Annotated in this window: 201 protein-coding genes, 5 tRNA genes and 6 pseudogenes (1 of these 212 running past the window's edge); 88 read left to right on the top strand and 124 right to left on the bottom strand. The window is 65.1% G+C overall.

Annotation, left to right across the window (positions count from 1 at the left end; genetic code table 11):
• Positions 1-846: the 3' portion of a calcium-binding protein gene (locus J6500_RS07545; RefSeq protein ID WP_225712046.1), read on the top strand. The gene continues 333 nt to the left of window position 1, outside the view; 846 of the gene's 1179 nt are visible here — the last part of the coding sequence; the start codon falls outside the window, past its left edge; its stop codon occupies positions 844-846.
• Positions 847-853: 7 nt separating this feature from the next.
• Here the strand turns inward: J6500_RS07545 and queC are convergent, their stop codons facing one another.
• Positions 854-1582, bottom strand: a complete 729-nt coding sequence (gene queC, locus J6500_RS07540; protein WP_225712045.1) for a 7-cyano-7-deazaguanine synthase QueC — start codon at positions 1580-1582, stop codon at positions 854-856.
• A 126-nt stretch (positions 1583-1708) separates the two neighbouring features.
• On the opposite strand from queC, the gene mazG reads away from it, so the two are divergent.
• The gene (gene mazG / locus J6500_RS07535) at positions 1709-2551 is read left to right on the top strand and encodes a nucleoside triphosphate pyrophosphohydrolase (RefSeq protein ID WP_225712044.1); all 843 of its coding nucleotides are present in this window, start codon (positions 1709-1711) and stop codon (positions 2549-2551) included.
• A 105-nt stretch (positions 2552-2656) separates the two neighbouring features.
• On the opposite strand, the gene J6500_RS07530 is transcribed toward mazG, so the two are convergent.
• The 9 genes from J6500_RS07530 to dusB form a co-directional block, all read right to left on the bottom strand.
• On the bottom strand, positions 2657-2923 hold the full coding sequence (locus J6500_RS07530; RefSeq protein WP_225712043.1) for a hypothetical protein: 267 nt from the start codon (positions 2921-2923) through the stop codon (positions 2657-2659).
• A 91-nt stretch (positions 2924-3014) separates the two neighbouring features.
• Positions 3015-4385 carry a magnesium transporter gene (gene mgtE, locus J6500_RS07525; protein WP_225712042.1) on the bottom strand — a complete coding sequence of 457 codons (1371 nt, stop codon included), beginning with the start codon at positions 4383-4385 and terminating at the stop codon, positions 3015-3017.
• Positions 4386-4501: 116 nt separating this feature from the next.
• On the bottom strand, positions 4502-5902 hold the full coding sequence (hflX, locus tag J6500_RS07520) for a GTPase HflX (protein ID WP_225712041.1): 1401 nt from the start codon (positions 5900-5902) through the stop codon (positions 4502-4504).
• A gap of 11 nt (positions 5903-5913) precedes the next feature.
• Entirely contained in the window at positions 5914-6162 is a 249-nt protein-coding gene (hfq, locus tag J6500_RS07515) for an RNA chaperone Hfq (protein ID WP_006020546.1), read from the bottom strand.
• Between the two features lie 381 nt (positions 6163-6543).
• Positions 6544-7914, bottom strand: coding sequence for a nitrogen assimilation response regulator NtrX (ntrX, locus tag J6500_RS07510; RefSeq protein ID WP_225712040.1), 1371 nt, complete (start codon positions 7912-7914; stop codon positions 6544-6546).
• Between the two features lie 18 nt (positions 7915-7932).
• A complete protein-coding gene (locus tag J6500_RS07505) occupies positions 7933-10320 on the bottom strand; it encodes a sensor histidine kinase NtrY-like (RefSeq protein ID WP_225712039.1) in 2388 nt (795 codons plus the stop codon).
• 207 nt (positions 10321-10527) lie between these two features.
• A complete protein-coding gene (gene ntrC, locus J6500_RS07500; RefSeq protein ID WP_225712038.1) occupies positions 10528-11970 on the bottom strand; it encodes a nitrogen regulation protein NR(I) in 1443 nt (480 codons plus the stop codon).
• A 9-nt stretch (positions 11971-11979) separates the two neighbouring features.
• A complete protein-coding gene (locus tag J6500_RS07495) occupies positions 11980-13155 on the bottom strand; it encodes a two-component system sensor histidine kinase NtrB (RefSeq protein ID WP_225712037.1) in 1176 nt (391 codons plus the stop codon).
• The gene (gene dusB, locus J6500_RS07490) at positions 13152-14153 is read right to left on the bottom strand and encodes a tRNA dihydrouridine synthase DusB (RefSeq protein WP_225712036.1); all 1002 of its coding nucleotides are present in this window, start codon (positions 14151-14153) and stop codon (positions 13152-13154) included. The genes J6500_RS07495 and dusB overlap by 4 nt, the downstream gene beginning before the upstream one ends.
• Positions 14154-14440: 287 nt before the next feature.
• Here dusB and J6500_RS07485 point away from each other — a divergent pair, with 287 nt between their 5' ends.
• Together J6500_RS07485 and J6500_RS07480 are read left to right on the top strand one after the other, a co-directional pair.
• Positions 14441-15652, top strand: a complete 1212-nt coding sequence (locus J6500_RS07485) for a bifunctional 2-C-methyl-D-erythritol 4-phosphate cytidylyltransferase/2-C-methyl-D-erythritol 2,4-cyclodiphosphate synthase (RefSeq protein ID WP_225712035.1) — start codon at positions 14441-14443, stop codon at positions 15650-15652.
• Position 15653: 1 nt separating this feature from the next.
• Positions 15654-16253, top strand: a complete 600-nt coding sequence (locus tag J6500_RS07480; protein WP_225712034.1) for a CinA family protein — start codon at positions 15654-15656, stop codon at positions 16251-16253.
• A gap of 7 nt (positions 16254-16260) precedes the next feature.
• Here the strand turns inward: J6500_RS07480 and J6500_RS07475 are convergent, their stop codons facing one another.
• Positions 16261-16920 carry a dihydrofolate reductase family protein gene (locus J6500_RS07475; RefSeq protein WP_225712033.1) on the bottom strand — a complete coding sequence of 220 codons (660 nt, stop codon included), beginning with the start codon at positions 16918-16920 and terminating at the stop codon, positions 16261-16263.
• 290 nt (positions 16921-17210) lie between these two features.
• Here J6500_RS07475 and J6500_RS07470 point away from each other — a divergent pair, with 290 nt between their 5' ends.
• Positions 17211-17600 carry a BA14K family protein gene (locus J6500_RS07470; protein WP_225712032.1) on the top strand — a complete coding sequence of 130 codons (390 nt, stop codon included), beginning with the start codon at positions 17211-17213 and terminating at the stop codon, positions 17598-17600.
• Positions 17601-17672: 72 nt separating this feature from the next.
• Here J6500_RS07470 and J6500_RS07465 read toward each other — a convergent pair whose 3' ends face one another.
• Together J6500_RS07465 and lipA are read right to left on the bottom strand one after the other, a co-directional pair.
• Complete coding sequence (locus J6500_RS07465; protein ID WP_225712031.1) at positions 17673-18137, bottom strand: type II toxin-antitoxin system RatA family toxin; 465 nt, start codon at positions 18135-18137, stop codon at positions 17673-17675.
• 4 nt (positions 18138-18141) lie between these two features.
• Positions 18142-19101: a lipoyl synthase gene (gene lipA, locus J6500_RS07460; RefSeq protein ID WP_225712030.1), complete on the bottom strand. Its 960-nt coding sequence runs from the start codon at positions 19099-19101 to the stop codon at positions 18142-18144.
• 224 nt (positions 19102-19325) lie between these two features.
• On the opposite strand from lipA, the gene J6500_RS07455 reads away from it, so the two are divergent.
• Positions 19326-19931 carry a DNA-3-methyladenine glycosylase gene (locus J6500_RS07455; protein WP_225712029.1) on the top strand — a complete coding sequence of 202 codons (606 nt, stop codon included), beginning with the start codon at positions 19326-19328 and terminating at the stop codon, positions 19929-19931.
• A gap of 18 nt (positions 19932-19949) precedes the next feature.
• On the opposite strand, the gene J6500_RS07450 is transcribed toward J6500_RS07455, so the two are convergent.
• From J6500_RS07450 to J6500_RS07430, 5 genes are all read right to left on the bottom strand, one after another.
• Entirely contained in the window at positions 19950-22820 is a 2871-nt protein-coding gene (locus tag J6500_RS07450; RefSeq protein ID WP_225712028.1) for a valine--tRNA ligase, read from the bottom strand.
• A gap of 136 nt (positions 22821-22956) precedes the next feature.
• Positions 22957-23694 (bottom strand): PopZ family protein, encoded by a 738-nt coding sequence (locus tag J6500_RS07445; protein ID WP_225712027.1) that lies wholly within the window; start codon positions 23692-23694, stop codon positions 22957-22959.
• Between the two features lie 337 nt (positions 23695-24031).
• Positions 24032-25411 carry a TolC family outer membrane protein gene (locus J6500_RS07440; RefSeq protein WP_225712026.1) on the bottom strand — a complete coding sequence of 460 codons (1380 nt, stop codon included), beginning with the start codon at positions 25409-25411 and terminating at the stop codon, positions 24032-24034.
• 214 nt (positions 25412-25625) lie between these two features.
• Positions 25626-26291, bottom strand: coding sequence for a protein-L-isoaspartate O-methyltransferase family protein (locus J6500_RS07435; RefSeq protein ID WP_225712063.1), 666 nt, complete (start codon positions 26289-26291; stop codon positions 25626-25628).
• Positions 26292-26430: 139 nt separating this feature from the next.
• Positions 26431-26610, bottom strand: a complete 180-nt coding sequence (locus J6500_RS07430) for a hypothetical protein (RefSeq protein ID WP_225712025.1) — start codon at positions 26608-26610, stop codon at positions 26431-26433.
• 353 nt (positions 26611-26963) lie between these two features.
• On the opposite strand from J6500_RS07430, the gene J6500_RS07425 reads away from it, so the two are divergent.
• Positions 26964-27038 (top strand) — tRNA-Asn (locus J6500_RS07425).
• 94 nt (positions 27039-27132) lie between these two features.
• On the opposite strand, the gene J6500_RS07420 is transcribed toward J6500_RS07425, so the two are convergent.
• Positions 27133-27624: an anthrone oxygenase family protein gene (locus J6500_RS07420; RefSeq protein WP_225712024.1), complete on the bottom strand. Its 492-nt coding sequence runs from the start codon at positions 27622-27624 to the stop codon at positions 27133-27135.
• Between the two features lie 91 nt (positions 27625-27715).
• Here J6500_RS07420 and J6500_RS07415 point away from each other — a divergent pair, with 91 nt between their 5' ends.
• Together J6500_RS07415 and J6500_RS07410 are read left to right on the top strand one after the other, a co-directional pair.
• Complete coding sequence (locus J6500_RS07415) at positions 27716-28381, top strand: TetR/AcrR family transcriptional regulator (protein ID WP_225712023.1); 666 nt, start codon at positions 27716-27718, stop codon at positions 28379-28381.
• A gap of 291 nt (positions 28382-28672) precedes the next feature.
• Positions 28673-28855: a hypothetical protein gene (locus J6500_RS07410; protein ID WP_225712022.1), complete on the top strand. Its 183-nt coding sequence runs from the start codon at positions 28673-28675 to the stop codon at positions 28853-28855.
• Positions 28856-28898: 43 nt separating this feature from the next.
• On the opposite strand, the gene J6500_RS07405 is transcribed toward J6500_RS07410, so the two are convergent.
• The 9 genes from J6500_RS07405 to J6500_RS07365 form a co-directional block, all read right to left on the bottom strand.
• Positions 28899-28972, bottom strand: a tRNA-Cys gene (locus tag J6500_RS07405).
• A 114-nt stretch (positions 28973-29086) separates the two neighbouring features.
• Positions 29087-29707 carry a hypothetical protein gene (locus J6500_RS07400; RefSeq protein ID WP_225712021.1) on the bottom strand — a complete coding sequence of 207 codons (621 nt, stop codon included), beginning with the start codon at positions 29705-29707 and terminating at the stop codon, positions 29087-29089.
• A gap of 8 nt (positions 29708-29715) precedes the next feature.
• The gene (locus J6500_RS32160) at positions 29716-30888 is read right to left on the bottom strand and encodes an N-acyl amino acid synthase FeeM domain-containing protein (protein WP_376707764.1); all 1173 of its coding nucleotides are present in this window, start codon (positions 30886-30888) and stop codon (positions 29716-29718) included.
• A gap of 92 nt (positions 30889-30980) precedes the next feature.
• On the bottom strand, positions 30981-31697 hold the full coding sequence (locus tag J6500_RS07390; protein WP_225712020.1) for a tRNA-uridine aminocarboxypropyltransferase: 717 nt from the start codon (positions 31695-31697) through the stop codon (positions 30981-30983).
• Positions 31698-31819: 122 nt separating this feature from the next.
• Positions 31820-34924, bottom strand: coding sequence for an efflux RND transporter permease subunit (locus J6500_RS07385; protein WP_225712019.1), 3105 nt, complete (start codon positions 34922-34924; stop codon positions 31820-31822).
• Positions 34921-38067, bottom strand: a complete 3147-nt coding sequence (locus J6500_RS07380) for an efflux RND transporter permease subunit (protein WP_225712018.1) — start codon at positions 38065-38067, stop codon at positions 34921-34923. Before J6500_RS07380 ends, J6500_RS07385 begins: the two co-directional genes overlap by 4 nt.
• Positions 38068-38115: 48 nt before the next feature.
• Complete coding sequence (locus tag J6500_RS07375) at positions 38116-39543, bottom strand: efflux RND transporter periplasmic adaptor subunit (RefSeq protein WP_225712017.1); 1428 nt, start codon at positions 39541-39543, stop codon at positions 38116-38118.
• Positions 39533-41023: an efflux transporter outer membrane subunit gene (locus J6500_RS07370; RefSeq protein ID WP_376707763.1), complete on the bottom strand. Its 1491-nt coding sequence runs from the start codon at positions 41021-41023 to the stop codon at positions 39533-39535. The genes J6500_RS07375 and J6500_RS07370 overlap by 11 nt, the downstream gene beginning before the upstream one ends.
• 195 nt (positions 41024-41218) lie before the next feature.
• Positions 41219-41560 carry a hypothetical protein gene (locus J6500_RS07365; RefSeq protein ID WP_225712016.1) on the bottom strand — a complete coding sequence of 114 codons (342 nt, stop codon included), beginning with the start codon at positions 41558-41560 and terminating at the stop codon, positions 41219-41221.
• A gap of 63 nt (positions 41561-41623) precedes the next feature.
• Here J6500_RS07365 and J6500_RS07360 point away from each other — a divergent pair, with 63 nt between their 5' ends.
• Complete coding sequence (locus tag J6500_RS07360) at positions 41624-42658, top strand: cysteine synthase A (protein ID WP_225712015.1); 1035 nt, start codon at positions 41624-41626, stop codon at positions 42656-42658.
• A gap of 70 nt (positions 42659-42728) precedes the next feature.
• Here the strand turns inward: J6500_RS07360 and J6500_RS07355 are convergent, their stop codons facing one another.
• Genes J6500_RS07355 through J6500_RS07340 form a run of 4 tightly spaced genes read right to left on the bottom strand, consistent with a single transcriptional unit; the run spans position 42729 to position 47243 of the window.
• A complete protein-coding gene (locus J6500_RS07355; RefSeq protein WP_225712014.1) occupies positions 42729-43469 on the bottom strand; it encodes an amino acid ABC transporter ATP-binding protein in 741 nt (246 codons plus the stop codon).
• A gap of 11 nt (positions 43470-43480) precedes the next feature.
• Positions 43481-45001 (bottom strand): amino acid ABC transporter permease, encoded by a 1521-nt coding sequence (locus tag J6500_RS07350; protein WP_225712013.1) that lies wholly within the window; start codon positions 44999-45001, stop codon positions 43481-43483.
• Positions 44998-46203 carry an amino acid ABC transporter permease gene (locus J6500_RS07345; RefSeq protein ID WP_225712012.1) on the bottom strand — a complete coding sequence of 402 codons (1206 nt, stop codon included), beginning with the start codon at positions 46201-46203 and terminating at the stop codon, positions 44998-45000. Before J6500_RS07345 ends, J6500_RS07350 begins: the two co-directional genes overlap by 4 nt.
• Positions 46204-46226: 23 nt before the next feature.
• Positions 46227-47243, bottom strand: a complete 1017-nt coding sequence (locus tag J6500_RS07340) for an amino acid ABC transporter substrate-binding protein (protein WP_225712011.1) — start codon at positions 47241-47243, stop codon at positions 46227-46229.
• Positions 47244-47563: 320 nt separating this feature from the next.
• Here J6500_RS07340 and metC point away from each other — a divergent pair, with 320 nt between their 5' ends.
• From metC to J6500_RS07315, 5 genes and pseudogenes are all read left to right on the top strand, one after another.
• Positions 47564-48760 (top strand): cystathionine beta-lyase, encoded by a 1197-nt coding sequence (metC, locus tag J6500_RS07335; protein ID WP_225712010.1) that lies wholly within the window; start codon positions 47564-47566, stop codon positions 48758-48760.
• A 278-nt stretch (positions 48761-49038) separates the two neighbouring features.
• Positions 49039-49842, top strand: coding sequence for a Flp pilus assembly protein CpaB (cpaB, locus tag J6500_RS07330; RefSeq protein ID WP_225712009.1), 804 nt, complete (start codon positions 49039-49041; stop codon positions 49840-49842).
• A 40-nt stretch (positions 49843-49882) separates the two neighbouring features.
• Complete coding sequence (locus tag J6500_RS07325; RefSeq protein WP_225712008.1) at positions 49883-51328, top strand: type II and III secretion system protein family protein; 1446 nt, start codon at positions 49883-49885, stop codon at positions 51326-51328.
• Positions 51329-51357: 29 nt separating this feature from the next.
• Entirely contained in the window at positions 51358-52080 is a 723-nt protein-coding gene (locus J6500_RS07320) for a CpaD family pilus assembly protein (protein WP_225712007.1), read from the top strand.
• Positions 52077-53153 (top strand): annotated as a pseudogene (locus J6500_RS07315) (AAA family ATPase); the annotation flags it as partial. The gene J6500_RS07320 and the pseudogene J6500_RS07315, both read left to right, overlap by 4 nt.
• Before the next feature lie 36 nt (positions 53154-53189).
• Here J6500_RS07315 and J6500_RS07310 read toward each other — a convergent pair.
• Both J6500_RS07310 and J6500_RS32075 read right to left on the bottom strand, forming a co-directional pair.
• Positions 53190-53978, bottom strand: a pseudogene (locus J6500_RS07310) (tetratricopeptide repeat protein); the annotation flags it as partial.
• 149 nt (positions 53979-54127) lie between these two features.
• The gene (locus J6500_RS32075; protein ID WP_211985557.1) at positions 54128-54373 is read right to left on the bottom strand and encodes a PilZ domain-containing protein; all 246 of its coding nucleotides are present in this window, start codon (positions 54371-54373) and stop codon (positions 54128-54130) included.
• Between the two features lie 253 nt (positions 54374-54626).
• On the opposite strand from J6500_RS32075, the gene J6500_RS07300 reads away from it, so the two are divergent.
• The 3 genes from J6500_RS07300 to J6500_RS07290 all read left to right on the top strand — a co-directional run bounded on the left by J6500_RS07300 (position 54627) and on the right by J6500_RS07290 (position 57364).
• Complete coding sequence (locus J6500_RS07300) at positions 54627-56315, top strand: Na/Pi cotransporter family protein (RefSeq protein ID WP_225712005.1); 1689 nt, start codon at positions 54627-54629, stop codon at positions 56313-56315.
• A 100-nt stretch (positions 56316-56415) separates the two neighbouring features.
• A complete protein-coding gene (locus tag J6500_RS07295) occupies positions 56416-56961 on the top strand; it encodes a DUF3990 domain-containing protein (protein ID WP_225712004.1) in 546 nt (181 codons plus the stop codon).
• Positions 56962-57007: 46 nt separating this feature from the next.
• A complete protein-coding gene (locus tag J6500_RS07290; protein ID WP_225712003.1) occupies positions 57008-57364 on the top strand; it encodes a hypothetical protein in 357 nt (118 codons plus the stop codon).
• Positions 57365-57513: 149 nt separating this feature from the next.
• Here the strand turns inward: J6500_RS07290 and J6500_RS07285 are convergent, their stop codons facing one another.
• The 7 genes from J6500_RS07285 to J6500_RS07255 all read right to left on the bottom strand — a co-directional run bounded on the left by J6500_RS07285 (position 57514) and on the right by J6500_RS07255 (position 70326).
• Complete coding sequence (locus J6500_RS07285; RefSeq protein ID WP_225712002.1) at positions 57514-58944, bottom strand: hypothetical protein; 1431 nt, start codon at positions 58942-58944, stop codon at positions 57514-57516.
• Positions 58945-59052: 108 nt separating this feature from the next.
• Positions 59053-59391, bottom strand: a complete 339-nt coding sequence (locus J6500_RS07280; protein ID WP_225712001.1) for a lipid-A-disaccharide synthase N-terminal domain-containing protein — start codon at positions 59389-59391, stop codon at positions 59053-59055.
• Positions 59391-60182 (bottom strand): glycosyltransferase family 2 protein, encoded by a 792-nt coding sequence (locus tag J6500_RS07275; RefSeq protein WP_225712000.1) that lies wholly within the window; start codon positions 60180-60182, stop codon positions 59391-59393. Before J6500_RS07275 ends, J6500_RS07280 begins: the two co-directional genes overlap by 1 nt.
• Positions 60183-60239: 57 nt before the next feature.
• Positions 60240-61085, bottom strand: coding sequence for a phosphatase PAP2 family protein (locus J6500_RS07270; RefSeq protein WP_225711999.1), 846 nt, complete (start codon positions 61083-61085; stop codon positions 60240-60242).
• 1 nt (position 61086) lies between these two features.
• On the bottom strand, positions 61087-62751 hold the full coding sequence (locus J6500_RS07265) for an ArnT family glycosyltransferase (RefSeq protein WP_225711998.1): 1665 nt from the start codon (positions 62749-62751) through the stop codon (positions 61087-61089).
• A gap of 142 nt (positions 62752-62893) precedes the next feature.
• Positions 62894-65005 (bottom strand): penicillin-binding protein 1C, encoded by a 2112-nt coding sequence (gene pbpC / locus J6500_RS07260; RefSeq protein WP_512699707.1) that lies wholly within the window; start codon positions 65003-65005, stop codon positions 62894-62896.
• A gap of 107 nt (positions 65006-65112) precedes the next feature.
• Positions 65113-70326 carry an alpha-2-macroglobulin family protein gene (locus tag J6500_RS07255; protein WP_225711996.1) on the bottom strand — a complete coding sequence of 1738 codons (5214 nt, stop codon included), beginning with the start codon at positions 70324-70326 and terminating at the stop codon, positions 65113-65115.
• A 491-nt stretch (positions 70327-70817) separates the two neighbouring features.
• On the opposite strand from J6500_RS07255, the gene J6500_RS07250 reads away from it, so the two are divergent.
• The 7 genes from J6500_RS07250 to J6500_RS07220 all read left to right on the top strand — a co-directional run bounded on the left by J6500_RS07250 (position 70818) and on the right by J6500_RS07220 (position 74280).
• Positions 70818-71273 (top strand): Hsp20 family protein, encoded by a 456-nt coding sequence (locus tag J6500_RS07250; protein ID WP_225711995.1) that lies wholly within the window; start codon positions 70818-70820, stop codon positions 71271-71273.
• Between the two features lie 78 nt (positions 71274-71351).
• Positions 71352-71672 carry a hypothetical protein gene (locus J6500_RS07245; protein WP_225711994.1) on the top strand — a complete coding sequence of 107 codons (321 nt, stop codon included), beginning with the start codon at positions 71352-71354 and terminating at the stop codon, positions 71670-71672.
• Between the two features lie 9 nt (positions 71673-71681).
• Positions 71682-71993 (top strand): hypothetical protein, encoded by a 312-nt coding sequence (locus J6500_RS07240; RefSeq protein ID WP_225711993.1) that lies wholly within the window; start codon positions 71682-71684, stop codon positions 71991-71993.
• Entirely contained in the window at positions 71990-72169 is a 180-nt protein-coding gene (locus J6500_RS07235; protein ID WP_225711992.1) for a hypothetical protein, read from the top strand. The genes J6500_RS07240 and J6500_RS07235 overlap by 4 nt, the downstream gene beginning before the upstream one ends.
• A 52-nt stretch (positions 72170-72221) precedes the next feature.
• Entirely contained in the window at positions 72222-72449 is a 228-nt protein-coding gene (locus tag J6500_RS07230) for a hypothetical protein (RefSeq protein ID WP_225711991.1), read from the top strand.
• Between the two features lie 685 nt (positions 72450-73134).
• Entirely contained in the window at positions 73135-74061 is a 927-nt protein-coding gene (locus tag J6500_RS07225) for a right-handed parallel beta-helix repeat-containing protein (RefSeq protein WP_225711990.1), read from the top strand.
• A gap of 142 nt (positions 74062-74203) precedes the next feature.
• Positions 74204-74280: transfer RNA gene (locus J6500_RS07220), tRNA-Arg, on the top strand.
• A 106-nt stretch (positions 74281-74386) separates the two neighbouring features.
• On the opposite strand, the gene J6500_RS07215 is transcribed toward J6500_RS07220, so the two are convergent.
• A complete protein-coding gene (locus J6500_RS07215; protein ID WP_225711989.1) occupies positions 74387-74653 on the bottom strand; it encodes a hypothetical protein in 267 nt (88 codons plus the stop codon).
• Positions 74654-74739: 86 nt separating this feature from the next.
• Between J6500_RS07215 and J6500_RS07210 the strand changes: the two genes are divergently transcribed.
• Positions 74740-74907, top strand: a complete 168-nt coding sequence (locus J6500_RS07210; protein WP_225711988.1) for a hypothetical protein — start codon at positions 74740-74742, stop codon at positions 74905-74907.
• Positions 74908-75123: 216 nt separating this feature from the next.
• On the opposite strand, the gene J6500_RS07205 is transcribed toward J6500_RS07210, so the two are convergent.
• Positions 75124-75369 carry a hypothetical protein gene (locus J6500_RS07205; RefSeq protein ID WP_225711987.1) on the bottom strand — a complete coding sequence of 82 codons (246 nt, stop codon included), beginning with the start codon at positions 75367-75369 and terminating at the stop codon, positions 75124-75126.
• 411 nt (positions 75370-75780) lie between these two features.
• Here J6500_RS07205 and J6500_RS07200 point away from each other — a divergent pair, with 411 nt between their 5' ends.
• Positions 75781-76086 (top strand): hypothetical protein, encoded by a 306-nt coding sequence (locus tag J6500_RS07200; RefSeq protein ID WP_225711986.1) that lies wholly within the window; start codon positions 75781-75783, stop codon positions 76084-76086.
• 42 nt (positions 76087-76128) lie between these two features.
• Here J6500_RS07200 and J6500_RS07195 read toward each other — a convergent pair whose 3' ends face one another.
• From J6500_RS07195 to J6500_RS07185, 3 genes are all read right to left on the bottom strand, one after another.
• Positions 76129-76764: a 2-dehydro-3-deoxy-6-phosphogalactonate aldolase gene (locus J6500_RS07195; RefSeq protein ID WP_225711985.1), complete on the bottom strand. Its 636-nt coding sequence runs from the start codon at positions 76762-76764 to the stop codon at positions 76129-76131.
• Positions 76765-76774: 10 nt separating this feature from the next.
• Positions 76775-77686: a 2-dehydro-3-deoxygalactonokinase gene (locus J6500_RS07190; protein WP_225712061.1), complete on the bottom strand. Its 912-nt coding sequence runs from the start codon at positions 77684-77686 to the stop codon at positions 76775-76777.
• A 152-nt stretch (positions 77687-77838) separates the two neighbouring features.
• Positions 77839-78054 carry a hypothetical protein gene (locus J6500_RS07185; RefSeq protein WP_225711984.1) on the bottom strand — a complete coding sequence of 72 codons (216 nt, stop codon included), beginning with the start codon at positions 78052-78054 and terminating at the stop codon, positions 77839-77841.
• A gap of 196 nt (positions 78055-78250) precedes the next feature.
• Between J6500_RS07185 and J6500_RS07180 the strand changes: the two genes are divergently transcribed.
• A complete protein-coding gene (locus J6500_RS07180) occupies positions 78251-78430 on the top strand; it encodes a hypothetical protein (protein ID WP_225711983.1) in 180 nt (59 codons plus the stop codon).
• 13 nt (positions 78431-78443) lie between these two features.
• Here the strand turns inward: J6500_RS07180 and J6500_RS07175 are convergent, their stop codons facing one another.
• Both J6500_RS07175 and J6500_RS07170 read right to left on the bottom strand, forming a co-directional pair.
• Positions 78444-78692: a hypothetical protein gene (locus tag J6500_RS07175; protein WP_225711982.1), complete on the bottom strand. Its 249-nt coding sequence runs from the start codon at positions 78690-78692 to the stop codon at positions 78444-78446.
• 141 nt (positions 78693-78833) lie between these two features.
• Positions 78834-79010, bottom strand: a complete 177-nt coding sequence (locus tag J6500_RS07170) for a hypothetical protein (protein WP_225712065.1) — start codon at positions 79008-79010, stop codon at positions 78834-78836.
• 173 nt (positions 79011-79183) lie between these two features.
• Here J6500_RS07170 and J6500_RS07165 point away from each other — a divergent pair, with 173 nt between their 5' ends.
• Together J6500_RS07165 and J6500_RS07160 are read left to right on the top strand one after the other, a co-directional pair.
• Positions 79184-79408 carry a hypothetical protein gene (locus tag J6500_RS07165; protein WP_225711981.1) on the top strand — a complete coding sequence of 75 codons (225 nt, stop codon included), beginning with the start codon at positions 79184-79186 and terminating at the stop codon, positions 79406-79408.
• A gap of 206 nt (positions 79409-79614) precedes the next feature.
• The gene (locus J6500_RS07160; protein ID WP_225712060.1) at positions 79615-79971 is read left to right on the top strand and encodes a DUF6481 family protein; all 357 of its coding nucleotides are present in this window, start codon (positions 79615-79617) and stop codon (positions 79969-79971) included.
• Between the two features lie 58 nt (positions 79972-80029).
• Here the strand turns inward: J6500_RS07160 and J6500_RS07155 are convergent, their stop codons facing one another.
• Positions 80030-80263 carry a pentapeptide MXKDX repeat protein gene (locus J6500_RS07155; protein ID WP_225712059.1) on the bottom strand — a complete coding sequence of 78 codons (234 nt, stop codon included), beginning with the start codon at positions 80261-80263 and terminating at the stop codon, positions 80030-80032.
• A gap of 312 nt (positions 80264-80575) precedes the next feature.
• Between J6500_RS07155 and J6500_RS07150 the strand changes: the two genes are divergently transcribed.
• The 3 genes from J6500_RS07150 to J6500_RS07140 are packed head-to-tail and all read left to right on the top strand — an operon-like array spanning position 80576 to position 83504.
• Complete coding sequence (locus J6500_RS07150) at positions 80576-81598, top strand: TRAP transporter substrate-binding protein (RefSeq protein ID WP_225711980.1); 1023 nt, start codon at positions 80576-80578, stop codon at positions 81596-81598.
• Complete coding sequence (locus tag J6500_RS07145; RefSeq protein ID WP_225711979.1) at positions 81595-82149, top strand: TRAP transporter small permease; 555 nt, start codon at positions 81595-81597, stop codon at positions 82147-82149. The genes J6500_RS07150 and J6500_RS07145 overlap by 4 nt, the downstream gene beginning before the upstream one ends.
• Positions 82146-83504, top strand: a complete 1359-nt coding sequence (locus J6500_RS07140) for a TRAP transporter large permease (protein ID WP_225711978.1) — start codon at positions 82146-82148, stop codon at positions 83502-83504. Before J6500_RS07145 ends, J6500_RS07140 begins: the two co-directional genes overlap by 4 nt.
• A gap of 68 nt (positions 83505-83572) precedes the next feature.
• Here J6500_RS07140 and J6500_RS07135 read toward each other — a convergent pair whose 3' ends face one another.
• The 4 genes from J6500_RS07135 to J6500_RS07120 all read right to left on the bottom strand — a co-directional run bounded on the left by J6500_RS07135 (position 83573) and on the right by J6500_RS07120 (position 89477).
• A complete protein-coding gene (locus J6500_RS07135; protein ID WP_225711977.1) occupies positions 83573-84481 on the bottom strand; it encodes a hydroxymethylglutaryl-CoA lyase in 909 nt (302 codons plus the stop codon).
• Positions 84478-86487 (bottom strand): acetyl/propionyl/methylcrotonyl-CoA carboxylase subunit alpha, encoded by a 2010-nt coding sequence (locus tag J6500_RS07130; RefSeq protein ID WP_225711976.1) that lies wholly within the window; start codon positions 86485-86487, stop codon positions 84478-84480. Before J6500_RS07130 ends, J6500_RS07135 begins: the two co-directional genes overlap by 4 nt.
• Before the next feature lie 2 nt (positions 86488-86489).
• Entirely contained in the window at positions 86490-88094 is a 1605-nt protein-coding gene (locus J6500_RS07125; protein WP_225711975.1) for a carboxyl transferase domain-containing protein, read from the bottom strand.
• A gap of 210 nt (positions 88095-88304) precedes the next feature.
• Entirely contained in the window at positions 88305-89477 is a 1173-nt protein-coding gene (locus J6500_RS07120) for an isovaleryl-CoA dehydrogenase (RefSeq protein WP_225711974.1), read from the bottom strand.
• Positions 89478-89671: 194 nt separating this feature from the next.
• Between J6500_RS07120 and J6500_RS07115 the strand changes: the two genes are divergently transcribed.
• Positions 89672-90334: a TetR/AcrR family transcriptional regulator gene (locus tag J6500_RS07115; protein ID WP_225711973.1), complete on the top strand. Its 663-nt coding sequence runs from the start codon at positions 89672-89674 to the stop codon at positions 90332-90334.
• Entirely contained in the window at positions 90331-90825 is a 495-nt protein-coding gene (locus tag J6500_RS07110) for an Lrp/AsnC family transcriptional regulator (protein WP_225711972.1), read from the top strand. Before J6500_RS07115 ends, J6500_RS07110 begins: the two co-directional genes overlap by 4 nt.
• A gap of 76 nt (positions 90826-90901) precedes the next feature.
• Here J6500_RS07110 and J6500_RS07105 read toward each other — a convergent pair whose 3' ends face one another.
• Positions 90902-91207, bottom strand: a complete 306-nt coding sequence (locus J6500_RS07105; RefSeq protein WP_225711971.1) for an ETC complex I subunit — start codon at positions 91205-91207, stop codon at positions 90902-90904.
• Positions 91208-91454: 247 nt separating this feature from the next.
• Between J6500_RS07105 and J6500_RS07100 the strand changes: the two genes are divergently transcribed.
• The gene (locus J6500_RS07100) at positions 91455-92618 is read left to right on the top strand and encodes an OpgC domain-containing protein (protein WP_225711970.1); all 1164 of its coding nucleotides are present in this window, start codon (positions 91455-91457) and stop codon (positions 92616-92618) included.
• A 96-nt stretch (positions 92619-92714) separates the two neighbouring features.
• Here the strand turns inward: J6500_RS07100 and J6500_RS07095 are convergent, their stop codons facing one another.
• Positions 92715-94532, bottom strand: a complete 1818-nt coding sequence (locus J6500_RS07095; protein ID WP_225711969.1) for a carbamoyltransferase family protein — start codon at positions 94530-94532, stop codon at positions 92715-92717.
• A 324-nt stretch (positions 94533-94856) separates the two neighbouring features.
• Here J6500_RS07095 and J6500_RS07090 point away from each other — a divergent pair, with 324 nt between their 5' ends.
• Positions 94857-95129, top strand: coding sequence for a hypothetical protein (locus tag J6500_RS07090; protein WP_225711968.1), 273 nt, complete (start codon positions 94857-94859; stop codon positions 95127-95129).
• Positions 95130-95464: 335 nt separating this feature from the next.
• Here J6500_RS07090 and J6500_RS07085 read toward each other — a convergent pair whose 3' ends face one another.
• The 6 genes and pseudogenes from J6500_RS07085 to J6500_RS07060 form a co-directional block, all read right to left on the bottom strand.
• On the bottom strand, positions 95465-96241 hold the full coding sequence (locus J6500_RS07085) for a cyclase family protein (protein WP_225711967.1): 777 nt from the start codon (positions 96239-96241) through the stop codon (positions 95465-95467).
• Between the two features lie 423 nt (positions 96242-96664).
• A tRNA-Pro gene (locus J6500_RS07080) sits at positions 96665-96741 on the bottom strand.
• A 66-nt stretch (positions 96742-96807) separates the two neighbouring features.
• Complete coding sequence (locus J6500_RS07075) at positions 96808-97287, bottom strand: DUF192 domain-containing protein (protein ID WP_225711966.1); 480 nt, start codon at positions 97285-97287, stop codon at positions 96808-96810.
• A 147-nt stretch (positions 97288-97434) separates the two neighbouring features.
• Complete coding sequence (locus J6500_RS07070) at positions 97435-98100, bottom strand: cold-shock protein (RefSeq protein ID WP_225711965.1); 666 nt, start codon at positions 98098-98100, stop codon at positions 97435-97437.
• 198 nt (positions 98101-98298) lie between these two features.
• Positions 98299-99058, bottom strand: a pseudogene (locus tag J6500_RS07065) (SIR2 family NAD-dependent protein deacylase).
• A 27-nt stretch (positions 99059-99085) separates the two neighbouring features.
• A complete protein-coding gene (locus tag J6500_RS07060) occupies positions 99086-99316 on the bottom strand; it encodes a hypothetical protein (protein ID WP_225711964.1) in 231 nt (76 codons plus the stop codon).
• Between the two features lie 42 nt (positions 99317-99358).
• Here J6500_RS07060 and J6500_RS07055 point away from each other — a divergent pair, with 42 nt between their 5' ends.
• On the top strand, positions 99359-99520 hold the full coding sequence (locus tag J6500_RS07055) for a hypothetical protein (RefSeq protein WP_225711963.1): 162 nt from the start codon (positions 99359-99361) through the stop codon (positions 99518-99520).
• Positions 99521-99620: 100 nt separating this feature from the next.
• Here J6500_RS07055 and J6500_RS07050 read toward each other — a convergent pair whose 3' ends face one another.
• Positions 99621-99899, bottom strand: a complete 279-nt coding sequence (locus tag J6500_RS07050; protein WP_225711962.1) for a hypothetical protein — start codon at positions 99897-99899, stop codon at positions 99621-99623.
• Positions 99900-100500: 601 nt separating this feature from the next.
• On the opposite strand from J6500_RS07050, the gene J6500_RS07045 reads away from it, so the two are divergent.
• On the top strand, positions 100501-100674 hold the full coding sequence (locus J6500_RS07045) for a hypothetical protein (RefSeq protein ID WP_225711961.1): 174 nt from the start codon (positions 100501-100503) through the stop codon (positions 100672-100674).
• A 382-nt stretch (positions 100675-101056) separates the two neighbouring features.
• Here the strand turns inward: J6500_RS07045 and J6500_RS07040 are convergent, their stop codons facing one another.
• Entirely contained in the window at positions 101057-101224 is a 168-nt protein-coding gene (locus J6500_RS07040; protein ID WP_225711960.1) for a hypothetical protein, read from the bottom strand.
• Positions 101225-101668: 444 nt separating this feature from the next.
• On the opposite strand from J6500_RS07040, the gene J6500_RS07035 reads away from it, so the two are divergent.
• Together J6500_RS07035 and J6500_RS07030 are read left to right on the top strand one after the other, a co-directional pair.
• Positions 101669-102121: a VOC family protein gene (locus J6500_RS07035; protein ID WP_225711959.1), complete on the top strand. Its 453-nt coding sequence runs from the start codon at positions 101669-101671 to the stop codon at positions 102119-102121.
• Positions 102122-102490: 369 nt separating this feature from the next.
• On the top strand, positions 102491-103132 hold the full coding sequence (locus tag J6500_RS07030; RefSeq protein ID WP_225711958.1) for a glutathione S-transferase family protein: 642 nt from the start codon (positions 102491-102493) through the stop codon (positions 103130-103132).
• Between the two features lie 292 nt (positions 103133-103424).
• On the opposite strand, the gene J6500_RS07025 is transcribed toward J6500_RS07030, so the two are convergent.
• The 4 genes from J6500_RS07025 to J6500_RS07010 all read right to left on the bottom strand — a co-directional run bounded on the left by J6500_RS07025 (position 103425) and on the right by J6500_RS07010 (position 105383).
• The gene (locus J6500_RS07025) at positions 103425-103682 is read right to left on the bottom strand and encodes a PilZ domain-containing protein (protein ID WP_225711957.1); all 258 of its coding nucleotides are present in this window, start codon (positions 103680-103682) and stop codon (positions 103425-103427) included.
• A gap of 144 nt (positions 103683-103826) precedes the next feature.
• Positions 103827-103901 (bottom strand) — tRNA-Glu (locus J6500_RS07020).
• Positions 103902-104717: 816 nt separating this feature from the next.
• The gene (locus tag J6500_RS07015) at positions 104718-105071 is read right to left on the bottom strand and encodes a hypothetical protein (RefSeq protein ID WP_225711956.1); all 354 of its coding nucleotides are present in this window, start codon (positions 105069-105071) and stop codon (positions 104718-104720) included.
• A 171-nt stretch (positions 105072-105242) separates the two neighbouring features.
• A complete protein-coding gene (locus J6500_RS07010; RefSeq protein ID WP_225711955.1) occupies positions 105243-105383 on the bottom strand; it encodes a hypothetical protein in 141 nt (46 codons plus the stop codon).
• Between the two features lie 97 nt (positions 105384-105480).
• Here J6500_RS07010 and J6500_RS07005 point away from each other — a divergent pair, with 97 nt between their 5' ends.
• From J6500_RS07005 to J6500_RS06995, 3 genes are all read left to right on the top strand, one after another.
• Positions 105481-106518, top strand: coding sequence for a PrsW family glutamic-type intramembrane protease (locus J6500_RS07005; RefSeq protein WP_225711954.1), 1038 nt, complete (start codon positions 105481-105483; stop codon positions 106516-106518).
• 35 nt (positions 106519-106553) lie between these two features.
• Positions 106554-107126 (top strand): HdeD family acid-resistance protein, encoded by a 573-nt coding sequence (locus tag J6500_RS07000; RefSeq protein ID WP_225711953.1) that lies wholly within the window; start codon positions 106554-106556, stop codon positions 107124-107126.
• Positions 107127-107359: 233 nt separating this feature from the next.
• Positions 107360-108445: a 3-deoxy-7-phosphoheptulonate synthase gene (locus tag J6500_RS06995; RefSeq protein ID WP_225711952.1), complete on the top strand. Its 1086-nt coding sequence runs from the start codon at positions 107360-107362 to the stop codon at positions 108443-108445.
• 65 nt (positions 108446-108510) lie between these two features.
• Here J6500_RS06995 and J6500_RS06990 read toward each other — a convergent pair whose 3' ends face one another.
• From J6500_RS06990 to epmA, 3 genes are all read right to left on the bottom strand, one after another.
• Positions 108511-108771, bottom strand: a complete 261-nt coding sequence (locus tag J6500_RS06990) for a hypothetical protein (protein WP_225711951.1) — start codon at positions 108769-108771, stop codon at positions 108511-108513.
• 237 nt (positions 108772-109008) lie between these two features.
• A complete protein-coding gene (locus tag J6500_RS06985; RefSeq protein ID WP_225711950.1) occupies positions 109009-110100 on the bottom strand; it encodes a lysine-2,3-aminomutase-like protein in 1092 nt (363 codons plus the stop codon).
• Complete coding sequence (gene epmA / locus J6500_RS06980) at positions 110097-111149, bottom strand: EF-P lysine aminoacylase EpmA (protein WP_225711949.1); 1053 nt, start codon at positions 111147-111149, stop codon at positions 110097-110099. Before epmA ends, J6500_RS06985 begins: the two co-directional genes overlap by 4 nt.
• A gap of 384 nt (positions 111150-111533) precedes the next feature.
• Here epmA and efp point away from each other — a divergent pair, with 384 nt between their 5' ends.
• Positions 111534-112100 (top strand): elongation factor P, encoded by a 567-nt coding sequence (gene efp, locus J6500_RS06975; RefSeq protein WP_225711948.1) that lies wholly within the window; start codon positions 111534-111536, stop codon positions 112098-112100.
• 83 nt (positions 112101-112183) lie between these two features.
• A pseudogene (locus tag J6500_RS06970) lies at positions 112184-113760 on the top strand (M23 family metallopeptidase).
• Between the two features lie 24 nt (positions 113761-113784).
• Here J6500_RS06970 and J6500_RS06965 read toward each other — a convergent pair.
• Positions 113785-114678, bottom strand: a complete 894-nt coding sequence (locus J6500_RS06965; RefSeq protein WP_225711947.1) for a dihydrodipicolinate synthase family protein — start codon at positions 114676-114678, stop codon at positions 113785-113787.
• Between the two features lie 203 nt (positions 114679-114881).
• On the opposite strand from J6500_RS06965, the gene J6500_RS06960 reads away from it, so the two are divergent.
• Positions 114882-115439 carry a DUF805 domain-containing protein gene (locus J6500_RS06960; RefSeq protein WP_225711946.1) on the top strand — a complete coding sequence of 186 codons (558 nt, stop codon included), beginning with the start codon at positions 114882-114884 and terminating at the stop codon, positions 115437-115439.
• A 113-nt stretch (positions 115440-115552) separates the two neighbouring features.
• Here J6500_RS06960 and J6500_RS06955 read toward each other — a convergent pair whose 3' ends face one another.
• Both J6500_RS06955 and J6500_RS06950 read right to left on the bottom strand, forming a co-directional pair.
• A complete protein-coding gene (locus tag J6500_RS06955) occupies positions 115553-116050 on the bottom strand; it encodes a cupin domain-containing protein (RefSeq protein WP_225712058.1) in 498 nt (165 codons plus the stop codon).
• Positions 116051-116110: 60 nt separating this feature from the next.
• A complete protein-coding gene (locus J6500_RS06950) occupies positions 116111-116590 on the bottom strand; it encodes a carboxymuconolactone decarboxylase family protein (protein WP_225711945.1) in 480 nt (159 codons plus the stop codon).
• 95 nt (positions 116591-116685) lie between these two features.
• Between J6500_RS06950 and J6500_RS06945 the strand changes: the two genes are divergently transcribed.
• Positions 116686-117264 (top strand): MarR family winged helix-turn-helix transcriptional regulator, encoded by a 579-nt coding sequence (locus J6500_RS06945; RefSeq protein ID WP_225711944.1) that lies wholly within the window; start codon positions 116686-116688, stop codon positions 117262-117264.
• 109 nt (positions 117265-117373) lie between these two features.
• Positions 117374-118609: a lytic murein transglycosylase gene (locus J6500_RS06940; RefSeq protein ID WP_225711943.1), complete on the top strand. Its 1236-nt coding sequence runs from the start codon at positions 117374-117376 to the stop codon at positions 118607-118609.
• Positions 118610-118697: 88 nt separating this feature from the next.
• Here the strand turns inward: J6500_RS06940 and J6500_RS06935 are convergent, their stop codons facing one another.
• From J6500_RS06935 to J6500_RS06905, 7 genes are all read right to left on the bottom strand, one after another.
• Positions 118698-119516 carry a glucose 1-dehydrogenase gene (locus tag J6500_RS06935; protein WP_225711942.1) on the bottom strand — a complete coding sequence of 273 codons (819 nt, stop codon included), beginning with the start codon at positions 119514-119516 and terminating at the stop codon, positions 118698-118700.
• Between the two features lie 19 nt (positions 119517-119535).
• Complete coding sequence (gene recJ / locus J6500_RS06930) at positions 119536-121377, bottom strand: single-stranded-DNA-specific exonuclease RecJ (protein ID WP_225711941.1); 1842 nt, start codon at positions 121375-121377, stop codon at positions 119536-119538.
• A 55-nt stretch (positions 121378-121432) separates the two neighbouring features.
• Entirely contained in the window at positions 121433-122152 is a 720-nt protein-coding gene (locus J6500_RS06925; protein ID WP_225711940.1) for a haloacid dehalogenase type II, read from the bottom strand.
• A 152-nt stretch (positions 122153-122304) separates the two neighbouring features.
• Positions 122305-123303: a class II fructose-bisphosphatase gene (gene glpX, locus J6500_RS06920; RefSeq protein WP_225711939.1), complete on the bottom strand. Its 999-nt coding sequence runs from the start codon at positions 123301-123303 to the stop codon at positions 122305-122307.
• A gap of 143 nt (positions 123304-123446) precedes the next feature.
• Positions 123447-124766, bottom strand: a complete 1320-nt coding sequence (locus tag J6500_RS06915; protein WP_225711938.1) for a homoserine dehydrogenase — start codon at positions 124764-124766, stop codon at positions 123447-123449.
• A 22-nt stretch (positions 124767-124788) separates the two neighbouring features.
• Positions 124789-126009, bottom strand: a complete 1221-nt coding sequence (locus J6500_RS06910) for an LL-diaminopimelate aminotransferase (RefSeq protein WP_225711937.1) — start codon at positions 126007-126009, stop codon at positions 124789-124791.
• 214 nt (positions 126010-126223) lie between these two features.
• Positions 126224-126541: a hypothetical protein gene (locus J6500_RS06905; protein WP_225711936.1), complete on the bottom strand. Its 318-nt coding sequence runs from the start codon at positions 126539-126541 to the stop codon at positions 126224-126226.
• A 289-nt stretch (positions 126542-126830) separates the two neighbouring features.
• Here J6500_RS06905 and J6500_RS06900 point away from each other — a divergent pair, with 289 nt between their 5' ends.
• From J6500_RS06900 to J6500_RS06890, 3 genes are all read left to right on the top strand, one after another.
• The gene (locus J6500_RS06900) at positions 126831-128639 is read left to right on the top strand and encodes a PHA/PHB synthase family protein (protein ID WP_225711935.1); all 1809 of its coding nucleotides are present in this window, start codon (positions 126831-126833) and stop codon (positions 128637-128639) included.
• Positions 128640-128711: 72 nt separating this feature from the next.
• A complete protein-coding gene (locus J6500_RS06895) occupies positions 128712-129110 on the top strand; it encodes an MAPEG family protein (protein ID WP_225711934.1) in 399 nt (132 codons plus the stop codon).
• 378 nt (positions 129111-129488) lie between these two features.
• A complete protein-coding gene (locus J6500_RS06890) occupies positions 129489-130163 on the top strand; it encodes a class I SAM-dependent methyltransferase (RefSeq protein ID WP_225711933.1) in 675 nt (224 codons plus the stop codon).
• 14 nt (positions 130164-130177) lie between these two features.
• Here the strand turns inward: J6500_RS06890 and J6500_RS06885 are convergent, their stop codons facing one another.
• From J6500_RS06885 to J6500_RS06855, 7 genes and pseudogenes are all read right to left on the bottom strand, one after another.
• A complete protein-coding gene (locus J6500_RS06885; RefSeq protein ID WP_225711932.1) occupies positions 130178-130429 on the bottom strand; it encodes a class I SAM-dependent methyltransferase in 252 nt (83 codons plus the stop codon).
• A gap of 14 nt (positions 130430-130443) precedes the next feature.
• Entirely contained in the window at positions 130444-131421 is a 978-nt protein-coding gene (gene argC / locus J6500_RS06880) for an N-acetyl-gamma-glutamyl-phosphate reductase (RefSeq protein ID WP_225711931.1), read from the bottom strand.
• Positions 131418-132083 carry an FMN-binding negative transcriptional regulator gene (locus J6500_RS06875; protein WP_225711930.1) on the bottom strand — a complete coding sequence of 222 codons (666 nt, stop codon included), beginning with the start codon at positions 132081-132083 and terminating at the stop codon, positions 131418-131420. Before J6500_RS06875 ends, argC begins: the two co-directional genes overlap by 4 nt.
• A 283-nt stretch (positions 132084-132366) precedes the next feature.
• Complete coding sequence (locus J6500_RS06870; protein WP_225711929.1) at positions 132367-133356, bottom strand: MBL fold metallo-hydrolase; 990 nt, start codon at positions 133354-133356, stop codon at positions 132367-132369.
• Between the two features lie 123 nt (positions 133357-133479).
• A complete protein-coding gene (locus J6500_RS06865) occupies positions 133480-133833 on the bottom strand; it encodes a tetratricopeptide repeat protein (RefSeq protein WP_225711928.1) in 354 nt (117 codons plus the stop codon).
• A gap of 53 nt (positions 133834-133886) precedes the next feature.
• Positions 133887-136184: pseudogene (locus tag J6500_RS06860) on the bottom strand (DUF3857 domain-containing protein); the annotation flags it as partial.
• Between the two features lie 138 nt (positions 136185-136322).
• Positions 136323-136853, bottom strand: a complete 531-nt coding sequence (locus J6500_RS06855; protein ID WP_225711927.1) for a DedA family protein — start codon at positions 136851-136853, stop codon at positions 136323-136325.
• A 129-nt stretch (positions 136854-136982) separates the two neighbouring features.
• Between J6500_RS06855 and J6500_RS06850 the strand changes: the two genes are divergently transcribed.
• From J6500_RS06850 to J6500_RS06835, 4 genes are all read left to right on the top strand, one after another.
• Positions 136983-137420 (top strand): hypothetical protein, encoded by a 438-nt coding sequence (locus tag J6500_RS06850; protein WP_225711926.1) that lies wholly within the window; start codon positions 136983-136985, stop codon positions 137418-137420.
• Between the two features lie 128 nt (positions 137421-137548).
• Positions 137549-139609 (top strand): DNA topoisomerase IV subunit B, encoded by a 2061-nt coding sequence (gene parE, locus J6500_RS06845; protein ID WP_225711925.1) that lies wholly within the window; start codon positions 137549-137551, stop codon positions 139607-139609.
• A 242-nt stretch (positions 139610-139851) separates the two neighbouring features.
• Entirely contained in the window at positions 139852-140643 is a 792-nt protein-coding gene (locus J6500_RS06840) for an outer membrane protein (protein WP_225711924.1), read from the top strand.
• A gap of 203 nt (positions 140644-140846) precedes the next feature.
• The gene (locus J6500_RS06835) at positions 140847-141617 is read left to right on the top strand and encodes an SDR family NAD(P)-dependent oxidoreductase (protein ID WP_225711923.1); all 771 of its coding nucleotides are present in this window, start codon (positions 140847-140849) and stop codon (positions 141615-141617) included.
• A gap of 84 nt (positions 141618-141701) precedes the next feature.
• Here the strand turns inward: J6500_RS06835 and J6500_RS06830 are convergent, their stop codons facing one another.
• A complete protein-coding gene (locus J6500_RS06830; protein WP_225711922.1) occupies positions 141702-142946 on the bottom strand; it encodes an FAD-dependent oxidoreductase in 1245 nt (414 codons plus the stop codon).
• 30 nt (positions 142947-142976) lie between these two features.
• Positions 142977-144473 carry a caspase family protein gene (locus J6500_RS06825; protein ID WP_225711921.1) on the bottom strand — a complete coding sequence of 499 codons (1497 nt, stop codon included), beginning with the start codon at positions 144471-144473 and terminating at the stop codon, positions 142977-142979.
• A 205-nt stretch (positions 144474-144678) separates the two neighbouring features.
• Here J6500_RS06825 and J6500_RS06820 point away from each other — a divergent pair, with 205 nt between their 5' ends.
• From J6500_RS06820 to J6500_RS06810, 3 genes are all read left to right on the top strand, one after another.
• Complete coding sequence (locus J6500_RS06820; RefSeq protein ID WP_225711920.1) at positions 144679-145650, top strand: AraC family transcriptional regulator; 972 nt, start codon at positions 144679-144681, stop codon at positions 145648-145650.
• 365 nt (positions 145651-146015) lie between these two features.
• Positions 146016-147557: a DEAD/DEAH box helicase gene (locus J6500_RS06815; protein WP_225711919.1), complete on the top strand. Its 1542-nt coding sequence runs from the start codon at positions 146016-146018 to the stop codon at positions 147555-147557.
• 224 nt (positions 147558-147781) lie between these two features.
• A complete protein-coding gene (locus J6500_RS06810; protein WP_225711918.1) occupies positions 147782-148849 on the top strand; it encodes a GGDEF domain-containing protein in 1068 nt (355 codons plus the stop codon).
• A 77-nt stretch (positions 148850-148926) separates the two neighbouring features.
• Here J6500_RS06810 and J6500_RS06805 read toward each other — a convergent pair whose 3' ends face one another.
• From J6500_RS06805 to J6500_RS06770, 8 genes are all read right to left on the bottom strand, one after another.
• Positions 148927-149343, bottom strand: coding sequence for a TfoX/Sxy family protein (locus J6500_RS06805; protein ID WP_225712057.1), 417 nt, complete (start codon positions 149341-149343; stop codon positions 148927-148929).
• 161 nt (positions 149344-149504) lie between these two features.
• Positions 149505-149918, bottom strand: a complete 414-nt coding sequence (locus J6500_RS06800) for a HesB/IscA family protein (RefSeq protein WP_225711917.1) — start codon at positions 149916-149918, stop codon at positions 149505-149507.
• Between the two features lie 65 nt (positions 149919-149983).
• Positions 149984-150355 carry an SUF system Fe-S cluster assembly protein gene (locus tag J6500_RS06795; RefSeq protein ID WP_225711916.1) on the bottom strand — a complete coding sequence of 124 codons (372 nt, stop codon included), beginning with the start codon at positions 150353-150355 and terminating at the stop codon, positions 149984-149986.
• The gene (locus J6500_RS06790; RefSeq protein ID WP_225711915.1) at positions 150352-151599 is read right to left on the bottom strand and encodes a cysteine desulfurase; all 1248 of its coding nucleotides are present in this window, start codon (positions 151597-151599) and stop codon (positions 150352-150354) included. Before J6500_RS06790 ends, J6500_RS06795 begins: the two co-directional genes overlap by 4 nt.
• On the bottom strand, positions 151596-152918 hold the full coding sequence (sufD, locus tag J6500_RS06785) for a Fe-S cluster assembly protein SufD (protein ID WP_225711914.1): 1323 nt from the start codon (positions 152916-152918) through the stop codon (positions 151596-151598). Before sufD ends, J6500_RS06790 begins: the two co-directional genes overlap by 4 nt.
• A gap of 14 nt (positions 152919-152932) precedes the next feature.
• Positions 152933-153685 carry a Fe-S cluster assembly ATPase SufC gene (gene sufC, locus J6500_RS06780; RefSeq protein WP_225711913.1) on the bottom strand — a complete coding sequence of 251 codons (753 nt, stop codon included), beginning with the start codon at positions 153683-153685 and terminating at the stop codon, positions 152933-152935.
• A gap of 59 nt (positions 153686-153744) precedes the next feature.
• On the bottom strand, positions 153745-155241 hold the full coding sequence (gene sufB, locus J6500_RS06775; RefSeq protein WP_225711912.1) for a Fe-S cluster assembly protein SufB: 1497 nt from the start codon (positions 155239-155241) through the stop codon (positions 153745-153747).
• 98 nt (positions 155242-155339) lie between these two features.
• Complete coding sequence (locus J6500_RS06770; protein ID WP_225712056.1) at positions 155340-156497, bottom strand: cysteine desulfurase family protein; 1158 nt, start codon at positions 156495-156497, stop codon at positions 155340-155342.
• A gap of 333 nt (positions 156498-156830) precedes the next feature.
• Between J6500_RS06770 and J6500_RS06765 the strand changes: the two genes are divergently transcribed.
• Positions 156831-157478 (top strand): alpha/beta hydrolase, encoded by a 648-nt coding sequence (locus J6500_RS06765; RefSeq protein ID WP_225711911.1) that lies wholly within the window; start codon positions 156831-156833, stop codon positions 157476-157478.
• 101 nt (positions 157479-157579) lie between these two features.
• On the opposite strand, the gene J6500_RS06760 is transcribed toward J6500_RS06765, so the two are convergent.
• The 3 genes from J6500_RS06760 to J6500_RS06750 all read right to left on the bottom strand — a co-directional run bounded on the left by J6500_RS06760 (position 157580) and on the right by J6500_RS06750 (position 159781).
• Positions 157580-157909 (bottom strand): DMT family transporter, encoded by a 330-nt coding sequence (locus J6500_RS06760; RefSeq protein WP_225711910.1) that lies wholly within the window; start codon positions 157907-157909, stop codon positions 157580-157582.
• A 4-nt stretch (positions 157910-157913) separates the two neighbouring features.
• Entirely contained in the window at positions 157914-158591 is a 678-nt protein-coding gene (locus tag J6500_RS06755; RefSeq protein ID WP_225711909.1) for a glutathione S-transferase family protein, read from the bottom strand.
• A gap of 86 nt (positions 158592-158677) precedes the next feature.
• Positions 158678-159781, bottom strand: a complete 1104-nt coding sequence (locus J6500_RS06750; RefSeq protein WP_225711908.1) for an anhydro-N-acetylmuramic acid kinase — start codon at positions 159779-159781, stop codon at positions 158678-158680.
• A 152-nt stretch (positions 159782-159933) separates the two neighbouring features.
• Here J6500_RS06750 and tyrS point away from each other — a divergent pair, with 152 nt between their 5' ends.
• From tyrS to J6500_RS32070, 3 genes are all read left to right on the top strand, one after another.
• Entirely contained in the window at positions 159934-161187 is a 1254-nt protein-coding gene (gene tyrS, locus J6500_RS06745) for a tyrosine--tRNA ligase (protein ID WP_225711907.1), read from the top strand.
• A gap of 55 nt (positions 161188-161242) precedes the next feature.
• The gene (locus J6500_RS06740) at positions 161243-162487 is read left to right on the top strand and encodes an MFS transporter (protein WP_225711906.1); all 1245 of its coding nucleotides are present in this window, start codon (positions 161243-161245) and stop codon (positions 162485-162487) included.
• 288 nt (positions 162488-162775) lie between these two features.
• The gene (locus J6500_RS32070; RefSeq protein ID WP_312018201.1) at positions 162776-163594 is read left to right on the top strand and encodes a GNAT family N-acetyltransferase; all 819 of its coding nucleotides are present in this window, start codon (positions 162776-162778) and stop codon (positions 163592-163594) included.
• Between the two features lie 783 nt (positions 163595-164377).
• Here the strand turns inward: J6500_RS32070 and J6500_RS06725 are convergent.
• Complete coding sequence (locus J6500_RS06725) at positions 164378-168082, bottom strand: YhdP family protein (RefSeq protein WP_225711905.1); 3705 nt, start codon at positions 168080-168082, stop codon at positions 164378-164380.
• 230 nt (positions 168083-168312) lie between these two features.
• On the opposite strand from J6500_RS06725, the gene J6500_RS06720 reads away from it, so the two are divergent.
• Together J6500_RS06720 and J6500_RS06715 are read left to right on the top strand one after the other, a co-directional pair.
• The gene (locus tag J6500_RS06720) at positions 168313-168996 is read left to right on the top strand and encodes a peroxiredoxin (RefSeq protein ID WP_225711904.1); all 684 of its coding nucleotides are present in this window, start codon (positions 168313-168315) and stop codon (positions 168994-168996) included.
• A gap of 101 nt (positions 168997-169097) precedes the next feature.
• Entirely contained in the window at positions 169098-170453 is a 1356-nt protein-coding gene (locus J6500_RS06715) for a M23 family metallopeptidase (protein WP_225711903.1), read from the top strand.
• Positions 170454-170785: 332 nt separating this feature from the next.
• On the opposite strand, the gene J6500_RS06710 is transcribed toward J6500_RS06715, so the two are convergent.
• The gene (locus J6500_RS06710) at positions 170786-171991 is read right to left on the bottom strand and encodes an ABC transporter substrate-binding protein (RefSeq protein WP_376707766.1); all 1206 of its coding nucleotides are present in this window, start codon (positions 171989-171991) and stop codon (positions 170786-170788) included.
• Positions 171992-172180: 189 nt separating this feature from the next.
• On the opposite strand from J6500_RS06710, the gene J6500_RS06705 reads away from it, so the two are divergent.
• A complete protein-coding gene (locus J6500_RS06705) occupies positions 172181-174334 on the top strand; it encodes a carbamoyltransferase C-terminal domain-containing protein (RefSeq protein ID WP_225711901.1) in 2154 nt (717 codons plus the stop codon).
• Here J6500_RS06705 and J6500_RS06700 read toward each other — a convergent pair.
• The 6 genes from J6500_RS06700 to J6500_RS31955 form a co-directional block, all read right to left on the bottom strand.
• On the bottom strand, positions 174294-175229 hold the full coding sequence (locus J6500_RS06700) for a DMT family transporter (protein WP_225711900.1): 936 nt from the start codon (positions 175227-175229) through the stop codon (positions 174294-174296). The genes J6500_RS06705 and J6500_RS06700 overlap by 41 nt on opposite strands.
• A gap of 85 nt (positions 175230-175314) precedes the next feature.
• On the bottom strand, positions 175315-176184 hold the full coding sequence (locus J6500_RS06695; protein WP_225711899.1) for an NAD(P)-dependent oxidoreductase: 870 nt from the start codon (positions 176182-176184) through the stop codon (positions 175315-175317).
• Between the two features lie 3 nt (positions 176185-176187).
• Positions 176188-177319, bottom strand: a protein-coding gene (gene prfB, locus J6500_RS06690; protein ID WP_225711898.1) for a peptide chain release factor 2 whose coding sequence is annotated in 2 segments (ribosomal slippage) — positions 176188-177249 and positions 177251-177319 — 1131 coding nt in all. Because the reading frame shifts where the segments join, the coding sequence is not laid out codon by codon here.
• A gap of 106 nt (positions 177320-177425) precedes the next feature.
• On the bottom strand, positions 177426-179912 hold the full coding sequence (locus J6500_RS06685) for a penicillin-binding protein 1A (protein ID WP_225711897.1): 2487 nt from the start codon (positions 179910-179912) through the stop codon (positions 177426-177428).
• Between the two features lie 244 nt (positions 179913-180156).
• On the bottom strand, positions 180157-181467 hold the full coding sequence (locus J6500_RS06680) for an N-acetylmuramoyl-L-alanine amidase (RefSeq protein WP_225711896.1): 1311 nt from the start codon (positions 181465-181467) through the stop codon (positions 180157-180159).
• Between the two features lie 613 nt (positions 181468-182080).
• Positions 182081-182761 carry a hypothetical protein gene (locus tag J6500_RS31955; protein WP_283842893.1) on the bottom strand — a complete coding sequence of 227 codons (681 nt, stop codon included), beginning with the start codon at positions 182759-182761 and terminating at the stop codon, positions 182081-182083.
• 24 nt (positions 182762-182785) lie between these two features.
• Between J6500_RS31955 and J6500_RS06675 the strand changes: the two genes are divergently transcribed.
• The gene (locus tag J6500_RS06675) at positions 182786-185344 is read left to right on the top strand and encodes an Rne/Rng family ribonuclease (RefSeq protein ID WP_283842892.1); all 2559 of its coding nucleotides are present in this window, start codon (positions 182786-182788) and stop codon (positions 185342-185344) included.
• Positions 185345-185440: 96 nt separating this feature from the next.
• A complete protein-coding gene (locus J6500_RS06670) occupies positions 185441-186673 on the top strand; it encodes an NAD(P)/FAD-dependent oxidoreductase (protein WP_225711894.1) in 1233 nt (410 codons plus the stop codon).
• Between the two features lie 12 nt (positions 186674-186685).
• Here the strand turns inward: J6500_RS06670 and J6500_RS06665 are convergent, their stop codons facing one another.
• The 3 genes from J6500_RS06665 to J6500_RS06655 all read right to left on the bottom strand — a co-directional run bounded on the left by J6500_RS06665 (position 186686) and on the right by J6500_RS06655 (position 189943).
• Positions 186686-188020 (bottom strand): dicarboxylate/amino acid:cation symporter, encoded by a 1335-nt coding sequence (locus tag J6500_RS06665; protein WP_225711893.1) that lies wholly within the window; start codon positions 188018-188020, stop codon positions 186686-186688.
• An 84-nt stretch (positions 188021-188104) separates the two neighbouring features.
• Positions 188105-188662 carry a biotin transporter BioY gene (locus J6500_RS06660; RefSeq protein ID WP_225712054.1) on the bottom strand — a complete coding sequence of 186 codons (558 nt, stop codon included), beginning with the start codon at positions 188660-188662 and terminating at the stop codon, positions 188105-188107.
• 93 nt (positions 188663-188755) lie between these two features.
• A complete protein-coding gene (locus J6500_RS06655) occupies positions 188756-189943 on the bottom strand; it encodes a pyridoxal phosphate-dependent aminotransferase (RefSeq protein ID WP_225711892.1) in 1188 nt (395 codons plus the stop codon).
• Between the two features lie 229 nt (positions 189944-190172).
• Between J6500_RS06655 and J6500_RS06650 the strand changes: the two genes are divergently transcribed.
• The 10 genes from J6500_RS06650 (at position 190173) to J6500_RS06605 (ending at position 200362) form a co-directional block, all read left to right on the top strand.
• Complete coding sequence (locus J6500_RS06650; protein ID WP_225711891.1) at positions 190173-191588, top strand: M48 family metalloprotease; 1416 nt, start codon at positions 190173-190175, stop codon at positions 191586-191588.
• A gap of 97 nt (positions 191589-191685) precedes the next feature.
• Positions 191686-192453, top strand: coding sequence for a DsbA family protein (locus J6500_RS06645; RefSeq protein WP_225711890.1), 768 nt, complete (start codon positions 191686-191688; stop codon positions 192451-192453).
• A 287-nt stretch (positions 192454-192740) separates the two neighbouring features.
• Positions 192741-193595, top strand: a complete 855-nt coding sequence (locus tag J6500_RS06640; protein WP_225711889.1) for a DUF1236 domain-containing protein — start codon at positions 192741-192743, stop codon at positions 193593-193595.
• 296 nt (positions 193596-193891) lie between these two features.
• Complete coding sequence (aroQ, locus tag J6500_RS06635; protein WP_225711888.1) at positions 193892-194353, top strand: type II 3-dehydroquinate dehydratase; 462 nt, start codon at positions 193892-193894, stop codon at positions 194351-194353.
• Positions 194354-194405: 52 nt separating this feature from the next.
• Positions 194406-194906 carry an acetyl-CoA carboxylase biotin carboxyl carrier protein gene (gene accB / locus J6500_RS06630; RefSeq protein ID WP_225711887.1) on the top strand — a complete coding sequence of 167 codons (501 nt, stop codon included), beginning with the start codon at positions 194406-194408 and terminating at the stop codon, positions 194904-194906.
• Between the two features lie 81 nt (positions 194907-194987).
• The gene (gene accC / locus J6500_RS06625) at positions 194988-196346 is read left to right on the top strand and encodes an acetyl-CoA carboxylase biotin carboxylase subunit (protein WP_225711886.1); all 1359 of its coding nucleotides are present in this window, start codon (positions 194988-194990) and stop codon (positions 196344-196346) included.
• A 98-nt stretch (positions 196347-196444) separates the two neighbouring features.
• Entirely contained in the window at positions 196445-197977 is a 1533-nt protein-coding gene (locus tag J6500_RS06620) for a sensor histidine kinase (protein WP_225711885.1), read from the top strand.
• Positions 197974-198411 carry a response regulator gene (locus tag J6500_RS06615; RefSeq protein WP_225711884.1) on the top strand — a complete coding sequence of 146 codons (438 nt, stop codon included), beginning with the start codon at positions 197974-197976 and terminating at the stop codon, positions 198409-198411. Before J6500_RS06620 ends, J6500_RS06615 begins: the two co-directional genes overlap by 4 nt.
• Entirely contained in the window at positions 198408-199499 is a 1092-nt protein-coding gene (locus tag J6500_RS06610) for a sensor histidine kinase (protein WP_225711883.1), read from the top strand. The genes J6500_RS06615 and J6500_RS06610 overlap by 4 nt, the downstream gene beginning before the upstream one ends.
• A gap of 179 nt (positions 199500-199678) precedes the next feature.
• On the top strand, positions 199679-200362 hold the full coding sequence (locus tag J6500_RS06605) for a hypothetical protein (RefSeq protein WP_225711882.1): 684 nt from the start codon (positions 199679-199681) through the stop codon (positions 200360-200362).
• On the opposite strand, the gene J6500_RS06600 is transcribed toward J6500_RS06605, so the two are convergent.
• From J6500_RS06600 to J6500_RS06570, 7 genes and pseudogenes are all read right to left on the bottom strand, one after another.
• On the bottom strand, positions 200331-200714 hold the full coding sequence (locus tag J6500_RS06600) for a BA14K family protein (RefSeq protein ID WP_225711881.1): 384 nt from the start codon (positions 200712-200714) through the stop codon (positions 200331-200333). The two genes, J6500_RS06605 and J6500_RS06600, sit on opposite strands and share 32 nt — an antisense overlap.
• 10 nt (positions 200715-200724) lie before the next feature.
• Positions 200725-201027: a hypothetical protein gene (locus tag J6500_RS06595; protein WP_225711880.1), complete on the bottom strand. Its 303-nt coding sequence runs from the start codon at positions 201025-201027 to the stop codon at positions 200725-200727.
• 8 nt (positions 201028-201035) lie between these two features.
• Positions 201036-202466 carry an efflux transporter outer membrane subunit gene (locus J6500_RS06590; protein WP_225711879.1) on the bottom strand — a complete coding sequence of 477 codons (1431 nt, stop codon included), beginning with the start codon at positions 202464-202466 and terminating at the stop codon, positions 201036-201038.
• A gap of 51 nt (positions 202467-202517) precedes the next feature.
• Positions 202518-203069, bottom strand: a pseudogene (locus tag J6500_RS06585) (efflux RND transporter permease subunit); the annotation flags it as partial.
• Positions 203070-203093: 24 nt separating this feature from the next.
• Positions 203094-206201: an MdtB/MuxB family multidrug efflux RND transporter permease subunit gene (locus tag J6500_RS06580; protein ID WP_225711878.1), complete on the bottom strand. Its 3108-nt coding sequence runs from the start codon at positions 206199-206201 to the stop codon at positions 203094-203096.
• Entirely contained in the window at positions 206198-207412 is a 1215-nt protein-coding gene (locus J6500_RS06575; RefSeq protein ID WP_225711877.1) for an MdtA/MuxA family multidrug efflux RND transporter periplasmic adaptor subunit, read from the bottom strand. Before J6500_RS06575 ends, J6500_RS06580 begins: the two co-directional genes overlap by 4 nt.
• 269 nt (positions 207413-207681) lie before the next feature.
• The gene (locus tag J6500_RS06570; RefSeq protein ID WP_225711876.1) at positions 207682-209127 is read right to left on the bottom strand and encodes a DASS family sodium-coupled anion symporter; all 1446 of its coding nucleotides are present in this window, start codon (positions 209125-209127) and stop codon (positions 207682-207684) included.
• A gap of 214 nt (positions 209128-209341) precedes the next feature.
• On the opposite strand from J6500_RS06570, the gene aat reads away from it, so the two are divergent.
• A complete protein-coding gene (gene aat, locus J6500_RS06565; protein WP_225711875.1) occupies positions 209342-210022 on the top strand; it encodes a leucyl/phenylalanyl-tRNA--protein transferase in 681 nt (226 codons plus the stop codon).
• 100 nt (positions 210023-210122) lie between these two features.
• Here aat and J6500_RS06560 read toward each other — a convergent pair whose 3' ends face one another.
• Positions 210123-211151, bottom strand: coding sequence for a DUF2155 domain-containing protein (locus J6500_RS06560; protein WP_283842891.1), 1029 nt, complete (start codon positions 211149-211151; stop codon positions 210123-210125).
• Between the two features lie 236 nt (positions 211152-211387).
• Here J6500_RS06560 and J6500_RS06555 point away from each other — a divergent pair, with 236 nt between their 5' ends.
• The 3 genes from J6500_RS06555 to J6500_RS06545 all read left to right on the top strand — a co-directional run bounded on the left by J6500_RS06555 (position 211388) and on the right by J6500_RS06545 (position 214475).
• Entirely contained in the window at positions 211388-212167 is a 780-nt protein-coding gene (locus J6500_RS06555) for an SDR family NAD(P)-dependent oxidoreductase (protein WP_225711873.1), read from the top strand.
• Positions 212168-212191: 24 nt separating this feature from the next.
• Positions 212192-213133: a LipP1 family hormone-sensitive lipase gene (lipP1, locus tag J6500_RS06550; protein WP_225711872.1), complete on the top strand. Its 942-nt coding sequence runs from the start codon at positions 212192-212194 to the stop codon at positions 213131-213133.
• Between the two features lie 106 nt (positions 213134-213239).
• Positions 213240-214475, top strand: coding sequence for an SLC13 family permease (locus J6500_RS06545; RefSeq protein WP_376707765.1), 1236 nt, complete (start codon positions 213240-213242; stop codon positions 214473-214475).
• A gap of 140 nt (positions 214476-214615) precedes the next feature.
• Here the strand turns inward: J6500_RS06545 and J6500_RS06540 are convergent, their stop codons facing one another.
• On the bottom strand, positions 214616-215554 hold the full coding sequence (locus J6500_RS06540) for a GlxA family transcriptional regulator (RefSeq protein WP_225711870.1): 939 nt from the start codon (positions 215552-215554) through the stop codon (positions 214616-214618).
• A 111-nt stretch (positions 215555-215665) separates the two neighbouring features.
• Here J6500_RS06540 and J6500_RS06535 point away from each other — a divergent pair, with 111 nt between their 5' ends.
• On the top strand, positions 215666-216352 hold the full coding sequence (locus tag J6500_RS06535) for a DJ-1/PfpI family protein (RefSeq protein ID WP_225711869.1): 687 nt from the start codon (positions 215666-215668) through the stop codon (positions 216350-216352).
• A 373-nt stretch (positions 216353-216725) separates the two neighbouring features.
• Here J6500_RS06535 and J6500_RS06530 read toward each other — a convergent pair whose 3' ends face one another.
• The gene (locus J6500_RS06530; RefSeq protein ID WP_225711868.1) at positions 216726-217136 is read right to left on the bottom strand and encodes an NADH:ubiquinone oxidoreductase subunit NDUFA12; all 411 of its coding nucleotides are present in this window, start codon (positions 217134-217136) and stop codon (positions 216726-216728) included.
• Positions 217137-217363: 227 nt separating this feature from the next.
• On the opposite strand from J6500_RS06530, the gene J6500_RS06525 reads away from it, so the two are divergent.
• The 3 genes from J6500_RS06525 to J6500_RS06515 all read left to right on the top strand — a co-directional run bounded on the left by J6500_RS06525 (position 217364) and on the right by J6500_RS06515 (position 221049).
• Positions 217364-217999: a BA14K family protein gene (locus J6500_RS06525; RefSeq protein WP_225711867.1), complete on the top strand. Its 636-nt coding sequence runs from the start codon at positions 217364-217366 to the stop codon at positions 217997-217999.
• A 388-nt stretch (positions 218000-218387) separates the two neighbouring features.
• Positions 218388-218792, top strand: coding sequence for a response regulator (locus tag J6500_RS06520; protein WP_225711866.1), 405 nt, complete (start codon positions 218388-218390; stop codon positions 218790-218792).
• Positions 218793-218811: 19 nt separating this feature from the next.
• Entirely contained in the window at positions 218812-221049 is a 2238-nt protein-coding gene (locus J6500_RS06515; protein ID WP_225711865.1) for a CHASE3 domain-containing protein, read from the top strand.
• 39 nt (positions 221050-221088) lie between these two features.
• Here the strand turns inward: J6500_RS06515 and J6500_RS06510 are convergent, their stop codons facing one another.
• Positions 221089-222414, bottom strand: coding sequence for a VpsF family polysaccharide biosynthesis protein (locus J6500_RS06510; RefSeq protein WP_225711864.1), 1326 nt, complete (start codon positions 222412-222414; stop codon positions 221089-221091).
• A gap of 225 nt (positions 222415-222639) precedes the next feature.
• Positions 222640-223533: a DMT family transporter gene (locus tag J6500_RS06505; protein WP_225711863.1), complete on the bottom strand. Its 894-nt coding sequence runs from the start codon at positions 223531-223533 to the stop codon at positions 222640-222642.
• 813 nt (positions 223534-224346) lie between these two features.
• Between J6500_RS06505 and J6500_RS06500 the strand changes: the two genes are divergently transcribed.
• Together J6500_RS06500 and J6500_RS06495 are read left to right on the top strand one after the other, a co-directional pair.
• Complete coding sequence (locus J6500_RS06500) at positions 224347-228120, top strand: vitamin B12-dependent ribonucleotide reductase (RefSeq protein WP_225711862.1); 3774 nt, start codon at positions 224347-224349, stop codon at positions 228118-228120.
• 177 nt (positions 228121-228297) lie between these two features.
• Positions 228298-229479: a hypothetical protein gene (locus J6500_RS06495; protein WP_225711861.1), complete on the top strand. Its 1182-nt coding sequence runs from the start codon at positions 228298-228300 to the stop codon at positions 229477-229479.
• A 924-nt stretch (positions 229480-230403) separates the two neighbouring features.
• Here J6500_RS06495 and J6500_RS06490 read toward each other — a convergent pair.
• Positions 230404-230673 (bottom strand): DUF2312 domain-containing protein, encoded by a 270-nt coding sequence (locus J6500_RS06490; protein ID WP_225711860.1) that lies wholly within the window; start codon positions 230671-230673, stop codon positions 230404-230406.
• Positions 230674-230686 lie beyond the last annotated feature (13 nt).

The following is a 230686-nucleotide window of genomic DNA, read 5'->3' as shown; positions in this document are numbered from 1 at the left end:
TCGCTCTTTGGCGACGCCGAGTGCGCGATGTCCGACCACACGCAGGGCGGCAACGACACCGTCATCGGCGTGTTCGGCGGCAGGTCGGCCAACACGCTGGTCGGCGACGGCGGCACCATGACCGGCGACGCCCATGGCGGCAACGACACGCTCGCCGCCTTCCAGGCCAACCAGGACGGTTCGGCGGCCCTGTACGGCGATGCCTTCGGCATCACCGATCACGCGCGGGGCGGCAACGACACCCTCACCTTCACGATCGGGAGCAACGCCCAGAACGGCGGCGGCGGTCTGTACGGCGATGCGGGTGAGCTCGCGGGCGATGCAAGCGGCGGCAACGACACCCTCACCGTCGTCGATCTCAGCGGCCATTTCAACTACGAATCCTTCACGATGATCGGCGACGCCTACACCATGTCGGGCAGCGCGCATGGCGGCAACGATATCGTCGCGGGCGGCGCGTATGCCGATTACATCGTGGGCGACGCGCTGCACTACAATCCTGCCGCGCCGGGCTCGATCACGGGCGGCAGGGATGTCCTGAACGGCGCAGGCGGCAACGACGAGATGTGGGGCGGACCGAACAACGACATCTTCGTGTTCGACAGGGGCTCGGGACAGGACCTGATCCACGATTTCAATCAGGGCAACACGGCGGTCGGCAGCACCGCTGTGGAGCACGATCTGATCGACGTGCACGACTACGGCTTTGCGGACTGGACTGCGCTGAAGAGCCTGATCAGCGACGACCCTTCCGGCAATGCCGTGATCCATCTGACGGGTAGCGATACGATCACGTTGCAGGGCGTCCACGCGGCGGACCTGCATGCGACGGACTTCATCGTCTAGCGCCAGGTCAGTGGCTGGCGCGGACGCCCTGTGCGACGTATTCGCGCCAGCCCTTTGCCCGCAGGCTGCAGGCCGGGCATTCGCCGCAGCCATAGCCCCAGTCGTGCTGCGCGCCGCGTTCGCCGAGATAGCAGGTGTGCGAGTGCTCGCGGATCAGGTCGACCAGCCCTGCTCCGCCGAGCGCATGCGCGAGCCGCCAGGTCGCGGCCTTGTCGAGCCACATCAGCGGCGTGTGCAGCTCGAAGATCTTCGCCATGCCGAGATTGAGCGCCGACTGCAGCGCCTTGATGGTCTCGTCGCGGCAGTCCGGATAGCCGGAGTAGTCGGTCTCGCACATGCCGCCGATGATGTGGCGGATGCCGCGCCGGTAGGCCAGCGCCGCGGCGAAGGTCAGGAACACGAGGTTGCGGCCGGGCACGAACGTGTTCGGCAGCCCGTCGGCGCCCATTTCGATGGCGACGTCACGGGTCAGCGCGGTGTCGGAGATTTCGGACAGGGTCGGGATCGCCAGCGTATGGCTGTCGCCGAGCTTGGCGGCCCAATCCGGTCGGATCTGCCTGATCCCGGCCAGCAGGCGGTCGCGGCAGTCGAGCTCGATTCCGTGGCGCTGGCCATAGGAAAAGCCGAGCATTTCGACGCGGGCAAAGCGCTCCAAGGCCCAGGCAAGGCAGGTGGTGGAATCCTGGCCGCCGGAGAACAGCACCAGGGCGGTGCCGGATTTGATCTGATCGGTCATGGCACGCGCTTTACCACCCTTGCGCGCTGCGGCCAATCGGTGGACATCACGGCGATGTCAGCGCCCTTGGCTGGGATCGGCCGGTCCGATTTGGCATAACACCATACCCCAACAGCCCGGTGTCCCATGACCCCTTCCCGCGACATTTCCCGCCTGATCGAGATCATGGCTGCGCTGCGCACGCCGGTGACCGGCTGCCCCTGGGACCTCGAGCAGGATTTCTCGACCATCGTGCCCTACACGATCGAGGAGGCCTATGAGGTGGCGGACGCGATCACGCGCGGCGATCTCGACGATCTGCGCGAGGAGCTCGGCGATCTCTTGTTACAGGTGGTCTATCACGCCCGCATGGCCGAGGAGCAGAACGCCTTTGCCTTTGGCGACGTGGTCGAGGCGATCACGCGGAAGATGATCCGCCGCCATCCGCATGTCTTCGCCGACAAGGATGGCAACATCCAGCCCGCCGGCGTCAAGAGCGCCTGGGAGCGCATCAAGGCCGAGGAGAAGGCCGAGCGCGCCGCGCGGCGACGGCCGCAGGACGCCGCGCACACATCGCTGCTGGCCGGTGTGAAGGCCGGCCTGCCCGCGCTGACCCGCGCGATGCAATTGCAACGCAAGGCCTCGGCCGTCGGCTTCGACTGGAACGATCCGCGCGCGGTGCTAGCCAAAATCCGCGAGGAAGCTAACGAGATCGAGGCCGCGCTCGACCGCAACGACAAGCAGGAGATCGCGGCGGAGACCGGCGATCTCATGTTCGCGCTGGTCAACCTCGCCCGCCACATCGACGCCGATCCCGAAACGGCGCTGCGCGCGACCAACGCCAAGTTCGAGCGGCGCTTTGCCTATATCGAGACGGCGCTGGCGGCGAAGGGACGGACGCTGGAGGATGCGTCGCTCGAAGAAATGGACGCGCTGTGGAACGAAGCAAAAACTGTCGTCCCTGCGAAAGCAGGGACCCATACCGCGTGATCCATCGATAGAGTTCACAGCCTGTCCACGCGCATGCGAAACTGCCATCGGCCCAACAATCAGGGCCGGTAGTTATATGAGATTGCACCAAGCGAGGCGCGGGACTTACTTCCGCGGCTCAACCACCGTTTTTGTTGATCCGTCCGGCGCTGCCTGCATTCCCGGCGGGCTCTGGCCTTGGGGGCTTTCCGGTGGCGCTCCGCCTGATTTTGTTTCCAGCGGCCCAGTCCAACCCTGCGGCTGCAATTGACCCTTTTCTTCCGGTGCCGAGCGTCCAGTTGCCGTGTTCGCGTCCTTGTTGGGATCGGCCTGGGCTATCGCAAATCCACTCGACAACGCCCAGCATATCGTCGTCATCAGCACGATCCGCATTCCGACCTCCTCCTGGCTCGTCGAACCAAACAGGTTGGACCGGTTTCGGTTCCGCTTGTCAGGACGGCCGGCGGAAATCGGTGTGGCTTGCCTATAGCAGCGTCCCGCGCAGGATCACTGCCGCCACGCCGAAATAGATCACGAGGCCGGTGACGTCGACCAGCGTCGCAACGAATGGCGCCGACGCACTGGCCGGGTCGAAACCGATGCGCTTGAGGATGAAGGGCAGCATCGATCCGCACACCGAACCGAAGGTGACGATGCCGACCAGCGCGGCGCCGACGGTCGCGGCCACCAGCACCCAATGCGGGCCGTAGTCGAACAGGCCGAGGGTCTGCCAGAGCGTGATTCTGACAATGCCGATCAGCCCCAGGATGGCGCCGAGCACGATACCGGTCGGCAGCTCGCGCATCGCCACCCGCCACCAGTCGCGCAGCCGCACCTCGTGCAGCGCCAGCGAGCGGATCAGGAGCGAGGTCGCCTGCGAGCCGGAATTGCCGCCCGAGCCCATGATCAGCGGAATGAACAGCGTCAGCACGATCGCCTTCTCGAGTTCGCTCTGATACGACTGCATCGCGGTGGCGGTCAGCATCTCCGACAGGAACAGCGCGCACAGCCAGCCGGCGCGCTTCTTGATCATCTCGCCGAAACCGATCCGCAGATAGGGCTCGTCGATCGCTTCCATGCCGCCGAACTTCTGGGCGTCCTCGGTCGATTCCTCGACGATGGCATCGATGACGTCGTCGACCGTGACGATGCCGAGGATGTGGCCGGGTCCGTCGACCACCGCGACTGCCAAAAGATCGTAGCGCGAGATCAGCCGCGCCGCCTCCATGCGATCGGCCTCCGGCGCGATCATCAGCGGTTTTCGCGCCGGTGCGGCGGTCAGGACGTTGGCGTGCGGATCGCCCGAGATCAGCCGGCGCAGCGGCACCGCCTGGATCAGGGTCTTCTTCACCGGGTCGGTCACGAAGATCGAGTAGACGGTCTCACGGGTGCGCTCGACCATCCGGATGTGGTGCAGCACCTCGGCAATGGTCCAGGTCGAGGGCACGCTGACGAACTCGGTGGTCATGATCGAGCCGGCGCTGCGCTCGGGATAGGCGAGCAGGCCCGAAATGACAGCCCGGGTCTCCGGATTGAGCCCGTTCAGCAGCGTGGTGCGCAGCGGCTCGACCAGCTCCTTGAAGATGTCGGCGGCGCGGTCGTCGGAGACGCCTGACAGCAGCGCGACCGCGGTGTCCGTCGGCAACTCGGCCAGGATCTCGCAGGTGTTGTCGAGCCCGGGCAGGTCGAGCACCTCGATCGCCCGCTCCGCCGGCAGCGATTGCAGGAGTTTTGCAGCATCCGCAGGCTCTCGCGCGTTGAGGGCCTCGACGATTTCCGGCGCCCGCTCGTGGTCGAGATCGCCGTTCTGGCCGGCGAGCCTGTCGTTGGTGATGGTTTCGCTGGTGTCCTGCATCGGTCGGCCTCGGCTTTGCGTCCAGCAGCGCAATGAACCAAGGCGGCCGAGATTTCAAACAGAAAGTGCGACCGCACGCCGCAGGCGCGCCGGCGCCAGGCGACGTCACGGCCCCGTCATATTTCGGTGGATTGCGACGCGCCGCCGGGGACCGCGTCGAACCGGCTCATCACGATGTCGCGCTTGGTCTCGTCGACGCGGACCGTCATGTCGAAGCGCTCGCCATGCAGCTCCTTGTTGAGCACCTCGGCATTGCGATGCAGCCAGCTGATCCCGGCGCCGTCGGCGGCGTCGATTGAAAGGTTGAGCGTGGTGCGTTTGGTGGCGAGCCGGTCCTCGATCGCGCCGAGCAGCTGGTCGATCCCCTCGCCCGACACGGCCGACACCAGGAAGCACGGCCGCTCGGGCGGCCGCCGCGCGGCGATGTTGCGCAGATTGTCCCGCTCCTCGGCATCGAAGCGGTCGATCTTGTTCCAGACCTCGATGATGCGCTGGCCGCCGTCGGCGTCGGGGTCGATCCCGAGCTGGCGCAGCACCGCATCGACGTCGCGCTCCTGCGCCTCGGCGTCCTCATGCGAGATGTCGCGGACATGCAGGATGATGTCGGCCTCCAGCACCTCCTCCAGGGTGGCGCGGAAGGCGGCGACGAGCTGGGTCGGCAGATTGGAGATGAAGCCGACGGTGTCGGACAGCATCGCCTTGCCGCCATGCGGCAGGTTGAGCGCGCGCAGGGTCGGATCGAGCGTCGCAAACAGCATGTCGGCGGCCTGCACATCGGCGCGGGTCAGGCGGTTGAACAGCGTCGACTTGCCGGCATTGGTATAGCCGACCAGCGCCACCATGCGGTACGGCACGCGCTGGCGGCCGGCGCGATGCAGCCGCCGTGTCGCCTGCACCTTTTTCAGCTCGTTCTCCAGCCGCGTGATGCGATCGCCGATCAGGCGGCGGTCGGCCTCGATCTGGGTTTCGCCTGGGCCGCCCATGAAACCGAAGCCGCCGCGCTGGCGCTCGAGATGGGTCCAGGACCGCACCAGGCGGCTGCGCTGGTAGTTGAGATGGGCGAGCTCGACCTGTAGCGCGCCCTCCTTGGTCTTGGCGCGGCGGCCGAAGATTTCCAGGATGAGTCCGGTGCGGTCGAGCACCTTGGTGCTCCAGGCCTTCTCGAGATTGCGCTGCTGGATCGGCGACAGCGCGCAATCCATCACGACCAGTTCGACATGGTTGCCGGCGACGAGACCCGTAATCTCCTCGACCTTGCCCTTGCCAAGATAGGTCGCGGGACGAATTTGGCTGACCGGCGCGACCACGGTCTCCACCACGGTGAGATCGATCGCGCGTGCAAGACCGGCGGCCTCCTCGATCCGCGCCTCATAATCGCGGACAGAGGATTCCGTTTGCGCATCGCCATCGCCGCGGCGCGTGCGCAGATAGGGGCCGATGACAATCACCCGCCCGGTGCTGCTGTCCCTTGCCGACCGCGGACGGTCGGCGCCCCCTTCACGGTTGAAGGGTTCCAATCAGTTCACTCTCAAGCAGGTGCGTCCTCACCGCCTTCGAACAGCTGGATCGGAGCGCCAGGCATGATGGTCGAGATCGCATGCTTGTAGACGAGCTGCGAGTGACCATCGCGCCGGAGCAGCAGACAGAAATTGTCGAACCAGGTGACAATGCCCTGTAGTTTCACTCCGTTGACCAGAAATATCGTCAGTGGTGTTTTGGTTTTACGAACGTGATTAAGGAAGGTGTCTTGTAGATTTTGTGCGCGGTCTGCCGCCATTGTTTTTGTCCCGCAAGCTTGTGCTTCTTTTTATTGAACCGGTCGTGACCCTCTCACGGAGCCCTCCTCCGGCTGCCCGCCTGTCCTGAGATCCCCCTCCGGCAGGTGTAGCGGTAGGATTAGAGGCCACGCGCGCGTAATAGGCAAGCCGGTTCGCGTGACAGTCGGTAGGAACACGGTGGCAATTCTAAGAAAGTCGCGGGAAAGAGATGATTATTCTCATCCCACGTGGATAACCCCCGGAGTGTCCGGCCATCTGCGCCGGACCACCCCTCCTCCTCGAAATTGACGCCACGAGTTGTGCACGCCGACGTGCAGTCGGTCCCAAGGCCGCGGATTCCCGCCGCCTTGCTGCAGCCTTGGGCCGGCCGGCCCTGAGGCTCAGCCGACCCCCAGCGCCTTCAGCTTGCGATGCAGCGCCGAGCGCTCCATGCCCACGAACTCCGCAGTACGCGAGATATTGCCGGAGAAGCGGCTGATCTGGGCGATCAGATAATCGCGCTCGAACACTTCGCGCGCCTCGCGCAGCGGCAGGCCCATGATGTGCTCGCCATTGCTCGAGGTCGGCATCGCCGGCACCATCGAGCCGACGTCCTGCGGCAGCATGTCCGCGGTGATGATCGCCTCCGGGCCGCCGCCGGCAAGGATCATGACACGCTCGACATTGTTGCGGAGCTGGCGGACGTTGCCGGGCCAGACATGCGATTGCAGCACGGCCATCGCGTCCTGCCCGATCTGGCGCTTCGGCAGGCCGGTCGCGGCCGAGATCTGGTCCATGAAATAGTCGATCAGCTCGGGGATGTCCTCGCGCCGCTCCGACAGCGGCGGCACCCGAATCGGCACCACCGAGAGGCGGTGGTAGAGGTCCTCGCGGAAGCGGCCGGCGGCGATTTCCTCCTCCAGATTGCGCGCGGTGGACGAGATGATGCGGACATCGACATGCACCTTGGTGGTGCCGCCCTGGCGCTGGAAGGTCTGGTCGACCAGGACGCGCAGGATCTTGTTCTGGGTCTCGCGCGGCATGTCGGCGATCTCGTCGATGAACAGCGTGCCGCCATGCGCCTCCTCGAGCGCGCCGGGCTTGCGCGGCTGCTCGCCGTTGCTGCCTTCAACGCCGAACAGTTCGAGCTCCATGCGCTCCGGCGTGATCGCGGCGGCATTGATCACCACGAACGGTCCCTCGGCGCGCGCCGAGGCGATGTGCAGCGTGCGCGCCGCGAGCTCCTTGCCGGAGCCGGCGGGCCCGACGATCAGGATGCGGCTGTTGGCCTTGGCGGCGCGGTCGATGGTCTGACGCAGCTGGTTCATGCAGGCCGAGCGGCCGGTGAGCACGCTGGCGGCCGGCGCCAGCTGCTTCAGCTCCTTCACCTCGCGCTTCAGCCGCGACGTCTCCAGCGCCCGCGTCGCCACCAGGATCAGCCGGTCCGACTTGAACGGCTTCTCGATGAAGTCGTAGGCGCCGCGCTTGATTGCGGCGACGGCCGTTTCGATGTTGCCGTGGCCTGAAATCATCACAACCGGCAGATCTGCATTGTCCTTCTTGATCTGCTCGAGCAGCTGCAGGCCATCGAGCTTGGAGCCCTGCAGCCAGATGTCGAGGAACACCAGATGCGGGCGGCGATTGGCGATCTCGGCGAGCGCCGAGTCGCTGTCGCGCGCGGTGCGGGTGGAAAAGCCCTCGTCGTCCAGGATGCCCGCAACGAGATCACGAATGTCAGCCTCGTCATCGACAATCAGAATGTCGCTAGCCATGGGGTTACACCTGCCTTGTCAATTGCCCGTCGCGGCTTTGATTTTTGGTTCATTGTTGGTCGTGTCAGTGGGGGCGCCGGTCGGCTCCCCCGGCGGATTTTTTTCGGTGTCCTGACCCGCCGTTTCCGGCCTGGCGGCAGGCGGCTGCTCCGGGTTCTCGAGTCTTGCGGCCTGGCCGTCTGGCTTCGCGGCCTGGCCCGAGACGGCGAAGCGCAGCCGCATCCAGGCGCCGCGCTGGCCCTCGCGGAAATCCGATGCATCCTTCAGCTCGATGCGGCCGCCATGGTCCTCGAGCACCCGGCCGACGATCGCGAGCCCAAGCCCGGTGCCCTTGGCGCGGGTCGTGACATAGGGCTCGAGCAGCCGCGCGCGGGCGACCTTGGGCAGGCCGATGCCGTTGTCGACGACGTCGATCAGAATGTCGTCGTTCTCGCGCTGGGCAACGACGTCGATGCGGCCCTTGCCGAGCTCTTCCGGCGGCACCTGCTCGATCGCCTCGGTGGCGTTCTTGATGATGTTGGTCAGCGCCTGCGAGATCAGCCGGCGGTCGAACTGCGCGGGCAGCGGGTCCTGTTTGATGTCGGCCTCGATGTCGAGATCGGGATGCGCGACCTTCATCAGGAACACCGCCTGCTTCACCACGTCGGCGACGTCCTCGCCCTCCATCACCGGCTTCGGCATCCGCGCAAAGCGCGCGAACTCGTCGACCATCCGCCTGATGTCGTCGACCTGGCGCACGATGGTGTCGGTGCACTGCTCGAAGATCGACTTGTCCTTTTCCTCGGTGATGGTCTTGCCGAACCGCCGCTTGATGCGCTCGGCCGAGAGCTGGATCGGGGTCAGCGGATTCTTGATCTCATGGGCGATGCGGCGGGCGACGTCGCCCCACGCCGAGGTGCGCTGCGCGGATACCAGTTCGGTGATGTCGTCGAGCGTGATGATGTAGCTGTCGCGCGACTGGCTGGTCTGCTCGGCCGAGATCCGCACCGACAGATTGCGCTCGTGGCCGTCGCGGTTGATGGTGATCTGGCCTTGCACCAGGCGCTGGGTGCCTTCCCGCGCCGTCTTCATCATCTCGTCGAGCTCGGGCAGCACGTCGGACAGCGGATGATCGAGCGTCTCGGACTCGGCGTGCCCGATCAGCTTTTCGGCCGAGCGGTTGAGGATGCCGATGCTGCCGGAGGCGTCGACGCCGATGATGCCGGCGCTCGCCGAGGACAATACCGCTTCGATGAAGCGGCGGCGGCTGTCGATCAGCTCGCTGGCGTTGACGAGCTCGTTGCGCTGGGTGCGCAGTTCCTGCGTCATCTTGTTGAAGGTGTGCCCGAGCTGGGCGAGATCGCCCTCCGACTGCACCTCCGGCACCTGCACATGCAGATCGCCGGTCGAGACCTTGTTCGCCGCACTCATGATGTTGCGGATCGGCTCCACCAGCCAGTTGGCGAAATTAAGTCCGATCAGCACCGAGGCCATCAGGATGGTCAGCGCGATCACCGCGAACATCAGCGCGAACGTCACCTGGATACCGAGCCGGCGCGACTCGGTCTGGGCGTATTCGGCAACCGACGCCTGGGTCTGCTTCAACTGGCTGATGACGCGCGGATCGAGCAGGCGCGCGACATAGAGGAAGACATTGTCGAAGCCGCGCAGCCGGACCACGGCGGCGACATAGTTCTCCTCCGGGAAGACCGAGATCTCCGGCTTCTGCTCGCCGACATCGTCAAGCAGTTCCTTCGGCGGCGTCGCGAAGGATTGCGTGATGCCGGTGTCGGCGGTCTCGACCACCACGCTGTCCTTGTTGAGCAGCATCGCCCCCGGCAGGTCGCGCGCCGCGGCGCTGGCGGTGAGGTATTCCTTGAACGAGCGGCGGTCCTGGTCGTACAGCGGCCGCGCATTGGAGAGGTCGTTCGCCATGGCGAGAATGTCGCCATTGATCAATTGGGCGTGCTCATAGGTATAGGCCCGAGCGACGCTGAGCGAATTCTGGATCGCCTCGCGAGTCGGCCCCGAGAACAGCCGGTCGAGGCCGCGGTCCAGCGTCACATTGGCCACGACGGCGACCAGCACGGCGGGCAGCACGGCGATGATCGAGAACAGACTGACGATCTGGACGTGGAGTCTCGCGGCGGCCCGCCCGCGGCGCCGGGCCTGGATCACCTTCCAGACCTCGCGGGCGATGATCCCGACCAGCAGCAGGATGGTGGCCGCGTTGATCAACAGGAAGGAGTAGACGACGTGCCTGGTCGGCGCGATCGGCGTCAGGCCGCTCAGCACGACGAAGGTCAGGAAGGCCGACAGCAACGCGATGGCCGCCGCGAATGGCGCGAGCCACTTTCGCAGGGCGAAGCCGTCGGATTCGGCAGGTGACGTGTCTAACGTTGCGGCCGTGGTCTCTGCGCTGGTCATACCGGCAATTGAGGTGAATGCTTTCGCCCGCGGGAATTGCGAACTGATGCAATCATATCACAATGTTGCCGAATTGCGACATTTCCGCGGCGCCAGGATCCGATGTGGCGCCGTGTCCCCAAGACTTGTCATTCCCGGGACATCAGCGGCGATTCTGGAGCCATCGGGACGCCTTTCATCCAGGCGCGCCGGATGGACCGAGAAGAGCTAGCCCCCGCTCCGGTACACCTGGATATCGAGGTCGCGGATCTTCTTGCGCAGCGTGTTGCGGTTCAGCCCGAGCAGGTCGGCGGCGCGGATCTGGTTACCGCGGGTGGCCGCCAGCGCCGCGGTCAGCAGCGGAATCTCGATCTCCTTGAGGATGCGGTGATAGAGCCCCGGCGGCGGCACGCCGTTCGGGAAGCCGGAGAAGTGCGAGGACAGATAGGCCTCGACGGCGCCGCCGAGATTGTCGACGCCGACGCTGGCAGTGCTCCCGGAGGTGACGGCCGGCGGCGCCAGCTCGCCGTCGATGACCGAGGACGTGATGACGTCCTGCGGATAGAGCGCGGCCAGGCGGCGGGCGAGGTTTTCCAGCTCGCGGACGTTGCCCGGCCAGCGGTGCTGCTTGAGCCGCTCCAGCGCCTGGGCGTCGAGCTTCTTCGGCGGCAGCCCGTCCTTCTCGGCAAGCGAAAAGAAGTGCCTGATCAGGTCAGGCAAATCCTCGATGCGCTCGCGCAGCGGCGGCAGCCGCAGCGGCACCACGTTGAGGCGGAAGAACAGGTCTTCACGGAACAGCCCCTGCTGGATCAGGATGCGCAGATCCTTGTTGGAGGCGGCGACGATGCGCACGTCGGTCTTGATCGGAGTGCGGCCGCCGACGGTGGTGTATTCGCCCTGCTGTAGCACCCGCAACAGACGGGTCTGCGCCTCCATCGGCATGTCGCCGATCTCGTCGAGGAACAGCGTGCCGCCCTCGGCCTGCTCGAAACGGCCGGAGGCGCGGGTGTTGGCGCCGGTGAACGCGCCGCGCTCATGGCCGAACAGCTCCGACTCGATGAGGTCGCGCGGGATCGCCGCCATGTTGACCGCAACGAACGGGCCGTTGCGGCGCCGTCCGTAATCGTGCAGCGCGCGGGCCACCAGTTCCTTGCCGGTGCCCGACTCGCCCGAGATCATCACGGTGAGGTCGGTCTGCATCAGCCGCGCCAGCACGCGGTAGATTTCCTGCATCGCCGGCGAGCGGCCGACCAGCGGGATCGAGTCGAACTCGCCGTCATCGTCGGCGCTCGACACCCGCTCCTTCGGCTCGGCCAGCGCGCGGCCGACGATGGTGATCAGCTCCTTCAGGTCGAACGGCTTCGGCAGATATTCATAGGCGCCGCGCTCGGAGGCGCGGATCGCGGTCATGAAGGTGTTCTGCGCGCTCATCACGATGACCGGCAGGTTCGGCCGCATCTTCTTGATCCGCGGCAGCAGGTCGAACGCGTTCTCGTCGGGCATCACCACGTCGGTGATGACGAGGTCGCCCTCGCCCTGGCTGACCCAGCGCCACAGCGTGGCGGCATTGCCGGTGAGGCGCACCTCGTAGCCGGCGCGCGACAGCGCCTGGTTCAGGACGGTCCGGATGGCGGTGTCGTCGTCGGCGACAAGTATGCTACCTGCAGGCATCGTTTATCCTCATCGTGCATCCTGAGAGGCAGGCGACGGCGTACCCGGAACGCCATCGCGGTTGCTTTGGTCGTGTTGCTTGGCGGCGCTGTAGACAGGCATCAGCACGCGGAATGTGGTCTTGCGCGGCTGCGACTCGCATTCGATGATGCCGCCGTGATCGCCGACGATCTTGGCGACCAGCGCAAGGCCGAGCCCGCTGCCGGTCTGCTTGGTGGTGACGAACGGATCGAACAGGTTCGGCAGCAAATCTTCCGGCACGCCCGAGCCGTTGTCCTTGACGCAGAACTCCAGCGGCAGCGAGACGCGCGATTTCTTGCCCGGCACCGACAGCCGCACCCCCGGTCGGAACGCCGTGGTGAGCTGGATCTCCGCATCGGTGCCGAGATCGGCGACCGCCTCGGCCGCGTTCTTCACCAGATTGAGGAACACCTGGATCAACTGGTCCTGATTGGCCAGCACCGGCGGCAGCGACGGATCGTAATCCTCGGTGAAGCGGACGTTGCGGGCAAAGCCGGACTGCGCCAGCCGTTTCACATGGTCGAGCACGGAATGGATGTTGACGGGACCGCGCGCCACCGGCCGCTCGTCGCCGAACACCTCCATGCGGTCGACCAGCGTCACGATGCGGTCCGCCTCGTCGCAGATCAGCCGGGTCAGCAGCCGGTCCTCCGAGGACGCCTGCTGCTCCAAGAGCTGCGCGGCGCCGCGGATGCCCGACAGCGGATTCTTGATCTCATGCGCCAGCATCGCGGCCAGCGCGATCACCGAGCGCGCGGCACTGCGATGCGTGAGCTGGCGGTCCATCTTGTCGGCGATGGTGCGCTCCTGCAGCATCACCACGATGTGGCCCGGCCGCTCGGTCAGCGGCGCGACGTGGAGGTCGACCTGGCGGTCGCCGCCGATCCTGGGCGTGCCGAGATCGACCTTGTATTCGTTGACCGGCGAGCCTGAGGCCCGGACCTGCTCGATCAGCGCCAGCAGCGGGCTGCCGAACGGCACCAGCTCCTTCAAGGATTGCCGGCGCAGGAATTGCGTCGAAATCTCGAAGAAGGATTCGGCTGCGATATTGGCGTCGACGATCCGCCCGTCCGGCGCGATCAACAACACCGGGTTCGGCAAGGCATTGAGAATCGCCTCGCCATCGGTCGGCACGGGGCGGCGCTGTTCCATGGCTGACGTCATGCGGCAGCACTCCAGGCAAAATCGTCGTAGGCCGCTTCGAGCGCGCGATGCACGCTGGACGGCTCGTCCGCGGTCAGGATCGCCTGCCGCCAGGTCTTCAGCATCGCGGCCGGCGCGCAGCTGTAGGCGGCAGCCGCCTCCAGCGCCCAGCCGAGATGCTTGCGCGCATGCTTCAGCCCGATCCGCAGGCCGTAATGGCTGCAGATCCCGTCATAGAGTGCGCGGATATAATTGAGCTGTTCGGCGAGCGGCGGCGCGGCCTCGGCGACACCGGTCTCGAGCCGGCGGCCAAGCTGGCCCGGCAGCCAGGGCTGGCCCTGCGCGCCGCGGCCGATCATCACGGCATCGGCGCCCGACTGCTCGAGCGCGGTGACCGCCTTGTCGAATGACGTGATGTCGCCATTGACGACGACCGGCACCGTGACGGCGTCCTTGACCGGGCGCACGGCACTCCAGTCCGCCTCCCCCTTGTAGAACTGGCAGCGGGTGCGGCCGTGCACGGTGATCATCTGCACCCCGGCGCCCTCGGCGCGGCGCGCCAGCTCCGGCGCGTTGAGCGAGCGGTCGTCCCAGCCGAGCCGCATCTTCAGCGTCACCGGCACCTTGACCGCCGCCATCGTCGCCTCGATCAAGCTGAGCGCGTGATCGAGATCGCGCATCAGGGCCGAGCCGGACTGGCCGCCGGTCACGTGGCGCGCCGGGCAGCCCATGTTGATATCGATGACGTCGGCACCCGCCCCCTCGGCGATCCGAGCGCCCTCCGCCATCCAGTGCGCCTTGCAGCCGGCAAGCTGCACCACATGCGGCCCGATCCCGGCCGCCTCGCAGCGCAGCTTCGACATCGGCTTGCCGTTCACCAGATCGTCGCTGGCGGTCATCTCCGAGACCACCAGACCCGCGCCGAGTTTGGCCGCGAGTCGCCGGAAGGGCGCGTCGGTGATGCCGGACATCGGCGCGAGGAGAACCCGGTTGGCGACAGCAATATCGCCTATCTTCAATGGGTTACGAGAAACTCTTTGCACGCCGGTCACAGCCGTCTCGTCACTCTGTCGACCACGCCATTGCAGCCGATATTTCCATTCTCAGCGCACAATCATTGTGCAGTCAAGCGCCATGCCTACAGTTTAGACAATCCTATCATCGATGCAAGTGCACTGCAACATAATCTGCTTTTCCCACAGCCATCTGCAAACGCGCTGTTCTTGCGCGGCGGGCATGGTAAGGGCTGTGCGCGGCCTGACGTCGCCCCTCACTTCATCCCCGATTCGTCTGTCACTGGTTCAAAATGCCGAAGCCCGAGCGTACCGCAGCCATTCTCGTTGCAGCCGGCCGTGGCCTGCGCGCCGGCGCGGGCGGGCCGAAACAATACCGGACAATCGGCGGACAGACCGTGATCTTCCGTGCCATGGAAGCGTTCGCCTCGCATCCTGATGTCTTCGCGGTGCAGCCGGTGGTCAATCCCGACGACATCGCGCTGTTTCGCGAAGCCGTCGCCGGGCTGCGCCATCAGCCGCCGACGCCGGGCGGCGCGACCCGTCAGGCTTCGGTGCATGCCGGGCTTGAGGCACTCGCCGCCGAGAAGCCGGATATCGTGCTGATCCACGACGCCGCGCGCCCCTTCGTCACCGCAGCCGTGATCTCGCGCGCGATCGCCGCCGCCGGCCGCACCGGCGCCGCGATCCCGGTCGTCCCCGTCACCGACACGATCAAGCTCACCGGCGCTGGCGGCGATGTGGAAGCGACGCCGGAGCGCGCGCGGCTGCGCATCGCGCAGACGCCACAGGCCTTTCGTTTCGATGTGATATTGGAGGCGCATCGCCGCGCGGCACGCGAGGGGCGCTCCGATTTCACCGACGATGCGGCGCTGGCGGAATGGGCGGGATTGACGGTTGCGACATTTGAAGGTGATCCTGCCAACATGAAACTCACCACTCCCGAAGATTTTGTGCGCGAGGAAGCGCGGCTGGCGAGCCAGCTCGGCGATGTCAGAACCGGCACCGGCTACGACGTGCACGCCTTCGGCGACGGCGATCATGTGATGATCTGCGGCGTGCGCGTGCCGCACAGCAAGGGTTTTCTGGCGCATTCGGACGGCGATGTCGGGCTGCACGCGCTGGTCGATGCGATCCTCGGCGCGCTGGCCGACGGCGATATCGGCTCGCACTTCCCGCCGAGCGACGCCAAATGGAAGGGCGCCTCCTCCGACCAGTTCCTGAAATACGCCGTCGAGCGCGTCTCCGCGCGCGGCGGGCGGATCGCCAATCTCGAAGTGACGCTTATCTGCGAGCGGCCGAAGATCGGCCCGTTGCGCGACACCATGCGGGCCAAGATCGCCGAGATTTCCGGCGTCCACGTCTCGCGGGTCGCGGTGAAGGCGACCACCAGCGAGCGGCTCGGCTTCACCGGCCGCGAGGAAGGCATCGCGGCGACCGCGAGCGCGACGATCCGTCTCCCTTGGAACGATCAAGGTTGGGACGACAAGAGCCGGAGTGCCTGACATGGGCGGCAGCGACGCTCGTGCCCTCTCCCGCTCGCTGCTCGACCTGTGCCGGATGCGCAAGCTGACCATCGCGACCGCCGAATCCTGCACCGGCGGCCTGGTCGCCGGCGCGCTCACCGACATCCCCGGCTCGTCCGACGTAATCGACCGCGGCTTCGTCACCTATTCCAACGAGGCCAAGCGGGTGATGCTCGGCGTCAAGGCGGCAACGCTGGAAACCTTCGGCGCCGTCAGCAAGGAAACCGCGACCGCGATGGCGATCGGCGCGCTGGAGAAGGCCGGCGTCGACCTTGCGGTCTCCATCACCGGGATCGCCGGGCCCGGCGGCGCGACGCCGGGCAAGCCCGTGGGCCTCGTGCATTTCGCGGTCGCCGCGCGCGACGGCCGCATCCTGCATCGCGAGCAGCGCTTCGGCGCGATCGGCCGCAGCGCGGTGCGCCAGCGCTCGGTGGTCGAGGCGCTGCGCATGTTGATGGAGCTGGCGCGCCCGCCGCAAGCTACCAAGCCGCGCCGCGAGGCCGTCAGCCGGCTGCGGCCGCGCGTCGCTCGGTCGCCGCGCAGCCACGCCGCAAAGCGCCGTCGGCTGCCGCGCGGCTGAACCCTGCTCAGGTCAGGTTCTTGCGGCGTTCGAGCTCCGCTGCGGTCGGCGTCTCGAATTCGAACGAGCCGGTCTTCACCTCGCCGTCGCGAATATATTTGGCGTAGATGATGCCGGACGGCAGCACCTGCGACGACATCAGCTTCAGATTTCCCGGCTGGCCGCTGTCGCCGAACAGGCGCTTGCCCTTGCCGAGGATCAGCGGCGCGATGAACACATTGACCTCGTCGACCAGACCCGCGGCGAACAGCGTCTTGAGGAAATCGCTCGAGCCTTGCGTCAGCAGATCCGGGCCGTCAGACTGCTTCAGCTTGCGCAGCGCGGCGACAACGTCGGCCCCCAGCGTCTCGCTGTTTTGCCAGCTCAGCGTGCGGCCGGCATCGCGGGTCGCGACGTATTTGGTGATGCGGTTGAACAGCGGGCCGATCGGATCATCCTTGCCGACATAGGGCCAATGGGCGGCGAAAATGTCGTAGGTCTTGCGGCCGAGCAGCAGGTCGAATGGATTGGCCAGCATCTGGCCGATCACCGCGCCGGTCGCTTCATCGACCAGCGGCGCGAACCAGCCGCCGAAACGGAAGCCGCCGATCGGATCTTCCTCCGGGCCGCCGGGCGATTGCATGACGCCGTCAAGGCTGATGAAGGCGCCGACAACGATCTTTCTCACGTCCTACTCCTTGCACGATGTTGATCAGATGGCCGAAGGACGAACTGAACCGGCTGAAGCAGACAGGGTCAGGAAGTTTATTTGCGCGATTGCGACGGCCCTGCCGTCACACGCAAATGCCGCCTGACGCGTATCGATGGATGCGCGGTGTGAGTCGCGGGCGGCCGTCACTAACCATCCTCGTCAATGCGACTTAGTGCTGCTATCTCAGGTGGAACACGGCCCCGGCTTCGCCGTTATCTTCTGTTCCAGCTCGGCTGTTTCAGCAGCAATCCCACAACAAGGAGAAAATGATGAAGTTGGGAACTTTTGTCGTGGCCAGCATCACCGCCGGTGCCATGACACTATCGACTATTGTCCCCTCGCCCGCAGCACCGCTCGCTCCGGCGCCCTTGCAGGATCAGCCTAGCTCCGTTCAGCAGGTGCAGTACCGGCACTATCATGGCGGCCCGCGCTACGGCTACCGCGGCGGCTATTATGGTCACCGGCATCATGGTGGTGGCGGCAACGCCGGCGCGATCATCGGCGGCCTTGCGGCCGGTGCGATCATCGGCGGTGCGATCGCCGCGAGCCAGGCCAAGGCCAACAACGACGCCTATTGCTCCCAGCGCTTCCGCTCCTATGATCCAGCGTCCGGCACTTATATCGCATCCGGCGGCGTGCGCCGCCCCTGCCCGTAAGGGCAGCTTCAAGGGCATCGCCTGCAACGTGTCGCGGCGATGCCCCTCTTTCCGCAATGACCGTGAGAGATATTATGAAGCGGCTGGCTTGCCGTAGATCTGGTCAGCGCGCTTCTCGAATGCCGCGGCAAAGCGCGAGAACGCGGCGTCGAACATCGAGCCCATCAACATCGCCAGCATTCGGCTCTTGAACTCGTAGCTCAGGAAGAAGCCGACGTCGCACTCGGCGTCCGACTTCGGCTCGAAGGTCCAGCGATTCTCCAGATTGCTGAAGGGGCCGCGCAGATATTCAACCAGGATCATCAGATTGGGCCGGTCGAGCGTCACCTTGCTGGTGAAGGATTCGCGCACCAGCTTGAACGACACCGTCATGTCGGCCACCACGATCTCGGTGCCGTCGTCCTTCGGCGTGCGCTGGCGGATCTTCAGCGACTGGCACAGCGGCACGAATTCCGGATAGCGCTCGACGTCGGCGACCAGATCGAACATCTGTGCGGCAGCGTGGCGAACCCGCCGCTTGCTTTGAAAACGCGGCATCAGATCAGCGGCCGCGGGCGGTGCGGGCCGCCTGCAGCTTGGCAAAATCCTCGCCGGCGTGATGCGAGGACCGGGTCAGCGGGCTTGCCGACACCATCAGAAAACCCTTGGTATAGGCCACCCGCTCATAGCCGGCGAACTCGTCCGGCGTCACGTAGCGCATCACGGCGTGATGCTTGCGCGTCGGCTGCAGGTATTGGCCGATGGTGAGGAAGTCGACATCGGCCGAGCGCAGATCGTCCATCACCTGCAGCACCTCGTGGCGCTCCTCGCCGAGGCCGACCATGATGCCGGACTTGGTGAAGATGGTTGGATCCATCTCCTTGACCCGTTGCAGCAGCCGGATCGAGTGGAAGTAGCGCGCGCCGGGACGGACCGTCAGATAACGCGACGGCACGGTCTCCAGATTGTGGTTGAACACGTCGGGCTTGGCGGCGACCACGCGCTCCAGCGCGCCGTCCTTGCGCAGGAAGTCCGGCGTCAGGATCTCGATCGTGGTGGTCGGGCAGCGCGCGCGGATGGCGCGGATGGTTTGTGCAAAATGCTCGGCGCCGCCGTCAGTGAGATCGTCACGGTCGACCGAGGTCACCACCACATGGGCCAGGCCGAGCTTGGCGGTCGCCTCGGCGACGTATTCGGGCTCATGGGCTTCGAGCGCCGTGGGCATGCCGGTCTTGACGTTGCAGAACGCGCAGGCCCGCGTGCAGGTGTCCCCCATGATCATGAAGGTGGCGTGCTTCTTGTCCCAGCACTCGCCGATATTGGGACAGCCGGCCTCCTCGCACACCGTGACGAGGCCGTTCTCCTTGACGATGCGGCGCGTATCGGCATAGCCGCGCGTGTTCGGCGCGCGGACCCGGATCCAGTCCGGCTTCGGCGGCGACACGGCGTCCGGCCGGTTCACCTTTTCGGGGTGCCGCGGGCGCAACGGGGTCGTGGAGATGGTATCGACGATGGTGACCATAGGTGCCTGCAAGTGGCGGGAGCATGATCCGGAAAGACGGAGACCGGTTTTCCGGACAGATCATGTTCCGACGATGAGCTTAGCTAATCCGTGTTGACGGGGCCTGCAACCCGGCCCCGCGCGACCCTAAAGCGCGATGAGACACTTTTCCGGATCATGCTGTAGCAGCTGAGCCGATATATTGGCAGTCTTGCGGCCTGTTCCGCCCCGATTCCCACCTCAAAATGGCTCAAAAACCCAAATCGACCGCAGCGGCCACGCCGCACCTCGGCAAAGCGCTGAAACGCTCCTTCTTCGACCGCAGCGTGCACGAGGTCGCGCCCGACCTGATCGGGGCCACCTTCCTGGTCGGCGGCGTCGGCGGCATCATCGTCGAGGTCGAGGCCTATCATCACACCGATCCGGCGGCGCATTCGTTCCGGGGACCCACCCCGCGCAACCAGGTGATGTTCGGCCCGCCCGGCTTCTCCTACGTCTACCGCTCCTACGGCATCCACTGGTGCGTGAACTTCGTCTGCGAGGCCGCCGGCTCCGCCAGCGCCGTGCTGATCCGCGCGCTCGAGCCGACCCATGGCCTCGCCGCGATGCGCAAGCGGCGCGGGCTGGAGGACGCGCGGGCGCTGTGCTCCGGGCCCGGCAAGCTCTGCGAGGCGCTCGGCATCAGCATCGCCCACAGTGAATTACCGCTCGACCGCGCTCCGATCGCGCTTCATGCCCGCACTGAAAAGCCTGAGATCGCCACCGGCGTGCGGATCGGCATCACCAAGGCCGTCGAGCTGCCCTGGCGCTACGGGCTGCAAGGCTCGAAATTCCTCAGCAAACCGTTTTGAACGCAGCGGCGTCGCTCGCTACGACGCCTGCTTCAGCCGTTCGATCGCTTCTGATATCTTGGCGCGGCGCTCGAGCGCGGCCTCGCGCTTTTCCTTCTCTTCCTCGACCAGCTCTTCCGGCGCATTGGCGACGAACTTCTCGTTGGACAGCTTGGCGTCGACCCGCTTGATGTCGGCGTCGGCCTTGCCGAGCTCCTTCTCAAGCCTCCCCCGCTCGGCGGCCAGATCGACCACGCCCTTGAGCGGTAGCGCGACGACCTCGCCGCGGACGAGAAGCTGCACGGCGCCTTGCGGCGCCGTGTCCGCGAACGAAATGTCCGACAGCCGCGCCAGGCGCTTGGCGACCTCGCTCCAGTGCTGCGCGCGTGCCTTGGTTTCGGGCGAAGCTGCGACCATCACGAGTGGCGTCAGCGTCGACGGCGGGATGTTCATTTCCGCCTTGACCGAACGCACCGTGCTCAAGAGATCGACCAGCCAGCCGATCTCGGCCTCGGCCGCGGGGTCACTGAACTCGGCCGTCTCGGATGCAATGATCATCCCGGCTGGAATGATCTCGCCGCTCGGGCCTGACATCGCCATTTCGGCAAGCTGCTCGGCGGTCACGCCGGTCGCCCTGCGCGGCCACGGCGCGAGCGCCAGCAGGCCATCGCGCTTCGCCGTCACCGCCCACAGCTCTTCGGTGACGAAGGGCATGAAGGGATGCAGCAGCTTGAGGATCTCGTCGCGCACGTAGGCGAGCATGGCGCGGGTTTCGGTCTTCGCCGGTCCGTCCTCGCCCATCAGAAGCGGTTTGGTCAATTCGATGTACCAGTCGCAATAGACGTTCCAGATGAAGCGGTAGACCGCATTCGCCGCGTCATTGAAACGATAGGCCTCGATCGCCTCGGTGACCTCGCGTGCCGCGCGCGCCGTCTCGTGCATGATCCAGCGATTCACCGACTGCTCCGCCTTCGCGGGCTCGAAACCCTCGGGCAGCGCCGCGCCGTTCATCTCGGCGAAGCGGCAGGCGTTCCACAGCTTGGTCGCGAGGCTGCGATAGCCGTCGACCCGGCTCTCGGCCAGCTTGATGTCGCGGCCTTGAGCGGCCATCGCCGACAGCGTGAAGCGCAGCGCGTCGGCGCCGTATTTGTCGATCAGATGCAGCGGGTCGATGACGTTGCCCTTCGACTTCGACATCTTGGCGCCCTTCTCGTCGCGGACGAGAGCGTGGATGTAGACCGTCGAGAACGGCGCCTCCTTCATGAAATGCAGGCCCATCATCATCATGCGGGCGACCCAGAAGAAGATGATGTCGAAGCCGGTGACCAGCGTGTTGGTCGGGTAGTAGCGCGCGACCTCGGGCGTGTCGTCCGGCCAACCCAGCGTCGAGAACGGCCACAGCGCCGAGGAGAACCAGGTGTCGAGCACGTCCTCGTCGCGCGTGATGAAGCCCTCGCGCTTCGCCGGGTCGGCGGCCATCTCGTGGCCCTGCTCCGGCGTGATGACCTCCTGCTCGACGTAATAACCGAGCGCGTTGCCGACCGCCTCTTCCTCGGTCTCGGCGACGAACACCTTGCCGTCCGGCCCGTACCAGGCGGGAATCTGGTGGCCCCACCACAGCTGGCGCGAGATGCACCAGGGCTGGATGTTCTCCATCCATTCGAAATAGGTCTTTTCCCAGTTCTTCGGCACGAACGTCGTCTCGCCCGAACGCACCGCCGCCATCGCCGGCTGCGCCAGCGCGTGCGCGTCGACGTACCATTGGTCGGTCAGATACGGCTCGATCACGACGCCGGAGCGGTCGCCATGCGGCACCATGTGGGTGTTCGGCTCGATGCGTTCGAGGAATCCGAACTCCTCCAGCCGCGCCACGATCTTCTTGCGCGCGGCGAAACGCTCGATCTTGTCGAACTCCGCGGCGAACTCGGTCGAACCTTCCGGCAAGCCGCGCAGATAGTCCTCGTTGTCGGTGAGGCTGAGGCAGCCTTCCTGATCGAGCACGCTGATCTGCGGCAGGCCGTGGCGCTTGCCGATCTCGAAATCGTTGAAGTCGTGCGCCGGCGTCACCTTGACCGCGCCAGAGCCCTTCTCCGGATCGGAATAGTCGTCGGCGACGATCGGGATCTTGCGGCCGACCAGCGGCAGGATCACGTGCTGGCCGACCAGCTTGGTGTAGCGTTCATCGTCCGGATGCACCGCGACTGCGGTGTCGCCGAGCATGGTCTCGGGACGCGTCGTCGCGACCACGATGAACGATGTCGGGTCCTCGGGGCTGAAGTCGCGGCCCTCGATCGGATAGCGCAGATACCAGAGATGGCCCTTGACCTCGACCTGCTGCACTTCGAGATCGGAGATCGCGGTGAGCAGCTTCGGGTCCCAGTTGACGAGGCGCTTGTCCTTGTAGATCAGCCCTTCGCGGTGCAGCTCGACGAACACCTTGACGACGGCGCGCGACAGGCCCTCGTCCATCGTGAAGCGCTCGCGCGACCAGTCGCAGGACGCGCCGAGGCGCTTCAGCTGGTTGACGATGGTGCCGCCGCTCTCGGCCTTCCACTGCCAGACCCGCTCGAGGAACTTGGCCCGGCCGATATCGCGCCGGCCCGGCTCCTGGCGTTCCATCAGCTGGCGCTCGACCACCATCTGAGTGGCGATGCCGGCATGGTCGGTGCCGGGCTGCCACAGCACGTCGCGGCCGCGCATCCGCTCGAAGCGGCACAGGATGTCCTGCAGCGTGTTGTTGAGGGCATGGCCCATATGCAGCGAGCCGGTGACGTTCGGCGGCGGGATCACGATGGTGAAAGGCGCAGCGTCCTTGCGTTCCGGCCGTCCGGCCTTGAACGCACCGCTGTCCTCCCAAATCTGGGACATCCGGCGCTCGATATCCGCGGGCTGGTAATTCTTCTCGATCATGACACTGCAATATGGGGATGTGGAAACGGCTAGAAAGCCGCATGGACGCACCGAGTCAACCGGACCGGCACGCGGAAGCCGCAATTAGGGCATTTTGGGGTGGCCGAATCAGGGCCGATGGCGCTCCGCCGGAGAATCAGCGTCCGCGCGATACCCGCTCGATCTCGGCCTTGACGATCCGCTCGACCAGCCCCGGCAGGTTGTCGTCCAGCCAGTTCTTCAGCATCGGCCGCAGCATCTCCTTGACCAGGTCCTCCAGCGTGCGCGCATTGTTGCTGAGCACCGTGTTGGCCAGCGAGTTGAAGGCGGACTCCACCGCCCGCATCGTGGTTCCCGAGATGATCGGCTGGATCGCGGCCGTGTCGATCGGCGGCGGCTCGCGGACCTCGTCCTGGGCCGGCGCCCGCGCTCGCCCGGACGGATCGGTGAATTCGACGTCGTCCTGCGGCTCGACCTTGCGGAAGGAAGGAGCTGCGGGCGCGGCGGCCGCCGGCTGCGGCAGCGCCATGTCGTCGGTGAGTTCGAACACATCGCCGTCGGGCTGCGGCGGCCTGACCTCGGACGGCTGCGTCGCCTCGTCGAGACTGGCGAGCAGCGAGTCGATGTCGTCCTGGCTATTGCCTGCCGCGGCGGCCGGCGCTGGCTTGGATGCGGGCGCGACCTTCGCGGCCGGCGGCGGCGATGCTGGCGGCGGGCTCTTCATGGCGGCGGGCTTCGGTTGCACTGGCGGTTCGACCTTGGGCGGCGGCGCAGCTGCTGCGGCCGCCGGTTTCTCTGCAGCGGCCGGCTTCGCCTCATCGTCCGCAATGATGCGACGGATCGACGCCAGGATCTCCTCCATCGAGGGTTCTTGGACCTTTGCAGGTTGCGTCATCGCCGACTCCACATCGAAACCATTTTACATCAAGCCCGAGAGGATTCGCCGGTTCCGATGATGCGGGCTGGGATTTTCGCTGCTCCCGCCCGACTTGTCCCCAGATCAAGCCCCGCCAGAGGCTCTGCGTCAGCCTCATGTCCTCCAGGCAGCCCTGGCTCGCGCCTCCGGCACCGCACCACGCGCGTGATGGCGTTGGCGTTGCCGCGAATCGCCGTCCTGCCCGACAAAACGGTATGTCAGGGCATTAACCGATTGCAAGCAAACGCACCTGCTTGTGGTCCTGATTGAACTCAGAACCACAAGCTAGACGCGACAAGCGACGTTGATGTGGCGATTACTTGCCGTCGGGCGTGCGAACGCCGGCCCAGCTGTCGCGAACCTGCTGATAGTGCACGCTCGCATCGTAGGTCGTGGTGGGCAGACCAAGCACGACCGGCGACAGCCGGCCGACCGCGTTGAGCACGTTGTAAGACGCGACGACGCGGTCATGCTGCGCGGTGACCAGCGAGTTGCGCGCATTGACGAGCGCCTGCTGCGCGTTCAGCACGTCGAGCGTGGTGCGCTGGCCGGCCTTGGCTTCTTCACGCACGCCGTTGAGCGCGATCTCGGACGCCTGCACCTGCGCCTGTGCCGAAGCCACCTGCGCCTTGCCGGCGACCAGCTGGCCCCATGCGGTGACGACGTTGGCGCGCGCCTGATCCCGGGTCTGCTCCAGCACCAGCCGTTGCTGCGTCAGCGATTCCTTGGACTGCCGGATCAATGAGTATTCCGAGCCGCCCTGGTAGATCGGCACCGACAGCTGAACCGCAGCCCCCGCGGTGAAGGTGCGGGAGATTGTCAGGGACTGTTCGTAGGCCTGGCTTACCGACGTCTGCAGGTTGACTGACGGGAACAGCGCGCCTTCGTTGATCTTGACCTGCAGGAAGTTCACGTCGACGCCGAACATCGCAGAGGTAACGTTCGGATTTTGAGTCAGGCTGAGCTCGACGGCGGACGCCAGCGTCGCCGGCAAGAACCGGTCGACCGGCGAGCCGGGTGCAAGATTCTGCGGCTCGCTGCCGATGATGCGGCGGAAGTTCGAGCGCGTCGTCGTCAGGTTCGATTCCGCCGTCAGCTGCTGCGTGCGGCCGGCTGCGAGCTGCGCCTCGGACTGCGCGACGTCGGTTCGCGTCACCTCGCCGACATTGAAGCGGTCCTGGGTCTGTTTCAGCGTCTGCTCGAGCACGCGGGTGTTGCTGCGTTGAACCTCGACGATCGCCGAGTCGCGCAGATAGTCCATATAGACGGTGGCCGCGTTCAACAGCACGGTCTGCTCGAGCACGCGCAAGCCTTCGCGCGCCGACGACACCTGGCTTTCGGCCGCACGCACGCGCTGCGGCGTCTGAGCGTTGAACAGGGATTGGTTGACGGTAAGGCCGACGCTGCGCGGCGCTTGGTTGCCATGGATCGGATTGCTGCCCACCAAGGCGGTGTCGCTGTACTGATAGCCGCCGCTTGCCGTCAATGCGGCCTTCGGGCGGTAACCCGAGAGCGCTTGAGGAACGTTTTCGTCGATTGACCGCACCTGCGCGCGTTGCGCGTTGAGCTGGGGGTTGTTCTGGTAGGCCCGCACCAGCGCGGCCTCGATTGTATCGGCGAGCGCAGGCACCGGGCCCAAAATCGCCAATAGAAGGACCGCAGTCGCAGTCGCGGTGGTAACCTTCACCCCACGCATCCCCAGAAATCCATTCATTTGTAGTCGCCCAATCCGCGAACGCAGACCGGGCGTCGCCTAAGACCGAAGTGAGTCCCGCCTCACCTTAGTCCGCAGCTAGGGTCAACGGAACTACCCCGCAACGGAGCGCAGTGGAAACTCTTCACGTGGGGCAAACGGGCCACACTTCTGATTCAGAACGGGATTTTATTAGCTAGCGCAGCGCAATAGGCGGTCAGAAGACGAAGGCAGGAAGCCGTTCGAGCCCGGGCAGGACGGGCGCCGAGGCGTCGAACAGCTCGCGGTGCCCAAAGTCGGCGTGCGAATGGGTCACCAAGGTGGCCCGCGGCGGCGCCCTCAGGGCGAACACCCCGACCAGCCGCCCGCCCTCCTTGAGCTGACCATAGAGCCCGGTCGGGAGGATCTCGGTGGCGCCGTTGAGGATGATGACATCGAACGGCGCTGCCGCGGAATCGCCATCGGCGGCAGCCGCGGTCTTCACGGTCACATTGTGGAGGCCGAGCTGGGTCAGGGCGGCGCCCGCCTTGGCGGCCAGCGCCGGATCGCTTTCGGTCGCGCTTACCTCCCCAGCAAACGCCGCCACCACCGCGGCGGCATATCCGGTGGCAACGCCCACCACCAGGACACGGTCGGTGCGCTTGATCTCGGCCGCTTGGAGCATCCTGGCGAGCAGCGCCGGCTTGATCAGGTACCGCTTGGCGGTGCCGCCGCCGGCGACGTCCAGATCGAGATCCAGATAGGCCAGCGCCTGCTTGTCGGCCGGCACGAACAGCTCGCGGGGCACGGTCAGCATGGCTTCGAGGATTCGGTCGTCGGTGACGTCGCTCGGACGCACCTGACCATCGACCATATACTGGCGCGCGGTCGAAAATCCGGACATTGGCTGAGAACCCTGCAAGTCGCGCGGCATTGCCGCTGGAGGAGCTAGAACAGGGCCATCTTTTGGAACATGCTCCGCCAAAACGCAACACGCCGTTGGCGCGCGCATTCAGGTCGCAGGGCGGCGACTCGGAGGCCGTTTATTCAATGGTGACGGCAAGCCGGCCGATCAGGCGGGCCACCTCGTCGAGATGCCCGGAATCCTGGTCCTCGACAGCCTTCGCCAGCCGGCGCAGGCACTCATCGTCACTGATCTCGGGTGCATCTGATGGGACCAGGGTCGGCTGCGGTGTCGACAGGTCGAACAGGATCACAGACATGGACAATCACCTCTCGGGACCCGGCGTGAGGGACGATCGTCAGCTATTGAGTCGATTTGACGGCTAATCCGGCCTGCCGGCGGCCAGCCACGGGCTCGTGATCGGCGGCAATCGATGTCGAACGGAGAATCGAGGGGCGGGAAATGCCGCGCCATTCCGCCTCCACGGGTTCTTACGGAGCCGATGACGGTGCCGGCGGGATGGGCAAATATTGCGATCGGAAGCAGGCAAGTCCTGATGTAACAGGGGCTTTACCGTCCCTGTTAAAGTTTCGCGGGAGGTGTCATTTGGTTCTTTGCAAGGCCGGAAGGCTTTGTTATACGCTGCCCGCTCGCGAACGGAAGTTCGCCTATTCCTCGGTAGCTCAGCGGTAGAGCATTCGACTGTTAATCGAATGGTCGCTGGTTCGAATCCAGCCCGGGGAGCCAGTTCCTGGCCCCATCAACACATCCCCATCTCCTCAGCGCGCTTCAGCTTGTTTGCGCATGACCTTCCCGGAAATCCGCTGCGCACTTTTCCGGATCATGCGCTGCGCGCAGCGATCGCGACGATGAACAGGACGACCGACCCCGTACAGGCGATCGTCCGTACGTGGTTCCAGAAGGTCCAGTCGACGAGATAGCTCGCCCAGACCGGCGCCGCCGCGCTGCTCGCCGGATCGACTGCGGCGAGCTGATTGTTGAGCGGCACGTTGAACACCACGGTCACGACGAACATCCCGACGACATAGAGAACGCCGCCGCTGATCGCAGCGATCGCGCCCGGCTCCTGCCACCGCAGGCTCGCGAGCGCCGCCAGCGCCGCGCAGGCCAGCGTCGTGGCGAAGAACAGCGGCATGAACAGCGAGCGGACGATGTCGACATTGATCGCGTTCATCGCCGAGATCCCGGCGGCCTGCCCGATCCGGCCGAGCGAGGTCATGATGAAGGTCGAGAATGCGAAATAGAGCCCGCCGAGCAGGCCACAGCCGACAGCGGCAAACCACAGCAGGGCGGAGATCAGAAGCTGGCGCATCGTCGCCTCCAAATGCGAGAGTTGCTCGTATTTCTAAAATGCGATAATCTCTCGTATTAGAGACGTCAAGTCCGGACCGAACGGAGACCACATGGCGAGACGAAAGGCCGCGCCGGCCGCAGGCGCGGCACTCCCGAACGCATCGCCCGAAGTGGGGCTCGCGCGGCTCGCTCCGGTGCAGCAGCGCAGCCGCGAGCGCTTCGAGCGCATCCTCGCCTGCGCCGCCGAGATCATTGCCGAGAAGGGCAGCGAGGCGTTCCGCATGAGCGATATCGTCGCGCGCAGCGGCATCGCCTTCGGCTCGCTCTATCAATACTTTCCGGACAAGGCGGCGATCGTCGGCACGCTGGCCGAACGTTACAACGCGGTCGGGCGCAGCTGCGTCGCGCGCGATCTCGCCGCGGTGAAGACGATGCGCGATCTGCACCCTGCCCTGTGCCGGATCGTCGACAGCTACTACCGGATGTTCATGCGCGAGCCCGCGATGCGCGACATCTGGCAGGCGACCCAGGCCGACCGCGCGCTGCAGCAGCTCGATGCCGAGGACACGGCCTTCCTCGCCGGCCTGCTCGCGGATGCCGTCCGGCGGGTTGCGCCCGACATGCCGGAGGCCGCGCTCGCAACACTCTCCGCGCTGACCATGACGCTGACGGCGGCCGCCGTTCGCCACGCGATCACGCTTCCGGCGAAACCGGCGCGGCGCATGCTCGACCAATTCAAGGCCATGCTGCCGCACGACCTCGCGCGGCTGGCCTGATGGCGATAAACGCGGACGATCGCGCCGCGCCGGCCGCGTTGTCACGTCTCCCTAAAATTCCTGCGATATTTGACGGCTAGAAATAGCTCCGGGAATTGTACGCAGGTTTTTCGGACCTGTGATCTGTTTCACACTTGGTGCGGCCGGGCCGACCTAGGTTCCGCAGCAAGCATAAGCCAGTTGTTAACCAAGCCGGGCGCCATCGTTCTTTTCATAAAATTCGAACGATTCGCTCAATCCGGCCCGAAGACCGTTTTGCGACCATGGCGCTCCCGAACCTCGGAGAGCGCAATGAGCGAAGTCGAATTTGAACTGCTGCTGGACGCCGTGCGAACGGCGGTCGCGCCCATTGCTCAGGAGGATTTCTTGGCCCAGCCGTCACCCCGTATCCAGCCGCCGCCGCGTGCCGCCAACGACAATGAGCGACGTTGGCCCCTGGTTCCATGGCCCGAAGGTTGGTCGGCCGTCTCTTGAAGACGGCCCTCAGATTCTGAGCACAAGCTATTGAAAGGATGAATGGAGGCCACGACCAGAATTGAACTGGTGTACACGGTTTTGCAGACCGTTGCGTAACCACTCCGCCACGTGGCCCCTTGGGGGCACTCATATACGGGCTCGCCAGGATAGGCAACCAACTCGCCCGATCAAACGCACCGCGACTGGCTGAATCGCGCGGTCCCGGAGCACCGTTGAGCCCTCCTGGAGCTAGTCCTGGGGATCGTGGTACAGGCCGATCGGCACATGCCTGACCCGATATTCGAGCCCTGATCGCCGGTGGATATGTCGCGAATTCAGAATCAGCGGATTCTTGTCGCACACCGCGACCAGTCCCTCCCCCTCGGATGCGACGAGATGATTGCGCCACCTGTCCATCGTCCTGCTGATGTCAGGTCCCTTATGGTAGATGATCAGCGCACCATCATTCTGGCCAGGCATGCCAGGCGAATATCGCGTGAGCAGTTGGAGAAGTCCCTTCGTCAACCACTCGTAGGTCGAGTGAACCTTGGCCTCTGCGAGCCAGAGGAAACCATCGATGCCCTTGATCACGATATCGCAATGACCGTTGTAATCGGTGTCGTGTGTCGCATCGAAACCGAGCGCGACCAGCAGTCCAATGATATCGTTCGTCAACGCGTCTTCACCACGATTGGCGCGGTCACGTGCGGTCCTCACGCATTCGAGGACGATCCAATCGATCGCACTGTTGACAGCATTGACCCGCTCGGCATGTGAAGCCGAAAATATATAGTTGAGCTGAATAAGTCCGGGCGACGACCGGCCAAATATCATTCGCAGTTCCCGCAACGAGAACCGATCTTCGGACACCGATATTGTCATATGAGGGGAACCGACGAGGGCATGGATTCACGGAACGATCGGGCGCCGGCAGGCGGATGCAGGGCTTCCCGCAGTAACGACGATGGCTCGAAATAGAGACTTACCCGATCCTCGAAATCATCGATTGGCATCCCGGTCTGCGGATGGAAAAAACGCTGCGAGCGCCAAGCCGCTGAAAGGCGACCTAGTGTAACCGGAAACTCCACCCCATTGTGGTCGAGGAAACTGCCCTTGGGCACAAGGAGAGCCTCTGTCGACGTTGTCACTATCTGCAAGGTCGTCATGATCGTCAGAGCGCGCAGAAGTTCTTCATCGACCTGGGCCTTGCCTACAACACGGCTCAACACCCGAAAGTTCAGCGTGCCCCGTTCGGTGCCATCCGAGGTCGCGAGATGGTCAAGGATCTTCAAGCAGAGAGGCAACGCGGGATCGTCGCGAAGCCGACCACTTAACGCATCCTCGAAATCAGACAGTGTGTGTTGCGAAGCTGGTGACCGCGAGGCCGCTCGTTCGAAGCACATTCGTCGCTCGAAGGCCGTCGAGCGCATGACGGGATAGCGGGCAAATACCCTCTCGCGGCTAGCGCGAACGTCCATCGCCATCAACGCGACCGGTTTGCGAAAACCTGGAAACAGGCGTGGCTCGGCAATGGTCTCGTGGGTGAAGACACGGCGATAGAACGCCTGATGTTCGGGACGGACAATAGCGAGCGCTGTATCAGCTTCGAAATATTCACAAGCCATATAGCACAATCTCAGCGTCAAGTAAGGAAGCTCAAATGTTCGGCGGGCGCGGACGGGGTCCGCAACGAAGCGTCCCGGGTCAATTATCACCTCGCCTCGATCGAGCCGTGGTTGCAATATGTCGGCGAACGCATCCGCTGCGCCCGACCGGCGCCAACTCGGCTTCAAGACGCTGATGCGTACCGAACTGCATAGTTCGTCATGAATGTAGACGCCGAATATCCAGGAATTCGGCAGTTCGTCATATTGATCGACAACGCGTTGCTCGTGTGACTCTTGGATTGCGCCTTCACGAAGATATGCTTTGTACCGCAGCCTGTAGATTTCTTCTCTTTGGTCCGGCGTCACCGCAAGCCGATAGTCGACGTGCTCGAACAGACTCGAGTTCCTGATCGGCACCGAGACGATCTTCGCTGCACTTTCCATTGGGTGATTTTCTCGACGAATGCAGGTTCCACCCAAAGTAGCGTTGTCGCTGCCGATTTGCCATCGAAATCCCGAAACGTACTTTCGACAACCTAGCTCCGGCGGCGCCGGCGATAATCCCGCTTCTTCGGCTTCGGCGCCAATTCCGGCATGTTTGCCTGAACCTCGCGGAATCTCGCCAGCATCCGGTCGAAACTGTCGATCAGGGCCGCCGCGATCTCCGGTCGCTTCTGCAAGCCGGCGAGCAGCATCGCCGCGGCTTCGAGGGTCGACAGGCCGTCTCGGCGCGGCTCGCGGCGGAGCTGGCCGTAGCGCGAGGGCTGCTTCGGGCCGAGGATCACGCGCTGGCATTTCAGCATCCACGGATTGCGCCACCACAACGCCTTGGCCTGACTCCAGGTGCCGTCGAGCAGCACGATGCCCTCAATGCGGCCGAGAATGCTGCGCTGGTCCGGCTCCAGCTCGCCATTGCGGTTGATGGCGACGATCTCGGCGTCGGTGTCGAGCTCCTCGGCCTTGGCCGAGCCGAGATAGAGCACGGCCCAGCGCGACGGGTCGGCCACCGGCCGACCGAGCGCCTTGGCAAGGCTCGGCCAGGACAGGCCGATCCGGACCACGGCATGCTCGAAATGCCGCGCCGTCAGCCGCGCGGTGCCGAGCGCCTTGTCCTGCTCCTGCGGATGCACCAGGATCAAGAGTTGGACTCGGCTTTCGATCGGCGTGACACTGTCGCAGATGCAGAGCGGCAGCGGCTTGCCGCAATGCGGGCAGTCCGCCACGACATCGGGAGCTTCGGCAGGATTCGACATCCAACGGCTATACGCCGTTAAGGGGCGAGCCAGCAACATCAGCGGAGGCCCCGCTCCGGCCGATATGTTGCGCCGGACCCGGAGACGGGAACTGGATGCGGCTTGCGGAACGATGCCTCAGATTATTCTGCCGGCGCAGGTACCGCGGATGGTGCCCGGCGCTGCCGCAGCCGGTCGATCAACAGGTAGATCACCGGCGTCGTGTACAGCGTCAGGATCTGCGACACGAACAGGCCGCCGATGATGGTGATGCCGAGCGGCCGGCGCAGCTCGGTGCCCGGGCCGGTCGCAATGACCAGCGGAATGCCGGCGAACAGGGCTGCCATCGTCGTCATCAGGATCGGGCGGAACCGCGCTCGGCAGGCCTCGAAGATCGCATCGCGCGACGACAGGCCCTGGTGGCGCTCGGCCTCCAGCGCGAAGTCGACCATCATGATGCCGTTCTTCTTGACGATGCCGATCAAGAGGATGATGCCGACGAACGCGATCACGGTCAGCGGCGTGTTGGTAACCTGCAGCGCCAGCAGCGCGCCGAGACCGGCCGACGGCAAGGTCGAGATGATCGTGATCGGATGCGCGAGACTCTCGTAGAGAACCCCGAGCACGATATACATCGCCACCAGCGCGCCGAGGATCAGAAGCGGCTGCCGCCCGCTGGTCTTGTTGAAGTCGCCGGCATTGCCATCGAAGCTGCCGCGAATGCCCTCGGGCATATGGAGCTCGTTGACCGCCTGCTGGATGTTCGTGGTCGCGACCTCCAGCGGCACGTCGGGCAGCAGGTTGAACGACACTGTGGTCGAGGGGAAGCCGCCGGAGTGGTAGACCGCGAGCGGCGACAGGCCGCGCTGGTAACGCACCAGCGCCGACAGCGGCACCTGCGCGTCGCCGGCGCCGGCGACATAGACGCGGTCGAGATTCGATGGGTCGCTCTGGAATTTCGGGTCGGTCTCCAGCACCACCATGTACTGGTTGCGCTGGGTATAGATGATCGAGATCTGCCGCTGCGCGAAGGCGTTATTGAGCGCGTTGTCGATATCCTGGACGCGGACGCCGAGGCTGGAGGCGGTCTTGCGGTCGATCACGAGATTGAGCTGCAGGCCGCCCGGATCGCGGTCGGAGGAAACGTCAGTGATGCCCTCCACCGTTTCCATCCGCTTGGCCACCAGTGGCGCCCATTTCTGCAACAGCTCGAGGTCGGTCGAGGCCAGCGTGTACTGGTAGTCGGAATCGCTCTGCCGGCCGCCGGTGCGGATGTCCTGCGCCGCGAACATGAACAGGCGGATGCCCGGCACCATGAACAGATTGCGGCGCAGCCGGTCGATCACCTGCGCGGTCGAGAGCCCGCCGCGCTCCTCCGGCGGCTTCAGGCTGATGAACATGGTGCCGCGGTTCGAGGTCGCCCCGCCCGGCCCGCCGCCAGAGCCGACCGACGAACCGATGCCGGCGACCGCGGGATCGGCCATCACGATATCCGCCAGCCGCTGCTGCAAGGAGAGCATGGCCTGGAACGAGATATCAGCCGAGGCCCGCGTCGAGCCGATCACAAAGCCGCTGTCGTCGGTCGGGAAATAGCCCTTCGGCGTCTTGATGTAGAGCGTCACCGTCAGCGCGATGGTGGCGAAGAACACGATCAGGGTCAGAAACGGATAGCCGAGCACGGTCCGCAGCGTCGAGGTGTAGAACGCGACGACGCGGGACAGCGTGCCCTCGATGGCGCGGTCGTACCAGGTGGCGTGCTCGGAGGTCGCTTCCTTGATGTAGTGCGCGCAGATCATCGGCGTGACGGTGAGCGACACCACGGTCGAGACCGCGATCGCGAACACCAGCGTCAGCGAAAACTCGCGCAGCAGCCGGCCGACCACGCCGTCCATGAAGATCAGCGGCGTGAATGCCGCGATCAGCGACAGCGAGATCGACAGCACGGTGAAGCCGATCTGCTTGGCGCCTTCGAGCGCGGCCGGATATGGGGCCATGCCCTGCTCGAGATTGCGGTACATGTTCTCAATCATCACGATGGCGTCGTCGACCACGAAGCCGACCGAGATCGCCAGCGCCATCAGCGACAGGTTGTCGATCGAGAAGCCGGCCAGCCACATCCCGGCGCAGGTGCCGGCCAGCGCCAGCGGCACCGAGACGCCGGCGGCAATCGTCGGCACCATGCGGCGCAGGAACACGAACACCACGACCATGACAAGCACCACGGTCGCCAGCAGCGTGAACTGCATGTCCTCGACGCTGGCGCGGATCGTGCCGGTGCGATCGACCAGGGTCGAGATCTCGACCCCCGCGGGGATCCATTTCTTCAGCTCGGGGATCAGGGCGCGGACGCGGTCGACGGTGTCGATGACGTTGGCATCGCCCTGCTTGGTGATCTGCATCAGCACCGCCGGCTGCTTGTTGAACCAGGCGATCGAGCGCGAATTGCGGACGGAATCCTCGACCTCGGCGACGTCGGCGAGGCGAACGAAATTGCCGTTCGAGCTCTTGATGATGATATCGCGGAACTCGGCTGCGGTGCGCATCTGCTTGTTGATCGACAGCGTCTCGCTCTGCCGACCGCCGTTGAAGATGCCGACCGGCCCGAGCGGGTTGGCGTTGATGATCGCAAGCCGGACGTCGTCGGTCGCGATCCCGGCGTTGGCGAGCGCGACCGGGTTGAGCGCGATCCGCACCGCCGGCTGGTCGGCACCGGATACGGTCACCTCGCCGACCCCCGGCACCTGCGAGATGCGCTGCGCCAGCACGGTGTCGGCGACGTCGTACATCGCGCTGGTCGAGATCGTCTTCGAGGTCAGCGCCAGCACGAACACTGGCGCCGCGGCCGGATTGGCCTTGCGGAATTTTGGCAGCGACGGCAGGTCGCTCGGCAAATCGGCGAGCGAGGCGTTGATCGCGGCCTGCACGTCGCGCGCGGCGCGGTCGATGTCGCGGCCGATCGAGAACTGTACCTGGATGCTGGTGGTGCCGAGCGAGCTGGTCGAGGTGATCTGGTCGACGCCCGCGATGGTGCCGAGCTTGCGCTCCAGCGGCGCGGCGACGGTCGCGGCCATCACAGAAGGGTCGGCGCCGGGCCGCGACGCCGAGACCCGGATGGTCGGGAAGTCGACATTGGGAACCGACGACACCGGCAGGAACTGATAGGCCACCGCGCCGATCAGGAACAGTCCGATCGCAAGCAGCGTGGTGCCGACCGGCCTGCGGATGAACGGCTCCGAGATCGACATCACTGGATGCCTTCGGTCGCGCCCGCCGTCGGCGGGCCACGCGGACCGGGATCCGGCACCGCATTCTCGATCCGGCGGTTGAGCCGGTCGAGCGCGAGATAGATCACCGGCGTGGTGTAGAGCGTCAGCAGCTGGCTCAGCAACAGGCCGCCGATGATCGAGATGCCGAGCGGAAAGCGCAGCTCGGCGCCGGTGCCGCTTTCGATCGCGAGCGGCAGCGCGCCGAACAGCGCCGCCAGCGTCGTCATCATGATCGGGCGGAAGCGCAGCAGGCAGGCCTGCACGATCGCGTCATAGGACGACATGCCCTGGTGGCGCTCGGCATCCAGCGCGAAGTCGATCATCATGATCGCGTTCTTCTTGACGATGCCCATCAACAGAATGATGCCGATCAGCCCGATCACCGAGAGATCCTGCCCGCACAGCATCAAGGCGAGGATGGCGCCGACGCCGGCCGAGGGCAGCGTCGAGAGGATGGTGATCGGGTGGATGTAGCTCTCGTAGAGCACCCCGAGCACGATGTAGATCGTGACGATCGCAGCCAATATCAGCCAGGGCTGTCCGGCCAGCGAGCGGGCGAATTCGGCGGCATCGCCGGAATAGATGCCGGCGATGCTGCCGGGCATGCCGATCCTACTCTCGATTAGCTTCACCGCATCGACCGCGTCGCCGAGCGCCTCGCCCGGCGCCAGGTTGAAGCTGAGCGAGGCCGACGGGAACTGGGCCTGGTGCGAGATCGCCAGCGGCGCCGTGGTCCGCGTCAACGTCGCCACCGCCGACAGCGGCACCTGCCCGGCCGGGCTGCCCACTGTTGCCGCGACGCCCGGAACGTACAGCTTCGACAGGATCGACGGATCGCGCTGATACATCGGCAGCGCTTCCAGCACGACGCGGTACTGGTTGGCCTGGCCGTAGATGGTCGAGATCTGCCGCTGTGCGAAGGCATCGTTCAGCGTGTCGTTGATGACTTGCAGGCTAACGCCGAGCTGGCCGGCGCGCTGGCGGTCGATGTTGAGCGCCGCGCGCAGGCCGCCCTCCTGCGCCTCCGAGGAGACGTCGCGGAAGATCGGGTCGCGCCGCATCTCCGCGACCAGCTTCTGCGCCCATTGCGCGATCTCGGCGGCATCGGTGCCGGTCAGCGTGTACTGGTATTGCGAGCGGCTCGACTGCGTCGAGATCTGCACGTCCTGTACCGGCTGGAAGTACACGGTCATGCCGGGAACCGCTGCCACCTTCTGCTTCAACCGCTCGACCACTTTAGCAACGCCGTCGCTCCGCTCGTCGAGCGGTTTCAGCGTCATCACCAGGCGGCCGACATTGGTGGTCGGGTTGACCGAGCCCGAGCCAATCACCGAGACCACGCCGATCACATCAGGGTCGGCCTTGATGATGTTGGAGACCGCGGTCTGCCGGCGCTGCATCTCGGCGAACGACACGTCGGGACCGGCCTCGGTCACCGCCGTGATCGAGGAGGTGTCCTGCAGCGGCAGGAACCCTTTCGGCGCCAGCACATACATCACGAGCGTCAGCGCGATGGTGGCGAACGTCACGAACAGCGTGGCGCGCTGGCGCTGCAGCACCCAGAGCAGCGTGCTGTGATATAGCGTCACGGTCCAGTCGATGAACCGGCTGATCGCGGCAAGGCCGGGAATCGCGACCTCCTCGTGGATGTTCTTGAGCAGCCGCGAGCACATCATCGGCGTCAGCGTCAGCGAGACGATCGCCGAGGTCACGACCGCGATCGTCAGGGTCAGCGCGAACTCGCGGAACATGCGGCCGACCAGGCCGGACATGAACAGCAGCGGGATGAACACCGCGATCAGCGACACTGTCAGCGAGATCACGGTGAAGCCGATCTCGCTGGCGCCCTTGAGCGAGGCCTCCATCACCGTCTCGCCTTCTTCCATATGGCGGACGATGTTCTCGATCATGACGATGGCGTCGTCGACCACAAAGCCGGTTCCGATGGTCAGTGCCATCAGCGACAGATTGTCGAGGCTGAAGCCGGCGAAATACATGATGCCGAAGCTGGTGATCAGCGACAGCGGCAGCGCCACGCCGGCGATCAGGGTGGCGCGCAGCGACCGCAGGAACAGCAGCACCACCAAGGTCACCAACACGACGCTGAGCACCAGCGTGAACTGGACGTCGTGGACCGAGGCGCGGATCGTCACGGTGCGGTCGGAGACGATGGTCAGGTTGACGCCGGCCGGAACCGCGCGCTGCATCCGCGGGATCTCGTTCCTGATCTGCTTGACGACGTCGATCACATTGGCGCCCGGCTGGCGCTGGATGTCGATGATGACGGCCGGCGTGCCGTTGTACCAGCCGCCGGTGCGGTCGTTCTCCAGCCCGTCGATGATCTGGGCGACGTCGCCGATCGTCACCGGCGAGCCGTTGCGGTAGGTGATGATGATCGGCCTGTAGGCATCGGCGGCGGCGATTTGGTCGTTGGCGGAGATGGTGTAGGATTGCTGGGCGCCGTCGAGCGAGCCCTTCGGCCCCGAGACGTTGGCGCCGGCGATCGCGTTGCGCAAATCCTCCATCGAGATGCCATAGGCGGCAAGCCGGGCGAGATCCGCCTGCACGCGCACCGCCGGCTTCAGGCCGCCGAGGATCGAGACTCGGCCGACGCCGGAAATCTGCGCCAGCCGCTGCCCCAGCAGCGTGTCGGCGAGATCGCTCATCGCCCGCAGCGAGATCGTGTCCGAGGTCAGCGCCAGCGTCATGACCGGCGCGTCCGCCGGGTTCACCTTGTTGTAGACCGGCGGATACGGCAGCGTCTTCGGCAGGATGCCGGCGGCGGCGTTGATCGCCGCTTGGACGTCCTGGGTCGCGCCATCGATGTCGCGGTTGAGGTCGAACTGCAGCGAGATCTGGCTGACGCCGAACGAGCTCGTCGAGTTCATCGACGACAGCGACGGGATCTGGCCGAGCTGCCGCTCCAGCGGCGCGGTGATCAGCGACGCCACGACGTCGGGGCTGGCGCCGGGCAATTGCGTCGTCACCTGCACGGTCGGGAAGTCGACCTGCGGCAGCGCCGAGACCGGGAGCGCCCAATAGCCGAGCGCGCCGCCGATCATCAGGGCGATGCCGAGTAGCGAGGTCGCGATCGGCCGGCGGATGAACGGTTCGGAGACGCTCATGGCTGCGTGCTCGCTGTCGGATCGATCATTACGGGGCCGGTGGTTGCGTCATGGCTGCGACTTCGCCGCGCCCGACTGTTCGCCCCCTGCCGCCGGTGCCGGTCCGGTCTGCCCCTTCTGATCGCCTTCGCTGTGCTCAGGGCGGCCGCGATGCTCGCCACCTCTGCCCTGCCAGTCCTTCTTGCCCTCGCCGCCCTGGCCACCGCCGCGCTTGCCGTCGGGATTGCGGCTGCGCTTGCGCGGCGCGAGATCGGCGGCCGGCGCGCCGTCGTCCTTGCCGACCACGACCTTGGCGCCGTCGGCGAGATTGGCAAAACCCGTCGTCACGACGCGATCGGATGTGGTGAGACCGCTCGCGATCACGGCATCATGCTCGTTCTGCTGGGTCACCGTCACCGGCTTGGCGGTGACGATGTCGCCCTCGCCGATCACGTAACTGAAGGTGCCGGCCGGGCCGCGCTGCACCGCCGAGGTCGGCACCACGATGGCCTGCGGCAGCGTCTCGACCTTGAGGCGGACATTGACGAACTGGCCGGGCCAGAGCTGGTAATTGGCGTTGGGGAATTCGGCCTTCAGCTTCAGCGTGCCGGTGGTCGGATCGACCTGGTTGTCGATGCCGGTCAGCCTGCCGGTGTCGATCACGGTGACGCCGTCATTGCCGAACACGTCGACCGCAAGCTGGCCCTTTGCCGCGGCGGCATTGACCCGCATGATCTGCTGCTGCGGCAGGCTGAACCACACCGCGATCGGCTGCAACTGCGTCAGGATCACGAGCCCAGTGGTATCGGACGCGTGGATGATGTTGCCCTGATCGACCTGGCGCAGGCCGGCGCGGCCCGACATCGGCGCCACGATCTTGGTGTAGCTCAAGGTCGCGGCGGCGTTGTCGATCGCGGCCTGGTCGGACTTGATCAGCGCCTCCTGCTGCGCGACCAGCGCGCGCTGGGTGTCGGCCTGCTGCTTGGAGCCGGCGTTGCTGGCGGCAAGCTGTTCATAGCGCGCAAGGTCGAGCTTCTGGTTGGCGAGCAGCGCGACGTCCTGCGCCTTCTTGGCCACCGCCTGGTCGTACTGCGCCTGATAGATCGCGGGATCGATCTCGGCGAGCACGTCGTCCTTCTTGACGTCCTGCCCCTCGACGAAATTCACCTTGATCAGCTTGCCGTCGACCTGCGAGCGCACCGTCACCGTGTTGAGCGCCTTTACCGAGCCGACGCCGTCGAGATAGACCGGCACGTCCTGCACGCGCGGCGTCGCCGCCAGCACCGGCACCGGCAGATCGGGCCGGCCGAAGGCGCCGCGGCCATTGCCGCCGCCCTGCTTGGGCTGGAACGCAAGCCAGCCGAGATAGCCGAGCCCGCCGAGGATGACGAGCGTGACGAGCAGCGACACCAGGCGCCCAAGCACGCGCGAGAGCACGCTGCGCCTCGGCGGTGCCTTGCTTTTGTCGTCGTCTTTCGCGTCGGGCTTAAAGAGCATCGACCGGTCTTTCCATCTTCGGTTCCCAGCCGCCCCCCAGCGCCTGATACAGGCTCACGATTGCCAAAAGCCGGGCCAGCTGGGCCTGCGAATAGGCATCTTCCGCCTGGAATAGGGTCAGCTGCGTGTTTAGCACAGTTACGATATCGGCGGTGCCGGCGCGCAGCTGCTGCTCGGCCAGCTGGAACGCGCGGCGCGAGGCCGACAGCACGTCACGCTGCAATTGCAGCCTCCGCGTGGTTTCGCGAATCGCGACCAGCGCATTGTCCACGTCGGTGAACGACTGCACCACCGTCTTGCGATAGGTTTGCAGCAGCTCGTCCTGCCGCGCTTTCGCATTCTCGAAATTGCCCAAAATCCGTCCGCCGTCGAAGATCGGCTGGGTCGCACTGCCGACCAGGCTGAAGAACGCCGCATGCGGCTGGAACAGCGAGACCAGCGCCTGGCTCTGGTAGCCACCCTGCCCGGTCAGCTGGATGCTCGGGAAGAACTGCGCCCGCGCGCTGCCGACATTGGCGGTCGCCGAGGCGAGTTGCGCCTCCTGCCGGCGGATGTCCGGACGCTGCGTCAGCAATTCCGACGGCAGGCCCGGCGTCACCTTCGGAATGGCGATCGCATTGAGCGTGCCGCCGGCGATGCGCACGCTTTCCGGCGGCCGCGACACCAAGACCGCCAGCGCGTTGATGTTCTGGTCCAGCGTCTGCCGCAGCGGCGGCACCAGCGCGCGCTGGTTGGCGAGCACGCTCTCCTGCTGGGCGACGTCGAGATCGGTGCCGGTGCCGGCCTTGAAGCGGTCCTTGATCGCATTGAGGATGCGCTCGGCGCTGGCGATGTTGCGCTGGGCGGTCCGCAGCCGGTCCTGGGCGGCAAGCACGGTGAAATAGGCATTGGCGAGCGTGGTCAGCGTGGTCAGCGCCGTCACCTCGCGGTCGAACCGGCTGGCGATCGCGGTCTCCTCGGCGGCCTGCAGCGCGTCGCGGTTCTGGCCCCAGAAGTCGAGCTGATAGCTCGCGCTCAGCGAGGCGCTGTAGTTGACCACCTCGCGGCCGCCATTGGTGAGGCCGCTGGCGCTCGAGCCCGAGGTCCGCGAATAGGTCTCCTGTCCGGTGCCGTTGAGGGTCGGCAGCAGCGCCGCGCCGGCCTGCCGCGCCAGCGCATCGGCCTGGCGAAACCGTGCCACCGCGGCGGCAATGTCGAGGTTGACGGTCTGCGCCTCCTGCATCAGCTGTGTCAGTTCGGCCGAACGGAAGCTGCGCCACCAATCCAGCGTCGGCACGGCATCGCCCGGCTTGCCGAGCCGCGCGGCCTTGTAGCCCTGCGGCACGTCGAGCGCCGGATCGGGGATGTCCTGGGTCAAAATGCAGCCGGCGGAACTGGCGAGCAGCCCGAGCGCGACCAACGACCGTCCCGCAACCCGCCGCGCGCGGAGAGCAAGGCCAAGCCGGCCCTCAGGTACCGTCGCGAATGGAGACTGGGTCACACCCGTTCTCCGCCGAGCACAAACCTCGCCCGTGGCGCACCAATGACGCGTTGGGGGATGGTCTGAGAGACGTTCACGGGGCGATACTTCCAATGGAACCGGTCTGTCCCATCCTACCCTTCGGACAATGCAGCGGACAGTCCCGCCAGGACCGCATCCACGGCGTTCTCAGACACGCCGGAGCCTAGCCTTGCCCTATTTTTCAAGGCATTTTCGTGTGATCGGCGATCGCAATGGCGGCGCCATCCTTACGAAGATTTCATGGGGATTTCCCGCCCCTGTTGCGCCGAATCCGCAGCCAGCCGTGTCCGGGTGCAGATATCGGCGATCATCACGACGTTTCGATCCCGAGCGGATCGTTGCGGTCTCGCGCGCGAACTGACGCAAAACGCCGAGCTGCAACCAGATCCTGCCAAACAACCGCATCGTGGCAAAAGCGCATTCTCCGCGGTTCTCGAAGCAGCGCGGCGTCTTTCCGTTCACGCGGATCCGGCCCTTCGCCGCAGTGCAAAAGCCCTTTCCTTTTTTGCTCGGCACACTAGGTTCGCTGCAGGCAAGACTCTGCAAGTAAGGCTTGGACCGGCAAAGAAATTCCCCGACATGACATTCAACAAAGACGTCATCGAAGCGATCGGCAACACGCCGCTGATCAAGCTGAAGCGCGCTTCCGAGCTGACCGGCTGCACCATCCTCGGCAAGGCCGAGTTCATGAACCCCGGCCAGTCGGTGAAGGACCGCGCCGGCAAATGGATGATCCTGGAGGCCGAGAAGAGGGGTGACCTCAAACCGGGCGGTCTCGTCGTCGAATCGACCGCCGGCAATACCGGCATCGGGCTCGCGGTGGTGGCGAGCGCGCGCGGCTATCGCACCCTGATCGTGATTCCGGAGACGCAGAGCCAAGAAAAGAAGGACATGCTGCGGCTCTGCGGCGCCGAGCTGGTCGAGGCCCCGGCGCTGCCCTTCTCCAACCAGAACAACTACCAGCATCTCGGTCGCCGTCTCGCCGACCAGTTGCGCAAGACCGAGCCGAACGGCGTGCTGTTCGCCGACCAGTGGAACAACCTCGACAATCCCAAGGCGCATTACGAATCGACGGGCCCGGAAATCTGGCAGCAGACCGGCGGTAAGGTCGACGGTTTCATCTGCTCGGTCGGCACCGGCGGCACCCTCGCCGGCGTCAGCCGCTACCTGAAGGAAAGGAACAAGGACATCGTCACCGCCTGCGCCGATCCGCACGGCTTTGCGATGTACGAGCTGTTCAAGAACGGCGAGGTCAAGTCGACCCCCGGCGACTCCATCACCGAAGGCATCGGCCTCGGACGCAAAACCGCGGTCGTCGAGACCGCGAATGTCGACACAGCGTTCCTGATCTCCGACGAGGAAGCCGTCACCATCATCTATGAGCTGTTGGAGCACGAAGGCCTGTGCCTCGGCGGCTCGACCGGCGTCAACATCGCGGGCGCAATCCAGCTCGCCAAGCAGCTCGGCCCTGGCAAGACCATCGTCACCATCCTCTGCGACTCCGGCAACCGCTATCAGTCCAAGCTGTTCAACCCGGCCTTCATGCGCTCGAAGAACCTGCCGGTCCCGGAATGGCTGGAGAAGCGCAGCAAGATCGAACTGCCGTTCGTGTGAGACGCGAATAGCGAATGGTGAGTAGCGAATAGCGGGAATCCCTATTCGCCATTCGCTATTCTCTATTCGCTCACCTCAAAATCTGACTGAGGAACAGCTTCGACCGTGCATGCTGCGGGTTCGCGAAGAACTCCTGCGGCGTGTTCGACTCGATGATCTGGCCGGCGTCCATGAACACGACGCGGTTGGCGACCTCGCGAGCAAAGCCCATTTCGTGGGTCACCACCAGCATGGTCATGCCTTCCTTCGCGAGATCGACCATGGTGTCGAGCACCTCCTTGACCATTTCCGGGTCGAGCGCCGAGGTCGGCTCGTCGAACAGCATCACCTTCGGATTCATCGTGAGCGCGCGGGCGATCGCGACGCGCTGCTGCTGGCCGCCCGACATCTGGCCGGGGAATTTGCTGGCCTGATGCGGGATCTTGACCCGCTCCAGGAATTTCATCGCGGTCGCCTCGGCGTCCTTCTTCGGGATGTTGCGCACCCAGATCGGCGCCAGCGTGCAATTGTCCAGCACGGTGAGATGCGGGAACAGATTGAAGCTCTGGAACACCATGCCGACCTCGCGACGCACTTCGTCGACCCGGCGCAGATTCGGGCCGAGCTCGATGCCGTCGACCACGATCTCGCCTTCCTGGAATTCCTCCAGCGCGTTGATGCAGCGGATCAGGGTCGATTTGCCCGAGCCCGAGGGCCCGCAGATCACGATGCGCTCACCGCGGCCGACCTCGAGGTTGATGTCGCGCAGCACGTGGAAGTCGCCGTACCATTTGTTGAGACCGGATATGTTGACGATCGGATCTGTGGACATGGTGACCTTGTTCAGTTGCGGCGGTGGGCGTTGAGCCGGTTTTCGACGAACAGCGAGTAGCGCGACATGCCAAAGCAGAACACGAAGTAGATCATCCCGGCAAATGCAAAGCCGGTAAAGGCCGTTGTCGGGGTCGACCAGGTCGGGTCGGAGAAGGTCGCGTGCAGCGACCCGAGCAGGTCGAACAGCGCCACGATTGAGACCAGCGAGGTGTCCTTGAACAGCGCGATGAAGCTGTTGACGAGGCCGGGAATGACGTGGCGGAGCGCCTGCGGCATCACGATCAGCGACGTCGTCTTCCACCAGGACAGGCCGAGCGCGCTCGCCGCCTCGCCCTGCCCGCGCGGGATCGCCGCGAGGCCGCCGCGCACCACCTCGGCCTGATAGGCGCCGGCGAACAGCGCGATACCGATCAGCGCGCGGACCAGGCCGTCGACGTTGAAATTGCCGGGCAGGAACAGCGGCAGCATGTAGGTCGCGAAGAACAGCACTGTGATCAGGGGGACGCCGCGCCAGAACTCGATGAACGCGATCGAGAAGATCCGGATCAGCGGGATGGTCGAGCGGCGGCCGAGCGCCAGCGCGATGCCGATCGGCATCGAGGTGACGATGCCGGTGACCGACACCACCAGCGTGACCAGAAGGCCGCCCCAGAGCCGGGTGTCGACCAGAGGCAATCCGCCGCGGTCGAGTCCCAGCAGCTTGATCACGGCGGCGATGCCGGCAAAGGTCGCAAGGCTCGCAAGCAGCGCGCGATGCCCGGTGCGCAGGCCTCCGCCGAGGAAGAACAGGATCAGCGAGACGATCACCGCAGTGAGCAGGAAGTCGAACCACAGCGGCTGGCTCGACATCTGGAGCTGCTCGCGGAGCCAGGCCAGCGGAGAGATCACCCAGCCGATCAGGCTGCCGATGAAGACGATCAGCTTGCCGATGCCCCACAGCAAGGGACCGATCGCCGAGTTCTGGCTGAGATTGACCAGCACGGTCCCGGCATTGACGATGCTCTCGTCGAACAGCTGCAGCAGGCTCGCGACCCAGCTGACGCCGAAACCGGCCAGCCCGCCGCCGCGCAGCAGGAAGAACGCGACCACCGGAAAGGCGAAGAAGAACAGGCTGGCATTGATGCCCTTGGCCGGCAGCCGCGGGATCAGCAGCGGCAGCAGCAGCACGACCGCGAGGATGAAGGTCAAATTGACGCGCCAGCGCTCGGCTTCCGGATAGAAGCCGTAGATCAGCTGCGTGAGCTTGGCCTGGATGTAGGGCCAGCAGGCGCCGACCGGATGCCCGACAGTCTCTGCGAGGCACGCGTTGCGGTCCTTGCCGCTCCAGACCGCATCGACCAGCAGGAATTTCAACGCCGGAACGATCGTGTACCAGAGCAGCAACACGCCCAGGATCGTCAGCAGGATGTTGCTCGGCGAATTGAACAGCCGCGTGCGCAAGAAGCCGATCAGGCCGGTGGTCTTCACCGGCGCCGGGCGCTCCGGCACGAGGTCCTGGCGGACGAAGGACGACGCGGTGATGTCCGTCATGCCTCCAGGCTCCGGTTGATGCGCCAGCCATAGACGCTCATGACCGAGCTGGTGACCAGCGAGATCATCAGATAGACGCCCATCGTGATGGCGATGATCTCGATCGCCTGCCCGGTCTGGCTCAGCGTGGTGCCGGCGAACACCGAGACCAGGTCGGGATAGCCGATCGCGACCGCCAGCGACGAGTTCTTGGTCAGGTTGAGATACTGGTTGGTCAGCGGCGGCACGATCACGCGCATCGCCTGCGGCACCACGATCAGCCGCAGCGTGGCGCCGCGCGACAGGCCGAGCGACGAGCCGGCCTCCATCTGGCCCTTGTGAACGGACAGGATGCCGGCGCGGACGATCTCGGCGATGAAGGCCGCGGTGTAGGTCGACAGCGCGACCAAGAGCGCCACCAGCTCCGGAATGAACCGCGCCCCGCCGGCGAAGTTGAAGCCCTTCAATTGCGGCATTTCGAAAGTCAGCGGCACCCCGAACACCAGCATCGTCACGAGCGGCAAGCCGAACACGAGGCCCAGCACATAGGGCCAGATCCGGATCGCCTGCCCGCGCTGGAACAGCGCCCGCCGGGCATAGCTGCGCAGCACGAGCGCGCCGACGATGCCGATCGCGATCGCGGCCAGGAACGGATCGAGACCCGGCTCGCCGATCGGCTTCGGGATCACGAGGCCGCGGTTGGAGAGGAAGAAGGCGTTGAACAGCGAGATGCTCTGGCGCGGGCCCGGCAGCGCCGCCAGCACCGCAAGATACCAGAACAACAGCTGGAACAGCAGCGGCAGGTTGCGCACGGTCTCGACATAGATCTCGCCGATCCGCGCCAAGAGCCAGTTCGGCGACAGCCGGCACAGCGCCAGGATGAAGCCGATGATGGTGGCGAACACGATGCCGATCACCGCGACCAGCAGCGTGTTCAGCAGGCCGACCAGGAACACCCGCGTATAGGTGTCCGATCCCGAATACGGGATCAGGTTCAGGCTGACGTCGAAGCCCGCGGTATTCCTCATGAAGCCGAATCCGGAGGCGATGCGCTGCGTCTCCAGATTGGCGCGGGCATTGGCCACGATCTCATAGGCGACCCAGGCCAGCACCGCGGCGAACACGATCTGCACGGCAAGTCCGGTCCAGCCGGACTTGCCGCCCAGCATCCGCTTCAGGCGGAAGATGAATTGCGGCGGTGGTTTTCGGGGCTCAGACGTCATCGCCGCAGCCGCCTCGTCGCCGATCAGCGGATCGGAGGCGCGTACTGGATGCCGCCCTTGCTCCAGAGATTGTTGAGCCCGCGCGCGATCTGCAGTTTCGAGCCGGCGCCGACGTTGCGGTCATACATCTCGCCGTAATTGCCGACCGCCTTGATGATCCGTGAGAACCAGTCCTTGGTCAGGCCGAGCTGTTCGCCGAGATTGCCGTCGGTGCCGAAGGCGCGCTTCAGGTCCGGCTTGTCGGACTTCGCCATCTCGTCGACGTTCTTCATGTTGACGCCGAGCTCCTCGGCATTGATCTGGGCGAACAGCACCCATTTGACGATGTCGAACCACTGGTCGTCGCCGTGGCGCACCATCGGGCCGAGCGGCTCCTTGGAGATCACCTCGGGCAGCACGACGTGATCCGCCGGGTTGGCGAGCTTGAGGCGCTGCGCGTAGAGCTGGGAGACGTCCGACGTGAACACGTCGCAGCGGCCGGTCTCGTAGGCCTTCACGGTCTCGTCGGCGCCGGCGAACGCAATCACCTCATACTTCATGTTGTTGCCCTTGAAGTAGTCGGCGAGGTTCTGCTCGGTCGTGGTGCCGGTCTGCACGCAGACCGAGGCGCTGTTCAGCTCCAGCGCCGAGTTCACCTTCAGCGACTTCTTCACCAGGAAACCCTGCCCATCGTAATAGGTCACGCCGGTGAAGTTGGCGCCGAGCGAGGTGTCGCGCGACAGCGTCCAGGTGGTGTTGCGCGACAGCACGTCGATCTCGCCGGACTGCAGCGCCGTGAAGCGGTCCTTGGCCGACAGCGGCACGAACTTGACCTTGGTCGGATCGTCGAAGATCGCCGCGGCGATGCCGCGGCACAGATCGACGTCGATGCCGGTCCAGTTGCCCTTGTCATCGGGCGTCGAGAAGCCCGGCAGGCCGCCGCTGACGCCGCAGGACAGCTGACCCCGCTCCTTGACCGTCTTGAGGGTTTGCGCCGAGGCGGCTTGAGCCGACAGGGCGGCGACAGCGGCAAATGTCAAAACCAGGGAAACGCGTTTCATGGGCAGCCTTTCAGGGGTCGTCCGTTGGACGTTTACGTGCGATCGCCTCGCGTTCACGGGCCAGCCCAATGGATCCCCTGCGGCTGATAGGACTGAGCCGGCCGGCAATCTGGACGTGCACGGCGGTCAGGCAACGGATCGCAGGTCGCGGCAAGCCCCTCAACGTGCGGCGACTGGTAGTTGCGGCGCATCACATAGCGACTGACGTGCCGGGTCAAGGGGTTGACGTGGCTCTTCCGCGTCCTGTTAGTAACAGCTCCCCGGCTGTGGTCCTCCCGACGCGCGAGGCCGGTGGCAAAAAGTCTAATGGCGACGACCTCATGACCTCCTCCGACGGCTCCGACCCCTCCCGCCCGCAGCATGCCGCGACCCGCCTGGTCACGGCCGGCCGCGACACCAAGGCCCAGAAGGGTTTTGTCAATCCGCCGGTATTCCACGGCTCGACGGTGCTCTACCCGACCGCCGAGGACCTGCACGCCCACCGCGCCGAGTTTACCTATGGCCGTCACGGCTCTCCGACGACGCGCGCGCTACAGGACGTGCTGATGGCGCTGGAGGGGCCGCAATGCGCCGGCGTCGGCCTCGCCCCGTCGGGACTGGCCGCGATCTCGACCACGCTGCTCGCGGTGCTCAAAGCCGGCGACCATCTACTGGTCTGCGACAACGCCTACCGGCCGACGCGCAATTTCTGCAACGGCATGCTCAAGCGCCTCGGCATCGAGACCGACTATTTCGATCCCATGATCGGCGCCGGCATCGCAGCGCTGTTCAAGCCGAACACCCGCGCGGTGCTGGTCGAGGCGCCGGGCTCGCAATCCTTCGAGATGCCTGACATACGTGCGATCGCGGCGGCGGCGCATGCACACGGCGCGCTCGTGATCGACGACAACACTTGGGCGACGCCGTTGTATCACCGCTCGCTCGAACAGGGCGTCGACATCAGCATGCAGGCCGGCACCAAATATATCGGCGGTCATTCCGACATCATGTTCGGCACCATCTCGGCGAATGCCAGGGCCTGGCCGCTGGTCAGCGAGGCGATCCGCCTGCTCGGCGTCTGTGCCGGCCCCGACGATGTCTATCTCGCGCTGCGCGGCGTGCGCACGCTGTCGGTGCGGCTCGCGCAGCATCACCAGTCCGGCCTCGAGATGGCGCGCTGGCTCGCCGCCCGCCCCGAGGTCGCGCGCGTGCTGCATCCCGGCCTCGAGAGCGATCCGGGCCACGCGATCTGGAAGCGCGACTTCACCGGCGCCTCCGGCCTGTTCAGCATCGTGCTGAAGCCCGCGCCGCAGCAGGCCGTCGACACCATGCTCAACACGCTCAAACTATTCGGCATGGGTTTTTCCTGGGGCGGCTTCGAGAGTCTGGCGATCCCGTTCGACTGCAGCGAGTATCGTACCGCGACCAAATGGGCACCCGGCGGGCCCATGCTGCGGCTGCATATCGGGCTCGAGAATGTCGACGACCTCAAGGCCGATCTCGATCGCGGCTTCGCGGCGCTGAAGGCCGCGCTCTGATCCGCCGCGCGCGTTAGACGATATTAACCACGGCCGATCCGCGCGTGCATCGCGCGCCGCGGTGGGCGTTGCGCGCATCGTTCGCGCGCAACCTCCGGGATTCTGCGGAGATGCGGCCGCACCACTAACCAGCCGTTCACCATCCCCACCAATCCCTTAATCAGCAGGAGCTGCTGGCAAGTTCCCTTATACTTTTGCGGCCGTAGTCATGCTCTCGGGAAGGGCTGTCAGCACCGCAAGGTCGCGACCGCCCGCTGCAAGGGCATTCAGTCAGTCGCATGAAGACGGCACGCATCGTGGTCCTCGCCATTGCCGGCGTCGCAGGCCTCGCGGCCACCTATCTCGCGAGCGTGGGCGAACAGAAACCGGTGGCCGTCGCGCCGCCGGTCGTGCAATTGCCGACCGTCGAGGTGCTGGTGGCCAAGACCGACATCGGCCTCGGCCAGGCGATCAAGCCGGAAGATCTGCAATGGCAGCGCTGGCCGGCCGAGACCGCCAGCACCGCTTTCCTGCGCCAGGACACCAATCCCGATGCGATGAAGGACGTGATCGGCTCGATCGCGCGCTTCCCCTTCATCGTCGGCGAACCGATCCGCGAGCAGAAGCTGGTGAAGGCCAATGGCAGCGGCTTCATGGCCGCGATCCTGCCGTCCGGCATGCGCGCGATCTCCACCGAAATTTCGCCGGAGACCGGCGCCGGCGGCTTCATCCTGCCCGGCGACCGCGTCGACGTGATCTTCTCCAAGCGCGAGAAGAATCCCGACAAGTCCGGCACCGACGTCGTCTCGACCGAAGTCCTGCTGGCCAACGTCCGCGTGCTCGCGATCGACCAGGCGCCGAAGGAGAAGGACGGCAGCAACTCGCTGGTCGGCAAGACCGTAACCCTCGAGCTCAAGCCGGAGCAGGCCGAGACGCTGGCACGGGCCCGGCAGAGCGGCATCGTCACGCTGGCGCTGCGCAGCATCGTCGACGCCAACGAGAAGCCGGACGAGATCGCGAACAACGACCAGGCCCCGAAGCGGGGCGAGAGCATCAGGGTGGTGCGCTACGGCGTGCCCAGCTCTCAGACGACACAGAAGTGATGGGGGCTTCGACATGACATCGGCTGCGCGACAATTCACGATGCGGAGCGCACGGGCCCGCGCCCTACCCTTCACGGCCGTCGCTGCGCTGATGCTGCTGCCGATCCTGGCACCGGCGATCGCCGCCGATACCGACAAGAACGCCGATATCGCGGTCACCGGCGGCCTTCCCGTCAAGACCCGCTTCCTCTCGCTCGGCGTCGGCAAGTCGGTCGTGGTCGACCTGCCGCGCGAAGCCAAGGACGTGCTGGTCGCCGATCCCAAGATCGCCAACGCGGTGATCCGCTCGGCGCAGCGCGCCTACATCATCGGCGCCGCGGTCGGCCAGACCAACGTCGTGTTCTTCGATGCCGAGGGCCAGCAGGTCGGCTCCTACGACATCGCGATCAAGCGCGACCTCAACGGCATGCGCTCGGCGCTGAAGCAGATGCTGCCGGGCGTCAATATCGAGGGCGTCGGCGACAGCGTGGTGCTGACCGGCACGGTGGCCAGCCCGATCGAGGCCCAGCAGGCCGGCGACGTCGCCGCCAAGCTGGTCGGCAGCGCCGACAAGGTCGTCAACTCGATCGTGGTGCGCGGCCGCGACCAGGTGATGCTCAAGGTCACCGTGGCGGAGGTGCGGCGCGACGTCATCAAGCAGCTCGGCGTCGATCTCAGCGCCAGCATGAACTTCGGCACTGCGGCCGTGGTGTTCAACAACAGCAACCCGTTCACCGCGAATAGCGGCCCGCTGGTCGCCAATCAGTTGACCGGCGCGGCCCTCAACAAGCTGGGCCAGGCCTCGGTGACCGCAACGCTGCGCGCGATGGAAAGCGCCGGCGTGGTCAAGACGCTGGCCGAACCCAATCTCACGGCGATCTCCGGCGAGTCCGCGACCTTCGTGTCGGGCGGCGAGTTTCCGATCCCGACCGGCGTGACCTGCCAGACCTCGACCTCGGGCGCGATCGGCAATTGCGTGCAGACCGTCAGCTTCAAGAAATTCGGCATCTCGCTTAACTTCACGCCGGTGGTGCTGTCCGAGGGACGCATCAGCCTGAAGGTGATGACGGAAGTCTCCGAAGTCTCGACCGAGAACGCGCTCACCGGCGGCGCCGGCGGCACCACGATCCCCTCGATCAAGACCCGCCGCGCCGACACCACGCTGGAAGTCCCGTCCGGCGGCTCGATCGCGATGGCCGGCCTGATCCAGCAGCAGACCAAACAGGCGATCAACGGCATGCCCGGCGTCGATCAGATCCCGGTGCTCGGCCAGCTGTTCCGCAGCCAGGACTTCGTCAACAACGAGACCGAGCTGATGGTCATCGTGACGCCCTACGTGGTGCGCGCGGTCGCCCAGAAGGAGCTGTCGCGCCCCGATGACGGATTTGCGCCGGCGTCTGATGCGCAGTCGGCGCTGCTCGGACGCATCAATCGCCTCTACGGCGTCGCCGCCCGTGCCGAACCGGTCGGGGCCACGCCGGTCAATTTCGGCTTCATCATCGACTGACGTTGCGGCTCAGCCTGGGGGATCGAACGATGACACGCACCACAAAGACCGCCGGTGCCGGCGCCCTCCTCGCTGCGGCGATCGCGCTCGGCGGCTGCAACCTGACCGGCGATACCGTCACCGGAACGATCCCGCCGGACAATTACCGTCAGCGCCATCCGATCGCGATCACCGAAGGTGAGCAGTCGATCGTGGTGTTCGTCGGCCGCAGCCGCGGCAACCTGACCGAGCCGCAGCGCGACGACGTGATGGGGCTGGCGCGCAGCTGGCGCCGCGAAGGCACCGGCGCGATCGCGATCGACGTTCCCGTCGACACGCCGAACGCGCGCTCCGCGCAGGCGGTCTATCAGGATATCCGCGGCCTGCTGGCATCGATGGGCGTGCCCGCGCACGCCATCGTCAAGCGCACCTACCCGTCGGACGATCCGCGTGCGCTCGCCACCATCCGCCTCAGTTATCCCAAGATGGCGGCCGTCGCCGGCCCGTGCGGCCTGTGGCCGGCCGATCTCGGCCCCTCGATCGACAATCCCAATTACAACCAGAACAAGCAGTTCGACAATTTCGGCTGCGCCACGCAGCGCAACCTCGCCGCCATGGTCGCCAATCCGTCCGACCTCGAGCAGCCGCGCACCGAGACCGCGGCCTACACGCCGCGCCGCACCGTGGCGTTCGACCGCTACCGCAAGGGCGAGCCGACCACGACCACCTATCCCGAAACCGACAAGGCCAAGCTGAGCGACGCCGCGAAATGACCGCCCCACAGCAAGACGAGCCTTCGCACGCCGACGATTACATCGCGCCGGCGCCGCGAATCTCCGTGCAGGCGTTCTGCGCCACCGTCGCGACCGCCGCAGCGGCGCGCGCCGCCGCCGAGGACCGCCGGCTCGCCAAGGCTCACCTCTCGGTCCATATGGGCGGCATCACGGCGGCGATCGACGCCTACCACAAGGCTCCGACGCCCAACGTCATCATGCTGGAGACCGAGCCCGACCAGGACTTCCTCGCCGGCCTCGACGAGCTCGCGACCGTCTGCGATCCCGGCACCCGCGTCGTCGTGCTCGGCAGCGCCGGCGACGTCGCGCCCTATCGCGAGCTGGTGCGGCGCGGCGTCAACGACTATGTCGTCGGCCCCTTCAAGGTGCTCGACATCGTACGCACGATCTGCAGCCTGTTCTCCACCTCCGACGAGGCTTCAGTCGGCCGTATCATCGCCGTCACCGGCGCGAAGGGCGGCGTCGGCGCTTCCAGCGTCGCCCACAACGTCGCCTGGACCATCGCGCGCGACCTCGGGCTCGATTCCGTCGTGATCGATCTCGATCTCGCCTTCGGCACCGCCGGCCTCGACTACAACCAGGACCCCGTGCAGGGCATCGCCAACGCGGTGTTCTCGCCCGAGCGCCCGGACACCGCCTATATGGAACGCCTGCTCGCCAAATGCAGCGACCATCTCAGCCTGCTGGCAGCGCCCGCTACGCTCGATCAAGTCTATGATTTCGGCGCCGATGCGTTCGAAGCCATCTTCGACACCATGCGCATGACCACCTCCTGCGTCGTGCTCGACGTCCCGCATCAATGGACCGCCTGGACCAAGCGCACGCTGGTCGGCGCCGACGACATCCTGATCGTCGCCGAGCCCGACCTCGCCAATCTGCGCAACACCAAGAACATGCTGAACACGCTGAAATCGGCGCGGCCCAACGACCGGCCGCCGCTGTACTGCCTGAACCAGGTCGGCATGCCGAAGCGCCCCGAGATCGAGGTCAAGGAATTCGCCAAGACCATCGAGAGCCAGCCGATCGCCACCATTCCGTTCGACTGCCGGCTGGTCGCGGCGACTGGCTGCGACCGGGATCCTGTCCGCGTCCGCGCGGTTCGCTTCCTTGCTGCGCGCCAGCAGCCGCTTCAGCGCGGCGACATTGGTCGCGCCCTGGTCCGGCGACAGGTCCGCCTTCACGATGGTCTCCGCCTCGGACTGGCGGCCCTGCAGGCCCACCACCAGAGCCAGATTGTTGCGCACGCGCGCATCGCCGGGCGCACGCTTCTGGGCGCGGCGCAGCGTCTCCTCGGCCATCGGCAGGTCCTTGGCGAGCAGATAGGACAGGCCGAGATTGGAGAGCACCGACGCTTCGTCCGGCACGATCTTCAACGCGCTCGAGTAGTACTGGCGGGCCTCGTCATGGCGGTCCATCTGGTCGAGCACGGCGCCTTGCGCCGACAGGATGCGCCAGTCCGGATCCTCCGGCGTATGGGCGCGGCCGAGCACGTCGAAGGCTTGTTGGAAATTGCCGTTGTCGGCGAGTGCCCGTCCATAACCCGCGAGCAGCGCCTTGTTGCCGGGCTGGCCCAGCACTGCCTGCTCCAGCACGGCGACCGCCTGCGCGCGCTGGCCGGTGGCGCGCAGCGCCTTGGCGTATTTCAGCGCGGCGTCGGCATCCTTCGGGTTGGCGCGGACGCGCTCGTGATAGCTCTCGATGTCGCGCCTTGGATCGGCCGACGCCTGGCCGGTTTCCGCGGGCTCGCCCAATGACCCCGTGATGTCGGATGGACCCGAGGTCTGGCAGGCGGACAGCCCGATCAGCACGATCGCGGCGGATACCGTGCCTGCAAGACGGCTGACGCGGCCAGGCGTTCGGGATGATTTCTGAAGCATCAACGGGACTCGGAACAGCGAAGGTTCCGGGATGCTCACAGTTTAACCCTAAGGGCGGGTTAAGGCCGACAGCATGCCGCCGTCATACCAACGGCTGACGGCCCGCCGGGCCTGCGGCGGCGCGGCCGAGCCGGTCCCGTGTGTCGCGATCAGTCGACGAACTGGGCGCCGAATTCGTGCCCGATCCGCCACGCCAGACGGCACTGACGGGGGCTGCCGCTCGAGAAGATGATGGTGAATTCCGGAGGAATCTCCAGATATTCAGCGATCACCTTGACCCCGCCGGACGAGATATCGGTGATCATGCAATCCCTCGGAAGCGAGCCGGTCCCGATCTGGATCTTGGCAACGCTCCGGCACACACGACGTTCGCTCTTGCGGCGATTCACAAACATCCTGATCCCCAAGCCCTCGCTAGACAAATTCGCGTCCAACCGTGATAGCGGGGAAAGATTGGAAACTGCCTAGCGGAACCCCGCACAATTGAGCGGTTGTCTTGCAGGTTCGTTTACCGCACGCGCCCTCCACAGCCCGGTTCCACGAGAACAAAAAGGGGTTGATCGGCGGGCGATTGGCAATAAGTTCGCCCCCTTCGACTCGAATTCGGCCGGCTTTCGACGCGCATTTGCCGGGGAAGATGAAGGAAGCATGGGAAGCATCGTTCTGCTCGATCTGATGGGGGGCGTCGCCCTCCTGCTGTGGGGCCTGCACATGGTCCACAGTGGGATTCTGCGCGCCTTCGGGCCCGACCTGCGGCTCTTCCTGGCCAAGGCGCTGCACAACCGCTTCTCCGCGTTCGCCGCCGGCCTCGGCCTGACCGCCCTGCTCCAGAGCTCGACCGCGACCGCCTTGATCACCAGCTCGTTCGCCGCCGAAGGGCTGGTCAGCCTGGCGCCGGCGCTCGCCATCATGCTCGGCGCCAATGTCGGCACCACCCTGATCGTGCAGGTGCTGTCGTTCAATGTCGCGGCGGTGGCCCCCGTGCTGTTCATCGTCGGGCTGGTCGCGTTCCGCAGCGGACCGCGCTCCCGGATCAAGGATCTCGGCCGCGTCTCGATCGGGCTCGGCCTGATGCTGTTGGCGCTGCACATCCTGCTCGACACGCTGGCGCCGGCCGAGAGCGCGCCCGGGGTGCGCGTCTTCATGGCCGCGATCACCGGCGATCCCGTGCTGTGCATCCTGATCGGTGCCGTCGTCACCTGGCTGGTGCATTCCAGCGTCGCCAGCGTCCTGCTGGTGATGTCGCTGGCCTATTCGCAGTTCATCTCGCCCTATGCGGCGTTCGCGCTGGTGCTCGGCGCCAATCTCGGCAGCGCCATCAATCCGCTGCTGGAAGGCGCCCGGCGCGACAATCCGGCGAGCTACCGCCTGCCGATCGGCAATCTCGTCAACCGCCTGATTGGCATCGCGCTGGTGGCGCCGTTCCTGCGTCCGATCACCGAGCATGTCGAGGCGTGGCAACCTGACCTCGCCAAGGCGACCGCCCTGTTCCACATCGCGTTCAACGTCGCCACCGCGGCGCTCTTCATCGGCGTGCTCGACACCATGGCGCGGTTGCTCGAGCGCCTGCTGCCGAAGCGGGCGCAGGAGACCGATCCGTCGCGGCCGCGCTATATCGACGAGAGCGCGCTGGAGACGCCGTCGCTCGCACTGGCCGACGCCGCGCGAGAGGTGCTGTACATGGGCGACCATGTCGAGGCCATGCTGCGCAAGGTGATGGCGGCAATGACGACCAACGACCGCGCGCTGGTCGACCAGGTGTCCAAGATGGACAACACCGTCGATAGCCTGAACGAGGCGATCAAGCTCTACGTGACCAAGCTGACCCGCGGCAGCCTCGACGAGCGCGAGGGCCAGCGCGCGATGGAGATCGTCGCCTTCGCGATCAATCTCGAGCATGTCGGCGACATCATCGACAAGAATCTGAGCGAGCTGGCGACCAAGAAGATCAAGCACCGCATGCATTTCTCGGCCGAAGGCGCCGAGGAATTGTCAGCGTTCCACAGGCGGACCATCGACTCGCTGCGGCTTGCGTTCGGCGTGTTCATGTCGGGCGACGCCAGCGAGGCGCGCAAGCTGCTGACCGAGAAAGCCGCACTGCGCGCCGCCGAACTCGCCGCCGTCGACCGCCATCTCGAGCGGCTGCGCGAAGGCCGTCCCGAGACCATCGAGACCACCTCGCTGCATCTCGACGTGCTGCGCGACCTCCGCCGCATCCATTCGCATATCTGCTCGGTGGCCTATCCCGTGCTGGATGCCGCCGGCGAGCTCGCGGCCATTCGGGAAGCTGCCGCCGCAGCCGCGGAGCTTCCGGCCCCGGCGGCCGGGGGTTCGTAAGGCGGGCGACGAGGGTTCGGTCCGCGATCACCCTGTGGTTGATGGCTAGACACGTTACACGCCATGCGGTATGAACGGGCGACATCGCGGGGGCTCGCACATGCCGGTTTGGGGCAACAAGGATATCGTCCTGTACCACGGAACCGATGATATCTCCGTCGGCGCACAAGGCCAGCGCCCGGGCTACGGTTTATCGTTGACGATCAACCTCGCCCATTGCCGTCCCTTCACGGATTTCGGACAGGGCTTCTACTGCACAACGTCCCTTCACCAGGCACAGCAATGGGCAAATGCTCGCATCGTTCGTACGTTGGCTCCGACCGGGACGGCGCGGTGTGCGATTGTGCTGGAGTTCGGGCTCAGCCGGGACTGGCTGGCGTCACTCGAGACGCTGGCTTTCGTGCGGCCGATCAACGATTTCTGGGATCTCGTGAACGATTGCCGTAACGGGTTCACCCCGCATCAGCGAATGGCTCCGCATAATGTGTGCTATGATGTGGTTTACGGACCCGTGACGATCTGGCCGCAGCGGCTGGTGATCCAGGATTGCGATCAAATCAGCTTTCACACGCAGCGCGCGGTGCGCGGCCTGAAAGCTCCAGTTATTCATTCGACCGGCTCGCCCGCCAATGGCGGCATGTTCTGATCACGGACACTTGCCCGGGCATGGTCTGGAACTGCATGGAGGTCTCATGATCGCGGAGATTAAGTCACCTGAAGGCAACTATGAAATCGTGCGCCGAGGCGAGCCTCTGAACGAGCAGTTCAAGAACGAATATTGGCGCCGCGTGAAAGACATTATGACGGATGTGTTCCGTTCAGATTCTTCCGTCGCGGATGACCTTCGCAAGAACGTCGACGGTGCATCGCCCGACACTCAAACGGCATTTTATCATGCCGATCCGTTCGAGGTCGCGGCCGACCTCGCGGGGCGTCCGGGCGAGTCAATCACGCCGGATGAGAAGCGGCGTTACGTCAATATGAAGAAGCTTGCAGAGCCACCCAAGGGCGAAGACCTGGACGCAGGCCGTCCGGAAGACAAGCCATAGAGAGGATCCGCTGAAAGACTTTCCCTTGCCTTACCCACACCCGCGCCGCTAAAGCGCGATGAGATTTGGTTGAATCGTCATCGCGCTTCAGCCCTTTGTTTGGGCATGATCTTTTCGGAAAACCGCTTCACACTTTTCCGGATCATGCTTTAGAGCGGCTTCGTCGCCATCGATTTGATGGCATCGATCATCGCCGGGCTTTGCTGCCAGGTCAGGATGGCCGCTCCCAGATGCGACGCATCCGGCGCATACGGCAGATCGGGTGGAAGCACATCGAGCTCGGTAAAGGTCTGTAGCGCACCACCTGCCTTTACCAGCACGATCCGAGGCGGCCCGTCGGAAATGCTCATGAAGTATTTGAGGTTTGGCCAACGCGGGAAAATGCCGCCGGCGACAATCGCGATCTCAGGGTCGCGATTGGCCTTCTGATCGCCGAAGTGAATCGCGAGGGAAACGTTATCGTCGATCGTGTCGGTCAGGTTGTCCAGCACTTTGACACTGCCGGCGACGAACAAGCTTTCGATGTTGTCCTTGCGCCCGGCGCGCCGTGCGTCGGTGCGCCGGGAACTGAGCACCATCAGGTCCGGCAGGATCGATGCGGCCGCCATTCGGAGATCCGTTGTACGATAGGCGATCAGCCGCAAATATGCCGCCGGATCCGGTCTGGCGAGCGTCGACGTGATGTCCCAGGGTTTCCAGAATGCAGGAAGGGACGGTGCTGTCGCTTGCTCGTAGATGAGACCGGACAACTCAGCGGCAAGCCGGTTGAACAGCCAGAGTTCCGGATCGCCGAATGCGGGAGCCGTCGGCGCGGCATCGACGATCGCCTCCCTCAGATTGCGAAACGCGACGCGGAATAGTCCCATCAACCGCAACTGCCGTTCCCGGGCTGCCACCTTCTGGTCCGCGTTGCCACCGTGCGCGGCCAGCCAGGAGTCCATTTCCGACAGCAGCCGGAGGAAGATCGCCTCGAGCGCGCTTTCCGCAGCCACGGCGCGCTTGACGAGGTCGCGCCGCGTTTCGTCGAAGGCCTTTTGCTGGTCCGCGGACGGGGTTTGCGTGGCGGCGACGCGCGCGTTCAGAATCTCGCGCTCACGGCTGACGGCCTTGAATTCAGCGACGACCTTGTTGAATTCCTGGACCAGCGCCTGGTCGAATTCCGCGCGCTTCTTGCGCATGTCCCAGCCCGCGGACAATCGCAGCCCGATCATCCACGCCAGCAGCGTACCGGCGACAGCCGCCGCAAGGCCAATGATCGCGCCCGGCAACGCCTCGACCATCAACTGGCCGAACGATTTCGCCGGTGACGGCGCTATGTTGACGGTGACGACGGGCGGCACAGCGGTGGCACTCGGCATCGGGACGGCTGTCGGTGTCGGCACAGGCGTAGGCGTCGCCGCAATTGGCGCGGGTGCCGTGGGGCCGGCTTGCGGTGATGGCGATGGCTGCTGCGCGAGGGCCACGGACACGGTCATGAAACACAGTGCCGGCACCCAGGCGGTCAGTCGGCATAACTGCCGAACAGGCAGCGTGGCGATGCGCGGCGCTGCCAAATATCGATGTCCGAAATGGTTTGTCATGCCGCTCGCCCCAGCCGATGCGACGAACGACTATAATCGACCCAACCTCAGGTTGTCCATCCGCATGCCAGGCTTTGCCTGCGAAAATCGTTTTCGCCGTGTGCTCACTCAGCGATCGAGCGTCTTCGAGGCGCTGCCGCGGTTCTTCAGGATCAGCATGATGTTGCGGACGTAGATCAAGGTGGCGAGCCCTTGCCCGACGATGATCACCGGCTCGCGCTTGGCAAGGCCGTAGATCAGCGTCATCAGGCCGCCGCCCATCGAGAAGAACCAGAACGCCATCGGCACCACGCTCTGCCCGGCGCGTTCGCTCGAGATCCACTGCACCAGAAAGCGCGCAGTGAAGAACAATTGCGCGATGAGGCCGAACGCCAGCCAAAAATCGAACTTGGCGACGAACACGTCGTAGAGATAGGCGCTCAGCGCCTGCCCGTATTGAATCAGCATCACTTCACCTTGGTCGCATCAGGCACTTCAGTGACCTTTGTCACCTCGGTGACAACCGGCGTCGGCTTCTTGCGGCGGATCAGCCACCACACGCCGGCGAGATCCATGATCCCGATCCACAGCCGGTCGAAGAATCCGTAGTTCGACACGCCGGCATGACGCGGTCGGTCGATGACGTCGACATAGGCGATGTCGAACCCCTCGCGGCGGACCAGCGCCGGCAGGAAGCGGTGCAGTCCGTCGAAATAGGGCATCGACAGGAACACCTCGCGCGGAAACGCCTTCAATCCGCAGCCGGTGTCGCGGGTGCCGTCGCGCAGGATCATGCCGCGCACCGCGTTGGCGATCCGCGACTGCATCTTCTTGAAGCCGGTATCCTTGCGCCCGACCCGCTGGCCGGCGGCGAGGCCGACGCGGCCGCCTCCGCTTTCGACCGCGGAGATCAGGCTCGGCAGGAATGCCGGATCGTTCTGGCCGTCGCCGTCGAGCGTCGCCACGATCGCGCCGCGCGCGGCGCGCACGCCGCTGCGTACCGCCGCCGATTGGCCCGTCGACACGGCGTGCCGGAGCTGCCGGAGATTGGGCTGCCGCGCCATGATCGCGGCGAGCCGGTCGCCGGTGGCGTCGGTCGAGCCGTCGTTGACGTAGATGATCTCGTAGGCCCAGCGGCCGTCGAGCGCGACCGCGATCTCGGCGATCAGCGGCGCGATATTGTCCGCCTCGTTGCGCACGGGCACGACGATGGAAACGGCGACCGGCGTCGGGTCGGAAGCAGACAAATCGGCACTCATGGTTGGTTAAGGGGGCGCGGCGGGAACCTGCCCGATCCGGCCGCCGGGCGACCGCTTTTATGGGGCGAAGGCGGTCCTCGCAACCCTTTTGAGGTGCCCTTCCGGCGGCCCGGACAGCGCCACCACGGTGCCATCCTGCCGGATGGCAAAACCGAGGCGGCGGGCGGCAAACCAGTAGCGCACGGCCACGGCGCCGATCACGCCGACCAGCGCGCCGGCCACCACGTCGCTCGGATGATGCGCCAGCAGCACCAGCCGCGTCGCCGCGATGATCAGCGCATAGATGAGCATCGCGATCCGCATCCGCGGCCATACCGCCGAGACGGCGAATGCCAGCGCAAACGCGGTGATCGCGTGCCCCGACGGCAGGCTCGAATAGGCCTCGCTGCCGCTGAAGTGCTGGAAGTTGAAGGCATTGGGCTTGCCGCCGACGAACGGTCGGCCGCGGCCGATGATCCACTTCAACACTTCACCCGCGGCCACCGACAGCGCGACCGACAGGAACAGATATTGCAGCCGCGTGCCGAGGCCGAGCAGCGCCATGCGTGAGGTGCCGCGCAGCGCCGGAGCCGCGAGGGAGACGGCGATCAAGAGAACGCCAAGCACGGACAGCACGTACTCGTCCTTGCCGAAATTGGTCAGCTTCTTCACCCACCACAGGCTCGGCGTGTCGCGCGGCGGCATCAGGCTGATCTCGGCGACGTCGAGCGCGTACATCAGCATGATGATGACGGTCCCGAGGATGACGAACAGCAGCAGCACGTGGCGCGCCGAGCGCCGCGCCGCCTCGGCCCGGCGCGAATGCGACGGCGCGCGCACCAGCTGGGCAAGCGACAGCCAGACCAGCGTCAGCAATCGCCCGACATAATTGGCGGAGTCCGGGACTGCTGGCGGCGCCGGCATCTCACTCCGTCCCTTCGGAACGGAAGATCGCGATCGAGACCGCCTTGCCCTGCGAGATGTTGTAGCCTTCGACCCGCACCGGCGCGTTGTAGCGCAGCCCGATCGCCTCGGCGCGTTGCACGAAGGCGCGCTCCGAGCGCTGCTCGATCAGCGCAAAGCGGCAGCTGCCGTGGGCGAGGAAATCGGCGGCGCCGGAGCCGTCGGTGAGCAAGGTCGAGGTGTCGGTCATGAACACGAGGCTCGGCTCGTGGAAGCCGGCGGCGGCCGCCTTTGGGCCGACGCAGGTCACGTTGCGCAGCGCGCGCGCCACCTCCTGGCTCGGGAACACCGTGGTGAGCCGCGGCAGCACCACGCCATAGGTGGCGGCTGCCAGCAGCGCGGCGGCGATCACGGCATTGAGCAGCGAGCGCTCGGCGCGGCTGTCCTCGAACAGCCACCAGGCGACCAGGCCGAACACCATCGCGAAGGCGAACAGCGGCCAGGCCGGAAACACCGGCTGATGGATCGCCTTGATGGCGCCGACGATCACCAGCACCGAGGCGATCGCCGGCAGCGCGAACCACCAGGCGGCGCCGCGCACCAGCCACGAATTGCGCGACAGCACGCGCCGCTCCAGCGCGCCGATGGTCAGGATCGCGATCGCCGGATAGAGCGGCAGCACGTAATGCGGCAGCTTGGTCAGCACCGCCTCGAACACGATCCAGGACGGGATCAGCCAGGCCAGCAGGAATTGGGCGCCCGGCTCGCGCCGCGCCCGCCAGATCGCCGGCGCCGCCATGCCGGCCAGCGGCGCCCCCGGCCAAAACGTGACCCAGAACAGCAAGAGATACATGCCGGGCGGCGCGCCGTGGGATTCCTGGGCGCCGAGCTTGCTCAGCATGTCGCCGCCGACGGAATCGGCAAAGAAGGTCTCGCCGGCGCGCAGGAAGATCAGCACGAACCACGGCAGCACCAGCACCAGCGTCCACATCAGACCCCAGACCGGACGCATGCGCCAGAACCAGGCCGCCGACTTGTCGAAGAACGCGAGCACGGCCATCGCAAGGCCGACGAACATCAGGATCAGGGGACCCTTGAGCAGGATGCCGACCGCGAGCGCGGTCCAGAACACCGCGGGCGGCAGCCAGGGCGGATGCGCCGGCTCCTCGCCGCGCTGCCAGGACAGATAAACCCGCGCCATCGCGCCCATCGCCGCGGTGACGGATAGCAGCAGCATGGCGTCGGTCTTGGCCAGCCGCGCCTCGACCCCGAGCAGCACGCAACTCGCCATCATCAGCGCGGCGAGCACCGCGCCCTGTCGCGTCACGAAGGCCAGCGCCGTCCAGTAAGTCAGCAACACCGCGCCGATGGCACCGAGCAGCGACGGCAGCCGGTAGACCCAGATGCGGACCTGGGCGCGCTGGACTCCGAGCGCCGAAACGGTCTTCAGCGCCGCCGCCTGCATCCAGTAGATGCCGACCGGCTTCTTGTAGCGAACGTCGTCCTGAAAGCGGATGTCGACGAAATCGCCGCTTTCGACCATCTGCTTGGTGGCCTGCGCGAAGCGCACCTCGTCGCGGTCGATCGGCGGGATGGTGAAGACGCCCGGCAGGAACAAGACCAGACAGGCCAGTGTCAGGAACAGGATCGAGCGCCACTGGCTGGCCGTTGCGAACTCGAACGCCATGAACAGCCTGCGGCTGGAATGCGCAGGTCTTACAGACTGTTGCCCCGCTCCGAAGCGCCGGGGTTGGAGGCCATCCACCATGGGTTTCGCATACGATGAAACCGCAGCGCAAACAATGGTGCTGTTCCGCTTTCCCGCGCCATCATTGCACGCGGATCACAACTGTGTCCGCGGCGCCAGTTGCATCGATCACGGTCACGCGCGCAAAGCCCGGTCCGGGGGGATCGATCAGGCGCTGGCGGCGGCTGTCGATGTCCCCGGCTGAGACACCGTTGACCAATACCGTGAGCGGCAGCACGCCGCCGGCGACCTTGACCGGCATCGCCGCATAGCGGCCGCCTTCGGAACGATCGACGTCGATGCGCGAGCCGTTGAGCGGGAACTGGATGTGCGGCGCCTGGTCGCTGCCGCTGCGAACCAGCTCGCCGAGCGGTCGGAAGCGGCGCAGCGGTGGCGGCAGCTTGGCGTTGCTGGCGACCAGCACGCCTTTCGGCGGCTTCGGCAGCGCAGCCGGAATTTTCCCGGTGCGTGCGAAGGCATCGAACAGGATCGGCGCCGCCGAGACGCGGCCGACCAGCCCCGGCACCGGCGCACCGTCGGGACGGCCGACCCAGACGCCGATGGTGATGCGGCCGTCGAAGCCGACCGACCAGGCGTCGCGATAGCCGTAGCTGGTGCCGGTCTTGAACGCGATCCGGTTGTGCACGCCGTTCTCCGGCGGCGGCGTGCCGAGCAGGACGTTGCCGACCTGCCAGGCTGCGGCCTGGTCCATCAGCCGCATCGTCTCGCGCTCATCGCTGTCGCGCACGATCTCACGCAGCGGCCTGGTGGCGCCGAGCCGCGGCAATCCGACATAGAGCTGGGTAAGGTCCTGCAAGGTCACGCCGACGCCGCCGAGGCCCATCGCAAGGCCCGGTGTCTCGTCCTTGGGCAGCACCAGGCTGGTGCCGGCCTGCTTCAAGCGCGACGACAGCCGACTCGCCCCGACGCGATCCAGCAGCGCGATCGCCGGCACGTTCAATGACAATTGCAGCGCCTTGCGCACCGGTACCGTGCCCTGGAACGTCATGTCGAAATTTTCCGGCGCGTAGGAGCCGAAGCGGATCGGGCGATCCTCGATCAGACTGTCCGGATGAACGAAACCGTCCTCGAAGGCGAGGCCATAGATGAACGGCTTCAAGGTCGAGCCCGGCGAGCGCACCGCGCGGGTCATGTCGACCTGCCCGGCCCGCCGGTCGTCGAAATAATCCGCCGAGCCGACCCGCGCCAGCACGTCGCCGCTCTGATTGTCGATCGCGATAATCGCGACCGAGACGTCCGGCCCTTGCGCGATCGCGCGGTCATGCGCCAGCGCCTCGAGGTTCCTCTGCAGCGTGGCGTCCAGCGTCAGCTTGATGACCGGCGTATCCTTCATCGTCGCGACCGCCTGGTCGGCGGAATGCGGCGCCAGGATCGGGATCTGTTTGCGCATCTTCGGCACGGCCGTCGCCTTGGCCTGTGTGGCGTCCTCCTGCGAGACCACGCCGTCCTCGACCATGCGGTCGAGCACGCGGTCGCGCGCGATGTGGGCGGCTTCCGGATAGCGGTCGAGCCGCCGTCGCTCCGGCGATTGCGGCAGCGCCACCAGAAGCGCGGCTTCCGCGAGCGACAGCCGCTTCGGCTCCTTGCCGAAATAGGCGATCGAGGCGGCGCGCACGCCTTCGAGATTGCCGCCGAACGGCGCCAGCGCGAGATAAAGATCGAGGATCTGCTCCTTCGAGAGCTGCTGCTCCAACTCCACGGCGCGCACCATCTGGCGCAGCTTGGCATAGACCGAGCGCTGCTGCCGCGGCTCCATCAGCCGCGCGAGCTGCATGGTAATGGTCGAGCCGCCCGAGACGATATGGCCGCTTGTGCCGAGCTGAAACGCGGCGCGCGCCAGCGCCAGCGGATCGACGCCGTGATGCTCGTAGAAGCGCTTGTCCTCATAGGCGAACAGCAGTTTTAGATAGGTCGGATCGACTGATGCCTTCGCGTCGGCCGGCAGTCGCCAGCGTCCATCGGCCATCGCGTAGGCGCGCAGCAATTTGCCGTTGCGGTCGATCACGGTGGTCGAGACCTGCTTCGCCTTGTCGAGCGGCAGCGGCCCGAGCGAGACGACCCACGCGCCGAGGGCACCGGCCGTGATGATCAGAACGACAGCGATACAAGCAATGGCGTGGAGGGCGATCCGCTTTTTCCATCCGTCATGGCCGGGCTTGACCCGGCCATCCACGTCTTCCTTCGCCGCAGCCGCAGACGTGGATCCCCGGGTCATCTGCGCGAAGACGCGCTTCGCGCTTTTGCCCGGGGATGACGGCTGTTGCTGGTTCTCGATCCCGCTCATTTCGCCGGCTTGACTTCGACCGCACCGGTGCCGCTGCGGCCATAGCGCGAGGGATTGTACATGTCCTCGACATAGGCCTGCGGCAGCACGTATTTGCCGGGCGACACCGCGCGCACGACATAGGCGACCGTGAACACCGACTTGTCGTTGGCGGCACGGTCGATCGCCGCGGTGAAGCGATCATCGCGGAACTCGGTGTTCTTGGCCTCGACGCCGTCCTCGATCCAGCTCAGCGTGCCGGAATCGCCCGACGACACCAGATGCGGATTGTCGATCTCGAGCCCGGCGGGCAGATAGTCGGCGACCATGATGTGACCGAATTCCGGCCGGGCCTCGGTGACCTTCAGCACCACCGCGAAGCGGTCGTTCTGCTTGGCCTTGGTGACGTCGGCCGGCTTGCCGTCGAGCGTGAAATAGCTGCGCTCGATCTTGAAGCCGTTGGACGCCGCGGGCTCCGGCGTCACCGGCGAGCCCGACACCGAGACCACCGCCTGCACCGGCGCATCGCCGGTGTTGGTGATCTTCAGCGGCTGCCCCACCATCTCGTCGGCCTTGTAGCTGCGATAGACCGCTGACTTCACCGGCTGGCCGTTGATGTCGAGCGTCATCGTCTCCTTGGCGAGCGCGCGCGCCGCCAGCACCATCCACGCATTCTCCTGCGTCGAGGTGTAGTTCGACAGCCCGCGCGCGGCCTCGACGCGCTGGACGGCCTGGGTCAGCGTCGCGCGCGGCGCGTTGCCCTCGCCGGCCAGCGAGACCAGCGCCGCCGCATCGCGCAGCGCCGAGCCGTAGTCGACCCGGCCGAACTCGAGCACCGGCTTCGGGTTCAGCGCGTCGAGCGCCGCGCTGTAGACCCGCTCGGCCCTGCCCTTGTCGCCGACCAGCGCCAGCGCGGCGGCGAGCTGCGCCTTGGAGATCGGCGTCGCCAGATTGTTCAGCTTGGTGTCGGCGAGATAGCGCAGATCGCCGATCGGCGCCGCGCCGTTGCGCGCCAGCACGTAGAGGCCGTAGGCCAGGTCGCGGCCACCGTCCTTCTCCGGCTCGTTGGCGTTGACCACCGAATTCCTGATCCGGTCGAGCGCGTTCTTGAACAGCACGTCCGGCACGGCAAAGCCCTTTTCGCGGGCCCTCGTCAGGAAGTCCGTGACGTAGGCGTCGAGCCAGGCGTCATCGCCGCCCGCCGACCACAGGCCGAACGAACCGTTCGAGCCTTGGCGCGCCAAGAGCCGCTCGATCGCGTCGCGGATGCGCTGATCGACCGCGGTGTCCATGGCCAGATGCGCGCCAGCGGCGAGATCGTTGACATAGAGCAGCGGCAGCGCGCGGCTCGTGATCTGCTCGGAGCAGCCATAGGGATAGCGGTCGAGCGCTTTCAGGATGCTGGCGGCATCGAGCGCGGTCGACAGCGACGCCGAGATCGAGACGCTGCCGGTGCCGGGCACGAGGTCGGAGAACATGTCAGCGGTCAGCGTCAGGCTCTCGCCCTTCGCCAGCGTGCGGATCGAGCGCCGCGCCAGCACTTGCGTCGCCGGCTTGACGTCGAGCGCATAGTGCCGCGCCAAGGTCAGCCCGTTCGGCCCTGCGATGTCGACGTCGAATTCGGCACGGCCGGCGCCGCCTGCCTCGAGGCCGAGCGAGAGCGACGCGCGCTGCTTGGCGGCGAGCTTCACCTTGGTGGTCGGATTGCCGGAAATCTTGATCGGACCGCCGGCCTTGACGCTGATGGCATAATCGCCGGCAGCGCCTTCGACGTTGTCGATGTCCATGCTCATGGTGGCCTTGTCGCCGGTCAGCACGAAGCGCGGCAAGGTCGCGGTCAGCACGACGGGATCGCGCACGGTCACGTCAGTGGTGGCGCGGCCGAGTTTTGTCGCGCTCCACGCCACCGCCATCACCCGCGCGGTGCCGGCGAATTCCGGGATGTCGAAGCTGACCTCGGCGGTGCCGTCGGGACCGACGGTGACGATGCCGGAATACAGCGCCAGCGGCTTTTGCGTCGGCGGCGACCCCTGCAGCTCAGCGCCGGCTGCATCACCGCCGCTCCTGATCTGGCCGCGGCTGCCCTGCATGCCGTCGATCAGCTGGCCATAAAGGTCGCGGATCTCGGCGGTGAGGCGGCGCTGGCCGAGATAATAATCGTCGGGCGCCGGCGGCTTGTAGTTGGTGAGGTTGAGGATGCCGACGTCGACGGCGGCGAGCACCACCTTGGCGTCCTCGCCGGGATTGAGCCCGCCGAGCTTGACCGGAATCTTCAGCGTCGTGCCCGGCCGCACCAGCGCGGGCGGCGACAGTGTGACCGCGAGCGTGCGGCTCTTCCTGTCGATGCCGAACCATTTCAGGCCGATCGCGCGGCCCGGCATGCGGCCGGCGGCGACATCGAGCGGACGCCGCAGCGTGGTCAGCACATAGGCGCCGGTGCCCCAGTCCTTGCCGACCGGAATCTTCACCTGCTGGGTACCTTCCTTGACGTCGACGCTCTGCGTCGTCAGCAGGCGGTCGCCAAGCACGTAGACTGTTAGCTTGCCCGCGGTGCGCGCATTCACCGACACCGTCATGGTGTCGCCCGAGGCATATTCCGCCCGGTCGATCGACGTCTCCAGAAGGTCGGGCGTGTCGGCGCTGCCGTCGGAATACCAGCCGACGTCGAACTGCACCGAAGTCAGCGGACCGTCGGCATCGGTCGACTTGACGTCGAGCCGGTAACGGCCCGGCTCCGGCTGGAACGTCAGCCGCCGCGGCTTGTCGGCCGCGAGGTTGACATCGCCGTCGGCGACGCGGCGGGTCGACTTGACCGGCTCGTAATTCCAGGACGAGTCCTGCCGGTACCATTGATAGCGCGACTCCAGCTTCAACAGCTCGTAGCGCAGCCCGTCGCGCGGCAATTGCTTGCCGTCGGGCGACACGAACACCACGTCGAACTCGGCCTTGTCACCCTTGGCCACGCTCTTGTCGCCGAACACAGGCTTGACGCCGATCAGCGAGGCCGTGGGCGCCACCGGCAGCACGATCTTGCGCTCGACCGAGCGGCCGCCGGTCTCCGCCATACGGATGAATATCTGGGCTTCCTGCGGCCGGGTCGAGGTCGGCGCCTTCTCGAGCTTGACCGGGAAGGTCGCCGCGCCGTTGGCGTCGGCTTCCGGCAGGTCGCCGATCGGGGTGCGCTCGTTGCTCGCGGTCTCCTCATCGGCGACGCCGAACTGGTAGCCGGGATAGCCGGGCCGGCCGGCGGACGCCGGCGCGACCAGCATGTCGCCCTCGAGCTGCAAACCGGAAGCCGGCGCGCCGTAGAGGAAATGGCCGCTGACCTGAAGTTCCACTGGAGCTTCAGCTTTGATCATCTTGTCCTTGGCCGTGAGGTCGAATTCGATCCGCTCGGGGATGTAATCCTCGACCATGAAGGTGGTCTCGCCGACCGAATTCCCCCTGGGATCGGTGAAGACACGGGCGCGCCAGGTGCCCGACGGCACCGCCGAGTTCAGCGCCACCGCCAGCGTGCGGCCGCCGGCGCCCTGATCCGGCAGCACGGCGCGGCGGAATTCGACGCCGTCGGGCCGCTCGATCACCATGGTCAGCGGCGTGCCGTTCAGCGCATTGCCCTGCCCGTCGCGCAGCAGCGCGGTCAGGTAGACGGTTTCGCTGGAGCGGTAAACACCACGCTCGGCATAGACGAACGCGTCCGCGCCGGCGGGAATCGCGCGGCCGGAGACGCCGCGGTCGGTGAGGTCGAAGGCATTGGCCTTCAGGCTGAGAAACGCATAGTCCGCCTTCTCGCCCATCACGGTGAGCATCGCCGGCGACAGCCCGCCCTCGCCGCGCGCCAGCCCTTGCTCGAACAGCACATGCCCGGCCGCATCGGTCTTGCGGGCGGCCAGGATCTCGTTGTTGCGGGCGACCAGCTTGACCTCGGCATTGGCGACCGGCTCTGTCGACGCCAGCGAGTTGACGAAGACATGGATCCCGTCATTGCCGGAGAATGCCGACAGGCCCATGTCCGAGACGATGAACCATTGTGTTGCCAGCGAGCTGTCGTCGTCGGAGCCCGGCCCCTTCGCCGAGGCGGTCATCACATAGACGCCCGGCTGCAGATCGCCGAGTGCCTGGTCGACCGGGAATGCCGTCACGACATCCTGGTTCAGCGTGGTCGCGGTGGAGAGCTCGCCGGACCAGACCTTGACGCCGCGCTGATCGCCAAGATCGGACAGCTGGTAGCGGCTCAGCGCGCTCTGGAAATCAGAGTCGATCACCGTGTTGATCAGGTTGCGGTCGCCGATCCGGAACACGTCGATCTTCGCCGCCGGCGTGTTGACGCTGACCAGCGGGATGCCGCGCTGCCCGGTCCGCGGCAGCACATAGGCGCGGCCGGTGAAGCGCACGAACGGCTTGCGGTCGCGGACATAGATGTTGAATTCGGCCGATTTCGGCAGCGTCTCCTTCACGGTCGACGGCAGGCCGGCGCGCAGATTGATGTTGTAGCGCTCGCCGTGCTTCAGCCCGTCGACACAGAGCTGCTTGCCCTCGGTCGACAGCGCCGGCTTGTCGGTGCCGGCCAGCGCCAGGAACGGCGCGAAGTCGACGCGCTTTGCCAATTCCTCCGAGAACTGGAAGCAGGCCCGCGGCGAGGCCGAATCGGAATCGACGGTATAATCGAGCAGCCGAAAACCGTGCTCGTCGCGCATCTTCTCATATTGGCCTCTGACATCGGCGACCTCGCGCATGTCGAGCGACAGCCGCAGCGCATCCAGCGCCGGCCGCCACAGCTTGCGTTCCGACATCGCCTTGCCGAGCATCGCCAGCGCGTCCGCCTCCTCGCCCTGATTGCCGGCGCGTTGATAGGCGATGTAGGCCGCGGTCGAGGCGCGCTCCATCAGGAAGGTCTGTTCGCTGGAGCTGGCTGAGCGGATCTGGAAAACGGCCTTCGCGAGCTTCAGCCAGTTGGCGCCGTCGTCCGGCGTCGCCGCCGCGATCTGGCCGAGAAGCTGCAAGCCGGTGCGGTTATCACCGCGCCTGAACGCGGCATCGGCGTCGCTGCGCAGGGTCGCCGCGGGCTTGTTGACGGCGCCCGCCTCGCTCTTGATCTGCGCCTCCAGCTTGATCGCGGAATCGGCGAGGTCGTCGCGCTTGAACGCCTTGTCCGCCGCCTGCGCGACATCAAGGCCAATACCGAGCGCCAGCGCGGCGCAAACTGCGGCGGCACGAACCAGACCGATCATGACGGAGCTCCTGAGGACCACGGACGAACGTCGCGGGGCGGATAAGAGGGCGCGAAAAGGTGACGGCGTGAAGGCGTCGAGATGAACGGACGAAAACGTCACAGATTCCATTGCCGGCAATCCTTCGACCAGGCTTCCGGCGGCACCCATCGTGCCGGCGCGGCAAGCCGGCGGGCGACCGGAAGCGGCCCCCTGCTCGCCTTTGTCGTTCGACCGCAAATATCGGTTCGGAGGGTTTGCCAGGGAATCGAATTTATTCGCCGGCCATCGGTCCTTCCGGGGTGTGCGGGAAGACCTGTGGTCGATACGTCCAGCCAACGACCCCTCAAAAATTTTTCACCGCACTTCTTGACTCCGAACGGCTGTTTTCTAATTTTTTTGCTGGCTAGCCCGCGAGGGCGGCTTCTGGGCGCCAATCGGGCCCAGGCGAGACGGGCACCGGTCGTGTCCGGTGCCGTTCATACCCATCTTGCTCCAAGGAGGATTTGGCTATGCGCACATACGACTTCACTCCCCTCTTCCGGTCGACCATCGGCTTCGACCGCCTTTTCGACCTCGCTGAAACCGCCCAGCGCGCCACCGAGGACAACTATCCGCCTTACAACATCGAACGACTGTCCGAGGACCGCTACCAGATCGCGCTGGCCGTCGCGGGCTTTTCGCCGGACGAGATCTCGGTCACCGCTGAGCAGAACGTCCTGACGATCGAAGGCAACAAGGTCGAAAAGGCTGATCGCGACTACCTGTACCAGGGCATTTCCACCCGCCGATTCCGGCGGCAGTTCAGCCTGGCTGACCACGTCCTCGTCAAGAACGCCTCATTCGACAACGGCTTGCTGAAGATCGAGCTGGCGCGCGAAATTCCCGAAGCGATGAAACCGCGCCGGATCGCGATCAACACAGTGCAGCCGAGCCGGCCTCAACAGCTCGAGGCTGCTGCAGCCTGACCGATCTGAAGCCGCGCTCCAGAATTGCGGGACGCGGCTTCACCTGTCCGACATTTCGTCTTCAGAACGGAGGCAACCATGCGGCCGACGACCGCGAATGCTGACATCGTTTCACTTCAATCATTGCGCCACAAGGACTGGCTGTTCAGCCATCCCCGCGATGTCCTGGCGAACACATCGCTGACCACGGACGAAAAGCGCGCGCTTCTGGCTTCCTGGGCGTCCGATGCTGCCGCCGTCCCGGGCAATCCCGCTCTCCGGGCGCCGAGGGATTTAAGATCGCCTGTGAAGATCGATGCGATCCTCGATGCGCTATGTCGCCTCGACCGCGATCCTCATAATCCCCCCGGCGGCAAGCCATTCCGTCTGCGCTCCACAGTGCGTCCGCTCGCGGCCTAGGAGCGTGCCATGAGTGACATCAAACTCCCAAAGCAGATCGTGGACAGGATCGAAGCCCGCTGGTCCGCCAGGCATGCGGCAAAGCGCGGCGCGATCGTCGACCGCCGGCTTGAACAACTCCGCGCGCATCGCAACAATATCCAGCGGTATCGACGACTGCTCCGCACGCAACTGACCGAGCTTGAGCGCAGCTTCATCGAACGGCGCCTCACCGAGGAACTCTCGGCGATGAAGACCGTCGCGGAAGATATGCCGCCTCTCATCACCCAGGAGCAGCTACTTCCGCGTGGTGTCGCCCGAGCGCAGGAGGCCCGCCTATGACAGCGGCGCAATTCCTGATACGCGCAAGCGAGAAGATCCTGGGCCACTACCAGTTCCTGCTCGACACGGCAAAGTCGGAACACGAGCGGGAGACGTATGCGAAGAGAATTGAGCAGGAGCGTCGTATTCTGGACCGGCTGCTCGCAGAGTCTGATCAGCCGGCCCGCGCCGCCTGACGTCGTTTCTGGGAAGCTCCTTCGGCCGCAACCAAAATGCCGAGGCTGCGCCATGAAGACGCCGATATCCGTGAGGGACTTGGAGTCGATCGCCCTGCGCGAGATTCGCTGCTTCCCCGGCGGGGAATACGTCTGCTATCTGGAGGTCGATCTGCTGGACGCGGACTGGCGACTTCGCGCGACAGTCCGCGACGGTGCGGATCTCGATCGTATTCAATATGCCGTTCGGGTGACCACCAGCAAGCTGAAGCATCGGTATCAGCTGCGAACCGATTGGTGAGCAGATGCGAGACCGCTCGGATGTCGCGGGCGGCTCGAGACACATGCGCAACTTCTGAATAATGGAAATCCCCCCTCCCCCGACGGGGCGTGAAGCTTTGTACCACCCATCGCTGTCATCGCCCGGCCTGCGCACAATTGCGCACATGGACCGGGCGATCGAGTACGCGGCGCCCCCTCGATTCAATCACTGCCGTCTCTGCAATACTGGATCGCCCGGTCCCGTCTGCGCCAAGGCTTCGACGAGGCTTGCGATCTCGGGCACGCCGGAGCTTTAGCGGAGGCGGCAAGCCGGGCGACGACACCGAGCAAGTTGAGCGGACCAACCCGTCATCGTGAGTTGCCCGACATGTCAAGTCGCCCGTCGAGTTGCCATATCGAAAGCCGGCAGCCGCCGGCTCCTTAGCATGGGGTTGTTTTTCACATTTTGATAGCGATGCCCCGGCGACCGCCGATCCTCGCCTGGACGCCCAGCCCGGTGCGACAAAATCGCCCGCTCTGGAGCTGACGACAGCGGCGGCTGAACCATTTTGCGGTTTCCCCGCCTACAGGGTTAGCCGGGTTGTGCCGGCACGCTCGCTAAACCTAACCGGAAGCGCGTCTTTTTTCGCCGGTCGCACCAACTGTTTGCGGTGCGATTCCGGGAGGGTTCACTGCTGGGTCAATTTTCAAAGGGAAGTTCAATCATGAAACGCTTTGCCTTGTTCGCCGCGGCCGTCGGCCTGGTCCTGCCTGTCCTCGCCACAGCTCCGGCCCACGCCCAGGCGACCCGGACCTGGGTCTCCGGGGTCGGCAATGACGCCAACCCGTGCAGCCGGACGGCGCCCTGCAAGACCTTTGCCGGCGCGATTTCCAAGACGGCGATCAACGGCGAGATCAATTGCATCGATCCCGGCGGCTACGGCGCCGTGACCATCACCAAGTCGATCACCATCGACTGCACCGGCACCTTCGGCTCGATCCTGGCGTCCTTCGTCAACGGCGTCGTGATCAATGCCACCGGTAGCGGCGGCACCGATCCGTTGCGGATCGTGCGGCTTCGCGGCATCACCATCAACGGATCGGGCAGCAGCAACCGCGCCGGGATCAGGGGCGTCAGCATCGTGTCGGCGCTCGAGGTTCATCTCGACAACGTCGTGATCGACAACTTCGTGCAGCAGGCAGTCGGCGACGTCCGCACCGGCGCGGGCAAACTGTTTGTGACCAATTCGAACTTCCGCAACAACGGGGTCGGGATGGGCATGGCGCCGACCAGCGGCACGCTCAACGTGTCCGTCGACGGCACGGCCATCGAGGGCAACGGCATCGGCATCGCCGCGGCGAGCAATGTGAACGTCGTGATATCGCGATCGGTCATCTCGGGCAATTCGACCAACGGCATCGACGCGCAAGGCGGGCAGATGGCGGTGATGAACAGCACCATCTCCAGCAACAATGTCGGCGTGCAGGTCTCCTCCGGCACGGTCCGCCTGTACGACAACAGCATCATGTTCAACACGACGGCTGCGATCAGCGGCGCGACAACCTCCTTCGGCCTGAACCGGATCGTGGGCACCTCCGGTACCTCACCGAGTCCCGCGGGCGCCGCGACCGACGCACTCGGCACGCAGTAGCCTGCAAGCCGGGCCGGCACCGATCGGCCCGGCACCGTCGCCGGCGTCCACTCGCACCCGTTGCGAAATCACAAAAAATCGGCTCGGACGGGCTTGGCGGACAAGCAGATTTTTCATAATGCCGGTGCTACAAGACGGCCACGGTCCCGTAGCTCAACTGGATAGAGTAGCGGATTTCTACTCCGCGGGTTGCAGGTTCGAATCCTGCCGGGATCGCCAATCCGGGATTCGAGAACTTATTAACGTGCACGGACAACCGCGCTGGCGCGGCGAAAGCGATTGACGAGGCACGCGAGCCGCCAGACTGGCGTACGCGAGACGGCGCTCAGCACCAGCCCTTCTTCCAGTGACCGGGCGGACAGCCGCGATGGCCCCAGCCAACTTTGCGGCCGCGGCTCCAGCCATAGGGATGCGCTCCGTGGCCGCGACCCCAGCCGTGTCCGTGGCCATGGCCGCCATGACCGTGCCCGCCTTTGACCTCGATCACATCGGCATTGCGGGCCTGATCGTGCAGCGTGGGATGGCCGAGCGGCATTGCCGAAGCCGCAGGGATGAGGCCGATTGGCAGTGTGAGCGCTGTGACCAAGAGCATTCTACGCATCCGCGTCCTCCCGTTGGGCCTTCTATGGCGCGCGAGCAAACGCCGACACCACAGGATCGGTTCCATTTTTGGAGGTCATGAAACCATTTTCCAGACCGCGCGAAGCCGGCCCGAAACAATCCGGGATTAGCCTCTCCCCATTGAACCAAAGGGGATTGGCCATGTGGGATTTCATCAACACGCTTTATCGTGACTATTGCATGGCTCGCCTGCAGGAGATCCGCAAGCTCGAGCTCGCGAAGTAAGCCCGTGTGATCACGGGTGGCTCGAACGTCGGCACCCGGACTGCAGACAGAATGATTGCTGGGGATTTCAGGGCCCAGCTTCGAGGCAACGCCGCTCAGCCATCATACTCGGCTGGTGCGGCGTTGTGCTGTTTGGCGCGTACGGATGAACGGAAACAACCCTGCTCCGCCGCCGGCAAAAAAGAGGCCCCGTTGCGGGCCTTTTCCCGAAGCGCCTCAGCGGCGCGTGCGGGTGTTGCTGCCCGTGGTCTGATGACCAGGCGCATATTCGGATGCACCGGGCGCAGTCGACTTGGTCGCGTTCTGCATCTTGTGACCGGGTGCATATTCGGACGCACCAGGGGCGGTGGACTTTGTCGCCCTTTGCATTTGGTGGCCCGGCGTCTTGTTCGAGACGCCCTGTGCGAACGCCGACGATGCGAATACAAGCGCCGTCACCGCAATCAACGGTTTGAGATACATGCTGTGTCCTCCATCTGTGAGGAGGGTCAACAGCACGTGCCCGGGGCTGGTTCCTAATGGCCTTTCGCGTGCAGTTCCGCGTCCTTGGACGATCCAGCGTCGAGCAGGGGTCCTCGCAGGACGCCCCTGCGCCGCTACCAGCCCTTCGTCCGGTTCGAATTGAACGCCAGCAAGGTGACGACGCTCAACAGTCCAGCCCACACCACGAAGTGCTCCGCGATCATGCCTGCCCCTTCCGTTGCCGAGTTTGGCAAAGCAGGAATCGGGCCAAGCGATCCGGATAGTGCCGGGCCGGCGGCTTAGACCGAGCAAGGATTTCGGCAGGAAGGACCCTGTAAAGGAACGGCGGTGTAAAGCCAGGGTGCCGGGGCCTCGACCGATCGAGCCCCGGCCCGCGCCGAGAGGACATCGATGCAGAACCTGAATGCCATCGTGAGCAAGCTCAACGACCGGCTGCTGCGGCTGGAGGGCGAGTTGTTCGTCCTGCGGTCGATCGCCCGGGCGTCCCTGACCGCCGGCGACGAGGCGGCCGGGCGAACCCGCCAGCTGCTCGAGGGCGCCAAGCTCGCACTGTCGGACGAAGCCGAGCGGCCGCTCGACCGCGCGACCACGAAATACGTTGCCGCCGCCATGGCGATGGTCGACGAACTGCTCGAGCAGCCCCGCGAGGCGGCGCCGCTGTTCCGGGTGATCGACGGCGGCAAGCGCGACGAGTAGCGCCGGCAGGCTGCCGCCCCTCCACAAAGCCCGCGAGGTCAGCTAGCCGGGTCCCTGCACGGCCCGGTCATAAGCCTCGATCGTCACCCTCGCCCTAACCGCGATCTCCGCCGCCGTCATGCCCGGCTTGTAGAGGCTGCTGCCGAGGCCGAAGGCGCGAATTCCCGCGCGGACATACTCGGCAAAATTCTGGTCCGAGACGCCACCAACCGCCGCGATCATCGCCTCCGGCGGCAGCACGGCGCGGATCGCGGTAATACCGGCAGCGCCGAGCACGCTGGCCGGGAAGAATTTGAGGCTCGACGCCCCGGCCCTTGCGGCCAGCAGCGCCTCGGTCGGCGAGAACACGCCGGGCATTGTCACCATGCCGTGCAGCTTGGCGCGCGCCAGCACCTCGACATCGACATTGGGCGACACCATCAGCCGTCCGCCGGCATCGTGCAGACGATCGACGTCCTCGGCCGACAGCACCGTGCCGGCGCCGATCAGCACCTCGGCCGGCGCGCGCTTGGCCGCCGTCGCGATCGAGCGGAACGGCTCCGGCGAGTTGAGCGGGATCTCGATCGCGGTCATGCCGGCTTCGATCAGCGCGCCGACGATGCCGTCGGTTTCATCCGGCCCGACGCCACGCAAGATCGCAACCAGCGGACGCTTCATTGGCGGAAACGGAATGCTCATGCGTTGATCCTCAGCGTTTCCAGATCGCGCCCGCAGCAATGGCGAGACCGCGGCGCACCGCTTCATCGGCATCGACCGAGCGAACCGGTGTCGACAGCGTGTCGAAGGCCAGTTGATACAATTGTTGCAGCCGTCCTGATGCAATCAAGGTAACTGCTCCCGGCGCGCAGCCGGCGAGCGATGCCGCCAATTCCGCGCCGATCAGCGTGCCTGAAATGGTCTCGCGCGCGGCCGCTGCGCTGCCGCCGAACAGCAATTGCCGCGCGCGCACGCGGAACAGCAGATTGGCGGTGCGCGCCGGCGCGGCAAAAGCATCCGCGACCGCCGACCGGAATGCATCCTGGTCCACCGCTTCCTCCGCACCGGCCACGGCATGCGACAGGATGGTGTCGCGCGCGACCGCGCCGAACAGCTCTCCGGTCATGAAGGTCGCGAAGCGCTCGACTGTCCCGCCCGCGACATGCACCCATTTGGAATGCGTCCCTGGCATGCAGACGAGCGCATCTCCGGCTGCATCCAGGCCCAGCGCACCGAGCAGCTGGGTTTCCTCGCCACGCATCACGTCGGGTGCTGCGGCGTCGCGCTGGGCGATTCCCGGCAGGATCCGGATGTCGCGATTCTGCCCACCCACCACGACCGCACGGCCGAGGACATCGGAAAGGTGGGCCGGGGTATCGAGATAGCCGGCCTCGACCCAGCCCTGTCGCGCGCCCGCCATGCCGCAGATCACAACCGGCACCTCCGCCGCGACGCCAAGTGCGTCGAGATGCGATTGCAGCACCGGCGCAAAGCCCGCTTTTGCGGCCGCCGTCATGCCCTGGTCGCTGCGGCGCTCGCCGAGCACATCGCCGGCAGCGTCCATGACCCAGAGCCGAAAACTGCTTGTGCCCCAGTCGACCGCGACATGAGCAGGCCCGCGCATGCTGTGTTCCAATCGCCAAACGTTTCCATATGGGCCGGCCCTGGCCGCCGGGATGGCGATACCGGTGTTCACCCCGCCGTGCAAGCGCGCGACGCTGGCGGCCAACTCAGCAACAGTAGGACGGGTGCTTTTGCCGGACCGACGCGCCGCGGCTACCGCGCGCCCTTGAGCGTGCAGGACGTCGTGCAGGTCGTGACGTTGCCGCGCTCGCACTTGATGCAGGCGTTGACGCACTGCTCCATGATCTTCGGATTGTAGCGGCTGTAGAGGTTGGTCGTGCAGGCATTGTTGGTCGAGCCTGTGACCTCCGGCTCGGACCAGCAACCGGACAGGCAAAGTGCGGCACTCAGAATGGCGACCTTGCGCATAGGGCCTTCCTGCCACGTCTACCCGAGTAACCTTGATAGGTTAGGTTAAATTCCGGTTTAAATTGCAGCCTTATCCGGAAGCAGTATTGCTTACCCACCGGACAATTCCCCAAGGTCCGGGCCCACACCGGCAAAGCCGTCAGGCCCTCCTGCTTGGCGGCTTTGTTGGGCTAGCAATGCAAGGACATGAAAGAAGATGGCCCGAAAGCCGCGCTGGTCGTTCAAGGAGGATCGTCGACTGATGGAACTGGCACGCGCCTCCAAGTCGCTCGAGGAGGTTGCGAAAGCCACCGGACGCTCGCCCGACCGTATCAAGAAGATGGCGATGCGCCTCGGCCTGTCGATCAAGCCGAAGCAGCGAGGCACCAAGAAGTAGGCCGCGATCGGAGCTAGATCCCTGGCGGACAATCATCCTGCTTCGCCCGCACCGGAATCACCTGGCGCCTGGCCTCGGCCGCGCGGATACAGGTGGTGAGCACGAACGCCACCCGGCTGCATTGCCACTCCGGCCCGAGGGCTCCGCTCGACACGGCCGCAGGCGAGACGACGCTCCACGACACGAGGACCACCAAAGCAGCGCACGTCACAACGGCAGTGGCAATTGCCACGCCCCGTCCGGACCACAGCTTGGACATCATGGCCTTGGTTCCCGTCGATCCCCTGGGAGTCTAGGAACAGCCTGCCCGGGCCCCTGTGAAGGGAATCACAAACCGGCCCAAATATTTCGGACTGACCTTTGGACCTGGATCTGGGGTCGATAGTGCACTGCCGCAAGAACGTCAGCGCGCCGGCTCGATCACATTGCAGTTGGTGCGGCCGGACATCACGCAATCCTGCAGCTTGCTTGCCGCGGTCAGGTCATGGGCGAGCCAGAGCCCGACCGCCAGCATCACCACCGCCACCAGCAGTCCGGCCAGCGCGCCGCGGCGGCTGCCTTCGTCTTCAGGATCGCTCATAACCGCTTCGGGTTCCAGTTGACCTGACCATCATGACCGCTTTGCCCGATGGCGTGCGATCAAATCTGCAACAGTCGCGCACCAAATTGACGGCGTGAGCGTGCGCGCATTGCCGGATGCAGCGGCTTGCTGAAAAATGTTGCTGCAGAGAAGCGCGTGTGCGGGGCGTGCCGATGAGCGAACAGGACGACGCGAGCTACGATTATCGCCGTTACCGGCAGCTGCTCCTGCAAGCCGGCGACGAGGAGAGCCGGCTGCAGCTGATCGCCCTCTTGATCAGAGAAAGGGCCCGCGACCGCCTGGAGGCGCAGCGCGCCTCCGACCGGGCGGCGATGACCGCCGAGACCGTCGCCAAGGTGCTGGGCAACGGCCGGCGCGAGCTTTCCCAGCGCAATTAGCGCGTTCGCCGGCGTGGTGACCATCCGCTCACCACGGAGCTGTCATTCGCGCGGCTGCGCGCTGCCTGCGGCATTTGCTGTTGGCTCATATCTCTCCTGCTTGGCGGCAGGCCTCAGGCGCTGGTGTTTTCACCGGGCTTCGCTTATTGAAGCGCCGAACCGACTCCCCCAATTTCAGCATCAACAGAAAGCAGCAGGCTTCCTCTATGAGTGGCTTCAAGGAACCGGGTTTTGCCGACCGCGCGAAGGCGGCCCAGCAGGCACGGCAGAACCTCCTCAACAAGTTTCGTGCCCAACCGGGCGCTGACGACCCGGCCGTGAAGGCGCGGGCCGAGGAGCGCGCGGCGATCGCCGAACGCCGCGCCAAAGCCAAGGAAGCCCGTGAGGCCGAGAAGGCCGAGCAGAAGCGCCGCGAGGAAGAGGCCGCCGCCGCCGAGGCCGCCCGCATCGCGCGGGAAAAGAAAGAGGAAGCGGCGCGGCAAGAGGCGCTGCTCGCCGAGCAGAAGGCCAAGCGCGACGCCCGCTATGCCGCGCGCAAGGAGCGCGGCAAGAAGAAGCGGTAAGCGTGGCAGCAGGCCCGGCGAGTCGGCGGACCTGCGGCAATATGGAAAGCCGACGGCGTCAGTTCTTCTTCATGCCGTCGTCCTTCTTCATCATCGCGCCGCCGTCCTTCTTCATGGCGTCGTCCTTCTTCATCATGCCCCCGTCTTCCTTCTTCATGTGATCCTTGGACATCGTGTCCTTCTTCATCGCGTCGTCCTTGCCCATCTTATCCTGAGCGAAGGCGGCGGGTGCGAGCGCGAGGCTCAGCGACAGAAGCGCGGCGGAAAGGCCGATGGAGGTCTTGCTGGTCATGACGATGATCCCTTGTGTGGTCGAGTGTGAGCGCGACATCTGCCGCTCTGTTCTCGACGCATCGGGCGCCCCATTGTTACCTCCGATGACGAATTCTTGAGTCACGGCGGGTGCCGCCGGTGCCAGGATGATCGGACCGATACTCGCGCGGCAAGGTGTGCGCCGCAGCAACGCCAAGGGCTTGCCGCCGCGGGTCCGCCCGCCTATCAGGGCGCCTCGAACTATCAGACTAGAGAAGATTCACGTGAAGTCCGGCTAAGCTGGCGCTCGGCCCGGCCTAACAGCCATCAAGAAGCTCTTCAGGGGAGAACCATGCTCACACGCCGCCACGTCCTCGCATCCGCCCTCGCCGCACCTGCCGTCCTGCGGATGGGCATCGGCACCGCGCATGCCGCCATCACGCTGAAGATCTCGCACCAATTTCCCGGCGGCACCATCGACAAGGGCGACTTCCGCGACAGGCTGTGCCGGATGTTCGCCGCCGAGGTGGCGAAGCGCTCGGGCGGCGAGATCGCCGCCGAGGTCTATCCGAACTCCTCGCTGATCAAGACCAACGCGCAGTTCTCGGCGATGCGCAAGGGCGCGCTCGACCTCAGCCTCTATCCGATGCCCTATGCCGGCGGCGAGCTGCCGGAGACCAACATCGGCCTGATGCCGGGCCTCGTCACCACCTACGACCAGGGCCTGCGCTGGAAGAACGAGCCGGTCGGCAAGGCGCTCACCGACTTCCTCGCCGACAAGGGCATCCTGCTGATCTCCTGGGTCTGGCAGGCCGGCGGCGTCGCCAGCCGCTCCAGGCCGATCGTGGCGCCCGAAGATGCCAAGGGCCTGAAGGTGCGCGGCGGCTCGCGCGAGATGGACATGGTGCTGCAAACCGCCGGCGCCGCGGTGCTGTCGGTGCCCTCCAACGAGCTCTACGCCGCGATGCAGACCGGCGCCTGCGACGCCGGCATCACCTCCTCCACCAGCCTGATCTCGTTCCGCCTCGAGGAAGTCGCCAAATCGCTGACCTCGGGCGCCGGCGCCTCCTACTGGTTCATGCTGGAGCCGCTGATGATGTCGAAGGCGATCTTCGACAAGCTGCCGAAGAACCAGCAGGACGTCATTCTCGCCGTCGGCGCCGAGCTGGAAGCATTCGGCCGCAAGGGCGCGCAGGACGACGACGTCGAGGTCGCCAAGGTCTACGAGAAGGCCGGCGCCAAAGTCTCTGCGCTCGACGCCGCGACCGTCGGCAAGTGGCGCGACATTGCGCGCGATACCGCCTGGAAGGACTACAGTGCTAAGACGACGACCGCAGCCAATCTGCTGAAGCTCGCAACCGACGTCGCCGCATGATGCATGGTCCGGTCGCGGATCAAGAGGAACGCACAAGCACTGCCGCGGGCAACACGCCCCTGGCGGTGCTCGAGCGCGCGCTTGGCGTCTGCAACAACGTCATCGTGGTGTTCGCCGCGATCGCCCTGATCGCGGCCTGCATTATCCTGAGCTACAGCGTGCTTGGCCGCGCCCTGTTCCATAGCCCGAACTACTGGCAGGACGAGGCCGCAGTGTTTCTCCTGGTCGGCGCCACCTTCATGACCTCGGCCTATGTGCAGAGCCAGCGCGGCCATGTCAGCATCGAGGCGTTCGTCGGCCTGCTGTCGGCGCGGGCGAACGGCATCCGGCTGTGGCTGGTCGATGTCGCGAGCTTCGCGTTCTGCGCCTTCTTCGCCTGGAAGTCCTGGACCCTGGCCCATGAGGCCTATGTCGACGGCCAGGTCTCGAACTCGATGTGGTCGCCGCCGCTCGCGATCCCCTATGTGCTGATGGCGGTGGGCATGACGCTGCTCTGCGTTCAGATCCTGCTGCAAATCCTGATCCCGCTGACCGGTGGCGCACGCCGATGACCGTGTTTGGAATTGGCCTGTCCTACGGCCTCGCCACCCTGCTCGCGATGTTCTCGGGCATGCCCATCGCATTTGCTCTGGGCGCCGTCGCCGTCGTCTTCATGGCGATCTACATGCCTTCGGCCTCGCTCGATACCGTGACGCAGAACGTCTACGAGGAGATGGCCTCGATCACGCTGCTGTCGATCCCGCTGTTCATCCTCAAAGGCGCGGCGATCGGCAAGTCGCGCGCCGGCCAGGACCTCTATTCTGCGCTGCATGCCTGGCTGCATCGCGTGCCCGGCGGACTCGGCGTCGCCAATGTGTTCGCCTGCGCGCTGTTCGCGGCGATGGCGGGCTCCTCGCCTGCGACCTGCTCGGCGATCGGCTCGGCCGGCATCCCGGAGATGCGCAAGCGCGGCTATTCCGGCGGCTTCGCGGCCGGCATCATCGCCGCCGGCGGCACGCTCGGCATCCTGCTGCCGCCTTCGATCACGATGATCCTGTTCGCGGTCGCCGCCGAGAAATCGCTGGGCCGGTTGTTCCTGGCCGGCATCGGCCCCGGCCTTTTGCTGGTAACGCTGTTCGGCCTCTACGCCGTGTTCCGCTTCCGCAAGGAATATGCCACGGCCAAGGCCGCCTATGAGGCGACCGGCAAGGACGCCGCGATCCTGCAACGCGACGAGTTCACCATGGCCGAGCGTTTCAGCGCCCTGCCGCGCGTGATCCCGTTCGTGCTGCTGCTCACCGGCGTGATGATCGCGCTCTATGGCGGCTACGCCACGCCATCGGAGACCGCCGGTCTCGGTGGCCTGCTGGCGCTGGCGCTGATCGCGGTGATCTACAGCGTCTGGAAGCCGAGCGACCTGTCACCGATCCTGAAATCGACGATCCGCGAGTCGACCATGCTGATGATGATCATCGGCATGTCGCTGCTCTATTCCTACGTGATGAGCTACCTGCACATCTCGCAGTCGGCCGCGGAAGCGATCGTGGCGATGCACCTGCCGCGCTGGGAGCTGCTGTTCGCGATCCTGGTGATGGTTGTCGTGCTCGGCTTCTTCCTGCCGCCGGTCTCGATCATCCTGATGACCGCGCCGATCATCCTGCCGCCGCTGCGCGCCGCCAATTTCGACATCATCTGGTTCGGCGTCGTCATGACCATCGTGATGGAGATGGGCCTGATCCACCCGCCGGTCGGGCTCAACATCTTCGTCATCCGCAACGTCGCGCCCGATATCCCGCTCGGCGAGGTGATCTGGGGCACGCTGCCCTTCGTGCTGCTGATGATGCTCGCGGTGCTGCTGCTGTGCTTCTTCCCGGGGATATCGACCGGGCTGCCGGACCTCGTGATGGGGCCGGACGGAAGCAGATAGCGCCAATACAAGGATGGGCGGAGCGCAACGAAACCCATCACGTCGGTGGGTTTCGCTCAACGCCCACGCTACGAGACGCGCTGCTTCTTGGCGTTCAGCGCAGACGCGACGCGGCTCACCGGCGGGCGGCCGAGCAAGCCGGCGACCTCGTTCGTCGCGGCCAGCAGCCTGTCCATGTCGACGCCTGTGCTGACGCCCATGCCCTCGAGCATATAGACCACATCCTCGGTCGCGACGTTGCCGGTCGCGCCGGGCGCATACGGGCAGCCGCCGAGACCGCCGGCGGCACTGTCGATGACGCGGACGCCCTCCTCCATGCCGGCATAGAGGTTGGCGAGCGCCTGGCCGTAAGTGTCGTGGAAATGCATCGCGAGGTTGGCGACCGGCAGCTCGGCGCCGACCGCGCGCAGCATCTGCCTCGCCTTACGCGGCGTGCCGGCGCCGATGGTGTCGCCGAGCGAGATTTGGTAGCAGCCGAGGTCCCATAGCGTCACGGCAAGGTCGGCAACCGCCTTCGGCTTGATCTCGCCGTCGAACGGACAGCCGAGCACGCAGGAGATATAGCCGCGCACCCTGACGCCGTCGGCCTTGGCCCGCGCCAGCACCGGCTTGAACCGCTCGATCGATTCCGCGACCGAGCAGTTGATGTTGGCGCGGGAGAAGCCTTCGGAGGCCGCGGCGAACACCGAGACCACCTGAGCGCCGGCGGCGCGTGCGGTCTCGTAGCCCTTCTCGTTCGGTACCAGCACGTGGAACTCGGCGTCCCTGACGTGACTGACGCCGCGCAGCACGGCATCTGAACTTGCCATCTGCGGGATCGCCTTCGGCGACACGAAGGCGCCGACCTCGACGGTGTTGAGTCCCGCCGCGACCAGCGCCTCGACGAACGCAATGCGCGCTTCGACACTGATCTGCGTCTTCTCGTTCTGCAGGCCGTCGCGCGGCCCCATCTCGATGATGCGGATATGATCGCTCATGGCGCCGCCGCCGCTTCGACTTCGGCAAGCTCGACGCCCTCGCCGACGATATCGCCGACCTTGCATCTGAGCTTCTTCAGCACGCCGGCATAGGGCGCGCGCAGCGTCTGCTCCATCTTCATCACTTCCAGGGTGAGGATCGGAGCGCCCTTCTCCAGCGTCGCGCCCTCCTGGGCCAGCAGCGCGACCACGGTGCCCGGCAGGGGCGCCACGATCTTGTCCTCGCCGACCTGCTCGTCGGTCTCGCCGCCGAACGGATCGACCCAATGCAGGTCGAAGCGGCCGTTGCGGGTGCGCAGATAGAGCTCATGGCCGTCGATCACGGAGGCGACACGCGACTTCACGCCGTTGAGCGTCAGGTCGAAACCGCTCTCGTCGGGCGACGAAATCGCAAACGTCAGCTCGCGTCCGGCCACGGAGAGCGTCGATGGTCCGCTGCCGTAATGCAGCGTGATGGTCTGCGCGGGCTCGTGGCCCTGCCGGAGCGAGAAGACACGCTGGCGGCGGCCGACCGGCTGCCAGCCAAACGTCTGCCAGGGCGAATTGGCCTCGCTGCGCGCAGCCTGCTGCTCCGCGTTGACAATCGCGGCGACCGCCGCGCAGAGCTCGAACTCGCCGGCCGCGCCGGTACCCGCGGTCAGGTTCTTCAGCTCGCGTTCGATGAAGCCGGTATCGATCGCATTGGTTCTGACGTCGGGATGCGTCACCAGCGCCGACAGGAACGGGATGTTGGTGACGATGCCGCGGACGTCGGTCTCTTCCAGCCCGCGATTGAGCTTCTCGATCGCACCCTCGCGGGTCGGCGCCCAGGCGATCAGCTTGGCCAGCATCGCGTCGTAGTAAGGCGAGACATTGTCGCCGCTGCGATAGCCGGCATCGATGCGCAGGCCGTCACCCTCAGGGGGCGTCCGCCAGGTCTTGATGCGGCCGACCGAGGGCATGAAATTCTTCTGCGGATTCTCGGCGTAGACGCGCGCCTCGATGGCGTGGCCGTTCAGCCTGATCTCGTCCTGCTTGAGCGGCAGCGCCTCGCCGAAAGCAACCCGCAATTGCCATTCGACCAGATCGACACCGGTGATCAGCTCGGTGACGGGATGCTCGACCTGCAGGCGCGTGTTCATCTCGATGAAGAACACGTCCTTGCCGTCGGAGACGAACTCGATGGTGCCGGCGCCGACATAGTTGACCGCACCGGCCGCCTTGCGCGCGGCCTCACAGACCGTGTCTCGCTGCGCGGCATTGAGGGTCGGCGACGGCGCCTCCTCGATCACCTTCTGGTGCCGCCGCTGCAGTGTGCATTCGCGCTCCCACAGCGAGAGCAGATTGCCGTGACTGTCGCCGATGATCTGCACCTCGATATGGCGCGGGTTCCGCACGTATTTCTCGATCAGCATCCGGTCGTCGCCGAACGCGGCCTTGGCCTCGCGCTTGGCGCTGGTGATCGCAGCCGACAATTCGCTTGCAGAATTGACCACGCGCATGCCGCGGCCGCCGCCGCCGGCCGATGCCTTGACCAGCACCGGGAAGCCGATCCGGTTGGCCGCCTCCGCCAGTACGGCCTCGTCCTGCGCCTCGCCGTGATAGCCGGGCACCAGCGGCACGCCAGCCTTCTCCATCAGCGCCTTCGAGCCCGACTTTGAGCCCATCGCCGTCATCATCTCGGCGGTCGGGCCCACGAACACGAGCCCCGCCTCCAGGCAGGCCTGCGCGAACTCGGCATTCTCCGACAGGAAACCATAGCCGGGATGCACCGCCTCGGCGCCGGTCTCCTTCGCTGCGGCGATCACCCGCTCGATGTTGAGATAGCTGTCGCGGGCACGTGCAGGCCCGAGCAGCACGGCCTCGTCGGCCAGCGCGACATGCATCGCATCGCGATCGGCTTCGGAATACACCGCGACCGTCCGCAGGCCCATGGCCCGCGCGGAGCGGATGACACGGCAGGCGATCTCGCCGCGGTTGGCGATCAGGAGCGTCCGGAAACGCCGGTAGAGTTTTGAGCGGTCCATGATCACATCCTGAACAGGCCAAACTTGGTGGGTTCGATCGGCGCATTGGCGGCGGCCGACAGCCCGAGCCCGAGCACCAGGCGGGTGTCGGCAGGGTCGATCACGCCATCGTCCCAGAGCCGCGCCGTCGCGTAGTACGGGTTGCCCTGCTTCTCGTATTGCGCCCGGATCGGCTCGCGGAATTTCTCTTCCTCCTCCGCCGACCAGCTCTCGCCCTTGGCTTCGATGCCGTCGCGGCGCACCTGGCTCAGCACCATCGAGGCCTGCTCGCCGCCCATCACGGAGATGCGGGCGTTCGGCCACAGCCAGAGGAACCGCGGGCTGTAGGACCGCCCGCACATGCCGTAATTGCCGGCGCCGTAGGAGCCGCCGATCACAACAGTGAATTTCGGCACGCCGGCGGTGGCCACCGCCGTCACCAGCTTGGCTCCGTCGCGCGCGATGCCGCCGGCCTCGTACTTCTTCCCGACCATGAAGCCAGTGATGTTTTGCAGGAACACCAGCGGGATGCCGCGCTGGCAGCACAGCTCGATGAAATGCGCGCCCTTCAGCGAGCTCTCGCTGAACAGGATGCCGTTGTTGGCAATGATACCGACGGGATAGCCCCAGATATGGGCGAAGCCGCAGATCAGCGTGGTGCCGTAGAGCTTCTTGAACTCATCGAATTCGGAGCCGTCGACGATCCGCGCGATGATGTCGTGCACGTCGAACGGCTTTCTGCCGTCGGCGGAGACCACGCCGTAGATCTCCTCGGCCGGGAACAGCGGCTCCTGCGGCGGATGCATGTTGAGCTGTGCCTTCGCCGGCTGTTTCAGCGTGGCGACGATGCGCCGGGCGATGCCGATCGCGTGGGCGTCGTTCTGGGCGTAGTGGTCGGTGACGCCCGACTGCCGCGAATGGACGTCGGCGCCGCCGAGCTCCTCGGCGGTCACGACCTCGCCGGTCGCCGCCTTCACCAGCGGCGGACCGCCGAGAAAGATGGTGCCTTGATTGCGCACGATGATGCTCTCGTCCGACATCGCCGGTACATAGGCGCCGCCCGCCGTGCAGGAGCCCATCACGATTGCGATCTGCGGGATGCCCTGCGAGGACATCTGGGCCTGGTTATAGAAGATGCGGCCGAAGTGCCGCTCGTCCGGGAAAATCTCGTCCTGCAGCGGCAGGAAGGCGCCGCCGGAATCCACCATGTAGACGCAGGGCAGATTGTTCTGCCGCGCGATGTCCTGGGCGCGCAGATGCTTCTTCACCGTCATCGGGTAATAAGTGCCGCCCTTGATGGTGGCATCATTGGCGACGATGATGCACTCGCGCCCCGAGATGCGCCCGACGCCAGTGATGACGCTCGCCGAATGCACGTCGCCGCCGTAGAGGCCGTTGGCAGCGAGTGGCGACAGTTCCAGGAACGCGGTGCCGGGATCGACCAAGAGATCGACGCGGTCGCGGGCCAGCATCTTGCCGCGCGAGGTGTGGCGCTTGCGCGAGGCCGCGCCGCCACCGCCGGCGACCTCGTTGAGTTTTTCGCGGAGCTCTGTGACCAGGCCGCGCATAACTTCAGCGTTGCGGACGAATTCCTGGGATGTCGGATCGATCGTCGAATGAAGCGGCATCTGTGTTGCACGTTTCGTTGGAGGACTTGTTAGAACGACGAACGGAGGCCCAGCCTCACCTCGCCCCGCTTGCGGGGAGAGGTCGGATCGCAGCGAAGATGCGATCCGGGTGAGGAGGAGCCTCCGCGAACGCATCTGCCACCATTGACGCGGTGACAGCCCCTCACCCCAGCCCTCTCCCCGCAAGAGCGGGGCGAGGGAGAAGAAACATTACGCCGTCTTGTTGAACAGCTCGCGGCCGATCAGCATGCGACGGATTTCGCTGGTGCCGGCGCCGATCTCGTAGAGCTTGGCGTCGCGCAGCAGGCGGCCGGTCGGATAATCGTTGATGTAGCCGTTGCCGCCGAGCAGCTGGATCGCATCCAGCGCGCATTGGGTGGCCTTCTCGGCGGCGTAGAGGATCGCGCCGGCGGCGTCCTCGCGGGTGGCCTCGCCGCGATCGCAGGCTTTCGCCACTGCATAGACGTACGCGCGCGAGGCGTTCATCGTGGTGTACATGTCGGCGATCTTGCCCTGCACCAGCTGGAACGAACCGATCGGCTCGCCGAACTGCTTGCGCTCATGGACGTAGGGCAGCACCACGTCCATGCAGGCCTGCATGATGCCGATCGGCCCCGCCGCCAGCACCGCGCGCTCGTAGTCGAGGCCAGACATCAGCACGTTGACGCCGCGGCCGACCTCGGAGAGCACGTTCTCCTCGGGCACCTCGCAGTCCTCGAACACCAGTTCGCAGGTGTCGGAGCCACGCATGCCGAGCTTGTCGAGCTTCTGCGCGGTGGAGAAGCCCTTCATGCCCTTTTCGACGATGAAGGCGGTGATGCCGCGCGGCCCGCCGTTCGGATCGGTCTTGGCGTAGACCACGAGCGTGTCGGCGACCGGGCCGTTGGTGATCCACATCTTGTTGCCGTTGAGGACGAAGCGGTCGCCTTTCTTGTCAGCGCGGGTCTTCATCGAGACCACGTCCGAGCCGGCCGACGGCTCCGACATCGCCAGCGAGCCGACATGTTCGCCGGAGATCAGCTTCGGCAGATATTTGCGCTTCTGGGCTTCGTTGCCGTTGCGGCGGATCTGGTTGACGCAGAGGTTGGAATGGGCGCCGTAGGACAGGCCGACCGCGGCCGAGGCCCGCGAGATCTCCTCCACCGCGATGCAGTGCTCGAGATAGCCGAGGCCGGAGCCGCCATACTCCTCCTCGACCGTGATGCCGTGCAGGCCGAGCGCGCCGATCTTCGGCCAGAGGTCGCGCGGAAACTGGTTGCTGCGGTCGATCTCGGCCGCGCGCGGCGCGATCTCGTTGGTCGAGAAATCATGCACCGTCTCGCGGATCGCATCCGCGGTTTCGCCAAGGTCGAAATTGAACACTGCGGCCTGGTTCGACGCCATGATCCCTCCCTAAGGATTCATCTTGCAATTAAACGATCATACGTTTTTTTATTGGCCTCGCAAGACGATCTGCTATGATCAGTGCATGAAATCCGCAGTCCATTGAATTTGCTTGGATTTCATGAAATAAACATACGGTCGTTTGCTTGTTTCCGGACCTCTCCTGGCAGGCTGACACCCATTCGAGGCCCCCGATGGCACGCACGATCGGCTCACACGGCCCGAAGACGCTCGAAGCGATCCGCAAGGCCGGCGTGCGCCTGATCTACGAGCACGGCTACGAGGCGATGAGCCTGCGCCAGCTCGCCGCCGAGGTCGGTATCCAGGCCGGCTCGCTCTACAATCATATCTCAACCAAGCAGGATTTGCTGTTCGATCTGGTGCAGGACCATATCAACGATCTGCTGCGCACGCTTGATCTTGCCCTCGAGAACAAGACCGACCCGGTCGAGCAGCTGCGCGCCTTCGTCGCCTTCCACGTCACCTATCACATGAGCCGGAAGCGCGAGGTCTTCATCGCCAATTCCGAGCTGCGCAGCCTCGAGTCCAAGAATTACGACGCGGTGGTCGCGCTGCGCGGCGCCTACGAGCAGCGGCTGGCGCAGATCCTCGCCGACGGCGTCGCGGACGGCGTCTTCGAGGTCGTCGACATCCAGGTCGCGACCTTCGCGATCCTGGCGCTGCTGACCGGGCTCTGCACTTGGTATCGCCCCGGCGGCCGCCTGACCCGCGAGGCGATCATCGCGGCGCATGAGAAGCTGGTGCTGTCGGGCGTCGGCGCCGGCGCGGCCGTGACAGCCGAACCGCACAAGGCCAGCAAGCGCGTGAAGGACGCCGTGGCGGGCGAGCGCCCGTGACAGAACGCCAACAGTTCGATGACATCGATCTCAAGATCCTGTCCCAACTGCAGACGGACGGCCGGATGCGGATCAACGAGCTCGCCGCGCGGGTCGGCATCACCGCCCCGCCCTGCTTGCGCCGGGTCCGTGCGCTGCGCGGCCGCGGCGTGATCCAGGCGGTCCGCGCAACCCTCGACGAGCGCCAGCTCGGCTACGAGGTCACGACCTTCGTCCTGATTCAGCTCGACAGCCAAACGCTGAGCGCGATCGAGGCCTTCGAGGCAGCGGTGGCGGTCGTGCCGCGCTTCCTACAATGCTGGCGAATTTCCGGCGATGCCGACTTCATGCTGAGATGCGTCGCGCCCAGCGTCGACGACATGCGCCAGCAGCTGCTGCAATTCGCGGGCTTGCCCAATGTGCGCAAGATTAGAAGTTTTCCGGTGCTCGGCGTCTCCAAGGATGCGCCGCTGCCGATCCCCGGCAGCCTCGCCATCTCAGCCCCCACCTGAATTCCAGCCACAGGCGGCTGCACACAGCCGCGGCCGGGCAATGACAGCGGTGGGTGGGACAAGACTTCACACCCTCTCAGTGCGTCCACGGCTCCCAGCGGCGGAAGGCAAAATTGTCGGCATAGGCAATCTGGCGGTGCGCCGAATCCTTCGGCTCGATCACCTGGTAGGCGATGCCCTTGCGCTCGCAATAGGCCACCGCCTCCTCCTTGGTTTCGAAATGCAGCGTGAGCTGCTGCTTCATGTCGGTCGAAGAGGTCCAGCCCATCAAGGGCTCCACGGTGCGCGGCTGCTCGGGCTCGTAGTCCAGTTGCCACGCTTTGGTCTTGGCGCGTCCCGATTGCATCGCGTTTTTGGCGGGCTTAAAAATGCGTGCGGTCATGGATGGTGGGGGTCCCGTGAAATATGCGACATGGAAGCGTTTGGAGGAAACCGCCGGGATAGTATAGAGACACCGTTCAGCAACGTGATCGGTGATTCCGTATTCTCGGAGGTACCCTTCGCCGGACCGGTATAGTCATTCTACCGCGCTGTGACAATCTGGCTCCCCGGGACCGTCCTTGAAGTCCCTTGGGCCCGCGGCGCGGCCTTCTTGGCAGCATCACCACCTCGAAGAAGCGGCGCGCCCTATGGAAATCCACGCCACCCTGCCCGACAAAGGACGTGACCTCCGGCTCGACCTGTTCCGCGGCATCGCGAACTGGGCGATCTATCTCGATCACATCCCCGACAACGTCGTGAACTGGATCACAACCCGCAATTACGGCTTCAGCGACGCCGCCGACCTGTTCGTCTTCATCTCCGGCTACACCGCGTCCTTCGTCTATGCCCGCATGATGCTGGAGCGCGGCTTCATCGTCGGCGCCACCCGGCTGACCAAGCGGGTCTGGCAGCTCTATGTCGCCCACATCATCCTGTTCGTGATCTACATTGCCTCGATCAGCTATCTGGCATTGCGCTTCGGTGATTCCGAGATCATCAACGAGTTCAACGTCGCCGGCCTCGTCGACAACGCCACCGAGACGCTGCGTCAGGGCCTGTTCCTGAAGTTCAAGCCGGTCAACCTCGACGTGCTGCCGCTCTACATCGTGCTGATGGGTCTGTTCCCGCCGGTGCTGTGGTTCATGCTGCGCCAGCCGAACTGGACCATGCTGGCCTCGATCGCGCTCTGGCTGATGTCGCGGCAGATGGGCTGGAACCTGGCGGCCTACCCGGCCGGCACCTGGTACTTCAATCCGTTCGCCTGGCAGGTGCTGTTCGTGTTCGGCTCGTGGTGCGCGATGGGCGGCGCCCGCAAGAACATGCACATCATCAACTCGCCCTACACGCTTTGGTTCTGCATCGCCTATCTGATCTTCGCGTTGATCATGACGATGGCCGGCCGCTTCCCGGACTTCGGCGCGATGTTTCCGGATTGGCTCTATTCGGCGTTCAATCCGAACGACAAGACCAACCTCGCGCCTTACCGCTTCCTGCACTTCGTGGTGATCACCGTGCTGGTGATCCGTTTCATCCCGAAGGACTGGGCAGCGCTGGAGTGGAAGATCTTCGATCCGCTGATCGTCTGCGGCCAGCAATCGCTCGCGGTGTTCTGCGTCGGCGTGTTCCTGTCGTTCGTCGGGCATTTCGAGCTCTCGATGAGCTCGGGCTCGCTATTCGCGCAGATCTTCGTGTCGATTTCCGGCATCGCGATCATGACGATCGTGGCCTACTACATCTCCTGGTCGAAGCGGCAGGACAAGCCCGTCAAGCCGCCGGCGCCCAAGGCGGCTGCGCCGGCCAAGACGGGCTAAGCGCGATGTGATTGGGTTGAATCGTCATCGCGCATTAGCTCCTTGTTTGAGCATGATCTTTCCGGAAAACCGCTTCGCACTTTTCTGGATCATGCTTTAGCCGCCGCGGTTGCGGTCCTGCGTGGTCGAGGCGACGATGGTCGAGACGTCGCCGAACGTGGTCATGATCGGCGCGACGACCTTGTGCATCCAGGTCTTCGATACCACGGTGTCGTGCAGCACGAGGTTGTCGATCCCGGTGGTCAGGAAGCAGCTCACGGCATCCTGCGGCGTCTCGATGATCGGCTCGCCCTTGACGTTGAAGGAGGTGTTGATCAGCACCGGCACGCCGGTTAGCGCCTCGAACTCCTTCAGCAGGCGATAGAGTTTCGGGTTGGTCTCCTCGCGCACGCTCTGCACGCGTGCCGAGCCGTCGACATGCACGATCGCCGGGATCTTGTCGCGCCACTCGGGGCGTACCGGCTTTGCGATCAGCATGAAAGGCGAGTCCTCCTCGCCTTCGAAAATCTCCTTCATGCGCTCGGCGAGCACGATCGGCGCGAACGGGCGGAACGCCTGGCGGTGCTTGACCCGGCTGTTGAGGATGTCCTTCATCTCGGCCCGGCGCGGGTCGGCAATCAGGCTGCGATTGCCGAGCGCGCGCGGCCCGAACTCGGACGATCCCTGGAACCAGCCGATCACGCGCTGCTCGGCCAGCAACTTCGCGGTATCGCGACAGACATTGTCGCTGCGCCGCGCGTCGACTTGGATGCGGACCAGGAAATCGCCGAGCGCGGCGGCTACCTCGGCGTCGCTGTAGGGCCGGCCGACATAGGCATGCTCCATCACGAAGGAGCGGCGCTGCTTGAGCACTTCCAGCCAGCCGTAATAGGCGCAGCCGATCGCGATGCCGTCGTCGCCGGCGGCGGGCTGGATCCAGATATTCTCGAAGCCGGCCTCGCGCGCGATGCGCCCATTCGCCACGCAGTTCAGCGCGACGCCGCCGGCGATGCACAGGTTCTTGGCGCCGGTGGTCTCGCGCAGCCAGCGCGCCCGCGCCAGCAGCACATTCTCGGTGTCGTCCTGCACCCGGCAGGCGATGTCCTCCCAGTGCCGCATCGCCGGATTCTTGTCCCAGCTGCCGCTGTCGAGCACATAAGGCCGCTGGTTCTCGGCGCTCCAGAACGGGATGCTGAGCTTGCCGTCCGTCATCTCGAGCAGATGGCCGACCTGCTCGCGGCGGCCATAGGGTGCCAGCCCCATCAGCTCGCCGCACTTGTTCCAGTCGCCGAACACATAGGTCGACACCCGGCTGTAAAGAGCGCCCAGACCCGGCATGTTGTAGAACTCGTCCGACAACAGGCCGCGCGCCGGCTCCATCCAGACCTTCTTCAGGCATTCGAGCCTGGCGTCGTCGAATTTGTAGTAGCTCTCGGACTCGCGGGCCAGCGGCGTCGCCGCATCGCCGGGATAGGACTCCATGACGTCGGACTGGTAGTTGCCGACGCCGTCGACGACCATCACCACGCCGTCCCTGAACGGCGACACCGCGAACGCGCTGTAGGCATGCGCGAGGTGATGCGAGATCGACACCACCTTGTCGGACTTCGAGCGAAACAGCGGGTGCTTCTCCGCCTCGTCGCGCTCGGCGATCGGCAGGAAGCCCGGCATGTCTTGATGCGCCAGCCGCTCTTCCATCTCCGGCACCGGCAGGATGTAGCTGTTGCGCACCACGAGATCGACGTCGTCGAGCGTGATGCCCTCAGCCCCAAGGCAGTAGTCGATCACCTCCTTGTAGAAGCCGGACGCATGCTTCTCGCGGGTGATGCGCTCTTTCGCGATCGCAAAGGCAATCGCGCCGTCACGCAGCAGGCAGGCGCTCACGTCATGGTCGTAGGTGTTGAGACCAAGGACGTAGGTGTGTTGTTTCGGCATGGGGACTCTTCAGGACGACTCAACGACTCGATCGACGCGTTCGGGAAGCTCAGCTTCCGCGGTGCACAAACCGAACTAACATAGATCAAGATGAACAGGCTGAACGGCAGATGAACGGCAAGATGAACGTAACAACATGATAATCCAAAGTAATCCGGTCCGTAACTTGACCTTACCTCGCCCTCTCAATAGAGTCGTCAAAGCTCGTAAGAACCTTAGTGAAAAAATTGTCTTGGGGCGTACGAACCGCATGCTGGTCTCGCGCGTCCAAGCGAGACAGCCGGCATCGGTGAGATGTTTGGAAGTGACCGGGAGATATCCAGAATGACTAAACGCTACAATATCCTGACGCGTTGCCTCGCAGCGGTCGCTTTGTTGTTCGTCTATGTCGCAAGCACGTCGGCCATCCTGGTGGGTGCCACCACCTCGCCTGCCCAAGCCTATCGCGGACGCGGCGGCTGGGGTTATCGTGGCGGCGGCTGGGGCTATCGCGGCGGCTATCGTGGCCGTGGCTTTTATCCTCGCGGCTATGGTTTCTATGCGCCGGGCCCGCGCTGCTGGTGGACCCCGCGCGGCGTGCGCGTGTGCCGCTGGTGACAGCCGCCCGCTGACGCAAGCGGATCAGCAACAGCCGATCAGGCGCGCCGGCTGCGGCGCGCCTGAATTTTTATGCGCGCGATCCTGATGGAATGGCCAAGTCTGCCCGGCAGGCAAGAAAGAGCCCCGGAGGACGCCGGGGCTCTAGTCTGCGGGAGAGAACTGCGGAAGTCAGGATTGATGGCAGGCGGCCGCGGCCGGCTGATCAATCGTTCGCTACCACTGCGTGCATCAATACACATCTTGATGCCTCAGGCTGTGGCGTCGCGGCAACAACCTGCCGGAATGACGGGCGAGCCGCAAAAGCCTTCGGATACGACCGCCCGACCGGCGCCCTAGCCATCGAGGATCGCGACCGCACGCGTCCATCCCGCCGAGGCGCGCTCGATCTTCACCGGGAAGCAGGACACCATGAAGCCGACTGACGGTAGCTGCTCCAGATTGTGCAGCTTCTCGATGTGGCAATAGCCGATGTGCCGCCCGGCCTTGTGCCCTTCCCAGATCAGGCTGGCATCCTTGGTCTCGGCATATTTCTTCGCGGTGTAGACGAACGGCGCATCCCAGCTCCAGCCGTCGATGCCGGTCAGCCGCACGCCGCGCTCGAGCAGATACATCGTCGCCTCGTAGCCCATGCCGCAGCCCGAGGTGACATAGTCCGGCCGGCCGTATTTGGCGCCCGCGCTGGTGTTGACGAGGACGATCTCCAGCGGCGACAGCGTGTGACCGATGCGCTTCAGCTCGGCCTCGACATCGGCGGCGGTCGCGACATAGCCGTCGGGCAGATGGCGGAAGTCGAGCTTCACACCGGGCTGAAAGCACCACTCCAGCGGTACCTCGTCGATGGTCCACGAGCGCTCACCGCGGTTCATGGTCGGGTGAAAATGCCAGGGCGCGTCGAGATGCGTGCCGTTATGGGTCGAGAGCGAGACCTGTTCGACGGCCCAACCCTGGCCGTCGGGCAGGTCCTCCGCCTTCAATCCCTCGAAGAACTGCAGCATCCGCGGCAGGCCCTGCTGGTGATCGATATACTGGATGGTCGGATGATTGCCGGGCGGATCGGCCGGAACGTCGTTCTGCAGGGGGACGGAGATGTCGATCAGTTTGCGCGCCATGGCATTACCTCGCGGATTGTTCTTGTGCGGACGCGCCAGCCTGCCAGCCCGAGCGTCCCATCGGCAAGGCACGTCCGCTCGATGCCGATCGCAGCGCGAACCAGCGCGAAGCTGCCCACGGATTTCCTTGAACCTTACCGGCGGTTGGCGCGACCCATCGACGCTGGGGATTTGAGGGCCCAGTAATTCGCGCAGCGCTGTCTGGACGATCATATTCCGCCCAGACGGCGCTGTTGCATTTCGCGATACAATCTCTAGTTTAGGAACACGCTGGCGGCGCTGCCCTTAAATCCCTATTGCCGCCAGCTGAAAACCCGCCCTCGTTGCGGGGTTTTCCTCGTCGGCCGGCGCAGTCTCGTCGGGCGCTTGCCGCGGGACGGCGCGCCGGGTTCCCGCCGATCGCAAAAAGCAAGAGAAAGGGTTTGGTCGGGGCAGCTGGATTCGAACCAACGACCTGCAGTACCCAAAACTGCCGCGCTACCAGGCTGCGCTATACCCCGACATTTCCGAGAGGCCCTGTGGATACACGCATAAGCCGGCGCCAGCAAGGCGCCGCTTGGTGCCCCTCAGCGGCCGTTGAACAACGGATGGGCGACCCGGTCGCCGGGCTGGATGCCGTATTTCTGCGCGGTCCCGGCGATCACCTCGAGGACGCCCTTGGCGAGCCCCCTTGACGGGATGATCTTGGTCGACATCGGCTCGGTATTCTCGGCGATGCGCAGGATGCGGCCGTCGGCACGGATGAAGATCATGTCGAGCGAGATGTAGGTGTTCTTCATCCACATCGACACCTCCTGCTCCGGCGAGAAGTCGAACAGCATGCCTTTGCCGTCCGCCAGCTCCTTGCGGTACATCAGGCCGGTCTCCTTCTCCTGCTCGGTAATCGCCATCTCGACCGAGAAGACATGAACGCCGGACTTGGTGACGATCTCGAGCGGCTGGAAACTTGCGGCCTGCGCGGCCGGAGCCGGCAGCGCGCCGGACAGGATGACGAGCGCGGCCAGCAGCCACAGGCGAAGCCGCCCAACATTGCGATCGAAATTCATCGAAGGTTACTCATGCCGGTGGAATTTTCCGGCGGACCCTAACCCGATGATTGCGGCAAATGCCAGAGCTTTGCCGCCAGCCCCTCGCCTCACGTTTCGTCAGGCAATCCGGGGACTGGGTCAGCGGTCTCGGGTCAACAATTCGGGCTAGTGCGAGGACAGCGCCGACGGGCCGGTCTCGGGATGAATCTCGGCGGCCATCATTCCCTTGGAGCCGGGCCCGAACCGCACCAGCACATACTGGCCGGGCCGCAGCTCGGTCATGCCGAAACGCCGCAGCGTCTCCATGTGCACGAAGATGTCGGGGGTGCCCTCGCCGCAGGTCACGAAGCCGAAGCCGCGCAGCCGGTTGAACCACTTGACCTGCGCGCGCTCGAGCCCGCTGGTCGCGGTCACCGTGACGTGGGTTCGCGGCGGCAGCATCTGCGCCGGATGGATCGCCGTCGACTCGTCCATCGAGACGATCCGGAAGGCCTGGTAGCCCTTGGCACGCTGGACGCATTCGACGACGACGCGCGCGCCTTCATAGGCCGTCTGGTAACCGTCGCGCCGCAGCACCGTCACGTGCAGCAAAATGTCGGGCCAGCCATTGTCAGGAACGATGAAGCCGTAACCCTTCGAGGCATCGAACCATTTGATGACGCCGGAAAGCTCGACGAGATTGGCCGCGGCGTCGCCGAGAACCGAGAACGCATCCAGCGCCGGATCGCGCGGCGCGTTGTTCGCGTAGTCGCCTGGCCCAAGTCTGCTCTGCCCGGCCCCGCTCGCCGGCGGTCCGCCGAGCTTCTTGGACTCAAATCCGTCCGACCCCATGACCCCGGACCCCACACATCAATTGCAGCCCGCCGTCATCGCGGCTGAGCCTGAACACGCTGCTATCCATCACCAAACTCGCGATAACCACGCGCGAATCTCGAATCAAAAGATAACACTCCCGCCCGCATCGCATAGCTAAAAAACGAATCTATCGGGAACTATGAACAGGCTTGCACAGCCCGAATCGAACGGGCTTCAGTTGCCCACGAACGGACCAAGCGTCTCGCCGATGTCGTGACGGATCACGAGATCGGCAATGTCGTCCTGATCGGTCGGTTCGTTGTTGATGATCACGAGGCTCGCGCCGCAGTTCTTCGCCATCATCGGAAAGCCCGCGGCGGGCCACACCACCAGCGACGAGCCGATCGCAAGGAAAGATCGCAGTGCCGGGTTAGTTCCGTGGCACGATGCATCGCGTCCTCGGGCATCGCTTGCCCGAACGAGATCGTCGCGGTCTTCACGGGATCGCCGCAGTCGGCGCAGTCGGGCGCGCTACCGGTGCTGTCGAACAGCTGCTCACCCACGAGAGATCGTAAGCCTTGCTGCAGCCGATGCAGCGCGCATAGGTCGTGTTGCCGTGCAACTCGATGACGTCGTCGGCCTCGAAGCCTGACGCCTGATGCAGATTGTCGATGTTCTGGGTAATGATGCCCGGAACCTTGCCGGCGCGATAGAGCGAGGCGAGTGCGCGATGCCCGCGACCGGGCTTAGCGGCGGCGAAGGTCGGTTCCATTGCGAAGCGGCGGCGCCACGACTCGTCGCGCGCATCCTGGCTGGCAACAAATTCATCGAACGGGATCGGCCGATTGCGCGTCCAGATCCCGCCCGGCGAACGGAAATCGGGAATGCCGCACTCGGTGGAGATGCCGGCGCCGGTAAACGGAACGATCGACGACGCCTCGGCAATCATGTTGCCGAGCCGCTCGATGCCGCTGCGCAGATCTCTTGCGATCACAGGGAATGATCCGGTTGACCCGCCTGACTATAGCACGGCCCGACCGCTTGCCAGATCGGCGCGTAACGCGGGGCGACGATCACGCCGCGCGGCCTGCTCTCTCGCGGCATCCAGATCGATCTTCGCCATTCCGGCCTCCCGTTTTTTCTTTTTGGCTAACTCCAAGCCGCGCAGGCGACAAGGCGGGCTACGCCTTTTCCACCGCCTTCGCTTCATCACAATCAATGCCCGCTCCGCATTGACGCCCAATTCGGCCATGCAAATCCCGCCGGGACAGGACCACCATCAGGCGGATGGGCAATGAGCGAACAGCAAGACGCGCTCGCGCGCGAGCGTGAAGAGATCGCCACACGGGTTGCCAGCTTCAGGGCCACGCAGCAGAAGTTCGAGCGCGACCGCCAGGAGTATTACGCCAGCACGCTCGGCAATGCCTGGAGCGGATTTCAAAGGAAGACAGCTTGATATCGCGCGATCTGCCGCGCGATCTAATCCGATCGCGCCTTGATCTGCAATTGAAGAGCCCGGAGCTGACAGCTCCGGGCTCTTTCGCTACCAAGCGCCGTTACCAGCGATAGTAGTGGTGCCGATAAGGACGGTAGTACGGCTCGTCGTAGTAGGCATAGGGCCCGCCACCGTAATAGGTGCGATAGCGCGGGCCATAGTAGTAGCCCGGCCCGTAGCCGTAGCTATATGCGCCTGCCGCACCGGCGGCGATCGCGCCAGCGGCCAGGCCAAATGCCAAGCCTGGACCTATACCGCGGCCGCGCGCCTCAGCCGGCGCGCTCAGCGCCGTTGCGCCAACCGTCGCGACGGCCGCCAGAACTGCCAATGTCTTTTTCATGCGCAACCTCCTCCACAGTGATCTCGCGGGCTAACGTCAGGCAGCGGTGATGGTTGCAGATCGCCTGATCACGGCACGGCGCGCTCGATGTTGGTGCGGCGTTTCAGGCACATAGCCAGTGTTCCACGCATGGACTCGAATCCGAAGCCATGCGATTGCGCAAAGCTACCATCGGTTAGCGCCGGAACAAAAAGACAACCCTCGGGTTTATTTATTGGCGAAACTAGGATGACGTTATGCCGGCGTGGATGGAACTTCTTCTCAACGTGATCGCCTTTGCCGGCTTCATCGGCATCGCCGTCTATCACAAGCATCCCGGCGAAAAGGTGGACTGATCGCCAGCAGCCCGCTACCAGCAACGCCCTTTATCCGCAGCATATCCAACGCCTGTCCGCAGCATATCCACTGGGCCGCCGGCAGCATTTCCTCAGCAAACGCGGTAGCTTGCTGCGCACATATCCACAAATCGCCGCTGCAGACCAGGGCGCTTTGCCCTTCGGAGGAGCTGATCGCTCTGCCAACAATCGTGGCCATGATTCGCGAGAATGGCGCAACAAATCATTAAGAAATCACTGACAAGGTTCCACGCGGAGGGAGAGCCATGCTCATTTACCCAGTCCCGACCGAAGTAACGCAAGCCCGCGTGCAGCTCGTCGTCGATCAGACCGCGAAGGCCCAACCCCGCATCCTCAGCGAGGATGTGCTCGACATCTTCGCCGCCAAGAACAAGGCCGACCGCGACGCGGTCGAGACCATCCTGGACATCAAGATCTAAGACTGCTCCACGGCAGGCCGCATCTCGCGGCCCCGTCGTGCCCACGGCGTTGCCACGCAAGCGCTCGCGATACGGCGCTCCGATCGGGCCTTTCGCTTGAACCTTTTGCGGTATGTGGCGACACACCGGCGCTGGGGATTTCAGGGCCCAGTATCTGGCGCAGCGCTGTGGGACGAACATATTCCGTCATCACGGCGCTGTTGCATTTTCCGGATTCAACCTTAAGTTTGGTTCCGGCAGTTGACGGCTCACGCCCTGAATCCCCAGTCCGTCAACTGGGAAAGCCCCGCATCCAGCCTGCGGGGCTTTCCATTTCGGGCGCGACGATGTTTGAGCGTATCGGCCGGGGCCGCGGCCGCGTGGATCTGCGCGGTGCCACGGGTCACGATTGCGTGGAAGTGTTCGTCGGCGAACCGTCCGGCCGCTTCTCTTCCTTCTCGAGCTGTTCTTCGACGTAGAGCAACACAGCGCGGCGCACGTCGACGCTTTTGATCCTGTAGAATGCCTTCGCCAACCTCAACATCTGCACGTCTTCGACGCGGTTCGACATCAAACGGCCTCCAATAGGTTGCGCGGAAAATAGCCGATGTCGGGGTACCCGTTCATTAAACTGCTGCAACCTTACCGTTCATTATGCCGCACCCGTCCCGGATGAAATTTCGGACATGACCGATTCAGTTTCGGCGAACGAGGAGTCGTGCACGTTCGTGGGTTATTGCCGAGCTGAGCGACAAGCGCAGCGACCACGCCCCGCCGCGGCTGTCGGACGATCTGAGACCAACGACGGAAGTCTTCATCGATTGAGAGTAAGCTGATTGCATGGCGAACCTCCGCAGCCGGAAAGCTCGCGAAAGGTTGAGAGCGCACAAAATTGGCTTTGATCTTACCCGCATGCAGCCTGCGAACCCTGCCCCTTGGCGCAATTTGCTGCTACGTTCTCGTCGGACCGTTCCGCCCAAACAAAAATCTCTGACGCTCTCAGGAGGACAAGAAAATGCGCTATCTCCACACCATGCTGCGTGTCCGGAACCTCGACACGGCGATGAAGTTCTACCAGGATGCGCTGGGGCTGAAGGAAGTGCGCCGCATCGATAACGACAAGGGCCGCTTCACGCTGGTGTTTCTCTGCGCGCCGGAGGATCTCGACCTCTTGAAGTCGCTGCCCCCGACCCGCGGCGCGCCGCTGGTCGAACTCACCTACAATTGGGACGAGGAGAAATATGGCGAGGATCGCTATTTCGGCCACCTCGCCTACGAGGTCGACGACATCTATGCGACCTGCGACAGGCTGATGAAAATGGGCGTCACCATCAACCGGCCACCGCGCGACGGCAACATGGCGTTCGTGCGCTCACCCGACCTGCACTCGATCGAGATCTTGCAAAAGGGCGATCCGAAGCCGCCGGCGGAGCCATGGGCCTCGATGCAGAACACCGGCCACTGGTAGGCCCCCGGCCACCTTCGCCGGGCGATCAAGGCGGGCGCGCTTACGGCCGATACCGCGATGCGGGCGGCGCTTGATGCTTAGGAACACGATACGGCCGCTGGCGTTGCCTCCGAACAATCGATGCGAGGAGGCAACCGATGGGACGAGGAATATTGCTTTGGCTGTTGGGTGTACCGATTCCGGTGATCATTCTGTTATGGCTGTTCTTCGGCCACTAAGCCGGATTTGACGCGCAGCTCGCATTAGCGTGAAGGCCTCGCCGTATCACGGCGGGGCCTTGCTTTTTTGCTCTCGGTACAATTCGTCGCGCGCATTTTTCAGGGTACTCCGCTAAGAAACTCGGCAAAGCAAACCGCGGGAGAACGCGTGATGGACGGCAAGCCGCAACTGACGATCTGGGGTCGGGCCAACTCGGTCAATGTGCAGAAAGTGCTCTGGTGCCTCGCCGAGCTCGACCTCGCCTATCAGCGCATCGACGCCGGCATGCAGTTCGGCAAGAACGATCAACCCGAATATCTCGCGATGAATCCGAATGGCCGCATCCCGACGCTGGTCGAGGGCGACTACGTGCTGTGGGAATCCAATTCGGTGATGCGCTATCTCTGCATGGCTCACGGCCAGAATTCGCCGATCTATCCGCAGGCGCCGAAGGCGCGCGCCGCCGTCGACCGCTGGCTCGACTGGACGCTGTCGACGCTGCAGCCGGTCGACCGTCCGGTGTTCTGGGGACTGGTGCGCACGCCGCCGGAGGATCGCGACATGATCCAGATTCAGAAGGATGTCGATGCCGAAGGCGTGGTGTGGCGCGTGGTCGAAGCCCAGCTTGCGAGCCGCCGCTTCGTCGAGGGCGATCAGTTCACAATCGCCGACATCGCGATCGGCGCCTTTGCGCGGCGCTGGCTCGGCGTCGAGGGTGTCACCAAGCCTGCCCTGCCAAATCTGGCACGCTGGTTCGGCGAGCTCGGACAGCGTCCGGGCTTCGTCCGCTTCATCGCGCCGCCGATGTCATAGACTGGGCAGCGCCCGCCCGATATCCCGGCGCCGACGCTGATCGCGCCGCCGAGCTTCGCGCAGGTGTCGCTGCCTTCGAGCTTGACGAACCCCGGTCCGAACGACGCACAGGGATTGTTCCGTGCCGTGGTCTTCGGCGCCAGTGTCTTGCCGGCGTCGGGTGGGGTCTGAAAATTCCGGCCGTTGCGCTGCTGCGCGAGGGCTGCGGCCGGAAGCAGGACGGCGATGATGGCAAGGCTCATGATCCGCATCCGGCCTTTTATCGCGCAAGGCTGAACGAGACCACAGCGTTCTAGTTCACGAATTTGATGCCGAAAGTCTTGCCGTCGCGCCAGACCACTTCGCAGGCGCGCCCGGTACGGGCGTCGCGCGAGAATGCCAGCCGCAGCTTGGCCGGCAGCGCATTGTTGTCCTGCATCGTGATCCTGGCGCCGGAGGACGAGATGTCCTCGACCAGGCAGGGCCGCGCCGCAAATCCGCCGTCGAGCGTGATCCATCCGGACTGGCGCAGCGATTTGCGCGTGTCGCGCTTCTTCGTCCCTAAGGCCATGGCATCATTCCCCGGGGCTCAGCCGTAGCGCCGCTGGCTTTACAAAGCGTTGCGAAATCGCCGCGGATTCCAGCAATCACCCCCGTTGCCGCGAGTCGGCGCGCCAACAGCCGTCTTGCGGAAATTTCGTCCGGCACGAGGTCATGGCGCTCCCTAGCGGAATCGAACCGCTCTCTCCACCGTGAAAGGGTGGCGTCCTAACCGATAGACGAAGGGAGCAAAACTCCCGGCAGATCAATACGTTAAACGTGAGATAGGCCGGACCGGCCGCAGTCGTCAACGGCCGCGACGAGCGAACGTATAGTGGCGATTGGCTGGAGGGGCAAGCGTTCAGAAACGGCGTCGGCTCAGGGCTGTGTATCAGTGGCCCAGCCGGCTGACGGGGACGCCAAGCGCCGAAACAGACGAAGAACGCTCGTCCATGTCAGGAAGCGACAGCAGGGCCAGCGCCCCAGCCACAAGTGCGAGCAAGATCAAGCCGGTACGCACCATCAAATCACCTGGCAAAATGCAAAAAAATGCTCAGCTAGCGCGCGCTCCTGCGCTTCCTCTTCGCCGGTGCGCCCGCCTCTCAAATCGGATGTCCCGCGCGGGGTGAGAACATTTCCGTGCACCTCCTGTCATGACCCAAATGGATCACCGGTCCAGGGCCATCCCTCCACGGCCGAATGACCGGATTCCGCCTGTCGATCGCCGCGCACGATCCCGTTACGCGGCCTCGCAACCGCGCGAGGCCCCGCCCGTGCGTGACTGCGCCCGTCAGCCGGTCGTTACCTGCAAGACAATCCAGCCTCGATCGAGGTCCAGAATCCACAATGCGGCGGCATGTGCGCGTGGGCGCGGGTGTCACCGAGGTGAATCAGGAACGCGAGAGTCAGCGCAACGATGATTGCGGGAACGATGGCTCTTTCGAACTTCATGGCGCTGCGCATCGAACGACATCGTGGCCTAACTATGGCCTCCGGACACCATCGCAGCTCGGGAATCGTACCGCGGAGCGTCCGCCGTTCCGTTCGCTGATCGTACCGGCGGCAATCACTGCCGACTTGCGAGGCTGGTTACCTCTTGCCGCTCGCTCGACTGCACCGTGGCAGGCTTGATGCACGTGCTGCAGATCACGAGCTTGCGCGCCAGCTCAGTATCTGCATCCGCCGTCGACGGAGCCTGATTGTCGATGGTCTCCGCGACAGCCGGTGATGCCTTGCGCGACTGCCGATGCGGCGGACCGAGGTTGGGATCCCGCCCCGCTCCGTCCCAAGCCATCGGTCCCTGTCCGGATGGCGCCGCTGTGGTCATGCCGTATTGCGCATATTGCGCACAGGCGCCGAGCGCGATCGGCAGAAGCAGCACGGCGGCCTTGCCGGCCCAGTTCCGGAGTGCAGACATCATCAAACTCTCACGCTATTCGTGCTGCGAGCTAAGAGCAGAACCGCTAAGAAATCGTTTGCCCTGTTCAAGACGGTCGCAGCGAACCAAGACGGTATTGAGGCGCCACAGCGCAAATCCGAAGTCCTGTCGCACACAAGGTGTGCGCTCATTTTGAATGTGTTCTTGCCGTCCTTACGCTCCGCGCTCGATCGCGCATGCGAAATCCGCCTCCTGCTTGTCCAAACGCACCTGGAAGATGTCGTTGATCGGCGCGCCGCCGGCGGCGCATTCATCCGTGTCGGTCTGCGGAGCCCCGCGGGCGGTTACAGCCAATCGTGAATTCCGAGCCGCGCGGCCGCGGCCTCGGGCCACCTTGCAAAGCGCTGGGTTTGCGGCCATTTTCCGGCCCTAGCGAGGACAAATTACCTTCATGCTGTTGCTCGAGTCGCTTCCGACTGTGATTGGCGCTGCCGCCATTGCGCCTGCCTTGCTGGTGCTGTGGCTGGTCATTGCCGCCGACGAGCGCCCCGGACCACCGACGCAGGTGTGGCTGGCCTTCGTGCTCGGCGCTGCCAGCATCTCGCTGCTCGGTCTCGCGCGCGCGCCGTTCAATGCGTTGCTCGCGATTCCCGACGATCCCTGGCTGACACAGGCCGTCCGCGCGGTGTTCGGCGTGGCGGCGCCGGAGGAGATCGTCAAGGTCCTCGTCATCGTCGCCATCTCGGCACGCCGCCGCGCCTTCGCCGACCCGATGGACACGGTGGTCTACGGCGCGGCTGCCGGGCTCGGCTTCGCCGCCTATGAGAACCTCGCCTATCTGGTCCAGCACAAGGACATGTGGCGCGCGCTCGCGGCGCTGCGCAGCGTGCTGACGGTGCCGTTCCACGGCGCGCTCGGCATCATCGCCGGGGCCTATCTTGCGATCGCGCGCTCCGGCGGCGCGCTGGGCGCACACCGGCATCACCGCGACTGGGCGAAGGTCTCAAGCTGGGCCATGGTGCTGTTTGCGCCGGTCGCGCTGCACGCGGCATTCGACTTTCCGCTGCTGTCGCTGCAACGGATTCCCGATCTCGGCTCGACCACGCGATTCCTGCTCGGCACGGCCAGCGTGGTGATCGGTTTCTCCTCGATCGGCTTTGCCATCCGCCTCGTCCGGCGCGTCGGCAGGCACCATGCGCCGCGCACCGATGTCGCGCGCGAGCGGCTGAGCCAGCTCAGGCGGATGTGGGCGCTGCTTCTGATCGGCGGCGGCGCGGGCTTTGCCGGCGTCTCCTTCCTGCTCACCTCGCTGCATCACTGGTACATCAACCCCGAGCGCAACGCTTCATTCATCCTGATCCCGATCGGCTTCACCTCGATCCTGATCGGGCTTGCGCTGTTGGTCGCGACCACCGCCGTCTACTTCTTCGGCCGCAACCGGATGCGCAACGCATCCGAGGGCTTTTCGTCGGCATCCGGACAGAGTTAGAATCCGTCCACGCCAGCAAAATCGGGAGCGCCGCGATGACCCTGCCCCACGACCTCGACAAGCTGCGATCGCAGACGAGTGCGGCCGTCAAAGCGCACTGGAAGGCGTTCCTGTTCGAGGGCGTCCTGCTCGTGATCCTCGGCATCGCCGCGATGCTGGTGCCGGCATTCGCAAGTCTCGCCGTCACCATCTTCCTCGGCTGGATGTTCCTGATCTCGGGCATCGGCGGGCTGATCGTGACCTGGTGGGCGCGCAGCATGCCTGGCTTCTGGTGGTCGCTGATCTCGGCTGCGCTCGCCGTGTTGGCCGGGCTCGTGCTGCTGGCCCAGCCGATGCAGGGTGTGCTGACGCTGACCATCGTTATCGGCGCCTATTTCGTCGCCGAGGGCGTTGCCACCATCATGTACGCGCTCGAGCACCGCCGCGAATTGTCCGGGCGCTGGTCATGGCTCCTGATCGCCGGCCTGATGGACATCCTGATCGCCTTCTTCATCATCGCAGGCCTGCCGGGCTCGGCGGAATGGGCGATCGGCCTTCTGGTCGGCCTCAATCTGATGTTCGGCGGCGCCACCCTGATCGGGATGGCGTTGGCGGCGCGCAACACCTGACGCCGAACCGCACCCAGCTGCCGATTATGGGGTGACAGGGGCAATTCGCTGGGCTATAGAGCCCGCCATGATCACCGTCGCCACCAGCTATTTTTGGTACTTTAGCTACGACAGCTTGCTGGCGGCAGGAGGATCGCGCTCAATCTGAGAATTGCAGCAGACCACCAAAACAAGCCGCCAGACCTGGCGGCTTTTTTGTTGCCGGCAGGTCCCAATCCTAAAAGGAGCCAGCCGTGTTGAGTACGACAGACGACCTTCGCATCAAGGAACTGAAAGAGCTGAGTACGCCCGACGAGGTGATGCGGGAAATCCCGCGTACCCTGACGGCAACCCGCGTCGTGATGGGCGCCCGCAACGCCATCCACGCCATCCTCCATGGCACCGATGACCGCCTGCTGGTCGTCGTCGGCCCCTGCTCCATCCACGATCCCGCGGCGGCCGTCGATTACGCCGAGCGCCTTGCCGGCCTGCGTGAACAGCTCGCCGACCGCCTCGAGATCGTGATGCGGGTCTATTTCGAGAAGCCGCGCACCACCGTCGGCTGGAAGGGGCTGATCAACGATCCCGACCTCGACGGCAGCTTCGACATCAACAAGGGCTTGCGGCTTGCCCGCAGCGTGCTGTCGGCGGTGAACAATCTCGGCCTGCCGGCGGGCACCGAATTCCTCGACATGACGACGCCGCAATACATCGCGGACCTCGTCTCATGGGCGGCGATCGGCGCGCGCACCACCGAGAGCCAGATCCATCGCGAGCTGGCGTCGGGATTGTCCTGCCCGGTCGGCTTCAAGAACGGCACCGACGGCAATGTGCGGATCGCAGCCGACGCCGTGAAGTCGGCCTCCCATCCGCACCATTTCATGGCGGTGACGAAGGGCGGCCGCTCGGCGATTGCCGCAACCTGCGGCAATGAGGATTGCCACGTCATCCTGCGCGGCGGCCGCGCGCCGAACTACGACGCGGCAAGCGTCGATGCCGCGGCGGCCGAACTCGGCCGTGCCGGAGTCGCAGCAAAGCTGATGATCGACACCAGCCATGCCAACAGCAGCAAGAAGCCCGAGAACCAGCCGGCCGTTGCCGCAGACATCGCCGGCCAGGTCGCAGGCGGTGAGCAGCGCATCGTCGGTGTGATGATCGAGAGCCATCTGGTGGCGGGCCGCCAGGACGTCGTGCCAGGAAAGCCGCTGACTTACGGCCAGAGCATTACCGATGGCTGTATCGGCTGGGACACGACGGTCGAGGTGCTGCACCGGCTGGCCGACGCCGTCGACGCCAGACGGAATGCGCAGCAAAGCAGCCTGAAGGAGCTCTCGGCCTGACGCTGCAAACGGATCGAGCGCAAGTGGCGGGGCGACGTCGCGCTCCGCCAGGCTTGCGGCGCGGTTCAGCAGCCGCGGCAGATGCTCTTGATCTTCTTGTCGAGCGCGGCGTCTTCCTTGTTCATCGCGCTGTTCGGATCGCTCAGATTCTTTTCGCTGGGCACGTCGCTGCGGCGCGGCTGGCGGTGGCCGATCGGCGCCTCCACCAGCGGCCGGTCCTTCTGGATCGAGGACGATCCGCCCTGTTGCGCCCAGGCTTGTTGCGTCAGGGCCTGCGGCGCACCGACCGCCACCATCAAAGCCATCGCCAAAACCGCTTTCCGCATCTCGCGTCTCCTCAACCCTATCGCGCCCGCTCCGGGACATCGATGCTAGCACAATTGCGTCGCCCCTGCGCCGCGCAATCCTGCACCTTCCGTATATCGGCCATTGTCGAAAGTAACCAGATTCCCGCGGCAACGAGCACTGCAAAGAAGCCGAGCATCACAGCATTTTCGACGCTGCGGTTGCCCTCGTCCTCGGGCGGCTCCTGCCGTCCTTCGTCCGTCCTGCCCATCGCCGGCTCAGGGTTGCGGCGGGTAGCGGTGCACGTCGCCGCAATAATCCACGATACGATAACCTCGTTCCGCGGAACCGTCACGTTCGCGGGAAGCGGGCTGCGACAAATAGCTCGGGCCGATCGGCGCCTTGCCGTGGCCGCCGGGGATGTCGAGCACATAGTCCGGCTGGCACAGGCCGGAGACGCGGCCGCGCAGGGCGCGCATCAGCTCCTGCCCGGCTTCGATCGTCGTGCGCAGATGCGCGGTGCCCGGCGCAAGGTCGCCATGGTGGAGGTAGTACGGTTTGATCCGGCACTCGACGAAGGCGCGCATCAGCGCCGCGAGGGTTTTGGCATCGTCATTGACGCCGCGCAGCAGCACGGACTGGCTGACCAGCGGGATGCCGGCGTCGCTGAGCCGCGCGCAAGCCGCGCGAGCGCCGCCGCTCAGTTCGCGCGGATGGTTGGCGTGGACCGCGATCCAGGTCGTCGCCCCCTCTACCCGCAACGCCGCGACCAGATCAGGACTGATGCGGTCAGGATCGGCGACCGGCACGCGGGTGTGGATGCGGATGATCTTCACATGCTCGATCGCGGCGAGATCCGCCATGATCTCGGCCAGCCGGCGCGGCGACAGCATCAGGGGATCACCGCCGGTCAGGATGACCTCCCAGATCTCCTGATGCCCGCGGATGTAGTCCAGCGCGGCACGATAGGCGTCATCTGACAGCGCCGAGGCCTTGCCAGGCCCGACCATTTCCCGGCGGAAACAGAACCGGCAATAGACCGCGCAGACATGCACGAGCTTGAACAGCACCCTATCCGGATAGCGATGGACGATCCCGGCGACCGGCGAATGCGCATCGTCGCCGATCGGATCGGCGCTCTCGCCCGCCTGCTCTACGAGCTCCGCAGCGGTCGGGATGAACTGCCGCGCGATCGGATCGTTTGGATCGTCCGGATCGATCAGCGCGGCAACCGCCGGCGTCACCGCGACCGCATAGCGCGCGGCGACCTGTTCGAGCTCGGCGAGCGCGTCCACCGGCACGAGGCCTGCGTCGACCAGTTCGCGCGGCTGCCGCAACGTCGCTGCCAGCTTGGGATCGATCCTGCTCATGTCTCTCCTGCGGGCGGTGTCCAGACCACCTGATCTATTCGCGGGGCGCCGCTCGCCAGCATCACCAGCCGGTCGAAGCCAAGCGCGACGCCGCTTGCCTCGGGCATCTGGCCGACCGCGGCCAGGAAATCGTCGTCAAGCGGGTAGCGCTCGCCGTAGCGGCGGGCCTTCTCGTCCATCGCCGCAGTGAAGCGGCGGCGCTGCTCGGCGGCGTCGGTCAACTCGCCAAAACCGTTGGCGAGCTCGACGCCGCAGGCATAGATCTCGAAACGTTCGGCGACCCGCGGATCGCCCGCTTTGGTGCGCGCCAGCGCTGCTTCCGGCGATGGATATTCGAACAGCACCGTCAGCCGTCCGTGTCCCAGGTTGGGCTCGACATGCTCGATCAGCACCTTGCTGAAGATATCGGACCAGGTGTCGTCGTCCGCAATCCTCACCCGGCCCTTTGCTGCCGCCGCCAGCGCCGCCCGATCGCCCTCACCGCCTGCGATCGTTGCCAACAGATCGACATTGGCGAAGCGCTCGAAGGCCGCCGCGACAGTCAGCAGTTCCGGCTCGGCAAACGGGTCGGCGGTCTTGCCGCGAAACGAAAACCGCCCGATCCCGGTCGAATGCGCGGCATGGGCGATCACGACGACCGTGTCGGCCATGATGGCGTCATAGCCGGCATTGGCGCGGTACCATTCCAGCATGGTGAATTCGGGTAGATGCAGATCGCCGCGCTCGCGATCGCGGAACACCCGCGCGAATTCGTAGATCTTCGATTCGCCGGCCGCGAGCAGCTTCTTGCAGGCGAATTCCGGCGAGGTGCGCAGATAGCGCGCCGCCGTCGTACCGTCCGCGCGCAGAAGCTCGGTGCGTGGTGCGTGCAGATGCGTCTCGTTGCCCGGAGAGATCTGGAGGATCGCGGTCTCGACCTCGGCAAATCCTTGTTCTTCGAACCAGGCTCTCACGGCCTTGGTGATCTCGCGCCGCGCCAGCAGGAACGGACGGCGGTCCGCATAACGCGCCGGCGACCACCACGACGATGGCTGGTCAGGCCAGGTCATCGCCGCATGGCCTCCGGCTGCGCCGAATCGGCATCAACGAGCCCAAGCGGCTGTTGAAGAGACGGCCGTAAGCCATTGATATCGAGCTGATTGACGACGGACATGTCCTCTGTCTCGCAAGCATCCAAGCAAAAGTCGCCCCTTCATGTCGAAAGACGCCGGGATTGTCTATCTGGGCAAACCTGCCAAACGGGCAATCGAGCTCGCCGAACCGCCCGATTCCGGGAGAAAAATGGCCGAAATGGCGCCTCCCATCCGCCGAAACCAACCGCAAAAGGCTGGCTTATCAGGTGCAAATGAGTATGTTGCAGCCCGAAATCGTCGCCGTGGCCGAGGGCTGGCGACCGGTTTGCGCCCCCGGCTCCCAAATTCAGGAAAACACCTTTGAAAGTCATCGCCAGTTCCATCCGCAAGGGCAACGTCATCGAGCAGGACGGCCGTCTTTATGTGGTCCTCTCCGCCGAGAACATTCACCCTGGCAAGGGCACCCCGGTCAGCCAGATCGAAATGCGCCGCATCGGCGACGGAGTGAAGGTCTCGGAGCGCTACAAGACCACCGACCAGGTCGAGAAGGCCACCGTCGAGGACCACAACTTCAATTACCTCTATGAGGACGGCGACGGTTTCCACTTCATGAACGCCGAGAACTACGACCAGGTCCAGGTCTCCAAGGAGATCGTCGGCACGTCGGCGCCCTATCTGCAGGAGAACATGACCGTGAAGCTCTCGCTGCACGAGGGCAACCCGGTTGCGATCCAGCTGCCGCAGCGCGTGACGCTGGAAGTGATCGAGACCGAGCCCGTGACCAAGGGGCAGACCGCCTCCTCGTCCTACAAGCCCGCCGTGCTCTCCAACGGCATCCGCACCGGCGTGCCGCCGCACATCACCACCGGCACCCGCATCGTGGTCATGACCGAGGACGGCTCCTACGTTGAGCGCGCCAAGGATTAAGCCTAAGGCGCGATGCGATTTGGAATGAACTTCCGGATCATGCTTTAGTCTCTGCGGCGCGACACAAGAGCCCGGGGGACATCGTGAACAGGAAGGTTGTCAGCCTGGTCGGTTGCTGGCTGGCAGCCTTTTTCCTTGCCCTTCCCGAGGCCTCCGCCGACGAATTCAGAACGCCGTCGATCTCGGCGATGCGGGTCGAGTGGCGCGGCGCGCTCGACCAGTTGCGCCAGGAGATCAACGCCAGGCCGTCGGTTGCCTCGCGCTTCAGCTTCGCAAGCCAGCGCCGCTTCCCCGCCTCCGATCCGCGTTCGATGCCTGCCCTGGTTCAGTTGAACGCGATCACATCGCCGATCTTCCCCGGCATCGCCCGCAGCCCGATCCCCGTCCTGCTGCCATTCGATACCGCAAGCAATCTCGAGGCGCGGCAAGACGGCGCGCCCGAGAGCCTGTCCGTCGCACGCTACCAGGCCGATTTTCGCGCAGCCGATCTGTTCCATGCCGGCGCATCCGGCTATGACGCGGTGTTCTCGCTCGCGCCGGGTGCCGGTGACGGCATGCCGCAGCGGATATTCACAAAGCCGGTCGAGGTGCAGATCTCGGGCTCGATCCTCGTCTACGATCTTGCCGACCGGCTCGGCGGCAAGGGCGAACCGGTCAAGGCGCTCGCCGGCCAATTCCCGGATATGCGCCGGTTCATCCGCGAGGGCTGGGTCCGCTACGCCTTCACCCGCTTCGGCATCCCCTACGTCGTCTCGATCCAGTGCCTCGACAGCGTGCCGCGCCCGAAGCGGCTGGCCTGCCGCGAGGCCTACCCGGTCGCCGAGCGCTTCCTGAAGGCCTTGCGCATCGCCGGCGGGCAGCCGTCACGGCCGCGTAGCGACATCGCCTCCGAGGTCGCGGATCGGCCAGTGGCCCAGTCCCCCGACTTTACCTATCGGCCGAGCGGCGACATCGTTGCGGGTAGCGGCGGCCGCAAGCAGGGCGGCCATGCCGACATCACGGTCTATTCGCAGATCCGCTTTCCGCTCGAGAAGGCGCCAGTCTTCGCGCATTCGCAATCCTTTCCGCCCCGCAAGGCCGCGGCCAACGAATATCCGTGGCAGGACAATTTCTGCGAGGCGCGCAGTTTCGAGGTCGGCAATGCGACAGCGGCCTGGGCCATCAGGGCCAGGACATCAAGCCAGGCGCGTGTCCGGCGGACAGCAAGACCGGCTGCGATCCCAAGCAGCAGTCGGTCGTCGCCGCGCGCGACGGCATCGTGATCCGCGCGGCGCAGCAGCAGGCCGCGACGCTGCAGGTCAACACCCGCGCCGAGCACGTCCGGTTCCGCTACATGCATATGAACCCGACGGTGATGGATACCGACGGCCTGCTCAACGGTCGCCGCGTTGCTGAAGGCGAGAAGATCGGCGTGGTCTCGAACTATCTCGACCATCCCAACGGCACGTCGCGGCATCTGCATTTCGACGTGCAGGTGTTCACGCGCGACGGCTGGCTGTGGGTCAATCCCTACACTACGCTGGTGTCGGCCTATGAACGGCTGATACGTGGCCGCGGCCGCGAGATCGGGCCCGAACCGCCAACAGCCCCCGTCGTGGCTCATGCCCTGCCCGACGACGTCGCGCGTCACATCGACACGCAAGAAGGTGGCGGCAATTGACCGATGGCGCCCGGCGGCGCGCCATCAATCGATCGGCATTCCGGCCATGACCTCGCGGACCCGCTGCAAGGCCTCGGCAGGCAGCGGCATGATCGGGCGTGGCGGCTCCGCCGCGCAGATCCCCCTGAGATTGGCGATGGCGTAGACGACACGAATGCTCGAGAACGTCTTGAACAGATCCCAGATCGGCCGCAGGCGGGCGTCGAGCCGTCGCGCCTCCGCAGCATTGCCGCTCGCCGCGGCACGAACGATCTCGAGGCAAATCCCCGGGAAAATTCCCGCGAGAACGCTGTACCAGGTGTCGCAACCAGCCAGTAGCGCCTCGGTGCAATTCCAGTCAGCGCTGTAGCCCAGCGAGAAACCATCGGGTGTGGCAGCCCGCAACTCCGCGAGATGACCCGGTACGGCAGCAGCATCCAGCGCGGGACTCTTCACCGCCACGATGCCATCGAGACGGCTCAAACGACCGACCAGAGCCGGCGTGAACCGAAAATGGGTCGTCCCGGGATTGTCATAGATGCAGATCGGCAACCGGCTTTCGCGCGCGACCGTCCGGAAATGATTGAACACCTCGTCGTCCGTGAGCGGCGTGTAGGAGACGGCCGCCAACAGCCCCGCCGCAGCGCCGGCATCGCGTGCGTCCTGCGCCAGTCTGACGGTCTCGTCGGTGCGGAGCGCACCGATGCCCACCAGAACAGGCGTCGTTCCTTCCGCCAGCCGAACCGCCGCTTGCACCGCACGCCGCCGCTCGTCGCGCGTGAAATACGGATATGAGCCGGTGCTGCCGAGCAGCCCGATCGAATCCACCTTCGCGGCAATCAACGGTTCCAGCAGCGCCCTGAGACCGCCAACGTCGATCCGGCCATCGCGGTCCGACGGCGTGATGGGAAACGCGGACAATCCTTTCAGGTTGTTCATCGGCTTGTTCCTCTGCAGCGGCGCGCGTCGGTAGACGTGTAAAAAAAGACATAGCGCGGACAATCGGGATCGAGGTGATCCAGTTTCGATCAATCTCGCTATACCACCCGGCCTGTTTTGCCTACTCCGATGGAAGCCACGCGGCCGGCGGTGCCGCCGCCGGTTCCATTCGCGATCGCATGCGCGTCATGTCACGGAGACAAATGCCCGCAGCGTTGATCATGATGGGGACGGTCGCGAGTCAACGCGTGGCCGTCACACCGCGGGCGACGAACCGCTTCCAACAACGGCCTTCCCAGGCATCGCTGATGCCCGTTCAGGCAGGATCGCGACCAAGCGTGCTCTCCACCTTCGTCTGGTTTTTTCTCCTGGTGAATGGCCGCATCGGCCGGCAGGAATTCAGCCTGGGCTTTTTTGGCCTCATGCTGGCCGACATGCTGGTCATCCGGATCGGGAGCAAGCTCGATTCAGAGCCGCGCTACTACACCAACAGCCCACCCGACGACGACATCTCGATCCTGCGCATGTTGCTGATTGCTTCATTGTGGCCGTTCGCCGCCATCATCGTGAAGCGGCTGCACGACCTCAATGTCTCCGGCTGGTGGGCACTGGCCATTCTGGGTGTGCCGCACCTCGCCGCCGCACTCCATGTCAAATACTGGATTCCCTACCTTGCGATCGTTGCAACGCTGAGCGTGCTGCCGGGATCGAAGGGAGACAACCGGTTCGGCCGTGATCCGCTCGCGCGCGCGGGGATCTAAAGCATGATCCGGAAAAGTGCGAAGCGGTTTTCCGAAAAGATCATGCTCACACAAAGAGCTAAAGCGCGACATCGCGCTATAGCGCGCGCGGCGCCCTGCCCGATCGATTGCAGCTATTCCAGCATCGTCGTCAGCTGCGCACCCTCGTCGGCGACGAACACCGCGATCAGCTCGGCCGGCTCCGTTGTGCTCGCATTCGCCGAGACCATGTGGGTCGAGCCCGGCGGCTCGAAGAACGACTGGCCGACCTTGAAAGTCTCGACCGGCCCGCCGCCGAGCTGGGAGCGGATTTCGCCCTTGGTGATGTAGGCGGTCACCGACCCGGAATGACGATGTGGCGGCGTGAATCCGCCGGGACCGTAGGACACGCGGACCACCGTGACCCGCTTGCCCGCCACGTTCGGCAGCGCGTGCGAGGCGATGACCTCGACCTTGTCGAGCGGCGAGGCTGCATTCGCGCTGGCGCAGAGCGGCGCGATCACCGCCGAGATCGTATCCATCGGGATCGGCAGCGCCTTGCCGATCACGAACGCGCAGGCCAGGCCCGCGACAACGGCCAGTGAAACCGGCCGCGGCGGTCGGCTGAGTGGAAGACACAGTGGCGCGGTCATCGTGGTCATTGTTTCCTCTCTCTGTTCAGCTGCCGTTCAGTCCGTCTTGCGTGGACAGCCTTACGAGGCCGCGGCATCGGCTGCTTGTTTGCGCGCCGGCGGTGTCCAGCGATAGGCCGCGCCGAACCTGTTCCAGACATTGATCGAGGCGATCGCCGAGGTGAGATAGGTCAGCTCCGGCTCGGAGAATTCCGTGGTGACCTCGGCGTAGATCTCGTCGTTGACGCCGTTCGGCAGTGTCGTCAGCGCCTCGGTCCAGGCCAGCGCCGCGCGCTCGCGCGACGAGAATTGCGGCGCCTCGCGCCACACCACGACGAGGTTCAGCTTGTCGGCGGGTACGCCGAGGCTCTCGCCTTGCAGGATGTGATACTGCACGCAAAAGGCACAGCCGTTGATCTGCGAAGCACGCAGCTTGACGAGCTCGAGCAGCTGCTTGCCGAGGCCGGCCTTCGCGGCGAACTGGCCGAGCGAACGCACCGCTGCGAACACGTCGGGCGCAAGCCTCTCGAAATCGGTGTATTCCTTGCGGGCATGTGACATCTGCTTGGCCTTATGTTATCAGTATACTGATACATTATCAGAGCTCTGATATTCCGGGCAAGGCGCCGGCATCGAAGAAGGCAGCATCGGGCGACATGGCGGGAATGCAGAAAAGAACGAAATCCGGACCCGCCGTGGTGCGTCCGGTCGGCAAAACCACCGCTGCAGCGGGCGTCGCGGGTCGCGCGCCGGTGGCTGGGGGTGCTACGCCGGCCCTACCGGTCCCTCCGCCGCCGGGCCAGGGCAAGCGCGGCGAGCAGGGTTACCTCGCCTATTTGCTCCGGCAGGCGCATGCGGCTTCGCGGCTGTCGATGGAGCGCGCGCTGGCTCAGCTCGGCGTGACGACGCCGCAATTCGTGGTGCTTACCATGCTGAAAGCCTATCCGGGCCTGTCGGGCGCCGACCTCGCCCGCGTTGCGCTGCAGACGCCGCAGACCGTCAGTGTGATCATCAAGAACCTCGAGCGCGACGGCGCCATCCGCAAGACGCCGCATCCTGTGCACGGCCGGGTCCTGCAGTGGACGCTGACCAGCCATGGAACCACACTGCTGGAGAAGTGCCGGCAGATCGCCCAGGCGCAGGAGCGGCGGCTCGCCGCCGGCCTCGACGAGAAGGCGGAACGCGTGGTCCGCCAATGGCTGTCAAAAATCGCCATAGATTTGCAGGATAGCTAGTGCATTATCCGGAACAGCGAGGACCTGTTTCGGCCGGATCACGCTCATATCGCGCTGCCGCGGCGTCATGGCTTTTGGCCGATTCCGGCCGCGCCGCTAGACTGCGCACATGAAACAACTTGATTCTCCGACGTCCCCTGCCCGCCGCGCCCTCCTGAAGGCCGGGCTTGCGGCTGGAGCCATGCTCGTCGCTCCGGCCGGCGCATTAGCCGCGGCGCCTGCGGGCTTCGAGCAATGGCGTGACAGCTTCCGCGCCAAGGCGGCCGCCAAGGGCATTACGGACGCGACCTGGAACCGGTGCATGGGACGGGTCGAGCCCGACATGAGCGTGTTCCGGCAGATGCGCAACCAGCCGGAATTCCACGAGCAGATCTGGCAATACATCAACCGGCGCGTCTCCGACTGGCGCATCATTCACGGCCGCGAGGCGCTGCGCAAAAACGAGGCGCTGTTCGGCCGGATCGAGCGCGACTTCGGCGTCGAGCGCGGCACGCTGCTGGCGCTGTGGGGCGTGGAATCCGCTTATGGCGATCCGCTGGTGCAGCAGAACCACATGACGCCGGTATTCCCCTCGCTTGCCGCGCTCGCCTGGAACGAGCCGCGCCGCAAGGCCTATTGGGAAACCGAGCTGATCAACGCGATGAAGATCGTGCAGCGCGGCTGGAGCACGCCCGAGGAAATGAACGGCTCCTGGGCCGGCGCGATGGGCCATTCGCAATGGATGCCGGAAGTCTGGCTCAATGTCGGCTTCGACTATGACGGCGACGGCAAGGTCTCGCCATTCGGCCGCCCCGACGATGCGCTGGGCTCGACCGCAAAATACCTGATCAACCGCGGCAAGTGGCACCGCGGCGAGCACTGGGGCTATGAGGTCCGTGCTCCCAGCGGAGGCGCCAGCGGCAGCCGCAGCTACGCGGCCTGGGCCAGCGCCGGCGTCGTCAGAGCCGACGGCCAGCCGTTCCCGCAGCCGAACGCCTCCGCGCAACTCTGGATTCCCGTGGCGGGCGGCCCCGCCTTCCTGCTCGGACCGAATTTCTATTCGGTGAAGAGCTACAACCCGTCGATGAACTACGCGCTGGCGATCTGTCATCTCGGCGACCGCTGCCTCGGCGGCCCGCCCTTCATCCAGCCGTTCCCCGGCTCCGAGCGCGCGCTCACGCTCGCCGAGGTGCAGGAGATGCAGACGCGGCTCACCAAAGCTGGCTTCGACACCGGCGGCACCGACGGCCGCGTCGGCAACGACACCATGAAGGCGATCAAGGATTTTCAGATCAAGGCTGGCTTGCAGCCCGCCGACGGCTACGGCGGACTGAAGGTGCTGGCACGGCTTAGGCAAGGCGGCTAGCCGCTACCATGATCCTTGTAGCCCGGGTGAGCGCCAGCGATACCCGGGTTGCTCTCCCCGCATATCGCTTCGCTCATGCGGGCTACGGTTAGCGACTGGCGGGCTGCCGCACCACGCCGCCGGCATTCATGCCGCCGTCGATCACAAGCTCCGTGCCGGTCACGTAACGCGACGCATCGGATGCGAGATACAGCACGCCCTGCGCGATCTCGAGCGCCTGGCCGGCGCGGCCAAGCGGCGTGGCGAACCTTGCGCGCTCCTCGGGATCGATCGGTGCGTTCTGGCCGGCGCCGGTGGCGCTGGTCGGAATCTTCCCCCAGATCGGCGTGTCGATGATGCCGGGATGCACCGAGTTGACGCGGATGCCATCGCCGATCTGCGCGCACTCCATCGCGATCGCCTTGGCAAACAGCCGCACGCCGCCCTTGGTCGCACAATAACCGGCGAGGTTCGCCGCGCCGCGCAGGCCAGCCAGCGAGGACATCATGATGATCGAGCCGCCGCCATGCGTGCGCATCAGCGGCAGCGAATGCTTCACCGACAGGAACACGCCGTCGAGATTGATTGCCGTCTGGCGGCGCCAATCCGCCAGCGTCATGTCGACGATCGAGGGCGCGCCGATGCCGATGCCGGCGTTGGACACCATGATGTCGAGCCGTCCATAGCGCTTGCCGACCTCGGCCGTGACCTCGATCCAGCGCTCCTCGCTGGTGACATCCTGCGGCAGGAAGATCACCTCGCGTCCGGCCTTCTTGAGGCGCGCAGCAATCTCCGGTCCATTCAACTCGTCGATATCGGTCGCAAAAACGGTCGCGCCCTCCTGCGCCAGCAATTCCACGATCGCCGCGCCGATTCCTGACGCGCCCCCGGTCACCAGCGCGACCTTGCCTTCAACCTGTCCTGCCATGTCCACTCCCGCTCGTTTCTTATCGGATCACCGTCGGGCCCTGATCCGGCACCGCAACGTCGAGGACACGGAATTGCACACGTTCGGTGCCTTGCCAACGGTCGACTGCGAGAGATCCCGCCACGTGCAATTGTTGGCCGCGATTTTGCGTCAAGGCGCTGCCGAGCTTCTGTCCCACCGCGCGGAATGCGATACCATTGACGATCGAGCCGTCGCCCGACTTGAAGCGCAGCCTTAGGTGAGCTTGGCCGACTTCGTCGGCATAGACCAATTGATGCGCCGGCAGCGCGATCACCGGCTCCGGATTGGCGGCGCCGAACGGACCCGCGCGGTTGAGCGTCGCGGCGAATTCCGGTGTCACCGCGCGCGCGGTCACCGCGCCATCGATGAACAGCTCGTTCTCGTGGCGCGAGTTGGCGACGTCGGCGGCGAGCGCGTTCTCCATGTAGGCGCGGAATTCGGCGAGCTTCTCTTTGCGCAGTGTGACGCCGGCCGCCATCGCGTGGCCACCGCCCTTCATCAAGAGACCGTCATGCACCGCCTGCCGCACCGCCTTGCCGAGATCGACGCCGCCGATCGAGCGCCCCGATCCGGTACCGATGCCGCCGGGCTCCAGCGCAATGGCAAACGCAGGCCGCGCGAACTTCTCCTTCAGCCGCGCCGCGACCAGTCCGACCACACCGGGATGCCAGCCCTCGGCGGCGGTGACGATCACCGCGCCCCTGTCCTCGAGCCCGAGCGCGGCCAACGCTTCGGCTTCGGCCTGCGCTTCGGCGGCCTGCTCGATCACGCGCCGCTCGGCATTAAGGCGGTCAAGCTCGGCCGCGATCCGTGCCGCCTCCGAGACATCTCCCTCGAGCAGCAGACGTACGCCGAGATCGGCGCGGCCGATGCGGCCGCCGGCATTGATGCGCGGCCCCAGCATGAAGCCGAGATGCCAGGCCTCCGGCGGCCCGTTCAGCCGCGCCACATCCATCAGCGCGGTGTGGCCGACATGGTCGCGGCGGCGCATCGCGATCAGCCCCTTGGCGACGAAGGCGCGGTTGAGCCCGATCAGCGGCGCGACGTCGGCAACCGTGCCGAGCGCGACGTGATGCAGCATGCCGAGCAGATCCGGCTCCGGCATCTCGGCGGTCCAGAAACCGCGCTGGCGCAGCTCGCGGTTCACGGCGACCAGCGTCACCAGCACGAGGCCGACGGCGGCGAGATGGCCGAGGCCGGAGAGATCGTCCGGCCGGTTCGGATTCACCAGCGCATCGACCTCGGGCAGCTCATCGCCGGTCTGATGGTGATCGATCACGACCACCGACATGCCGAGCTTCTTCGCCTCCGCCAGCGGCTCGATGCTGGTGGTGCCGCAGTCGACGGTGATGAGGAGCGTCGCACCCTTCCCCGCGAGCGCGCGGACGGCGTCGGTGTTGGGACCGTAGCCCTCGAATATGCGGTCGGGAATGTGGATCAGCGGATCCAGCCCGCAATGGCGCAGATGCCAGGCGAGGAGCGCCGCCGAGGTCGCGCCGTCGACATCGTAATCGCCGAAGATCGCGACCTTCTCGCCGCGCGCCGCGGCGTTCGCGATCCGCTTGGCGGCGGCCTCCATCCCGGTGACCGTATGAGGATCCGGCATCAGCTTGCGGATCGTCGGATCGAGATAGTCCGCGACCCCGTCGATCTCGACATCGCGCCCGGCCAGCACCCGCGCCAGCATCTCCGGCAGATTGTGACGCTGCACGATGGCCAGCGCCTTCGCCGCCCCGCGCGCATCGAGCCGGTCCCGCCAGAGTTTTCCGGTCAGCGACCGCGTCACGCCGAGGAACGCCGGCAGCGCTTCGACAGGTATTGCGGTTACGTGCAGCGTCATGATCCCTACCAAATCAGGCAGGAATCGTAACGATTCGGGGACTCCCGGGCCAGTCCTAGCAACCCATCCGGTCGGCTATTTCCCCGAAATCCTTGGCGACGATGTCCCACTGGCCGGTGGCCTCGAAATCGTATTTCTGCAGCGGACCGTATTCCTGCGGGCGCGCCACGAACGCGGTCTTCAAACCGTGCTTCTGCGCGTGCTTCAGATCGTAATTGTGCGCAGCGACCATCATCACCTGCTCCGGCGGCAGGCAGAGCAGCTTTGCCGCACCGAGATAGGTCTCCGGATCGGGCTTGTAATGCTCGAACAGCTCGGCCGACATCACGAGGTCCCAGGGCAGTCCGGCGAATTTCGCCATGTTGGTGAGCAGCGCGACGTTGCCGTTCGACAGCGGCGAGATGATGTACTTTGTCTTGAGCCGCGTCAGGCCGGCGACGCTGTCCGGCCACCCATGCAGGCGATGCCACCCCAGCGTCAGATGCTGCAAGTCAGCCTCGGTCAGGCCCTTGATGTCGAACTGTGCGACCAGCTTCTCCAGCGAGCGGCGGTGCAGCACGTCGAGGATGACGTAGCCGTTCTGCGGATTCTTGCGAACCTCGTCCATCGAAGCGGCGTAGACCGCACGCCAGCCATCGACCAGCGCGGTCCAGTCGGCCGTGATGCCGCGCGTCTCGCCCCATTTGGTGAAGTCGTTGATCAAGCTGGTGCGCCAGTCGACGACGGTGCCGAACACGTCGAACACCAGGGCCTTGACTCCCGCAAGATCGGACATAGTGCCTCCCGCTGTTATTGTTCTTGCTTGCATCACATCATTTCTCGTCATTCCCGGATGCGCCGCTTGGCGCAGGCCCGGAATCCATACTCCCGATGGTGGTTATGGATTCCGGGCTCGTCCTTCGGACGCTCCGGAATGACGGTGTATGCTCAGTCGAGGTGGAACTTCTCCAGCTGCCGATGCTCGGCCTTGATGTAGCGCACGGTGCCGGTGACCGAGCGCATCACCACCGTCTCGGTCTCGATCACGTCCTTCTTGAACTTCACGCCCGTCAGCAGCGAGCCGGTGGTGACGCCGGTGGCGGCGAACAGGCAGTCGCCCTTGGCCATGTCCTCGATGCCGTAGATCATGTTCGGATCGGTGACGCCCATCTTGTAGGCGCGCTCGCGCTTCTCCTCGCTGTCGAGGATCAGGCGGCACTGCATCTGGCCGCCGATGCAGCGCAGCGCGACCGCCGCCAGCACGCCCTCGGGCGCGCCGCCGGTGCCGATATACATGTCGACGCCGGTCTCATCCGGCTTGGCGCAGTGAATGACGCCGGCGACGTCGCCGTCGGTAATCAGCTGCACCGCTGCACCGGTCGAGCGCACGCTGTTGATGATGTCGGCGTGGCGCGGACGGTCGAGCACCAGCACGTTGATGGCGGTGGGATCGACGCCCTTGGCCTTGGCGAGGCGGCGGACGTTGTCGGCCGGCGGCGCATCGAGCTCGATCACGTCCTTGGCGAAGCCCGGGCCGATCGCGATCTTCTGCATGTAGACATCGGGTGCGTGCAGCAGCGTGCCGCCGTCGGCCATCGCCATGGTGGCGATCGAGCCCGGCATGTTCTTGGCGCACAGCGTGGTGCCTTCGAGCGGGTCCACTGCAATGTCGACCCTCGGGCCGGCATTGAGCCCGACCTTCTCGCCGATGAACAGCATCGGAGCCTCGTCGCGCTCACCCTCGCCGATCACGATGGTGCCTTCGATCGGCAGCTTGTTGAGCTCGCGCCGCATCGCATCCACCGCGGCCTTGTCGGCGGCCTTCTCCTGGCCGTGGCCGCGCAGCCGCGCGGCCGACACCGCCGCGCGCTCCGTCACCCGCACGATTTCGAGCGTCAGGATGCGCTCGAGCAGCATCTGCGGCGGAACGGAAATATGGGTCGACATCGGCGTACTCCTTGGGGCTCTAGGCGCGGGCAAAGCCGCCCGCATCAATCGTCTCGCACCCGGCCCGTCGAGGCCGCGCTAGAGATTCTTGTCTTGACGCGTTTTCGTCACGCGAACCGGTACCCACTTCGCTCGAAAACGCTCTAGTTCTTCTCGATCCGGATCACCTGCGGCCGGCCGCTGATGACCTTGTCGCGTTGCACTGCGGCCAGCGCGCGATGCACGGCATCCTCGCTGGTCGCATAGGTAATCAGAATGACCGGGACCGGTGAAGGTTTTTTGGCCGCACCGTTCACATCGACGCCATCCGGATGCCGCTGCACGATCGACTCCAGGGATATCTTCTGTTCCGCAAGGCGGGTGGCGATTGTTGCAGCAGTTCCTGCCAGATCGCGCGCCATCAGGCGGATATAATAGCCACCCTCATGGCGTTCCATCGGCGCTTTGGTGGTATCGCCTAATCGCTCGACCGGACGGCCGAAGGGCTTGGCGCGAATGCCGCGGGCCACGTCGGCGATGTCGGCGACCACGGCCGAGGCCGTCGCGCCGCCGCCCGCCCCCGGGCCCACCAGCGTAATCGGTGGAATGCCCTCGCCGTCGATCGTCACCGCATTGGTGACGCCCATCACCTGCGCGATCGAGGACGATTTCGGCACCATGGTCGGGTGCACGCGCTGCTCAATGCCCTTTGCCGTGCGCACGGCGACGCCGAGCAGCTTGACCCGGTAGCCGAGCTCGGCGGCGGCCTTGAGGTCCTCCGGCGTGATCGAAGAGATGCCTTCGACATAGACGGCGCTTTCGGCCACCTTGGTGCCGAAGGCGAGGCTTGCCAGGATCGCAAGCTTCTGCGCGGTGTCGTGACCGTCGACGTCGAATGACGGGTCGGCTTCGGCATAGCCGAGGCGCTGAGCGTCCTTGAGACAGTCTTCGAACGACAGCCCCTCCTGCTCCATCCGCGTCAGGATGTAATTGCAGGTGCCGTTGAGGATGCCGTAGACGCGGTTGACGCTGGTGCCGGCCAAGCCCTCGCGCAGCGTCTTGATCACCGGGATCGCGGCGCCGACGGCGGCCTCGAAATTCAATGCGCCGCCATGTTTCTCGGCGGCGGCGCCCAGCCGCAGGCCGTGCTTGGCGATCAGCGCCTTGTTGGCGGTGACCACCGACTTGCCCGACTTCAGCGCGGCCTCGATCGCCGACAGCGCGGGATCGCCGGCGCCGCCCATCAGCTCGACGAAGCAGTCGATGTCGGGATGCTCGGCCAGCGCCTGCGGGCTTTTCGCCCATTCGACGCCGCGAAGGTCGATGCCGCGCTTCTTGGCTTTCGAACGCGCCGTGACGGCGACGACGCGCACACCGCGGCCCGTGCGCTCGGTGAGCAGGCGACCCTGCTCCTCGATGAGGCGGATGACGTCGGCACCGACGGTGCCGAGCCCCGCTATGCCCACTCTGAGGGGTGCGACCATGAGACTTGAGAACCTGGAAGGATTAGCGTCGGTTGGCGAGAGGCACCACGTTGTGCAACGTTTCGATGCCGCTTTCAAGGAAGCGGCGCACGCCGCGCGCGGCCTGACGGATGCGCTGCTCGTTCTCCACCATTGCGATGCGGACATAGCCTTCGCCATGCTCGCCGAAGGCGACGCCGGGCGACACCACGACGCCGGATTTCTCCACCATCAAGGTGGCGAACTGCATGCTGCCGACCGCCTCGAACGCCTTGGGCAGCGGCGCCCAGGCGAACATCGAGGCTTGCGGCGGCGGAATGTCCCAGCCGGCTCGGCCAAACGACTCGACCAGCGCGTCGCGCCGCTTGCGATAGGTATCGCGCATCTCGCGGATGCAGTCGTCGGGCCCGTTCAGCGCGGCGGTCGCCGCCACCTGCACCGGCGTGAAGGCGCCATAATCGAGATAGGATTTCACCCGCGCCAGCGCGGCGATGATGCGCTCATTGCCGACCGCAAAGCCCATCCGCCAGCCGGCCATCGAGAACGTCTTCGACATCGAGGTGAACTCGACGGTGACATCGATCGCGCCCGGCACCTGCAGCACCGACGGCGGCGGATGGTTCTCGTCGAAATAGACCTCGGCATAGGCGAGATCCGACAGGATGAAGATGTCGTGCTTCTTCGCGAAGGCGACCAAATCCTTGTAGAAATCGAGGTCCGCGACATAGGCGGTCGGATTCGACGGGTAGCAGACGATGAGCGCGATCGGCTTCGGGATCGAATGGATGATGGCTCGTTCGACCGCCTCGAAGAACTGCGGCGTCGGCTCCGACGGCACAGAACGGATTACGCCGCCGGCCATCAGGAAGCCGAAGGCATGGATTGGATAGCTCGGGTTCGGGCACAGCACGACATCGCCCGGCGCGGTGATCGCCTGGGCGACGTTGGCAAAGCCCTCCTTCGAGCCGAGCGTGGCGACGACCTGGGTGTCCGGATTGAGCTTCACCCCGAAGCGGCGCGCGTAGTAGCCGGCCTGCGCCTTGCGCAGCCCGTTGATGCCGCGGGAGGCGGAGTAGCGGTCGGTCCGCGGCTTGCCGAGGGTCTCCTTGAGCTTCTCGATCACATGCGGCGGGGTCGGCAGGTCCGGGTTCCCCATACCCATGTCGATGATATCGGCCCCGGCGTTGCGCGCGGCCGCCTTGGCCTGGTTGACCTTCTCGAAGACATAAGGCGGCAGACGTCGAATGCGGTAAAAATCTTCCATGGGACCCTTGCTCCGACAACCGGCATGCCAGAATCGACGACCCTTGATCGGTTGCCGAAACCGAACTCGGCCCCATCCAGAAATCGCACCGAATCAATGACTTAGAGCGAGATCAGGCGCGCAAGCTGCGGGCGGCGGCCGGATATGCGGTTGAATTGAGGTTCTTTTAGCACGGACGCTCCGGAGCGCCAGCGCAGATCGGCCCTTTCAGACGCTACCTTCCGGGCGCGGCGTTCGCCGCGGCCACGTCGCTCGCAGCAGCGGCGTTCTGCGCGGCCGCCGTCGCCTGACGCTCCCGTGCCGCCTTGAGCTCGGCCTCGAGTTTGGCCTGATCGGACGGCTTCATGGTCTGCTCGCTACGGTCGGGCGGAAGGTCGTGCACCGGCAGGTATCCGCTCGCATCCCTTGTCCGCGCCGGGGAATCGGCCGGCAAGGCATAATCCGCAATCGTGCTCGAACAGCCGCCCAGCGCCGTGATTGACGCCAACAGTGCTGCGGCCGCAAGGCTCTTTATCATTCGATCGATCGGCATGTGCCGAAATGTCCCCAACAAGCTAGCGCGCAGGTCGCGTTGCCGACACGGGTCGCACTGGTACGAGCCTTGCAGCACCCAAGCTGCGTCAATTCCCGCTCTGACCGTTCAAACCATTGTCGCCCGAAACGATTAAAGCGTGAACAACAAATGCGACCCCTGAGGCCTCAATATGTCAGAACAAAGATTTTTTATCGCAGTGCAACAGAAGGAAACGTTGGAATTTGACTGATTATCGTTGCCGCACCGCGCGATGACTGCCCCGCAACGACACGATAATGTTCGCCAAATGAGCAACGTCAGTACTGAAGCCCAAGCCGCCCCCAAATTCAACGCCGAAGCCTTCGCGGTGAATATCGCGCGCGCGATGGAGAGCAGTGGCCAGGCACTGGCCGCCTACCTCAAGCCGCGCCAGACCGGCGAGGTCCAGGACAAGCCCCCGAACGAGCTCGGCGAGGTCATCAAGACATTCAGCGTGATCGCCGAATACTGGCTGTCCGACAAGGAGCGTGCCTCCGAGCTGCAGATGCGGCTCGGCAAGGATTACCTCAATTTGTGGGGCGCGGCAGTGCGCCGCATGGCCGGCGAAGCCGATGCCAAGCCGGCGATCGAGCCGCCGCCGCGCGACAAGCGCTTCCAGGATCCGGAGTGGAAGTCGAACCAGTTCTTCGACTTCATCCTCCAGCTTTATCTGCTCACCTCGAAATGGGCGCAGCAGCTGGTCCGTGACGCCGAGGGCATCGACCCGCACACCCGCAAGAAAGCCGAGTTCTACGTGCAGCAGATCGCCAATGCGCTGGCGCCGTCGAATTTCGTGCTGACCAATCCGGAGGTGTTGCGCGCGACCGTCGAGAGCAACGGCGACAACCTCGTGCGCGGCATGAAGATGCTGGCGGAGGATATCGAGGCCGGCCGCGGCACGCTGCGCATCCGCCAGTCCGATCCGACCAACCTCGAGGTCGGCGTCAACATGGCAACGACGCCAGGCAAGGTGATCTACCAGAACGACCTGATGCAGTTGATCCAGTATTCACCGACGACCGAGAACGTGCTGCGCACGCCGCTGCTGATCGTGCCGCCCTGGATCAACAAGTTCTACATCCTCGACCTGCGCCCTGAGAAATCCTACGTCAAATGGTGCGTCGACCAGGGTATCACCGTGTTCGTGATCTCCTGGGTCAACCCGGACAAGGAGCTCGGCAAGAAGACCTGGGCGGACTACATGACCGAAGGCCCGCTCACGGCGATGGACGTGATCGAGAAGATCACCGGCGAGATGAAGGTGCACGCCGCCGGCTATTGCGTCGGCGGCACCCTGCTCGCCTCGACGCTGGCCTATCTCGCCGAGAAGCGCCGCCAGCGCGTGACCTCGGCGACGTTCTTTGCCGCGCAGGTCGACTTCACCCACGCCGGTGACCTTTTGGTCTTCGTCGACGAGGATCAGGTCTCGGCGCTGGAACGCGACATGCAGGCCTCGGGCGTGCTCGAGGGCAGCAAGATGGCGATGGCCTTCAACATGCTGCGCTCGAACGACCTGATCTGGTCCTATGTCGTGAACAATTATCTGAAGGGCCAGTCGCCCGCCGCGTTCGACCTGTTGCACTGGAATTCCGACGCCACGCGGATGCCGGCGTCGAACCACTCCTACTATCTGCGCAACTGCTATCTGGAGAACCGGCTGTCGACCGGCACGATGGTGCTCGACAACACGCTGCTCGATCTCTCGAAGGTCAAGGTCCCGATCTATAATCTCGCCACCCGCGAGGACCACATCGCGCCGGCGGAATCGGTGCTGTACGGCTCGCAGTTCTTTGGCGGCCCGGTGAAGTATGTGCTGTCCGGTTCCGGCCATATCGCCGGCGTGGTCAATCCACCAGCGTCGAACAAGTACCAGTACTGGACCAACGACAACATCAAGGACGTCAAGCTGGCCGACTGGCTCAAGGGTGCGGAGGAGCACAAGGGCTCGTGGTGGCCCGACTGGCGCGCCTGGCTGGAAAGCCACGATCCGGAGACGGTGCCGGCGCGCGCGGTCGGCTCAGACGAGATGCCGCCGCTCGAGGACGCTCCCGGCAGCTATGTCCGCGTCCGCGCGTAGCGAAAGGTCCTCCGCTCAGCTATAAACAGGCGGTCCCGGCGGTCGGGAATCGAATCACTTGAGGGGGATACGATGACGCGCGAACTGTTCTGGCTGTCACTGACGGTGATCCTGACCGGGCTGTTGTGGATCCCCTACATCGTCAACCGCTGCCAGGTCCGCGGCCTCTCCGGCGCCATGGCCAACCCCTCGCGCAACGACAAGCCACATGCCGAATGGGCCAACCGCCTGATGTTCGCCCACGACAATGCGGTCGAGAACCTCGTGATCTTCGCGCCGCTGGTGCTGATCCTCAACGCCGCCGACTATTCGACCAAATGGACCGTGCTGGCCTGCGCCGTCTATTTCTGGGCCCGCGTCGCACATCTGATCGTCTACACGCTCGGCCTGCCGGTATTCCGCACGCTGGCCTTCACCGTCGGCTTCCTCGCCCAGGCGGTGCTGGCGCTCGCGATCTTCAAGATCCTCTGATCGGCAATTTCGCCGGTTGATCCGCTTCGCGCGGCGACATCCAGCGTCGTCGCTAAAGGCGCGCGGTCGCCGAACCTCGCGAGCGGGATCGGCCTCGCTGATACACATGGTTACCCGCCCTTCCGCGTTAGGGTTACTGCAACACAACTGAAGCGTGTCTCAGCATTTTGATCTAGTGTTTGCGCCAGTACGAAGACCAAGGCGCATTCGTCGACTCGCCAGTCATGCTGGAAGGCCGGTGCTACTCCCTGACGTACCCAAGAGCACCGTTTACGTTGCGGTCCGACAAAGGACAGCGTGACTACCAAGAGCCGACGTGCGCGCCCCAAGGCACGCCGATCACGTAACGTCGTCGCTCATTTTTGGAAGAGATCGCTCATGGACCAGCTTGTAACCAATCCGGCAACCGATCTGATCGAGTCGCTCGCGTCGAAAGTATCCGGTCGCAACCGGCGCAGGAAATATCAGGAGTTCATCGATCTGCTGCAGCCGAGCAGCACAGACACCATCATCGACATCGGCGTCACCGACACCGATTACTGGTCGACCGACAATTATCTGGCCAAGCACTATCCCTATCCGGAACAAATCACGGCCTTGACTCCCGAGAAGATGGAGCATTTCAGCCGGAACCATCCGCAGATCAAGGTGATCAACGGCGACGGCTGCGATCTCCAATTCCCTGACGGCAGCTTCGATATCGGCTATTCCAACGCCGTGATCGAACATGTCGGCAGCCGAGACCGGCAAATTCAATTCGTTCGCGAGATGCGGCGCGTCTCAAAGCGCGGCTATCTGACGACGCCGAACCGCCTGTTCCCGATCGAGGTGCATACGCGCCTGCCGCTGCTGCATCTCATGTTGCCCAAGCAGCAGTTCGATCGCTGCTGCGAATTCATCGGCAAGGGGTGGGCGGCAGGCGATTACATGAACCTGTTGTCGCGCAACGAGCTGGAATCGGTGCTGCGGACGGCCGGCGTCACCAATTATCGGATCAGATCGATGCGCCTGTTCGGTCTTCCCCTCACCTACACTGCGACCTGGGTGAATTGAGCGCGGCCGGGCGGCTATCCCGCGGGATGATTGATGCGGCGCGCGGCGACCTCGGCCATCTCCGGCGAACCGTCGGCGCCGCGCAGCACGAAGCCCTCGGCGAGCATCACGGCGGCATGGTTGCCGGCCCCGCAGCCGAGTTCGAGGATCGTGCCGCCTGGCGGCAACAGCTTGAGAAAGCCGGTCAGCCGGGTGGACGGAGCTTTCGCCCACCCGGCATAGGCGCCGGCATTGCGCCGGTAGAATTGCAGCGTGGCGTCGTCCACGATGCGCCCTGATCTTAGCTGTCGGCGAGGCCGAGCATCAGCCGCATGTTCTGCACGGCTGCGCCCGAGGCGCCCTTGCCGAGATTGTCCAGGCGCGCGACCAGCACCGCCTGGCGATGCTTGTCGCTGGCGAAGACGTAGAGCTCGAGCTGGTTGGTCTCGTTGAGCGCCTCCGGCTCGAGCCGGCCGCTTTTGCTGGCTTCATTCTGCAACGGCATCGCCTTGACGTATTTGCTGCCGGCATAATGCTTCGCCAATGCCGCCTGCAGATCGGCCCCGGTCGGCTTGCCCGGCAGCGCGTCGAGCTGCACCGGCACCGACACCAGCATGCCCTGCCGGAAATTGCCGACCGACGGGATGAAGATCGGCCGCCGCGTCAAATGCGAGTAGAGTTGCATCTCCGGCACGTGCTTGTGCTCGAAGCCGAGACCGTAGAGCTCGAAGGCCGGCGCCGAGCCGTCCTCGAAGCTTGCGATCATCGACTTGCCGCCGCCCGAAAAACCGCTCACCGCGTTCACCGTGACCGGATAGTCCTGCGGCAACAGGCCGGCATCGACGATCGGCCGCAGCAGCGCGATCGCGCCGGTCGGATAGCACCCCGGATTGGAGACCTTCGGCATCGTCCTGATCTTGTCGGCCTGGTCGGGCGCGAGCTCGGGGAAGCCGTAGGCCCAGTCGGGCGCAACGCGATAGGCCGTCGAGGCGTCGAGCACCTTCGGCGCGGCATCGCCCATCGTATCGATGACAGCCACGGTTTCCCTGGCGGCATCGTCGGGCAGGCAGAGGATCACGAGATCCACTTCCTCCATCAGCGCCCGTTTCGCCGCCGGATCCTTCCGCTTGTCTTCGGCGATATGCTTCACCGCGACGTCGCCGATCAGGCGCAGCCGCTCCTGGATGCCGAGGCCGGTGGTGCCGGAGGCGCCGTCGACGAACACGCTCTTGGTCGCGCCGCCCTTGGTGGCCGGCTGATTGGTATCGGTGAGGGTCATGGCACGCTCCTTTCGAGCTCGTTCGTCATGATAGCAAAGACATCCGGCCGCGCTTGCCGCATCAGATGCGCGATCGCCTGCGCGCCGGCATCGGCTTGCGCAGCGAGATGGCCCGCGACCGCCGCAAAGTCGGTCTCGGATTTGTGCTGGTTCAGCTTGAAGCTGCCCTCCACCTCTTCCACCGTCATCTCGAGGCCCACGATCGCGTTCTTCATCGCATCCAGCCGCGGGGCTGTCATCTTGGCTGACGTCCACGGCTTCTTCGGCAACAGCCGGTTCTCGAACTTGGCGCTCAGGGCGTCGATCTGAACGGCGAGTTCCTCACCCGACATGGTCCGCACCGGCCCGGTCAGATGCACCGCCTGATAGAGCCAGGTCGGCACCTGGTCCGGTGACACGTACCAGTCGGCCGACACATAGGCATCCGCCCCGGTGACGGCCAGCAGCCAGGAGCCGCCATCGGCCACCTTTACCAGCGGATTGTGACGGGCGACATGAAACAGCGCCCGCGGCGTGCCGTCCGCGGCATAGGTCAGATAGAACGGCAGCGCCGAGGCGATCGGCTTGCCGCCATCCCACGCGCAGACGAGGCCGAATCCGCGCGCTTCGGCGAAGCCGAGGCTTGCGGCGCGGTCAGGCTTGAATACCGGTGGCGTATACATGGTTCTTGGGCTCCTGGGCGATGAAGGGAGCCGCCAGATCGAACCGCGTGTCTTTTTCCAAGGAAGAGCGCCGCGGGACGAGATCCGGCGGCAGGGGCGATGATCTAAACGCGAACGACCGCCCATACCGCAATGGCGCGGCGGCGGCGAGCGATGATGATGGTCGCGGCGTTGATCATGGGCGGGGCTATAAGGCCAAGGCCGCCCGACGTCAAGGATTTGGTTCCGTCTACCCCGGGGGGCGTCGCGAGCGCCGCCCCCGAAACCGGGAAACCATGCCTCGCTAGATGGTCGGATTCCACGCTGCCGGCACGACGCGATAGCCGCTGCCGTCCTTGACGATATTGCCGAGGCCCGGGAACGGATAGTGGAAGCCCTGCACTTGTAGCTTCTCCGCAACCAGCATGTCGTAGACGCGCCGGCGGGTCTTCTCCGCCATCTCGCCATCCTGGTCGAAGAACGCGCGCCAGCCCGGATTGGTCGCGAACAGGTTCGGGTTGTTCGTGACGTCGGACTGGATGAAGACCTTCTCCGAGCCGGACGCCAACACGTAGGAGGTGTGGCCGGGCGTGTGCCCGACAGTCTCGACCGAGGTCAGGCCCGGCGCGATCTCCTTGCCCCATTCATACGGCGTCACCTTCTTCTTCAGGCCGGCCTCGAAGATGTTGCGGTTGTTCTTGAACAGGCCCTGCATGCGGCCGGCGGGCGCGCGGCTCATCTCGCCCTCGTCCATCCAGAACTTCCACTCGGTGGCCGGCACCAGGACCTCGGCATTCGGGAAGGCCGGCGTGCCGTCGGCAGCCAAGAGGCCGTTCACATGGTCGCCGTGGAAGTGCGAGATCACGACCATGTCGACGTTCTTCGGGTCGAATCCGGCCGCGACGAAATTGTCCGCGAACAGGCCGTTGGCGCCCTTGCTGTTGGTCTTCGCGAGCGCGCCGTTGCCGGTGTCGATCACGACCAGCTTGCCGCCGGTGTTGAGCACGAGCGGTGCGAAGTAGATCGTCATCATGTCGCGCGGCATGAACGCCTTCTCCAGCGCGGCGTTGACGTCGTCCCGCTTCGCATTGGTGATGAAGGAGTCTTCCAGCCTGAAGACGTTCTTGCCGTCGGAGACCACGGTGACCTGGATGTCACCGACCTTGTAGCGGTAGAAGCTCGGCGCCTGCTTGTCGGCCATCGGCGCGGCGGCGTTGGCGGAAACAGACGGCAACAATGGCGCAGCAGCGAGGCCGGCGGCGCCGGCAAGTGCGTGACGTCGTGTCAATTCCATGTGAGGTTCTCCCGGTGAGGTAGTGACGGCGATCTTATCAGTCTCGGGCCGGCCCCACGATGACACCGGAGACGACCGCTGATGTCCGCGCTAACCCCCGCGGCTCGCCGTTATTCCAAGACCCTACCCGGTCCGCCGCATCCTTTCGATAGCCTGCGCAACGATATCGCGACAGTACCCGATACCCTGTCCGATGTAGCGGACGACAGCGCCGATGAGCGTGTCCCCGCCAGTCAGGGCGTCGAGGTGGGTGCGGGCCAAGATACTTCCGCCCTGAACCGCCTTGCGATACCACTTGATGGCCTCCTGGGCGTCCTGCGGAACGCCGGTGCCGCTCTCATACGCCCAGCCGAGATTATATTGGGCGTTGGCATCATTCTGATCGGCCGCCTGGCGAAGGAAAAGGATTGCTGTCGCGGTATCCTGCGGAACGCCCTGGCCATTGATGTAAAGCAACGCCAGATTCCCCGCGCCCATGCAATGCCCTGATCGGCCGCCTTGGTGTACCAACGGACCGCCTGCTCAAAATCTCGCGCCACGCCGCGACCGTCGCGGTACATCGTCGCCAGGCGAGCCATGCTGTCGGTATGGTTGTGATTGGCTGCCTTGGCATACCATTCGGCCGCCAGCTTTTCGTCGTGAACGATGCCCAGTCCAGTCTCGTAGAGCATGCCGACTTGCGACTGACTGTAGGAGTCACCCTGCTCGGCCGCCATCAGAAACCAGCGCAGTGCCTCGCCCGGGTTGCGCTCGACGCCTCGACCGCTCTCGTACATATGCCCGACATAGGATTGAGCCCTGGCGTCGCCGCCCTCGGCGAGCGGCTTGAAACGCGTCATGGCAAGCTTGTACTGCTTTGCTGCAAACGCGCGGACACCCTCGTCGAAGCCGGCACGAACGTCCGTGACGGCGGCGGGCACCTGAGGCGTCAGGCCGATCGGCCCGTATCTGAACTCCGTGAACTGGTCCAGGCCGGCCTTGATTGCCGTGGCGAACTCCGCCGGGCAGACCGCCGCGTCAACGCTCAGGCGGACGACGGCGCTGGAACGGACCGTCCGGCCGTCGAGCTCGGCGGCACCGCTCACATCGATGCGGCCATTGGCAACCCCATACGCCGTCGAGCCGCTAAAGCTTTTGGTATAGGCGACCGGCGACGGCTTTTCCTTGAGATTGGTGCCCTCCGGAAGGGTGAGCGAGCTGATCTCCCGGTACTCGAGCGAGCGGCAAAGGAACGGCCGGTCGGTCGCACCGCCAACGCTCAACAGTTGCAGCGAGGGCCGCACATCCGTCAGCGGCAGCATCCTGATGCGCGTCCATTCGCCGAGTTCGACAGGCTTGCTGATCTGGAATGTGGCCGTGATGGCGTAGCTGTCGGACAGCTCGCGCGGGTTCGGAAAGCTGTAGTCGCCGGTGCCGCTCAGCTGCGCCTGCTCGATCAGCCGCCTCGCCGTCGCTGCCCGATCCACCCCTTCAAGGCCTTGGGCGACGGAACGCCCCAGCAGCGCGCCGACGCCGGTGCCCGACAGGATCGAGCGGGCTTGCCGCGTACCGTCCTTTGCCAAGGTGTAGTCGGTCTCCGCCGCCAGCGAGAAACGGTCCGGCTTCGGCACCGGAATGCGGACCACGGCGCCCTTGTCGATGTTGAGTGCCGGCTTGCCGCCGAGGCCCGGCGGCAACGCGCCGAAGCCCAGCAGCGATACGGTCGGGTCGAGATACCGGTCGATCGCCGGCACGTAAACGATGGCATGGTTGAAATTGGCAGTCGCGACCTCCGTGAGTGTGAATTGCACATCGGCATTCACCGCGACCAGATTGGCTTCGATTCCGTGAACCGCCAGCAGGGCCTTGAGGATCGTCGCATGCGCCTTGCAGTCGCCGTAGCGGGCCGCGAGCACGGCCGATGCCGGCTGCGACGTCCAGCCGCCGTCCTCGAAACCAATCCCGACGTAGCGGATATTCCGTGCCACCCAATTGTAAATTCGCTCGATCTTGCCGTTGATGTCGGCGGCGTCGCCGACGATCTCGGTGGAGAGCGCTCGCAGCCTCGCATCGGGCACGGCCATGGGCCCGTTACGGGCATTGAGCATGGCAGCAAAGGCGGCATAATCGGCGAAGGTGCTGACTTCGAAACGCCTGGCGTCGTCGAACGAGTCAGCGTCGATCTGGCGTGGCTTCGGCGTCTGCTGCCTGAAATCCACGTGGTGGATGACCCGCTCGCCCAGCCGCTCCTCGCGATGCTCGACGTTTCTGAGCGCAAGATGCAGCGGCCTGGCGGCTGGCCCGTCGACCGTGAGCTCCATCAACTCCGGCGGCTGGTCTGCCGGCTGCGCCCAGTATTGCGCGAACTCGCCGGGAAACCTGGCGATCTTGGCCTTGTAGACCAGGTGTCCCCTGATCCTGTCGCCGGCGGCAACATGCGGATAGGCAATGATCCTGTGCCGCAACTCATCGAAATAGGGGGAGGACAAGTCCGCCGATGCCGGTTGATCGCGGATGGCGCGTTCATCGACTGCGATGACGCTGCCATCCGCCTTCAACGTAGCGAGTTCGCCGGAGGATAGTTCGGTGAAGTAGCTGTTATAGGCAATGGTCTGCTGCGCGATGGTCTGGGCGCCCTTCTCATCGAGCGCCTGGATCTCAAAGTCGAACACTGTCGTGCTCAGACCATGCTCATCGAATGTGACGTGATAGCGCGCCACCGTCCGCCGCCAACCCGGATCGACCCAGACCGGGCCCTGCTCCGCGTTCGCCGGACCGGCAGCGTTGCCCCCGGTCAGGATCGATGAGATCAGCACCAGCAGCAGAGCTGAAACGATACGCGCTGTCATGTTGCCGAAAACCCCGCAGCCGAGCGTGACGACGGCTGTTCAGCTAACACCGGGAAATTACTAGCACGTCGCGGAGATAGAACGAATTTTAGTTTCTCTCACAGGCTGTGGGAGCCGGATTGGGCCCGGAGCCCGGCTTTACGCCGCCCGCCAGATCCATTCGACGGCGTGCGCGATGACGTCGCCGAACAGCAGCAGCGCGGCCGACCAGACCAGCGCGGAGACGAAATTGGCGATCTGGAATTGCCAATACGACATCTCGAAAATGCCGGCGGCGAGCGGCACCGAGGCGCGTAGCGGACCGAAGAAGCGGCCGATGAAGATGCTGGGCACGCCCCACCTTTTCACGAACGCCTCGCCGCGCGGCAATATCTCCGGGTAGCGCGACAGCGGCCACATCTGCGCGACCTGCTCCTTGTAGCGATAGCCGAACCAGTAGGAGACCCAGTCGCCGAGCGCAGCTCCGATGCCGCCGGCGATCCACACCGGCCAGAAGCTGATGCCGCTGACGCCGATCAGCGCGCCGATCGCGACCAGCGCGCCCCAGGCCGGGACCAGCAGCGAGATGAAAGCGAGCGATTCACCGAACGCCAGCAGCATGACGATCGGGGCGGCCCAAGCCTGGTGATGGCGCACGAATTCAGCCAGGGCGCGCGCAAAATCTTCCATCTCGTCGAATGCCTTCCGCTCCGTGGCGTTCCTGATTGAACCTTTCTACCGGCCCTTCGCCTAAGAACAGGTAAGCCAGCCCAATGCGTGACATCAAGTCACAAAGGCGGGGATCGAACGTGATTTCCCATGGAGCGCTTCGGCCTCTTGCTGCTCCGGCTGGCTGACATTTCCTCACAAGAAAAAAGGATTCACCGGATGATCGGATCACTGATGATGTGCGTGAGCGTGGTTGTTCTGCTGTTCGGAATGCTCGCGGGCATCGCCATGGGTATCCAGCACGACTTCACGCTCGCGCCGGCACATGCGCATCTCAATCTCGTCGGCGGCGTGCTTCTGTTCCTGTTCGGCCTGTACTACCGCCTCGTGCCGGCCGCCGGCAGCATGCTGCTGGCAAAGGTCCAGGGCTGGCTGCATATCGTGGGTGGCATCCTGTTCCCGGCCGGCGTGGCGCTGGTGCTGCTGAAGGGGCCCTCGCTCGAGGCCGCTCCGATCGTCGGATCGCTCATGGTGGTTGCCGCCATGGCCCTGTTCGTGGTCGTTGTGTTCCGCACCTCGCGGGCGTAATTGGCACTGCCTATCTGAGGGGACGGCGGGGCCCAGCTGCCCTCGGCCGTCCCCATTGGCAGCCTATCCGTGGCATAGTCAAAGCAACCGATTCGCCGCGCCAGAACTGGCGCGCCACTTGAAGAACCATGTCCAAGCCTCAGAAATCAAACGCCAAAACCAAGTCTGCCGACGACCTGTTCGGAGCCCCGGAGTCCAAGGCTCGCGCACCTCTGAAGGTTGCCGCCCGCTCTACGGGAAGCGCCGAGGACGGCTATACGGCGGCCGACATCGAGGTCCTGGAGGGGCTGGAACCGGTCCGGAAACGGCCGGGCATGTATATCGGCGGCACCGACGAGAAGGCCCTGCATCATCTGTTCGCCGAGGTGATCGACAACTCGATGGACGAGGCGCTGGCCGGCCACGCCACCTTCATTGAGGTCGAGCTGACGGCCGATGGCTTCCTCACCGTAACTGACAACGGCCGCGGCATTCCGGTCGACCCGCATCCGAAATTTCCGAAGAAGTCGGCGCTCGAAGTCATCATGTGCATGCTGCACTCGGGCGGCAAGTTCGACTCCAAGGTCTACGAAACCTCGGGCGGTCTGCACGGCGTCGGCGTCTCCGTCGTCAACGCGCTCTCCTCGCGACTCGAGGTCGAGGTCGCGCGCAGCCAGAAGCTCTACCGGATGGTGTTCGAGCGCGGCATTCCCAAAGGCAAGCTCGAGGATCTCGGCAAGATCAACAACCGCCGCGGCACCCGCACCCGCTTCAAGCCCGACACCGACATCTTCGGCGCCAAGGCCGCCTTCAAGCCGCAGCGCCTGTTCAAGATGACGCGCTCCAAGGCCTATCTGTTCGGCGGCGTCGAGATCCGCTGGCGCTGCGACCCGGAGTTGCTCAAGGGCGTCGAGGATGTGCCGCCCGAGGCGACCTTCCATTTCCCCGGCGGCCTGAAGGACTATCTCGCGGCGGCGATCCACGCCGACACGCTGGTGCATCAGGACATCTTCTCCGGCAAGTCCGGCCGCAGCGGCGCACATGGCGCGTGCGAATGGGCGGTGGCCTGGACCGCCGACGCCGACGGCTTCTTGTCGTCCTACACCAACACGGTGCCGACACCGGACGGAGGCACGCATGAATCGGGCCTGCGCAGCGCGCTGCTGCGCGGCCTGAAGGACCATGCCGAGCGCGCCGGCCAGGGCAAGCGCGCGGCCTCGATCACCTCGGAAGACGTGATGGTCGGCGCCGCCGTGATGCTCTCGGTGTTCGTGCGCGAGCCTGAATTCCAGGGCCAGACCAAGGATCGCCTCGCCACCGCGGAAGCGCAGCGCATCGTCGAACAGGCGATGAAGGACCCGTTCGATCACTGGCTGTCGGGCAATCCGAACCAGGCCAACCGCCTGTTGGATTTCGTGATCGATCGCGCCGAGGAGCGGCTGCGCCGCCGCCAGGAAAAGGAAACCGCGCGCAAGAGCGCCGGCAAGAAGCTGCGCCTGCCCGGCAAGCTGACCGACTGCTCCAACGCCGGCACCGAAGGATCAGAGCTCTTCATCGTCGAGGGCGACTCGGCCGGCGGCACCGCCAAGCAGGCACGCAACCGCGAGACCCAGGCCATCCTGCCGTTGCGGGGCAAAATCCTTAACGTCGCGTCCGCCGGCAAGGACAAGCTTACTGCCAACGCGCAGCTCGCCGACCTGGTTCTCGCGCTCGGTTGCGGCACGCTCACGCATTACCGCGAAGAGGACCTGCGCTATTCGCGCATCATCATCATGACCGACGCCGACGTCGACGGCGCGCATATCGCTTCACTGCTGATCACCTTTTTCTACCGGCAGATGCAGCCGCTGATCGATCAAGGCCACCTCTATCTGGCGGTGCCACCGCTCTACAAGCTGACCCATGGCACGAAGACCGTGTACGCCCGCGACGATGCCCACCGGGATGAGCTGATCAAGTCCGAATTCCACGCCAACGCAAAGGTCGAGATCGGCCGCTTCAAGGGCCTTGGCGAAATGAACCCGACGCAGCTCAAGGAAACCACCATGGATCCCGCCACGCGGACCCTGCTGCGCGTAAAACTCCTGACCGAAGATCGCGAAGGCACTGCCGATTCCGTGGAGCGGCTGATGGGCACCAAGGCGGAAGCCCGATTTGCCTTCATCTCAGACAAGGCCGAATTCGCGAGCGACGATCTGCTCGACGTCTAGATGACGCGCCGACGATCCAACTGGTTGATTTCAAATGAGTTTCCGGCCGCCCTCGATCCGGCGACGGCCGTCTTCGTTCGCCTGTCCGCAGCGCAGCCCTCGCTGCGTTTTCGGCCGGTTGTGTCTCACCCGCAACAGCATTTTCAGTGGAACTGCGTATAGTCCCCGACATGAGCTTGGGGAATCGGCGCTAACACGTCCCGTCAGTGACCCGCTGGAACGCTAAAGTCGAGGATTTGGATATGAAGAAGATTTTGCTCGCGCTGACCGCGGTTGCTGCGATGACGGCATCGGCGTCGGCGGCCGACCTGGCTGCCCGCCCCTACACCAAGGCTCCGGCTCCGCTCCCGGTCGCGCCGAGCTGGACCGGCTTCTACATCTTCGGCGGCGGCGGCGGCGGCATCTGGGATGCCGACACCGGCGTCCAGTCGACCACCACGGGCGCGCCGATCCTCGGCTTCAACCAGCGCCAGGGCGGCGATGGCTGGTTCGGTACCGTCGGCGCCGGCTACGACTGGCAGACCGCCAACAGCTGGGTTATCGGCGTGTTCGCTGACGGCCAGTTCGGCAGCCTGAAGGGCACCATCCAGGATCAGGGTCCGTTCGTCGCTGGCAACATCAAGAACGACTACAGCTGGGCCGCCGGTGCGCGCCTCGGCTATCTGGTCGCCCCGAACGTGCTGTCCTACGTGAATGCCGGCTACTCCAGCTCGCACTGGAAGGGCACCACGCTGTATGATACCGCGACGGCTCTCCCCGCCGGCCTGCACACGAACGGCTTCGATCGCAGCGGCTGGTTCGTCGGCGGCGGCGTCGAGAACAACCTGAACATCTTCGGCATCACGGCGCCGGGCTGGTTCATGAAGACCGAGTATCGTGCCGCCTACTACGAGAACAAGAACATCTCCGAGCTGGCCGACGGCACCAACCTTTCGAACGGCCGCGACATCACCTTCAAGCCCTTCGTGCAGACCATCAGCACGTCGCTGGTCTACCGCTTCAACTGGAGCGGCCCGGTTGTCGCCAAGTACTGAGACGAGTACTGATCCCTGCTGATTTAGCAGACGAAAAGCCCCGGTTTTCCCGGGGCTTTTTTGTTGGGCAGATGTCCTCTTCCGCAGAAGGCATCGTGCGGCCATTGGCTGCACGCGGGTCCGCCCGCCTGATGCCGATCTGGTCACGGCGCCGTTGATCGGGCAGTCTCGACGCAGCCTCAAAAACCACAGCGGATAAAACAATGAAAAACGGACTGTTTGATCTGTCGGGCAAGGTCGCCATCGTCACCGGCGGCAATGGCGGAATCGGGCTCGGCATGGCTCGCGGCCTCGCCGATGCCGGCGCGGCGATCGCAATCGTTGGTCGCAACGAGACCAAGTCGAAGGCCGCCGTCGAAGATCTCCGGCAGCGCGGCGTCAAGGCCATTGCGGTCGCGACTGACGTCACCGACAAGGCGGCGGTCGACGGCATGATCGCCCAAGTTGTCAGCGAGCTCGGCCGGATCGATATCCTCGTCAACAATGCCGGCATGAGCATCCGCAAGCCGCCGCATGAGCTCGAACTCGACGAGTGGAGCAAGGTCATCGACACCAACCTGACCAGCGCCTTCGTCTGCTCGAAGGCGGCGTATCCGGCGCTGAAAGCATCCGGGAGCGGCAAGATCATCAATATCGGTTCGATGATGTCGATCTTCGGCGCGAGCTTCGCCGCGGCCTATGCCGCGAGCAAGGGCGGCATCGTGCAGTACACCCGCGCCTGCGCCAATGCCTGGGCGCCGGACAACATCCAGGTCAACGCCATCCTGCCCGGCTGGATCGACACCGACCTGACGCGCGGCGCGCGCCAGCAGGTGCCAGGCCTGCACGAGCGCGTGCTGGCACGCACGCCTGCGGCGCGCTGGGGCGCGATCGACGATTTTGCCGGGATCGCCGTGTTCCTGGCGTCGCCGGCATCCGACTTCGTCACCGGCACCGCAATTCCAGTCGACGGCGGCTATTCGGTAATGGCCTAAAGGGCTACCACGCAGGAAAGCCCCGGCGCATCGCACCGGGTTTTTTGCAAGGCGTGCGGATCGAGACAAGCTCTGCTTCGCGGATCAACCCTTGGCTGGCGAATGGACGTGCTCGGGGCGAACCCCGATGCCGACGAGATGCGCCGTCAGCCCCTGCAGCCAGGGCATTGCCGTAATCAGCCGGAGCGCGAACGGCACGCCTTGACCGCCCGCTCTGAGCGCGGCGGTGATGATGTTGTTCTGCGCGACCACCTGCATGCGCTGCGTCACGCGCACCGGAAATTCGCGCCGCCGCCTGACGGCATCGAGCTCGTCTTCGGACGGGGAGCCCTGCGCAAGCCTTGCCGCGAGGATGTTGGCAGTCGCGACGGCATCCTGCACCGCGAGGTTGACACCGACGCCGCCGATCGGCGACATCGCATGCGCCGCATCGCCGATGCACAGCAGGCCCGGGCGCGTCCAGCGCGACAGCCGGTTGATCGCCACCGTGAGCAGCTTCACGTCGTCAAAACTTTTCACGTCGGCAATGCCGCTCTTGAGGATCGGCGCGAGCCGCAGCACGTCGTCGAGCAGCGCCGGCAGTCCCCTCGCCTTCACCGCCTCATACTGTCCCTTGGCGATCACATAGGCGCACTGCCAATAATCGCCGCGGTCGAATGTCACCATCATCTTGCCGTTCTCGATCCGAGCGAACAGGTTCTCGGTCTCGTCGGGTCGCCGCCCGACGCGAAACCACAGCACGTCCATCGGCGCGCCGATCTCCTCGACCGCGAACCCGGCACGCTCGCGTACCGTCGAATGGCGGCCGTCGCAGGCGATGGTGAGATCGGCCTCGATCTCGATCGGCCCGTCCGGCGTCGTCGCGCGAACGCCGGTGATGGTCTCGCCGCGCCGGAGCAGATCGGTCGCCTCGGTGTTCATCAGCACTTTCAGCGATGCGAAGCGCTTGCCGCTCTCGCGCAGGAAGTTAAGGAAGTCCCACTGCGGCATCATCGCGATGAACGAATATCTGACGCGCAGACGGCTGAGGTCGGCGATCCGCACCGACCTGCCGGCGAAGATGCCGTCCATCTTCTGGATTTTCTGATGCGGCAGCTTCAGGAAGCCGTCGATCAGCCCGAGCTCGTCCATCACCTGCAGCGTCGAGGGATGTACGGTGTCGCCACGGAAGTCGCGGAAGAAGTCGGCGTGCTTCTCCAGCACCACGACGTCGACCCCGGCCCGTCCCAAGAGATAGCCAAGCATCATGCCGGCCGGCCCACCGCCGACCACGCAGCAGCGAACCTTCAGATCGCGCGCGCTGCGCTGTTGCGGACCACCTTCGTCCATGACTCCATCCCAATCGCTGGTTCGATCCGACTAGCGCCGGAACGTCTTGATCTCCGAGACGCTGCCGTCGCGATACGTCAGCTCCACCGACACCGCCTTGGTCTGCGGCCCGAGTTTTAGGTAGGGCTGCGCGTCGGACGGGATGGCGCTCGGATCGCGCGGATTGCAAGCCGGCATCTTCAAGACCTTATCCGGCACCGCGCTGTCGACGCCGATCCGCACCTCGCGGATCGCACAGCGGTACGACATCAGGTGCGTGTAATAGACGAGCAGACCGTTGAACTCGCGGAACGACAGCCAGCTCGTCGCGGTCATGTCGAGGATCTTGCGCTGGTCGCGGATCAGCGCGGCGTCGGGATCGAACCTGATCGGGAACGGCCCCTGCATCTCGCCCTGCGTATCGACGTAGCGCAACTGGATGGTGCCGGCCGGCGCATCGGCCGGCAGCTCGATCGAGGGGTTGGGCATCCGCTTGCGGGTGCGCGGATCGAGCGTGTCGATGAAGCCGGTCTCGCGGAAATCGCCGGCATCGCCCATGCGCCAGGAGATGCCGAGCGTCGGATCGGCGATCGAGAACACCACGGTCCAGCCGCCATTGTGCCGCGAGAAGCTGGCGATCGGCGCGTTGGCGGAGTCCTCCTTCGGCAGCTTCGGCACGGCCACCGGCGGCAACGCCGCCACCTGCTGCGGCAGCGCCGAAGGCTTTACCGCATCGGCCTGCCCCTTCGCCGCCCCGTTCAGGAAGACGTCGTCGACCATCTGGTCGAAATAGACCGGGATCTGCTTGTGCCGCACGGTCTCGGCAGCCTCGCTGACCAGACGCCGCGTGCGCTGGGCGACCTGCACCAGATTCTCGCCAGGCCGCAGCAGCTCCTTGGCAAAGGTCCGCGTGAACACCGAATTGGGATTGGTATCGTCGTTCGACAGGCGGTCGAGCGCGGTTTGCCGCGGCCCCGCCGAGAACACCGAGAACACACCTTCCGGCAGTTGCGTCATCGGCGCCAGCCCGCCGCCGCCGGCGACGGCACGGGTGCCGGCGCGCTCGAACGGATTGTTGCGACAGGCGTCGAACACCAGGATCGAGGTCCGCGCCTTCTTGTTCTGCAGACGCTCGACGATGCGGTCGGCGAGAACAGAGGCGTCGCGCACCAGTTCTTCCTGCCCTTCGGTCGCGGCCGGCACGTCGGTCGGCAGCAGGAAGTTCTGGCCCGTGATCTCGAAGCCGTGGCCGGCGTAGAAGAAGAACGCGGTGTCGCCGGGCTCGACCGTGCGGTCAAAGGCCAGCAGGGTTTCGGAGAATGCCTGGCGGTTCAGATTCTCGGCCACCATGACGGAAAACCCGAGCTGCTTCAGCGTATCGCCCATGGTGCGGGCGTCGTTGACCGCCTTTTGCAGCTTCGGCACGTTCTTGTAATCATTGTTGCCGATCACCAGCGCGACGCGCTTGGCGGCTTGCGCCGGCATGGCAACCGCCAAAACGGCAGCCGCGATGGCGGTCGCCGATATCATCGAAAACCAGTGCTTCATCCTCATTCCCGCATGCACCGACAGGTCTGCGACCCGCGCGACCACCGATCAATAGTCGGGCCAGCCATTTGGCCGGTTCAAGACCGACTGTCCGATCCGCCTTGCGCCAGCCGGACGCACCGGGCGCCCGCACAGATATCGATAAGTTCCCTTTTGATGCCCGCATGATAAGTTCTGCCTCTCCGCAAGTCCAAGGCATCTCCCCGTGTACACATGGTCCACTGAACAAATCGATCCGCGCGATCGCTTTGACTATTGGCGCGAGGTGCGCGCCAAGGGCCTGTTCGGCGTCACCGCGGAACTCGCGCCCGAACATCGGCGGGACTTCTTCGGCAAGTTTTCGCTGCGCAAGCTCGGTGACGCCGGGCTGGTCGAGATGCGCGCATCGCCCTATCGCGTCGAGCGCCGCCACCGCGACATCGCCGATGCGCGGAGCGACAGCCTGTGCATCTACCAGCAGCTTGGCGGAGGTGGCTGGTTCAGCGGTATCAGGCACGGCGACTTTGCGGTGCGCGATGGCATGTTCGCGACCAGCTATGCGGACCTGCCCTACCGCACCGTGCCGCTCCACAACGACGGCTTCCATCTGCGCATCCTCAAGATCCCCCTGGCGAGTATTCCCCAGCCGCGCCGCGGCAGGCTCGACGAGCTCGCGCCCAAGCCGGTGCAAGATCAGACTGCGCTACGGCCGCTGCTGGAATCCTGCTTCCGCGACCTGCTCGAGGGCGATGACGCCGCCGCGCCGACGGAGACGGCCCCGCTGATCACGGCGCTGGCCCACATCGCGCTGATCGAGCGCGGTGTGCTGCGGTCCGGCAGCCGGCTGGCGCAGCAAGCGCTGCGCACCGGCCGCCTGTCGCTGGCGCGCCGTCTGATCGAGAAGCACCTGTTGCGGCCCACGCTGTCGCCCCCTTTGATCGCCGATTTGCTGGGCATTTCGCTTCGTCACCTCCACGTCCTGTTCGAGGCGGAAGAGATCAGTTTCTCCGAGACCGTCACCGCACTCCGTATCGAGCGGAGCCGCCGCCTGCTCCGCGAACGGCCGGACTGGTCGATCACCAGGGTCGCCTTTGCCTGCGGCTTCGAAAGCCTCGCCACGTTCTACCGGTTGTTCAATGCGGCCGAACAGATGACGCCGGGCGACTACCGGGCTGCGGGGGGCTCTCGAGCACGATGAGATCGGCCCGGCGCAATCCGATCAGCTCCACCGCGCAAACCAGTCCGGATGACGCGGCCGGGACGGCGCCGTGCGATCCGGGTGGGATGAGTCATTTGACCGTAAAATGACGGAAAAGACGCTTATTTGGGCGAAAATATTAAGCTTTTTCGGCCATTTGGCCGGCTCACAGATTGACTTTGCCGGTTTCCTCCCTATGTTCCGGCTTGAACGCGGCACTCGGATCGAACCACGATTCGTCAGGCTTGCCGCCCGTCAGCGTCCTTTAGCAGCCCCCGAGCTTTTTTGAGAAGCGAGCCGTTTCGGGGCCGAACGCGACAGCCTTATACCTTCGATCCCGAACGGCGGTATCGACCAGAGGCTCAATGTCCTTTTCCAATCTCGGCCTGTCCGACAAGGTTCTCACCGCAGTTGCGGGCGCAGGTTACACCACCCCCACCCCCATTCAGGAACAGGCGATCCCGCACGTTCTGGCACGCCGCGACGTCCTCGGCATCGCCCAGACCGGCACCGGCAAGACCGCCGCCTTCGTGCTGCCGATGCTTACGATCCTCGAAAAGGGCCGCGCCCGAGCACGGATGCCGCGCACCCTGATCCTCGAGCCGACCCGCGAGCTCGCCGCCCAAGTGAAGGAAAACTTCGACAAATACGGCGCCGGCCAGAAGCTCAACGTCGCGCTTCTGATCGGCGGCGTCTCGTTCGGCGACCAGGACTCCAAGCTGACGCGCGGCGTTGACGTCCTGATCGCAACGCCCGGCCGCCTGCTCGACCACACCGAACGCGGCGGCCTGCTGCTCACCGGCGTCGAGTTGCTGGTGATCGACGAAGCCGACCGGATGCTCGACATGGGCTTCATCCCCGACATCGAACGCATCTGCAAGCTTGTCCCGTTCACGCGCCAGACCCTGTTCTTCACCGCGACGATGCCGCCGGAAATCAGCCGCATCACCGAGCAGTTCCTGCACAACCCAGCCAAGGTCGAGGTCTCCAAGCCGGCGACGACGGCGGTCACGGTGACCCAGTTGCAGGTGCCTGCGGGCCGCGAGGCGCACGAGAAGCGCGACATCCTGCGCCGCCTGCTGCGCGAGGCCAAGGACCTCAACAACGCGATCATCTTCTGCAATCGCAAGCGTGAAGTCGCGATCCTTCACAAATCGCTGCAGAAGCACGGCTTCAGCGTCGGCGCGCTCCATGGCGACATGGACCAGAGCGCGCGCATGGCTGCGCTGGATCAATTCCGCAAGGGTGAGCTGCCGCTGCTGGTGGCCTCCGACGTCGCCGCCCGCGGCCTCGACATTCCCGCGGTGAGCCACGTCTTCAATTTCGACGTGCCGCACCATCCCGACGACTACGTGCACCGCATCGGCCGCACCGGCCGCGCCGGACGCACCGGCACCGCGATCTCCATCGTCACCTCGCTCGACAGCAAGTCGATGGCCGCGATTGAAAAGCTGATCGGCCAGCAGATCCCGCGCGCCGAGGGCGACTACACCGTTCATGGCGATGCGTCCGGCGACGCCGAAGCGCCGCGCCGGGCGCGCGGCCGCGACGGTTCACGCGAGGGCAGCCGCGGTGGCCGCAGGCCGCGCCGCGAGCGCGAGCCGCGCCAGGACCGTGAGGCACGCCCCGAGCACGAGCCGCGGCAGGAGCGCGAACCGCGCCAGGATCGCGAACCGCGCCAGGATCGCGAAGCGCGTCATGATCGCGAAGCGCGTCATGATCGCGAGCCGCGCAAGGACCGTGAGCCGCGCCACGGCCGCAACGCCAACCAGCAGCCATCCACGTCGCACGTGCCGTCGATCGGCCGGGCCGAGCCGCGGCGGCCGCAGCGCGACGTGGACCACGAGCCCGCCGATCATTCGCACCTGCCCGCCTTCCTCCTGCGACCTGTGCGCGCACGCGCGTAACGTCCGGAATTGCCGGCGGATTTCGCGAAGCAACAGTCCGCACGGCGAGGCATCGGAAGCGGCGCTCGATTCGTATAATCGCGCGCCGCGACAAGCGATCGCGGCCGGCCTCCCGTAATTCTACTGTTTACCTTGCCTTCACTCTCGTCCCGTACCCTCGCGCCGATAGTTTAGTTATTGCTGCTGGACCATAACCGGCAACCACGCGCATTGGGGACGTAACAGTGGTCAAGCTGCTGGACGAACACGAACGTACATTGGCCTTTGCCGAAGTCGCGCTTGGCCAGATCCGTTCGCTTCGCCAGACCGCCGTCCCGCGCAACTACGAAATCTGGTACGTCTACGCGACCGGCTACAACGCCGCGCTCAACAAGGTCATCAACGAGACGCTGGCGCGCAGCGGCAAACTCAGCGAATCCGATCTCGAGCAGATCTACGAAACCTACCTCTCCCACATCAAGACATCCGACCGCATCGACAAGGTCGGCGCGCGCGTGATCGGCGAGATTGACACGGTCATGAAACTGATCACCGATGCGCTCGGCGTGTCCGCGACCTACGACGCCAGTCTCGCCGGCGCCAGCGACAAGCTCGCGACCGCTACCACCCGCGATCAGATCAAGGCGATCGTCGAGAGCCTGGCAAGATCGACGCGCGATATGCGCGAGACCAACAAGGCGCTGGAAGACCGGCTCGCACTGTCGAAGTCCGAGATCAGCGAGTTGCAGCACAGCCTGGAAGCGATCCGCGCCGAGAGCCTGACCGACCCGCTCACCGGCCTCGGCAACCGCAAATATTTCGACCGCTCGATCGACATGACGGTACACAGCGCGCTGGTGAGCGGCGAGCCGCTGTCGCTGCTGATGTTCGACATCGATCACTTCAAGTCTTTCAACGATTCCTACGGCCACCTCACCGGCGACCAGGTACTGCGCCTGGTGGCGCAGTCGCTGAAGCAGAACATCAAGGGCCAGGACATCACCGCCCGCTATGGCGGCGAGGAATTCGCGGTCGTGCTGCCCAACACCGCGCTGCGCCAGGCGCTGACGGTCGCCGACCACATCCGCCGCGCCGTGATGGCCAAGGAATTGAAGAAGAAGTCGACCGGCGAGATCCTCGGCCGCGTCACGATCTCGGTCGGCGTCTCCATGCTGAAGCCGACCGACGATACCGATTCCCTAATCGAGCGCGCCGACGCCTGCCTCTACGCCGCCAAGCGCGCCGGCCGCAACCGCGTGATCTGCGAGGCCGACCCGGAATACAGCGCCGAAACGCAGACCCGCGTGGCGTGAGCTTTCGGCCCTCTCTGCCGCCACTGCGAGCAATGACGCGAATGTAGTCGGCGCTTGACCGGCTGAGAGCCTTTCCCTCAGCGCTTCTTCCTGGCCGCACGCTTCCTTGCGGCGGCCCTCTTCGCCACGGCCTTCTTCGCAGGCGCCTTCGCCTTTCGTGCCCGCGGTCGCTTGCGCAGCGCGGCGCGTTGCGCAGCCGCGAGCGCCGAGCGGGCCCACACCGCAAGCTCCTCGGTGTCATCGAACAGCCTGGCCGGCAGCTGCCAGTACGAGTTGACCAGCACCGTCTTCGACCGCGTCTGGTATTGAAAGGGCTTTGAACCTTCCGCCTCGAATTGCGGAATGGTCTCCTCGTCGGCGCGGAAGTAGAGCCCGGCCCGCAGCGCCAGCGCGAAATTGGCGCCGTCAGCCGAGATGCCGTAGCCGGAAAACATCCGGCGCAGCGTTACCGGACCGAAATCGGCAAACAGGTCGGTCAGGAATTCGCGATCCATGTATCCACCGTCGCGGCCGAGTACGCAATTGCGCACGGGGCTGGGAGCCATGCCCCACGGCCTCAGGAAGCGGCAGTATGGGCGACGATCATCCGAACAATCAACGCTGGTGGTGATCCCGGCCCCTGTGCGCATCGTGCACTCGGCCGGGACGGCAACGACTAAACCGTCGCCGGCTTGAGCTGCACCGATTCGCCGCAGCCGCAGGCGGAGACCTGGTTCGGGTTGTTGAACACGAACTGGGCCTGCATCTTGTCGGCCACATAGTCCATCTCGGTGCCGAGCAGGAACAGCACCGCCTTGGGGTCGACCAGGATCTTCACGCCCTTGTCCTCGACCACTTCGTCGGTCGGGCGGATCTCGTGGGCGTATTCGACGGTGTAGGACTGTCCGGCGCAGCCGCCGTTCTTGATGCCGACGCGCAGGCCAACGATCTCGGAATCGGCGCGCTGCGTCAGTTCCCTGATCCGCTCCGCCGCGGCATCGGTCAGTTTCATGACCTGCGGGCGCGGCCGCTTCGGCTTGGCGGGCGCAACCTTGTCTGGACTTGGTGCAGCGTGTGTCATGTCACTCATGTGGTCAGTCCCGGCGGCAAATCAATTGCCGATCTTTTCCTAGAGCCTAAAGCCGTGTTTACGCATCACCACATATTCAGGACGAGGCGCGCCTCGTCCGACATGCGATCCGGCGACCATGCCGGATCCCATACCAGATTGACGTTGACGACGCCGACGCCGGGCACGCTCGCCACCGCGTTCTCGACCATGGTTGGCAGCTCGCCGGCAGCCGGGCAGTTCGGCGTGGTCAGCGTCATCACGATATCGACGGAGCGATCGTCCTTGAGATCGACCTTGTAGATCAGGCCGAGCTCATAGATGTCGGCCGGGATTTCCGGATCGAACACTGTCTTCAGCGCGGCGACGATCTCGCCGCTCAGGCGCTCGGTTTCTTCCGCCGGCAGCGCCGAGGTGGTTTCCATGATGGCCGGTTTGGCTTCGGCAGTATCGGTCATGCGAACAATTCCCGCGCCTTGATCAGCGCCTGCGCCAGATGATCGACTTCTTCCCTGGTATTATACATCCCGAACGAGGCGCGGCAGGTGGCCGTGACGTTGAACCGCTCTAAAAGCGGCATCACGCAATGGGTGCCGGCACGCACCGCGATGCCCTGGCGGTCGATCACTGTCGCGACGTCATGGGCATGGGCGCCGTTCATCTCGAACGAGATGATCGGACCCTTGTTGCGGGCGGTGCCGATCAGCCGCAGCGAGTTGATCTCGCGCAGCCGCTCCTGGGCATAGGTAACGAGCTCGTGCTCGTGCGCCGCGATACGTTCCTTGCCGATCGAATTGACATAATCGATCGCAGCGCCAAGTCCGATCGCCTCGACGATCGGCGGCGTACCGGCCTCGAATTTGTGCGGCGGATCGCCATAGGTGACCCGGTCCTTGGCGACCTCGCGGATCATCTCGCCACCGCCGTTGAACGGCCGCATCGCGACGAGGTGCTCATGCTTGGCATAGAGCGCGCCGATGCCGGTCGGCCCGTACACCTTGTGACCGGTGAAGGCGTAGAAGTCGCAATCGAGGTCCTGCACGTCGACCGGCAGATGCACCGCGCCCTGCGCGCCGTCGACCAGCACCGGAATGCCGCGGGCATGGGCCAGGCGGATGACGTCCCTGACCGGCACCATGGTGCCGAGTGCGTTCGACATCTGGGTAATCGCGACGATCTTGGTGCGCGGCGTCAGAAGCTTTTCGAACTCCTCGATCAGGAAATTGCCCTCATCGTCGACCGGCGCCCATTTCAGCACGGCGCCCTGACGCTCGCGCAGGAAATGCCACGGCACGATGTTGGAGTGGTGCTCCATGATCGAGAGCACGATCTCGTCGCCCTCGCCGATGTTCACGCCGCCCCAGGACGAGGCCACCAGATTGATCGCCTCAGTGACGTTGCGGGTGAAGACAATCTCTTCGCTGCGGCGGGCGTTGATGAAGTTCGCCACCTTGGCGCGGGCGCCCTCATAGGCCTCGGTCGCGGCATTGGCGAGATAATGCAGGCCGCGATGCACGTTGGCGTATTCGCTCTTGTAGGCTTCCGTCATGCGGTCGAGCACCGCATTCGGCTTCTGCGCCGAGGCGGCATTGTCGAGATAGACCAGCGGCTTGCCGTAGACCTGCGTCGCCAGCGCCGGAAAATCCTGCCGCACGCGGGCGACGTCGTAGGCTCCGTTGGAAACTGCCGGATGCATGCTCACCCCCTCGCCGCCAGCCAGCGCTGCGCGGCCGCGATCGCGACGTCGCGCAAGGCATCGCTCGCGATGGATTCGATCGCCTCGCCGACGAAGGCCTGGATCAATAGCGCCTGGGCCTCCTTCTCGGGGAGGCCGCGGGCGCGCATGTAGAACAGGAGGCTCTCGTCCAGCGCGCCGGTGGTCGCCCCGTGGCCGCAGGTGACGTCATCGGCGAAGATCTCGAGCTCCGGCTTGTTGTCGGCCTCGGCATCGTCGGACAGCAGCAGCGCCCGGGTCATCATCTTGGCGTCGGTCTTCTGCGCATCCGGGCGGACGATGATGCGGCCTTGGAACACCGAATGGGCGCGATCGTCGACCACGGCGCGGAAGATCTCGCGGCTGGCGCAGTTCGGCACCGCGTGATCCATGAACAGCGTGGTGTCGGCGTGCTGCTTGCCGTTGATCAGATTGACGCCGTTGGTTTCGACCTTGGAATGCTCGCCGGCGCATGCCACCGTCAGCTGGTAGCGGCTGACATGGCCGCCGGTGGTCATGCCGAAGGTGTTGAAATGTGCGTGCGCGCCGAGCGAGACCGTCGCCGACGAAATGTTGAACGCGTCCACGGTGTCTTCGACGAAGCGCACGTGGTCGAGCCGCGCATTGTCGCCGATCGCGATGACCAGGCCGTCATGCGCCTGGTAAGCCTTGGCGCCCTCGGCGGCGAGATAGCTCTCTGCCAGCGTCGCGCCGGCATCGCGGCCGAGCCGCAGCAGCGAGCGCGTGAACATCGCGACCGGCGCGGCGCCCGACGCGACGTGCACGATATGCACGGGCTTGCTCAGCACCGTGCCCGCGGCAACGTCGATCACGACACCATCGGTCGCCATCGCGCCGTTCAGCGCGACCATGGGATTTGAATTGTCCGACGCAAAGGCCTGCGCGGAGAGCTCGCCGTCGCCGGAATCCAGCACCTCGCGCAGCGCGCGGATACTGAGGCCTTTTTCGAGACTGCCGAGGTCGGAAAGATCGGGTGCGAGCGTACCGTCGACCAGCACCAGCCGGACGACGCCATCGATCGCATGGGCCGTGACGGCGCCGGCAGCGCGCTTCAGCGCGGCGGCGTCCGGCAGCGGCGCCAGCGGCAGCACCTCGCGCATCAGGGCGCGCAGGTCGGTGTATTTCCAGTCCTCGATCCGGCGATGCGGCAGGCCAAGGCGCTCATAGGCGTCGAACGCCTCGCGGCGCCGGTCGGCGATCTTGCCTTTGCCCGGCAGACGGTCGCGCACGACGGCGAATGCTTCGCCCAGCGCGCGCCCGGTCTCGGTCTTTGCAACTACGTTCATCTCAAAACCACCTGTCAGGCAGCGTCCTCGAACTGCGCATAGCCGGACTCTTCCAGCTCCAGCGCCAGCTCCTTGCCGCCGCTCTTCACGACGCGGCCCTTCGACATCACGTGCACGAAATCGGGCACGATGTAGTTGAGCAGCCGCTGATAGTGGGTGATCACGACCATCGCGCGCTCCGGCGAGCGCAGCGCGTTGACGCCGTCGGCGGCGATCCGCAGCGCGTCGATGTCGAGGCCGGAATCCATTTCGTCGAGAATGCAGACGGCCGGCTCGAACAGCGCCATCTGCAAAATCTCGTTGCGCTTCTTCTCACCGCCGGAGAAGCCGACATTGACGCCGCGCTTCAGCATGTCCTGCGGAATGTTGAGCGACTTGGCGACTTCGCGGACCTTCTTCAGAAATGCCGGCGACGAAATCTCCTCCTCGCCGCGCGCCTTGCGCTGCGCGTTGAGCGCGGCATGCAGGAAATTCCAGGTGGTGACGCCGGGAATCTCGACCGGATACTGGAACGCCAGGAACACGCCCTTGGCGGCGCGCTCGTTCGGATCCATTTCCAGCAGGTCCTCGCCGCGGAACAGGATCTGTCCGCCGGTCACCTCATAGCCGGGCTTGCCTGCGATCACATGGGACAGCGTCGATTTGCCGGAGCCGTTCGGCCCCATGATCGCGTGCACCTGGCCCGGATTCACCGTCAGCGACAGCCCGTGGAGGATCTCGCGATCCTCGACACGAACCTGCAGGTCTTTCACTTCAAGCAGAGACATCAGATTTTTCCTGAGCAGCGTCCACAAGGCGCATCGACCGCGCCGTTAAGCGAGACGAATTAGCCAACCGAACCTTCGAGGCTGATCGAGATCAGCTTCTGCGCTTCCACCGCGAACTCCATCGGCAGTTGCTGCAGCACATCCTTGACGAAACCGTTGACGACGAGGCCGACGGCTTCCTCCTGCGAGAGCCCGCGCTGGATGCAGTAGAACAGCACGTCCTCGGAGATTTTCGACGTCGTTGCCTCGTGCTCGAACGTCGCCGAGGAGTTCTTGGCCTCGACATAGGGCACAGTGTGCGCGCCGCATTTGTCGCCGATCAACAGCGAATCGCAGGCGGTGTAATTGCGCGCGCCCGTCGCCTTGCGGTGGGCGCTGACGAGGCCGCGATAGGTGTTTTGCGACTTGCCGGCCGCGATGCCCTTGGAGATGATGCGGCTCGACGTGTTCTTGCCGAGGTGGATCATCTTGGTGCCGCTATCGACCTGCTGGAAACCGTTCGAGATCGCGATCGAGTAAAATTCGCCGCTGGAATTATCACCGCGCAGGATGCAGCTCGGATATTTCCAGGTGATGGCGGAGCCGGTCTCGACCTGGGTCCAGGAGATCTTCGAGTTCTTGCCGCGGCAGTCGCCACGCTTGGTGACGAAATTGTAGATGCCGCCCTTGCCCTCGGAGTTGCCGGGGTACCAGTTCTGCACCGTCGAATACTTGATCTCAGCGTCATCGAGCGCGACCAGTTCGACCACGGCCGCATGCAGCTGGTTCTCGTCGCGCTGCGGCGCGGTGCAGCCTTCGAGATAGGAGACGTAGGAGCCCTTGTCCGCGATGATCAGCGTGCGCTCGAACTGGCCGGTGTTGCGCTCGTTGATGCGGAAGTAGGTCGACAGCTCCATCGGGCAACGCACGCCCGGCGGCACGTAGACGAACGAGCCGTCGGAGAACACCGCCGAGTTCAGCGTCGCGAAGTAATTGTCCGAGGTCGGCACAACGCTGCCGAGATATTTCTGCACCAGCTCGGGATGCTCGCGGATCGCCTCCGAGATCGGCATGAAGATCACGCCGGCCTTCTTCAGTTCCGCCTTGAAGGTGGTGGCGACCGAGACCGAATCGAACACGGCGTCGACCGCGATCTGGCGGCTCGGCGTCTGCTCGCCGCCCGCCGGCGGCTCGACGCCTTCGAGGATCGCGACTTCGCGCAGGGGAATGCCGAGCTTCTCGTAGGTCTTGAGAATCTCCGGATCGATCTCGTCGATCGACGACAGCGACTTCTTCGGCTTCGGCGCCGCGTAATAGTAGAGGTCCTGATAGTCGATCTTCGGATAGTTGACGCGCGCCCAGGTCGGCTCGGTCATGGTCAGCCAGCGGCGGAACGCCTCCAGGCGCCACTCCAGCATCCAGGCCGGTTCGTCCTTTTTTGCGGAGATGAAGCGGACGGTGTCTTCCGACAGCCCTTTCGGGGCCTTGTCGGATTCGATCAGCGTCTCGAACCCATACCGATATTGGTCGACGTCGATGCGCCGAACGCGCTCGACCGTCTCTTGTACAGCAGGCATCCAAATCCTCCGCTCGCGGTTTCAAGGACCGCGGTGGATCTCAAGTTCCGAAAGTCTCTTACGATGCTTCGGGGACGAAATCACCCGCTTAGAACAGTTCAAGCTGTGTTTCGTCGCACTCCCTTAACTAGGGTATCGGCGAGCTTTCGCCAAGCCTTAAGGGTCAAATCCACGTCTGTTGCCGTGGTAGACCAGCCAAGACTAAGCCGCACCGCTCCCTGGGCCAGCTCAGAGCGGTATCCCATTGCCTCCAAGACCTGCGATGGCTGCACCTTGCCTGAAGAGCAGGCGGAGCCGGAGGAGACTGCCACCCCGGCCAGATCGAAGGCGATGACCGCGGTTTCTGCCTTCATCCCGGGAGCGGTGAACAAGACGGTATTTGGTAACCGCTTAACCTCGTCGGAGAACACGACCAGCCCCGGCGTCTGCCTGAGCCCGTGCTCGAGGCGATCCCGCAGCTCCCTCACCCGCGCCGCATCGGCCTTGAGGGCTGCCATCGCCGCCTTCACGGCGGCCCCGAAGCCGGCGATCCCCGCGACGTTCTCGGTGCCGGCCCGGCGGCCGAGCTCCTGGCCGCCGCCGCGCAGCAGCGCCTCGAATCCCTCGACGCCCTCGGCCAGCACCAGCGCGCCGGCGCCCTTCGGCCCGCCGATCTTGTGCCCCGACAGCGTCAGCAGATCGGCCCGCGTCGAGGACAGATCGAACGGGATCTTTCCGAGCGCCTGGATGGCGTCGACATGCAGCAGCCCGCCGGCGGCATGAACAATCTCGGCAATCTCGGTTATGGGCTGGATCGCGCCGGTCTCGTTGTTCGCCAGCATCACCGACACCAGCGCCGGCGCACCGTCGGCCAGGAGCGCCCGCAGATGCTGCGGATCGACCACCCCGCCGCGCGTGACATTGATGGTGCTGATTGCCTGCTGTGGAAACCGTCCGCCGGAGCGCACCGAGGCGTGCTCGATCGCCGACACGACGAGCCGCGCCACCGGTCCGGCCGCGCCGCGCCGCAGCCGCGGCGTCAGCGCGAGCGCATTGGCCTCGGTGCCGCCGGACACGAACACCACGTCCTGCGCGCGCGCTCCCACGGCAGCCGCCACCGCGCTGCGGGCATCCTCGACCAGCCGGCGCGCCTTGCGGCCCTCGCTGTGCACCGAGGACGGATTGCCGCTCAGCTCCCACGCCGCCGCCATCGCTGCCTTCGCCTCCGGGCGAAGCGGCGTCGTGGCATTCCAGTCGAGATAGATCCTCTCAAGCATGCCTACAATATTACCTACATCGACTTTGCGCGATTCGTGCACCAAATAACCGGTGCTTCCGCGCGTCTTATCGCAAGTGGGGATCGCGCCGTCGCGTGCAATCGCATTTGCGGCGCGAGACTGGGCTTCTGCGGATGCTCAAGATGCTTGCTTTTTGCCCCTTGCCTCATGCTAGAAGCGGGCCTCAAAAGTTCACGGAAGCGTCCTCCGCGCGACCGCGACGACGCCGATCACCCCTTCGAGTGACGCGCTTTATCTGCCGGGGAGCCGATGAAGTCAGCCCTATCCCGTTGATACGGTTAGACCAATCGAGGGATCAAGCAAGAGATCACGATGCCTGAAGTCATTTTCACCGGCCCTGCTGGCCGCCTCGAAGGCCGCTATCACCCGGCCAAGCAGAAGAACGCGCCGATCGCGATGATCCTGCATCCGCATCCGCAGTTCCACGGCACGATGAATCACCAGATCGTCTACCAGTGCTACTACGCGTTCGCGCATCGGGGCTTCTCGGTGCTGCGCTTCAATTTCCGCGGCGTCGGCCGCAGCCAGGGCGCGTTCGACCACGGCACCGGCGAATTGTCGGACGCTGCGAGCGCGCTCGACTGGGCGCAGGCGATCAATCCCGAGGCGCGCGCCTGCTGGGTCGCCGGCTTCTCGTTCGGCGCCTGGATCGGCATGCAGCTGTTGATGCGCCGCCCGGAGGTCGAGGGCTTCATCTCGATCGCGCCGCCCGCCAATCTCTACGACTTCTCGTTCCTCGCGCCCTGCCCGTCATCGGGCCTGATTGTGCACGGCGACAAGGATGCCGTGGTGCCCGCCAAGGACGTCAACGCGCTGGTCGAGAAGCTGAAGACGCAGAAGGGCATCGTGATCGACCAACAGGTCATCCCCGGCGCCAACCACTTCTTCGACGGCAAGCTCGAGCCGTTGATGGAGACGGTGACCGGCTATCTCGACATGCGCCTCGCCAACGTGCGGTGAAGCGCTTGTAGCCCGCATGAGCGAAGCGATATCCGGGGCGGTGTCGATTATGGCGCAACCGGTCCCGCATATCGCTTCGCTCATGCGGGCTACAAAACCGTCTATTCCGGCGCCAGCTTCAGCGCGGCGATGCCGACCAGCACCAGCGCGATCCCGGCAATTTTCATCGGGTTCAGGACCTCGTTGAACAGCAGCACGCCCATCGTCAGCGTGCCGACGGCGCCGATGCCGGTCCACACCGTATAGGCAACGCCGACGCCGAGCACCTGCAGCGCGCGCCCGAGCAGGAACACGAACGCGGCGAGCAGCACCAGGGAGACCAGCGTCCAGCCGAGCCGCGTATAGCCCTCGGCATATTTCATCGAGACCGCCCAGCCGACGTCGAGCAGGCCGGCGACCACGAGCGCGATCCAGGCAACCGAATGCGACATGGCGTTACGCGGCGAGCTTCAGCATATGCGCGTGGTGACCGACCAGGAACGCGTGCAGCAGCGCGGGATAGTCCGGTGACACCGCGCCGCGCACGCTCGGCCGTTGCGCGAGCGCGCTGCGCCAGGCACGCAGCTTCGGCGTATGCGTGAACACAGAAAGATCGGTCAGCTGGTCGAACAGGTCGAAATAGCGGAACACCGGAGCAAACACCGCATCGACCAGGCTGAAACTCTCGCCCGCGAAGAACGGTCCCGCGCCGAGCGCCTCCTCGACGCGCGCAAATTTCGCCGCGACAGCCCTGCGCTTGGCCTCGAACGTCGCGGCATCGGTGGCGGTCTCGAGCCCCCAGAGATCGCCCAGGATCGCCGAGCCGAACTCCATCCAGGCGCGATGCTCGGCACGGACAAGCGCGTCCTGCGGATGCAGCTTGCTGCCGCCCTGCGTCTCCTCGATGTACTCGCAGATCACGTTGCTCTCGAACAACGCGACCTCGCCGCCGTCGTCGCGTGAGACGACCAGCACCGGCACCTTGCCAAGCGGCGAGATCTTCAGGAACCAGTCCGGCTTGTTGGCGAGATCGATATCGATCCGCTCGAACGGAATGCCCTTTTCGCGCAGCGCGATCACGGCACGTTGCACGTAAGGGCAGAGCTTGTGGCTGATCAGCTTCAGGGCGGCCATGGCGCGGGGACCTCGCATTCGATGCAGATGCATCCAATTAGATGCAGCTGCATGGAATTGTCAAGGTAGATGCATCCGCATCTAAATCACGGCCGCGCGATGATGCCTCCGGTCATCGGAATCGGCACGCCCGTGGTGGCGGGATAGCTCAGCGGCAGGCCTTTCAGGCCGCGCGCGGCCAGGAAGCCGAAGGCCTGCGCCTCGATCGCATCCGCGGCCCAGCCGAGCGTCTGGGCGGCCTCCACGGTGGCCGGCGCCAGCCGCTCTCGCAGCATCCGCAGCATCGTCAGGTTGGAGGAGCCGCCGCCGGCGACGATCCAGCTCTTCGGCGGCTTCGGCAGCAGCGGCACGATCCGGGCGATCGCAGCGGCGGTGAATGCCGTCAGCGTCGCGGCACCGTCGGCCGGCGCCACGGCGCCGAGCTTGAGCGAGGCAAAGTCGTTACGGTCGAGCGATTTCGGCGGCGGAGCCGAGAAGAAGGGCAACCTCAAGGCCTGCGCTATCCAGGCCTCGTCCGGCCTGCCCTGCGCGGCGACGCGTCCCTCGGTGTCGAACGGCTGGTGCAGGTTGCGATACATGAAGTCGTCGAGCAGCGCGTTGCCGGGACCGGTGTCGCAGGCGATCAGCGTGTCGGTGCCGTCGATATAGGTGATGTTGGAGACGCCGCCGATATTGACCACGACGATCGGCCCCTCGCGGTCCAGCGACTGCGCCAGCGCGCGGTGATAGACCGGCACGAACGGCGCGCCCTGCCCGCCGGCCTCGACATCGGCGGCGCGGAAGTCGTGCATGACAGGGATATGGATCGCCTTGGCGAGTGCGGCGGCATCGCCGATCTGCACCGTCATCCGCCGTTCCGGGCGATGCAGCACGGTCTGGCCATGGAATCCGACGATGTCGACGTCCTGGCAGGAAATCCGGTGCTGCGTGCTGAAGGCAGCGACCGCCTCGGCATGGGCGATGGTGACGGCGTGCTCGGCCTGCCGCAGGATGCCGGGCCGGGCATCGCGCCGCGGCAGGTGCACAGCCTCGGTCAGCGCCTGCCGCAGCAGACTGCGTTCACCATCGGTATATGGCCGGTAGCCCGAGGGCCCGAAGGACTTGATCTGGCGGCCGTCGGTCTCGATCAAGGCCACGTCGACCCCGTCGAGCGAGGTACCGCTCATGAGACCGAGTGCCGTCAGCATCATCTTGTAGCGCCCCAACCGGGAACCCCCGGCTTGTCTCAAATAACTACATCCTATAATGCCACAGCGCGTCAGGCCGCGGCAGCCTCAGCACTCCAAGGTTCCGCAAATAGATGCAAAAACCGTAAAACAAGAATGATCTGAGTCGCAGACAAATGACGGCATTTAAATCGGATTTCCTGAACACTTTACAGGAACGCGGCTTCATCCACCAGTGCTCCGATTTCGAGGGCCTCGACGCGCTTGCCGCCAAGGGCGAGGCCACCGCCTATGTCGGCTATGACTGCACCGCGCCGTCGCTGCATATCGGCAACTTCCTCACCATGATGATGCTGTACTGGCTGCAGCAGAGCGGCAACAAGCCGATCACGCTGATGGGCGGCGGCACCACGATGGTCGGCGACCCCTCCGGCAAGGACGAGACGCGTGCCATCCGCACCATCGCTGAGATCGAAGCCAACAAGGCCTCGATCCGCGGCGTGTTCGCCAAGGTGCTGCGCTACGGCGACGGTCATTCCGACGCCATCATGCTCGACAATGCCGAGTGGCTGACGAAACTGAACTGGATCGAGATGCTGCGCGACATCGGCCGGCACTTCTCGGTCAACCGCATGCTGACGATGGATTCGGTTCGGCTCCGGCTCGAGCGCGAGCAGGAGATGAGCTTCATCGAATTCAATTACATGGTCTGCCAGGCCTACGACTTCGTCGAACTGTCGCGCCGCACCGGCTGCCGGCTGCAGATGGGCGGCTCCGACCAGTGGGGCAACATCGTCAACGGCGTCGATCTCGGCCGCCGCATGGGCACGCCGCAATTGTTCGCGCTGACCACACCGCTGCTCACCACCGCCTCCGGCGACAAGATGGGCAAGACCGCCAAGGGCGCGGTGTGGCTCAACGCCGACCAGTTCTCGCCGTACGATTTCTGGCAGTACTGGCGCAATGTCGAGGACGCTGACGTCGTCAAATTCCTTAAGCTGTTCACGGTCCTGCCGATGAGCGAGATCGCCAAGCTTGCGGCGCTCGGCGGCAGCGAGATCAACGAGGCCAAGAAGGTGCTGGCGACGGAAGCGACCGCCCTGCTGCACGGTCGCGACGCGGCGAACGAGGCCGCCGAGACCGCGCGCCGCACCTTCGAGGAAGGCGCGCTGGCGGAAACCTTGCCGACGGTGGAAATTCCGCATGGCGAATTTGAAGCTGGCCTCGGCGTGCTCGCGGCGTTCGTCAAGGCGGAGCTCGTCGCCTCCAACGGCGAAGCGCGCCGGCAGATCAAGGGCGGCGGTCTTCGCGTCAATGACGCCGCGGTCACCGACGAGAAGATGCAGCTGACGCCGGCCAATCTAACGCCGGAAGGCGTGGTGAAACTGTCGCTCGGCAAGAAGCGGCACGTCCTGTTGAAGCCTGCATAGGCGCATTCGCTTTTGTCGGTTGCAGGAAGCGGCGAAAGCGCGCTCCCTGCAAGCAATGGATCAGAATACGCAGCGGGACGAAACGCTTGCGACGCCGCACAGGCCGGCGCGCATTGCGCTAAACGTGCTCGCGCTCTGCTTCCTGCTGTCGGTGCTCGGCCGCGGCCTCAGCGACAGTTTTACGGTGTTCCTGAAGCCGATCTCGGAAAACTTCGGCTGGGACCGCGCCTCGGTCGTGTCGGTCTACTCGCTGACCTGGCTCGCCGCCGGCCTCACCGCGCCGCTGGTCGGCCGCCTGTTCGACCGCTTCGGTCCGCGCGTGGTCTATTCGCTTGGGCTATCCCTGCTCGGCTGCGCGTTCCTGACCGCAGCGCATGCGCAGGCGCTCTGGCAGTTCCAGCTCAGCGTCGGGCTCTGCGTCGGCTTCGGCACCGCGCTGATCGGCAATGTCTCGAACTCGATCCTGCTCGGGCGCTGGTTCGGGCCACGGCTGCCGACCGCGATGGCCGTGATGTATTCGGCAACCGGCGCCGGCTTGCTGGTGCTGCTGCCGCTGTCGCAGGTGCTGATCGACCGGATCGGCTGGCGCAGCGCGTACCTGGTGTTCGGCATATCGGCGCTCTGCCTGCTGTTGCCGCTGCTGTTCCTGCCATGGCGCCTGCTCGCCGGCGGCTCTCCGCATGTGGTCAAGAAATCCGACCGTCTGGTCGATGAAGGCTGGACGCTGCTCAGCGCAATGCGCCACCACGCCTTCTGGGCGCTGTTCTCCACCTTCTTCTTCACCGCGATCGCAATGTACGCGCTCACCGCGCAGATCGTCGCCTATCTGATCGACGTCGGCTTCCCGCCGCTGCAGGCGGCCACCGCCTGGGGATTTTCCGGCGTCGCGCTGTTCGTCGGCATGCTCGGCGTCTCGACGCTCGACGGCATCATCGGCCGCCGTCCCTCGGTGCTGTTCAGCTACGGCGTCTCGATCCTCGGCATCATCCTGCTCTGGCTGCTGCAATGGTATCCGAACTACTGGCTGCTGACCGGCTTCGTCATCTGCTTCGGCAGCATGATCGGCTCGCGCGGTCCGCTGATCACGGCGACCGCGCTGAAAATCTTCCGCGGCGAGCGCGTCGGCACGATCTACGGCACGATCTCGATCGGCAGCGGCCTCGGATCAGGGCTGGGCGCGTGGGGCGGCGGCCTGCTGCACGACTGGACCCACAGCTACAACCCGCTGATCGCGTTTGCGCTGGTCAACGTCGTGCTGGGGATGATTCCGTTCCTGGTGGTGCCGGCGTTGCGGCGCTGAATTGGTCTAGAGCGGCCTCCAGCGGAGGCGGCCTTCCGCCGAGGTCCGCTGGTCCCAAGTGAGCAGGCGTTCGTAGCCCGGGCGCTGAGGTCCGAATCGGGTCAAACAGGCGACATGGCAATATGCGTGCCATTGCCCCGGGGATTGGCTCCATGCCAAAATCACTGGATGCAAATACGAGATGCTATACCAGAAGATGCGCCCGCTGCCTGCATTGTGTTGAAGCGATCGATAGCGGAGCTTTGCGAAGTTGATCACCGAAACGACCCTTCCATCTTGGCGCGATGGTTGGGCAATAAGACACATGAGAATTTCTGTGCTTGGGTCAAGCAAGCTGACAACTCAGTGCTCGTAGCAGTTGAAAATCAGGACATCCTAGCAGTCGGATCAGTAACTGATGCGGGAACGATTGGCCTCAACTACGTGTCGCCCGATGTGCGATTTCGAGGAGTTAGCCGCGCCCTGCTGCGTGCATTGGAAATACGAGCCGCGGAACGAGGCAATGACCGATGCAACTTGACGAGCACCGAAACCGCTCGCCGATTTTACTTGTCCAACGGCTATGTTGAAAATGGACCGCCGGTCGGTGGATTTGGGACGAGTTCCGGTTATCCAATGACCAAGGCTCTGGCTACGCGTGGGACTATTGAATGCACGATCCGGACAGCGCGTGAAGAAGACGCCGACGAAATAAGCGCGGTCATCTTACGTACATTGCGCGAAATCAATGCGAAGGACTATGCAAGAGAGATCATCAAGAGAATCGAGTCCAGTTTTAGTCCGAGCGCCGTGCTAGAGCTGATTAGCAAGCGCACCGTCTTCGTTGCCGCGATCGGTGGTCGTGTCGTTGGAACAGCAAGCCTCGATGGAAGTGTAGTCCGCACCGTCTTCGTATCTCCTGACGTTCAGAGCCGGGGCATAGGCAAGCTGCTCATGGCGGAGGTTGAGCGCACGGCCCGCCAGAGAAAAATCGATAGGTTGGCTGTCCCCTCTTCAATCAGCGCTGAAACATTCTATGCGCAGCTCGGATTTAAGGCCGTGCGCGATAGTTATTTTGGTAAGGAGCGCACGATCATCATGGAGCGATCACTGAAGTACCCTCTGTAGGTCTGGTTTGGGTCACAACACCGGCGGTCTCGATCTCCGCCTGCAGGTCCGGTCTTCTCCCTGGAGCCGACGTAGGACGACGGCCTAGTTTCGTCGGCAAGGGTCAATAAGGCGTCGCTTTGAGAACGGATTGGCGGAAATCCAAACGAATGCTTCAATAGGCGTTCTGCCTAGCCCCGTTGATGAGTATTGTGCTGCATCCGCACTGGGACGAGGCCTTGGACGTACAGCCGGGATATGGACGATCACGGAGGATAAGCTCTGTATCTTGATCTTGGGTGCCAGACGTCGCTGCCACATTGCAGTGCTGAACGGTGAACAGATTGAGTTGTTCGACCAGCTTGGCGTCATGCAAATCACCGGGTGGCGGTGCCTCCATGATCTGCATGCAGCGAGCGGCTTGCGACGTCCGTTCAGGGTCACAAGCCGATCGATATCCCCGACTCAGGTTGCGTGTCTGCTTGCCCCCGGAAACGGTCTGCGACGCCCCAATGCCAGCCTTCTCCGAGATATCGACGCCCGGAATTCGGTATAATTACACCTCTAAACTTACTTTGCATGGGGTTGTTTTTCGCCATTTTGGCCAAGCCGGGTCAAGCCCGGCCACGATGACGTGGACATGTCAGTCGCAGAAGCGGCAAATGCCGGATGCGATGTCCTGCGCGCCGCACGGAGATTGAGGGACTGCGACGAATCCACGTCGGTGACGTTAGCCTCGTGGCGCATGTCGGACCCAGCCTGTGATCCGGCTCAGGCCGGCAAGCGATGGATAGACCGACGCCCTTAATTATTCGCCGACGGCGATGGCAGCTCGTTCGGGCTGTACGGCTTGAAGTCGAAGATCTTCCGGCTCAGTCCAGGCGCCAGCGCCGAGATCGGGTTGACGCGCAGCACCGGCGCGTTGGGCGTGCCGACCACTTCATAGGTGACGCCGATCAGGCCTTCGTCGCTGCCGCCGCCGAGGAAGATGCCGAAGAACGGGATCTGGCCGAACACGTTGTTGAGGCCGTACATCGGAATGAAGGTGCCGCTCATCCGCACCTGGTTGCTGTTGTAATCGATGCTGCCTTCGATGGTCGCACCGATGCTGGGTCCCTTGACGACGCCCTTGCGGATCGTGAGCTGGCCGCTCTGACGCACGAACTGGGCGCCGAGCGCCGAGAATGCGATGCCGTTCTGGGTGTTGACGGGCCCGCCGGCGACGGCGCGGTCAAGCTGGGTTTCGCCCTTGACCGAGAAATCCGCGATGTTGATGTAGCCCTCCTTCGGGCTGGCATCAGGCGTCGGCGGCTCCATCGCGAGCGTCAGCTGGCCACCGACGACTTTCGAGTACGTGTCGATGAACTTCAGAAACGCGCCGGCGTCGGCGGTCTGCAGATAGATCGCCTCGCGTCCCTGCTGGCGGCGCATGTCGGCGGTGACGGGCGTATCGCGCCCGACCTTGCCGCTCAGCGTGAACGCCTTGATAGCGCCGTTGCGGCGCGAGACCTTGGCATCGACGCTGCGCATCGCCTCGCCGTTGAAGCCGGCGACCAGGCCGAGCTTCAGGTCGATGTCGAAATCGATCCCCTTGGTCTTGCTCTTGTCGGAGTCGCGGCCCGAGATTGCCGACTTCAGGAAGCCGCTCCCGTCGAACACGTCGCCACGCATCGTCACCTTCATCACGCCGTCGGGGCCGCGATCGGCTCTGAGCGATGTCCTGTCGCGTTCCGAGGGCGCATAGGTCGGGAAGTTAGCATTGACGAGGTCGCCGTTCTGATCGACCTCGAGCGAGCCCTTGATCGAGACACCACTGCCCTCGATCACGATATCCTCGAAGCGGGTCGACTGCCCCTTTGGCACCACGTTGAAGGTCGCCTTGCCCGCCGCACCTTTCGCCTTGACCCAGCCCGGCAGGATGTTGTCGAGCTTGAGCTGGGTCAGATCGGCCTCGACGCCCATCTTGGTGGCGTTGCTGCTGTCGCCGCTGGCGATCTTGCCGCTCAGCTTGACCGGGATCGCCCCCGACGCGGCCGGCCCAAGATCGAGCCCGAGCCGCGCGCGGCTCGCATCGTCAAGCGTCGCCTGCAGCCTGACGTCGGCGTCGCCGTCGGACTGCTTGCGGTAGTCGAGCGAGGCGGCCTGGCCGTTGATCTTGACGTCGCCCTTGACCTGGAAGCCGGCATTGTTGGCAGTCAGCTTCAGCGCATTGGCTTCGAGCTTCTGGTTCATCACCAGCTTGTCGACGGCGACGCCGGACAGATCGGCCGCGACCGAATACATCGTATCGGCCTTGGTCAGCTCGCCCTTCACGGGCATGCCGAGATTGATCGTCGCCGTGACGTTGCCCTTGCTGGCGTTGGGATCGATCGGCGGGCCGGAGAGATCGCTGAGCCGGTCGGATGCGAGGATCTCGGCTGCCGCCGGCACCGGGCAATCGACCCGGAACCTGACCTTCGACGGCGACGGCTTCGGCGCCATGTCGGGCACCTCGAAGATGAAATCCGACAGCGTGATCTTGCGCCCGGCCGGCGTGTCGGCGATGCCCTGCCCGATGGTGACGGTCGCGGTGCGGCCGGTCACCCTGGCCTTCAGATCGGCGTCATGCACGGCGGGCATCTGATCCACTGGACGCACCGTGACGCCTGACGCGACGATGTTGACCGAGAGACCGTCATCGGGGATCGGCGGTCCCTTGCGCGACAGATTGTGCACCGGCGAGTTGACGCCGACATCGATGCGCTGGAGCGTGCCGCGATCGATCCGCTCAAGCACCCATTCGCGCACCTCGGGCACGATGATGATCGGCCACATCCGCTTCAACGCGGAAGCCGACATCGGCGTGCCGGCAAAGCCGAGCTGCAGCCGCGGCTCGCCGGAATAGTCGATGCTGCCGGTGCCGGCGACGCCGATCTCGCCATTGGAGATGTCGGCCTGGGTCAGCAGCACGCGCTTCTTCTCGGTATCGAAGCGGAAGCGGATGCTGATGCGGTTGAAGATCAGCGGCGGCTCGGCCTTGTCGTTGCCGGCGAGCACGATGGTGCCGCCCGACAGGCCGGCCTGCCAATCGGTGACGTTATCGTTCGGCGGCTCGAGGTGACCGAGCAGCGTGATGCGGTTGGCACCGGAGATGATCTTGATCGGCGCCAGCAGCACACGCCGGCCCGCATCCCATTCCACGCTCATCTCGGCGGATTCGATCGGCATCGGATAGCTGGGCGTATCAGTGTCGATGATGTTGCCGGCACCGGCGGTGACCTTGCCGCGGAAATAGGTCGGCAGGCCGTCGCGGCCGAGTTCGCCCTTCAATTCACCCGACAGCGGCAGGTCGGCGGTATAGGTCATATCCTTGGTGCGCAGCGCCAGCAGGATGTTGCTGGTTGAGACCTTGTCGGCCTTGATGTCGACCGAGCGCACGCCGTCGACCGGTGGACCGACCACGACGCGCACCGACCAGGGCTTGGCACCCTCCTCGCCGAAGCTCAGTGCGACGCCGCCGCCGCTCGGGCGCCGCAGGCTGAGGCTGATATTCTCGAAGCTCCATTTGTTGCCGCGCTGCTGGTCGTCGACGACGAGATTGCCGTTCTTCAGGCCGATCTCGTTGAGGTTCTGACCGTCGAGACCGGTCATGCTGAGGCTGTCGAGCCAGTCGAGACCCGCCAGCAGGCCGCTCTGCGCCGGATCGGAGGCAGCGGCCACCGGGTCGGATGCGGGGGCCGGCGGCGGCGATACATCAGGAGCGGAAGGTGCCGGCCGAGGGAATGTCGGTGGCATTCCCGCCTCGCGCTTGGAGGCAACACCGGTCGCGAGCGGTTTTGCCGTCTCGCCCGCGGACACTGTCACGTGGCCGTCCGGCGTGATGCGCACCGACAGTTCAGCATCCACCAGGTTGAGGCTCTCGGCGCGCAACTGCCCCATCAGCAGCGCAGTTCCCGACAGGCGCACTTCGGCCTTCGGCGCGCTGGCCACGACCGCATGGTCGCGATCGCGCACGATGATGTCGCGGATGCGCACGGCGACGCGGACACGCCCGGCGCGCTCGATCTGCGTTCCACCGACCTCGACCGTATTGCCGTGGCCGATATTCTCCTCGATCGCGGCGGCAAGCCACGGTGTTGCGATGTCGAGATTGATTGGCCCCGCGCCAAGCCGCCACCACAGCGCACCGAAGCAGGTCGCGAAAATCACCACGAGGGCCGCGAGCACCAGACCGATGCGCCGAATCCAGCGCCCACCGTTCAGCCGGCGCTGCGCACGGGTACAGAAATCGGTGAAGCGGTGCAGGTTGGTATTGGAACGCGCCAGCAATTGCCGCGCACGGTCGCCCGCCGCCTCATCCTGCTCGTCCCACGCGGCCTGGTCTTCCCACTGCGAGAATTCAGCCCCGGCGCGCGGATGTGACCCCTGCGGCGACGTATTCCTTGCCATTGCCTCTCGGTGCTGGCGGTGAAGTTGATCGCCGTCACCGGGTCGCCCGTCGAGTTGCCTCGAGCGCTCCTGTGTCGGCATCGCTGCCAATCCTCGACCAATAATGTTACTCGCTGATGGCCCCTCGAAAGGAACTAAAACAGCCACTCAAAACGCCGATTCAACGCGCGGACAGGCAACGCGTCGAATTTCTTGTCACCATACTCCGTGGCCATCAAACTTGCCCAGCGAACGGTGCGAATCCGTATCGCCGCCGATGAGACCGCAATACCCTAATGGTTGAGCTTCGGAAAGCGACGAAAGGAAGGCGTATGTCCAAGAAAACGCGCAAGAAATCCACCGATACAAAGGGAAAGCGGGCGGCGGCCAGGCCGGCGCGGGCCGCAAGGCCCGCCGCGAGCAAATCCGCGACGAAAACCCGCACGGCGGCGACCAAGGGCAAGGTAAAGGCCGCGGCGACGACCAAGGCGTCGCCAAACGCCACCTCGAAGCCGAAGCCATCCGCCAAATCTCCGGCCAAGTCGTCGACGGCCAAGCTGGCCGAAGGCGCCGCCGCGCCCGCCTTTCAACTGCCCCGCGACGGCGGCGGCAGCGTCTCGCTGGCGGATTTTGCCGGCCGCAAGCTGGTGCTGTTCTTCTATCCCCGCGCCGACACGCCCGGCTGCACCAGGGAGGCGATCGACTTCACCCGGCTCAAGGGCGAGTTCGCCGCCGCCGGGACCGAAGTGCTCGGCATCTCGGCCGATACGGTCAAGGCGCAGGAGTCCTTCCGCAACAAGCACCAGCTCTCGATGCCGCTCGGCTCAGACGAGACCCATGAGATGCTGGAGGCCTACGGCGCCTGGGGCGAAAAATCCATGTATGGCAGGACCTTCATGGGAATTATTCGCACCACGGTTCTGCTCGATTCGGACGGAAAGGTCGCCCGAATCTGGCGCCATGTGAAGGTCGACGGCCACGCCGACGAGGTGTTGGCGGCCGCCCGGTCGCTCTGATTGCACAGGTTCCGTTTCCTGAAAATTAACCATGCCGGGCTCAAATCGCCCCCGCAATAAGCCGTACGGAGCTTGGTCCGACCGGCCGCGGGAGTACCGATGTGAGCCGGTCCGGTCACCACCATCACAAGCATCATCATCCGCAGGACCATGGCCGGACGCCCTCGCGCCGCCCGGCTGCCCATCACGGCGCTGCGGCCGCCGCGCTGGCCGCCTCCGGCCAAGGCTACACCATCGTCCATGCCGGCAAGCAGGTCCGTTTCGGGCCTGTCGTGTTCTGGATCGCGGTCGGCACCGTCGTTGTACTCGGCATGTGGTCGGCGGCAACCGCGACCTATTTCGCGTTCCGCGACGACGTCCTGACCCGGCTGATCGCCCGCCAGGCCGAGATGCAATACGCCTATGAGGACCGCATCTCCGAGCTGCGCGCCAAGGTCGACCGCACCACGAGCCGCCAGTTGCTCGACCAGGAGCAGTTCGACCAGAAGCTCGACCAGATCATGAAGCGCCAGTCGATGCTGGAATCGCAAGCCACGGCGCTCGGCGCGATGCCCGACCTCGGCGCCACGGGATCGATCAAGCCGCAGGGCCGCGCCGAGGCAGCCCCCGCCTCCGGACCGCTCAAGCCTTCCCCGATCAGTGACACCGTGATCTTCGTGGCGCCGCCGGACCGCGAGGCACGGCTGGAATCGCGCGCGCCGCTGATGGCCAAGGCGCAACCGAACCAGTTCCCCAAGGCGCAGGGCGTCGACAATGTGCTGGTCCGCCTGCAGACCTCGCTCGACCAGGTCGAACGGCGCCAGATGGCCGCGCTGTCCTCGGCCGAGGAGAGCCTCGATTCCCGCCTGCGCCGGATGCGCGGCGTGATCTCGGATCTCGGCCTCAACATGGCGCAGCTCGAGGCGGCAACGCCGCGCGGCGGCATGGGCGGCCCGTTCGTTCCGGTGAAGCTCGCGGCCGATGCCGGCCCGTTCGAGCGCCAGCTTTACCGCATCAACATCAACCGCGCCCAGATGCAGCGGCTGACCCAGACGCTGGCGTTGGTGCCCTATCGCAAGCCTGTCGTCGGCGAGGTCGAGTTCACCAGCGGCTTCGGCGTGCGCACCGATCCGTTCCTCGGCCGTCCGGCGATGCACACCGGCCTCGACTTCCGCGCCGCGCAGGGCGATCCGGTCCGCGTCACCGCCAACGGCAAGGTGGTGTCGGCGGGCTGGGCCGGCGGCTACGGCCGCATGGTCGAGGTCGATCACGGCAACGGCCTGTCGACCCGTTACGGCCATCTCTCCGAGATCGGCGTCAAGGTCGGCGAGAGCGTGAAGATCGGCCAGGTGATCGGCGCGGTCGGCTCGACCGGCCGCTCGACCGGCCCGCATCTGCACTATGAAACCCGCATCGATGGTGAAGCCGTCGATCCGCAGAAGTTCCTGCGCGCCGGCGTCCGACTCAGCGCCGGCTGAGATTTCCTCGTAGCGGCGGATCTGAACGTCGGCGCGGACGAACCGCATGCGCCGATTTGTTTGGCCCTTAGCTAGCGAAATCCCTGGAATGACGACGGCTGCGTCCCCATCCACGACCGTCATCGCCCGGCCTGTGCGCAATTGCGCACATGGACCGAACGATCCAGGACGCCGCAGCCTCTCGGCTCAACAACAACTGCCTCTGGAGTACTGGATCGACCGGTCAAGCCGGGCGATGACAGCGTGCTTTGAAGGGCGCCGCGACACGACACTCAGTGTCGTCTCTGCGAAAGCCAGGACGACGTCCGCGCAGCGGCGTGACCGCCGATCCCCTACCGCGTCGCCTCGTGGCCGACCTCGCCGGTGATCACATCCCCGAACAGCTCCCACGCCTCGCCGTTGAAGCGCATCAGTTGCATCTGCTCGATCGGGTAGTAGTCGTCGGCCGATGTGTTGACCATGATGCCAGGCAGCATCAGCTCGGAGTGGAAGTTCTTCAGGCTGGCGGCCTGCTTCATCACGTTGTCGCGGGTGAGATTGTCGCCGCACTGCTTGATCACCTGCGCCATCGCTTCGGCCTGCACGTAGCCGTAGATGTTGTTGGCGTTGGCCTTGTCGCCGTCGGGATAGTACTTGTCCATGAAGGCGCGCCACTTGATGACGGCGGGATCCTTGTCCCAGGTCGGATCGGTCGGGTCCTTCAGATAAGCGGTCGAGATGATGCCCTTGGAATATTCCAGGCCCGCCGGTTTCAGCACCGAGGCCACCGAGGTCGCGGTGTTGGCGAGGAAGAATTTCGGCTTCCAGCCGAGCTCGCCGACCTTGCGGATCGCCTGCGCCGAGCCCTTCGGCGCGGCCCAGGAAAAGAAGATGTCGGCGCCGGAATCGTGCAGCGCGACGATCTGGGAATCGATAGAGGGATCGGAGACCTCATAGGACTTGTCGGCGATGATCATGTCCGCCCTGTCGCCGAGGCCGTCCTTGAGTCCCTTGAACTGATCCTTGCCGGCGTCGTCATTCTGCCACAGCACCGCGATCTTGCTGTTGGGGAATTTGTCGCGGATGTACTTCGCGTAGATCCGCCCTTCGCTCTGGTAGTTGGGCTGGAAGCCCATCGTCCACGGAAAGTTCTTCGGGTCGCCGAACTTGGTGCCGCCGGAAGCGACGAACAATTGCGGCACCTTCTTGGCATTCATGTACTTCATGATCGCCGAGTTCGACGGCGTGCCGAGCGGCTGGAAGATCAACAGCACCTCGTCGCTCTCGACCAGCTTGCGCGCCTGCTCGATCGCCTTCGGCGGCGAATAGGCATCGTCGTAGCTGATGAAATTGATCTTGCGGCCGCCGATACCGCCCTGATCGTTGATCATCTTGAAGAACGCCGCCTCGGTCTTGCCGATCACGCCGTAGGACGAGGCCGGGCCGCTGTACGGCATGATGTTGCCGATCTTGATTTCGCCATCGGTCGCGCCGGGATCGTATTTCTTCTGCGCAACCGCCGTGCTCGCGATCAGTGCGGCACTTGCGAATGCCACCATGGCGCAGATATATCCAGAACGAGCCGGCATGGTTTCCTCCCAATTTTTGTCGTTGATTGGCGGCAAGTCTCGCAAGTCACAGATGTGCTGGCAAGCGCGAGGTTTTTCCGTTCCACGAAACGGCATTGTTGCCTGGCGCTATTTGTGTTTGATGGTCGACCTGAGGACACACGACTAGAGGCGTTCTGATTGCTTAAGCCGGAAATCCGTATCGGTCCGCGCCACCCGCGTCTTGCGGCGTGGTGTTATGAACTCACGCGCCGGCTCAGCGAGCGGTCGCTGGCGGGCCGTGGCCTGCACAAGGCCAACAGCGATGTCGCCAAGCGCACTATCGTCAAGGTCCGCGACAAGCTGCAGCGCGGCGAGACCGTGTACATCGCCGGCCTCGCCTGCCCCGGCACGCACAATACCGGCGTCGCGCTGGTCGAGGTCACGCAGAAGGACGGCCCGCGCCTGATCGTCAACAACGAGGAAGAGCGCTTCTCCGGCAACAAGCACACCAACGAGTTTCCGCAACACGCGCTCGACGACATGCGCGCGGTGCTGCAGCGAATGGGACGCGACATCGGCGATATCGACGCGTTCGTTACCACCTGGGATTATCCGGCGCTGCTGGCGATGCTGATCCGCACCTCCTTGGAGGAAGCGCCGGCCAGCCTCAAATTGCTGCGCGCGCCGATCGCGCCGGCGATCAACCTGCGCCAGATGGATCAGGTGCGGCGACTGTCGCGCAAGATGGCGCGGATGTACGGGCTTGGCGAGCAACTGCCGCTGATCTGCATGCCGCATCACGACAATCACGCCTGGTACTCGTTCACGGCCTCGCCGTTCGCAGATGTCAGCGGCAAGGTCGCGATCGCGGTGCTCGACGGCACCGGCGATGTCGGCTCGATCTCGCTCTACGTCGCCGAGAATGGCGAAATGAAACAGCTCTATTGCAACCAGAGCCTGTTCGACTCGCTCGGCGCCTTCTACACCGTGATTTCTTCCAGCCAAGGCGGCTGGACCTGGCTCTCTAGCGAGGGCCGCTACATGGGCGCCGCGGCGTGGGGCGACATGAACCGCGCGTCCAATCCGTATTACGCGCGGTTGAAGGCGGTGCTGCAGCTCGGGCCCGAAGGCACCGTGCGGCTCAACCGTGCGATGGCCAACTGGTACGCCGATCCCGGCGACAATCCCTATCACCCGTCGCTGATCGAGATCCTCGGCCAGCCGCTGCGGCCCGACCAGCTCTGGAACCCCGACGCCGTGCTGCGCGTCGAGGACATCGAGCACCGCCCCGACACCAAGGACCGGCTCGACAAGGCCGCGGCGACCCAGCTGGTGTTCGAGGACGCGATGATCCACGTCATCGATCATCTTTTGCGCCTCACCGGTACCGATCGCCTGGTGCTGACCGGCGGGGTCGCGCTGAACGCGCTCGGCAACATGCGGCTGCTGGAGCATTTCAACGAAGCGTGGTTCGAGCGTGCGCAGCAGCGCAAGGCGCGGCTGCACATGTGGATCCCGCCGGTGCCCGGCGATCCCGGCGTGCCGATCGGCGCCGCCTGGCTGTTCGCACACATGGCCGGCGCTCCGCGCGGCGCGCCGCTGTCGCACGCCTTCTATTGCGGCCTGCCGCCGTTGCGCGCCGACATCACCGCGGCGCTGCAGACCGATGAGGTCGCTTCGCTTGAGATCGGCAATGTCGCGACATCAGAGGGGCGCGATGCGATCGCGGACCTGATGGCCCACGCGGTGGCCGAAGGCGGCGTGATCGCGATTTACCAAGGCGCCGCGGAGACCGGGCCGCGCGCGCTCGGGCATCGCTCGATCCTCGCCAATCCCTGCGATCCCCATGTCCGCGAGCGGCTTAACGAGCGCGTCAAATACCGCGAAGCAATCCGCCCGCTGGCACCGATGGCGACGCTGCAATCCGCGCGCGATTACTTCGAGCTGGAAGACGGCGCCTCCGACGGCGACTACAACGCCTATAACTACATGGTGCTGACCGCGCATTCCAAGCCCGAGGCGCGTGAGAAGATCCCGGCTGTGGTGCATGCCGACGGCACCGGCCGCATCCAGATCGTGCGCGAGGCCGACGATCCCCTCACCTATGCGTATCTGAAAGCACTCGGGCGCCGTATCGGCGTCGAGATGTCGGTCAACACCTCGTTCAATGTCGCAGGTCCGATCGCGCAGACGCCGGCGCAGGCAATGGACACGCTGCGCCGCTCCAAGGGCCTCGATGCGGTGGTGCTGGTCGCCGACGACGGCACGACTTACGCCGCCTGGCACGGCGGCGAGCGCGACAGCGGACGCTTTACGGGCTGGTATGCGGCGTGGAAGCAGGCGCGCGGCTGAACCAGGTCAGTACGCGGCCATCGATCACGAGCAGAGCGCTTGATATCACGAGCGCCCCCAACACTTCGCGCATCGCGATCGGCTCGCCGAGCACGAACGTGCCGAGCAGCATCGCGGTAACCGGAATCAGCAAGGTCACCAGCATCACATTGGTGGCGCCGGACCGCTGCAGGATCTGGAAGAACACGATATAGGCCAGCGCGGTCGACAGCGCCGCCAACCCGAGCACCGCGAGCCATGTCGCCGGGTGCGGCATTGGCAGCAGCCATGGCTGCTCGACCACGCCGGCGACAACGGCCATCATCACGGCCGAGGCCATCATCTGGAAGGTCGCCGTGCCCAGTGGCGGCACATGCACCGGGAGCCGCCTCCCGACCAGCGCCGCGATGCCGTAGCTGAAAGCACCGGCGAGGCACAGCAGGATGCCGATGCCCTGCCGGCTCTCAACCCCCAGCGTATCGCCATGCAGGATCGCAACCCCGATCACGCCGACCAGCACGCCCGCAACGCGTCGCGCCAGCAGCCGCTCCTCGCCGGCGGCCGCCATCACGACCACCGCAAACAGCGGCGTCGTCGCATTGAGGATCGAGGCCAGCCCGCTGGAGACGTAGATCTGCCCGCATACGATCAGCGAGAACGGCAGCACATTGTTGAACAGCCCCATCGCAAAGAACGGCATCCACCCCGACACGCCCTTCGGGAATGCGATCGTGCGGATCCGCAGCAGCGGCAGCAGGATGATCGCGCCCAGCGCCACACGCAGCAGCACCAAGGTCAGCGGCGGCAGTTCGCGCAGGATCACGCCGTTGAAGAAGAACGAGCCGCCCCAGAGCACCGACAGCACGCCGAGCAGCGCCCAATCGCGAGGATCGATCGTGTGGTCGGCGGAGGGCATGCAAAACTCTCATCTGCGCTGGCCACAGATGGCTAGCAAGCTGCGGCGGCGGGGCCCACCCGATTTCCGGGAGCCGGCGCTTGGGCTATTTCGGCCGTGACACGATCTCGATCATCCGGCCTTCGTCGGCGTCGGGCGCGTGCGCCTTGGCCTTGGCATAGGAGGTCACCGCGGCGCGGCTGACCGGAACGCCCGGCAGGAGCGTCTGGGCGAGCCGTACGGCATATTCGGCATCCTTGTGGCGCAGCGCGGCGGTGAAAGTGGCGCCGGAAAAATTGCGGTCGATCATGCGCCGGGAATGGCGGATGACCTGCGGGCTCGCCACCGCGCCGGTCGCGAGCGCCTCGGCGACCAGCTGCATGTCGAGACCGGCCTGCTCGGCGATCGCAATGCCCTCGGCAAGGCTTGCGATCTGCACCGCGCCCAAGAGGTTGTTGATCAGCTTGAACACGGTGCCGGTGCCGACCGCGCCGAAGTGCCGGATCGTGCTGCCGATCGGCGCCAGATATGGCTGCGCCCGCTCGAGGTCGGCGGGATCGGCGCCCACCAGCAGCGTCAGCTTGCCCGCGGCCGCCGCCTCCGGCAGGCCGGTGACCGGGCAGTCGATGTAGATCAGGCCGCGGCTGTGCAGCTCACCAGCCATCTCCAGCGCATGCTGGTACGAGACCGTGGAGCACTCGATCGCGAGCGTTCCCGCCTTCATGGTCGCGGCCGCGCCGTCCTTGGTCAGCCAGACCGCGCGCGAGGCCTCGTCGTCGGCGACCATGGTCACCACGGCATCGGCGTCGATCGCGGCATCCTCCGGCGAGGTCGCCCATTGCGCGCCGCGCGCGATCAGGTCCTCGGCCTTGGCCCTGCTCCGATTCCACACCGTGACCGTGAAGCCGGCATCGAGATAGCGGCCCGCCATGCCGTGGCCCATCCGTCCTAATCCGATGAAGGCCACACGCTGCATGGGCTAATCCACATCCTCGACCGTGCCGGGCCCGGTACCAAAGGCGCGCTGCGCCAGGGTCGCCGCCATGAACTCGTCGAGGTCGCCGTCAAGCACGCCCGACGTGTCGGAGGTCTGCACGCCCGTGCGCAGGTCCTTCACCATCTGGTAGGGCTGCAACACGTAGGAACGGATCTGGTGACCCCAGCCGATATCGGTCTTGGCGGCCTGATCGGCAGCGGCCTGTTCCTCGCGCTTCTTCAGCTCGATCTCATAGAGCCGCGCGCGCAGCATGTCCCAGGCCTGCGCCCGGTTCTTGTGCTGCGAGCGGCCGGCCTGGCAGACGACCGCGATCCCGGTCGGAATGTGCGTAAGGCGCACCGCCGACTCGGTCTTGTTGACGTGCTGGCCGCCCGCGCCGCCGGACCGCATGGTGTCGGTGCGGACGTCGCTCTCCTTGATCTCGATCTTGATGGAGTCGTCGATCACGGGAAAAATCTGCACCGACGAGAACGAGGTGTGGCGCCGTGCGTTGGAATCGAATGGCGAGATGCGCACCAGGCGATGCACGCCGGCCTCGGTCTTCAGCCAGCCATACGCGTTGTGGCCGCTGATCTGGATGGTCGCCGACTTGATGCCGGCCTCTTCACCCTGGGACTCTTCGAGATACTCGATCTTGAAGCCGTGCTTCTCCGCCCAGCGCGTGTACATGCGCAGCAGCATCTGTGCCCAGTCCTGGCTCTCGGTGCCCCCGGCACCGGCATGGACCTCGAGATAGGAATCGAACTTGTCGGCCTCGCCCGAGAGCAGCGCCTCGAGCTCGCGCCGGGCGACTTCCTTCTTCAGCTCCTTGAGCGCCTTCTCGGCATCGGCAACCACGCCCTCGTCGTTCTCGGCCTCGCCGAGCTCGATCATGCCGATATTGTCCTCGAGCTCGCGCTCGACCTTGCCGATGCCGGAAAGCGCGTCCTCCAGTGAGGTGCGCTCCTGCATCAGCCGCTGGGCTTTCTGGGGATCGTTCCAGAGATTGGAGTCTTCAGCGAGCTTGTTCAGCTCAGCGAGGCGTGCCGTCGATTGTTCGACGTCAAAGATGCCTCCTCAGCAGCCCGACTGACTGCTTGATCTCTTCAACAAGGCGTTCGATTTCCGCGCGCATGATCTTTCAGGTGTTGGGAAAACAGGTTCCGAGGGATGTAGCGAGCGTCACGGCAAAGCGCAATCGGCTTGGCCGCGCTGTCCCGGTGATGTGGACATGTCGCCGGCTAATACAATCCGAAAGGCCGCAAGAAAGCGCCGCTGTCGGGCTGCTGTCCCTGCGACGGCTGAGGCCCCCCTCCCCGGCCATCGGCGTCGGCGACCGGGACGCTCGGCGTGTATTCCGGCGGTGCGGTTCCGGGCTTGAAAGCCTCCAGGATCGTGTTCCCGCCGCCGCCAGGCCCGGAGCGGACGCCGCTCTTGGCGTCAACGCGGATCAGCTTGATGCCTGCCGGAACCTTGAATGGGGTCGGCGGCTTGTCGGCCAGCGCCAGCTTCAGGAAATCCCGGGCGATCGGCGCCGCGGTACGGCCGGCTTGCGCGGTGCGGCCGAGGCTGCGCGGCTTGTCGTAGCCGAGGTAGAGACCGACCACGAGGTCAGGCGAGAAACCGACGAACCAGAGGTCCTTCGCATCGTTGGTGGTGCCGGTCTTGCCGGCGAGCGGCTTGCCGACGTCGCGCATCACAGTCGCGGTGCCGCGCTGGACCACGCCCTCCATCATCGAGGTGATCTGGTAGGCGGTCATCGGGTCGAGCACCTGCTCGCGGCGGTCGATCAGTTGCGGCTCCGCCTGGTTCTTCCAGCCACCGGGGGCGTCGCAGCCGCGGCATTCGCGGGCGTCGTGCTTATAGATGGTATGGCCGTAGCGATCCTGGATGCGGTCGATCAGCGTCGGCTTCACCCGGCGCCCGCCATTGGCGAACATCGAGTAGGCCGTGACCATGCGCATCACGGTGGTTTCGCCGGCACCGAGCGCATAGGACAAATAGTTCGGCAATTCGTCATAGACGCCGAAGCGCTTGGCATATTCACCGATCAAGGGCATGCCGACGTCCTGGGCGAGGCGCACCGTCACGGTGTTGAGCGAATGCGTCAGCGCATTGCGCAAACTGGTCGGCCCGTAATACTTGCCGGTCGAGAAATTTTCCGGCCGCCAGACCCCGGCGCCCTGCCCCTGATCGATCTCGATCGGGCCATCCACCACGATGCTCGACGGCGTGTAGCCGTTGTCGAGCGCCGAGGCGTACACGATCGGCTTGAACGAGGAGCCCGGCTGCCGATAGGCCTGCGTGGCGCGATTGAACTGGCTCTGGTCGAACGAGAAGCCGCCGACCATCGCGAGCACGCGGCCGGTCCACGGATCCATAGCGATCATCGCGCCGGAGATTTCGGGCAGTTGGCGCAGCCGGTACTGGCCCTCGACCGCGGTACCGTCCTTGTTCACCAGCGGATCGGCATAGATCACGTCGCCCGGCTGCAGCACTTGCGACACCGCGGTCGGCGTCTTGCCCTTGCTTTTGGCCCAGCGCACGCCCTCGATCGTGACGATGCCGGTCTGCCGCTCCTTGCTGACGGCGCCGCCGAGCTCCCTGCCCGGCTGGAAGCCGATCCGCGCCGACTGGTCGCCGCTTTCGAGCACGACAGCCAGCCGCCACGGCGAGATGTCCGACAGCGCCTTGACGTCGGCGAGCTTGACGCCCCAGTCGCCGGATGCGTCGATCTTGTGCATCGCGCCACGCCAGCCCTGCGCTTCGTCATAGTTGACGAGACCGGCCGCCATGGTCTTGCGCGCCATCACCTGGATCTTGGGATCGAGCGTGGTGCGCACCGACAGGCCGCCTTCATACAGCTTCTTCTCGCCATAGCGCTCGAAGATGTCGCGGCGGACCTCCTCGGCGAAATATTCGCCCGCGAAGGTGTGCGCGCCGTTTGAACGGTTGGTGACCGACAGCGGCTCCTTGCGCGCCTTGTCGGCGTCGGCCTGCTTGATCCAGCCGTTTTCCAAGAGCCGATCGATCACGTAGTTGCGGCGCTCGATCGCGCGGTCGTGGTTGCGCACCGGATGCAGCGCCGCCGGCGCCTTCGGCAGCGCCGCGAGATAGGAGGCCTCGGCGATCGTCAGCTCGTTGACCGATTTGTCGAAATAGACCAGCGACGCGGCGGCGATGCCGTAGGCGCCGAGTCCGAGATAGATTTCGTTGAGATAGAGCTCGAGGATGCGGTCCTTGGAATAGGCCCGCTCGATGCGCATCGCCAGCAATGCTTCCTTGATCTTGCGGGTGAACGACACCTCGTTTGTGAGCAGGAAGTTCTTCGCGACCTGCTGAGTGATCGTCGATGCACCCTGCGGCCGGCGGTTGGAGCCATAGTTCTGCGCATACAGCAGCGCGGCGCGCGCCATGCCCTGATAGTCGATGCCGCCGTGCTCGTAGAAATTCTTGTCCTCGGCTGCGAGGAACGCGTTGATCACGAGCTTCGGCACCGCCTGGATCGGCAGATAGAGCCGGCGCTCCTTGGCGTATTCGCCGAGCAACGAACCGTCGACCGCGTGGACGCGGGTCATCACCGGCGGTTCGTAATCCTGAAGCTGCGAATAGTCCGGCAGATCCTTGGAGAAATGCCAGATCCCACCGGCGATGGCGGCCACACCGACCAGGAACAAGACCGTCCCTGCAGCGAACAAGAAGCCCAAAAACCGCACGAGCAGGCGCATAATCGACGTTCCGTTCCTACCCCTTCGGCGCCCCGGTGTTCAGAAGCGCCAGTCCAAAGAATGCCTCTCACGCGACGAAGCTTGGGACTCAGCGGGCGCGCCGTTGCGCGATGCCCAATATACACGAGCCGCCGGACTAATACGGCTCGCCTCCGCGAGCGCTGCGGTCTGTTGTCTATACCGTTGCGGCTGTGGCCAAACTAGGGCTTCCCGGCCACGGTAGCGGCTTTTCAGCCGGCCAATTTCATTTGGCCGGTCCGACAGTTGCCAGCCGCTTGGCAAAGAACGCGTCGATCGCCTGGACCATCGAGCCGACCGTCTTGTTGCGCCAGCTCTCCGAGACGAGGTGCTCGAGGTCGCCTTTGTTGGAGACGTAGCCGAGTTCGACCAGCACGGACGGCACGTCCGGCGCCTTGAGCACCCGGAACCCGGCCGACTTCAGGGGGTTCTTGTGCATCCTGACCGTCGACTTCATCTCGGTCATCAGCATGCGGGCGAAGCGGTTGGAGAAGGTCTTGGTCTCCCGCTGCGCGAGGTCGATCAGGATGTCGGCGACCTCGGTCGGCTCGTCGCCCAGATTGACGCCGCCGATCGCGTCGGCCTTGTTTTCCGCATCGGCCAGCCGTTCCGCCTCGGCGTCCGAGGCCTTGTCCGACAGCGTATAGATCGTGGCGCCCTGGGCGTCGCCCTCGCGCCGCGGCAGCGCGTCGGCGTGGATCGAGACGAACAGGGCCGCCGCCTGGGTGCGCGCCACTTTCACCCGGTCGTTGAGCGGAATGAATGTGTCGTCGGTCCGGGTCATGACCACGCGGTATTTGCCCGATTTCTCGATGCGGTCGCGCAGCGCGAGCCCGAATTCCAGCACCAGGGTCTTCTCTGTCTGGCCGCCCGACTGGGTGCCGTTGTCGATGCCGCCGTGACCGGGATCGATCACGATCAGCGGGCGCGGATCTGCCACGGCAATCGGCGGCAGCGCGGCCGACGTTACCGGCGGGATCGTCGCGGTGCTGGATTCGGCAATCGCCGGCTTCAACTCGGGCCGCTCCTCGGGCGCCAGCGACTGCGCGAAGCTGGCGCGATCGACCTCCTCGAAGTCGAGCACCAGCCGCGGCGGCTGGCCGTTGGCGGCGTCGAGCACATAGGAACTGGCGATCTTGACCGGTCCGGTCAGGTCGAACACAATGCGCGAGCCGCCGGGCATCACGAGACCATAGCGGAACGCCTTCACCAGCCCACGTCCCGTCGCGCCGGTGCCCGCCGCGAGCTGGAAGTTGACTTGCGGGGTGTCGACCACGACGCGGTAGGGATCGCCCAGCGCGAAGGCGCGAAAATCGATCTTCCGGTCGAGGTCGAGGATGAAACGGGTCTGTTTGCCGTCGCCGGCAAGCCGTGCGCTGGATGCGACGGGAAAGCCGCTAGCGGCCGCGGCCGGGGCGGATGAGTCGGCCCGCGGCGCCTCCGCCGCACTGGGGACGCTCAGGTCAGCCAGCACCAATGCTGCGGCGCACAACAGCCCGCCTGCCAGCCAAACGCGGTGATTTGCCCGATTCACCACCGATTCGGTGCCTCCCAAGCAGCCTCTTACCGCATTAGAACCACACGGTTAATCGCAGCCTAATGACGCGGATGCGAAAAGGATCGAGTGTTGCCGCCCCGCGACGCTTCCCTTGCACCCGGCGGTTAATCCACGTATGTACGGATTGCTGACGGCTAGTACTCCCGGTTGTGTCGCGTTCAGCCTCCCGGTGCAGCGGTGGAACCTTCGGAGCCCGAAGTGACCGCCGTGTTTTTCCGGTCCCTCCCCAGCCAGCGCCGCGCGCGGCTGACATGGAGCGGCGGATTCGAGCCCGAGCGGCGTCCAGTCCCAGGCACACTCTCGCCAGAGGACGGTTTGAGACACGGCATAAACGATTATCCGGCCCCCTTGGGGCCTCGATATGCGATGGCCGGCAGGCGCTTCGGCGCCAGGCCGGGCTTTCAGCAAAAGATACGGCGGTCTTCTCGCCGCCACCATGTTTAGACGGGCCGACGCTTAATGCGCCAGACTGTATTGCCGACCAGGATCGCCGAGACGATCGCGCCGACGCGAAGTGAAAGCTTCGCCCGCCGCGTCATCACGGTGGGTTCCGATCCGGCTCTGCGCCTCAGGACGCGTTTTGGCCTTCCCCTCACCCCCGAATCAGGTGGACGGTCGCGTCAGCGGGCGGCGCAATTTGCGCGCGCCATGCACCGTGCCCGCCGCCGTCAAGAGCTCCAAAATGCCCAACAAGATGTTGATCGATGCCACCCACCCGGAAGAGACCCGGGTCGTCGTGGTCCGTGGCAATCGCGTCGAAGAGTTTGATTTCGAGACCGCCCAGCGCAAGCAACTGCGCGGCAATATCTACCTCGCCAAGGTGACGCGCGTAGAGCCGTCGTTGCAGGCCGCCTTCATCGAGTATGGCGGCAACCGGCACGGCTTCCTCGCCTTCAGCGAAATCCATCCCGACTATTACCAGATCCCGGTCGCCGACCGTCAGGCGCTGATCGAGGCCGAAGAGCGTGCCCACCGCGAGGCCGAGGAGGAGCAGGAAAACCGTGGTCACCGCCGCCGCTCGCGCCACCGCAATGCCCGTCGCCGCGGCCATGGCGATCGCGTGCAGAGCGAGGTGATCGAAGGCGCGAGCGATCCGCAGGCGGAAGCCCACGAAACACTCGAGCAGCCGATCGGCGCCGAGCCCCACGATCACGACATGGTCACCCACGAAGGTCATGAGCACGAGGCTCACGACCACGACCACGTGCATTCCGAGGATCAGGCACATGAACATCATGCGCATGACGATCATGCGGATGATCACGTCGCCCATGACCACGAGCACGACTCCCGCGAAATGAGCACGACAGCGGACGGCGACGCGCCGCGCGATCCCGTCGTCGCCGTGGTCGAAGCCTCCGCTGCCTCGGCAGCGCCGGAAACCGTCGAAAGTGTCGAGCTCAATCACGAGCCCGAGCGGGCGCATGCCGAGCAGATCGCGGAGAACGCGGCGCACGCCGACGACGCTGCACGTCACGACCATGATCATGCCGACGAGGTGCATGCGGCCGGTGATGATCAGCCCGTCGCCGAGTATGCTCTGTCCGAGCCGGCGCCGGCCGAAGATGCACCATTGGCCGATGCCGCCGCGGGCGATGAAGCCGACGATGACGAGGATGACGACGAAACCGAGGAAGAGGAAGTCGAATCGGTCGGCGGCGACGACGTGCTCGAGGAGGTTCCGGAGCGCGCGTTCCGTCCGCGTCGTCAGTACAAGATCCAGGAAGTCATCAAGCGCCGCCAGGTGATGCTGGTGCAGGTGGTCAAGGAAGAGCGCGGCAACAAGGGCGCCGCGCTGACCACCTATCTGTCGCTCGCCGGCCGCTATGCGGTGCTGATGCCCAACACCGCGCGCGGCGGCGGCATCAGTCGCAAGATCACCTCGGCGCAGGACCGCTCGCGCCTCAAGGAAGTGGTGCAGGATCTCGACGTGCCCGAGGGCATGGGCATCATCCTGCGCACCGCCGGCGCCTCCCGCAGCAAGCCGGAGATCAAGCGCGACTTCGAATACCTGATCCGGATGTGGGAGACGGTGCGCGATCTGACGCTGAAGTCGCAGGCGCCGACCCTCGTCTATGAGGAAGGTTCGCTGATCAAGCGCTCGCTGCGCGACCTCTACAACAAGGAGATCGACGAGATCCAGGTGGCCGGCGAAGCCGGCTACCGCGAGGCCCGCGACTTCATGAAGATGCTGATGCCGGCGAATGTGCGCGCGGTGAAGCAGTATCGCGACGGCCAGCCGCTGTTCTCGCGGATGGGGGTCGAGAGCCAGCTCGACGCGATGTTCACGCCGACCGTGCAGCTGCGCTCCGGCGGCTACATCGTGATCAACCAGACCGAAGCGCTGGTCTCGATCGACGTCAACTCCGGCCGCGCCACGCGCGAGCATCACATCGAGGATACCGCGCTCAAGACCAATCTCGAAGCGGCGGAGGAAGTCGCAAGGCAGCTTCGGCTGCGCGACCTCGCCGGCCTGATCGTCATCGACTTCATCGACATGGACGAGAAGCGCAACAACCGCGCGGTCGAACGCAAACTGTCCGACTGCCTGCGCCAGGACCGCGCGCGGATCCAGGTCGGCCGCATCTCGCATTTCGGCCTGCTGGAAATGTCGCGCCAGCGCATCCGCGCCAGCGTGCTGGAGAGCTCGACCGAGCCCTGTCCGCAATGCGGCGGTTCGGGTCACGTCCGCTCGGTCTCGTCGGTGGCGCTGCAGCTGCTGCGCGGCATCGAGGAAATCCTGATGAAGGGCGCGACCCACAATCTGGTGGTGCGCACCCGCACCGACGTCGCGCTCTACGTCCTCAACCACAAGCGCGGCCATCTGCGCGACCTCGAGGACTCCTTCAAGGTCGCGCTGTCGATCGTCGCGGATGCCACCGTGCACGGCACGCAGTCCTACATCATCGACCGCGGCGAGCAGGTGCATACGCTCGAGGCGGCAAAGGCACTGCTCGCGGCGCAGGCCTCCGCAGCCCCGGCGCAGGCCGAGGAAGCCGACGATGAGGAAGAGCTGTTCGAATACGAGGCCGAGGTCGAAACCGACGAGACCGAAGGCCTTGCCGACGAACAGGCGGCCGGCGAGGACGCCGGCACCGAGGGTGGCGATGGCGATGGTCAGCGCCGCAAGCGACGCCGCCGGCGCCGCGGCCGCGGCGGCGGTGGTGAAGCCCGCGAGGCCGCTCAACCGCGCGAGGACGGCGACCTCATGCATGTGCTGCCTGAAGGCACCGAAGCGGCTGCAGCCGAGGATGCCGAAGGCGACGAGGATGGCGGCGACGAGCAGCCGGAGTTTGCGCGCGGCGATCAGGCCGGCAGTGGCGAACGTCGCCCGCGCCGCCGCGGACGTCGTGGCGGCCGCCGCCGGCGCGGCGGCGGCGGAGCCGATGAAGGCCTTGCCGGATCGATCGCCGATGAGCTGAGCCCGGCGGACGAGCCGGAAGCCGCCGAGGCCGTCGCCGATTTCGACGGCCATTACGAGCCGGCGCCGTCGCTGGCGCAGCCGGAGCCGGGCGCGTCGTCCGACGTCGAGCCGGCTGCACCGGCACCGATCGAGGAGCCTCCGCCGGTCGAGACGGCCGTCACGCCCGAGCCAGCTGCGGCGCCCGAAGCCGCCGCCGTGCCGGAGGAAGCCGCGGCCGAGCCCGACCGCACGTCCCGGCGCCGCTCTACGGTACGCGAAAAGGTCAGCTTCGCGTCGACCCCGCAGCCGGACACACCGGCACCCGTGCTGGTCCAGAGCCCGGCTGAGGAGCCGGTCCCTGCCCCGGCCGAGGCAGAGCCCGCACCGGCTGCCGCCACCGAGGCTCCGGTGCGCAAGGGCTGGTGGTCGCGGCGCTTCGGCGGCGGCCACTAGGACCGATCAGACAAGGAAACGCCCGGTTCGAAGCCGGGCGTTTTTGCTGAATTGTCGAATGTGCCGCAGATGCCGGCCTGACGGAGAAGCAGGTCAATGCAAAGCGCGATCGTTCTGGGCGGCGGTATGGTGGGCGTCAGCACCGCGCTGCATTTGCGGCGCCGCGGCTGGTCGGTGACCCTGGTCGACCGCAAGGAGCCCGGCCGGGAGACCAGCTACGGCAACGCCGGCATCATCCAGAGCGAAGCGGTACGGCCCTATCCGATGCCGCGCGATCTTGCGACGTTGGCGCGGATCGCGATGGGCCGAACCAACGACGTGCGCTACCGCCTGGCGGCGCTGCCGCACCATGCCGGTCCGCTGCTGCGCTATTGGTGGCACTCGACGCCGGAACGGCACCGCGAGGCCACGGTCGCCTGGGCACGCTTGATCGCCCATGCCACGGCGGAGCACGACACGCTGATCCGCGAGGCGCATGCTGACAATCTGATCCGCCGCGCCGGCTTTCGCATCCTGTATCGCGATCGCGCGGCGCTCGAGGCCGCCATCGCAACCGCGGAGCAGAATCGCCGCGACTATGGCGTGCAGTTTCGCGTCCTCGACGGCAGCGAGCTCGCGAGGGCCGAGCCGATCCTGCGCGACGATCTGCCGGGCGCCATCCACTGGCTCGAGCCCTGGACCGTGTCGGATCCCGGCGGCCTCGTCTCGGCCTATGCCGGATTGTTCGAGCGTCTCGGCGGCGTCCTCCTGAACGGTGATGCGCAGACGCTGCAGCAGACCACGTCCGGCTGGTCGGTCGATTCGCCCAGCGGCCGGATCGATGCCGCGCACGCCGTCGTCGCGCTTGGGCCGTGGTCACCCCAATTGCTGGCAAGGTTCGATTACCGCGTCCCGTTGGTGCGCAAGCGCGGCTACCACATGCACTATAGCGGCGGCCGCTCGCTCGACCTGCCGCTGGTCGACACCGCGATGGGCTATGCGATGGCGCCGATGGCCAAGGGGATCCGCATCACCACCGGCGCCGAGCTGACCAGTCCGGATGCGCCGGCGACGCCGATCCAGCTCGACCACGCCGAGGCCGCCGCGCGAGGTCTGCTCGAGATCGGCAGGCGCGTCGAGCCCGAGCCCTGGTTCGGCACCCGTCCCTGCACGCCCGACATGCTGCCGGTGCTCGGGCCGGCGCCGCGGCATCGCGGGCTGTGGGTGAATTTTGGCCACGGCCATCAGGGCTTCACGCTCGGCCCCGCCACCGCACGGCTGCTCGCCGAAACGATGAACGGCGAGACATCCATGGTGGACGCCTCGCCGTATCGGATCGACCGATTCTGACTTGGAAGTGAATCAGTCCGTCGTCAGTGCCGTCTCTATGTCGGTCGGATCGATCTGCCTGGCGAGATTGGCGTTGAGCTTGTCGCGGTCGAGCTCACCCTCCCACCAGGCGACGATCACGCAGGCAACGCCGTTGCCGCACAGATTGGTCAGCGCGCGGCACTCGCTCATGAACTTGTCGATGCCGAGCACGATCGCCATGCCCGGCACCAGCCGCGGATCTACCACCGCGAGCGTCGCCGCCAACGTGATGAAGCCCGCACCGGTGATGCCGGACGCCCCCTTCGAGGTCAGCATCGCCACGACGAGGATCGTGAGCTGCTGGCTGAACGAAAGGTCGTAGCCGAGCGCCTGTGCGATGAACAGCGTCGCCAGGGTCATGTAGATGTTGGTGCCGTCGAGGTTGAACGAGTAGCCCGTGGGCACCACGAGGCCGACCACCGATTTGGAGCAGCCGAGCCGTTCCAGCTTCTCCATCAAGGACGGCAGCGCGCTCTCGGAGGACGAGGTGCCGAGCACGATCAAGAGCTCGTCCTTGATGTAGGCCAGGAACTTGAAGATCGAGAACCCGGCCATCCGGGCGATGATGCCGAGCACCACGAACACGAACAGCGCGGCGGTCAAATAGAACGTCGCGATCAGCCCGACCAAGTTGAGGATCGCGCCGGTGCCGAACTTGCCGATGGTGTAGGCCATCGCGCCGAACGCGCCGATCGGCGCCGCGCGCATCACGATCGAGATCACGCCGAACACCGCATGCGCCGCGTCGTCGATGAACGAGCGGATGGTGTGGCCGCGTTCGCCGAGGCTCATGATCGCAAAGCCGAACAGCACCGAGAACAGCAGCACCTGCAGGATCTCGCCCTGCGCGAATGCGCCGACCACGGTGTCCGGGATGATGTGCAGGACGAAGTCGACGCTCTTCTGCGCTTCCGCCTGCTTGGCGTAGCCGGCGACCGCCTGTGCGTTCGCCGCCGCGCCGCCGAAGCCCGCGCCCGGCTTCACGAGATTGCCGACGATCAGCCCGATCATCAGCGCGAAGGTCGAGACGACTTCGAAATAGACCAGCGCCTTGACGCCGATGCGGCCGACTTTCTTGGCGTCCTGGATATGCGCGATGCCGGAGACGACGGTGCAGAAGATGATCGGCGCGATCACCATCTTGATCAGCTTGATGAAGCCGTCGCCGAGCGCCTTGATCCAGTCGTTGGTGGCAAGGCCCGGCCACAGCCAGCCGACCAATGCGCCAAGCACGATCGCGATCAGGACCTGGACATAGAGGATCTTGTACCACGGCTTGGCGTCGGCAGCCGCCGGCGCGCCCGTGGCAACGGTTGTCGTCGCCATGTTTCACTCCCCCTCAGAAACGAGGCTGACAGCCAAGATCAACTTGGCTGTTCAAGTCAAATGGAACTATGCCGAGGTCTGCCTTTATCCGCGGCGATCGGCCAGCCGCCGGGCAGCCGGCACCAGCGCGGCACCCAGCGCATTCTTGACCACCGACGCGGCGACGAACGGCACGACGCCGACCAGCCATGCCTTCTCGACACCAAGCCCGGTGCCGAAAGCGAGCCACACGAAGCCCGCCACGAAGATGACAGCGTGGCCGATCGCCATTGCCACGAACAGCAAGGCCACGCTGCGGTCCCAGCCGCGTTCAGCGAGCCAGCCTGTGATGAGCGCGCCGGCCACAAATCCAAACAAATAGCCGCCGGTCGGTCCGAGCAGCGGCGCGAGGCCGCCGACCGGACCGGCGAACACCGGCATGCCGAGCGCGCCTTCGGCGAGATAGGCGATCAAGGTCGCGCCACCAAGCCGCCAGCCATAAATCGCGCCGATCATCAGCACCGCGAGCGTCTGCAGCGTCATCGGCACATAGGGCAGCGGCAGGTTCACTTTCGCTGACAGAGTCAACAATGCGGTGCCGAACGCCACCAGCACGACGGCGCGGACGATGCCGGCGTTCTGCCCGGCCCGCGCGGGCCACAGCACGGACGCGAGAGGAAAATGCCGCGCGGCGGCGGACTGCGAAACCGATTGGATTGACAAGATGGACTCCGGGATGGCGCTGGAAGATGGCGGCTATTTAAGGCAATGCGCGATCCGCGCAACCGCTTCCTCCATGTCGGCTGCCGAGCGCGCATAGGAGAAGCGGATGAAGCTGCGACCATGGATCGGATCGAAATCGACACCCGGCGTCGCCGCGACATGCGCCTTCTCCAGCATTTCACTGGCGAAAGCAAAGCTGTCCGACGTGAAGTCGGAGACGTCGGCATAGAGATAGAACGCGCCGTCGGCGGGTAAAAATTTCGTCAGTCCCGCCTTCGGCAGGCCCTCGATAAGAATGCGGCGGTTCTCCTGATAACCGCGCTTGATCGCTTCCATCTCCTCGCGGCCGTCGAACGCCGCCTCGGCCGCGATCTGCGACAGCGTCGGCACCGAGATCGAGAGGTTCTGCTGCAGCCGCTCGATCGGCCGCACCAGCACCTCGGGCACCACCATCCAGCCGACGCGCCAGCCGGTCATGCAAAAGTATTTCGAGAACGAGTTGATCACCAGCGCCTGCGGCGACAGCTCGGCAGCCGTCACCGCCGGGAATGCGTAGTCGAGCCCGTGATAGATCTCGTCGGAGATGAAGCGGATGCCGGCGCTGTCGGCGGCCGCCATCAGGCCCGCCAATGCCTCGCGCGACATCATGGTGCCGGTCGGATTTGCGGGGCTGCCGACCAGCACGCCCTGTAGCGGCGTCTTGCGATGCGCGGCAAGCAGCGCCTCACCGGTCAGCGCATGGCGGGTGTCGCCCGAGGTTTCGATCAGCACCGGCTCGCAGCCGAGCGCGGTCAGGATGTGCCGGTACGGCGGATAGCCGGGCACGGTAACCGCGACGCGGTCACCCGGCTCGAACATCGCGAGGAACGCGAGGATGAATCCGCCCGACGAGCCCGTGGTGACGATGATGCGTTCGGCGTCGACCTCGCATCCATACGTGTCGCGGTAATGCCGGGCGATGCGCGCGCGCAGGGACGGAATCCCGAGCGCGGAGGTGTAGTCGATCCGTCCGCCCTGGAGCGCGGCCTGCGCCGCCGCGATCGCCGGCTGCGGCGCGCCCGCGGCAGGCTGGCCGACCTCCATGTGGATGACGTGGCCGCCGGCGGCCTCGATTCGGGCTGCCGCAGCCATCACGTCCATCACCATGAACGGTGGAACATCGCTCCGCCCGGACGCGGTCAAAAGGCTGGTTACACGGTTTCTCAGTGTCGCTTCGCGCATGGAATTCTGCTATGGCACGGGCCGCTGCCGGATCACGGTTCCCGCAATCGGGTACCGCCCCAGACTGGCCGCATTCGGTGGCTCCTTATAGCGCTTTCAGGCCAAGTGAATACACGGTCCGCGTGACGAAAAACCGCAAGAACAACCGACTGTGCCGCGCGCCGGGTCCGATCAGGGCCGTAATATGGCCTTGCCGTTGCGCGCCCGGCCATCGCCGATAGATCGCCTCATGCTGTTCCGCCCTGCGCCTCGCGCCAAGACCCACAACAAGACTTTCAGGCTGACCGCAGTTCTGACCGCAGTCGCGCTCGCGGTCGGCCCGGTCACGACAGCACGGGCGCAGCAGAAAGGGCCGCCGGTGCTGCGCGATACCGAGTCCGAGCAGCTGCTGCGCGAATATACAAGGCCGATCCTGCGCGCTGCCGGGCTCGAGAAGCAGAACATCCAGATCGTGATCATCAACGACGGCGCGTTCAATGCGTTCGTCGCCGACGGTCGCCGCATCTTCGTGAACTATGGCGCGCTGCTGCAATCGGAGACGCCGAACCAGATCATCGGCGTGCTGGCGCATGAAACCGGCCATCTTGCCGGCGGCCATCTTGCCAAGATGCGTGAGCGGCTGGCGCAGGCGCAGACGCAGATGATCATCGCGATGCTGCTCGGTGCCGGCGCGATGGCCGCGGGCGCGCGCGGCGGCGCCGGCAACGGCCTGTCCAGCGCGGGTGCCGCGGCGATCTCCGCGCCGCAGTCGATGGTGATGCGCACGCTGCTATCCTATCAGCGCGCGCAGGAGGAAAACGCCGACCGTGCCGGCGTCAAGTTCCTGACCGCGACCGGACAGTCCCCCAAAGGCATGTACGAGACCTTCAAGCGCTTCAGCGACGAGGGCCTGTTCGCCGCGCGCGGCGCCGACCCCTATCTGCAATCGCATCCGATGCCGGTGGACCGCGTCGCGGCGCTGGAAGGCCTGGCGCGCTCGAGCCCCTATTGGGACAAGAAGGACGACCCGGCGCTGCAGCTCCGTCACGACATGATGCGCGCCAAGATCTCGGGCTTCATGGAGCGGCAGGACACCGTCTATCGCCGCTATCCGTTGTCCAACAACAGCCTCCCGGCGCGCTATGCCCGCGCCATCACCACCTATCTGCACGGCGACCTGCGATCGGCGATCGCCCAGATCGACGGCCTGATCCAGGTGCAGCCGAACAATCCCTACTTCTACGAGCTGCGCGGCCAGGCGCTGCTCGAAGGCGGCCGGCCGGCGGAGGCGATCGCCCCGCTGCGCAAGGCGGTGCAGCTGTCCGGCAATTCGCCGCTGATCGAGATGCTGCTCGGCCAGGCCCTCGTCGCATCCGACAACAAGGGCCTCACCGACGAGGCGATCAGCATCCTGCGTGCCGCCGTCGCCCGCGAGCCCGAGGCGCCGATCGGCTTCACCCAGCTCGCGATGGCCTATGGCCGCAAGGGCGACTACGCGCAGGCCGACCTCGCCTCGGCGCAGGCCGCTTATCTGCGCGGCGACACCAAGACCGCCCGCGACCTGGCGTCGCGCGCGAAGACGAGATTCGCCATCGGCACGCCCGGCTGGGTCAAAGCTGACGACATTGTGAGCGCCAAGCCGATGCCGGGTCAGAAAAACAACTAGAAATAAACGCAAGTTCCATACAACGATCACCGCAACCGGCTCACGGCCCCGGTTTTTCCCGGCCATCTTTCGAGCCACGCCGAACAAGGATTTTGTCATGCCAGCGCTTCGTTTTCTTGCCCCCGCCCTGCTCGCGCTCGGCGTCTGCACCGCGCCGCTGTCGGCGTCGGCCCAGAGCTTTACCGACACCCAGCGCGGCGACATCGAGACCATCGTGCGCAACTATCTGATCGCGCATCCCGAGGTGCTCGAGGAGGCGATGAACGAGCTCTCCAAGCGGCAGGCCGCGGCCGAGGCCGAGAAGCATGAGCAGAGCGTCGCCAAGAACGCCGACACCATCTTCAACTCGCCGCGCGGCGTCACGGTCGGCAACAAGGACGGCGACGTCACCTTCGTCGAGTTCTTCGATTACAATTGCGGCTACTGCAAGCGCGCGATGACCGACATGCTCGAGCTGATGAAGGCGGACCCGAAGCTGAAGGTCGTGCTGAAGGAATTCCCGGTGCTGAGTCAGGGCTCGGTCGAGGCCGCGCAGGTCGCGGTCGCGGTGCGCATGCAGGACCCGACCGGCAAGAAGTATCTCGACTTCCACCAGAAGCTGCTCGGCGGCCGCGGCGCCGCCGACAAGGCACGCGCACTCGCGGTCGCCAAGGAAGTCGGCCTCGACATGGCCAAGCTCGAGAAGGACATGGCGAGCCCGGAGGTCAAGGCGACCATCGAGGAGAACTTCCGTCTCGCCGAATCGATGGGCATGAACGGCACGCCGAGCTATGTGATCGGCAAGCAGGTCGTGATCGGCGCGGTCGGCGTCGACAATCTCAAGGAGAAGATCGGCATCGCGCGCTGCGGCAAGGCGACCTGCTGAGCGGCGGCATTCCTTTCATGTGGTGAAATCCGGCTGCACCGCAGCCGGATTTTTTGTTGCCCTTTCTTCTTGCCGGGTCTCCGAACCGGTTCGCCGGCTTCAATGTCGGCGGCGGCAACGGCCAGGTCGATTTCGACAGCATGGAGTTCGATTGCGCCTGCGGTGAAGCGTTCGCGCGTTCATCGCGCATTCACAGTGCAACCACGGGGAACCAAAATTCGCGAGGAACATCGCGCACCTTCTCTCGTTGTCGGCGCGGGCAATGCAGACATGTGAGGAGGAATTCCATGACAAATCGCTTTCTGATTTCGGTCGCCGCGGCGGCTCTGATCGCCGGTGCGGGCTTTGCAAATGCGCAGGGCACCGGCGGCAAGGAATCGCCCGGTGCCGGCGGCGGCGCGACGATGCAGCACAATGCGCCGTCGGGTGGCGCCTCATCCGGCACCATGCAGCATGACTCGGACGGCAAGAAGGGTTCCGAGCATTCGACCACCGGCCAGTCCCGCTCCGGCCAGGGTGAATCCGGCATGAAGTCCTCGGACTCCGACAAGTCCGGCGCCTCCTCCAAGGGCGCGCAGGACAGCACCCAGCATTCCAAGGGGATGAGCTCGGAGAACGAAGGGGCCAAGGGCTCCAAGGACATGAAGGCCGAGGGCCGCGACAAGAGCGGCAACATGAAAGCCGAGGAGCGTGACAAGTCCGGCAACATGAAGGCCGAGCAGCGCGATAAGAGCGGCTCCACGACCAACCAGAACGCTCAGACCAAGGGCACGACCGACACCAACCAGAATGCCCAGACCAAGAGCGGCACGGACACCAACCGCGCGCAGACCAACGACACCAGCCGTACCCAGACCACGACCGGCAACGCGGCGACGTCGGCCACCGCGGCTCCGCCCCCCGAGAAGCGCAGCGAGATCTCGACCGCGATCAGGTCGGAGAAGATCACCGAGGTCAACAACGTGAACTTCAACGTCTCGGTCGGCACGCGTGTCCCGGCCAACGTGCACTTCTACCCGGTCCCGGAGCGGGTCGTCGCGATCTATCCGCAGTGGCGCGGTTACCAGGTCATCCTGGTCAAGGGCCGCTACGTGATCGTGCAGCCGGAGACCCACGAGATCGTCTACATCATCGAGGGCTAAGTCTGGCCTCGATACGAGGGCGGCCGATGCGCCCTCGCCGCATTGCGAACCCCGCCCCCTTCGGGCGGGGTTTTGCTGGGCGCCCCCCGGCTTCGGCAGTGGATGACGGGCAAGGACCGCGCGTCCGAGCGCTCTGCCCATAAAGTTTGGTTAATCAGCGTTTTCCGTAGGTTACGGCGGCAGCCTGACAGCCGGGACGAAGCTGTTGAAGACGCCTGCAACGCACCTAAAGGCTTCCCCTGTGGCCGGTTGTTACCTATAACCCGCCCCACTTCACCGCGTCGGAACCTGTGGAAATGGCTGCTGCCGGAACGATCTATGTCCTGAACGGGCCGAACCTCAATCTGCTGGGGACCCGCGAGCCCGAGACCTACGGCCACGCCACGCTCGCCGACGTCGAGAAGCTGTGCGCGGACACCGCCAAGCAGTTCGGCCTGACCGCCGATTGCCGGCAGTCCAACCGCGAGGGCGAGCTGATCGACTTCATTCACGAGGCCCACGCCAAGAAGGCGGTCGGCATCATCATCAATGCCGGCGGCTATTCCCATACCTCGATCGCGCTGCACGATGCGCTGGTCGCCGCGAAAATCCCGGCCGTCGAGGTCCATGTCAGCAATATCCACGCCCGGGAGAGCTTCCGGCACCACTCGTTCACTGCTAAAGCCGCGTTCGCGTCGCTTTGCGGTTTTGGCATCGACGGCTACCGCCTCGCCATCATTGGGCTCGCCACCAAGATCGGCGCCAAAGCAACGACTTAACCGCCAATCCTGACGTTCCCCGTCACCAGACAGAGATTCCGGATCAAAGATCATGGCGCGCCAGCCAGACGATAAATCAACCGCCAAGTCCAAGAGCGAGAGCAAGAGCGACGACAGCGCCCTCATCCGCGAGCTCGCGCTGCTGCTCGCCGAGACCAACCTCACCGAGATCGAGATCGAGCGCGCCGGCCTGCGCGTCCGTGTCGCGCGCAACATCAGCATCGCCGCATCCGTCCCCGCCGCTTCGGTACAGGCCGTAGCCGTGCCCGCTGTTGCAGCAGCGGCTCCGGCAGCCGCGGCCACCGACTTCGCCAAGCATCCGGGCGTCGTGCCCTCGCCGATGGTCGGCACCGCCTATTGGGCGCCGGAGCCCGGCGCCAAGCCGTTCATCGAGGTCGGCTCGAAGGTCAACGCCGGCCAGACGCTCCTGATCATCGAAGCGATGAAGACGATGAACCAGATCCCGTCACCGCGCGCCGGCACGGTGACCCAGCTCCTCGTCGAAGATGGCCAGCCCGTCGAATTCGGCGAGCCGCTGGTGATAATTGAGTAGGCGAATAGGGAATAGCGAGTAGCGAATGGCGTCGCGCTTCCCTGTTCGCTGTTCGCCACTCGCCATTCGCGGCAGGACAACATGTTCGACAAGATCCTCATAGCCAATCGCGGCGAGATCGCGCTTCGCGTCTTGCGGGCCTGCAAGGAGCTCGGCATCTCCACCGTCGCGGTGCATTCCACCGCCGACGCCGACGCCATGCATGTGCGGCTGGCCGACGAGAGCGTATGCATCGGCCCGCCGCCGTCGAAGGACTCCTACCTCAACGTCCCCGCGCTGCTGGCGGCCTGCGAGATCACCGGCGCCGACGCCGTGCATCCCGGCTACGGCTTCCTGTCCGAGAATGCCCGCTTTGCCGAGATCCTCGCCGACCACAACCTCGATTTCATCGGGCCGAAGGCCGAGCACATCCGCCTGATGGGCGACAAGATCGAGGCCAAGAAGACCGCCAAGCGGCTCGGCATCCCCGTGGTCCCCGGCTCCGACGGCGCGGTGTCCTCCGAAGAAGACGCCATGGCGATCGCCAAGGAGATCGGCTTCCCGGTCCTGGTCAAGGCCGCAGCCGGCGGCGGTGGCCGCGGCATGAAGGTCGCCCACAGCGAGGCCGATCTGGCGCTGGCGCTGTCGACCGCGGCCAACGAGGCCAAGTCGGCCTTCGGCGATGCCTCCGTTTATCTCGAAAAATACCTGCAGAAACCGCGCCACATCGAGATCCAGATTCTCGGCGACGGCCGCGGCGGCGCCATCCATCTCGGCGAGCGCGACTGCTCGCTGCAGCGCCGCCACCAGAAGGTCTGGGAGGAAGGCCCCTCGCCGGTGCTGGCGGCGGCCGCGCGCGCCAAAATCGGCGAGACCTGCGCCAAGGCGATGCGGGACATGAAATATCTCGGCGTCGGCACCATCGAATTCCTCTACGAGGATGGCGAGTTCTATTTCATCGAAATGAACACGCGCATCCAGGTCGAGCATCCCGTCACCGAAAGCATCACCGATATCGACCTGGTGCTGGAGCAGATCCGGATCGCCGCCGGCGGCGAACTGCCGGCCAGGCAGGACGACATTGCGATCATCGGCCACGCCATCGAATGCCGGATCAATGCGGAGAACCCGCAGACCTTCCGCCCCTCGCCGGGACGGATCTCGCAATTCCACCCGCCGGGCGGTCTCGGGGTGCGGATCGATTCCGCCGTTTACCAGGGTTACGTGATCCCACCCTATTACGACTCGCTGGTCGGCAAGCTGATCGTCCACGGCAAGACCCGCGGCGAATGCCTGATGCGGCTGCGCCGCGCGCTCGACGAGATGGTGGTCGACGGCATCGAGACGACGCTGCCGCTGTTCCGCGCACTGGTCCGCGAGCCCGCCATCATCGACGGCGACTACCACATCCACTGGCTGGAAGAGTATCTCGCCGGGCAGGCGGCCGACGCCCAGAAATAATTCCATGGTTCCCGTGGAACTCGACCCGCGCTGAGGCGTATTAAAGGGTTGACGAGTTTCCACGGGGACGCATTGACCTCCATTCATTTGACGAGCCGATGCTGACGGCGATTTCCGGGCGCCGCGCTGCACTGCAAATCCTGCTGTTATCGGTGGGTTTTGTCGTGCTGGTCGCGGTCAGCGTGGCCTCCGTGCTGCTGGTCAACAAGGCGCGCGAGGACAACGCCTGGGTCGTCCACACCGTGGAGGTCGAGGGCCAGATCTCCAACCTGCTGTTCGAGGTGCGCCGCGCCGAAAGCGCCGCGCGGGCATTTCTTCTGACCTCGTCGCCGCAATATCTGACGGAGTATCGGCAAGCCGCTACCGGAATTCCGGCCGCGCTCGATCATCTCGCAAAGATCACCACCGATAATCCGGCGCAGGTCGCCAATGCCGCCAAGCTGCGGACCGCGGTCGAGAAGCGGCTGTCCGAATTCACCCTCGGCATCGAGCGCGCCCAGAACAACGACGTCGCGACCAGCATCGCAGTGCTGCGCAACGCCACATCATCCGACGCGGTAGAGGCGATCACCCGGATCGGACGCGAGATGCGCGCCGAGGAGGACCGCCTGTTTGCGCTGCGCAGGGCGACCGCGGACGAGACACAGGTGCTGGCCTCCTCAGTCACCATTGCAGGCTCCTGCATGGTGCTGGCGCTCGCCGGCCTCTCGATCGTGCTGGTGCGGCGATCGTCGCGGGCGCGCGACGAGGCCGAGGCGAAGCTGCGCGACGTCAACGTCACGCTGGAAACCACCGTGGACGAGCGCACCGCCGACCTGCGCGAAGCCAACGAGGAGATCCAGCGCTTCGCCTATATCGTCAGCCACGATCTGCGCTCGCCGCTGGTCAACATCATGGGCTTCACCAGCGAGCTCGAGGAGTTGCGCGGCGATATCTTCAAGCGCATCGCAAGCCTCAATCGTGCCGCCTCGCCGGCACCGGCGATGCCGGACGACGCCACCGACATTGCCGAACCCGAGCTCGAAGGCGCGGACAAGCAGCTCTCGGACGATTTCATGGAATCGCTGAGCTTCATCAAATCCTCGATCGCCAAGATGGACCGGTTGATCTCAGCGATCCTCAACCTCACCCGTGAGGGCCGCCGCGAGTTCAAGCCGGAGCGGATCGACGTCCACGAGCTGATCGACGGCATCGTCAAGACGGTCGCCCACCAGGCGGCGGAGGCCAACGCCAGCATCGAGGTCGGCGCCATGCCGAAAATCGTCAGCGACCGCCTTGCGCTGGAGCAGATATTCTCCAATCTGATCGACAATGCACTGAAGTACCTGAAGGACGGTGTCCCCGGCACGATCGAGATCGCCGGACGCAGCAAGCTCGGCTTTGCGATCTTCGAGGTCAAGGACAACGGCCGCGGCATCGATCCGAAGGATCATCAGCGCATTTTCGACCTGTTTCGCCGCGCCGGCACCCAGGACAAGCCGGGTCAGGGCATCGGCCTTGCGCATGTCCGCGCACTTGTGCGCAGACTGGGCGGCACCATGTCGGTAGCATCGGAACTTCACAGTGGCAGCACCTTCACGATAACACTGCCCATCAACTGGACAGGCAAGAACCGGGATAAAGCATCATGAGCGATCCAGTTACCATCATCATGATCGAGGACGACGAGGGCCATGCTCGCCTGATCGAGCGGAATATCCGGCGCTCGGGCGTCAACAACGAGATCGTCCCGTTCACCAACGGTACAGCTGCGATCGACTATCTGTTCGGCAAGGACGGTACCGCGGCCGAACGCAAGGGCCATGCCCTGCTCATCCTGCTCGATCTCAATCTCCCCGACATGACCGGCATCGATATCCTGCGCCGGGTCAAGGAGAACAAATATCTGAAGTCGACGCCGGTGGTGGTGCTGACCACGACCGACGACTCGCAGGAGATCAAGCGCTGCTACGAGCTCGGCTGCAACGTCTACATCACCAAGCCGGTGAACTACGAAAGCTTCGCCAACGCCATTCGCCAGCTTGGCCTGTTCTTCTCCGTGATCCAGGTTCCGCCAGCCGTATGACCAGCGCCACGCCGACCCTGCTCTATATCGATGACGATCCGGCGCTGGCGCGCCTGGTCGAACGCGGGCTGACGCGCGCCGGCTTCAAGGTCGTGCATGCCGCAAGCGGGCAGCAAGGCCTCGATCGTCTCACCCAGGGCGGCATCGACGTGATCGCGCTCGATCAGTACATGCCCGGCCTCGACGGGCTGGAGACGCTGGAGCAGATCATGAAGATCGCGGACGCGCCGCCGGTGGTGTTCGTCACGGCCGCGCAGGATTCCGCCATTGCGGTCACCGCGCTGAAGGCGGGCGCGGCGGACTATCTGGTCAAGGATGTCGGGGGCGAGTTCATCCCCCTGCTCCAGGTCGCGGTCAACGGCGCGATCCGGCAGGCCGCGATCCAGAAGGCGCGCGACGAGGCCGAGGCCGAGGTGCACGCCTCGCGCGACCGCTATGCGGCGCTGGCGGCCGAGCGCGAGGTGCTGCTGCGCGAGGTCAATCACCGCGTCGGCAATTCGCTGCAGATCATCGCCTCGCTGCTGCATTTGCAGGCCAACTCGGCGAGCCAAGGCGACGTCAAGGCAGCGCTGACCAACGCCATGGGCCGGGTCGCGGCGGTGGCCCAGGTGCATCGCCGGCTCTACACCTCGCAAGACTTCAAGACCGTGATGCTCAACCAATATCTCGAGGCGCTGCTCGAGGATCTCCGCCGCTCCGCCGAGGGCAACAAGATGTCGCGGCTGACGCTGCGTGCCGATCCGATCGAGATCGATCCGGACCGCGCGGTCGCGATCGGCATCATCGTCAACGAGCTGGTGATGAACGCGGTGAAATACGCTTATCCCGAAGGCGCCGGCCCGATCGATGTCGAGCTGAAGCCGCAAGGCGACGACTTCGTGCTGTCGATCAGCGACCAGGGCGTCGGCTTCAACGATAAGGCCGATCCGCGCGGCACCGGCATGGGTCAGCGCATCGTCAACGCAATGGCGGCCAAGCTCGACGCCAGCGTCGAGCGCGATCCGGCCCACAACGGCACCCGCATCGTGGTGCGCTTTGCCCGCGTGAGCCCGTCACTGGCAAAACCGACGGGCGTCGCCGCGAAATAGGCCCAGGCACGGCCCCACCCGCCGGGATCGATTGCAGGCCGATTGATCGACTTGTCGGGTTCGCCTTAACCGCGGCGTCATCCTGTCCGCAAAGGGAAGGCAGCCTCCCAGGCCGGTTAACAAACATCTGGACATCTTTCGCCATAATCGCGCCGGCAGCCTGGCAGGAGGCGACAACGATGTTTGGGCGCAGGATCACGTTCGGAAAGAAGCAGTACAGCCTTGCCGAAGTCCGGGAGATGACGCGTCCGACACCGGATGACGACGGCATCACGCGCGTCTTTCCGAAGGAGATCTGGAACGATCCGAAGATCGGTTCGATGCTGCGCGAGCTCGGCTTCAACCCCGACGATCCGCGCAACATCAGGAAGACGGCGGATGACTACATCGCGATGTTCGCCGCGGCGAGGAAGCGGCTCGAGCAGCGCGCCGAAGTGTTCAACCGCGACATGACCGCCCGTTACGGCTACTGCCGCGCCGTGCCCTTCCTGGTGATCGACCGCACGATCTGGGACGGCGAGCATGGCGCGTTCCTCTATGGGTCGATGGACCTGATCGGCTTCGACGACTGGAATGTGCTGATGCTGGCGGCGGATGAGCGCACCAAGCAATTGTGCGGGATCGCCGGCCATCCCGGCACGGTGCCTCCGATCACCGAGGCCGTAACCAACTACGTGATTGACTGGAAGGCACGCCACGAGATGTTGCTGGAGTCGTTTGGTGTCACGGCCACCAGCGGTCAAGGCGGCATCACAGGTGAGCAATATGAGGCGGAGAAGGATGCGCTGCGCCAGGAGATCATCGACAAGGTCGGCTGGATGAAACCGCGCATCATCGCCGAATTGCTGCGCATCCAGGGCTAGCGGCGGGCTCCCCGCAGACTTCTTCAATCGTGCTTGTGTGGTGCCGCCGCTTGCGCGGCGAACTGCAATCCCGGCACGGCGCGCCGAACACCACTTGCGACGGATAGGGCCGCCGCGAATGCTGCGGCGTCCAGCCGAACAGGCCCGCCGCGCCAAATCCGGCGCTGAACGGATCGGCGGCGAAATTGCCGGGGAAATAGCCGTTGCTGCGGAAATCGCGATCGTCGTCCCTGCCGTCGAACGCCCAGCCGCCGGTGCTGCCGTAGCGGAGCGGACGATCCTGCGCCGATGCCACACCGCCCATGGAGAGCGCGATGGCGGCGCAGGCGATCAGTGCTCTGATGGCGGTCATGTCGCGGTCCTCATGGCGGCACCGTGCCCCAATCGCCCTTCCAGGCGATCAGGCGTCCCTTGCCGAATTGCAGATAGAGCGCATCGCTGCGCCTCGACAGAATGCTGCCCCTGACATTGGGGAGCGCGACCAGCAATTCATTGCCCGGCGTGCCGCGTACGTAAGCCAGGGGGACGCCGAGTGATTGGCTGGCCTGGTCGGCCGTCATCCCGAAGGCGAGCGGCACGCTGTTGGGCCGGTGCTGCGCGCGCGCCGCACCGAACGATGCGCTGAGCGCGATGGCGGCGACGAAGACCGTCAGGAAGCGTTGCATCACCGACCTCATTGCAGCGCCGCCAGCGTGCCGGCGGGAGTCCAGCCGCCGCCGAGCGCCTGGAACAGGCTGCTCGCGGCCAGCAGCTTGTTGAGCCGCACCGTGACCAGATTGTTCTCGGCCGTGAACAGCGTCTGCTGCGCCTGCAGCACGGTGATGAGATTGACGGTGCCGCCGCGCAGCTGCGTCTCGGCGACCTCGAACGCCTTGCGCGAGCTCGCCACCACATCCGACTGCAACCGCTCCTGCAGCGTGTACTTTTGCAAAGCGACCAGCGCTTTCTCGACGTCGGCGAACGCCGACAGCACCGACTTGCGATAGGCCTGCAGGAATTGCAGCTGCTGGCCCTTGGCGAGCTTGAGCTGGCTCTCCAGCTGGAAGCCGTCGAACAGCGGCTGCGTCAGACCGGCCGACAGCGTGTAGTACCAGGCGCCCGGCCCGAACAGCGAGGCCAGTGCCGCGCTTTGCGTGCCATTGGTGGCGGTCAGCTGGATCTGCGGGAAGAACGCCGCGCGCGCGGCATCTACGCTGAAGTTGGCTGAGGTCAACTGCGCCTCGGCCTGGCGGATGTCTGGCCGCTGATAAAGCAGTTCCGACGGCAGTCCCGGCGTGACGCGCGGCACCGCGATCTGCGTGGTGCTGCCGCCGCGCACGGTGAAATTGGCCGGTGCGCGCGCCACCAGCAGCGCGAGGGCGGCGGTGTTCTGCGCCACCGTCACCTCGAGCGGTGGGATCGCCGCGCGCTGGGTCGCCACCAGCGCCTCCTGCTGCGACACGTCGAGCTGCGAGGCGGTGCCGCCGGAGAATTGCTGCTTGATCAGCGCAAGGATGCGCTCGGCCGCCCCGAGGTTGCGGCGGGCGACCTTGATCTGGTCCTGCGCCGCCAGCACCTGGAAATAGGTGTTGGCGACGGTCGCCATCGTGCTCAGCGCGACCACCTCGCGATTGTAGCGGGCGGCGGTGGCGCTCTCCTCCGACGCCGCCAGCGTCGCGCGGTTCTTGCCCCAGAAATCCAGGATGTAGCTCGCGGTCAGCCCCGCGCTGAACTGCGAGAATGTTCCGCCGGCGCCGGTCGTGCCGCTCGCCGCTCCGGCACCCTGGCGCTCGGCGTTGGCCGACCCGGAGAGCGACGGCAGCAGCGCGGCGCCGGAAATGCCGACATTGGCGTCGGCCTGCGCGATCTGGGCGATCGCGACCGCGATGTCGAGATTGTAGAGCTGCGCGGATTCCATCAGCGCGGTCAGTTCCGCGGAGCGGAAGCCGCGCCACCAGGCAAGCGCCGGAACCGCCGCGTCGGCATCGCCCTTCCCGGCCGTCCGGTAGCTCGCCGGCACTTCGAGATGGAGTTCGGGCCGCTCCGCGCCGGGGACGCAGCCGGACAGGCCGAGGCCGACCAGCAGCATGAGCGCCGGCCGCCGGCTGAGGCCGAACGCACGCATGCGCGGTTTCCGTACCACTCGAACTCTCCGCAACGCTGCAACTGTCGGCATTTACCTGCCCGGTTGAAGTGAGGACCCCGCCGCCCGCACGGCGCCACCGCGACGCGCGCGCCGGGTCCACAGGCGAAACCAGTTGAGGTAGAGATAGATGACCGGCGTCGTATAGGGCGTCAGAATCTGGCTCAGGATCAGGCCGCCGACGATCGCGATGCCGAGCGGCTGGCGCAATTCGCCGCCGTCGCCCATGCCGATCGCCAGCGGCAACGCGCCGAGTAGCGCGGCCATCGTCGTCATCATGATCGGGCGGAAGCGCAGGAGGCACGCCTCCCTGATCGCCTCGAGCGGCTCCAGCCCGCGCCTGCGTTCCGCCTCGAGGGCAAAATCGATCATCATGATCGCATGCTTCTTCACAATGCCGATCAGCAGGATGACGCCGATCAGGGCCATGATACTGAACTCGGTGTTGAATGCCATCAGCGCCAGCAAGGCGCCCACACCCGCCGAGGGCAATGTGGACAAGATGGTCAGCGGATGGTCGAAGCTCTCATAGAGCACGCCGAGCACGATGTAGATCGTCACCACAGCGGCCAGGATCAGGAAAAGCGAGGGCGTCGACGGATCCATGGCTCAGCGCGACCCGCTCGCCTCGCCGACCTCGCCCCCTCGCCCGGCAAAGCGCAGCGCGAGCCGGCCGAACCAGAGATAGATCACCGGCGTCGTGAACAGGGTGAGCAACTGGCTCACCAGGAGGCCGCCGACGATGGAGATGCCGAGCGGATGACGCAGCTCGGATCCGGCGCCGGTGCCGATCATCAGCGGCAGCGCGCCGAGCACCGCGGCCATCGTCGTCATGATGATCGGTCGGAAGCGCAGCAGGCAGGCCTGGTAGATCGCCTCGCGCGGCGGCTTGCCCTCGTTGCGCTCGGCATCGAGCGCGAAGTCGATCATCATGATCGCGTTCTTCTTGACGATGCCGATCAGCAGGATGATGCCGATGATCGCAACGATGGTCAGATCCTGCTTCGCCAGCATCAGCGCCAGCAACGCGCCGATCCCGGCCGAGGGCAGTGTCGAGAGAATGGTCAGCGGATGGATGAAGCTCTCATAGAGCACGCCCAACACGATATAGACCGTGATGATCGCGGCCAGGATCAGGAACAGCTGGTTGGAGAGCGAGGACTGGAACGCCAGCGCCGCCCCCTGGAAACTGGTGATGATGCCGAGCGGCTGGCCGATCTCAAGCTGAGCCTGCTTGATCGCGGTGACCGCCTCGCCGAGCGAGGCGCCTGGCGCCAGATTGAAGGAGACCGTTGCCGACGGGAACTGGCCGAGATGCGAGACCTGCAGCGGCGCGGTCTCGATCCGCATCTTCGCCATTACCGAGAGCGGCACCGGCGTCGTGCCCACCGATGACGGCAGATAGATCGAGTCCAGCGAATCCAGCGATTTCTGCAGCGACGGATCGGCCTCCAGGATGACACGGTACTGGTTCGAATTGGTGAACACAGTCGAGACGATACGCTGGCCGTAGGAATCGTACAGCGCGTTGTCGATCGTCGCCGGCGTGATGCCGAACCGCGCCGCCTGGTCGCGGTCGATGTCGACGAACACCGACAGGCCTTGCGCCGAGATGTCGCTCGAGACGTCGCTGAGCAGATGCGATTCACGCAATTTGTCGACCAGTTTCGGCGTCCACTCCGCCAGCTCGTTCGGATCGGCATCCTGCAGGATGAACTGGTACTGCGTCCGGCTCACCGTGCCCTCGATCGTGAGGTCCTGGACCGGCTGCATGTAGAGCGTGATGCCGGTGAGGTGCGTCGTGCTCGCCTTGATCCGCTCCATCACGGTGGCGATATCGTCCTTGCGCTGCTCATGCGGCTTCAGGTTGATCAGGATGCGGCCGCTGTTGAGCGTGGTGTTGGTGCCGTCGACGCCGATAAAGGACGACAGGCTCTGCACCTCCGGGTCTTTCCGGATCGCGCTCGCGAGCTGCTGCTGGCGTTCGGCCATCGCAGCATAGGACACCGACTGCGGCGCCTCCGAGATCGCCTGGATCACGCCGGTGTCCTGCAACGGGAAGAAGCCCTTGGGGATCAGGACGTAGAGCCACGCCGTAAGGCCGAACGTCGCCAGCGCGATCAGCAGCACCAGCGTCTGCCGGTCCAGCACCCAGTTGAGCATCCGGCCGTAGATCGCGATGACGTGGTCGAACCCTTCCCGGCTCAGCCGCTGCAGCGCGTTTTCGCGCACCGTGCCTTCCGGCTTCAAGAGCTTCGCGCAGGTCATTGGCACCAACGTCAGCGACACCACCGCCGAGATCAGGATGGTGACCGAGAGCGTGATCGCGAATTCGCGGAACAGACGCCCGACCACGTCGCCCATGAACAGCAGCGGGATCAGCACCGCGATCAGCGACACCGTCAGCGAGATGATGGTGAAGCCGATCTGCTCGGAGCCGCGCAGCGCCGCATCAAGCGGCGACTCGCCCTCCTCGATGTAGCGCGAGATGTTCTCGATTACGACGATGGCGTCGTCGACCACGAAGCCGGTCGCGATGGTGAGCGCCATCAGCGACAAATTGTTCAGGCTGAAACCGAACAGGTACATCGCCCCCAGCGTGCCGACCAGCGACAGCGGCACCGACAGGCTCGGGATCAAGGTGGCGCGGGTCGAGCGCAGGAACACGAAGATGACAAGCACGACGAGGATCACCGCGAGCGTCAGCTCGTACTCGACGTCGCGCACCGAGGCGCGGATCGTCACAGTGCGGTCGGTCAGGATGTTGAGGTCGATCGCGGCCGGCAGCGTCGCCTGCAGCTGTGGCAGCAGGTCCTTGATGCCCTGCACCACCGAGATGACGTTGGCGCCGGGCTGGCGCTGGATGTTGAGGATGATCGCCGGGGTCTCGTTCATCCAGGCGCCGAGCTTGTCGTTCTGCGCGCCGTCGACGATGTTGCCGACGTCGCTGAGGCGGACCGGCGAGCCGTTCTTGTAGGCGATGATCAGCGAGCGGTAGTCGCTGGCGTTGCGGATCTGGTCGTTGGCGTTGATCGTGTAAGCGCGCATCGCGCCGTCGAAATTGCCCTTCGGCGTGTTGACGTTGGCGTTGCCGAGCGTGGTGCGGAGATCGTCGATGTTGAGGCCATACGCCGCGAGCTTGCGGATGTCGGCCTGGATGCGCACAGCTGGCCGCTGGCCGCCGCTGATGCTGACGAGGCCGACGCCCGGGAGCTGCGAGATTTTCTGTGCCAGCCGCGTGTCGACGAAATCCTGCACCTGGGTCAGCGGCATGGTCTTCGAGGTCAGGCCGAGGGTCAGGATCGGCGCGTCGGCCGGATTGACCTTGGCGTAGATCGGCGGCGCCGGCAGGTCCGACGGCAGCAAATTGCCGGCGGCATTGATCGCGGCCTGCACTTCCTGCTCGGCGACGTCGAGCGAGATCGACAGGCCGAACTGCAGCGTGATCACCGAGGAGCCCGCCGAGCTCACCGAGCTCATCTGGTTGAGGTTCGGCATCTGGCCGAACTGCACCTCGAGCGGCGCCGTCACCGACGAGGTCATCACGTCCGGGCTCGCACCGGGATAGAAGGTCTGCACCTGGATGGTCGGGTAATCGACCTCCGGCAGCGCCGCGACGGGCAGGAATCTGAACGCCAGCATGCCCGACAGCATGATGGCGATCATGAACAGAGTCGTCGCCACCGGCCGCAGGATGAATGGCCGAGACGGGTTCATTGCTTCGGCCCGTCCTCGGAATGCTTGTGTTTGCCCGCCTTGTCGGGATCGGCCGCCTTGCCGTCATCCTTTGCGGCTCCCTTGTCGGCGCCTTTGGCCGCACCGGCAGCGTTCGCCGCGTCGGCGGGATTGCGCACCACCACCTTGGCGCCCTCGCGCAGCTTGTCGGCGCCGTCGATCACGATGCGATCACCCGGCGCAAGTCCCGAGATCACCTCGACGCGATCGCCTTCGGTGACGCCGAGTTTTACGGGGCGCACCGAGACGGTGCTGTCGGCGTTGACGAGATAGACGAAGGTGCCGGGCACGCCGCGCTGGACACCGGCGGTCGGCATCGTGGTGACGTCCTTGTGGGTGTCGAGCAGCAGGCGGATGTTGACGAACTGATTCGGATAGAGCGTGCGCTTGTCGTTCTCGAACTGCGCGCGCAGCTTGATCGTGCCGGTGGTCGGATCGATCTGGCTGTCGAAGGTCTGCAGCGATCCCTCGGCGAGCTTGTTGATGCCGCTGCGGTCATAGGCCGCGGTCGGCAGCACCGCGCCCGCCCTCAGCCGCCTGGCCACCGCCTGCAGGTTGTCTTCCGGCAGCGTGAACAGCACGCTGATCGGCTCGAGCTGCGTGATGACGACGAGGCCATTGGAGTCGCCGGGCGTGACGTAGTTGCCCTGATCGACCTGACGCAATCCGACGCGGCCATTGATCGGCGACACGATGCGGCAGTACGCCAGGTTGACCTCGGCGGACTGAACGGACGCGCGATCGGCCTCGACCGTGCCCTGATACTGCGCAACCAGTGCGACCTGGGTATCGAGCGTCTGGCGCGGCACCGCATTCTGCCTGGCGAGGCCCTCGTAGCGAGTGAGATCGACCTGCGCGCCCTTCAGCTGCGCCTCGTCGCGCGCCAGCTGTCCCTTGGCCTGCGCCAGCGTCGCCTCATAGGGCCGCGGATCGATCTGGGCGATCAAGTCCCCCTTCTTGACCTCGTCGCCCTCCTTGAAATCGATCCTCTGCAGATAGCCGCTGATCTGGCTCTTGATCGTTACCGTCGCGAGCGAGGTCACGGTGCCGAGCGCGTTCAGCGTCACGCCGATGTCACCTTTGGCGACGGTCTCCGGCACGATCGACATCGGCGCGCTGTTGCGCCCGCCGCCGGCCTGCTGCGGCGCGCCTTGCTGCCGCGTCCACCAGACGACGCCGGCGAGCAACAGCAAGACGATGAGTGTCGTGAGAATCGTGCGACTGCGCGACGTTCGCCCGCTCTGCTCGGGTGCGACAATCGACGGGTCTCTTACCTGCTGGTCCATAACTTGCCCACGAGGAACACGGAGGAGCTCGCGCGGCTCTGTATATCCCAAGTCTGCGCGTGCGCCACACTCGAACGCGCATTTTGATCGCTCCGATCGACAAAGCGCGTTAACAATCGGAAAGGATGGTGACTGCTCCGCCACCAATCAATGGCGCGCGCCGGAGTGTTGTTAAGTTATCCGATCGCCTGTAACCAGGGCAACACAATCAGCAACAAACCGGCAAAGTAGATCGCGCCAAAGATCAGCCCGAATTTCCAGAAATCGCCTTTGCCGATGTAGCCGCTGCCGTAATACATCGGCGCCGGTCCCGTGGCGTAAGGCGAGATCACGCCCATCAGTCCGAGCGAGTAGACGCAAAGCAGCATCAGCGTCGCGATCGACAGGCCGGGAATGCTGGAGCCAACTGCGAGCACCACCGGCAACACGGCCGCGGTATGCGAGGTGATGCTCGAGAAGAAATAGTGGATCCAGAAGAAGAACGAGACGAGCAGGATCATGCCGATCATCGGCGAGGTACCGGAGAGCGGCCGTGCGTAACCTTCGGCCACCCATTTGATGAAGCCGATCTCGTTCAGGCCTGACGACAATGTCAGCAGCGAAGTGAAGTAGAAGAACACCTCCCATGCGCTCTTCTCGGCGACGATGTCCTCGAACGCGATCACGCCGGTGACCAGCATCAATGAGATCACCACGAACACGACGGTGGTGGCGTTGATGAAGTTGGAGCCGAGCAGCGGCAGGCTGATGTTGGGGTTGGAGCCGCAAATCCAGAAGAACATCGCCAGCAGCACCAGCGCCGCCATGATCCATTCGTGGCGCGACGGCGGTCCCATCTTGGCAAGCTCGTCCCGGCTCCAGGCCACGATCTCCGGGCTCTCCTTGATCTCGGGCCGGCAGATTGCGTAGCTGAGCAGCGGCACCAGGATCAGCAGGAGGATGCCGAGCGGCGCGAAGCCGATGAACCATTGCGACCAGCTGACCTCGACATTGACGAGCTTCTTGGCGATCGAGAGCGCGGCGGCGTTCGGCGCCAGCGCGGTCAGGAACGTCGAGCTGGTCACCGCGGTCGTCGCGAACGCCGTCCACATCACGAAGGTGCCGATCTTGCCGGCGGTCGGACCGGGCTCGGAGCCGTAGATGCGCGGGATGTTGCTGACGATCGGATAGACCGTGCCGCCGCTGCGCGCGGTGTTCGACGGTGTCGCCGGCGCCAGCACGAGATCGGAGAACGCCACCGCATAGCCGAGCCCGATGGTGCGGCGGCCGAGCGCCTTCACCAAAAGCAGCGCAAGGCGGCGGCCGAGGCCGCTCTTGCGATAGCCGATCGAGAACACGAAGGCGCCGACGATCAGCCACACCGTGCTCTCGGAAAAGCCCGCCAGCATCCAGCGCAGCGATTTGTTCGGATCCGGCTCGACATAGCCGCCGACGCCGGCGACCGTGAGGCCGATCAGGCCAACGGCACCGACCGGCATCGATTCGAGGATCAGGCCGGTGATCACGGCGGCGAACACCGCAAAATAGTGCCACTGATTGGCGTTCAGCCCCGATGGCACCGGGATCAGATAGATCACGAGCCAGACTGCCAGCGGCGCAAACGTCCTCCATGACAGCTTCATGCAGCGTCCCCCCTTGGTCTTGATTGTCGGCGCGCCATCACCGGGTCCGGGTGCCGCCATCTTTTCGTTGCAATCTAGCACGGTTGCAGCCTGGCACGACAAGCTGCCAGGAGGAGCATCGCCTGTGGAGGAACCGGACGTGCCCCGTCAACACCGCGCGACCGTTCGCGGCGGCCCATCGCGCTGCGGCCCGCGCTTTGCTATCCTCCATCCCATGACATCACGCGACTCCGCCTCCGCCGAGATCACGCCCGAGGTGCTGCTGCGCGCCTATGCCTGCGGCATCTTCCCGATGGCGGAGAGCGCCGACGATCCGACCCTGTTCTGGGTCGAACCGGAATTGCGCGGCGTGATTCCGCTCGACGGCTTTCGTGTCGCCTCGCGGCTTGCGCGCACCGTGCGCTCGGATGCGTTCACCGTCACCGTCGACACGGCGTTCAAGGCTGTGATCGCGGGCTGCGCTGCGCCGCAGCCGGGCCGCGACGACACCTGGATCAACAAACGCATCCGCGATCTCTATGTCGGCCTGCATTCGCTCGGCCATTGCCACAGCGTCGAGGTCTGGCGGGACGGCGATCTGGTTGGTGGGCTCTACGGCGTCAGTCTCGGCCGTGCGTATTTCGGCGAGAGCATGTTCCACACCGCGCGCGACGCCTCGAAGGTCGCGCTGGTGCACCTGGTGGCGCGTTTGATCGCCGGCGGCTTCGAGCTGCTCGATACGCAATACGTCACCGAGCATCTCAAGACGTTCGGTGCGGTCGAGATCCCGCGCCGCCGCTATCGAGCCCTGCTCGACAAAGCGATCACGGGGGTGCCGGCGGATTTTGGCAAGCTCGATACGACGAAGCCGGTCAGCGGCGCGGAGGCGCTCGCGATCATCGCGGCACGAGGTTGATCTCGTAGTCCGGATGGAGCGCAGCGCAATCCGGGGCAGGTCCATCCGCGGAGAAGCTTCCCCGGATTACGCCTTCGCTTCATCCGGGCTACGCGACTCGCTAATTCCCGAACAATCCGCCGAACAAGCCGCCGGGGCGCTGCTGTTGCGGCGGCGGGGGTGGCGGCTGCTGCTGGAATTGCGGCTGCGGTGGCGGCGCCGGACGCGGCGCGGCCTGCTTCGCCGCGCGCTTCTGGGCCGGTGGCGGCGGAGGTGGCGGCGTCACCTGCTTGGCCGGATCAGGCGCTGCGGTGACGATGGTCTGGTCCGGCATTTTGCAGTCGGTCAGCCAGATATCGTAGATCGGATGCTCGACACCATGCAGGCCGGGGCTGGCCGCGAACATCCAGCCCGAGAAGATCCGCTTCACCTCGCCCTGCAGCGTGATCTCGTCGACCTCGACGAACGCATCCGTGTTGGCGGCTTCGGTCGAGGGGCGCGTGTAGCACGCGTCGGTCTTTACGCGCAGTGCGCCGAACTGCACCGTCTCGCCGATATCCTCGTCGAAATTGATGATACGCCCGGTGATCTTGTCGAGGCCGGAGAAGCTCGCCTTCTTGTTGGTGATCTTGGTCGACGGCGGCTCCTGCACCACCTCGTCGCCCGGTTGCAACGCCGCCGGCTGCTGCGGCGGCGGCTGCGGCGCGCCCTGTTGCGGCGTTCCACGGGGCTGACGCTGCCCCGGCGGCAGGCCGGGCAGCGGGTTCGCACCTGGCGGCGCGGTGGCAACGCCGGGGCCGCCGGGCTGCGGCGGCTGCACGGCGACGCCGGGCTGTGTTCCCTGCGGCGCGACGGTGGTGCCTGGCGGCGGCGCCAGAGGCTGCGACTGCACGCTGCCCGGCGGCGCCACGGCCTGGGCCGGCGGCAAGCGGGTCGGCGGCGGCAGCAGCCGGCCGCGCGGCAGCTCGGGCACCTCCTCGTCGTCGTCGCTGGGCGGTGCCACCTGCCCGCCACGTGGGATCGCTCCCGGCGGGCGCGGCGCGGGATCGGAAAAGATCGTGCCGATCTGCGCGCGCGCGGGCGGCGCAAGCGAGACGGTTGAGGCGGCGACCAGGGCCGCTATGCCAGTCAGGGCAAGGGTTCGAAACATCTCGCGCGGCTTCAAGAGGCGATTCGGGCTCGCGACAGTGTACCTTGATATCGGCCGCTCGCAGGCCATCGGTTAACACGCCGAATGCGGCGGCGAAAGGGCGGTTTCTGGCCGGTCCCCGGCCACTGGTCAGGCCCGGGAACACGTGGAATAGTCCCTGGCGATCCCGCGCGCAGCCTTGCTGCGAAAATCAGGAAGAATCCGGCGCACAACCGGATCAGCAGAGGAAACCCAACATGCCCGATCGGATCAGGCTCGACGGCCGGGTCGCCGTCGTCACCGGAGCTGCCGGTGTCATCGGTACCGCCACGCTCCACCTGCTCGCCGAGCGCGGTGCGCGAATTGTCGCAGTCGACCGCCGCGAGGCCGACCTCAAATCCGCGATCAAGGACCTGCCCGCCTCGGCCGAGGCGCTCGCAATCGCAGCCGACGTCACTGCCGAGGACGAGGTCAAGGACTATGTCCGCGCCGCGGTCGACCGGTTCGGGACCATCGATGTGTTCTACAACAACGCCGGCATCGAGGGCGACATCAAGCCGATCCCGGACTATCCGCTGGAGAGCTTTCGCCGGGTGCTCGACGTCAACGTGGTCGGTGTTTTCCTCGGCATGAAATACGTGCTGCCGGTGATGCTGAAGCAGAACAAGGGCAGCATCATCAACACCGCCTCGATCGCCGGCCTGATGGGATCGCCGATGATCGCGGTCTACAGCGCCAGCAAGCACGCGGTGATCGGGCTCACCAAGAGCGCGGCCTGGGAATGCACCGGCACCGGCGTGCGGATCAATTGCGTCTGCCCCGGCATGATCGACAGCCGCATGCTGAGCACGATCCTGCAGGGACGTAGCGGCGGCAACGCGCCGCCGCCGATCGAGAAGATCGTCGACCGAATTCCCGCGCGCCGCCTCGGCCTCGCCACCGAGGTCGCGTCCATCGTCGCGTTCCTCGCCTCCGATGAAGCGAGCTACGTCTCCGGCTCGGCCTACACCGTCGATGGCGGCCGCACGGCTGCCTGATCCAATCGAAAGAAGGTTCTCCCTATGCCCGTCGTTCTCGATCCCGATGCCGCCGCCGTCTACAAGGCGTTCCAGGAAGCCGGCCGCCCCGCCTATGAAACGCTGACCGCGCCGGAAGCGCGCGAGTTCTACCGGGCCGCCCGCATCGTCAGCAATCCCGAGCCGCCCGCGCTCGAATCGAGCAAGCCGATTGCGATCCCGGCGCCCCACGGCGACATTCCGGCGCGCATCTACACGCCGAAGACCTTGCGCAAGAAGGACGGCCTCGCGCCCTGCCTCGTCTTCCTTCATGGCGGCGGCTGGGTGATCGGCGACCTCGATACCCATGAGGTGGTCTGCCAGAAGCTCGCGCATGAGGGCGAGTTGATCGTGATCTCCGTCGACTACCGCCTCGCCCCCGAGCACCGCTTCCCCGCCGCGGTCGATGACGCCGTGACCGCAACGGAATGGATCGCGGCCAATGCGAAGGAGCTCGGCGTCGATGCCGCGCGCATCGTGGTCGGCGGCGACAGCGCCGGCGGCAACCTCGCGGCCGTGGTCGCGCTCACCGCGCGCGATGGCGGGCCGAAGCTCGCCGGCCAACTCCTGATCTATCCCGCGACCGAATTCGCACGGACCCACGCCTCGCACCGCGAGCCGGAGACCAGCGTCTTGCTGACCCATTCGGTGATCCCCTGGTTCGCCGCGCATTATCTCGGCGATGCCGACGGCAGCGACTGGCGCGCCTCGCCGGCGCGCGCGAAAAGCCTGGCCGGCCTGCCGCCGGCCTATGTGCTGACCGCCGGCGCCGATCCCCTGCGCGACGAAGGCGATGAATACGCGAAGCTGCTCAGGGATGCCGGAGTGGCCGTCACATACCGCCACTTCCCCGGCCAGTTCCATGGCTTCTTCACCATGGGCAAGCTGCTCAACCAGGCCAATGTCGCGGTCACCGAAATCAGCGCGTGGCTGAAGACGCTGGGCTAGACGCGGACTCTCCGGCGCAGCCACGTTGCGGCGATTGTCTGTCTTGCAGTCGATGCCTGCCTTGCGATAGGCCGGGGCGCGCACCGCGCGCGTCCCAGCCACGACCATCGAGACCGCCTTGTTCACGCCCATTGCCGTCTACGGCATCCCGCTAGATTTCATCCTGTTCGGACTGACGCTGATCGGCGTCGCCGTATTCCATCATCACACGCTGTCGGTGGCGCTGACCGGGCTTGCGGCGATCGTCGCCTACAAGCTGCTGTTCGCGGGCTTTGCGAAATTCGGCACGGGCCTGCCCGGCCTGCTGCACCAGATGGAGCATGAATGGGTCACGCTCGCGAACCTGTTCCTGCTGCTGATGGGATTTGCGCTGCTGTCGCGGCATTTCGAGGAGAGCCGCCTCCCCGACGAGATGCCGGCGCTGCTGCCCGATGACTGGAAGGGCGGCGTGTTGCTGCTCGTGATCGTGTTCGTGTTGTCCGCCTTCCTCGACAATATCGCGGCGGCGCTGATCGGCGGCACCGTCGCCCGGCACGTGTTCCGCGGCCGCGTCCATATCGGCTATCTCGCCGCCATCGTCGCCGCGTCGAACGCCGGCGGCTCCGGCAGCGTGGTCGGCGACACCACGACGACCATGATGTGGATCGACGGCATCAGCCCGCTCACGGTCGTGGAGGCCTATGTCGCCGCCGCCGTTGCGATGCTCGTGTTTGCAGTGCCGGCCTCACTGCAGCAGCATCGCTATTCTCCCATCGTGAAGGATGCGCCGGCCGGTCTGAAGATCGACTGGGCACGGGTCGCGATCGTCGCCATGATCCTGCTTGCCGCGCTGGCCGCCAATGTGACGGCAAATCTGAAATTCCCCGCGCTGCTCGATGCCGTGCCCGTGCTCGGCCTCGCGGTCTGGGCCGCAATCCTACTCACCTCCGCGTTACGGCGGCCCGACTGGTCGGTGATGCCGGAGACGTTCAAGGGCACGCTATTCCTGCTCGCGCTGGTGACGGCGGCCGCGATGATGCCGGTGGAAAAACTGCCCGCCGCATCCTGGCAGACCGCGCTCGGCCTCGGCTTCGTCTCGGCGGTGTTCGACAACATCCCGCTGACCGCGCTGGCGCTCAAGCAGGGCGGCTACGACTGGGGGTTCCTCGCCTACACCGTCGGCTTCGGCGGATCGATGATCTGGTTCGGCTCGTCCGCCGGGGTTGCGATCTCCAACATGTATCCGGAGGCCAAGTCGGTGGGACGATGGGTCACCCAGGGCTGGCCGATCGCGGCGGCCTATGTCGCCGGGTTCTTCATGATGCTGGCGTTGCTTGGCTGGCATCCCGACGCGCCGCATTGAGCCTCGTCATTGCGCGACGAAGCAATCCATCGCTCAGCGCACGCGGCGGGTGGATTGCTTCGCGGAGCCTGTCATCCGGCGGCGCTTCGCGCCGACCGGGTGGCTCGCAATGACGTGGAGGGCCTGCACCAACCCCGAAATCAGCCCGCCCTCGCCGCCCTGCGCAGCGACTGCGGCGGCTGGCCGAAGGCGCGGATGAAGGCGCGGCGCATCCGCTCCGGATCGCGGAAGCCGGTGAGCTCGGCGACGCGCTCGATCGGCTCGCCCGACGACTGCACGCGCTGCCGCGCCACCTCGGTGCGCAGCCGCTCGACCGCCTTCGACGGCGTCGTGCCGGTCTCCGCGATGAAGGCGCGGGTGAAATGCCGCGAGCTCATGCCGGCCTTGTCGGCGAGATCTTCCACCGTCAGCGGCGCGTCGAGATGCTCGCGCGCCCAGGCCAGCAGCGGCCCGAAGCGGCCGTTCGGCGTCTTCAGCTCCAGCAGCGACGAGAACTGCGACTGGCCGCCGCTGCGCCGGTGATAGAGCACGAGCTGCCGCGCCGTCTGCTGCGCGATCTCGTCGCCGTAGTCCTCGGTGATCATCGCCAGCGCGAGGTCGATGCCGGCGGTGATGCCGGCCGAGCTCCAGATGTTGCCGTCGCGGACGAAGATCTGGTCGGGCTCGAGCTTGATCTTCGGATAGGTCTTCACGAAATGCGGCGTGCGCTGCCAATGCGTGGTGGCGCGGCGGCCGTCGAGCAGGCCCGCCTCGGCGAGCACATAGGCGCCCGAGCAGACACTGGCGACGCGGATGCCGCGGTCCGCCATGCGCCGCACGAACGATAGCGTCGCCGGACAGCTCGCCGGCGTTCTCACGCCATTGCCACCCGCGATGATCAGCGTCGTGATCGCCGCCGACGGCTTGAACCCACGCGCCAGCATCTCCACGCCGGACGAGCTGCGCACCGGTCCGGCCTTCGCCGCGATCGTCTTGATGTCGGGCGCGTTGCCCGCGAAGCGCGCGGCGATCTCGAACGCGGCGATCGGGCCTGCCGCGTCGAGCAGCTGGAAGTCGGGAAAGATGAGGAGGCCGATCATCGCCAAATCCACGCAAGCGGCACCATGTCCTTTAATGAGGGAAATACGCCATTTTGGACAGAAAGCCAAGATGGCATCGTCGTGCCATCAAATGGAAATCGGAGGCTGCCGATGACTGAACCGCTGCAGATTGGATTGCTCGTCTTCCCCAAGGTGACCCAGCTCGACCTCACCGGCCCGCTGCAGGTGTTCTCCTCAGTGCCCGGCGCCAAGGTGCATCTGATCTGGAAGCGCATCGAGCCGGTGCCGACCGATTCCGTCATGGTGCTGACGCCGACCACGACCTTTGCCGATTGCCCGCAGCTCGACGTGATCTGCGTGCCGGGCGGGCTCGGCACCGACGATATGGTCGGCGACGACGAGATGCTCGCCTTCCTGCGCAGGCAGGCCGATGGCGCTAAATACGTCACCTCGGTCTGCACGGGATCGCTGGTGCTGGGCGCGGCGGGCCTGCTGAACGGATACCGCGCTACCACGCATTGGAGCGCGCTCGATTTCCTTGCCGGCTTCGGCGCGATCCCGACCAAGACGCGCGTCTGCGTCGACCGCAACCGCTTCACTGGCGGCGGCGTCACCGCCGGCATCGATTTCGCGCTGACGCTGGTGTCGGAGCTGGTCGACCGCAAGACCGCGGAAGCGATCCAGCTCCGGCTCGAATACAACCCCTCTCCGCCGTTCAATTCGGGTTCTCCCGACACCGCGCCGGGCGAGATCCTCGCCTTCATGAAGGAGCGGATCGCGCCGTCGCAAGCACGTCGCCGCGAGCTGATGGGACGTGCCGCCGCGCGGCTGTCCTGACCCAGCGAACGCGCAAAAGAAAAAGGCCGCCCGGTTTCCCAGGCGGCCCTTCCTGTCTCACGGTGGCCTCACATTAGCGGGCGATTTCAGGACGTCTGCACCGGGGGCCTATCTCCCGGCCGCATCCTACTCGGAGGCCGCTGCTCATCGGGACAGTCGCGATCTGGAGCCCGATCCGACGCGATGGTCTCCCATCTCCGTAAGATGGCCCTATTGAGCCGCGATCCCGCCAAACGTGCAAGCGGCTACAGCTCGCCTACCCCGAGTTGTCCCCGCTGTTACCGTTGTCCACAGGCGCGCGTGCGCACTTGCCTACGAGCGTGCCTTGCACGCGCCTGCATCCGTGGCTGCAACAGAGCCGGATGGATCAGTATCAGTGGCTGGGCGTCCAGGCCTGGTAGTCGCCGGTCGCCTTGGGGCGACGGCCGCTCGCCAGGGTCGAGCCGGACGGGCGATAGGCCTGCGCCGTGCCGGTCAGGTTCGGCAGATGCGGCTTCTCCCACTCCCGTGCCACGTATGTCTGCTCGGTCGGCGGCACATCGGTAGTGTGATGAATCCAGCCGTACCAGCCCGGCGGGATCCGCGAGGCTTCGGCGTAGCCGTTGTAGACCACCCAGCGGCGCTCGAAATGCAGCGTCGGGTCGATCTCCCCACCCTTGGTGCGGTAGTAGCGGTTGCCCTGCTCGTCCTCGCCGACCAGCTCGCCATAGCGGGAGGTCCACAATTGCGTGCCAAAGGTCTGGCTGTTCCACCAGGTGAAGAATTTGAGCAGGAATTGTTTCATGCGCGGGCGGCCGTGGGTTCGAACGTTGGCTCTGATGCCACCTGAATCCGCAAATGTCCAGCCGCCTGCCTGACCACCCTGGTACCCCCTGGTTTGGCGACCAATTGCCGCGGCGGAATGGCCTGTGCGTTCACCAGCCGTACATGCGCCGCCTGACAATCAATATGCGGTACGGAACGTCTGACCCCAGAAACGGTTAGACATTATCCGTTTTCATGGAGTCCAAAATGATCAATCTGAAGCTGTTGAGCACCGCTGCGGCACTGGCGCTTGCGCTGCCTCTGGTGCTGCCGACCGCAAGTCTTGCCCAAGGCCCGGGCCTGCAAAGGATGGGCGGTGGCGGAGGTGGCGGCGGAGCAGTCGCCCGTGGCGGTGGCGGCGGCGGAGCGCATTTCGGCGGCGGCGCAGTTGGTGGCGGCGGAGCGCGCTTCAGCGGCGGCGGCGCCGGTGCTGGCGCGCTGATGCGCCCTGACGTGCCCCGTACGGCCATCGGTGGCGGCGCGGTTGCCGGCGGTGGCCAATGGGCTGGCGGTGGCGGCCGACCCGGTTGGAGCGGCGGCGGCGGTCGCTGGCATGGCGGCGGAGGCTGGCACCATCATCGCGGCGGCGGGTTCTGGCCCGGTGCAGTCGCCGGAGCCGTGGTTGGCGGCGCGCTCGCCTCAGGCGCGTATTATGGTTCAGGCTATTACGGCTACGGCCCGGGCTACTATGACGACAGCTACGGCTATTACGATGAGCCGAGCGTCGCCGTTGAAGCGGTGCCGGGCGGCGATGCGAGCTACTGCGCGCAGCGCTACAGGTCCTACGATCCGGCTTCGGGCACCTATCTCGGCTATGACGGCCTGAGGCATCCCTGCCCGTAAGAAGACCGCAAGTCCGATCAGCGAAGGGCGGCGCTAGCGCCGCCCTTTTTGACTCCTGTGCCACCTTCATGTCCGTAGCGCCACCGCGATGGCGGCCGGCGCACCGCCATCGCGGCGATGTCGCTCGCCGACAGCGGCTCGCGCAGCATTGCCGCCGCCGCAAGCAGCCGACTACGGGGGCGCGGCCGGCGACGGGAAGTAAGGTCATGGACCTGTCGTGAAAGGGACTGGACAAATGTGGGTGATGTGTCAGGGCTAGCTGGAAATCAGCTTGCCGGCAAATTGCCAATGCACGCTATGATACAGACTTTCGGTCTCGGTTCCGCCTTAATTGCCAGACGGCCAAGCGAGTCGCCGGCACGCGAGGCCAGTTGAAGAGGATGCCATCGTGCCGCGCGTTCTCGTGGTCGACGACGACCCGATGGTATGTGTCGCCATCGAGGTCTGTCTGCAACGCCAGGGCTTCGAGGTCACCGTCGCCGATGGTGGTGAGGCCGGCATGCGCGCGCTGGACGAGTCGCGCTTCGACGTGATGCTGGTCGACGTCTTCATGCCGCATATGCGCGGCTTCGAGGCGATCCGCGTGTTCCACGAGCGCGCCCCCGACATACCCGTGATTGCGATGTCCGGCTACGCCTTCGCCAATGCCGATCGCGCGCCGGACTTCCTGCGGATGACCATCGAGCTCGGCGCCTCCGCGTGCCTGCGCAAGCCGTTCACACCGCAGGCGTTGATCGCTGCCGTCAACGAATGTATTGCGAAGTCTGCTCCGTCCGCGCGTCTTTCAAAATAGTTGTTCGTGCCAATCGTCGATGGCTTCCCAGCGTCTCATTCTCGGCAGTGGCCTGGCGATCCTTCTCGCCATCAGTGCGGCATCGATCGGGCTGGATGTCAAATCGCGCGAGGAGATTGAATCGGTCGAGCGCACGCTCGGCATCCTCAAGCGGGTATCGGACATGCGGCCGCTGCTGCGCGGCGCCGAGAGCGCGGCCCGCGGCTTCGCCCTGACCGCTGATCCGTCCTTTGCCAACGAGTATCGCGAGCAGAGCGCCGCCCTCACCGCGGCTTTCGACGGCCTGATCGCGGCGGTGAGGAACGATCCCGGCGAATCGGGTCTGCTCGCGGACGCGAGAGCCCAGGTCGACCGCGGCATCGCGCTCGGCGCCGAGTTGATCCGGCTGCGCAACGCCGGCGACACCGCCGGCATTGCGGCGCTGACCTCGGGCGGCGAGAGCCGCGCGGTGGTGGAGAAGATCGGCACCGCGCTCGAGCGGCTCGTCGCCGAGGAGCGCCGCCTGCTCGCGGCGCGCACCGCGCAATCCAAGAGCAACGGACGCATGCTGCTGGCGATCGATCTCGCCGGCGTCGTGCTGATCCTGTTGCTGGCGGTCGTGCTGACCTTGGCGACGCGACGCTCGCGCCGCCAGCTGCAGGACTCGCTGAACGCGACCCAGGCCACCAATGCGACGCTCGAGGCCAAGGTGGCCGAGCGCACCAAGGATCTCGGCGCCGCCCTCGAGGAGCTACGCCGCTCCACCTCGGTGATGGAAACCACCTTCCGCAGCATGGCGGAGGCGGTTCTGGTGATCGACACCGCGGGCGCGGTGCTGCTCTCCAATCCGGCCGCCCAGAGAATGCTGCGTTACAAGCCGGGCATGTCGGTGCAGCAGTTGCGCTCGCTCAGCAACGTGTTCCATGCCGACGGCTCGACGCCGATGCTGGCCGACGACATGCCGTCGGCGCACGCGCTGCGCGGCGAGGAGTTCGACGGCCTCGAATTCATCGCCCGCCCGGTGCGCGGCGCGCCGCAGATCCACCTCGTGGTGTCGGGCCGGCCGCTGCGCGACGCCGACGGCAACATCACTGGCGCCGCCCTGATCTATCACGACATCACCGCCTCGCGCGAAACCGAGCACCAGCTGCAGCAGGCGCAGAAGCTCGATGCGATCGGCAAGCTGACCGGAGGCGTCGCGCACGACTTCAACAACATGCTGACGATCATCACCGGCACCACCGAGACGCTGGTCGACAGCCTGCGCGACCGGCCGCAGCTCGCCAAGACCGCCGAGCTGATCGACGGCGCCGCCGAGCGCTGCCGCGAGCTGATCCAGCATCTGCTCGCCTTCGCCCGCCGCCAGCCGCTCGAGCCGCGCATCATCGACGTCAACGCCACCATATCCGACATCGCCAAGCTGCTGCGCCCGACGCTCGGCGAGCAGATCGAGATCAGTTCGGCGCTGTCGCCCGATGTCGCCAAGCTGCATATCGATCCGTCGCAGCTGTCGAACTCGCTGCTCAACATGGCGATCAACGCCCGCGACGCCATGCCCGACGGCGGCAAGCTGCTGTTCGAGACCAGCAATGTCGTGCTCGACGAGGCCTATGCTGCGACCAATCTCGACATCGCGCCCGGCCGCTACGTCCTGATCGCGGTCAGCGACACCGGCACCGGCATGTCGCAGGCGGTGCAGGATAAGGTGTTCGACCCGTTCTTCACCACCAAGGAGGTCGGCAAGGGCACCGGCCTCGGCATGAGCATGGTCTACGGCTTCGTCAAGCAGTCCGGCGGCCACATCAAGATCTACAGCGAGCAAGGCCACGGCACCACGATCAAGCTCTATCTGCCGCCGGCCCGCGGCCAGGTCGAGGCCGAGGCGCCGCCAGCGCCGCCGGCACCGCGCGGCAGCGAGACGATACTGGTCGTGGAGGACGATCCGCTGGTGCGCAACTACGTCACCGCGCAGCTCACCAGCCTCGGCTACAAGACCATCGCCGTTGCCGACGGCCGCGCCGCGCTGGCGCTGGTCGACAAGGGCGAGACGTTCGATCTGTTGTTCACCGACGTCATCATGCCCGGCGGCATGAACGGCCGCCAGCTCGCCGACGAGGTCACGAAGCGGCGGCCCGGCATCAAGGTGCTCTACACCTCGGGCTATACCGAGAACGCGATCGCGCATCACGGCCGGCTCGACGAGGGCGTGCTGCTGCTGGCAAAACCTTATCGCAAGGCGCAACTCGCCAGCATGCTGCAGCAGGCGCTGGGACGATGATATGCCGGCGCCACATCGCCGATTTGAAAGCCGCTTCGTTTAAGTTACGTAATTCCTCGGGACATCTCGCCGACGGAACAGCGTGGTGACCATGACAATGAAGATCGAAAAATTGATGAAGCGGCCCGCGAAGGATCCGAAGGTATTGCAAAGCGCCAGGTAGGTGACGATCGGAAAGATCACCGCAGCTTCGAGGCGCCTGTAGACGTCATACAACAGCAGCAGCAGCCCCGACATCACGAGGGACGCGACCACCACCCCCTGATAGACGCTCATCTGGATGAAGGGATTCTCGACTCCCCACTCCAAACCGAAGGAATAGACTTGCGCCCGCGCATAGTCGGTATTCGCGCCCCACAGAAAATCCGTCCAGTCAAAGGACCATAGCAGCGGCAGCATCAGCACGCGGCTGCGGGCGCTGCCTCCGTCCTCGGTAAAGCGCTCGAGGAACTGATCGAAGAAGCCGGCGTAAGCCAGAACGGAAATGGTCGCGATTCCGACCGGAACGACGGCGATCGCAAGGATCACGCTGAGGCGGGAAACCGGTTTTCCCGCGGTGAACCGCAGCACCTGCCACAGCAAGGCAATGGCGACGATGATCAAGGTCAGCAGAAAGGCGGTCCGGCCGCCGAAGGCCAGCAGCGCCGTCGTTTGCAGGGCGATCATCGGAGCCCGCAGGTTGGGACGCAGCAGCTTGCCGGCGCCGATCAACAGGCTGACGATGTAAGCGCAGGTTACCGTTGCGGCGTGAAGCGGATGACTGAGAAAGGCGGTTGCTCGCGGCTCCAGCGTCGTCATGCCATCCGGCGAGTATGTCATGAGCGGAAAAACGTTGATGCCGGTGACAAGCTCGAAAATACCGAGCACCGCGTTGATCGCGAAAAACCAGTGCAAGAAGCGCTCAAGCCTGTCCATGCCGTCCGGCGGTATGAATGGCAGCAGCATGCAGCACAGAAACAGATGCAGATCGGTGTCGAAATACATCCCGAATCCACTCCGCCCTCCGACGACGATGTTGATCACCGCGAAAGTTGCCGCGAAAAAGAAATAGATCGTTCCGAGCTTCGTCGCGAGATAGTAGCGAGCCAGGTCGGCTTTCTGCGGGTATGAGGCAATGAAAGCCAAGAACACCACGACGACGAAATAGGTCGCGATGTGGATCTTGGTCAGCGGCAATCCGCCGATCGACGAATAGTCATAGCCGACGAGATCGAGAAAGGTCGACGGAACGAACAGCAGAAGAATGTAGGCCGCCAGCAGTTTCTGGATGCCTGGACTTGCAAACGGCAACCTCAGCCTGATCGTCGCGGCGGGCTGCGCCGCACGCAAGAGCGTCGTTTCGTTATCGGCAATACGGCTGCTCACGTTCTTGCCGCCATCGGTTCGGGATCGCGATCGGCCATGACTATTTGGCTTTGCTTCGGTTGTGGTTCAGTAACTCGGGCAGAGCCTGCGCATCACCCCCTTTTGGGGACCGACATGGACGGTACGACACGGACATGGCGCCACCAAGCCAAATATCGCCGGATGATTAATCGCGAAAACGGCCCGCCGGCCACGATGCCACGCCAACGGAAGCGGAACGAAGGGTCAGCGCGTCGCCAGCACGACGCCGGCGAGCGTGAACAAGAGCGCCGCGATCTGCATCGCGCCGAGCGGCTCGTGCAGCGCGACCGCCGACGCCACGACGCCGATCACCGGCACCGCCATGGTGCCGATCGCGGCCACCGAGGCCGGCAGGCGGGCGAGCGCGGCGAACCACGAGACATAGGCGGTGCAGAACTGCACCACGGTGGAATAGACCAGCAGCCACCAGCCGGCCGTCGTCACGCGATCGAGATGCGTGGTCTCGACCAGCAGGCCCACGATCGTGATCGGCACGCAGCCGAGCCCGATCTGCCAGGCCGCCGCCGGGATCGGCGGCAGCAGCACCGGATATTTCTTCGCCAGCACGGTGCCGAGCGCAAAGCCGAACGCGCCGCCGAGCGCCATGATGATGCCGGGCAGCTTCGCCGCGCTCGCGGAAATGCCGTTGCCGCCCATGATCGCGGCAAGCCCGGCAAACGCCATCGCCAGCGCGATGGTGCGCAATAGCGTCGGCCGCTCGCCGAGCACGGGCCAGGCCAGCAGCGAGGCCCAGACCGGCATGGTGTAGGCAATCAGCGCGGCTTCGCTCGCCGGCAGCCAGAGCAGCGCCAGCCCCATCAGCACCATCCAGCCGGTGACGTTGAGCAGCGCATAGAGCACGAGCCGCGGCCACAGCCGGGCTTCGACGGCAAGGCTTTGCGCGCGGATCAGCGCCAGCACCGCCAGCAGCGCGGCACCTATCACCCCGGTGGTGCCGCGCAGGGTCAGCGGCGGCAGCTCACCGAGCAGGAATTTGGTCACCGGCCAGTTGAAGCCCCAGCCCACCGAGGTGATGGCGAGGAACATCAGGCCGGCGGGCGCAATGCGCGCCCGCGCTTGGGGTTTCGAATCTGTCATGGGACCCGGCGGGGTGTGAATCGGCGGCACCTTGCCCGCGATTTTGTCGCCCGACCATCACGGCCGTGACATGCCTGCCCCGTACTTTGCCCGTAGGCCTACGTGAGTCCCGCAGGCGCAATCCGTAGACGGGAAAAATTCGGGGAAAAATTCCTCGGCCTGTGAACAGCGGGGCGAAGCTGTGATCCACAGCCGGCGAAAGATTTTTTGGCTTGGGAATCCCTGAGGACTCACTGATACTTGGCCCGATCACAGGCGCGGCACCGGCCCCTGTTATCCCCCTCTTTCCACCATATTTAGTGTTTGATTCAGAAACTCGTACTAGTTCTTGACGGGCGTCACGGACTTGGCCTAGCTTTCAGCCTGTTCGGCGCGAGTGTGTTTGGGTCCCGCCGGTCGCTCCCACAAGGGTTCCAAAATGACCACTCCGCCAGGCCTTGGGGCCGCGGGTGAAGGGCGTTTCTGCCCTGAATTTGGGCCCAAGTCCGGGGTGCCCAAGTCCGGGGTGCCAAACGGGCCGCCAAGGCTCGGACATCAGAGGCCGGAAACCGGCCCGCATGATGGGTACGCGTGAAGCGTTGGGGCGTTGAATGCGTGAGCCTGGGACGGCCCCCGATTCGTCGGGATCCGCTCAGGGCGTGCCGCCCGCCGGACCGGTGCCACCGGAACCCGCGCGGACGAGAGAAACAGGCCGGATCCACCGGCTGAGCTGCGGATGACGGGAGGCGTGACGCGCGTTCCGGAACCCGCAAGGGATAACATTCCGGCACCGCAAACATGTGGGCCGGGCAGAAGAAGTGACGGGGCTCGACCATGCGAATCGAACGACGCAACACCATCAGCGGCCAATCACCCTACGCCGGGATCAATTTCAGGCTGACCACATCGGAGATTCGCAATCCCGACGGCTCCGTCGTGTTCCGGGCCGAGAATGTCGAAGTGCCGGAGTTCTGGTCGCAGGTCGCCTCCGACGTGCTGGCGCAGAAATATTTCCGCAAGGCCGGCGTCGCCGCGCGCCTGAAGAAGGTCGAGGAAGAGACCGTGCCGTCCTGGCTGTGGCGCTCGGTGCCCGACACCGAGGCCCTTGGCGCCCTGCCCGAGAACGAGCGCATGGTCGGCGAGACCTCGGCCAAGCAGGTGTTCGATCGCCTCGCCGGCTGCTGGACCTATTGGGGCTGGAAGGGCGGCTACTTCTCATCCGAAGAAGACGCCCTCGCCTTCTTCGACGAGCTGCGCTTCCAGCTGGCCAAGCAGATGGTCGCGCCGAACTCGCCGCAGTGGTTCAACACCGGACTTCATTGGGCCTACGGCGTCGATGGTCCCGGCCAGGGCCACTATTACGTCGACTGGAAGACCGGCAAGCTGACGAAGTCGAAGTCGGCCTATGAGCATCCACAGCCGCATGCCTGCTTCATCCAGGGCGTCGGCGACGACCTCGTCAACGAGGGCGGCATCATGGACCTCTGGGTGCGCGAGGCGCGCCTGTTCAAGTACGGCTCCGGCACCGGCTCGAACTTCTCCAGCCTGCGCGGCGAAGGCGAAAAGCTCTCCGGCGGCGGCCGCTCGAGCGGCTTGATGAGCTTCCTGAAGATCGGCGACCGCGCCGCGGGCGCGATCAAGTCGGGCGGCACCACCCGCCGCGCCGCCAAGATGGTGGTGGTCGATGCCGATCATCCCGACATCGAGACCTATATCGACTGGAAGGTGAAGGAGGAGCAGAAGGTCGCGGCGCTGGTCACCGGCTCCAAGATCAACCAGAAGCACCTCAAGGCCGTGATGAAGGCCTGCGTGAACTGCGAAGGTTCGGGCGACGACTGCTTCGACCCCGAGAAGAACCCTGCCCTGCGCCGCGAGATCAAGCTCGCGCGCCGCAACCTCGTGCCCGACAACTACATCAAGCGTGTCATCCAGTTTGCGAAACAGGGCTACAAGGACATCTCGTTCGACACCTACGACACCGACTGGGATTCCGAGGCCTACCTCACCGTCTCCGGCCAGAACTCCAACAATTCGGTGTCGCTGAAGGATGACTTCCTGCGCGCGGTCGAGACCGATGGCGACTGGAATCTGAACGCCCGCACCTCGAAGAAGGTGACGAAGACGCTGAAGGCCCGCGACCTCTGGGAGAAGATCGGCTACGCCGCCTGGGCGAGCGCCGATCCCGGCCTGCACTTCAACACCACGATGAACGACTGGCACACCTGCAAGGCGTCCGGCGACATCCGCGCCTCCAATCCGTGCTCGGAATACATGTTCCTGGACGACACGGCGTGCAACCTCGCCTCCGCCAATCTGCTGACGTTCTACAACACCACCACCAAGCGGTTCGACGTCGAGTCCTACGAGCACCTCTGCCGGCTCTGGACCATCGTGCTGGAAATCTCCGTCATGATGGCCCAGTTCCCGTCGAAGGCGATTGCCGAGCTGTCCTACGAATTCCGCACCCTCGGTCTCGGCTTTGCCAACATCGGCGGCCTGCTCATGACCATGGGCCTGCCCTATGACTCGAAGGAAGGCCGCTCGCTGTGCGGCGCGCTGACCGCCGTGATGACCGGCATCGCCTACAAGACCTCGGCGGAGATGGCGGCCGAGCTCGGCGCCTTCCCCGGCTACAAGAAGAACGCCCAGCACATGCTGCGCGTGATCCGCAACCACCGCCGCGCCGCCCATGGCAACGCGGCCGGTTATGAAGGGCTCTCGGTCAACCCGGTGCCGCTCGATCACGCCTCCTGCCCGCAGGCCGACATCGTCACCCACGCCGTCCACGCCTGGGACGACGCGCTGGCGCTCGGCGAACAGCACGGCTACCGCAACGCCCAGACCACGGTGGTGGCGCCGACCGGCACCATCGGCCTCGTGATGGACTGCGACACCACCGGCATCGAGCCTGACTTCGCGCTGGTGAAGTTCAAGAAGCTGGCCGGCGGCGGCTACTTCAAGATCATCAACCAGGCGGTGCCCGCGGCGCTGCGCGCGCTCGGCTATCGCGAGAGCGAGATCGCGGAGATCGAGGCCTACGCCGTCGGCCACGGCTCGCTGTCGAATGCGCCGGGGATCAACGCCTCGACGCTGAAGGCCAAGGGCTTCACCGATGAGGCGATCGCCAAGGTCGAGAAGGCGCTGCCGACCGCGTTCGACATCAAGTTCGCCTTCAACAAGTGGACCTTCGGCGAGGATTTCATCCGCGACCAGCTCGGTATCGGCGCGGAAGCCATTGCCGCGCCGGGCTTCGACCTGCTCTCGGCGGTCGGCTTCACAAAGCGCGAGATCGAGGCCGCCAACGTGCACATCTGCGGCGCGATGACGGTCGAGGGCGCGCCGCATCTGAAGGCCGAGCACTATCCGGTGTTCGACTGCGCCAATCCCTGCGGCAAAATTGGCAAGCGTTATCTCTCGGTCGAGAGCCACATCCGGATGATGGCGGCTTCGCAGCCGTTCATCTCGGGCGCGATCTCGAAGACCATCAACATGCCGAACGACGCCACGGTGGAGGACTGCAAGTCCGCCTATCTCCTCTCGTGGAAGCTGGCGCTGAAGGCCAACGCGCTGTACCGCGACGGCTCGAAGCTCTCCCAGCCGCTCAACTCACAGCTCATCAGCGACGATGAGGACGAGGACGATGCGGTCGAGGCGCTCTACGAGAAGCCGATGGCGGCGCGCGCCGCCCAGGTCTCGGAGAAGATCGTCGAGAAGCTGGTCGAGCGCATCGTGGTGATGCGCGAGCGCGAGAAGATGCCGGACCGCCGCAAGGGCTACACCCAGAAGGCTGTTGTCGGCGGGCACAAGGTTTACTTGCGCACCGGCGAATATGACGACGGCCGGCTCGGCGAGATATTCATCGACATGCACAAGGAAGGCGCGGCGCTGCGCTCCTTCATCAACAACTTCGCCATCGCGGTCTCGCTGGGCCTGCAATACGGCGTGCCGCTGGAAGAGTATGTCGACGCCTTCACCTTCACCCGCTTCGAACCGGCGGGCCCGGTGCAGGGCAACGACTCGATCAAGTACGCGACCTCGATCCTCGACTACGTCTTCCGCGAGCTCGCGGTCAGCTACATGAGCCGCTTCGACCTCGCCCATGTCGATCCGAACGAGTCCGGCTTCGACGCGCTCGGCAAGGGCGTCGAGGAAGGCAAGGAGCCGGACGAGGCCCCGACGCAGCAGGCGACAAAATACCTGTCGAAGGGCCTGACCCGCTCGCGCACCGACAACCTCGTCGTCATGCGCGGCGGCACCACCGCGGTCAGCGCGAACTCGGACGCCGCCCCCGCCGGCGGCAACCGCGTGACGTCGCTGGCCTCGCACAGCCCCACCGCCCGCGGCGTCTCCGACACCATCGAGGGCGCAGTCGCCTTAAAGCAGGAAGTCAGCCACGACCTCTCGCCGACGGAAAAGCTGGAGGCGATGAAGTGGAGCAAGGCAGGCACGGCGGCAGCCGCGGCGCCGAGCAAGGCCGAGCGGAGAGCCGAGGCGAAGGCCAAGGGCTACGAGGGCGAGATGTGCTCGGAGTGCGGCAACTTCACGCTGGTAAGGAACGGCACGTGCATGAAGTGCGATACGTGCGGAAGTACGACGGGGTGTTCGTGAGGAAACTCTCTATTTGTAGGTCAAATCAATGGGGTCCGCTGGGCGCAGCTCAGCGGACTTCAACGTGCAGTAGCCCGAGCCGGAGAAATAGATTGCTGCTTTTTGAATGCATCATTTCGACCAAACGCAAGATGAACTCTTAAAGTCAGCACTAGCGAGTCGGGGAGAAACATTTCAGTGGCGAGGAATGTTCTGCTTGGCAATATGGCCTGCCTCGCTGACTTTGGGAATCCCAATCAGCGATACCAAGACTTCCTGCAGCGTGGCCTTCCTCCCTTTAAGACTCTAATCGAGAGCATTTTGCTCTTCGACAAGATTACGATCCCCACCAACGATTTCATGCCTCTTGCGCTTTTGTTGGGAGTTCTCGGTGAGGATCATGTGGCTCGCCTCCTAGGCGAGGATATTATCGCGTTTGCTCGTTTCACAGGAAGTGTGGCCTACCTTGGAAACGGCGGCGGTGTGGGCGTCATAAATGTTGCAGACTCTGATAAGACACCGAAATTATTTAGCGCCCCGACCGAGATCACGATAACTGAGCTATTCAAAGGGCTTCCGGGACTGAAGAACGAACGCTTGCTTAAGAACTTGGCGTTGAGGTCGACGGTAGAATTTTCGATCGAGAGTTCGCAGGGTGAGCTAGGTCGCGCGGTCTATGAAGAGATCAAGCGTGAGCCTTCGATAGTGAAAGCCCGTGGCATCGTGAATCTTGCGAAGCTACCGGGCCTCGCCCCCAACCAAGTGAGGGGGCTCAGCCTTCTGATTGATGATGAACAGGACGACGACATATTTCAAGTCTTGCGAGTTGCTCAATCGAACCTCGAGGCCAAGGCAGCCGCGTTAACTGGGTGGAACGATATCTACACCTCTGAAGAGGTCGCGAAACTATTCCGAAATTCCCTTTCTCGTGTCAGGCCAAGAGCCGATTCCGAAGCGAAACTCGCAACTTTAGTTTCAATTGCGGACCTTCCTGACGTTGGGCTACTGGCCATTCAAAATAAAGAAATCATCAGGGACATCATCTCACTTCGGCAGTCTGTATCTGGAACGCAGTTTAGGATGTGGTTTCATGAGAATTGCCGCACGGATCCAAAGACTACGTCGAGAGAATATCAAGCAGTCCTGAAGTCGATTCCATTCGTTCAATCAGCAACAGGAAGAACCCTCAGGTATTTTACGCAGTTAGGCGTTGCAGCTGCCGCAATGCCTCTTGATCCGACAATTGGCCTTGGAATAGGTGCAGCGCTTGGCGCGTTGGATTCATTTATTCTCGAACGCACATTTAAAGGCTCGAGCCCGAAAGTGTTCATGGAGCGTTTGGAAAAAATCGCCGTCGAGATCACCGCAGAACAAGCGTAGGTCGGATTAGCCGTACCGCCGTTGCGCCAACCGACAGCTTACGTTTCGCTCAGGTGCCGGGGTCGTTCCGCCCTACTCTCTATTAAATAACTAATCAGCGTCGTAGCCCGGACGAGAAGCGACATCCGGGACCAGGACCACAAGATTTCTTGATTGCCCCCGCATATCGCTTCGCTCAAGCAGGCTTCCCCGCTTCACCTTCCCATCCACTCCATCACCGCGCCGACCGACAGCCACAGCGTCCAGCCGAGCCCGAGCAGGCAGACCAGTGCCGCCGCCATCGCGATCGCGAGCAGGAGGCCATCCTCCTGCAAATAGGCTATCGCGACCTCACTATCATGGACTGCCCAACCGCAGTGAATGACATGCCTCGGCAGAATTAGTGCCAGAGCCACAAGATCAACCCAACAATGACAATGGCAGCGGCAATCGCCTGCCATCCCTTGGCGTTGAAATCGAAGAAAGGCCTCTTGAAGCGAAGTTCGTGCATGGCACAGCTCTCCATTAGGAAAATTCAGAGCTGTTTTTCGGGGCGAGATAGATATGTGGCCCAAAATCAGAATGGTTGGCAAGGGGTCTAAATAGAGTCCATCGCAAATTTGCGCCCCTATAGATCGAAATCTTAACTAACGCAGATCGGAACATGTATTAGCGAATATCTTGGTAGCGTGCTCGCTATTTTTCCTTCTATTTCGATGAACCTTCTTGTCCATCGTCATGAACATTAATGGGTGCTTTTGTCACCGCTTGTGGCTGATTCGATCCCCTTCCTGATTTGATCTTGCGAGAGTTTCTTCATGGCCAGTAAGCGTAGCCCGGATGAGCGCAGCGACATCCGGGACCGATACGCAACTCACAAGACCAATCCCGCATATCGCTACGCTCATGCGGGCTACTCGCTAACCCGCCCTACTCGCCGAACTCTCACGCCGCCTTCGCTTCCTTCTCCGCCGGCGCCGTCTCCATCGCCTTCATGTACAGGTCGAGCAGGCTTTCCCGCTCGTCGCGCTCGTCCTGGTCTTGCTTGCGGAGCTTGATGATCTCCTTGAGGATCTTGACGTCGAAGCCTTCGCCCTTGGCTTCGGAAAACACTTCCTTCTTCTGCTCGTTCAGTTCCTGCAATTCGCCGTCGATGTTCTCGATCCGCTCGACGAAGGCACGAATTTTTCCGCCGGGAATGGTGATGTCGGACATGGGACCTCTTTGC

Origin of the sequence: Bradyrhizobium semiaridum (genome assembly GCF_020329505.1) — a bacterium.
Lineage (GTDB): Bacteria > Pseudomonadota > Alphaproteobacteria > Rhizobiales > Xanthobacteraceae > Bradyrhizobium > Bradyrhizobium semiaridum.
Note: the sequence above shows the minus strand (reverse complement) of the source record. Positions and strands in the feature narration are given on the sequence as shown.

Coding starts and splice junctions, on each gene's coding strand:
- queC (WP_225712045.1), bottom strand. CDS start 1,582: ATGACCGATCAGATCAAATCCGGCACCGCCCTGGTGCTGTTCTCCGGC.
- mazG (WP_225712044.1), top strand. CDS start 1,709: ATGACCCCTTCCCGCGACATTTCCCGCCTGATCGAGATCATGGCTGCG.
- J6500_RS07530 (WP_225712043.1), bottom strand. CDS start 2,923: ATGCGGATCGTGCTGATGACGACGATATGCTGGGCGTTGTCGAGTGGA.
- mgtE (WP_225712042.1), bottom strand. CDS start 4,385: ATGCAGGACACCAGCGAAACCATCACCAACGACAGGCTCGCCGGCCAG.
- hfq (WP_006020546.1), bottom strand. CDS start 6,162: ATGGCGGCAGACCGCGCACAAAATCTACAAGACACCTTCCTTAATCAC.
- ntrX (WP_225712040.1), bottom strand. CDS start 7,914: ATGGCTAGCGACATTCTGATTGTCGATGACGAGGCTGACATTCGTGAT.
- J6500_RS07505 (WP_225712039.1), bottom strand. CDS start 10,320: ATGACCAGCGCAGAGACCACGGCCGCAACGTTAGACACGTCACCTGCC.
- ntrC (WP_225712038.1), bottom strand. CDS start 11,970: ATGCCTGCAGGTAGCATACTTGTCGCCGACGACGACACCGCCATCCGG.
- J6500_RS07495 (WP_225712037.1), bottom strand. CDS start 13,155: ATGACGTCAGCCATGGAACAGCGCCGCCCCGTGCCGACCGATGGCGAG.
- J6500_RS07485 (WP_225712035.1), top strand. CDS start 14,441: ATGCCGAAGCCCGAGCGTACCGCAGCCATTCTCGTTGCAGCCGGCCGT.
- J6500_RS07480 (WP_225712034.1), top strand. CDS start 15,654: ATGGGCGGCAGCGACGCTCGTGCCCTCTCCCGCTCGCTGCTCGACCTG.
- J6500_RS07470 (WP_225712032.1), top strand. CDS start 17,211: ATGATGAAGTTGGGAACTTTTGTCGTGGCCAGCATCACCGCCGGTGCC.
- J6500_RS07465 (WP_225712031.1), bottom strand. CDS start 18,137: ATGCCGCGTTTTCAAAGCAAGCGGCGGGTTCGCCACGCTGCCGCACAG.
- lipA (WP_225712030.1), bottom strand. CDS start 19,101: ATGGTCACCATCGTCGATACCATCTCCACGACCCCGTTGCGCCCGCGG.
- J6500_RS07455 (WP_225712029.1), top strand. CDS start 19,326: ATGGCTCAAAAACCCAAATCGACCGCAGCGGCCACGCCGCACCTCGGC.
- J6500_RS07450 (WP_225712028.1), bottom strand. CDS start 22,820: ATGATCGAGAAGAATTACCAGCCCGCGGATATCGAGCGCCGGATGTCC.
- J6500_RS07445 (WP_225712027.1), bottom strand. CDS start 23,694: ATGACGCAACCTGCAAAGGTCCAAGAACCCTCGATGGAGGAGATCCTG.
- J6500_RS07440 (WP_225712026.1), bottom strand. CDS start 25,411: ATGCGTGGGGTGAAGGTTACCACCGCGACTGCGACTGCGGTCCTTCTA.
- J6500_RS07435 (WP_225712063.1), bottom strand. CDS start 26,291: ATGTCCGGATTTTCGACCGCGCGCCAGTATATGGTCGATGGTCAGGTG.
- J6500_RS07430 (WP_225712025.1), bottom strand. CDS start 26,610: ATGTCTGTGATCCTGTTCGACCTGTCGACACCGCAGCCGACCCTGGTC.
- J6500_RS07420 (WP_225712024.1), bottom strand. CDS start 27,624: ATGCGCCAGCTTCTGATCTCCGCCCTGCTGTGGTTTGCCGCTGTCGGC.
- J6500_RS07415 (WP_225712023.1), top strand. CDS start 27,716: ATGGCGAGACGAAAGGCCGCGCCGGCCGCAGGCGCGGCACTCCCGAAC.
- J6500_RS07410 (WP_225712022.1), top strand. CDS start 28,673: ATGAGCGAAGTCGAATTTGAACTGCTGCTGGACGCCGTGCGAACGGCG.
- J6500_RS32160 (WP_376707764.1), bottom strand. CDS start 30,888: ATGGAAAGTGCAGCGAAGATCGTCTCGGTGCCGATCAGGAACTCGAGT.
- J6500_RS07390 (WP_225712020.1), bottom strand. CDS start 31,697: ATGTCGAATCCTGCCGAAGCTCCCGATGTCGTGGCGGACTGCCCGCAT.
- J6500_RS07380 (WP_225712018.1), bottom strand. CDS start 38,067: ATGAGCGTCTCCGAACCGTTCATCCGCCGGCCGATCGCGACCTCGCTA.
- J6500_RS07375 (WP_225712017.1), bottom strand. CDS start 39,543: ATGCTCTTTAAGCCCGACGCGAAAGACGACGACAAAAGCAAGGCACCG.
- J6500_RS07360 (WP_225712015.1), top strand. CDS start 41,624: ATGACATTCAACAAAGACGTCATCGAAGCGATCGGCAACACGCCGCTG.
- J6500_RS07355 (WP_225712014.1), bottom strand. CDS start 43,469: ATGTCCACAGATCCGATCGTCAACATATCCGGTCTCAACAAATGGTAC.
- J6500_RS07350 (WP_225712013.1), bottom strand. CDS start 45,001: ATGACGGACATCACCGCGTCGTCCTTCGTCCGCCAGGACCTCGTGCCG.
- J6500_RS07345 (WP_225712012.1), bottom strand. CDS start 46,203: ATGACGTCTGAGCCCCGAAAACCACCGCCGCAATTCATCTTCCGCCTG.
- J6500_RS07340 (WP_225712011.1), bottom strand. CDS start 47,243: ATGAAACGCGTTTCCCTGGTTTTGACATTTGCCGCTGTCGCCGCCCTG.
- metC (WP_225712010.1), top strand. CDS start 47,564: ATGACCTCCTCCGACGGCTCCGACCCCTCCCGCCCGCAGCATGCCGCG.
- cpaB (WP_225712009.1), top strand. CDS start 49,039: ATGAAGACGGCACGCATCGTGGTCCTCGCCATTGCCGGCGTCGCAGGC.
- J6500_RS07325 (WP_225712008.1), top strand. CDS start 49,883: ATGCGGAGCGCACGGGCCCGCGCCCTACCCTTCACGGCCGTCGCTGCG.
- J6500_RS07320 (WP_225712007.1), top strand. CDS start 51,358: ATGACACGCACCACAAAGACCGCCGGTGCCGGCGCCCTCCTCGCTGCG.
- J6500_RS32075 (WP_211985557.1), bottom strand. CDS start 54,373: ATGTTTGTGAATCGCCGCAAGAGCGAACGTCGTGTGTGCCGGAGCGTT.
- J6500_RS07300 (WP_225712005.1), top strand. CDS start 54,627: ATGGGAAGCATCGTTCTGCTCGATCTGATGGGGGGCGTCGCCCTCCTG.
- J6500_RS07295 (WP_225712004.1), top strand. CDS start 56,416: ATGCCGGTTTGGGGCAACAAGGATATCGTCCTGTACCACGGAACCGAT.
- J6500_RS07290 (WP_225712003.1), top strand. CDS start 57,008: ATGATCGCGGAGATTAAGTCACCTGAAGGCAACTATGAAATCGTGCGC.
- J6500_RS07285 (WP_225712002.1), bottom strand. CDS start 58,944: ATGACAAACCATTTCGGACATCGATATTTGGCAGCGCCGCGCATCGCC.
- J6500_RS07280 (WP_225712001.1), bottom strand. CDS start 59,391: ATGCTGATTCAATACGGGCAGGCGCTGAGCGCCTATCTCTACGACGTG.
- J6500_RS07275 (WP_225712000.1), bottom strand. CDS start 60,182: ATGAGTGCCGATTTGTCTGCTTCCGACCCGACGCCGGTCGCCGTTTCC.
- J6500_RS07270 (WP_225711999.1), bottom strand. CDS start 61,085: ATGCCGGCGCCGCCAGCAGTCCCGGACTCCGCCAATTATGTCGGGCGA.
- J6500_RS07265 (WP_225711998.1), bottom strand. CDS start 62,751: ATGGCGTTCGAGTTCGCAACGGCCAGCCAGTGGCGCTCGATCCTGTTC.
- J6500_RS07255 (WP_225711996.1), bottom strand. CDS start 70,326: ATGATCGGTCTGGTTCGTGCCGCCGCAGTTTGCGCCGCGCTGGCGCTC.
- J6500_RS07250 (WP_225711995.1), top strand. CDS start 70,818: ATGCGCACATACGACTTCACTCCCCTCTTCCGGTCGACCATCGGCTTC.
- J6500_RS07245 (WP_225711994.1), top strand. CDS start 71,352: ATGCGGCCGACGACCGCGAATGCTGACATCGTTTCACTTCAATCATTG.
- J6500_RS07240 (WP_225711993.1), top strand. CDS start 71,682: ATGAGTGACATCAAACTCCCAAAGCAGATCGTGGACAGGATCGAAGCC.
- J6500_RS07235 (WP_225711992.1), top strand. CDS start 71,990: ATGACAGCGGCGCAATTCCTGATACGCGCAAGCGAGAAGATCCTGGGC.
- J6500_RS07230 (WP_225711991.1), top strand. CDS start 72,222: ATGAAGACGCCGATATCCGTGAGGGACTTGGAGTCGATCGCCCTGCGC.
- J6500_RS07225 (WP_225711990.1), top strand. CDS start 73,135: ATGAAACGCTTTGCCTTGTTCGCCGCGGCCGTCGGCCTGGTCCTGCCT.
- J6500_RS07215 (WP_225711989.1), bottom strand. CDS start 74,653: ATGCTCTTGGTCACAGCGCTCACACTGCCAATCGGCCTCATCCCTGCG.
- J6500_RS07210 (WP_225711988.1), top strand. CDS start 74,740: ATGAAACCATTTTCCAGACCGCGCGAAGCCGGCCCGAAACAATCCGGG.
- J6500_RS07205 (WP_225711987.1), bottom strand. CDS start 75,369: ATGTATCTCAAACCGTTGATTGCGGTGACGGCGCTTGTATTCGCATCG.
- J6500_RS07200 (WP_225711986.1), top strand. CDS start 75,781: ATGCAGAACCTGAATGCCATCGTGAGCAAGCTCAACGACCGGCTGCTG.
- J6500_RS07195 (WP_225711985.1), bottom strand. CDS start 76,764: ATGAGCATTCCGTTTCCGCCAATGAAGCGTCCGCTGGTTGCGATCTTG.
- J6500_RS07190 (WP_225712061.1), bottom strand. CDS start 77,686: ATGCGCGGGCCTGCTCATGTCGCGGTCGACTGGGGCACAAGCAGTTTT.
- J6500_RS07185 (WP_225711984.1), bottom strand. CDS start 78,054: ATGCGCAAGGTCGCCATTCTGAGTGCCGCACTTTGCCTGTCCGGTTGC.
- J6500_RS07180 (WP_225711983.1), top strand. CDS start 78,251: ATGGCCCGAAAGCCGCGCTGGTCGTTCAAGGAGGATCGTCGACTGATG.
- J6500_RS07175 (WP_225711982.1), bottom strand. CDS start 78,692: ATGATGTCCAAGCTGTGGTCCGGACGGGGCGTGGCAATTGCCACTGCC.
- J6500_RS07170 (WP_225712065.1), bottom strand. CDS start 79,010: ATGAGCGATCCTGAAGACGAAGGCAGCCGCCGCGGCGCGCTGGCCGGA.
- J6500_RS07165 (WP_225711981.1), top strand. CDS start 79,184: ATGAGCGAACAGGACGACGCGAGCTACGATTATCGCCGTTACCGGCAG.
- J6500_RS07160 (WP_225712060.1), top strand. CDS start 79,615: ATGAGTGGCTTCAAGGAACCGGGTTTTGCCGACCGCGCGAAGGCGGCC.
- J6500_RS07155 (WP_225712059.1), bottom strand. CDS start 80,263: ATGACCAGCAAGACCTCCATCGGCCTTTCCGCCGCGCTTCTGTCGCTG.
- J6500_RS07150 (WP_225711980.1), top strand. CDS start 80,576: ATGCTCACACGCCGCCACGTCCTCGCATCCGCCCTCGCCGCACCTGCC.
- J6500_RS07145 (WP_225711979.1), top strand. CDS start 81,595: ATGATGCATGGTCCGGTCGCGGATCAAGAGGAACGCACAAGCACTGCC.
- J6500_RS07140 (WP_225711978.1), top strand. CDS start 82,146: ATGACCGTGTTTGGAATTGGCCTGTCCTACGGCCTCGCCACCCTGCTC.
- J6500_RS07135 (WP_225711977.1), bottom strand. CDS start 84,481: ATGAGCGATCATATCCGCATCATCGAGATGGGGCCGCGCGACGGCCTG.
- J6500_RS07130 (WP_225711976.1), bottom strand. CDS start 86,487: ATGGACCGCTCAAAACTCTACCGGCGTTTCCGGACGCTCCTGATCGCC.
- J6500_RS07125 (WP_225711975.1), bottom strand. CDS start 88,094: ATGCCGCTTCATTCGACGATCGATCCGACATCCCAGGAATTCGTCCGC.
- J6500_RS07120 (WP_225711974.1), bottom strand. CDS start 89,477: ATGGCGTCGAACCAGGCCGCAGTGTTCAATTTCGACCTTGGCGAAACC.
- J6500_RS07115 (WP_225711973.1), top strand. CDS start 89,672: ATGGCACGCACGATCGGCTCACACGGCCCGAAGACGCTCGAAGCGATC.
- J6500_RS07105 (WP_225711971.1), bottom strand. CDS start 91,207: ATGACCGCACGCATTTTTAAGCCCGCCAAAAACGCGATGCAATCGGGA.
- J6500_RS07100 (WP_225711970.1), top strand. CDS start 91,455: ATGGAAATCCACGCCACCCTGCCCGACAAAGGACGTGACCTCCGGCTC.
- J6500_RS07095 (WP_225711969.1), bottom strand. CDS start 94,532: ATGCCGAAACAACACACCTACGTCCTTGGTCTCAACACCTACGACCAT.
- J6500_RS07090 (WP_225711968.1), top strand. CDS start 94,857: ATGACTAAACGCTACAATATCCTGACGCGTTGCCTCGCAGCGGTCGCT.
- J6500_RS07085 (WP_225711967.1), bottom strand. CDS start 96,241: ATGGCGCGCAAACTGATCGACATCTCCGTCCCCCTGCAGAACGACGTT.
- J6500_RS07075 (WP_225711966.1), bottom strand. CDS start 97,287: ATGAATTTCGATCGCAATGTTGGGCGGCTTCGCCTGTGGCTGCTGGCC.
- J6500_RS07070 (WP_225711965.1), bottom strand. CDS start 98,100: ATGGGGTCGGACGGATTTGAGTCCAAGAAGCTCGGCGGACCGCCGGCG.
- J6500_RS07060 (WP_225711964.1), bottom strand. CDS start 99,316: ATGGCCGAATTGGGCGTCAATGCGGAGCGGGCATTGATTGTGATGAAG.
- J6500_RS07055 (WP_225711963.1), top strand. CDS start 99,359: ATGAGCGAACAGCAAGACGCGCTCGCGCGCGAGCGTGAAGAGATCGCC.
- J6500_RS07050 (WP_225711962.1), bottom strand. CDS start 99,899: ATGAAAAAGACATTGGCAGTTCTGGCGGCCGTCGCGACGGTTGGCGCA.
- J6500_RS07045 (WP_225711961.1), top strand. CDS start 100,501: ATGCTCATTTACCCAGTCCCGACCGAAGTAACGCAAGCCCGCGTGCAG.
- J6500_RS07040 (WP_225711960.1), bottom strand. CDS start 101,224: ATGTCGAACCGCGTCGAAGACGTGCAGATGTTGAGGTTGGCGAAGGCA.
- J6500_RS07035 (WP_225711959.1), top strand. CDS start 101,669: ATGCGCTATCTCCACACCATGCTGCGTGTCCGGAACCTCGACACGGCG.
- J6500_RS07030 (WP_225711958.1), top strand. CDS start 102,491: ATGGACGGCAAGCCGCAACTGACGATCTGGGGTCGGGCCAACTCGGTC.
- J6500_RS07025 (WP_225711957.1), bottom strand. CDS start 103,682: ATGGCCTTAGGGACGAAGAAGCGCGACACGCGCAAATCGCTGCGCCAG.
- J6500_RS07015 (WP_225711956.1), bottom strand. CDS start 105,071: ATGATGTCTGCACTCCGGAACTGGGCCGGCAAGGCCGCCGTGCTGCTT.
- J6500_RS07005 (WP_225711954.1), top strand. CDS start 105,481: ATGCTGTTGCTCGAGTCGCTTCCGACTGTGATTGGCGCTGCCGCCATT.
- J6500_RS07000 (WP_225711953.1), top strand. CDS start 106,554: ATGACCCTGCCCCACGACCTCGACAAGCTGCGATCGCAGACGAGTGCG.
- J6500_RS06990 (WP_225711951.1), bottom strand. CDS start 108,771: ATGCGGAAAGCGGTTTTGGCGATGGCTTTGATGGTGGCGGTCGGTGCG.
- J6500_RS06985 (WP_225711950.1), bottom strand. CDS start 110,100: ATGAGCAGGATCGATCCCAAGCTGGCAGCGACGTTGCGGCAGCCGCGC.
- epmA (WP_225711949.1), bottom strand. CDS start 111,149: ATGACCTGGCCTGACCAGCCATCGTCGTGGTGGTCGCCGGCGCGTTAT.
- J6500_RS06965 (WP_225711947.1), bottom strand. CDS start 114,678: ATGAACAACCTGAAAGGATTGTCCGCGTTTCCCATCACGCCGTCGGAC.
- J6500_RS06960 (WP_225711946.1), top strand. CDS start 114,882: ATGCCCGCAGCGTTGATCATGATGGGGACGGTCGCGAGTCAACGCGTG.
- J6500_RS06955 (WP_225712058.1), bottom strand. CDS start 116,050: ATGACCGCGCCACTGTGTCTTCCACTCAGCCGACCGCCGCGGCCGGTT.
- J6500_RS06950 (WP_225711945.1), bottom strand. CDS start 116,590: ATGTCACATGCCCGCAAGGAATACACCGATTTCGAGAGGCTTGCGCCC.
- J6500_RS06945 (WP_225711944.1), top strand. CDS start 116,686: ATGGCGGGAATGCAGAAAAGAACGAAATCCGGACCCGCCGTGGTGCGT.
- J6500_RS06940 (WP_225711943.1), top strand. CDS start 117,374: ATGAAACAACTTGATTCTCCGACGTCCCCTGCCCGCCGCGCCCTCCTG.
- J6500_RS06935 (WP_225711942.1), bottom strand. CDS start 119,516: ATGGCAGGACAGGTTGAAGGCAAGGTCGCGCTGGTGACCGGGGGCGCG.
- recJ (WP_225711941.1), bottom strand. CDS start 121,377: ATGACGCTGCACGTAACCGCAATACCTGTCGAAGCGCTGCCGGCGTTC.
- J6500_RS06925 (WP_225711940.1), bottom strand. CDS start 122,152: ATGTCCGATCTTGCGGGAGTCAAGGCCCTGGTGTTCGACGTGTTCGGC.
- glpX (WP_225711939.1), bottom strand. CDS start 123,303: ATGTCGACCCATATTTCCGTTCCGCCGCAGATGCTGCTCGAGCGCATC.
- J6500_RS06915 (WP_225711938.1), bottom strand. CDS start 124,766: ATGGTCGCACCCCTCAGAGTGGGCATAGCGGGGCTCGGCACCGTCGGT.
- J6500_RS06910 (WP_225711937.1), bottom strand. CDS start 126,009: ATGGAAGATTTTTACCGCATTCGACGTCTGCCGCCTTATGTCTTCGAG.
- J6500_RS06905 (WP_225711936.1), bottom strand. CDS start 126,541: ATGCCGATCGATCGAATGATAAAGAGCCTTGCGGCCGCAGCACTGTTG.
- J6500_RS06900 (WP_225711935.1), top strand. CDS start 126,831: ATGAGCAACGTCAGTACTGAAGCCCAAGCCGCCCCCAAATTCAACGCC.
- J6500_RS06895 (WP_225711934.1), top strand. CDS start 128,712: ATGACGCGCGAACTGTTCTGGCTGTCACTGACGGTGATCCTGACCGGG.
- J6500_RS06890 (WP_225711933.1), top strand. CDS start 129,489: ATGGACCAGCTTGTAACCAATCCGGCAACCGATCTGATCGAGTCGCTC.
- argC (WP_225711931.1), bottom strand. CDS start 131,421: ATGACCCTCACCGATACCAATCAGCCGGCCACCAAGGGCGGCGCGACC.
- J6500_RS06875 (WP_225711930.1), bottom strand. CDS start 132,083: ATGTATACGCCACCGGTATTCAAGCCTGACCGCGCCGCAAGCCTCGGC.
- J6500_RS06870 (WP_225711929.1), bottom strand. CDS start 133,356: ATGGAATTGACACGACGTCACGCACTTGCCGGCGCCGCCGGCCTCGCT.
- J6500_RS06865 (WP_225711928.1), bottom strand. CDS start 133,833: ATGGGCGCGGGGAATCTGGCGTTGCTTTACATCAATGGCCAGGGCGTT.
- J6500_RS06855 (WP_225711927.1), bottom strand. CDS start 136,853: ATGGAAGATTTTGCGCGCGCCCTGGCTGAATTCGTGCGCCATCACCAG.
- J6500_RS06850 (WP_225711926.1), top strand. CDS start 136,983: ATGGAGCGCTTCGGCCTCTTGCTGCTCCGGCTGGCTGACATTTCCTCA.
- parE (WP_225711925.1), top strand. CDS start 137,549: ATGTCCAAGCCTCAGAAATCAAACGCCAAAACCAAGTCTGCCGACGAC.
- J6500_RS06840 (WP_225711924.1), top strand. CDS start 139,852: ATGAAGAAGATTTTGCTCGCGCTGACCGCGGTTGCTGCGATGACGGCA.
- J6500_RS06835 (WP_225711923.1), top strand. CDS start 140,847: ATGAAAAACGGACTGTTTGATCTGTCGGGCAAGGTCGCCATCGTCACC.
- J6500_RS06830 (WP_225711922.1), bottom strand. CDS start 142,946: ATGGACGAAGGTGGTCCGCAACAGCGCAGCGCGCGCGATCTGAAGGTT.
- J6500_RS06825 (WP_225711921.1), bottom strand. CDS start 144,473: ATGAAGCACTGGTTTTCGATGATATCGGCGACCGCCATCGCGGCTGCC.
- J6500_RS06815 (WP_225711919.1), top strand. CDS start 146,016: ATGTCCTTTTCCAATCTCGGCCTGTCCGACAAGGTTCTCACCGCAGTT.
- J6500_RS06805 (WP_225712057.1), bottom strand. CDS start 149,343: ATGGATCGCGAATTCCTGACCGACCTGTTTGCCGATTTCGGTCCGGTA.
- J6500_RS06800 (WP_225711917.1), bottom strand. CDS start 149,918: ATGAGTGACATGACACACGCTGCACCAAGTCCAGACAAGGTTGCGCCC.
- J6500_RS06795 (WP_225711916.1), bottom strand. CDS start 150,355: ATGACCGATACTGCCGAAGCCAAACCGGCCATCATGGAAACCACCTCG.
- sufD (WP_225711914.1), bottom strand. CDS start 152,918: ATGAACGTAGTTGCAAAGACCGAGACCGGGCGCGCGCTGGGCGAAGCA.
- sufC (WP_225711913.1), bottom strand. CDS start 153,685: ATGTCTCTGCTTGAAGTGAAAGACCTGCAGGTTCGTGTCGAGGATCGC.
- sufB (WP_225711912.1), bottom strand. CDS start 155,241: ATGCCTGCTGTACAAGAGACGGTCGAGCGCGTTCGGCGCATCGACGTC.
- J6500_RS06770 (WP_225712056.1), bottom strand. CDS start 156,497: ATGCTTGAGAGGATCTATCTCGACTGGAATGCCACGACGCCGCTTCGC.
- J6500_RS06765 (WP_225711911.1), top strand. CDS start 156,831: ATGCCTGAAGTCATTTTCACCGGCCCTGCTGGCCGCCTCGAAGGCCGC.
- J6500_RS06760 (WP_225711910.1), bottom strand. CDS start 157,909: ATGTCGCATTCGGTTGCCTGGATCGCGCTCGTGGTCGCCGGCCTGCTC.
- J6500_RS06755 (WP_225711909.1), bottom strand. CDS start 158,591: ATGGCCGCCCTGAAGCTGATCAGCCACAAGCTCTGCCCTTACGTGCAA.
- J6500_RS06750 (WP_225711908.1), bottom strand. CDS start 159,781: ATGATGCTGACGGCACTCGGTCTCATGAGCGGTACCTCGCTCGACGGG.
- tyrS (WP_225711907.1), top strand. CDS start 159,934: ATGACGGCATTTAAATCGGATTTCCTGAACACTTTACAGGAACGCGGC.
- J6500_RS06740 (WP_225711906.1), top strand. CDS start 161,243: ATGGATCAGAATACGCAGCGGGACGAAACGCTTGCGACGCCGCACAGG.
- J6500_RS06725 (WP_225711905.1), bottom strand. CDS start 168,082: ATGCCGACACAGGAGCGCTCGAGGCAACTCGACGGGCGACCCGGTGAC.
- J6500_RS06720 (WP_225711904.1), top strand. CDS start 168,313: ATGTCCAAGAAAACGCGCAAGAAATCCACCGATACAAAGGGAAAGCGG.
- J6500_RS06710 (WP_376707766.1), bottom strand. CDS start 171,991: ATGGTGGCATTCGCAAGTGCCGCACTGATCGCGAGCACGGCGGTTGCG.
- J6500_RS06700 (WP_225711900.1), bottom strand. CDS start 175,229: ATGCCCTCCGCCGACCACACGATCGATCCTCGCGATTGGGCGCTGCTC.
- J6500_RS06695 (WP_225711899.1), bottom strand. CDS start 176,184: ATGCAGCGTGTGGCCTTCATCGGATTAGGACGGATGGGCCACGGCATG.
- J6500_RS06685 (WP_225711897.1), bottom strand. CDS start 179,912: ATGCGCCTGCTCGTGCGGTTTTTGGGCTTCTTGTTCGCTGCAGGGACG.
- J6500_RS31955 (WP_283842893.1), bottom strand. CDS start 182,761: ATGGGCGACGTGATCATCCGCATGATCGTCATGCGCATGATGTTCATG.
- J6500_RS06675 (WP_283842892.1), top strand. CDS start 182,786: ATGAGCACGACAGCGGACGGCGACGCGCCGCGCGATCCCGTCGTCGCC.
- J6500_RS06670 (WP_225711894.1), top strand. CDS start 185,441: ATGCAAAGCGCGATCGTTCTGGGCGGCGGTATGGTGGGCGTCAGCACC.
- J6500_RS06665 (WP_225711893.1), bottom strand. CDS start 188,020: ATGGCGACGACAACCGTTGCCACGGGCGCGCCGGCGGCTGCCGACGCC.
- J6500_RS06655 (WP_225711892.1), bottom strand. CDS start 189,943: ATGCGCGAAGCGACACTGAGAAACCGTGTAACCAGCCTTTTGACCGCG.
- J6500_RS06650 (WP_225711891.1), top strand. CDS start 190,173: ATGCTGTTCCGCCCTGCGCCTCGCGCCAAGACCCACAACAAGACTTTC.
- J6500_RS06645 (WP_225711890.1), top strand. CDS start 191,686: ATGCCAGCGCTTCGTTTTCTTGCCCCCGCCCTGCTCGCGCTCGGCGTC.
- J6500_RS06640 (WP_225711889.1), top strand. CDS start 192,741: ATGACAAATCGCTTTCTGATTTCGGTCGCCGCGGCGGCTCTGATCGCC.
- aroQ (WP_225711888.1), top strand. CDS start 193,892: ATGGCTGCTGCCGGAACGATCTATGTCCTGAACGGGCCGAACCTCAAT.
- accB (WP_225711887.1), top strand. CDS start 194,406: ATGGCGCGCCAGCCAGACGATAAATCAACCGCCAAGTCCAAGAGCGAG.
- accC (WP_225711886.1), top strand. CDS start 194,988: ATGTTCGACAAGATCCTCATAGCCAATCGCGGCGAGATCGCGCTTCGC.
- J6500_RS06620 (WP_225711885.1), top strand. CDS start 196,445: ATGCTGACGGCGATTTCCGGGCGCCGCGCTGCACTGCAAATCCTGCTG.
- J6500_RS06615 (WP_225711884.1), top strand. CDS start 197,974: ATGAGCGATCCAGTTACCATCATCATGATCGAGGACGACGAGGGCCAT.
- J6500_RS06610 (WP_225711883.1), top strand. CDS start 198,408: ATGACCAGCGCCACGCCGACCCTGCTCTATATCGATGACGATCCGGCG.
- J6500_RS06605 (WP_225711882.1), top strand. CDS start 199,679: ATGTTTGGGCGCAGGATCACGTTCGGAAAGAAGCAGTACAGCCTTGCC.
- J6500_RS06600 (WP_225711881.1), bottom strand. CDS start 200,714: ATGACCGCCATCAGAGCACTGATCGCCTGCGCCGCCATCGCGCTCTCC.
- J6500_RS06595 (WP_225711880.1), bottom strand. CDS start 201,027: ATGCAACGCTTCCTGACGGTCTTCGTCGCCGCCATCGCGCTCAGCGCA.
- J6500_RS06590 (WP_225711879.1), bottom strand. CDS start 202,466: ATGCGTGCGTTCGGCCTCAGCCGGCGGCCGGCGCTCATGCTGCTGGTC.
- J6500_RS06580 (WP_225711878.1), bottom strand. CDS start 206,201: ATGAACCCGTCTCGGCCATTCATCCTGCGGCCGGTGGCGACGACTCTG.
- J6500_RS06570 (WP_225711876.1), bottom strand. CDS start 209,127: ATGAAGCTGTCATGGAGGACGTTTGCGCCGCTGGCAGTCTGGCTCGTG.
- aat (WP_225711875.1), top strand. CDS start 209,342: ATGACATCACGCGACTCCGCCTCCGCCGAGATCACGCCCGAGGTGCTG.
- J6500_RS06560 (WP_283842891.1), bottom strand. CDS start 211,151: ATGTTTCGAACCCTTGCCCTGACTGGCATAGCGGCCCTGGTCGCCGCC.
- J6500_RS06555 (WP_225711873.1), top strand. CDS start 211,388: ATGCCCGATCGGATCAGGCTCGACGGCCGGGTCGCCGTCGTCACCGGA.
- lipP1 (WP_225711872.1), top strand. CDS start 212,192: ATGCCCGTCGTTCTCGATCCCGATGCCGCCGCCGTCTACAAGGCGTTC.
- J6500_RS06540 (WP_225711870.1), bottom strand. CDS start 215,554: ATGATCGGCCTCCTCATCTTTCCCGACTTCCAGCTGCTCGACGCGGCA.
- J6500_RS06535 (WP_225711869.1), top strand. CDS start 215,666: ATGACTGAACCGCTGCAGATTGGATTGCTCGTCTTCCCCAAGGTGACC.
- J6500_RS06530 (WP_225711868.1), bottom strand. CDS start 217,136: ATGAAACAATTCCTGCTCAAATTCTTCACCTGGTGGAACAGCCAGACC.
- J6500_RS06525 (WP_225711867.1), top strand. CDS start 217,364: ATGATCAATCTGAAGCTGTTGAGCACCGCTGCGGCACTGGCGCTTGCG.
- J6500_RS06515 (WP_225711865.1), top strand. CDS start 218,812: ATGGCTTCCCAGCGTCTCATTCTCGGCAGTGGCCTGGCGATCCTTCTC.
- J6500_RS06505 (WP_225711863.1), bottom strand. CDS start 223,533: ATGACAGATTCGAAACCCCAAGCGCGGGCGCGCATTGCGCCCGCCGGC.
- J6500_RS06500 (WP_225711862.1), top strand. CDS start 224,347: ATGCGAATCGAACGACGCAACACCATCAGCGGCCAATCACCCTACGCC.
- J6500_RS06490 (WP_225711860.1), bottom strand. CDS start 230,673: ATGTCCGACATCACCATTCCCGGCGGAAAAATTCGTGCCTTCGTCGAG.